Here is a 230,686-nt window from a genome sequence, read left to right as displayed (position 1 = left end):
ACGGCGGGCAGCTTCTGGCCCCAGCCCAGTTCCGTCATCATCATGAACAGCGGTACGACGCCGAGTTGAGGCGGCACCATCATCGTGCCGATCACGAGCATCAGCAGGATGTTGCGGCCCTTGAAGCGGAGTTTGGCGAACGCGAAGCCGGCGAGGGTGGCGAACAGCACCGTGGACAGGGCGATCACGCCGGCCACGATCAGGCTGTTGAGCATGGCCTTGCCCAGCGCGGCGTCCTGCCAGGCCTTGCCGAGGTTCTCCAGGAGGTTGGGGCCTGGCAGGAACGGCGGAGGCGTCTGGGTGACGCGCGTGTTGTCGGTCGACGCCGCCACCATCGTCCAGTAGAGCGGGAACAGTGAGAACAGGGCCGCGATCCCCAGCAGGATGTAGGCGACGGGACCCGCGTGGTGCTGACGTCCGGCACCCGGGTGCCGGAACAGTTGGCGGCGCCGTCCGCCGGACGGGGTGTCCTTACGGGCCTTCTTCGCGACCCCGGGGCGCGCGTCCGCCGTCTGGACCGGGATGCTGTCTGTGGTCATGGAAACCTCCCGGTCAGGCCTTGCGCGCCATGACGCGCTTGACGACTTGCTGGACGACGAACACGACGATGAGCAGCAGGAACATCGCCCAGGCGACCGTGGCGGCCCGCCCCATCTGGTAGTTCTTCCAGCCCTCCTCGTACAGCAGCAGACCCAGCGTCTGGTACTGGTTGTCCGCTCCCCCGGTGATGCCGTTCGGACCCTGGCCGAAGATCAGGGGCTCACCGAAGAGCTGGGTGGCGCCGATCGTGGACAGGACGATGGTGAACACGATGGTGGAGCGGATGCCGGGGACGGTGACCTTCAGGAACTGCTGCCACCGCGAGGCACCGTCGATGGCGGCGGCTTCGTAGCGGTCGCGCGGGATCGCCTGCATCGCGGCGAGGTAGAGCAGGGCGTTGTAGCCGGTCCAGCGCCAGATGACGATCGAGGAAATGGCCGTCTGCGCGGCCCACTTGTTGTTCTCCCAGTCGATGTTGTCGACACCGACCAGGCTCAACATCCAGTTGATCATGCCGAAGTCGCGTTCGAAGAGCATCGTGAACACGAGGGCCGCGGCACCGACCGACGTGGCGTACGGCGTCAGGGCGGCCACGCGGAAGAACGTAGAGCCGCGCAGCCGGTAGTTGAGCAGGTGTGCAAGGCCGAGCGCCATCAGCAGCTGCGGCACGGTCGACAGGACGCCGATGGTGAAGGTGTTGAGCAGCGCGTTCCAGAATCGCTCGTCGTCCCACAGCGCCGTGTAGTTGTCGAAGCCGACCCACTCCATGAGGTTCAGGGTCGACAGTTCGACGCGGTGCAGGGAGATCCACGAGGTGTAGATGAGCGGGTAGAAGCTGAAGGCGGCGAAGACGACGAAGAACGGGGCGACGAAGGCGTACGGCGCGCCCCGGACGTCGAGACGGTGCAGCAGCGTACGGCGCCGCTGACGCTCGGCGCCGATGCCGGGCGCACCGTCTGGTGGAGTCGAGGTGGAGATGGCCACCGGAAGGCGTCCTTCCTGGAGGGTGAGGGAGGCGGGCAGGGGGCGGGCGAAGTCCCCTGCGGGTCGGCAGCGCCCCGCAGGGGCGCGGGGAACTGCGCGACCAGCCACGACGGCGCCGCAGACGATCAACGGCATATCGCGGCACTGCAAGCGGAGCTTCAGCCGGCGGCCTTCTCGATGCGCTCGTCCGTGGTCTTCCACGCCTCGTTCGGCCTCTTGTTCTGCGCCTCGATCAAGGTCAGCCCCTGCGAGAAGATGTCCTTGATGGTGCCGTCCTTGCGGCCGAGCACCTGCTCGTCGGGGATCTCCTGGGCCGCGGCGCCGAAGATCTTCCCGATGGGCGCGCCGCCGAAGTAGTCCGACTTGGCGTCGACCACTTCGGGCATCTTCAACGCGGTCTGCGACGAGGGGAAGTTACCGATCTCCTTGAAGAGGAAGGCCTGCTGCTCGGGGGCGGTGAGCCAGGCGACGAGCTCCTGCGCCTCCTTCTTGACGGGGCTCTTCTCCATCACGCCGAGGAACGATCCGCCCCAGTTGGCGCCCTTGGGCGCCTTCGCGACGTCCCACTTGCCCTTGTTCTTCGGGCCCGCCTTCTCGCTGATGTGCGCGAGCATCCAGGCCGGGCAGACGGTGCTGGCGAAGGTGCTGTTGGCCAGACCGGGGTCCCAACCGGGCTGGAACTGGCGGAGCTTGGCGGTCAGATCGGACGTGGCCGCCTCGGAGGCCAGCTTCCACGCGTCCTTCACGACAGGGTTGGTGGCGTAGACCAGCTCACCCTTCTTGTCGTAGAACTGCTGGGAGTCGCCGTAGATCATGGCGTTGAACAGCCCGCTGGAGCTGTCCATGAAGGCGACCTTGTCGTCCTTCGAGTTCTGCTTGAACCGCTTGCCCGCGTCGACGTACTTCGACCAGTCGCCCTCCCACAGCTTGGCGACCTCGTCGCGGTCGGTGGGCAGGCCGGACTGCTCGAAGAGGTCCTTGCGGTAGCAGACCGCCATCGGGCCGATGTCGGTGCCGAGGCCGATGACCTTCCTGTCCGAGGCGGTGACCTGGCTCTGCTTCCAAGGAAGGAAGTGGTCCGTCCCGGCCACGCCGGCCAGGTCGACGAACTTGTCCTTCTGGGTGTCGGACAGTTCCTTGGCCCGACCAATCTCTATGCCCTGGATGTCCTTCAGCCCGCTGCCGGCGGCCAAGTGGGTCTGCAGGGCGGTGTAGTAGGTCTGCTCGTCGCCCGCGACGTCCGCCTTGATGACGACGTTCGGGTGCTCCTTCATGTACTTGTCGAGCAGCCCGGTCTCTTTGAAGCCCATGACGCCGAACAGCCCCATGGTGATGGTGACCTTGTCGCCGTCCCTCCCCCCACCGGTCCCCCCATCGCTGCTGCCCCCGCAGCCCACGACCAGACCGAGAGCCGACGCGGCCGACACGGCGGCCACGACCCTCGTACGCAACTTCCTTCGGAACTTGTCCATTTCGTCCTCCATAGCGGCGGCGCTGACGCACCGGAGTTCGAGCCCCACGGACCGCTCCGTAGGCGCGATTTGTCCGGTGGGCACGTTCCCAACTGATGGTGGGAACGTGCCCACCTAGGAGCCCGCAGCCTCGCCGCCCCAGAAGGCGTCTGTCAAGAAGTTGAATCCACTTCGTTGCGGAAAGATGTCATGGCCCCGAGCCCCGGACCCTGCGGGCGCTCTCCTCGGGTCTGGCACAATGCGCAGGTGAAAGCCGTCCGGACCGCGCCGAGCGAGGGAGGCGTCATGGGGGACAGACAACTCCCGACCATCAAGACCGTGGCCGCGCGCGCCGGTGTCGGACGCACCACGGTTTCACGAGTCATCAACGGCTCCGAGCTCGTCAGTGAGAAGGCCAGGGCCGCCGTGCTCGCCGCCATCGCCGAGCTGAACTACGTCCCGAACTCGGTTGCCCGGGGACTGGTGACGAGCAGGACGAACTCCGTGGCCCTGGTGATCCCCGAGTCGGAGAGCAGACTGGGCGCGGAGCCCTACTTCTCGGCGGTCATCCGCGGGGTCAGCACCGCCCTCGCGGAGACCCGCACGCAGCTCCAACTGGTGCTCGTACGCGACCAGGCCGAGCGCGACCAGCTCACCCAGTCGGTTGCGGAGCGGCGTGTCGACGGGGTGCTCCTGGTCTCGGTGCACGAACACGACCCGCTGCCGGGGCTGTTGGAGGACATGGGACTGCCCACGGTGCTCGCCGGGCGCCGCTCCCCCGACGAGTCGCTCAGCCACGTGCACTCGGACAACACCGGCGGTGCCGCTGCGGCCGTCAACCACCTCCTGACGCGAGGGCGGCGGACCGTCGCCACCATCAGCGGACCGCTCGACATGGACGTGGCGCGCAGCAGGCTCCAGGGCTGGCGCGAGGCCCTCGAGAAGGCGGGCCACGAGGTCACCGACCGGCTCGTGGCCTCGGCCGACTTCACCGAGGAGGGCGGCGAGGCGGCGATGCGTTCACTCCTTGAACACGTCCCCGAGCTCGACGCCGTGTTCGTCGCCTCCGACGTCATGGCTGCGGGGGCACTGGCGGAGCTGCGCAGGCAAGGCAGGAGCGTCCCCGACGACGTGGCCGTGGTCGGATTCGACGACTCCATCATCGCCCGCCACACCAATCCGCCCCTCAGCACCGTGCGTCAGCCCGTCGAGGAGATCGGCAGCATGATCGCCCGGATCCTTCTGGAGGAGATCGGCGATCCCGACGAGCCGCGTCGGCGCGTCACGCTTCCCACTGAGCTCGTCGTACGCGAATCGTCATGAGCGCGGACGCCCCGGCCGCCACGCCACCGACATCAACGAGACGATGAAGCCGCGGCAGGACGTACGGCCGGTCTGATCAGGCGTCCGCCGTACGGCACTCCGGATGGCCCCAGCCCTGCGCGTTCTTGGCGATGGGCTCCCCGGCGGCGTACGAGCGGCCGCACACGCAGCGGCCCGCGAACTTCGCCTTGATCGTGCGGGAGGAGCTCCCGGCCTTGCGCGGCCGGGCCGCGGCGGCCGCCTTGCGGCGCGGGGCGCCGGAGGCCGGGGTGTCGGGTGAGGGCGGCGGTTCGGGTGAGCCGAGGTCGCTGCCCGCGGGTTCCTGGACGATCGCGGCCTGGCTGGCGGCCCGGTCGGCGAAGTCGTTGAGCGGGTCGCCGTCGACCTGGTGGGCGGGGACGTAACGGAAGTCGACCTTGCGGCCGTCGAGGAGTGCGTCGATGCGGACGACGAGGTCCTGGTTGGCGACGGGCTTGCCGCCCGAGGTCTTCCAGCCGTTGCGCTTCCAGCCGGGCAGCCAGGTGGTGACGGCCTTCATCGCGTACTGCGAGTCCATCCGGATCTCCAGCGGCACGTCCGGGTCCACAGCCGTCAACAGGCGTTCCAGCGCGGTGAGTTCGGCTACGTTGTTGGTCGCCTTGCCGAGCGGCCCCGCCTCCCAGCGGCTCGGGGTCTCGGCCCCGTCGGCGACCACCCAGGCCCAGCCCGCCGGTCCGGGGTTTCCCTTCGAAGCCCCGTCGCACGCGGCCACCAGTCGTTCACGCATGTGCCGATCATGCCATGGACAGGCTGGGCTCTGAATGTGGTGTGGGTCAGACGTCGGTGAGCCCCGGCATCTCACCCTGGATGGTCGTGGTGTCGATCACCGAGAAGTTCGCGCCCTGCGGATCGGTGAGCGCCGCGAACCGTCCGAAGGGGCTGTCCATCGGCCCGAACCGCAGGATCGCGCCGAGCTTGGTGGCCTTGGCGACGGCGTCGTCGCAGTCGGCGACAGCGAAGTAGACGTTGATGTACGGCGGCACCTCGGGCGGGAAGTCCTCGGTCATCTTCATCCGGCCCAGGGCGGGGTTGCCTGCGACGTTGTAGACCCGGAAGTCCATCTCGTCGTCGTCCATCTGCTGGGACGTGTACGGGAAGACGGCGGGGAAGAACGTGTCCGACTTCTCGGGTTCACGGGTGAAGATCTCCGCCCAGCAGAACGCGCCAGGCTGGTCCATCGGCGCCTCGAACCCCTCGTGGGTGCCCGCCTGCCACACGCCGAACACGACGCCGCCGGGGTCGCTCGCCAGGCACATGCTGCCGAAGTCGCCCACCGCCATCGGCTCCATCACCACCTGGCCGCCGTTGTCACGGATCTTGGCGGCGGTGGCGGCCACGTCCGGCGACGCGAAGTAGAGACACCACTGGGACTGGTCTTCCTGGCCGGGCATCGGCGGTACGACGGCGGCGACCGCCTTGCCGTCCACGTAGGCCTGGGTGTAGTTGCCCAACTCCGTCGCCTCTTCGCCGAACGTCCAGCCGAGGACGTCGCCGTAGAAGCTCTTCGCCCCCTCGACGTCGCTGAACATCGCATCGGCCCAACAGGGGGTTCCCTCAGGTTGTACCGCCATGACTGCGGCCCTCTCGGTGTGTTGGCTTGTCCGAATCGGGTGGGTTGGCTGTCCGGATTCTCACGCTATCCACCCGCCGGCCGAACCGCGCGCCGAATGCGTGACTCCGCTCCGGACTGGAGGGGGACGGGGTCGTGGAGCGACCAGCGCCCGTCGAGGAGGGGCCCCTCCGGTTCGTGCGGAGACCGGTGCCGGTGCCGGGGGCGCCGCGTTCAGGACCGTAGGGCCGATGAAGGAGAGGGGGAGCAGGTCGTCGACGTACGACGTGTCACTCTCGGGTCGGCGACGGAGTCCGGCCGGAAGCGTAGGCGATCGCCGTTGCGAGACGGCCGGCGTGCGGCTCCGCGACCGGCCGAAGACGACACGTAGCAGATCCGGCACGGGCGCGTGCGGCGACTTCGTCATCCCCGCACCGCACCGCCCGCGCCGGACCTCCCCCTGGGTGGCTCCCCCCTTGAACCCTGGGCGATTACTGTTCTACCTTCGCCACATGGTCGGGGCATCAACGCCCGCTCATCGGCGACACAACGCCACGAGCGGCGGATGGGCCGGTGATGTGGAATGCGTCCGCACCTCGCGCTGATCGAGGACGACCCCGACTTCGCACTGATGTGCCGTTCCTATCTCGAGCGTGAGGGCTTCACCGTCATCTGGGCGATGGACGCCCGCGCGGGCAAGACCGTGCTGTACGAGGCACGGGTCGACCTGGCCGTACTGGATCTGGGACTGCCGGACGGCAGCGGCCTCGAACTGCTGCGCGCGCTGCGCTCCACCAGCCGTCTTCCGGTGATCGTGGTGACGGGCCGTGGCGCGGAGGCCGACCGCGTGGCGGGGCTCGAGATCGGCGCCGACGACTACCTGGTCAAGCCGTTCTCGCAGCGGGAGCTGGTGGCCCGGATCCGGGCCGTGCTGCGCCGCTCGCAGCCTCCCGAGACTCCGGAAGTCCTCCAGGTCGGGTCGTTGCGCATCGACACGGGCGCCCGCCAGGCCTCCGCCGACGGCACGATGCTGACACTGCGCCCCAAGGAATACGCGCTGCTGGAGGTGTTGGCCGGCGCTCCCGGGCGGGTGTTCTCGGCGGAGCAGCTGCTCGAACAGGTCTGGGGTGCCGCCTGGCAGCAGTCCGCGACCGTGATCGAGCACGTGTACCGGCTGCGCGGCAAGCTCGCGTGCCTGCCCGCACCGGCGCCGCGGATCACCACCGTCCGCGGCTACGGCTACCGCCTCGACCCCTGAGAGCCGCCATGCCGCCGACCGGCCCGGACTTCCAGAGGCTCTTCGACGCCACGGTGTCGCCGCTGCTGGTCCTCAGCCCCGACTTCACGATCGTCGAGGTCAACCGCGCCTACCTGGCGGCCACCCGCACCGGGCGGGAGATCGTCGGGCGGCCGATCTTCGAGGTGTTCCCCGACAACCCGGACGACCCTTCGGCCGACGGCGTCGCCAATCTTCGCCGCTCGCTGGAGACGGTGGTGGCGACCGGCCGTACGGACGTCATGGCGTTGCAGCGGTACGACATCCCCACGGGCGACGAGGGAGCGTTCGCCGAGCGCTACTGGAGCCCGGTCAACACGCCGGTCATCGGTGCGGAGGGTCAGGTGACGCACATCATCCACCGGGTCGAGGACGTCACGGAGTTGGTGCGTCTGCGCCGGACACGGCCGGCGGCGGCCGAGGGCATGGAGATCGACCTGTTCGTGCGCGCCCAGGAGATCCGCGAGGCGAACGAGCAGCTCAGCCGGGCCAATTCCGAACTGGACGCGGTGGGGCGGCGGTTGCGGGAGGAGCAGCGGGCCAAGGACCGGTTCATCGCCACGCTCTCGCACGAGCTGCGCAACCCGCTGGCAGCCGCGACCGCGGCCACCGAGCTGCTGGCGCTGGACATGCCGGACGGGCATCCGGCGCTGTCGGTGCTGGAACGGCAGTTGGGCACGCTGGTGCGGATGAGCAACGACCTGCTGGACGGCACCCGGGCGGTGACCGGCCGGCTGGAGCTGGTGCGCGAGCGGACCGATCTGCGGTCCGTTGTCGACAGCGCGTGCGCCGACATCCGTGGCCTGTTCGGGCACGAGGACCGCACGCTGGAGGTCAGCCTGCCGCCGGGGCCGGTGCTGGTGGACGGGGACCGGCTGCGGCTGGCCCAGGTCCTGACGAACCTGCTGTCGAACGCCCTGAAGTACACCCCGCCGGGCGGCCACACCGAGGTGCGGCTCACGGTCGAGGAGGGCCAGGTCCGGCTGACCGTGCGGGACGACGGCATCGGCTTCGACCCCGGGCAGGCGGAGGACCTCTTCGGGGTGTTCATGCGGGCGGCCCCGGTCGGCCCCCGCAGCCCGGAGGGCCTCGGGCTGGGGCTCGCGGTCGCGCGGACGGTCATGGACCTGCACGGCGGCACCATCTCGGCACACAGCGACGGGCCCGGCAAGGGCGCGACGTTCACGGCGCTGATGCCGGTGGCGGACACCACGGCGCCGCAGCCACCGCGCCCGCTGTCCGCCGTCCGGCCGCCCCGGCGTCATCTCGCCGTCCTGATCGTGGAGGACAACACCGACCTGGCGGCGACCTATCGCACCCTGCTGGAACGACAGGGCCACCATGTCACCACCGTGCACACGGGCGCCGACGCGCTCACCGCCACACAGTCCGACCTGTTCGACGTCGTTCTGTGCGACCTGGGCCTGCCCGACATCGACGGCTACGCGGTCGCGCGGGGCGTGCGGGCCCGGCCACACGGCAAGCGGATCCGGCTGATCGCGGTGTCGGGCTTCGGCCAGGGCATCGATCGCGCGCTGTCCCGCGCCGCCGGTTTCGACACGCACTTGGCCAAGCCGCTGCCGCTCACCGATCTGCTGGAGCAACTCGCGCATCCATGACATGTGTCTTCCCCCTCGGGCCGGGCTGTGCTTGCCTGGGGAGCCGCTTTTCCGTGTCCGGGGCGGGAGTTGCTGTATGCGGAGACCGTGGATCGTGGGGGTGCTGCTGGCCGGGGTGCTGCTCGGCGCGTGCGGGGATCCGGCGTCCGAGCCGGAGAAGGCACCGCCCACCCCCTCCGCGCCGGGGGGCACGACACGACAGCAGGCGCCGGCCACACCGACGACGCCGGTGAAGGCTCCCACCGTGCTCTACCTCGGCGACTCCCTGGCGATGGAGAACCAGAAGGTGCTGGGGCAGGAGCTGCGCAAGGACCTGGACGCCGAGTACACCAGTGCCCCGTACTCGGGCACCACGCTCTGCGACTACCTGGAGGGCACCAACAAGCGCTCCCTCGTCCCGGACGCGCACAAGGCGGCCGCCCTGGTGCGTTCCCTGCGCCCGGACTACGTGGTGCTGCAGTTCTGGGGCAACGCCTGGGGCTACACCTGGTGCATGGACGGGATCACCCACGCGAAGGCTCCGAGCACGTACTTCGCGCGGTACACCGCTGACGCCGAACGCCTCACCGAACAGATCGCCGCGGCCGGAGGATCCGAGCGCCCGCGGATCGTCTGGGTGTTGCAGGGACCGGACCCGATCACCCCTGACCGGGTCCGGCGTGTGAACGGCATCTACGAAGAGCGGGCCGCCGCTTCGGGTGACGTCGTCGCCGACGCGGGCAGGACCGTCAGCCCGGCCGGCGCCCGCTACACCTGGACCAAGTACCTGCCCTGCACGCCGTACGAGCGCGAGCACCCCGACTACTGCACCCAGCCGGGCGGCGACCGGACCGAGCTGCATTTCGGCGACGACTATCTGCACTTCTGTCTGGCGCCCACGACCTCCACCCCGAAGCCGTGCCCGGTCCGCTCCCCCGGCATCCTGCGCATCGCCCGGGAGATCACTCGGGTGATCGGCGAACGAGCTCGGTCTCGATGAGCCGGTTGAGATGACGGCGGGCGTCCGCGGTGCTGAGCGGGGGTGCCTGGCGCAGCCGTTGCAGGGCGAGTCCGTCGGCGAGAGCGGCGAAGCGGGCGGTGAAGCCGTCGAGGTCGTCGCCGGTGAACTCGCCGTCGGCGACGCCCCGTTCGGCCAGGGCGCGGATCTGCCGGTGCCAGGCCTCGTACCGCTCGGCCTGCCCGCGGGCGAAGGCCTCGTCCGTCGGGCCCCCTTCAACCGAGGCGCCCGCGTTCCAGTACTGGAACCACATGCGCCAGTGCCGGTCGGTGTCCTCGGTGAACAGCGCGTCGACGAGCAGCCGCAGCGCCTCGGCCCCGCCGGCCGCCTGCTCGGCCGCTTCGCTCAGGTCGCTGTAGTAGCGCTCGATGTGCAGCACCATCGCCTCGGAAAGGATCTCCTGCACACTGCCGAAGTGGTACGTGACGGTGCCGACGGAGACTCCGGCCGCGGCGGCCACGTCCCGTACCCCGACGGAGGCGTAGCCGCGCTCGGCGATCAGTGGGACGGCGGCCTCGACGATGAGCCGGCGGCGCACCTCGGTGGGCTGACGGGTACGGTCGGCGGCGGCGACGGCACGGCGCGGGGACTTGGCGGCCTGCGTGGGCTTGGCGGGCGTCATCCGGAAGTCCTCGGGGTGGTGCGGTGCCATGCGCGCTCGGCCACTGTCTCTCCGTTCGCCCGGGTCTCGATGCGACTGTCCATGATGAAGTCCGCGGCCGTCGCACGCAGCTCCGTACGCGCCATGATCTCAGCGTCCCAGTCGTCCCCGCGCCGCAGCCGGATGTGCCACTCCGACACCGCCTGCGCGGACAGCGGATCGTCGCCGCGGATCCGGTACGTCTCCCGTGCGCTCTCCTCGTAGCGCAGCCCGTCCGGATACGTCCGCGAACCCCCGTAGTTGGGGTCGACCTCCAGCGTCCACTCCCCCTTCGCCACGTCATGCGTGACGAGCCGCTCGGGCGCGGGTGCGGCGGGCCGGTCGTAGGTGACGTCGAGCGGCGGGGCCTGCTCGGGCTCCTCGAAGAGGATCGGCGGCCCGGGGGCGTCCTCGCGTACGGGCAGCAGTACGGCGCTCTCGGCCGGTACGACGCGCAGTTCGCCGCGTTCCCCGTGCGGCCACACCCACGGCCAGTAGGCGTCGGAGACGGCGACGCGGATGCGGTGGCCGGGCGGGAAGGCGTAGCCGATGCCGGTGAGTTCGAACTCGACGTCCTCGTACGTCCCCGGCACCCACTCCACGGCCCGGTCACGGCCGTGCCTGCTGAGCAGGTTGAGCACGCCGCGGGTGACGAGCGTGGACGAGCCGTCGGGTGCTGTGTCACACAGACGGACGACGACATGCGCACGCGGCGTCGCGCTGTCCAGCCGGAGCCTGACCCTCGGCCGCCCGAGGATCTCCACCCGCTCGGCCAGCGGCTCCGAGTCGAAGCACACCGAACGGCCGTCCTCCGCACGCTGGTCCGGCGGCAGATCGCTCGCGTTGCCGAACGGGAAGAAGCGCCCGGCGTCGAGGCCGGTGTGGAGCGGAGACCGTACGACGACGGGCTCGGCGCCCGCACCCAGAACCCGCTCCTCGAACGTGACGTGCGGCGACGGCCAGTCGGTCTCGCCCACCCAGCGTCCCGGCATCACGTCGTACGAAGTGGCGGGCGGCACCGGGTCGTTGACCCAGGCGCGCAGCAGCGGCTCCCCCATGACGCCCGTGTCCGTGCCCTTGAGGTGCTGGTCCCACCAGCGCAGGGTCTCCTGGAGGAAGCCGATCGCCGGGCCGGGCGGGAGGCCGCGGTCGGGGTACTGGTGCGACCACGGGCCGATCAGCCCTCGTACCCGGTCGGCGGGCATGTGCTCCACGAGCCGCAGCACGGTGTCCCGATACGGGTCGTTCCAGCCGCCGACCGCGAGGACGGCTGCGTCGATGGCGCCGTAGTCCTCGCAGACGCTCCCGTGCCGCCAGTAGTCGTCGCGCCGCTGATGCTCCAACCAGGTGTGCAGGAAGGGTTCGAGGGCGTCCAGGCGCTCGCGCCACATCGGCAGCCAGCGGTCGGTGCCGACCTGCGCCGGGTCCGGCGGGCGGGAGGCGAAGGCGAGCATGGTGCCGGCCCAGGCGAGCATGTCGATGCCGAGGACCGCACCGCCGGTGTAGTGGACGTCGTTGTCGTAGCGGTCGTCGGTGGAACAGACGGTGACGATCGCCTTGAGCGGCTCCGGGGCGAGCGCGGCGATCTGGAGCGCGTTGAAACCGCCCCAGGAGATGCCGAACATGCCGACCTTGCCGGTGCACCAGGGCCGCTCGGCAAGCCAGTTGACGACATCGACGCCGTCGGCGAGTTCCTGCGCGTCGTACTCGTCGCCGGGGGTGCCCTCGCTGTCGCCGTGGCCACGGATGTCGACGCGGACGGAGGCGTAGCCGTGTCCGGCGTACCAGGGGTGGCGCTGGGCGTCTCGCGGGGCGGTCCAGTCGCTCTTGCGGTACGGGAGGTACTCGAGCAGCGCGGGCACCGGGTCGGACTCGGCATCCGCCGGGCGCCAGATCCGGGCGTGCAGCCGGGTCCTGCCGTCCCGGGTGGGGATCCAGACGTCCTCGCGGATCACCTGGCGGTCGAACTGCTCGCGGTACCTCACACAACTCCTTCCAGTGCGGTGGAGCGCCAGCGGCGGACCCGGTGGCCGTCTCCGAGGTCGGTCCAGACGTCGTCCGGTGCGGCGGCGTCCTCCCAGTCGGGGGCGTTCTCGACGAGGGGCTGCGCGTCGGGGTCCGGTTCGAGGGCCGCGGCCATCAGCCGGCGGGTGTACGGGTGCCCGGGGTCGGCGAACACGGCCTCCGTGGGGCCCTCCTCGACCACGACGCCGTTGCGCAGCACGACCACCCGGTCCGCGATGCCGCGTACGACGGCCAGGTCGTGGCTGATGAACAGACAGGCCAGATCGCGTTCCCGGCGCAGATCGTCGAGCAGCCGCAGGACGTCGGCCTGCACGGAGACGTCCAGCGCCGTGGTGATCTCGTCGGCGATCAGCACGTCCGGCTCGCCCGCGAGCGCCCGCGCGATACCGATGCGCTGCCGCTGGCCGCCGGAGAGCTGTGCGGGCAGCCGTTCGGCGAGGGCCGGGTCGAGACGCACGTCGGAGATGAGCTGCCGGGCGCGCTCGGCCGCCTCACCACGGCCGCCCGCCGTGCCGAAGTACCGCAGCGGCCGCCGGACCGCGTCCCCCACCGAACGCCGCGGGTTGAGCGAGGTGTCCGCGTTCTGGAAGACCAACTGCACACGGCGGCGCAGCGCGAGCGGCCGTTCGTGCGCGGGCCGGGCCAGGTCTCCCGCCTCGTGGGTCATCGTGCCGCCGGACGGTGTGCGCAGCCCGGCCAGCGTCCAGGCCAGGGTCGACTTGCCGCTGCCGGACTCGCCGACGAGGGCGAGGACTTCACCGCGCCGGACGTCGAACGAGACGCCGTCCACTGCGCGCGATGCGCCGTAGTCGATCGTGACGTCCTGCGCGCGGACGGCGACCGCGGCATCGACGGGCACCTCCGCCTTGGGCCTCAGGTCCCGCTCGCCCGCCTCCCCGACGACGGCGAGCCCGGCGTCGTCTAGACGCGGGACGCTCGCCAACAGGCGTCGGGTGTACGGGTCTTCGGGCGCCCGGAAGAGTTTCCGGGTCGGTGCCGCCTCCACGACCTGCCCCGACCGCAGCACGGTCACCTCGTCGGCCATGTGCGCGACCACGCCCAGGTCGTGGCTCACCAGCACGGCCGCCAGGCCGAGTTCGTCGCGCAGCGCGGCGATCAGGTCGAGGACACCGCGCTGGGTGACGACGTCGAGGCCGGTGGTCGGCTCGTCGAGGACCAGCACCCTCGGGCGGGCCGCGACGGCCATGGCGATGGCGACGCGCTGCTGCTGGCCGCCGGACAGCTCATGCGGGTAGCGGCGGGCCAGCTCGGCGGCGCGCGGCAGCCGGACCTGTTCGAGCAGGTCGACGACGGGGACGTCACCGCCGACCTCCTCGATCTGCTTCCCGACGCGCATCGAGGGGGTCAGCGCATGGCCCGCGTTCTGGGCGACCATGGCGACCGTCCCACCGCGCAGCCGCCGCAACTCCCGTGCGGGCAGGGCGAACACATCGGAGCCGTCCACCCGCACCGAGCCCCCGGTGATCCGGGACCCGTGCCGCAGATGCCCCAGCAGGGTCGCGGCGACGGTCGACTTGCCGCTGCCGGACTCCCCCACCAGCGCAAGGGTCCGTCCCTCGGCGACGTCGAAGGACACCTCGTGCACGACGGGCACGTCACGGCCGCCCGAACGGTACGCCACGGACAGGGAGTTCACGGAAACGATCGGGGGCGCATCGTTCGGGGTCGCAGGGTTCGGGGTCATCACAAGCCCTCCCTGATCCGGTCCACGCCCCACGCCTTGGACAGGCCGTCGGCCGCGAGGTTGAGCCCGACCACGAGCGTGGCCAGGGCGATGATCGGCGCAAGGCTCGCCATCGGGACGACGGTGATGGCGGTGCGGTTCTCGGCGACCATCAGCCCCCAGTCGGGGGTCGGCGGGTCGGCGCCGAAGCCGAGGAAGGACAGTGAGGAGATCAGCAGCACGACCCAGGACGCCCGCATCGCGAACTCCACGCACACCACGTCCGTGATGTTCGGCAGCACCTCCCGGCGCAGGATCGACCAGGTGCCCTCGCCGCGCGCCCGGGCCGCGGTCACATAGTCGGCGGGGACCACCGCGAGGGCGGCGCCGCGCACGACCCGGACGATCTGAGGGACGGACACGATGGCGATGGCCAGCACGATGACCACCGGGCCGGTGCCGAGGGCGGTCACGACGACGAGCAGCGCGAGGATCGACGGCACGGACAGCAGGGCGTCCAGGACCCGCCCCAGCACGTCGTCGAACCAGCCGCCGCGCAGCGCCGTCGCGCATCCGAGCACCGTGCCGAGGGCAACGGTCAGCACGGTGGCGGCGACGGACACCCCGAGCGCGTACCGGCCGCCGTACAGCACCCGCGTGAGGACGTCACGGCCGTATTGATCGGTGCCCGCCCAGTGCTCCCAGCTCGGGCCGAGCAGTGCCTCGGCAGGGGTGTTGGCGATGGGGTCGTAGGAGGTGAGAAGCGGGGCCAGCAGGGCGATCACCACGTGTACGGCGACGATCGACAGGCCGATGAGGGCGACGCGCGACGTGCGCAGGGTGCGCCAGGCGCGGGCGGCCACCGGGGCTGCCGGGGCGAGAGCGGTCATCGGGTCCTCCCGCGCGTGCGGAGCTTGGGGTTGAGGGCCATGGCGCCGAGGTCGGCGGCGAGGTTGCAGACGACGTAGACGACGGCGCTGATCAGGGCGATGGCCTGGATGACGGGCAGGTCCCGGTTCTGCACCGACGAGAGCATCAGCTTGCCGATGCCGGGGTAGTTGAAGACGTTCTCGACGACCGCGACTCCGCCCGCGAGCCAGGCGACGTTGAGGGCGATGACGTGCAGGGTGGGCAGGAGCGCGCTCGGCAGGGCGTGCCGGGTGACCACCCGCCAGGTCGACAGGCCTTTCAGACGGGCGGTCGTGACGTACTCGCTCGCCATCACGTCGATCACCGACGTGCGGGCCATGCGGATGATGTACGCGGCCAGGACGACCGCGAGTGCGAGAGCCGGGAGCCAGACCGCGGGCAGGAGTTGGCCGACGGTGGCGTCGGGGCCGTAGAGGACGACCGCCGGGAACCAGGGCAGCGCGATCGAGAAGCACAGCACCAGCACGGTCGCCACGACGAACTCGGGGACGCTCATGCCGACGAGGCTGACGGTGGAGATGACGTGGTCGGGCCAGCGGTCGCGGTACAGGCCCGCGAGGATGCCGAGGACGATCGATCCGGTGACCGCGAAGAGGACGGTCACCAGCGCTATCAGCGCCGAGTTGGCGAGATACGACGACACCTCGTCGCCCACGGACCCGCCGGCGACGAGGGACGTGCCGAAGTCACCGTGCACGGCGCCCGCGATCCAGTCCGCGTAGCGCTCCCAGGCGGGCTGGTCGAGCCCGAGTTGCTTGCGGAGGGCGGCGACCGCGTCCGGGGTGGCGTCCCTGCCGAGGACCTGGGTGGCGACGTCGCCGGGCAGAGCCTGGACGGCGAGGAAGACCAGCACGGACGAGAGGAAGAGTGTGCCGAGGGCGGCGGCGATGCGGCGGGCCAGGAAGGAGAGCATGCTCAGGCTCCCTTCAGACCGATGGCGAGATAGTCGAACTCGAAGCCGTACTCGGCGTATCCGCGCACCTTCCGCGAGATCCCGACGAGCCGGTCGGCGAACATCGGGGTCATCGCCCCGCCCTTCTCGATCACCATCGTCTGCGCCTGGCCGTACAGTTCACGGCGCCGAGCGTCGTCCGTCTCGGCGCGCGCCCGGTCGAGCAGGGCGTCGAAGTCCTTGTCGGACCAGGCGGTTTCGTTGTAGCTCGACCCGCTGCGGAAGATCTGCGTCAGCAGCTGGTCGACGGGGCGGCCGGTGTACCAGTAGGTGGCCATCAGCGGCTTCTTCATCCAGATCTGCGTGTAGTACGAGTCCGCCGAAGCCGTCTTGACGCGGACGCGGATGCCGGCGCGTCCGGCCGAGTCCTGGTAGGCGAGCGCCATCGGCGTGAACAGGGGGTCGTAGGACGAGGTGTAGAGGTCCACGGCAAGACCCTCCTGGCCCGCCTTCTTGAGCAGGTACTTCGCCTGTTCCGGATCGTGCTTCGGGTGCGCGGCGATGTGGGCCGGGTCGCTCGGCGGCACCGGGTTGTCCCAGCCCGCGGTGCCCGCGCCCTGAAGGGCGACCTTCACCACGTGCTCGGGGTCGTACGCGAGCTTCATCGCCTGCCGGACACGGACGTCGGTGAAGGGCTTCTCCGTGGTGAGCATCGGCAGGACGTACCACTGGGCGTTCTGCACGCGCGCGATGGTGGCCCGGTCGGAGGCGGCGACCACGCGGGCGGTCGCGAAGTCGAGGTTGGTCTGGGAGAGCAGGTCGACCTGGCCCGCGAGGAGGGCGTTGGAGCGGGCGGACATGTCGGCGACCGAGTAGAAGGCGATGGCGTCCAGGACCGGAGCGCCCGCCCAGTGGTCCGGGTACGCGGTGACGCGGCCGGGGCCCGCGGGGGCGAACGACTCCAGCTTGAAGGGGCCGGTGCCGATGCCGGTGCGGCCGATGGACTTCGCGCTGCCGTCGGGGACGACGTAGCAGTTGTAGTGCGTGAGGAGGCTCGGGAACTCGGCGTTCGGGGTCTTGAGCGGGACGACCAGGGTGTGGGGGTCGGGGGTGCGCAGCCGGTCCGGGTCGATGAGGGGCGCCAGTACCGCCGCCTGTGGGGACGCGGTCGCCTCGTCGAGGATGTGGCGGAGCGTGTAGGCCGCGTCGGCGGAGGTGAAGGCGCGGCCGTTGTGGAAGGTAACGCCCTTGCGGAGGCGGAAGGTCCAGGTGCGGGCCTTGCTGTCGGGCTCCCAGGACTGTGCGAGGTCGGGGGCGAGGTGGCCCTTGGCGTCCATGCGGACCAGCCGGTTGTAGAGGGCGCCCAGGTATTCGTACGCCGACAGGGCGCTCGCCGGGTCCAGCGTCTCGGCATCCGAGGCGGGCGGCCGGGCGATGCGCAGGGTGCCGCCGCGGTCCGGGGCGCCCTTCGCCGCGGCGGACGGCAGGACGGGGGCGGACGCGGCCCCCGTGCAGCCGGTCAGCAGCCAGGAGGCACCGAGCGACGCCGCCGAGGCCACGCCTGCGGCAAGCACCGAGCGCCGTCCCGGGTGGTGGATGTCGGACATGTACCGACCGTCCCTCTCGCTATGCGTTCAGCATTCGTTCAGCGGAACGATTGAGTGGAGTGCGTGAACGATAACGAGGGGTCGGTTTCCCGCCAACCCCTCGGGCGCGGAAATCAACCGGAATTAACCGGCGAAACGTGCTGGTTACGTGCGGGAGGAGGCGCCGCGGGGCGGCGAAATCGTTGGACAGCGGGGGCCGTTGACCAGTGGGATGGCGCCCATGTGTGCCCAGAAGATGCGTCCGGACGAAGTGGACATCGACGCCGCCCTGGTGAGCCGGCTGATCGCCCGGCAGTTCCCCGAGTGGGCGGGGCTGCCCGTGGCTCGGCTGGAGTCCTCCGGCACCGAGAACGCGATGTTCCGGCTCGGCGACGACCTGGTGGTACGGCTCCCCCGGCATCCCGGTGCCGTCGGCGACGTGGAGCACGAGCAGCGCTGGCTGCCCCGGCTGGCGCCGCTGCTGCCGACCCCGGTGCCCGAGCCGGTCGGGCGGGGTGTGGCGGGCGACGGGTTCCCATGGGTGTGGTCGGTGTTCCGGTGGCTGGACGGGCGTAATCCGGCCGTCGACGCGCTCGACGATCCCGAGGCGCTGGCCGGGGAGCTGGCGGCGTTCATCGGCGCCCTGCGCCGCGTGGACCCCACGGGCGCTCCGATCGGCTACCGGGGGATTCCGCTGGCGAACCGGGACGCGCCGACGCGTGAGGCGATCACCCAGCTGGCGGGCGCCGTCGACACGGACGCGGTGACGGCGCTGTGGGAAGCGGCCCTGCGGGTCCCCGCGCACGCCGGGCCGCCCGTCTGGGCGCACGGGGACCTGTCACCCGGAAACGTGCTGGTGGCCGACGGACGGCTGAGCGCGGTGATCGACTTCGGGACCCTGGGCGTCGGCGACCCGGCCGTGGATCTGATCGTGGCCTGGAATCTCCTGCCGGCGTCGGCCCGCCCCGTCCTCCGTCACGCTCTCGGTGTCGACGACGCCGAGTGGGCGCGGGGCCGGGGCTGGGCGCTGTCGGTCTCGCTGATCCAGCTGCCGTTCTACTGGGAGACGAATCCGCCGCTGGCGGCAAACTCACGGCATGTGATCAAGGAGATCCTGGCCGAGGCCGGGTAGCGGCGGACCGGCCGCCGGGTGCTCGGCGACCGGTCACCGCGCTGGGTGCCCTACTCCCCCGCCGCCGCCTTCTCCAGCGCGGCGATGTCGATCTTGCCCATCTTCATCATGGCGCCGATCGCGCGGGTGGCCTTCTCCACGTCCGGGTCGGTGGTCAGCTCGATGAGGCGGTCGGGGATGACCTGCCAGGACAGGCCGTACTTGTCCTTCAGCCAGCCGCAGGGGCCGGGCTCGCCACCGCCCTCGATGAACTTGTTCCAGTAGAAGTCGACCTCTTCCTGGTCCGCACAAGCGATCATGAAGGAGATCGCCTCGGTGAACTTGAACTGCGGGCCGCCGTTGAGGGCCACGAACCGCTGGCCGTTGGCCGTGAAATCGACGGTCATCACGGATCCGGCGGGCTGCATGGCGCCCTCGGTGTAGCGGGCCACCTTGCCGATGCTGGAGTTCTTGAAGATCGAGACGTAGTAGTGGGCGGCTTCCTCGGCCTGGTCCTCGAACCAGAGACACGTGGTGAATCCGTCGGTGGCCATGTGTACCTCCTGGGGCATGGAACGCGGTCACCTGTATCGACCGGTCCTGTCTCCAGAACTCATCGGTCGGGCGGCGGATTAATCCACGTGGCCGTTACACGGTCCCGGCATAGCATCGCGAGCATGACATCGACGCCCGCCGACGGCATCCGTCCCTTCCGTATCGACGTCCCGCAGAGCGACCTCGATGATCTCCACGACCGGCTCGACCGCACCCGCTGGCCGGACATGCTTCCGGGGGTGGGGTGGTCGTACGGCGTCCCGCGCGACTACCTCCAGGAGCTCGCCCGGTACTGGCGGCACGAGTACGACTGGCGTGCGGCCGAGGCTCAGCTCAACGAGTGGCCCCAGTTCACGACCACCGTCGACGGCGCGAAGGTGCACTTCGCGCATATCCGCTCTCCGGAACCGAACGCCACGCCCCTGATCATCACGCACGGCTGGCCGGGCTCGATCGTCGAATTCCTGGACGTCGTAGGGCCGTTGACGGATCCGGCCGCACACGGGGGCGATCCGGCCGACGCGTTCCATGTCGTCGTACCGAGCATTCCGGGGTTCGGGCTTTCGGGGCCCACTCCGGACACCGGCTGGGAGGCGGGGCGGGTCGCCGACGCGTGGGCCGAGGTGATGACGCGGCTCGGCTACGAGCGGTTCGGCGCGCAGGGCGGTGACTGGGGGTCGGCCATCTCCCGCGAACTGGGCCGCGCCTACCCGGACCGGTTGATCGGCGTGCACCTCAATCTGCTGCCGGGCGCGCAGGCGACCCATGAACCGACGGCCGAGGAGCTGGACGCGCTGAGCCCCGAGGAGCGGGAGCGCACGCTCGCCTCCTGGCGCGGCTGGAGCGCCTGGTCCCGCGAGGGCACGGGGTACGCCGTCCTGCAGTCCACCAAGCCGCAGACCGTGGCGTACGGGCTCACGGACTCCCCCGTCGGCCAACTCGCCTGGATCGTCGAGAAGTTCCAGGAGTGGACGGACTCGGCGGAGCTGCCCGAGGAGGCCGTCGACCGGGACCGGCTGCTGACCAACGTGATGCTGTACTGGCTGACCGGGACCGCCGGTTCGTCCGCCCGGATCTACTACGAGCGCGCGCACGCCCCGGCCGACCGGGCCGGAGCGCCCAGGCAGCCGTCGACCGCGCCGACCGCGCTCGCCCTCTTCCCCGCCGAACCGCAGATCGCGCTGCGGCACAAGGGGGACCGCACGGAGAACATCGTGCGGTGGACGGAGCTCGACCGCGGTGGGCACTTCGCCGCGATGGAGGAACCGGATCTGCTGGTCGAGGACGTGCGGGCGTTCTTCCGGCAACTGCGCGAGAAGGGTGACGGCTGACCGTAGGCGAGCAGGGCTCTGCCCACGGCGAATCTGCCACGGGCAGAGAAATCCCCGGTGAGGGGCGTTCCCGGCCGAGAGTGGAGAGCGCAGGCCACTGCGACTCGACCCATCGACGTCTACAACGCGACGTCGATGGGTCGACATCTCGACATCTCGACTAGGAGCGCGCCGATGTCTCCACTCACCGCCGGCCGGGGGCCGGACCTCATGCCACGGGCCGAGGAGGGCGACACCCCTCCAACCCGCCTCGACGACCACCTCGCCGCCCAACTGCTCGGCCAGCGCATCGTGTTGCTGGGCACCCAGGTCGACGAGGTCTCCGCCAACCGGATCTGCTCACAACTGCTGATCCTGTCCGCCGAGGACCCGCGCACGGACATCAGCCTGTACATCAACAGTCCGGGCGGCTCGGTCTACGCGGGCCTCGCCATCTACGACACGATGCGGCTGATCCCGAACGATGTCTCGACGCTGGCGATGGGTTTCGCGGCGAGCATGGGCCAGTTCCTGCTCTGCGGAGGCACGCCCGGCAAGCGGTACGCCCTGCCGAACGCGCGGATCATGATGCACCAGGGGTCGGCGGGCATCGGCGGCACCACCGCCGACATCGAGATCCAGGCGGAGAACCTGGACCACAGCAAGCGGACCATGGAGCGGCTTCTCGCCGAGAACACGGGCCAGACACCGGACACGATCGCCCGGGACGGCGACCGCGACCGCTGGTTCACGGCCGAGGAAGCGATGGAGTACGGCATGGTGGACCGGGTCCTGGAGTCGCTCGCCGACGCCCGCCCGGCCGCCTCGAAGCGACGGATGGGGCTGTGACATGGCGAACTACACGATTCCGTACGTCGTCGAGCGGACGGCGCACGGCGAGCGGTCCTCCGACGTCTTCAGCCGTCTGCTGTCGGAGCGGATCATCTTCCTCGGCACCGAGATCGACGACGGCGTGGCCAATGTCGTCATCGCGCAGCTGCTCCATCTGGAGTCGTCGGCGCCGGAGAACGAGATCGCGATCTACATCAACTCGCCCGGCGGCTCGTTCACTTCGCTGATGGCGATCTACGACACGATGACCTACGTGCAGGCGCCGGTCTCGACGTTCTGCGTGGGCCAGGCGGCCTCCACGGCGGCCGTACTGCTGGCCGGAGGGGATCCGGGTCGGCGGTTCGTGCTGGAGCACGCGCGCGTGCTGCTCGGTCAGCCGGCCAGCGGCGGCAGCCGGGGCGCGATCTCCGATCTCGCGCTCCAGGCCAAGGAGATGGTGCGGATCCGTTCCCAGGTGGAGGAGGTGCTGGCCCGGCACACGCACCACGACATCGCGACGCTGCGCGCGGACATGGACCGCGACAAGGTGTTCACGGCCGAGGAGGCGGTGGCGTACGGATTGGCCGACGAGGTGGTGAGCCGGCGCCTGGTGGGAGTCTGAGGCGCCGGTCCCGTCAGGCGGCCAGGCAGAGGCCGTTGTACGACGACATGCCCGTGGCCCGGCTCCGCGTGAGCTCACTCTGCGCCAGCGAGAGCAGATCGCCGAGGCCCAGGCCGAGGGCGTGGGCGGCGGCCGCGAGGACCTCCGAGGAGGCCTCCTTGCGGCCGCGCTCCACCTCCGACAGATACGGCATGGAGATACGGGCGGCGTCGGCCACGTCCTTGAGCGTCCGCTCCTGCGCGAGCCGCTCGCGCCGCAGCACGTCGCCGATCAGGTCGCGCCAGAGGGGTTCCTTGGGTTCCTTGGGGGTGGCGGGCGCGAGGGGACGAGCGCCGGTCTCCGGGCGCGTCACCGACGGGCGCTGGGACTGCGGACGCTCGGCTGACGAGTGCTCGGCCTGCGGGCGTCGGGCCAACGGGCGCTCGACCTGGGGGCGTTGGGCCGATGGGCGTTCGAGCTGGGGGCGTTGGGCCGATGGGCGCTGGGCCGGCGGGCGCAGAGGGATCACGCGGGCTTGGTTCGGCGCTTGGTTGCTCACCTTCCCAGATTAAATTCCCTCGACTCCAGGGGAAGGGATCAGCATTCCGCCCTGGGTGGAATCGCCGAGGCGGAGGGTGGACGGCCGCTGAACCCACCTGCCCCACACCACTCAATTTCCGCCGCCCGGCGGCCAGATGGGCATGCGGCGTGTGGACCGGGGTACCCGCTTATGAAGAACCGAGCCGGAGTCGCACATGACCCGCGTGGGGAGAGGACGACATGGACACCGCCGTGATGCGGTCGGAGGCAGAGGTCGAGCAGACCGCCGGGACCAGCACGGGGATCGGACCACTGCCGGACATCGAGAACCCGCGGACCGTGGCTCCGCGGGACGCGCGGGAATTGTCCCGCCAGTTCTTCCAGCGCCTGTCGGAACTCGACGAGGGCACACACGCCCACCAGTACGCGCGCAACACACTCATCGAGATGAACATGTCCCTCGTGCGGTTCGCGGCCGGCCGGTTCCGGGGCCGCGGGGACGACATGGAGGACATCGTCCAGACCGGGATGATCGGCCTCATCAAGGCCATCGACCGGTTCGAACTCAGCCGCGAGGTGGAGTTCACGTCGTTCGCGCTGCCGTACATCGTCGGTGAGATCAAGCGGTTCTTCCGGGACACCACCTGGGCCGTGCACGTACCGCGCAGGCTGCAAGAACTGCGCGTCGACCTGGCCAAGGCACGCGACGAACTCGCCGGCCGGCTCGACCGGGAGCCCACCGTCGCCGAACTCGCCACGCTCATGAACATCGACGAGGACCAGGTCATCGAGGCCCAGGTCGCCTCCAACGGCTACAACTCCGCGTCGCTGGACGCCGCGCTCACCGGCGACGGCCCGGAGGACGGGGAGGCGGTGCTCGCCGACTTCATCGGCGTCGAGGAGGACGGGCTGCGGCTCGTCGAGGACTGCCAGTCGCTCGCCCCGCTGATGGCCGAACTCAGCGAGCGGGACCGGCAGATCATTCATATGCGGTTCGTGGAGGAGGCCACGCAGGCGGAGATCGGCGCCCGGCTGGGCTGCTCCCAGATGCATGTGTCCCGGCTGATCAAGCGGATCATCACGCGGCTGCGGCACGGCATGCTGGGCGAGCTGGGCTGCGCCTGACCGCGTCGGGCCGTCAGTCGCAGCTCAGGCCCACCACGACGCGCACGCGCTTACCGACCGGCACGCGCTCGACGGCGACCTCCGTCGCGAGCGCGTGCACTATCTCCAGCCCGTGCCGGCCCACGCGCTCGGGATCCCGGGGGAAGCGCCGGGGCAGCGCGGCGCTGCTGTCGTAGACGCACACCGACACCGCGGTGTCCGTGCCCTCCAGCTCCAGGATGTACGGCCCGTCGCTGTGCCGGTCGGCGTTGGTGACCAGTTCGCTCACCACCAGGAGCAGGGCGCCCTCGGCCCGCTCGTCGATCTCGGCACACCACTCGGTTCTGAGCTGATCGAGGAAGAACGCGGCGAAAGACCGCGCCTCGGCGATACAACCCGGCTCGCCGGTGTAGTGCGCCGCCCGCCGAAGTGGTTCCACGGGCACGTCGAAACCAGTCGCTACCACTGCCCCGTCCAGGTTGTCGATCATGCGTTTCTCTCTCGGAAGCCGGGCTCGCCGGACGCTGCTGCATCAGTGCTCGTACCCCGAGTGGCGCGCGGCAGTCCCCGCAACCGCACAGCCGGTCAGCCGGCGGGCGCTTCCGGTGCGCTCGTGGGGCCCGAGACCGGCGGCGGCTGGGCCGGCGAGGTCTCGGGGGACGGCGGTTCGACGCTTGTCTCAGGCTCCGAGGTCGTCGGTTCGGAGGGCGGGGACTCGGGGCTGGGGGTCACCGAGGAGGGGGCGGTCGACGTCGGCGGGCACTCGGTCGCCCCGTCGGCGGCCTTCGAGTCGCAGGGCGACGGCGAGGTCGGCGTCGACACGCTCACCGAGGGTGAGGGCCGCGCCGGCGGGTCGGTCTTCCGGTCCTTCTCGCCGGTGTCCCCGCGGTGCCGGGCGAACCAGTCGCCGCGCTCGGGGTCGTACACGACGAAGATGTTGATGACCGTCGTCGCGGGCGTGACCACGACGACGTTCGAGGGCCGGTACGACGGCCAGGAGTCACCCGTCTGCCGCGGCATCGTCCGCAGGGCGACAGGTGGGGTGAGCGGGTTGCCGCAGGCGCAGCGCACGCGGGGCACCCCGCGGTCGTCGACGAGGACGGCGGTGCCGGACTGCAGGACGGCCTGGTAGCTGGTGGCGGCGCCGTCGCGGTAGCCATGGTTGGTGACGCGGGTGTCCATGCGCAGCTGTACGGGGGTGAGTGAGCGCAGGTAGGCGGGCACGCCGGACGAGTCGACGCCGGCGACGGAGGCGAATGCCCGGTTCTTGTCCGGGTCGGCCCCCAGCGCCTTGATCTGCTTCTCCACGTCACAGCTGGCGACGTCGCGCGTGCCGCCGTACAGGCCGGGCTCTCCGCCGTCGACGCCGCGCACCGCGTTCGAGGGCGCCGACTGGGAGGGCGACGGGGAGACCGGCGGGGCCGAGCTGTCGGTCGCCGTCGACTCCGTGAAGGGGTCGGGGCCCGTCTTGCCCGCGGCCTGGAGGAAGACCTCGCTGCCCTTGCCCGAGCCGCCGTCGGGGCGGCTGAGGACGACGGCCAGGACGACGGCAGCCACCACGACGGTGGCCAGCACCGCGATACGGGGCACCGACTTCCACCACGGCCGACCGGATTCGGGCGTCTCACCGCCACCGCCCGGCTGGGACGGCGGTCCCGGGGGCGGCGGCTGGGAGGGCCCCGACAGTGGACCGGAGGGTGGTCCTGTGGGGCGGTCCGAGGACGGCGGTTCGACGCTCACGAGCTCTTCTTCCTGACGTGAAATGTCAGTGTTGGCGGGCAATCATGCAATTTCTCCGCAACATCCTCATTGTGTGCCCCGGTGCGGTGGCCCCCGCAAGCCGACGCGGACGGACCTCCCGGCGGGCGAGCTCACCGGCTCCTGCTTAGCGTGGCAGCGTGAGCGCTCGTACCCCCTCCGGCCAGGCGGTCGCCCGTCACGGCTGGGTCCAGGCCGTCGCCGTCGTGCTGGCGGGGCTGATCGCGATGGGAGTGACCGCCGCTCTGGGACTCTGGGCGGCCGGCGCGGCCGATCTGCCGGACGGCGCGTTCCCCCGGGTGGTGGCGGCGACGGTCGTCACGGCCGTCGGCGGGACCATCGAGCTGTCGGGCGACGCGGGGGGCCTGGCCGACAGTTCGGCAGGGCTCACCGTGATCCCGCTGTCCGTCACGCTCGCCGGGGCCCTCGTCCTCGCCGCCGGTTTCCTACGGCCGCTGCGGCACCGGGCGGTGGCAGGCGCCCGGGAGCTGGCGGGCTGGGCGGGCCGGATCGCCGCGCTGTGGGTGCTGGGGCTGCTCGGCCTCGCCCTCGCCGCGCGTCAGACCTTCACGATCACCCTCGGGGACGACACGCTCGGGGAAATCGGCGACCTGTTCGGCATCACGCCGAAGGTCGGCTTCGAGACCGATGTTCCGCTGACGCTCGTGTTCGGCTTGCTGTGGCTGGCCGGTGTGCTGGTGCTGGCGCTGCTGGTCGCACACGGAGCACCACTGCCGCCCCGGCTGCTGCGCTTCCAGGAGTCGGTGCGCCCGGCCGCGTACGCCATGGTCGTCCTGCTCCTCTCCTACGTCGCTCTCGGCCTCGTCATCGCCCTCGTCACCGCCGCGACGCGCGGGCATGCCGCGGAGACCTTCGCGGTGATCCTTCTCGGTCTGCCGAACCTGGTCTGGCTCGCTTTCACCATCGGCCTCGGCGCTACCTGGCAGGGCCAGGTCGAGGGGCCGTTCGGGCTGCCGATGCCGCATGTCCTCGACGAGGTGCTGCGCGGTCCGGACGTCTCCACCCTCAACCTGAGCACGCTCGCCGAGCAGGACGGGCGGGTGTGGTGGCTCGTGGTCGTCGACGCGGTACTGCTGCTGGCCGTCGCGTTCCTGATGGCGGCCCGTTCACCGCGCCGGATGCGGGCGTGGCAGCACGCGGTGCATCTGGCGGTCGCGCTCGCCCTCACGGTTCTCATGGTCTGCCTCGTCGGCCGGATCTCCGCGCACTACGGGCTGTCCGTACTCGGCATCGGCGACCTGGGCGGCGATCTCGGCGGGGAGCTGCTTCTGCGGCCGGAGTTGTGGTCGGCGCTGGGCTTGGCGCTGCTGTGGGGGTTGGTGGCGGGTTTCCTCGGGGCGTTGCCGGCAGGGCGGGTGCGGAGGCGGGGGCAGGCCTGACGCTGTTCTTCGGCTGCTGCGCCGTTGTGGCTGGTCGCGCCCACGCGGCGGTAGCCGCAAGTCAATACAGCCCCGCGCCCCTTTGGGGCGCCTCAGTTCCGCGCTCCAAAGATCGGTGCCGTCCACCGCGGCGGCTGCTTCACCGCCCTCAGCTCTACCTCCGTCGCCGGGTGACCCGCCTCCACCTCACCTCGCGTAGCGACCCGGAGCGCAGTGACGAAGGCCAGGCACGTGTCGTACCGGTCGTCGGGGCTCTTGGCCAGCGCCTTGGCGAACACCGGGTCCACGAGAGGGGCGAGGTCCGGGCGGGAGTCGGTCAGTGGGGGCGGCTCGTCGTACTGGTGGGCCCACAGCAAGGCCATGTCGTCGTCGCGCCGGAAGGGCGGGCGGCCGGCCAGGCACTCGTAGACGACGCAGGCGAACCCGTACACGTCGCAGCGTCCGTCGACGGGTTTGCCGGAGATCTGTTCGGGGGCGACGTAGTCGAGGGTGCCGACGAACTGGCCGACGGTGGTGAAGCCGGTCAGGGACAGGGACTTCTTCGTCAGGCCGAAGTCGGTGAGGTAGACGTGCTCGGGGTGGTCGCTGTCGGTGCCGCGGGAGACCAGGATGTTGCCGGGTTTCACATCCCGGTGCACCAGGCCGTGCTCGTGGGCCGCGTCGAGCGCCGAGGCGATCTGGGCGGCGACGCGCAGGACGGTCGGGGGCGGCAACGGTCCCTGGCGGTCGAGGAGATGACGCAGATCGCTGCCGGCCACGTAGCGCATCGCGATGTACAGGACGCCGTCCGTCTCGCCCGCCTCGAAGACCGGGACGATGTGCGGGTGGTCGATCGCGGCGGCCGCCCGGGACTCGTGGGTGAAGCGGCGGCGGAACGTGTCGTTGCGGGCGAGTTCGGGGGCGAGGAGCTTGAGGGCGACGGTGCGGTCCAGGCGCAGGTCCCGGGCGCGGTAGACGACGGCCATGCCGCCGCGGCCGATCTCACGCTCGATGCGGTAGCCCGCGACCTGCCTGCCGATCAGTTCGGAGGGGCGGCCGGAGAAGAGGCTCGTGTCACGTGCCATCGGGTGTCACCACCTGCGTCGGGGCGTGGCCGGCGGCGCGGGGCGCGTCGTCCGTCGCGAGCGTGCTCGCCCGCACCCCGTCCGCGTAGACCCACCGCGCATTCTCGACGTCGTACAGCCACACGTGCTCCCCGTCGACGACGATCCCGACGCGCAGCCCCTGCGTACGGCTGCGGAAGGCCTCTCCGTCGAGGGTGCCGGCGGCGAGTTCCCCGACCGCGGCGCGGTAGTGCGCGAGGGTCTGTTCGGCGTGGGCGAGAAGGGGGCGTGGGTCGTCGCCGGGGGTGAGCGGTCCGCCGGGCAGGGGTGGATCCTGGGGTACGGCGACCAGGCAGCGGCCGTCGACCCAGGCCGACCAGCCGTTGGCGCACAGGACGTGGCCCCAGTCGCCGCGTCGCTCGACGAGTTGCACCGGGAGCAGTGGGTCGAGGGCCACGCTGGGCCGGGCGGGGTCGGGGGTCTCCCAGGCGGGCATGCCGTGCTGCGGGACGACGTGGGTGGGGCGGAAGCCGGTGGTCGCCGTCATGGCCGCCTACTTCCGCATCACGACGGGTTCGTGCCGACGCAGCAGCCGGGACACCGCGTAGCCGAAGACCGCCGACAGCACGACCAGCATGCCCACGTTGAGCAGCCACACGCCGGCCGAGTGCTTGAACAGCGGGTCGCCGGTGAGTTCGCCGGGCACGATCCGGGCGAGGCCCACGGTGCCGGCCATGGCGCCGAGCGCCCACCGGGAGGGCACGATCCAGGACAGCTGCTCCAGGCCGGGCACACCGTGGAGTTTCAGCAGGGCGCCGCAGAAGACGACTTGCACGATCGCGAGCAGCACCAGCAGCGGCATCGTCACCTCCTCCTTGCGCACCAGTGCCGACACGAGCAGGCCGAGCATCATGGCGGTGAAGGCGAGCAGGGCGACGGCCACCGTGATCTCGATGAGCGGCGGCATCAACACGCCTTTTCCGCCGGGCGCGTTGAGGTCGACGCCGAGCAGCGCGACGAGGGTGAGCACGATCGCCTGGAGGACGGTGATCGTGCCAAGCACGACGACCTTGGACATCAGGTACGCCGATCTGGACAGGCCCACGGCTCGCTCGCGCTGGTAGATGACGCGTTCCTTGACCAGTTCGCGTACCGCGTTGGCCGCGCCGGTGAGGACGCCGCCGACGCACAGGATCAGCAGGGCGTTCATCGCCGTCTCCTGCGTCAGCTTGCTGCCCGCCAGTGCGCGGGCCATGGCGCCCATCACGAACGGCAGCGCGATCATGATGGCGAGGAAGGTGCGGTCGGCGCCGAGTGCCGCGGAGTACCGGCGGATCAGGGTGCCCAGCTGGGCGCCGCGGCTGCGCGGCCGGGGCGGCGGGGCGACGGCGACCGGGGCGGAGCCGTCCAGCAGGGGCTGCGCGGTCGCGTCGGTGATGTACCGGCGGTGGAGGGGCGAGGCACGGAAGTCACCGGCCCAGTCCCGGTCGGTGTCTCGCTCGAACGCCTCGAAGGCCTCCGGCCACTGCTCGAAACCGAAGAAGGCGAGGGCCTCGTCGGGAGGTCCGTAGTACGCGATCCTGCCTCCGGGCGCGAGCACCAGGAGCCGGTCACAGACGTCGAGGCTCAGGACGCTGTGGGTGACCACGATGACGGTCCGGCCGTCGTCGGCGAGGCCGCGCAGCATGTGCATCACCGAGCGGTCCATGCCGGGGTCCAGACCCGAGGTCGGCTCGTCGAGGAAGAGCAGCGACGGCTTGGTCAGCAGTTCCATGGCCACGCTGACCCGCTTGCGCTGTCCGCCGGACAGACTGTGCACGGGTTGCCGGGCGCGCTGCTCCAGGCCCAGTTCACGGATCACCTCGTCGACCCGGTCCCGGCGCTCGGCCTTGGCGGTGTCCTGCGGGAAGCGCAGTTCGGCGGCGTAGGACAGGGCGCTGCGGACGGTCAGCTGGGCGTGCAGGATGTCGTCCTGCGGGACGAGGCCGATGCGCTGGCGCAGTTCGGCGTAGTCGCGGTAGAGGTCGCGGCCGTCGTAGAGGACGGTGCCGTGGTCGGCGGGGCGCTGGCCGGTCAGGGCGTTGAGCAGGGTGGATTTACCGGCGCCGCTCGGGCCGACGACCGCGAGCAGGCACTTCTCCCCCACCGGGAACGACACATGGTCGAGGAGTGTCTTGCGGCCGCGGTCGACGGCGACCGCGAGGTCCTGTACGTCGAGGGAGACCTCGCCGGTGTCGACGTACTCCTGCAACTGGTCGCCGACCAGGCAGAACGCCGAGTGGCCGATGCCGACGATGTCACCGGGGCCCATCGGCGCGCGGGTCACGGGCAGGCCGTTGAGGAAGGTGCCGTTGTGGCTGCCGAGGTCGGCGATCTCGTAGCTGCCGTCCGGGAGGGCACGCAGTTCGGCGTGCCGGCGGGAGACGACCAGGTCGTCGATGACCAGGTCGTTGTCGTCGGCGCGGCCGATGCGGACGGTGCGGCTGGGCAGCGGCCGTACGGTGGTGGGCCGGCGGAAGGTGCCGGTGCGGTTCGGCATGGAGACCGCGGAGGGGCGCTCCGGGGCCGGTGCGGCGGGCCCGACCAGGAGGGCACGGGGGCCGTCGGAGGCGTTGCCGAAGCGGATCTCGCAGCCGGGGCCGACGTCTCCTGCCTCGATACGGCGGCCGTCGGCGTAGGTGCCGTTGGTGCTGTGCTCGTCCTCGAGGGTCCAGTGGCCGTCCTCGGCCCGCAGCACCGCGTGGTGCCACGAGACCCGGGCATCGTCGATGACGATGTCGCTCAGTGGATCGCGCCCGACGTGGTACTCGCGGCCCGGACTCATCACCGTGGAGCCGGTGTCGGTCTCCAGGACGAGTTCGGGCGCCGTCGGCGCGACCGGCCGCTGCACCATGCCGGAATTCTATCGATCTGTTCAGATATGCGCGCGACGCGGAGGCTTCAGGCGACCGGCGCGAACAGGGCCGCGGCGGTCCGCTGCATACGCAGGGCGTCCACGGACTCCGCCAGCAGCTCGTACTCGGTGGTGTCATCGCTGACGGCCACCCTGATTAATCGCCCCTCGGCCAACGCCTCGGCGATCAGTTCCTGCTGGTCCACGTCACGGCACCAGCCGCGGAGCACGGCGGGCACGTCGGCCACCGTGTCGGCGACCGGGACGAGCGCGCCGGGCGGCAGATGCTCCGCCTCGGGCTGCGGATCCAGCCGGTCGGCGATCCACAAGGCACGGTCACGCAGCCACCACAGGGCGAGGGCGAGCGTGGGAGCCCGGTATGTCCCTAAGGGCACACCTATGCGCCGGCCGGCGCAGGTGCCGTACCCCGTGACATGGCACAGGAATTCGTCGTGCACGATCCACTCCCCGTTCGTTCCGCTCGCCGGCCGGCCGTTCCTCGCTTTCCTGCGGCTCTGGTGCTGTGCGTGGCTCGTGCGCGGTGCGTGACGGATGTTGCGCCGACTGTGAAGGCCCCTGGAGTCGAGTATGTTCACGACTGAATCACTGTCACCATGAATTTCCGGCCACTCTCCTGGCATATTCAGGGCGGCCGTTGGCCGAAAGGCGGCGGGCGCGGCCATTACCCGCGGGGTAATCGACGGTCTCCTCCGAGCCGGGCATGGTTGCGGTACCCGGTCACCGCGACCGTGATCCGGGCTCCGACCAGCACGTACGACCTCGATGGAGGCTGATTCCGCATGCCCGCGAACACCGACCGTTACGAGAGCGCCGTCGCCCGCTACTTCGAGGCCTGGAACGCCGTCGAGCCGGAGGAACTGGCCAAAGCGGTAGCCGCCGCCTGGACAACGGACGGCGGCTACACCGACCCGCTCGCCGACGTCAGCGGCCACGAGCAGATCGCGGCCGTGATCGCCGCGGCCCACGAGCAGTTCCCCGGTTTCGCCTTCCGACCGCTGGGCGCCGTCGACGGGCACCACGACACGGCGCGCTTCTCCTGGGAGCTGGTGAACGAGACCGACGGGGCGGCGCCCGTCGCCGGCTCCGATGTGATCACGCTGGCCGCGGACGGCCGCATCCGGTCCGTGCTGGGCTTTCTGGACCGGGTGCCCACCGGGGCGTGAGGCTCGCGGTGGTCCTGGTGAATGCGGCGGCGGTTCGGCAGCGCCCCGAAGGGGCGCGGGGCTGTATCGATGTGCGGCTCCGCCGCGTGGGCGCGACCAGCCACGACGGACCAGCAGACGACCGGCGACCTCAGTGCACGGCTCGCGGAGCGCTCAGCGCGTCGATCCGGGCCAGTTCATCCGCGTCGAAGTCGAGGTTGCGGATGGCGCCGACGCTGTCCTCGATCTGCTGCGGGCTGCTCGCGCCGACGAGTGCGGACGTCACCCGACCGCCGCGCAGGACCCAGGCCAGGGCCATCTGGGCCAGGGTCTGGCCGCGGGACTTGGCGATGTCGTCGAGGTCGCGCAGCCGGGCGACCAGATCCCCGGTCAGCGCCTCGGACTTCAGGAACGGACTGTCACCGGCGGCCCGAGAGTCCTCCGGGATTCCGTCGAGGTAGCGCGCGGTGAGCACGCCCTGGTCCAGCGGGGAGTAGGCGATGGAGCCGACCTGCAACTCGTCGAGGGCGTCCAGCAGACCCCCGTCCTCGGGGCGGCGGTCGGTCATCGAGTAGCGCGGCTGGTGGATCAGCAGTGGGGTGCCCAGCTCACCGAGGATGCGGGCGGCCTCACGGGTCTGCTCCGCCGAGTAGTTGGAGACGCCCACGTACAGCGCCTTGCCCTGCTGCACCGCCGAGTGCAGGGCGCCCATCGTCTCCTCCAGGGGAGTCTCCGGGTCGGGGCGGTGCGAGTAGAAGATGTCGACGTAGTCCAGGCCCATACGGGCGAGGGACTGGTCGAGCGAGGAGAGCAGGTACTTGCGGGAGCCCCACTCGCCGTACGGACCGGGCCACATCAGGTAGCCGGCCTTGGTCGAGATGACCAGCTCGTCGCGGTAGGCCGCGAAGTCCGCCTTCAGGGCCTCGCCGAAGGCGCTCTCGGCGGCGCCGGGCGGCGGGCCGTAGTTGTTCGCCAGGTCGAAGTGGGTGACGCCGAGGTCGAAGGCGCGGCGCAGGATCGCGCGCTGTGTCTCGACCGGGCGGTCCGGACCGAAGTTGTGCCACAGGCCGAGCGACAGGGCGGGCAGCCTCAGGCCGCTGCGTCCGGTGCGCCGGTAGGGCATGTCCGCGTAACGGTCGGTGTGTGCGGTGTACAACGCGACTCCAGAGGGGTTGGCGCGGGTTTCCTGACTACCTTTGTCCACTTCCACTCTTTCGCGACCTGGGGGCATTGGTCCAACAGAAGAATCCGATGGAATTCAGCGGATAGGCTTCTCAGTCATGGAACTGCGCCATCTTCAGCACTTTGTCGCGGTCGCCGAGGACCAGCACTTCACCCGTGCCGCCGAGCGGCTGCTGGTGTCCCAGTCCGGCCTGTCCGCCTCCATCCGGGCGCTGGAGCGGGAGTTGCAGACCCCGCTGTTCGTGCGGACGACGCGCCGGGTGACGCTCACCCCGGCCGGGCGGGCGCTGCTGGTCGAGGCGGAGCGGATCCTCGCCCAGGTGCGGGCGGCCCATGAGGCGGTGGCCGCGGTGCAGGGGGTGCTGCGCGGCATGCTGGCGCTCGGGTCGGAGCAGTGCATCGCGGGGGTGCATGTGGCCGGGCTGCTCGCCGCGTTCCGGGGCCGCCACCCGGACGTGGAGATCTGCCTGCGGCAGGCGGGCTCGGGCGCGCTGGCGGAGGAGGTCGCGGCCGGACGGCTCGATCTGGCGTTCACCGTCCGGACGGCGGGCGAGGACACCGATCAGCTGCGGGCCGTGCCCCTCACCAGCGAGCCGATGACGGTGCTGTGCCATCCCGGCCACCGGCTGGCGGCGACCGGTACGGCCGTGACCCTGGAGGAGCTGGGCGGCGAGGTCTTCGTCGACTTCCACCCGGACTGGGGGCCGCGCCGCACCACCGACGCCGCGTTCGCCGACGCGGGCGTACGGCGGACGGTCGCCCTGGAGGTGAACGACGTGCACAGCCTGCTGGACATGGTCGACGAGAACCTCGGCATCGCCGTCGTACCGCGGCATTTCCGGCACAAGCGCGAATCGCTGACGGCCCTGTCGGTGAAGGACACCGACGAGATCGTGTACGAGACGGTCGCCCTGCTGCCGCCCGCGCAGGCCACGAGCCCGGCGGCGCGGGCCCTGATGGCTCTGCTGGAAACAGAGGGCGCGTGACGGACGGCGATGCGCGATGGTGGAGCCATGCATGCCAAGGACATCCTCATCGACGCGTACGACCGCATCCAGGAAGAAGTCCACGCCGCCGTCGAGGGCCTCGGCCCCGACGACCTCAACGCCCGGCCGTCCACCGACGCCAACTCCATCACCTGGCTGGTCTGGCATCTCACCCGCGTCCAGGACGACCACATCGCCGACGCCTTCGCGCTCGACCAGGTGTGGCTCACCCGGGACTGGCACAAGACCTTCGGTCTCGACCTGCCGCGCCACGACACCGGGTACGGGCACTCGTCGGCCAAGGTCGCCAAGGTGCGGGTCGACTCCGGTGAGCTGCTGACCGGCTACTACGACGCCGTGCACGAGCAGACGCTCGGGGCCCTGCGTGGGCTGGCCGCCAAGGATCTGGAGCGCATCGTGGACGAGCGCTGGGATCCGCCGGTCAGTCTGGGCGTCCGGCTGGTCAGCGTCCTGTCCGACGATCTGGAGCACGTCGGACAGGCCGCCTACGTCCGGGGACTGCTTCAGAGCAGGTAGCCCGGCAGGACGACGTCCTCGATGAGGGCCTTGCGCTCGTCGAACGGGATGAACGCGCTCTTCACGGCGTTCACCGTGACCGTGCGCAGGTCCTCGACACCCCAGCCCGCCTCTTCGACCAGCAGGGACATCTCCCGGGTCATCGTCGTGCCGGAGACCAGACGGTTGTCGGTGTTGAGGGTGACCCGGAAGCCCAGATCCTTCAGGGCGGTGATCGGGTGGCCGGCGATCGAGGTGGCGGCGCCGGTCTGCAGGTTGGAGGTCGGGCACATCTCCAGCGCGATACGGCGGTCCCGTACCCAGCCCGCGAGACGGCCGAGCTTGCCGTCCACGATGTCCTCGGTGATCCGCACGCCGTGGCCGATGCGCTGGGCGCCGCACACCTGGAGGGCCTGGTGGATGCTGGGCAGCCCGTGCGCCTCGCCGGCGTGGATCGTGAACGGGACGCTCTCGCGACGCAGATGCTCGAAGGCGGCGAGGTGGTCGGCGGGCGGGAAGCCGTCCTCGGCGCCGGCGATGTCGAAGCCGACGACTCCGGCGTCCCGGAAGGCGACGGCCAGGTCGGCGGCCTCGCGGACGCGGTCGAACATCCGCATCCCGCACAGCAGCGTGCCCATCCGGACCGGCGTGCCCGCGGCCGCCGCCTTCGCCATGCCGGCCGCCAGCCCCTGCTGCACGGTCTCGACGACCTCCGGCAGGGTCAGCCCGCCCTTGAGCATCAGCTCGGGCGCGTACCGCGTCTCGGCGTAGACCACGCCGTCCTCGGCGAGGTCGAGGACGTACTCCTCGGCGGTGCGCAGCAGTCCCTCGCGGGTCTGCATCACGGCGAGGGTGTGCTCGAAGGTGGCGATGTAGCGGACCAGGTCGCCGGAGTTCGCGGCCTCGAAGTACCAGGCGGCGAGGGCGTCGGGGTCGGTGGTGGGCAGGGTGTGGCCGACCTCGTCCGCCAGCTCCACCAGTGTGGCGGGGCGCAGTCCGCCGTCGAGGTGGTCGTGCAGGACGGCCTTGGGGAGGCGGCGGAGAGCGGCGGCGTCTATGCGCGTAGATGACATGTGCGGTGGTTCCTCGACGTTCGGTTGAGCGGGGTCAGGCCGCGGGCTGGAGCAGGTCCCAGCGGTTGCCGTACAGGTCCTGGAAGACGGCGACCGAGCCGTACGGCTCATGCCGCGGCTCCTCCAGGAAGGTCACGCCCGCCGCGAGCATCCGGGCGTGGTCGCGGGCGAAGTCGTCGGTGTACAGGAAGAACCCGACGCGTCCACCGGTCTGGTCACCGACCCGCCCGCGCTGGGCGTCACCCTGGGCGCGCGCGAGCAGCAGCCCGGTCCCCTGCGTGCCGGCACCGGGTTCGACCACGACCCAGCGCGAGCCGTCGGGGCGCGGTGTGTCCTCGACGAGCCGGAATCCGAGGGCCTCGGTGTAGAAGCGGATCGCCTCGTCGTAGTCGTCGACGACGAGGGTGACCAGGGCGATGCGTCTCATCGGGGCCTTTCGGGGAGCGGGCCGGGGCGGGGTGCCGAGGGGTGGTTGACGCGAGAGGTTATACGTAAAACCCCTGGGGCGCCAGTCGGCGCGTACGGGCGTGCGGGCGGCCCGATCGGCAGGTGAGTCAGAGCGCGGCGCAGGCGTCTCCGATCGCCTGGTCCAGGATCGTCAGGCCGAGCGAGAGTTCCTCCTCGGTAGCGGTCAGCGGTGGCGCGATGCGGAAGACTCCGCCCATGCCGGGGAGCTGGACGATGTTCATGTGCAGGCCGAGTTCGAGGCAGCGCCGGGTGACCCGGGCGCCCAGTTCGTCCGAGCTCCGCTTCGACTCACGGTCCACGACGAGTTCGAGCCCGGCGAGCAGCCCCCGGCCGCGGATGTCGCCGACGACCGCGTGGCGCCCGGCGATGTCCTGAAGTCCCTGACGGAGGAACGCCCCGAGCGACCGGGCGCGCTCGTCGAGCTTGTCGCCGGTCAGCACGTCGAGGACGGTGTTGCCGACGGCGGCCACCAGCGGGTCGGACACATGCGTGGTGAAGAACAGGAACCCGCGGTCGTACGCCTCCTGCTCGATCTCGGCGCTGGTGACCACGGCCGCGAGCGGGAGTCCCGCGCCGAGCGTCTTGGACAGCGTGAGGATGTCGGGGACGACACCGTCGCGCTCGAAGGCGTACCAGGTCCCGGTGCGGCACAGTCCGGTCTGGGCCTCGTCGAGGATCAGCAGCATGCCGCGTTCCCGGCACTTCTGCTGGAGGGCCGCGAGATACCCCTCCGGCGGTTCGATGATGCCGCCCGAGCTGAGAATCGGTTCTACGAGGCACGCGGCCAGGCTGCCGGTCGACTGGGCGTCGATCAGGTCGAACGCGAAGTCCAGCTGGCGGCGCCAGTCCAGCGAGCCGTCGGCCGTGGTGAAGTCCGGCCGGTAGGCGTTCGGCACGGGAATGGCGAAGTTGCCGGGCGCGGGCGGGCCGTAGCCCTTGCGGCCGGTGCTGTAGGTGGCGGAGGCGGCGGCCTGCGTCATGCCGTGCCAGGACCGCGCGAAGGACACGATCTCGTGCTTGCCGGTGACGAGCTTGGCCATCCGGAGGGCGGCCTCGTTCGACTCGGCGCCGGTCGTCAGCAGCAGGACCTTCTCCAGCGGTGCGGGCAAGGTACCGGCCAGCCGCGCGGCGAGGTCGACGACGGGTCGGCTGAGCATGCCGCTGTAGAGGTGGTCGAGCGTCGCGATCTGCCGCTGGACGGTCGCGACGATCTGCGGGTGGGAGTGGCCGAGGATCGCGCTCATCTGGCCGGAGGTGAAGTCGAGGATCTTCCGGCCGTCCGCGGTGAACAGGAAGCTTCCGGCGGCGCGGACGATGATCTCGCGGGTGAACTCGCCGCCGTAGCGCATGAGATGCCGCTCGGCATCGGCCCAGAAGGCGTCGGTGGACGGGAGGTCGATGGACGGGACGGAGGTGGTCGAAGCAGCCATGCCTCCGACGCTAGGTCGCGGTCGAGCGACACGTCCATCTCACAATTCCGCCCTTCCTGTTCGGTGTTTCCGCACAGCGATCCGCATCACAATGGCGGCGTGATGAACCCTTGGAGGCTGCGACTGCTGACCCAGCTGGACGCGCTGGGCACCGTCCGGGCGGTCGCCCAGGCCGCCAACCTGAGCCCGTCGAGCGTGTCCCAGCAGCTCGCCGTGCTGGAGACCGAGACGCGAACCCAGCTCCTTGAACGGACGGGCCGGCGGGTGCGGCTGACCTCGGCCGGGCTGATCCTCGCGCGGCGGGCGCGGGTGATCCTCGACCACATGGACGGCGTCGAGGCGGAGTTGCGCGGTTTCGGCGAGGAACCGGCCGGGCTGGTGCGGCTGGGCGCGTTCCAGAGCGCGATCCACACCATGGCCGTACCGGCGGTGACCCGTCTGGCGCGCGAACATCCGCACCTCGACGTCGAGTTGCGCGAGTTGGAGCCGCACGCCAGCATGCCCGCACTGCGGGCGGGCGACGTGGACGTCATCATCACGACCACGGACGTCGACGAGTTGCCGTTGGGTCCGGACGTCGATCTTGTACCACTGGCCACCGACCGGATCCTGCTGGTCGTCCCGCCCGGGCATCACGCCGTCGGCCGTGGCGCGGTGGACCTCGCGGCCCTGTCGGACGAGCCGTGGGCGTTCGACATGCCGCAGTCGTACATGGCCAATCTCGCGCTGCGACTGTGCCGTCAGGCACGGTTCGAACCCCGGGTGGTCTGCCGGTTCAGCAACTACATGATGACGCTCCAGCACGTCGAGGCCGGGTTGTCGATCGCTCTGCTGCCCGGCCTGGCGGTCGACCACAGCCGCTATCGCGTCGCCACCCGCGAACTCGCGACGCCGGTGACACGGAACATCACGGCGGCGATCCGCCGCGGCGCACCGCCTCGTGCGGCGGTGCGCGTCGTGCTCGACGTACTGCGTGACCATACGGCTCCGGGAAGCGCCCAACTGCGCGGGCCACGCGATGTCCGGTAGTCGGTCGGGATCACGCCCGGCCCGCCCCGTGGCGGCGGAGCGGACCGGCCGGTGGTCAGCGGTTGGTGGGGACCGCCGCTACGGGGCGAGGGTCTCTCCGAAGCGGGCGTCGGGCGAGGGGGCGCTGAGTGTGGCGCCGTTGAAGGACCAGGATCCGGTCGCGGTGGGGCCGTTGGCCGTACCGGGGAAGACCCAGGCGGCGCCGTCGTTGGTGTCCTCGCGGGGCGCGGAGGCGAGCAGTTCGGCCTTGCCGTCCTTGTTGGCGTCGATGAGCCGCAGGGCGCCTCCGAACCAGTCGCCGTTCTCGTTGTCACCGGGCACGGACGGTGTGCTCTGGCTGAAGCTGGCCAAGCCTCTCGGCGTGAGCCCTCCAGCACTCCCCCGCATCACCCACACCGTGCCCGGGTCGGTGAGGGTGTTGATGTCGTTGGCGGGAGCGCCGAGCGCGGCGTCGGCATAGCCGTCGCCGTTGACGTCCGCCACGGTCACCGCACCGCCGAAGCGGTCGCCCTCCTTGTCGTCGCCGGAGGCGCCGATGGTCGTCTGGGTGAAGTGCTGGTCGGCCTCCGGTCCGCCCAGACCGTCGGGTCCGCCGAGGAAGACGTCGACGGTGCCGCCGTCGAGGAACATTTCGATCTGCTCGTGCCAGTCGGTGGGAGAACCCATCACGACGTCGGCGTAGCCGTCGCGGTTGATGTCACCGGTGGCGCCGACCGGGCCACCGCGCAGACCGCGACCGTACGTCAGCCCATCGGGGCCGCCCCGGAGGTAACTGGCCGCGCCGAACGTCTCGACGGGATTGACCGATTCGTAGGTGGTGAAGGTGCCGAGGAGGACCAGGTCGTCGTCGTTGCCGCTCTTGTCGTAGTCGCCGGGGGTGAGGCCGGTGGGGGTGAAGTCCTCATTCCACCTCCAGTTCACGGGAGTGGCCCGGACGGTGTGTCCGCCGTCGGCGCCGGCTTCGAAGACGTAGGTCTGCAGGGCCTTGCTGCTCAGGAGCGCGAGTTCGGTGCCGGAGCCGTGGAAGCGGCCGGCGGCCAGGCCCAGTCCGAAGCGTCCGCGGGTCGTCGGGGCACTGTCCTGCAGCGTGACCGCGCCGGTGGCCCGCAGCCCGCTCGCGGAGCCCCACAGCACGACCGCCGCCCCCGCGTCGACGGTGGTGCCGATGTCCTTGCCGGGCATGCCGACGACGAGGTCGGCGTAACCGTCGCCGTCCAGGTCCCCGGAGGCGGTGGTCCGTCCGAAGCCGTCGTCGGTCTGGGCGAGACCCGGTATGCCGGGGGTGCTCATGCTGAACGTCGCCCGGCGGGCGGAGGACAGGCCGTTCGCGGACCCGTACAGCACGGCGACATAGCCGGCCCCCTTCTGGGCGCTGACCGTGCCACCGGGGGCGGAGATCACGGCGTCGGGGTAGCCGTCGCCGTTGAAGTCGTCGTGGGCCGCCTGCGCGGCCGCGGGCGCGGCGGGCGCCGGAGCGGCCGTCGCGGTGATGGTGGCGCCGATCGTCAGTAATACGGTCGCGGCGGCCGGCCCGGACAGCAGGCCCCTTCGTATGACGGAGGTTCGGGTGGTGGAACGCGTACTGCGCACGTCGTGGCTCCTGGGATCTCGGCATGGCCGGTCGGGCGCGGAGTCGCGGGGGTGCGGCGGGGGCCCGTTCCCCGCTGCCGCGAGGTTGGACCGGAGACCGGGCCCAAGGGTTGTGCCCTATCGCACCCGAACGCCCGAATGCCGCTACGGTCACCGCACCGAGCCCAGTGGCATGACCCGGCGATACGCCTGCACCGCGATCACCGCGACCGCGAGGTGCATCACGAGCAGGGCCACCACACCGATCACCTCGCCCTCGTCGAACAGGAAGAAGTCCGGAACGAGCGATATGACGACGACCGAGGGGACGAGTCGGCGAAGCAGGCGTTCGGGATCCTGGGAAAGCCTGCGGACGATGCCCCATCCGACGGCTCCCGCCAGCACACTCAGCGCGGTCAGGAAGACATACGACGGGGGCTCCAGCGGGTTGAAGTCGTCGGGCGCGCTCATCGCGTGCGCCAGCACAGCGATCACCGCGTTCACCAAGGAAGTGAGCAGGAAGGCGAGGAAAACACCGCCCGCCACCACCATCGGGGCCCGCCGTGAAGGGAGCGTCTCGGAGACATCGGAGACAGGGGACATGGCAACTCCAGTTCGTGAAAGGGGAGATGGTCAGCTCCTGGGACTGCTGGTCGCGTCCAGGCCCGGCAGGAGACGGTCGGAGTCGACGTCGCCACGGCTGTCGGACGCATGCCGACTCGCGGCGATCAGGTAGGCGAGGGCTGCCACGAAGACCAGCAGTGCGGTCCAGTCGTTCAGGCGCAGGCCGAGGATGTGGTGGGCCTCGTCGACCCGCAGGTACTCGATCCAGAAGCGGCCGACGCAGTAGGCGGCGGCGTACAGCGCGAACGCGCGCCCCCGGTCGAGGCGGAAGCGGCGGTCCGCCCACACGACCAGGGCGGCCACACCGAGACACCACAGCGACTCGTACAAGAAGGCGGGGTGGTAGGTGGCCAGGTCGGCGGTGGCCTCGGGCCGGTGCGCGGGGTCGATCTCCAACGCCCAGGGGAGGGTGGTGGCCCGCCCGTAGAGCTCCTGGTTGAACCAGTTGCCCCAGCGGCCGACGGCCTGGCCCAGGGCAATGCCGGGGGCGACCGCGTCGGCGAACGCGAGCAGGGGAACACCGCCCCGGCGGCAGCCGATCCAGGCTCCGATGGCACCGCCCGCGATGGCGCCCCAGATGCCGATGCCCCCGTCCCAGACGAAGAGGGCCTTGAGCGGATCGCCGTCCTTGCCGAAGTACGGCTCGCTGGACGTGATCACGTGGTAGAGGCGGGCACCGACCACACCGAAGGGGACCGCCCACAGGGCCACATCCGTCACGACGGCTTTCTCTCCCCCGCGGGCGGCCCAGCGGCGGCCGCCCAGCCATACCGCCGCGGCGATTCCGAGGATCAGCATCAGTGAGTAGCCGCGCAGCGGGAGCGGACCCAGGTGGATCTCGCCGATGGAGGGGCTGGGAATGAAGGCCAGGGGCACTGGTGGTTCCTCACGGGGTGCGGTGGAGCTCGGGCGGCCGGGTGCGGGGCTGATCTTCGCCGTCCGCACGGCCTGGCACATCGACCGATCGACGCATCCTCCGCCCACCGATCGGTCGATGCGTTCGCACAGGACGACTGATCCCCCGGCTACTCGGCTGCCCGTACGCTGACGACCATGGCGCTGCAGCAGGCATGGGAGAGAGCACGGTGGAAGGCCGTGGGCCAGCACACCTTCTTCGCCGTCGTGCTCGCCCTGTCCGTGCTGGGTGCACTGGCCGGGACGGACCTGACGACCGGCACGGCACTGCTGCGGATCGGCCCGGCGGTGGGACTCGCCGCCTGGTACGCGTACTGGATCGCGCTGCGCGGCGGCGCCGGTCGCCCACCGCTGCCCTACCTCGTCGGGGCGTTGGCGGCGTGGATGGCCATGTCCGTGGTGGATCCCGCGCTGCTCCCGGTCGCCGTGGCCGTGCTGACGCCGTACTGGCTGCGACGGGCCTGGTGGTCGGCCGGCGGGGTGCTGGTGCTGGGCGGCGCCTGGTCGTGGCAGCGCTTCACCACGGACGGTTCCGCCGACGCGCGCATACTCACGGGCTGCGTGCTCGGTGCCGCGCTGGCGGTCACCATCGTCTGCTACGTCGCCGCCCTCGACCACGAGGGCCACAAGCGCCAGCGGCTCCTGGACGAGCTCACCGCCACACAGGCGGAACGAGCGGCAGCGGAACGCCAGGCGGGCACCCTGGCCGAACGTCAGCGCCTGGCCCGAGAGGTCCATGACACCCTGACCCAGGGCTTCGCGTCCATCGCCATGCTGCTGGACGCCGCCCGCGACGACCTGTCGGCCAACTCCCCCGCGGCCCGCCGCGTCGAGCAGGCCATGCGCACGGCCCGGGACAACCTGGCCGAGAGCCGCCGCCTCGTACAGGCCCTTCGCCCGGCGCCACTGGACCGTACGCACCTGGCGGACGCGGTCCGCGAACTCACCACCCGACTGACGGAGGAGACCGGCATCGAGGCCTACACGGTCGTGACCGGCCAACCGGTCGCCCTGACTGCCGGCAGCGAGGGCGAGTTGCTGCGGGTCGTGCAGGAGGCACTCACCAACGCCCGGCGGCACGCTCACGCGGTGAGCGTGTCGGTCACGCTGTCCTACCTCGGAGACACCCTGGCCGTCGACATCCAGGACGACGGCACCGGTTTCACGCCCGTAGCACGGCATGCCGGCATCGGGCTGATCACCATGCGCGAGCGCATCGCCGCCCTGGACGGCACGTTCGCGGTGGAAAGCGGCGTCGGCGAGGGTACGACCGTCGCTGTCACGGTGCCGCTCCCGGTCGCGCCTTCGGTGACCGTCCCGGCCGACCCTTCGGCCACCGAAGCCTCGCCTGTGGCCGGTACGGAGCGGATGGCCCCAACACCATGAGCACTTCGACCTCCCCTCCGATCCGCATCCTCCTCGCAGACGACCACCTCGTCGTCCGCGAGGGGCTGGCCGCCATCCTCGCCACCCAGCCCGACCTCACGGTCGTCGGCGAAGCAGCCAGCGGTACCGAGGCAGTGCACCAGACCACCTCACTCGCACCCGATGTCGTCCTGATGGACCTGCAGATGCCCGGCATGGACGGCACGGCCGCGACCGCCGCCATCCGTGCCACCCAGCCCGAGGTGCGGGTCCTCATCCTGACCACCTACGACACGGACGCCGACATCACCGCAGCCGTCGACGCCGGCGCGGTCGGCTACCTGCTCAAGGACACCGGACGACACGAACTGTGCGAGGCCGTGCGTACCGCGGCCCGGGGAGGTGCGGCACTGTCCCCCACTGTGGCCGCCAAAGTTCTCGCCCACATGCGCGGTGACCGGGCTGCCGGGCTGTCCGGCCGGGAACTCGAAGTTCTGTCGGCCGTGGCCCGCGGGCAGAGCAACAAGCAGATCGCCCGCGCCCTGCGCCTGTCCGAGGCCACGGTCAAGACCCATCTGCTGCACATCTACGCCAAGCTCGACGTCGCCGACCGCACCGCCGCCGTCACCGCCGCACTGGGCCGCGGAATCATCCGCATCGACTGAACACCGCAGGGCGTGGTTGCGGCCCCGGTGGTACCCGGGACGCTGCCGACGGGACGGAAATACGCGAGCCCTCAGCCGACGCGATGCACACTTCGGCTCGGCACGGGATATCTCCAGGAGACGCATCCCGACCGGCTGTTCGCGGAGTGCAGTCACTACTCGGAACTGATCTTACGACGAGCGGTCGGTGTCGCCGTCGGGGGTGGCGTGGGCCAGGCCCGTGCGGTAGGCGATGACGACGAGTTGGGCCCGGTCGCGGGCCTCGAGCTTCGTCATGGCGCGCTGCACGTGGGCGCGGACGGTGAAGGGGCTGAGGAACATCCGCTCGGCGATCTCCTGGTTGGACAGGCCGGTCGCGACCAAGGTCACCATCTCGCGCTCGCGCGGGGTGAGCACGGCGAGTTGTTCGGGGTCGTGCGGCGGGGCATGGTCCGGTGTGGCCAGGAAACGGGCGACCAAGGAGCGGGTCGCGGCGGGGGACAGAAGAGTGTCGCCGGCGGCGATCGTACGGACGGCATCCGCCAGGTCCTCGGCTCCGATGCCCTTGCCGATGAAACCGCCGGCCCCCGCGCGCAGCGCCTGAGCGACGTGCTCGTCGGTCTCGTACGTGGTCAGGATCAGGATGCGGCTGGCCCGCAGTTCCGGGTCCGCGCAGATCTCCGACGTGGCGGTGAGACCGTCCACTTCGGGCATACGGATGTCCATGACCACGACATCCGGGCGCAGTTCCCGGGTGAGCCGCACCGCCTCCCTGCCGTCGCCTGCCTCGCCGACGACGGTGATGTCGTCGGCGGTGTCGAGAAGCATCCGGAAAGCACCGCGCAGCAGGGCCTGATCGTCGGCGAGGAGCACGCGGATCGTCACGACGCATCCCCGGTCTCCGCGTCGCCCGTCCGTCCGTCGCCTGTCACTCCGTCGGTCATTCGTCCCTCGATGGTTGTCGCTCCGTCAGTCCTCCGCGTCGCGTCTTCGGCGGGCGGGAGGGGCAGTTGGGTGGAGACGAGGAAACCGCCCTCCGGGCGCCTGCCCGCGGAGAGTTGTCCGCCGACCGCGGTGGCACGTTCACGCATCCCGATCAGACCGTAGCCGGGCGGTCGGTCCGGCACCTTGGACACACTCGGTCCCGCGGACGCGGTCGACCCCGTGCGGGCACCGCTTCCGTCGTCGGCGACGGTGATGGTCACGCGATCTCGGTTCCAGGCGAGACGCACCCGGGCGCTACCGGTACCGGCGTGCTTGGTCACGTTGGTCAGGGCCTCCTGGACGATGCGGTAGGCGGTGAGGTCCACTCCCGGCGGCAGCGGTCTGGCCGTGCCCTCCTGGTGCACCGACACCTCAAGACCCGCGCGGCGGAAGGACTCGAGGAGCGTGGGAAGCCGGGAAAGCCCGGGCGCCGGTTCGGCGGGCGCGGTCGCGTCCCCGGACTGGCGCAGCAGACCGACCGTGGCCCGTAGGTCGTCGAGCGCGTCGCCGGTGGTCTTGACGAGTTCCTTCAGGCTCTTGCGGGTCTGCTCCGGGCGGGCGTCGAAGAGGTGGTCGGCGACCGTGGCCTGCGCGTTGGCCAGGGTGATCTGATGGGCCACGAGGTCGTGCAACTCCCGGGCGATGCGCAGCCGTTCCTCGGACACTCTCCGGCGCGCCTCGCTGTCCCGGCTCTCCTCGGCCCGCCGCGCCCGCTCCTCCACCGCGGCCAGGTAGGCCCGCCGGTTCTGCGCCGAGTTACCGAGTACGCCGGCCACCAGCGGGAACGCCGCCACCGCTCCCATCCTGCTCGCGTCCTTCCACGAGTTGGTCCCGAACGGGATGGTGGAGGCGACCAGCATCGCGGTGAAGATGAGCAACACCGCGCTCGCCGCGCGCCGTTCCATACGCACGGCGCATGCGTAGGCGGTGATCACGGCGGGGGCCACGATGAGCGGGCTCAGCAGGAGACCCGACGGCGCGGCCAGCATCCCGCTCACGGTGGTGACCGCCATGGCGGCAAGGGGTGTCCTGTGCCGCAGGGGCAGCACGGCACAGGACACCACGGCGATGAGGTAGGCGGCAGCGGGCGGCGGAGATATCGGCTTGTCGTCGACCTGCACCACGCCGCCGAGCAGGCAGAGCGCGAACGCCGTCGCCGTGATCGCCGCCTCCCGCCACCACGTGCCGCGTGGTCGCGGGCCACCGCCGCCCGTGTTCGTCATGGCCGGCTCAGCGCTGGTGCCGGCCGACGGCGAGCGGCGTCACCGCTGTGTCCGGCTCGGTCGCGGAGGCCGGGACATGCCTGCTCAGTTTCTCGCCCTCGATATCCACATTCGGCAGCACACGGTTCAGGATACGAGGCAGCCACCAGGCCCGGTGGCCGAGCAGCGCCAGGACCGCGGGCACGATCGCCATCCGGACCACGAAGGCGTCGAAGGCCACGGCGGCGGCCAGACCGACGCCCATCGTCTGGATGGTCGGGTTGCTCATCCCGATGAACCCGGCGAACACGCTGACCATGATGATCGCCGCCGCGGCCACCACACGTCCGCTGTGCCGGAACCCGTTGACGATCGCCTCGCCGGGCGACACGCCATGGACGTAGGCCTCCCGCATCCGCGTGAGGAGGAAGACCTCGTAGTCCATGGCGAGGCCGAACACGATGCCGATGATGAGAATCGGCATCAGCGACATGACCGGTCCGGTCTGCTCGATGCCGATCACGTCTGCCGCCCAGCCCCACTGGAAGACGGCGACGAGGACGCCGAAGGCGGCGCCCACCGACAGCAGGAAGCCGAGCGCGGCCTTGACCGGGACCAGGATCGAGCGGAAGACCACCATCAGCAGGAGCACCGCCAAGCCGATGACCACGGTCAGATACGGGATGAGGGCATCGGACATGGCTTCCGAAATGTCGATGTTCAGCGCGGTCTTGCCGGTCACGTGGACGCCGGCACCCGTGTCGGCCTCGACGCCGGAGACCGCGCCCCGGATCGCGTTCACCAGGTCCTTGGTCTCGCCGCTGTTCGGCGCGGTCTGCGGCACGGCGGTGAGGACGGCCGTGTCCTTGGTCTCGTTGAGAACCGGATCACCGACCGAAGCAACCCCCTCCACTCCCCGTAGGGTCTTCGCGACCTGGTCCGTGGTGGCCAGGGCGTCCGCGGAACCCGAGGATGAAGACGTGTCCACGACCACGGTCAACGGGCCGTTGAAGCCGGGGCCGAAGCCTTCCGACAGCAGGTCGTAGGCACGGCGCTGGGTGGTCTCCACCGACTTGGACTCGTCTCCGGGCAGCCCGAGTTCGAGGCTCAGCACCGGCAGGGCGACGGCGCCGAGACCGAGTCCGGCGATCATCAGCACGGGCACGGGCCGGCGCAGCACGAACCGCGCCCAGCGGGTCCCGAGCCCTGGCCGGCCGGCCGCGGTGGGCACCGGGTGCGGGCGACCGCTTCCCGGCCGGGTGGCCTTGCGGACGGCGCGGGACAGTATCCGCCGGCCGAAGAAGCCGAACAGCGCGGGGACCAGGGTCAGTGCGACGAGGACGGCAAGGGCCACGGCGCCCGCGCCGCCCAGGCCCATCTTGGTGAGTTCGGGGATTCCGACGACCCCCAGCCCGACCAGGGCGATGATGATGGTCGCGCCGGCGAAGACGACGGCGGATCCGGCCGTGCCCACCGCCCGGCCGGCGGCCTCCTCCGGCTCGCTGCCCTGGGCGAGTTCGTCGCGGAAGCGGGAGGTGATGAAGAGTGCGTAGTCGATGCCGACGGCAAGGCCCAGCATCAGCGCCAGGATGGCGACGGTGGACGTCAGGCCCAGCGGAACGGCCAGCGCGGAGACCAGGCCGAAGGCGATGGCCACGCCCACGAAGGCGGTCAGCAGCGACAGTCCGGCCGCGACCAGCGACCCGAGGGCGAGGATCAGCACCAGCGCCGCCACCGCCACACCGATGATCTCCGTCGTACCGCCCGGCGACTCCTCCGATTCCAGCGCCGAGCCGCCGATCTCCACGGTCAGCCCTGCGTCCCGGGCCTGGCTCGCGGCGTTCTCGAGGGCGCTCTTCGTCGGCTCGGTCAGGTCGACGGCGTCCGCGGTGTAGGTGATCGTGGAGTAGGCGATGGTGCCGTCCTTGCTGACAGCGCCGGTCTCAAAGGGGTCGGTGGCCGACGCGACCTGATCGCCCCCGTCCAGCGAGCCGAGCGTGTCCTCGACGGCCGCCTTGTGCTCCCTGGCCGTCACCCGCTGCCCGTCCGGGGCCCGGAACACCAAGCGGGCCTCGGCGCCCTGGGAGTTGCTCTCGGGGAAGCGCTCGTCCAGCAGGTCGAACGCCTTCTGCGACTCGGTGCCGGGCATGGAGAGGTCCTCTTCCTCCGCGGCCGGCGCCAGGGCGGCGGCGAGCCCGGCCAGCACCAGGACGCCCAGCCACAGACCCAGTACGCGCCGGCGCCGCCGGAAGGCCCACCGTCCGATCCGGTAAAGAAATGTCGCCACCTGTTGATCACTCCAGACACCGCTAGGCAAGGGGAATACGCGAGATTCACGCGCCACCCACACTTCCCTCCGGCGCCCCCGGCGGGCATCGTCCCCCGCCGCCGTCTTCCCCTGGTGCACCCGCACCAGCCCGCACGTGTCCTGGTGCCTATGCACCACAGGCCGACTTGGGCACGCCGCGCGAGGGAGACGCTGGCGGTGTCCGAAGCCGACGCGGCCGCCCCCGCGCTCGGCCGCACCGGCAAGGTCCACCTGCTGACACGACCACAGGCTCTTCGGCAAAGGCGTCGGCCGGGCTGCTCAGCGCACCGAAGCGACCGCCGGCTCCAATCTCCGTACGCGGAGCCGGTCGCGCCGTACCAAGGGCCGCTCGATGAGGACGTACGAGGCGAGGGCCGCCGCGATCGTCGCCGCGATGCCGGCGGGGAGCAGCCGGTCGCCGTCCACGCCGAGGTCGGAGAGCAGGCGGATGACGGGATAGTGCCAGAGGTACAGCCCGTAGCTGAGGTTGCGTCCGACCCATGCCAGGGCGGGCACCGACAGCAGACGGGAGGGCCACGTCTGCGGGCACAGGTCCAGCGTGGCCACGACGACGGCCGACAGAACGGCGGCGGCCAGCAGTCCGACCGTGTACCACACGGGGTTCCACCCGCTGGGTTCGGTGATCGGGATCTGCCAGGCGATCAGCCCCAGCACCGCGAGCGCGGGCCAGCACAGCCGTGCCGCCCATCGGCGCAGCAGCGCCAGCCGGGGGTCGTCGGCGCGCAGCCGGGCCAGGACCAGGGCAAGCAGCGCCCCGGCGAGGAGTTGGTCGGCGCGGGTGTCGGGGCCGTTGTAGATGCGGTGCGCCGCCGTCGGATCCCAGAGCGCCAGCCGCCAGAGCACCGGCAGGACGCACAGTCCCGCGACGCAGACCAGGGCCTTCCGCGCCGTCATGTGCCGTAGCAGCACCAGCAGCAGGAGCGGCCAGGCCAGATAGAACTGCTCCTCCACCCCCAGGGACCAGGTGTGGCTGAGTGGCGCGGTGAGGTCGGAGTACGGCCCGGCCTCCCCGGCCCGTACGAGATTGACCACCGAGACCGCGGCCAGCGCCGCCGCCATCCACGCCCCGTCGAACAGCGGCAGCGGGAGCGCCACGGACAGCAAGGCGGTGACCGCGCACATCGCCAGCACGGCCGGCCCCAGCCGCAGCCAACGCCGCCGGTAGAACGGCCCCAGGCCGATGCGACCGGTACGTGCGAACTCGGCGACCAGCAGCCGGGTGATGACGAAACCGCTGATCGTGAAGAAGACGTCCACCGCCACCGAGCCGCCGGGCACCCAGTCCGGCTCCACGTGATAGACGATCACCAACGCCACCGCGACCGTCCGCAATCCGTCCAGCCCCGCCACCCGCCCACCACGCAGCGCCGACGAAAAGCCCCGCCCACCGCCTCTTCGCCGTTCCGCCGACGACGCGACGAGCGGCGCCGCCGCCTGCTCGCCGGGGCTCTGCTTGGTGTCCTCGTCTGCCGTGCTCGGATGGGAAGTGCTCATGACGGCGGCGCCTGCCCAGTTGCTCCGAGCTCACACAAACTCTCAGGTTCCCCACAGGTTCAGGGCAGCTTTCCGGCCGCCGGAGCCGGCTGAGTGGGCCGTACTCATCAGGCGGACCCGAACTCCCGCTCGTGTGCGGAGCGGTCCGCGGTCCGCTCCGCGCGTCGGGAGCGGGTGAGCGCGCGTCGGCCGAGGGCCATGGCGATCAGTCCCAGTGGGATGGCCCCAACGGCTCCCACCATCCCGTTGCCGGTGCCGGGACCGCCGCTGGAGGTGGCCAGATGCAGCACCGCGAGGGCGGTGCCGACCAGCCCCACCGCCATGGCCGATACGGCGCCGGTGTGTGCGTTGCCGGTGCTGATACGGCCGGCGACCCGGGCCAGGGTCAGCCAGCCGAGGGCCACGCCGATCAGGCCCACCCCGAGGGCCAGGTTGGCCCCGGTCCGTCCGTCGCCGATGACTCCGCCCTCGGCGGCCACCATCAGGGCATCTGCTGTGCTCATGCCGCTCTCCTCCTTCTTACGCGCTTCTACTCGCGTGCTTCTTCTTACGTGGCGAATTGCGAGGTTCGCTGTTCCTTGAGCGTGCCTGCCGACCGCGCCCCGGTCGTCCGGCGGGCGCGGTCTCTTCGGACTGCCGCGGATGCGGCAGGCGGCGGGCAGATACCGCGATTGCGGTAGCCGACCGCTCGTCCGCCGGCGGGACTCGCCCGCGGCCGCGTCCGGCTAGGGTGCGCGCATGGACACACGGCGTTTTCGTGTCCCGGCCGGTGCCATGGACTGGGCGATCGCCGTCAGCGTGGCGGCACTGCTGCTGGGCACCGGGTTGGCCGGTCAGCACCCGACCGGGGAGCGCGAGCTGATCGGCTCCGTGCTGCTGGCGGCCGGTGGTCTGGCGCTGGTCGCGCGTCGCAGGGCTCCGATTGCCGTACTGGCGGTCACCGGCCTGTGCGCGGTGGGCTACGAGGCCGCCGGTTTCGACGTACTCGCCGTCTCCTACCTGGTCGCGGTGTACGGCGCCGTACGGGCCGGGCACCGGGCCCTGACGGTGGCGGCATCCGTGGCCCTGCTCGTCGTCCTCCCCCTCACGGCCCTCGCCTTCCGTGACGGGCCCGCGCGCGAGGCGTTCTCACAGGCCCGGAACGTACTCGAGATCGCCTGGCTGATCGCCGCCTTCGCCGCCGGTGAGGCGCTGCGGCAGGCCGAGCGGCGGGCGGACGAAGCCGAGCGCACCCGGGAGGAGACGGCGCGGCGCCGCGCCGACGAGGAGCGGCTGCACATCGCGCGGGAGCTGCATGATTCGCTCACCCACCAGATTTCGATCATCAAGGTGCAGTCCGAAGTCGCCGTCCACGTGGCCCGCAGGCGGGGCGAACAGGTGCCGGAGCCCCTGCTGGCGATCCAGGCGGCCGGCCGTGAGGCGACCCGGGAGCTGCGCGCGACCCTGGAGGCTCTGCGCGACGACGACACGACGCCGCCGCAGGGCCTCGACCATGTGCCGGAGCTCGTGGAGCGCGCCCGTTCGATGGGCCTGGACGCGACGCTGACGATCGAAGGGCAACGGCACGACGTGCCGGCCGCGGTGGGCCGTACCGCCTACCGCATCGTCCAGGAGGCGCTGACCAACACCGCCCGGCACGCCGGTGCGACGACCGCGGCGGTCCGGATCGACTACCGGCCCGGCACCCTTGCCGTCCAGGTGGACGACGACGGCAAGGCCACGCCCGATGACGCCCCGGCGCCCGGCCTCGGGCTGCTCGGCATGCGCGAACGCGTCACCGCCCTCGGGGGCCGGCTGCGCGCGCAGCCGCGTTCCGAGCACGGCTTCACCGTCCAGGCCGAACTCCCCGTGGAACGAGGATCATGATCCGTGTCCTGCTGGTCGACGACCAGCCGCTCATCCGCAGCGGTTTCCGCGCACTGCTCGACCTCGAGGACGACATCGAGGTGGTCGCCGAGGCCGCCGACGGCACGGAGGGCCTGGCACTCATCAAGGAGCAGTTGCCCGACGTCGCGCTCATCGACATCCAGATGCCGGTCATGGACGGCATCGAGGCGACCCGGCGCATCGCCGCGGACCCCGCCCTGGCCGGTGTGCACGTCGTCATGCTGACCAACTACGGCATGGACGAGTACGTCTTCGAAGCGCTGCGCGCCGGTGCCGCCGGGTTCCTGGTCAAGGACATCGTGCCGGAGGACTTTCTGCACGCCGTACGGGTCGCCGCCCGCGGCGACGCCCTGCTCGCCCCGTCCATCACCCGCAAGCTGATCCACCGGTACGTCACCCAGCCCCTCCCCACCGCCGGCGCCGCGCTCACGGAGCTGACCGGCCGGGAACGCGAGGCGGTCACCCTGGTCGCACAGGGCCTGTCCAACGACCAGATCGCCGACCGCATGGTGATCAGCCCGATGACCGCGAAGACCCACATCAACCGGGCGATGACGAAACTCCACACCCGCGACCGCGCCCAACTCGTCGTCCTCGCCTACGAGTCCGGCCTGGTCATCCCGCGCAACCACTGACCTCCGCGCATGTCCCGGCACTTGGACCCTCCCAAAGGAGGGTCCAGGTGTGGTGTCAGCAGTAGAGGTTGCCGCCGGGTGAGACGCCGAGGATCGAGGTGAAGCGGTTGTAGTTGTCGACGCGGCTCTGCACCTGGGCCGGGTTCTTGCCGTCGCACTCCAGGGAGCCGTTGATGGAGCGGATCGTCTGGCCGAAGCCGGCCTGGTTGACCATGGCGTTGTGCGGGGTCATGGTGCCGGGGCCGGACTGGGTGTTCCAGTACCACAGGCCGGTCTTCCAGGCCACAGCCGCGTCGTTCTGCACCAGCCAGGGGTTGCCCAGCAGATCCAGGCCGAGCGCGTCGCCCGCCGCCTTGTAGTTGAAGTTCCAGGACAGCTGGATCGGGCCGCGCCCGTAGTAGGCGGCCTGGCCCGCCGGGCAGCCGTAGGGCTGGCTCCAGTCGCAGTAGTGCGGGTAGTTGGCCTGGTTCTGCTCGACGATGTGGACCAGCCCGCCGGTCTCGTGGCTGACGTTGGCGAGGAAGGCGGCGGCCTCCTGCTTCTTCACCGTGTCGCTGCCGGTGTTGGCGAAGCCCGGGTAGGCGCTCAGCGCGGCGGTCAGGCCGCTGTACGTGTAGAACGAATTCCGGTTCGGGAACATCTGGTTGAACTGCGCCTCGCTCACCACGAAGGTGGCGGCTGGCGTGTCGGAGCCGTTGTCGCAGGCGTACGGCTCCCAGTACCAGGTGCTGATGATCGGGTCGTAGCCCGGGTTGGCGTGCTCGGCGATGTACGCCTTGCCGTCGGTGTAGCGGACGATGTCTCCGGCGTTGTACGACCGCCCGGCCACCCAGCTCGGGTAGCTGGAGCACGCGGCGGCAGACGCCTGGGCGGCGGGGAGGAGCACTGGCGCGCTCGCGGCTAAGGCGAGAACGGTCAGTGCGGCGGAGATAGGGCGCCTCGACACAGGATCAACTCCTTTGCGAAGCACGGCCGTCCCCGACAAGGCAGGGCGGTGCAGAGCCTTGAGCGCACGTGCCGGCGGGGCCGGCCACGGCGTGGGGGCGGCCGTGGTGGGGGGTGAGGAGGCACACTCAACCGCATTGGTCTGTACCAGTCAAGGGTGTAGACCAGTCAACTCCCCGAGCACTCCTCGCCACTCAGCCCCGCCCCCTGCTCGAAGGCCCCGTCAAACGTGAGCGGACGCGTCGAGCGTCGTGGCCAGTCGTTCCAGCAGCGCCCGCAGCAACTCGCCGTCCCCCTCGTCGAGGAGGGCCGGCCAGTCGGTGCGGACCGCCCGGTCGACGCGCCGCCAGTACTCCAGTCCGCGCGGGGTGAGGTGGGCGAGTATGCGCCGGCGGTCGAGCGGGTCGACGCGCCGGTGGACGAGGTTCTGGTCGACGAGCTGATCGACCAGCTTGGTCAGCGTCGGCGGCGGCAGGAACGCGGCCTCCGCGATCGCCGTCATGTGATGCCCCTGCCCGTCCGCGAGCAGCGCGAGCACCCGCCAGCCGTCCAGCGAGCAGCCCTCCTTCTCCAGAACGGCCTGCAGCCGCCGCGCGGCCAGCCGCTCGGCCCGCGTCAGCAGCTGCATCAGGTCATGAGGCTGACGTGCGGCAGAGGTAGGCATCGTGCTCCTAGGGCCTGTCTTTCGGATCATCCCGGGGCCGCGGGGTCTGGCACGCACATCTGCCGCGTTGTCGTCAGTCTCCCCCACTCTCGGCTTCGCTCGAGCGGGAGGGACCCCCACCGGCTCCGCCATGACTCCCTCCTCCGTCTTGCAGCTGCACGCCCCAGACCCCGCTCACCGGCGCTTGCCGGGCTCCGCCTCTCGAAGTCGGGCTGCTCCGAAAGACGGGCCCTGTCACGGGGTGCGTACATCGTATGAGACGGACTGGAGTTCGCCAGGGCGACCCGGAATCATGACGCCATGTTCCGGCACGATCTCCCCGCACCCGACTGGTTCACCGCCGACGACTCCACACTCGGCGTGGCCCTGGTCTTTCCGTTGCAGGGGCCGGCCGGGATGTTCGGGCCGACGTGCGAGCTGTGTGCGCGGCTGGCCGCGGAGGAGGTCAACCGGGCGGGCGGGGTGCTCGGCAGGGAGCTCAAGTTGCTGCCGGTCGACGGGGGCGCGGCGCCGCGCGAGATCGCCGACCACCTCGAGGCGCTGGTGGACCTGGGCGTCGTACAGGGCGTCACGGGCTGGCACATCTCCTCGGTGCGGCAAGCGCTGGCGCCGAGGATCGCCCACCGTGTGCCGTACGTCTACACCGCGCTCTACGAGGGCGGCGAGCACACCTCCGGTGTCTTCCTGACGAGTGAGACGCCGCGCGACCAACTGCGGCCCGCGATGAGCCTGTTGGCGCACGAGCGGCGGGTGCGGCGCTGGTTCGTGGTCGGCAACGACTATGTGTGGCCCAGGCGTACGGCACGGGCGGCCCGTGCGTACGCCCGGGACTGCGGCTCGAGCATCGGCGGTGAGGTCTATCTCCCGCTCGGCACCCACGACTTCGAGCCGGTACTGCGGCGGATCGAGCACGCGGACGCGGACGGCGTGCTGATGCTGCTGGTCGGCAGCGACGCGGTGCGCTTCAACCGGGCGTTCGCGGCCTACGGTCTCGACGCCCGCTGTCTGCGGCTGAGCACCCTGATGGACGAGAACATGCTGATGGCGAGCGGCCCTTCGGCCACCGCCGACCTCTACAGCACGGCCGGGTTCTTCGCCTCGCTGGCCAACCAGGACACGCTCGACTTCCACGGGCAGTACGCGGGCCGGTACGGCGTCGAGGCGCCCGCGCTCGGCAGTCTCGGCGAATCCTGTTACGAGGGCGTACTGTTGCTCGCCGCGCTGCTCAAGCAGGCCGGGACGCTGGACGTGTCCGCGATCGGCGCGGCCGCCGACACCGTGTCGTACGAGGGTCCGCGCGGGCTGCTGCATCTGCGCGGCAGCCATGTGCGGCAGCGGATCTACCTGGCGCGCGCGGACGGGCTCGACTTCGACGTGCTCACGGAACTCGATCTTCACGGTTCCCACCCTTGACATGCCCGCGCCCCCACCAAGATACTTCCCACAGAAACTAATTAGAATGCCTCGGGCGAATTGTGAATTCGGTTTCTCAATACCGGTCACGCTCCCTCGGGGCGTTTTTTGTTGCCTCGGGGAAAGTCCGGTGAAACATCTTGGAAACAGGGTGACTTGAGGCTGTGGACCGCTTCGGGAGGTCGCCTCCCGCCATCCCCGAGGGGGTTCTTTTGTCCACGGTTTCACTTGTTCTCCGACGTCGTCTCATCGCCGGCGGCGCCGCGCTCGCGGCGGTCGTGGCCCTTTCCGCGTGCGGTGCGAAGACCGACGCGGCCGGCTCCTCCGACGAGGCCGCGAAGGCCGACGTCAGCGGTGACACGGTCAAGGTCGGCCTGCTCAACTCGCTCTCCGGCACCATGGCGATCAGCGAGGTGACCGTACGCGACTCGCTCAAGCTGGCGATCGACGAGATCAACGCCTCCGGCGGTGTGCTCGGCAAGAAGGTCCAGCCGATCAGCGAGGACGGCGCCTCCGACTGGCCCACCTTCGCCGAGAAGGCGCAGAAGCTGATCAGGGAGGACCGGGTCGCGGCCACCTTCGGCTGCTGGACCTCCGCCAGCCGTAAGGCGGTCAAGCCGGTCTTCGAGAAGAACAAGTCGCTGCTGTTCTACCCGGTGCAGTACGAGGGCCTCGAGGAGTCCCCGTACATCTTCTACACGGGCGCGACGACCAATCAGCAGATCGTCCCGGCGCTCGACTACTTGAAGAGCAAGGGCCTGAAGAAGATCTACCTGGTCGGCAGCGACTATGTCTTCCCGCGCACCGCCAACAAGGAGATCAGCGCGTACGCGAAGGCCAACGGCATGACGATCCTCGGCGAGGACTACGCGCCGCTGGGCTCCACGGAGTTCAGCACGATCGCCAACAAGGTGAAGGCGTCGAAGGCGGACGCCGTCTTCAACACCCTCAACGGCGACTCGAACGTGGCCTTCTTCAAGGAGTACAAGTCGGCCGGTCTGACCGCGAAGTCCATGCCGGTCGTGTCGGTGTCGATCGCCGAGGAGGAGGTCAAGTCGATCGGCGCCCAGTACCTGGCGGGCCAGCTGACGGCGTGGAACTACTACCAGACCACCCCCGGCGCGGCGAACACCGAGTTCGTGAAGGCGTACAAGGCCAAGTACGGCCAGGACAAGCCGACCAGTGACCCGATGGAAGCCGCGTACACCTCGGTCTATCTGTGGAAGGCGATGGTCGAGAAGGCGAAGTCCTTCGACCCGGAGAAGGTGAAGGCGGCCTCCGACGGCATCACCTTCGACGCGCCCGAGGGCAAGGTCACCGTCGACGGCGCCAGCCAGCACATCTACAAGACCGCCCGCATCGGCGAGATCGGCACCGACGGACTGATCAAGGAGGTGTGGAACTCCGGCAAGCCCATCAAGCCGGACCCGTACCTCAAGGGCTACTCCTGGGCCTCCGGCCTGTCCTGACCGACCGTCACCGTCCGTGGGCCCTGCGGGGCCCACGGCCGCCGTCTCCCGGAGCCGCCGTATGACCGTGATCCTCGGTCAGACCTTCACCGGCATCAGCATCGGTGCCGTCCTGCTGCTCATCGCGCTCGGCCTGTCGCTCACCTTCGGCCAGATGAACGTCATCAACATGGCCCACGGCGAGTTCATCATGGCGGGCGCCTACACGACGTATGTCCTGCAGAAGTCCATTTCCGGTGCGGGAATTTCGCTGCTGGTCGCGCTTCCCGTCGCTTTTCTCGTCTCGGGAGCGCTCGGCGCTCTCCTGGAATGGCTGCTGATACGCCGCCTGTATCTGCGGCCACTCGACACACTTCTCGTCACCTGGGGTGTCTCGCTGATGCTTCAGCAGCTCGCCCGGGACATTTTCGGGGCGCCGAATGTGCAGACCCGTGCGCCGGACTGGCTGACCGGCAACATCACGGTCATCGGCGGCGACGATCCGCTCACCTTCGCCAACAGCCGCCTGTTCATTCTGGCGTTGGCGATCGCGGCGGTGGTCGCGCTGTCGCTGACGCTGCGGCTGACGCCGCTGGGCCGCCGGATCAGGGCCGTCGTGCAGAACCGGGACCTCGCGGAGGTGTCCGGCATCTCCACGTCCCGCGTCGACCGCACCGCCTTCTTCATCGGCTCCGGGCTCGCGGGTGTCGCCGGGGTCGCGCTGACGCTGGTCGGTCCGATCGGGCCGACGATGGGCACCAACATCATCATCGACGCCTTCCTGGTGATCGTGGTCGGCGGCATCGGACAGCTCAAGGGCAGCGTGATCGTCGCCTTCGTGCTGGGCGCGCTGCAGTCGGTGCTGGAGTACTCCACCACCGTGAGCGTCGCCAAGGTGCTGGTGCTCGTGGCCATCGTCGCCTTCCTCCAGTGGCGGCCCCAGGGGCTGTACACGCTGCGGACGAGGAGTCTCGTATGACCGTTCTGAACGGGCGCGCCCGCGCATGGGCCGGATTCGCCGGCGCGGCCCTGCTGCTCTTCGCCGTCGCCCCGCTCGCCCTCTCCGACTTCCGGCTCGACCTGCTCGCCAAGTACCTGTGCACGGCGATGGTCGCCGTCGGCATCTGCCTGGCATGGGGCCGCGGCGGCCTGCTCACGCTCGGCCAGGGTGTCTTCTTCGGACTCGGCGGCTACGCCATGGCGATGCATCTGAAGATCGCCGACGCGGGGCCGGGCAACCTGCCCGACTTCATGGCGCTGTACGGCACCGCGACCGAACTGCCCTGGTGGTGGCAGCCGTTCGCGAACCCCGTCTTCGCGCTCGCCGCGACCGTGCTGCTGCCGATGGCCGTCGCGGCGATCCTGGGCCTGTTCATCTTCCGGCGCCGGGTGAAGGGCGCCTACTTCGCGATCCTCAGCCAGGCCCTCACCGCCGCCTTCGCCATCTGGCTGATCGGCCAGCAGGCCACGACCGGCGGCACCAACGGACTCACCGACATCCAGGGCTTCTTCGGCTACGACCTCGACGACCCGCTCAACCAGCGGACCGTGTACTTCATCATCGCCGCCTGTCTGCTCGCCCTGATCGCGATCGCCCGCCAGCTGATCCACAGCCGGTACGGCGAACTCCTCGTCGCCGTACGGGACTCGGAGGAACGGGTGCGCTTCCTCGGGTACAACCCGGCGAACGTGAAGCTCGTCGCGTACGTCGTCGCGGCCGGCATGGCGGGCCTCGCGGGCGCCCTGTTCGTGCCGGCCGTCGGCATCATCTCGCCCGCGATGATCGGCATCGTGCCGTCCATCGAGTTCGTGATCGGCGCGGCGGTGGGCGGCCGGGCCAGTCTGGTCGGCGCCGTGCTCGGCGCGGTCGGCGTGGCCTGGGCCAAGACGGCACTGTCGGAGGAGTTCCCGGCGGGCTGGACCTACTTCCAGGGCCTGCTGTTCATCGTGGCGCTGGCGTTCCTGCCGGGCGGTCTCGCCTCGCTGGCGGGCATCGTGCGACGGCGCCGCAAGGCTGTTCAGCAGACACCCGCCCTTCCTGTGGGAGAAGCAGCATGAGCGAGCTGTCAGGACTCGAGATACGTCAACTGCGGGTGTCCTTCGATGGGTTCACCGCGGTGGACGGTGTGGACCTGGAGGTCCAGCCGGGTGATCTGCGGTTCCTCATCGGGCCGAACGGCGCGGGCAAGACGACCCTCGTGGACGCCGTCACCGGACTGGTGAAGGCGGAGGGCTCGGTGCTGTTCGGCGGCGCGGAACTGCTCGGGCGGAGCGTGCACAGGATCGCCCGGTCGGGGATCGGCCGTACCTTCCAGACGGCCACCGTCTTCGAGGAGTTGACGGTGCTGCAGAACCTGGACATCGCGGCGGGCGCGGGCCGGAGCGTGTGGACCATGCTGCGGCGCCGCAAGGACGTGCCGGAATCCGTCGCGCGGGCACTGGAGACGGTCGGGCTCTCCGACTGCGCGGACTCCCTTGCGGGGACGCTGGCCCACGGGCAGAAGCAGTGGCTGGAGATCGGCATGCTGCTCGTGCAGGACGTACGGCTGCTGCTGCTCGACGAGCCGGTCGCCGGGATGAGTCACGACGAACGGCAGGCCACCGGCGAGCTGTTGGAGCGGATCAGTGAGGAGCGGACCGTCGTCGTCATCGAGCACGACATGGACTTCATGCGGTCCTTCGCGCGCAGCGTGAGCGTGCTGCACGCCGGCAAGGTGCTCAGCGAGGGCACGGTGGCCGAAGTGCAGGCCGATCCCAAGGTGCAGGAGGTGTACCTCGGGCACAAGGCGACCGAGGACGCCGCCGCCGTCGTACAGGAGGCGTGATGCTCGAGATCGACGACGTCCGCGTCGGCTACCACCGCAGCACCGTTCTGCACGGCGTCTCCGTGGACGTACCGAAGGACGGTGTGGCCGCCGTGCTCGGGCACAACGGCGCGGGCAAGAGCACACTGCTGCGCGCGGCGGTCGGACTGCTGACCCCGGCCGGCGGCACGATCCGGCTCGACGGCGAGGACATCACGCGCCGCAAGCCGCACGAGCGGGTCGCGCGCGGGATGGCGTACGTCCCGCAGGGCCAGCAGGCGTTCCCGCAGCTGACGACCGCGGAGAACCTCCAGTTGGTCGCGGACGGCCGCAAGCGCGGGAAGGCGGCCGTCGCCGAGGCGCTGGACCTGTTCCCGGCACTGCGCACCCTGTCGAACCGTCGCGCGGGCCTGCTGTCGGGCGGCCAGCGGCAGCAACTGGCCATCGCCCGCGCCTTGGTGACGGAGCCTCGGATCCTGCTCCTGGACGAGCCGACCGAGGGCATCCAGCCGTCGGTGGTCGCCGAGATCGAGGAGACGATCCTGGCGCTGGCCGCCCGGGGCGGGCTGTCGGTGCTGCTGGTGGAGCAGCACGTCGGCTTCGCGATGCGGGCGGCGCAGCGCTACTACGTCCTGGAGGCAGGGCGTGTCACCTCGTCCGGCGAGGGCGGCCAGGACGCGGAGGCGTCGGTGCGGGAGGCGTTGAGCGTGTGATCACAGGGCTCGCCGGACGCGTTCGAGGTAGGCGCGTTCGGCCGGGTTCTCGCTGAGCGCGATCGCCGCATCGTACGCGGCGAGCGCTTCGGCTGTGCGATCCAGGCGGCGCAGCAGGTCGGCCCGTACGGCGTGGAAGACGCGGTAGCGCGCCAGGTCGAGGGCGTCGACGAGGGTGAGCGCCGCCGCGGGGCCGCTCACCTCGGCGACCGCGACGGCCCGGTTGAGGGCCACGACCGGGCTGGGGGCCAGCGCCATCAGCTGGTCGTAGAGCTGCAGGATCTGGCTCCAGTCGGTGGCGTCGGCGGTGGTCGCGTCGCTGTGCACGGCCTGGATCGCAGCCTGGATCTGATAGGGGCCCGGCTGGTTACGGCGCAGACAGCGGCGGACCAGTGCCTGTCCCTCCGTGATCAGGTCACGGTCCCAGCAGTCGCGGTCCTGCTCGGGCAGCGGCACCAGCGCACCGCCTTCATCCTGGCGGGCGGTCCGGCGCGACTCGATCAGCAGCATCAGGGCGAGCAGGCCGGTGACCTCGGGCTCGTCCGGCATCAGCTCGGCCAGCAGCCGGCCCAGGCGTACGGCTTCGGCGCACAGCTCCGGTGAACCCTCGTACCCCTCGTTGAAGATCAGGTAGGCGACGGCCAGAACGCCGTTCAGGCGGTCGGGAAGGTCGGCGTCGCGGGGCACGCGGTACGGGATCCGGGCGTCCCGGATCTTCGCCTTGGCCCGGACCAGGCGCTGGGCCATGGTCGGCTCGGGGACGAGGAAGGCGCGGGCGATCCGGTCGGTGCCGAGCCCGCCGAGCAGCCGGAGCGTGAGGGCGACCTGAGCCTGGAGCGCCAGCGCCGGGTGGCAGCAGGTGAAGATGAGGCGAAGCCGGTCGTCACGCACAGGTCCCTCCTCGGCCGGTGTATCGGCGGCGTGCAGCAGGGCGGCCTCGGCGTGGCGGGCTTCCCGGGAGGATTCGCGGCGCAGCCGGTCGATCGCCCGGTTGCGGGCGGTGGTGATGATCCACCCGGCGGGGCTGGGCGGGACGCCGGTTGCCGGCCAGCGCTGTACGGCCGTGGCGAACGCGTCCTGGACCGCTTCCTCGGCGAGGTCGATGTCGCCGAGGAAGCGGACGAGGACGGAGACCGCGCGGCCGTACTCCGCGCGGAAGACGGCCTCTACGTCAGGAGCCATCGGCCTCGGCTTCGTGCATGAAGGGGCGCACCTCGATCGGCAGCGTGGTCGCCAGCGCCGCCTTGCGCCCCCACTCCAGGGCCACGTCCAGGTCGGACGCCTTGATCAGGCAGATGCCGCCGAGCATCTCCTTGCCCTCGGCATACGGGCCGTCCGTGACCAGGACGTCTCCGTCGTGGGGCCGCAGCACGGTGGACGACTCCGGGCCGTGCAGTCCCCCGGCGAACACCCAGGCGCCCGCCTCACGCAGCTCCTGGTGGAAGACATCGAGCCTCTTGCCGATCTCGGCGAGGATCTCGGGGGCAGGTGGCTCCCCCACCGGCTGCATCACGCTGAGCAGGTAGTACTTCATGACGGCCTCCCAGGCATCGTCGCGTTCTCTCACCTCCTACACGAACGACGGGCCCCCGCATCGACACCCCGCGCCACGACACCGGAAGAATCTCGTCCATGACCACCACACCTCACCCGCTCGTCACCCGTGCCCGACAGCTCGCCGCCGAGGTCCTGGCGCCTGAGGCGGAGCGCGTCGACCGGGAAGGCATGCCGGTGAGCCATATCGAGGCGGTCAAGCGGTCCGGGCTGCTCGGGGTGAGCGCGCCCGAGCAGTACGGCGGCTCGGCCGCGCCCGCCGCGGTGGCCCGGGAGATCGCGGAGATCCTGGCCGGGGCGTGCTGCTCGACCTGGTTCGTGCAGACCCAGCACTACACGCCGGTGAAGCTCCTGGCCGACTCCCGACTGCCCGTCCGGGAGCGGCTGCTCAGCCCGCTGGCGACCGGTGAGCTGCTCGCCGGGATCGCCTATGCGCACGTCCGCGCCTTCCCGCGGATCCCGGTACGGGCGACCGCCGAGCACGGTGGCTGGCGCTTCGACGGCACCGTGCCCTGGTACACCGGCTGGGGTCTCAACGACGTGATGCTGCTCGCCGGTGTCACGGACACCGGCGAGGTGGTGTTCGCGTTCACCGAGGCACGCGAGCAGCCGGGGCTGTGCCCGTCGGACCCGATGCGGCTCGCGGCACTCACCGCCGCCCGTACGGTGTCGTTGCGGCTGACCGGGCTGTGGCTGCCCGACGAGGCGGTGGTGCTGCGCACGCCGCACGAGAAGTTCGCCCAGATCGACCTGCCCCGCGCCGCCAACACCAACCCGGCCGTCTTCGGGATCACGGACGCGGCACTCGCCCTGCTCGACGCGGATACGGAGGCGAAGGAGACGGCATCCGCTCTGCGCGCCCGCCTCGACGAGGTACGTGCTCAGGCGTACGCCCTCGCCGATCACCCCGTGCCCCACGAGCACATCGAGGAACGGCTGGCCCTCAAGACACGGGCGTACGACCTGATGCGCGCCGCGACGACCGCCGCGATCGTCGCCGGAGGCGGACGCGCCATGGACCTGCGCAGCCCGGCCCAACGGCTGGCGCGCGAGGGGATGTTCCTGCTGGTGCAGGGGCAGACGGCCGGGGTGCGCAGGGCGCACCTCGACCGGCTGTCCGGCTGAGGTTCAGCTCGCGAACGGGACCTGCGCCACCGGTGCGGCCTGGTCGTCGTACGGATGCCGCCACAGCCCCCGCCCGGCGAGCCGGGGCAGCACCCCCTCGCCGAACCAGTACGCCTCCTCCAGGTGCGGATAGCCCGAGAGGACGAACTCGTCGATACCGAGCGCGTGATACTCCTCGATGCGCGCCGCGACCTCGTCGTGGCTGCCGACGAGGGCGGTGCCCGCGCCGCCGCGCACGAGCCCGATACCGGCCCACAGGTTGGGGTGGATCTCCAGGCCGTCCCGGCCGCCGCCGTGCAGCGCGAGCATCCGCTGCTGCCCCTCGGACTCGCTGCGCCCCAGCCCGGCCTGGACGGCCCGTACGGTCTCCGCGTCGAAGCCCTCCAGGAGCCGGTTCGCCTCCGCCCAGGCCTGCGCGGAGGTGTCACGGGTGATGACGTGCAGCCGGATACCGAAGCGCAGTGTGCGGCCCTGCTCGGCGGCCAGTCCCCTGATCCAGGCGATCTTCTCGGCGACCTGGGCGGGCGGCTCGCCCCAGGTGAGGTACACGTCGGCGTGCCGGGCCGCGATGTCGCCGGCGATGGGCGAGGAGCCGCCGAAGTACACCTCGGGCACGGGGTCCGGCACGCGGGCCAGCTTGGCGTCCTCGACGTGAAGGAACTCGCCGTTCAGATCGACGGTCTTGCCGTCCCACAACTCCCGTACGATCTGCAGGAATTCACCGGTACGGCGATAGCGGGCGTCCTTGTCGAGGAAGTCGCCGTAGGCCCGCTGCTCCTGACTCTCGCCGCCGGTGACGACGTTGAGGAGCAGCCGTCCGCCGCTCTGCCGCTGGAAGGTGGACGCCATCTGCGCGGCGAGCGTGGGCGAGACGAAGCCGGGCCGGAAGGCGACCAGGAATTTCAGGCGCTCGGTGTTCTGGCTGACCATCGCGGTGGTCAGCCAGGCGTCCTCGCACCAGGCGCCGGTCGGCGTGAGCGCGCCGACGAAGCCCAGGTCCTCGGCGGCGCGGGCGATCTGGCTCAGATAGCCGACGGTCGGCGGCCGGTCCCGTCCGGATGCGGTGGCGGGAGAGCCGTGGCCGCCGCCGACGACATGGCGGCTGTCGCCGTTGGTGGGCAGGAACCAGTGGAAGGTGAGGGACACCGGGATCTCCGATCAGAGGTGCTGGCCCCGTTGCGGAATGCTTTCGGGCATGCCGAATTCAATGAGTGCACGGGCACGGGGAATTCAGGCGAGAAAAGAAAAAGGCGCGGCGGATCGCGGGGAGGTGATCAGGACGCGGCGCAACAGGAGGCGCTGGAGACACGCGCGAGGTCGACATGGCGTCGCCGCGTGAGGTCCAGTCGCATCGTCATGCTCACGATCGTGGCAGCCGCTCATCGACGCCGTCAAGGTAAACCCGAGCCGGTCCCGTATCGCGGACTGCCCGGACCACTACACATAAAGAAGAAATAAGCGCAGAATAGGTGTGCGCGGCGCTTACCGCACACCGCACCAGACGCGGTCAGGCCTGTGAAGTCAAAGGAGACGAGTCATGGCCAACGTCTCGCCCACCAGAGGTGACATAACCAGCCACCCTGATGCATCCGAAATGCGGGATCGCTACGCCCGTATGCTCGGCGGTCGCGATGTGGCGCTCGTGGACGGACCGGTGTTCCTGCTCGGTCTGTACTGCGCTGTATCCCCCTGGATAGTCCACTACACGACCAGCCAGCCCGATCTCGTGCCCCACAACCTCGTGATCGGCATCGCGATCGGCCTGCTGGCTCTCGGATTCACCCGCGCTCCGGAACGCATGTACGGCCTGAGCTGGGCCTTCTGCGCGCTCGGCGTGTGGATGATCGTCTCGCCGTGGATCGTTGGCAGCAGCCCCGATGCCGGTGTCGTGTGGAACAACATCATCATCGGCGCCCTGGCCGTGATCCTCGGGCTGACATGCGCCGGTACGGCGGCGAGGAGCGCCCCGAGGCCGTAGACACCGCAAGGAAGGAACGAGTACCGGGCCGGTCCGCGTCACGCGGACCGGCCTTCGCTGCCCTCTCAGTGGCCGGGCACCGACCAGGGCTCCTGCGGCAGCGGGCTGCCGGTCTCCAGGAGCGACTTGAGGTTGGACAGCACCGCCGGCCAGCCGGAGGAGACGTCGGCCAGCTCGCCCTCGTCGGCCAGGTCCTCGTGGGTGACGGTGAGCTTGACGATGTCGGCGTGCGGCTGGATGTCGAAGGTGACCCGGGAGTAGGTGTCCTCCTGCCCCTCCTTCTCGGGATCGCCCCAGCTGGTGATCAGGCGGTGCGGGCGGTCGCTCTCGACGACCTTGCCGACGACGTCGGCGATGCCCGAGCCATCGGTGCGGACATGGGCCCAGCGGGAGCCGGGGCGCCAGTCGGACTCGTTGCGGTGACCCCAGTAGGCGCCGGTCAGGTCGGCGTCGGTGAGGGCGTCCCAGACCTTCTCGGGCGTGCTTTGGATGTAGATGACATACACATAGCTCGGCTTGTCGGTCATGGCTTCCTCAGCTCGTCGCTTCAGGGCGCCGAGCGCACGAAGGCGCGGGCGCTCGAACTTGTCGATCCACCGCTCCTGGATCTCGTGGAGCGGGACCGGGTTGAGGTAGTGCAGCTTCTCCCGCCCCCGCCGCACCGTGCTGATCAGGTTCGCGGCCTCCAGGACGGCCAGATGCTGGGTCACCGACTGGCGCCTCATGTCGATGCGTTCGCACAGCTCGCCGAGTGTGAGCCCGTTGTCCTCGTGCAGCCGGTCCATCAGCCGCCTGCGCGTGTCGTCGGCCAGCGCCTTGAAGACCCGGTCCATCGCCGGGTCGCTCTCTGATCGCACACTCAAAGTTATGCAGGCAATTGCCTGCATGTCAACAGACGGGCGCGCCGCGTCACAGCTCCAGGCTTCGTGACGCCGACGCGACTGTCTCCGCCTTAAGCGGGAACTTGCTCAGCAACGGGGGTCTCGACAAAGAGGGGCGGAAATGGAGATCTCGGGCATCATCAGTGCCATTGTCATCGGCATCATCATCGGTGTCCTGGGGCGGCTCGTCGTCCCAGGTCGCCAGCGCATCGGAGTCCTGTGGACGATCCTCGTCGGCATCGTGGCCGCGCTGATCGGTTCCGCGCTCGCGAACGCGTTCGACGTGGGCGACACGGACGGCGTCGACTGGATCGAGTGGCTCATCCAGATCGGCCTGGCAGCGGTCGGCGTGGCCGCGCTGGACCGGACGAAGGTCCGCCGCTGAGGATCGGACCCGGGCAGGCAAAACAATGTCGGGACGCGGCTGCTTCCTGAGGCTGCCGCAGCCGCGTCCCGCGCAACGACGCGCCCTTGAACAGCCGCGCCGGAGGGCGAACACGGCCGCGGCCGACGCGCGCCTCACCGGCTCGCGAGCCACTCCCGGTACCAGGTCAGCGTGGCGTCCACCGTTTCCTCGAGCGGCGCCGGAGCCGCACCGAAGGCCTGCTCGAAGGCGGAGGAGTCCATGATCTGGGGCTCGGTGTGCTGGTAGAACATCTCCGCGTACTCAGCCATGAACACCTCGTCGAACGGGCCGAAGGGGCGGGGTTCGTCGATCGTCACGATGTTCAGCGGGCGGCCCACCCGCTGCTCGATCATGGTGAGGATCTCGCGGGTGCTGACCGCGGGCGCCGTGGGCAGATGCCAGACACGACCGTCGCCCTCGGGGTGCTCACCCAGGGTCGCGAGGCCCGCGGCGACGTCGGCGACGCTCGTGTAACTGTGCGGCAGGTCGATGTCCCCGAGCCCGGGAACCTCACCGCCGGTGAGCGCTGCGGGGAACACCGCTCCGCCGAGGCTGGAGTTGACCACACCGGGTCCGACGAAGTCGGCGGATCGCCCGAGGACCACCCTGGCCCGGCCCTCGCGGTGCGCGGCAAGGTACTTCTCGTCGAGTTCGGCACGCATCCGGCCCTTACGGCTCGTCGCCTTCCACGGGGTGTCCTCGGTGATCACCGCTCCCCCGGTCTCGCCGTACGGATACAGCGAGTCGAGTACGACCAGCCGCGCACCGGCGGCTTCCACGGCCCCGAGGACGGCGTCCTGGACGCGGGGCATCACCTCGACCTGGAGGTGATAGGCGACATTGACGCAGTGGTACGCGACGACGGCACCGGCTATGGCCTTGCGCGCACCCTCGGCCGTGCTGACGTCGGCGGCGTACCGCTCGACTCCCTCGATCGCGGGCCCCTCGCCCTTGCGGTCGACGAGACGCACGGAGTGGCCGCGGCGTGCCAGTTCGCGGGCGAGCGCGGTTCCGGCGGGGCCGGAGCCGAGGACGGCGTGCAGGGCGCGGGGCTTCTGAGTGCCAGACATGATTGACCTCTCTTCTTCGTGATTGACCATCACTTCTGTTAGAGACTGTAACTCTTTCGATTGACCATCACAAGAGTGGGATACTCGACCCTTCGTTAAGGTGTGTCGCGACGTCGAGAAGGGAGTCGGCCGTGGCCGGGAGCACACAGAGCCCGAGGGCGCGTTATCGCGAGCAGACGCGGGCTGAGATCAAGGAGATCGCGCTCCGGCAGCTGGCCGAGGGCGGTACGGGGGCCGTGGCGCTGACGCGGATCGCCAAGGAGGTGGGGCTGTCGGGGCCGGCCCTCTACCGCTACTTCGACAGCCGGGACGCGCTGCTCACCGACCTGATCCGGGACGCGTACGCCGATCTGGCCGCCGCCGTCACCGAGGCCGCGGAGGCACTGCCCGCGACCACCTCACCGCGGGCGCGGCTACGGGCCCTGGCGACCGCATGCCGGAACTGGGCGGTCGCGCAGCCGCACCGCTATCTGCTGATCCAGGGCACGCCCGTCCCCGGGTACAGCGCGCCCCCGGAGACGGTCGACAGCGCGCGGGCGGTGCTCGGACCGTTCCTGCCCGCCTTCGACGGGGCCGAGCCGTCGTCGGCCGTACGACCTGTGGTGACGCAGATGAAAGCCTGGGCCGACACGGACCCACCGGTATCGGAATGGGTACGCCTGAATGCGCCCGCCGTCGACCAGGGGACCGCGCTGGCCGGTGCCATGCTCGCCTGGTCGCACATGCACGGGGTGGTCGGCCTGGAGGTGTCCGGTCAGTTCGACGGCATGGGGCACGACGGGGGCACCCTGCTCACGGCCCAAATGGACTCGCTGGCGGACACGTTCGGCCTGGCCTGACCGCCCTGACCGCCGACGCGCGCTACGGCACGTACACGTACGGCGTCGTGGTGCTCAGCGGCTGGAAGCCCAGCCGTTCGAGGATCGGGCGGCTCTGGCTCATGGCGTCGACCTGGAGATACCGGTACCCACGGTCCACGGCGGCCCGCGCCCGGTGGGCGACCAGCGCACGGTAGATGCCACGGCCGCGCCACTCCTCGACGGTGCCGCCGCCCCACAGCCCGGCGAACCGGTTACCCGGCACCATCTCCATCCGGGCCGCGCTCACCGGTGTGTCTCCGGCGAGGGCGACGACGGCGACCACCGAGTCGGGGTCGTCCGTGAGCCGGGCGAGCAACTGGTCCCGCATCCGGGTGCCGTCCGTGCCGAAGGCCTTCTCATGCACGTCCGCCACGAGGTCGACGCCGGCCCGGTCGGTCACGGGAAGGATGCGGATGCCCTCGGGCGGCTCGGCGTCGAGGTTCAGATCGGCGACCTCGCCGATCATCAGCGTCTCCTCCGGCTGGGCCGTGAACCCGGCGTCTCTGAGCCGCTGCCCCAGGTCGACGGGCAGATCGTGGCCGTAGAGCTTCCACTCGAACTCGCGGCCGAGGCCGGAGAAGTACGCGATCTGCTCGGCGATCGCCGCGTCCGCGCTCGCCTCGTCGAGGTCGGACCACACGACGCCGTTCCAACCCCGCGGCGAGGACACCTGGCGCACCACGCGTCCGGCACGCTCGACCCGGGCGTCGGGAGTGTCCGGCTGGGCACCTTCACGCATGGCCCGGTCGAACAGGGCGAGCACACCGACATGATCCATGTGTTCACTCCAGCACCGGGATGCCCTGGTGGCAACCGCTTTAGCGTTCCGATACGGCGACATCCCGCTCACCGCGTCCAGATACGCGCTCAGCCGGTCTTGGGTGCGGGCCAGGCAGTCGATCCGGGTCTCGATGCGGTTTCGATGTGGCCGCGCGGCAACGCGGCGGCAGGATCGCGCGGATCCATGCCGGCCGCCCTCGCCACGGTGGCGCCCGGCCGACGGCACGCCTTCCCTGCCGCGCTCCGCCGACCCTAGGCTGCGGTGTGAAGATCACGTCGCGGGAGAGGTCGTACGCCATGGTCGTGAAGGACACCGAACTGCCGTATCTGCGTCGCTGTGTGGAGCTGGCGGCCGAGGCGCTGGGGGCGGGTGACGAGCCGTTCGGCTCGGTTCTGGTGGACGCGGGCGGTGCGGTGCTCGCCGAGGACCACAACCGGGTGGCCTCCGGCGACCGCACGCGGCACCCCGAGTTCGAGCTGGCGCGCTGGTCCGCGGCGCACATGACCCCTCAGGAGCGGGCCGCCGCCACCGTGTACACCTCCGGCGAGCACTGCCCGATGTGCGCGGCCGCGCACGCCTGGGTGGGCCTCGGCCGCATCGTGTACGTCGCCTCGTCCGAGCAACTCGCCTCATGGCTGGCCGAGTTGGACGTCCCCGCGCCTCCGGTGCGGACGCTGCCGGTCAACGAGGTGGCGCCCGGCGTGGCGGTGGCCGGCCCCGTGCCTGAACTGGCCGAGGAAGTACGGGAATTGCACCGGCGGTTCCACCGCGGGCGCGGCTGACACGCGGCCCCACCGATCACGGGTCCGGTGGGGCCGTCCGTCACCGGGACGTCCCGGTCAGTGAGCCGCCTTGCCGCGGAAACGCCGGTACAGGACCGCTCCGCCCAGCATCAGTGCGGCGCTGCCCGCGACCGCGGGGAGCATCCCGTCGGATCCCGTGTCGGCGAGGGCCGCCACGGGGGCCCGTGGAGCGGACGGGACCGCCTGGGGAGGAGTGTCCGGCACGGCCGGCTTGGGGGCCGGGCGCGTCGAGGGGCGGTCGGGCCTGCCGCCCGAGGTGTTCACGGACTCGTTGCCGGTGGCCGCGTTTCCGGCACCGACCACGTTCACGGTGTTGCCGCTGACGTTCACCGGGAGGTGGACCGGGAGCTGCACACCGTTGCCGGACAGCACACCCGGCGAATCCTTTCCGCGGCTCTCCGCGGCGGCTCCGCCGGGATTGCCGCCCCGCTTCTCGCCCCCGCTCTCGTTGGCGCACTCGTTGCCCGCGGCCGGATTGAGGAGCCCCACCACGTTCACGGTGTTCCCGCACACGTTCACCGGCACGTGCACCGGGAGCTGGATCGTGTTGCCGGAGATCAACCCGGGCGAGCCGGCCGCGGCACCCTCGGCCGCGGAGTCGGCGTACGCCGGCACTGCCACTGCCATCGCGCCGGACGCGGCGGCGACGGCGATCACACCGTTTCGGGTAACCCGTCTCATAGGTTCCCTGCCTTCCAGACATGGTCGCGAGCACTCGCCCGCACCGGATAAAACGCAGGTGAACCATCCGAGTTATGGCTTATCGGCCTTTCACCCCATCGAGCGTCACTCTTATCGAACTTGCGGCAAAGCCGCACGATGCGCCGAGGGGTGCACAGGCTAGGGCACTCCATGCGATCTGACTCGTCCGGAGGCGTCGGTTCCGGGGGCCGCCTATCGTGATCGGAGGCGCCAATACCGGTCCCCGGCGAGCGCTTCTGGAGGCATGCATGCTGGCCAAGCTGACGACGCGCCTCAGACTCCGGCGCTCCACGCTGACCGGCGCGGTCGGGCTGGCCGTGCTGGCGGCGGGGCTGCCGGCGGTGGCCGTACGCGACACCGAGTCCGACCTGACACGGTTCTACCGGCAGAAGGTCGTCTGGACGAAGTGCGAGAACAAGTCGATGCCGAAGGACCTCCAGTGCGGCAAGGTCACCGTCCCCCTCGACTATGCGAAGCCGAAGTCGGGCACGCTCGAGCTGGCTCTCGCCCGCTACCGGGCCACCGGCAAGTCGCGCGGCTCGGTGGTGTTGAACTTCGGCGGTCCCGGCGGCCCCGGGGTCCCCCAACTCGCCTTCGGCGGCGACGACTTCATGGAGCTCACCGACGGCTACGACGTGGTCTCCTTCGACCCGCGCGGCGTCGGCAGATCCTCCCCTGTCAGCTGCGGCGACGCCTCCGACGAGGCCTCGGAGGCGATGGACACGGACACGGATCTCACGGATGATCCGCGGGCGGTCCTCAAGCAGTTGAAGCAGGCGGCCACCCAGTGCGCGAAGCACTCCGGCCCCGTGCTCCCCCACATAGGAACCGTGAACGCCTCCCGCGACCTGGACGTCATACGCCAGGCCCTCGGCGACAAGAAGCTCAACTACCTCGGCTTCTCCTACGGCACCCGGCTCGGCGCCGTGTACGCGGCGCAGTTCCCGGACAAGGTCGGCCGGCTGGTGCTCGACGGCGTGGACACGCTCACGGAGCCGCTCACCGAGCAGGCGATCGTGGGCGCGGAGGGGCAGCAGACCGCGCTGGACGCCTTCGTCGCGTGGTGCGCCGAGGACGACGTCGCCTGTCCGCTCGGGACCGACTCCCGCACCGCCCGGGAACACGTCGTGTCCCTCGTCGAGTCGCTCGACGAGGATCCGGTGCCGACCGACTTCGGCGACTCCTTCACCGGGCAGGACCTCGTCGCCTCCCTCAGCCAGGCCCTCTACAGCAGGGACATGTGGCCCACGCTGGAACGTGCCATCGCCTCGCTCGTCGAGGACGGCGACGCCCGGGGCCTGCTCGCCCTCACCGGCGGCGGCATGGCCCGGAACGACGACGGCGGCCTCGCGGACGAGGAGGACGTCCCCTTCGACAACCTGCCGGCGGCGTTGATGGCGATCAACTGCGCCGACGACCCCGACCGCCCGACCGCCGACTGGATCACGAGGAACCTCGACCGGCTGCGCGCCGAGTACGAGGAGGCGTCCCCCGTCTTCGGCGAGTACCGCCTCACGGAGGTGCTCATGTGTTACGGCCGCCCCAAGGGCACCGACTACATCCGCAAGAAGGTGCGGGACGTCGACACCCCGAAGATGCTCCTCGTGGGCACCCGCGGCGACCCGGCGACGCCGTACCGCTGGACCACGGAGACGGCGAAGCGGCTGGGCTCCTCGGCCGTGGTGCTCGACAACAGGGGCGAGGGCCACACCGGGTACGCCTCCTCCAAGTGCGTGCACAAGAAGGTCGACAACTTCCTGCTCTACGGCTCGCTGCCCGCGGGCGGCAGCTCCTGCGGCTCGGATGACGACGACGACTGAAGTCCGGGTCAGAGCCTGACAGCGAATCACCCGTGATGTCCGGCCGAGTTACCCCAAGTGCCCGATCGGTGAATCGGGCCTATCGTGCTGATATGGAGCACGCACTCAGCCCCGCGACCCTCACCGAGCTGCGCCGTCCGCGCCCTTATCCGGCGGTGTCCGTGCTGACGCCGACGCACCGCCGTGAGCCGGAGAAGGCCCAGGACCCGGTACGGCTGCGCAATGTCGTGGCCGCGGCCAAGAAGCAGCTGGAGTCCGATCCCGCGGTCAGCCGGGACCGGCGTGCCGAGGTCGAACGACAGCTCGACCAGGCCCTCGCCGAGGTAGACCTCACGCATGCCGAGGACGGCCTGGTGATCTTCGCCGCGCCGGGTGAGCACCAGGTGTGGTCGCTCGCCCGTCCGGTGCCCGAGCGGGTGGTGCTGGCCGACACCTTCCTGACCCGCAACCTCGTCTCGGCGCAGGCGGCCGAGCGGCCGTTCTGGGTGCTGTCGGTCTCCGCCGACCGCGTCACGCTGTGGAGCGGCGGCACGGACCGCGTCACCGAGGTCCGCACCGGCGGTTTCCCGCTGACGCGGTCCTTCGACAACTTCGACGCCGAGCGGCAGGAGCGGATCGGCGATCTGCCGAGCACCTTCCGCGACGAGGGCACCCGCCACTTCCTGCGCGACGCCGACACCGCGGTGAGCGCGGTCCTCAAGGACGACGCACGCCCGCTCTACATCACCGGCGAGCAGGCGGCGCTGTCCGCGCTGGACGAGATCGGAACGGTCACCAAGGACGCGGTGCACATCCCGCACGGCGGCCTCGCGCACGGCACGCACGAAGCCGTCTGGCAGGCGGTCCGGCCGATCGTCGCCGCCCAGGACCGCAAGAGCACCGACGAGGTCGCGCGGGAACTCGAATCGGCGCGCGGGCGGCGGGCGTTCGCGGCCGGCCTCGACGAGGTCTGGCAGAACGCCCGCGAGGCACGGGTGCGGCTGCTCGCCGTCGAGGAGAACTACCGGGCGACGGTCCGCGACGACGGCGATCACCTGATCCCGGCCGAGAGCGGCGACCTCGACGCCCGCGAGGACATCGTGGACGAGATCGTCGAGCAGTGCCTGGAGACCGGCGCCGAGGTCCGCTTCGTACCGGACGGCACGCTGCGGGACGCCCAGGGGATCGCGGGCGTGCTGCGCTACTGACGCTCCGGCGCCTGTCGCGTCTACCCTTCGCCGGGGACAGTCGGCGACAAGGGAGTGCGCACGTGGGAGACCTGTTGGGCGTGGCGGTACTGGGTGCCGGGCACATGGGGGCCGACCACATACGTCGGCTTGAGTACGTGGTGAGCGGCGCGCGTGTCGCCGCCGTGGCCGACCCCGACACCGCGCGGGCCAAGGCGGCGGTCGCCGGAATCGACGGGATCGCGGTGCATGCCGAGACGGCGGCCGCGCTCGATGCGCCCGGCGTCGACGCCGTACTGATCGCCTCGCCCGGCCCGGCACACGAGGAGGCACTGCTCGCGGCGTTCGCGCGCGGCCTTCCGGTGCTGTGCGAGAAGCCCATGGTGCCGGACTCCACGGGCGCACTCCGCGTCGTGGAGGCGGAGGCGCGACTCGGGCGGCGGCTGGCACAGATCGGGTTCATGCGGCGGTACGACGCCGAGTACCGGCAGCTCAAGTCGCTGCTGGACGACGGGCGGTTGGGGCGTCCACTGATGCTGCACTGCATCCACCGCAATGTGTCCTCCCCGCCCGGCTTCACCTCCGCGATGCTGATCAACAGCTCGGTCTCGCACGAGATCGATGCCGCCCGCTGGCTTCTCGGCCAGGAGCTGACCGCGGTGACCGTGCCGCGTTCACGGTCCTCCGCCGACGCCCCCGAGGGGCTGCTGGACCCGCAGTTCGTGCTTTTCGAGACCGAGCACGGCGCTCTCGTCGACGTGGAGGTCTTCGTCAACTGCGGCTTCGGCTACCAGGTGCGCTGCGAGGCCGTCTGCGAACGGGGCAGCGCCCGGGTCGGCGAGGGGCACACCATGCTCGTCACCGCCGACGGCGGGGCGCGCGAAGAGGTCCCGCAGGACTACCTCGTACGGTTCGCCGACGCCTACGACCGCGAAGTGCAGGCCTGGGTCGACGCCACCCGGCAGGGCCGGGTCGCCGGTCCCGCCGCCTGGGACGGCTATGCGGCCTCGGTGGTCGCCGAGGCCGGGGTCCGGTCCCTGGAGACCGGCGACCGCACGACCGTGGACCTCGCCCCACGCCCGGACCTGTACGCCGGCCATTGAGGCTGTCAGACACTCCCGAACAGCGCGCTCAGCCCGCGGTCGACGGCCGCGCCGACGTCCTCCTGCCCCGACGCGACCACGGCGTACGTCCGCAGCAGGAAGCGACGCAGGGCGGGCGTGCGGAACTGGAGCAGCGCCAGCCCGTACGGCGAGTGGAACTCCAGGATCGTCCGGTCCCGGCCGCACGGCCAGATGTGCACGTCGCCACTGCCGGCCGGGCCGCGCAGACCGGCCTCCAGCAAGGCCCGCCCGAAGGTCCAGGTGACGCACTCACCGTCGAGTGCGGCCTCGGGCGGGAAGTCGATGTGCACGGCCAGCGGGTCCGCGACGGTATAACGAAGGGTGGCGGAGACAGGAAGTTCCTCCCCATCGGCGGTGATCAGGAGGGCGCGTGCGGGCTGCTCGAGGCTGATGTCCATCGTCGGTCTCCACTGCGGGTGAGAGGTCGGCCCGTTGTGCCGGTGTCTCTTACGACCCCGCAGACGCCGTTTGCATTACGGGAAACCCGAAATCAAGGGTGTGACCTGCATCACATCCGAACGGTCGACCCCACCCATAGAACAAACACGCGTCGAACACGTAGTTGAACGTCGACCCGAACCCGTCGACCATCAGTCAAGTCACGTATGCCGCCTACGGCGCACCCCCTCGGCGACGTACTCCATTCGCACCGCGCAAGCAGGCCATGAAGACTGTGGCATATGCCAGAAGCACCACCGGATCGTGTGTTGCCAAATCCCTTACAGCGCGTCGCGGGCTGTGCAACAGTCGTAGCGGTCCCTCCGTCCGCCTTGCTCGTACCGTCCCCCCTCGGAGTGCCTGATGCCGTCCCATCTCTCCGCGGACCGCCCAGCCGCCCAGCCGCCCGGACGCGGCTCGGTCGACGCGCTCATATCGCAGACGCGACGGCTCAAGGGCGACGTGGACGCCGTACGGCGGGACGCGCAGAGCGAAGGATCGGATCCGCAGGACCGGTGGCAGCGCGCCCTGTACGACCTGGCACTGCACCAACTCAACGACCTGGACGCCCACTTGGCGCAGTTGCGGGAAGGCCCGCCGCCCGTGCCGATGGCGTCGGAGCCGGTGTCCGCGGTCCGTGCCGTGCCGCCCGCTCCCCGGCGCGACTCGCTGCTCAGCCGGGTCGGCAGCGCCGAGTGGAACCTGCTGACGGACGAGGCCAGTTGGTCCGGTGAGCTCTTCCAGATCCTGGGCCGCGACCCCGCCGCTCCCCCGCTCACCCTCGACGAGCTCCCGTCCCTGGTGTTCGACGAGGACCGGCCGAAGCTGACGGCGATGGTCACCGACTGCCTCGTCGACGCGAAGCCGATCGACGGGGAGTTCCGCGTCGTACGCCCGGACGGCGACGTACGGACCGTGCACATGATGGGCGAGCCCGTGCTCGACGCCGACGGCAGCACCGCCTCGATGTGGGCCGTGCTGCGTGACGTCAGCGAACTGCGGCGCAGCCAGCGGGCGGTGAGCGAGACCCGTGACTCGCTGCAACGCCACCGGCAGCATGCGCAGTCCGAGCACCGGCTGGCGGTCGAGTTGCAGGAGGCCGTGCTGCCGCCGTGGCGCGGTTCCCTGCGACTCCCGCACCAGGGCGCCGAGAGCCTGGATCTCGCGGCGCACTACCTCCCCTCGTCGACGAGCGCGTTGATCGGCGGTGACTGGTACGACGCGATCCAACTGGCCGACGGCGACACACTGTTGAGCGTGGGCGACCTGACCGGACACGGCGTCGCCGTGACGTCCGGCATGGCGATGCTGCTCGGCGCGCTGCGCGGGATGGCGATGGCGGGCACCGAGCCCGGCCGGCTGATGTCCTTGCTCAATCAGTTGCTCGACGCCACCGTGCAGCCGGCCCTGGGCAGTGCCGTCTGCTGCCGCTACCGTCCCGCCACCCGCACGCTGTCCTGGGCGCAAGCAGGACACCCCGCCCCGCTGCTGTTCCGCAACGGGACGGGGCGCCCACTGGACGCGCCGGACGGCGTCCTGCTCGGTGCGACCTCGGGCGCCGCCTACGAGCAGGCCGAAGTGACGCTCGACGCGGGCGACCTGCTGATGCTGTACACCGACGGGCTGGTGCCCAGGCGCAGCCGGGATGAGGCCGTGCATCGGCTCCTCGACCTGGCCCCCCGCTTCCGCGAGGCGCGCACCGCACAGGACTGCGTACGGACGGTCGTGGAGGAACTGGGCGAGTTCGAGCGCGAGGACGACGCCTGCGTGCTCATCGCCCGGGTGGCCGACTGACACCTATGCCCGTGCGCTGTTGCCGCTCTTCGGCTTCGGCAGCGCGAGCTTGATCTCCTCTCGCAGTTCGCTGATCCTCGGATAGCTGGAGTACTCGGCGGTGAGCCGGTACATCTGGCGCAGCCGGTCCCAGGTGCGATGGGAGGAGTTGGAGCCCATCGACATCAGGGCCAACCGCGCGTACCTGTCGGCCTGTTCGGGGTCGTCGGAGATGAAGCAGGCGGAGGCCATGGACAGATAGTCGAAGATCTTCGACCGCTGCCGCCCGTCGACCCGCAGGGCCAGGGCCTTCTCCGCATAGTGCCGGGCGTGCACGGCCGCGCCCGGCTCGTGCTCGGCCAGCGTGCGGTAGGCCAGGGCCTGCATGCCGTACAGGTCCTCCTCCTTGAACATCTGCATCCAGCTCGGCGGCGGCACATCGCCCCGGTCGGAGACGAAGAGATCCTCCGCCTGTCCGAGGGTGCGGCGCATCGCCTGCCCCTTGCCCATCGACGCCTGTGCCCAGGCCTCGATGGTGTACAGCATCGCCCGGGTGCGCGGCAGCACCTCTTCGCCGGAGCCGGACTGGGCGAGCTTCATCAGGTCGAGTGCGTCGTCGGGCCGGCCCAGGTGCACCATCTGGCGAGCCGCTCGGGAGAGCGCCTCCCCGGCGCGGGGCCGGTCGCCGCCCTCACGGGCCGCATGGGCGGCGATGACGAAGTACTTCTGGGCCGTGGGCTCCAGGCCGACGTCGTGCGACATCCAGCCCGCGAGAACGGCGAGGTTGGCGGCGACGCCCCACAGGCGCCGCTGGAGGTGATCGGGGTGACGGTAGGCGAGCATGCCGCCCACCTCGTTGAGCTGACCCACGACGGCCTTGCGTTGCAGCCCGCCGCCGCGGGCCGCGTCCCAGGCTCGGAACACCTCGACCGAGCGCTCCAGTTCCTCGATCTCCTGCGACCCGATGGGGGCGGCCTCATAGCGGTCGAACCCAGCGGGGTCGGCGTGCAGGGGATGGTCGATGTCGGGAGCGTCGGACGAGAGGGTCGGATCGGTGTGCAGCCAGTCGTGCATGGCGCTGCTGAGTGCTGATCCCGCGGCGAGCGCGGCACCCGCGCCCACCAAGCCGCGTCGGTTGAGCATGAGGTCCATTCCCGTGAATTCGGTGAGGACCGCGGCAGTCCGTTCGGGCGCCCACGGCACACCGTCGGGATGTTCCACACTCCCGCCGCTCTGCCGTTTCCCCGTACGCCCGTGCCGGACCAGACCGAGGTCCTCGATGGTCACGACACGGCCGAGACGCTCTGTGAACAGGGCCGCCAGCACCCGCGGCACGGGATCGCGCGGGATCTCTCCCATGTCGATCCACCGCCGCACCCGGGAGGTGTCGGTCGACAGCTGGGGGTGGCCCATGGCCGCCGCCTGCCGGTTGACCAGCCTCGCGAGTTCACCTTTGGACCAGCCGGCCAGGCCGAACAGGTCCGACAGTCGGGTGTTGGGTTCTCCGCTCACGTCAAGCCCCCAGGTTCTCGGCTGAGTTGACAGTAGCCCGGTGAGACTTGCCGGGCGACTATTCGCCAGGGTTCGCCAGGGTGCGCCAGATGGTGTGCCACTGGGCGACGGGTGTCAGGTAGGAACGCGCCACCCCGACCCGGTTGCCGAGGGACATTCCCCAGGGTGCACCCGAGGGGCCGGGCCGGGTAGCGCATTGTCGTCGCAGGCACACGAAGGGATCTGTTTCGCCCATGTACGCAGCATCGTCCTCCGTGTCCGCCCCGCCCCGGTCGCTGCGCCCCCGCCCTGCGGGCAGCGGCCCCTACCTCGACCCCGCGCGTCCCGCGCCTCCCCGGCTCGGAGCGGGCCGGCCGCCGCGCGCCGCGGGGGTCGGCACCCAACCGCTCAGCGGGAGACTCGACTTGTCCGGCCCTCAGGGCACGCAGCTGCGCACGGCGGTCGCGTCGGTGCATCGCATCTGCCCGGAGTTCGCTCCGGTCCAGGTCCTGCGCCGCAGCGGACGATCCGTCCTCCTCGTGGGGACGACGGGGCGCAGCACGGCCGTCGCGAAGTGTTTACTGGACCACTCCCCAGCGTGGGCCGAGCGCATCCAGCACGAAATAGCCGCATACCGCTCGTTCGTCCGGCACCGCCCGCCCGTGCGGGTGCCCCGGCTGATCGCCGCGGACCCGGACAGCTGCACGCTCGTGATCGAGCGGATGCCGGGGCGGGTGGCGGCCCTCCAGCGGCACCCGGCCGAGGCCCCGCCGCGTGCGGACATCAGAGCGGCACTCGGCGCGATCTGCCGGCTGAACGCCTGGCGGCCACCGGCGGGCACCTTCGACGCGCCGCTGGACTACGCGGCACGCATCGCCCGGTACCACGAGCTGGGTCTGCTGACCGACCGGGACATGGGCGATCTGCAGAAGCTGGTGCACGGCATCGCGCACTCGGCGGGACGGCAGGGGATGGGCCAGTTCTGCCACGGCGACGCTCTGCTGTCGAACATCCTCCTGTCACCGGCCGGTCCAGTGCTGGTGGACTGGGAGCACGCGGGCTGGTATCTGCCCGGGTACGACCTGGCGACGCTGTGGTCGGTCCTCGGGGACGCACCGGTGGCCCGGCGGCAGATCAGCCAGATCGCGCAGTCGGCGGGACCGGCCTCGCGGGACGCCTTCCTGGTGAACCTGATGCTCGTCCTGACGCGTGAGATCCGTACCTATGAGACGGCCGTGCAGCGTTCGATGCACGACACGACCCCGGCGGCACCGGGAGTGGCCCACCCGGGTGCTGCGCCGTCCGGCGAGGAACAGCGGCTGCTGCTCAGGCGGCTGCACGACGACTGCCAACTGGCCCGACGGGCCGTGCGCGCGGCGGTCGGCACTCGCTGACGGGGACGGCGATCCGCGGTGCGCCCGGGACACCGGCGTACCGCGGATCTTCGTATGGGCCGCATTCCACCGCCGCGAAACTCCCTACACCCTACGATTACACGATAAAACGCCTCTCTCTGGGCATGATTGACGGATCGTCGGCAGGCCGGTAGCACAGACGTACGCCCGGCCCCCGCACGGCTCATCGCACTCGTCCGTCCCAGGAGGCTGTTTTGCGAGGATTCGCCACCGCTCCCGACCGAGGCCGTCGCAGAGCCGCCCAGGCCGTCGCCGCCGGGGCCCTCATCCTGCCGCTCCTCGGCGCGGCACCCTCCGAGACGTCGGCAGACGGGTTGCAGCAGGCGTTCGCCGCGGCTTCCGCCCAGTACCACGTGCCGCAGAGCGTGCTCCTCGGCGTCTCCTTTCTCCAGTCCCGCTGGGACGCGCACGGCGGGGCGCCGAGCGTGGCAGGCGGCTACGGCCCGATGCACCTCACCGACGCCCGCACCGCGCTGGCCGCCGAGGCCCCGCACCACAGCGAGGGCACCGAGGACGCCCGCGGCGACAGCGCCCGCGCTCCCCTGCTGCCCACGACCGAGGTGCCGGCAAGCACCGAACTCCCCGCCCGCCTCACGACGTTGACGAAGGCGGCCGAGCTGACCGGCCTGGCGGCCGAGAAGCTGCGCACGGACCCGGCGGCCAACGTGGCGGGCGGTGCGGCACTCCTGGCCGCCGCCCAGAAGGAGCTGGGCGAGCCGCTCAGCGACGATCCGGCGGACTGGTACGGGGCGGTGGCCCGTTTCCCGGCCGCCGACGACCGGGCGACGGCGGCGGCGTACGCGAACGACGTGTACGACGTGCTCCGCACCGGCGAACGGCGCACCACGGACACGGGGCAGCAGATCACCCTGGCCGCCCGGCCGGACCTGGCCCCCGAGACCGGGCAGCTGGACCGGGCGGGGCTGCGGGACGCCTCGGCCGCGGAGACCGAGTGCCCCACGACGGTGTCCTGCGAGTGGATCCCGGCGCCGTACGAGCAGTTCGGCGAGGGCGACTACGGCAACCACGACCTCGGCGACCGGCCCGCCTCCCAGAGCATCGACTACATCGTCATCCACGACACGGAGGGCGCGTGGGAGGGTGTGCTCAACCTGGTGCAGGACCCGACCTATGTGTCGTGGAACTACAGCCTGCGCTCCACCGACGGCCACATCGCCCAGCACCTCAAGGCCAAGGATGTCGGCTGGCATGCCGGGAACTGGTACATCAACTCCAAGTCGATCGGCCTGGAGCACGAGGGCTTCCTGGCGAACCCGGACGCCTGGTACACGGAGGCGATGTACCGGACGTCGGCCCGCCTGGTGAAGTACCTCGCCGCCAAGTACGGCATCCCGCTGGACCGGCAGCACATCCTCGGCCACGACACCGTGCCCGGCCCGACCACGTCGGCCATCCCCGGTATGCACACCGACCCCGGCCCCTACTGGGACTGGCAGCACTACTTCACCCTGCTCGGCCGCCCCTTCGGCACCACCGCGCGAGCCGGCGCGGGCCTGCTGACGATCCTGCCCGACTACACCGCCCACCGCCCCGCCTTCACGGGCTGCGCGGCGCAGGGCAAGCCCTGCCCGGCCCACGGCTCCAGCGCGGTACGGCTGCACTCCCAGCCCGACGAGAACTCCGCCCTGATCAAGGACATCGGTCTGCGTCCCTCCGGGGACGCCTCGACGATCGACGTCAACGACATCGGTTCGCGGGTCTCCACCGGCCAGCAGTACGCGGTCGCGGGCCGGCAGGGCGACTGGACGGCGATCTGGTACCTGGGCCAGAAGGCCTGGTTCAAGAACCCGAAGAAGCAGCCGACGGCGGTGAACGCCTCCGGTGCCGTCGTCACCCCCAACGCCGGGCTGGCGCAGATTCCCGTGTACGGACGCGCGTACCCGGAAGCGGGGGCGTATCCCGCGGATGTGCCCGCGCAGGCGGTGTCGCCGCTGCCGTACAAACTGCTCGCGGGGCAGAAGTACGTGGTGGGTGACAAGGTGCCGGGCGAGTACTACTACGCGGTCGGCTTCGCGACGGACTCGCACAAGGTGATCGTCGGGAAGGATCTCTACTACGAGATCCAGTTCGGCCACCGGGTGGCGTACGTGCGCGCCGCCGACGTGCGCGAAGAGCCGGCCCGGTAGGCCGTCAGCCCTGCTGGAACAGCTCCGCGGGCAGCGGTTTCAGCAGGGCGTACAGGTCGTCGGTGATGGGGCGGTCCCAGGCGGCGATGGTGACCAGGACCTTGTCGCTGCGGTCGAACTGCACGCAGGAGATCCGGCTCTCGGAGAGCTTGAGGCGGCGCACGATCAGCAGGTTGTCGCCCTGCATGACGGGCACGTCCTCGGCGCCGACGACGGTGACGTCCTCCTCGTTCTCCAGCGCGAGCAGCAGCTGGGCCACCTCGAAGGGGATCTCGTCCTCGGCGACCTCACGGGCCGGTGAGCCCTCCGGCAGATTGCCGATGATCATCGCCGGACCGCGGCCGCCGAACAGGTCGTAACGCAGGAAGACGCCCTGGCAGGTGCCGTCGGGAGCGGGCAGCAGGCCCGCGCCCAGGTTTCCGGGCCAGTCGCCCGGGTCCATGGCCAGTACGTCGAAGTCGGGCCCGGCGGGGGTGGCGCTGCGGCGGCGGAGGAACGACATGCGGTCAATGGTACGTGGCCGAGGGACCGCATATCGATACAGCCCCGCGGCCCTTACGTGGGTCGACGTTCACGCCGGGCCCCTCTGTCGGCAGTCCGTCGACAGCAGGCGCATCCGGCGGAGGCGAGCAGGCCGGTCGAGTGGTTCAGTGCCGTCCGCACGCAGACCGGTGGGTTCGGCCAACGCCTCGCCGACGGCGGCGAGTTCGCTGTCGCGTGCGAAGGGGACCTGCTGCCGCGTGAGCGGGCACGCACGCCTCGCGCAGACCACCGACCGACCCTGTCCGCGGCCTTCTTGTGCTCATTGGTCCCGACGGAGATTCACTCCTCGCCCGGCGTCGGTGGCACCACCGCGATCGGGCTGGTCGCGTGCAGCAGAACGGCCTGGGTGACGGAGCCCATCATGCGGGCGGGGGCGAGCAGACGGCGTCGGTGGCGGCCGACGACGACCAGCTCGGCGTCCTTGGACGCGGCGACGAGGTGGTCGGCCGCGTCGCCCGGCGCCACATACGGCTCGACGTGGACCTCCGGATGCCGTTTGCGGTGCGGGGCGAGAAAGCCCTCGGCGAGGACGCGGGTCTCGTTCTCGACGGCGTCCTGGTCGATCACGGGCGGGACGAGTTCGCCGAGGGTCGCCCAGGTCTGCAGGGGCCACGGATAGGCGGCGACCACCTGGAGGCGGGCGCCGCGCAGGGCGGCCTCGGTGAAGGCGAAGTCGAGTGTCGCCTCGTCGGGGCCGTCGACGTGCAGGCCGACGACGACCCGCGGGCCCGGTCCGGCCGGGGCGCCGTCATAGACTTCGCGCCCGGGCCGGGGCACCACGACGACCGGGCATTCGGCGTCGCGGGCGGCGGCCATGCCGTTGGAGCCGAGCAGCAGACTGGCGAAGCCACCGCGGCCCCGGGAGCCGAGCACCAACAGCTGGGCGGCGGCGCCCAGTTCGGGCAGCGCCGCACTCGGGGCGCCCTCCAGCGCCACGTACTCGGCAGTGGTCCGGTCGGCGACATACGCACGGACCTGGCCGAGCACGGGATCGACAGACGGATCCGGCGGCCCGGCCGCCAGGACCTCGGGCTGGGTCCACATGGCGTACTGCCGCACATGGACGACCCGCAGCGGTGCCTCGCGGCGCCGGGCGGCGTCCAGCGCCCAGTCCAGGGCGCGCAGACTGTCGTCCGAGCCGTCGACCGCGGCGATGACCGGCAGGGTGCTCATGGTTCCTCACCTCCGGAGTGCGACCTGCACCTCCTGGGACCAGCCTCGCTCAGGCATCGGCCCCGGAGGGTGCTCAGGGTCGCGTGTCCGGAAAAACGGGCGGGACACTCAAGGCCCGGTCCCGCCCGCCCCGGCTCAGGTGAGGTCGAATTCGCCCTCCCGCGCACCTGACACGAACGCGCCCCACTCCGCCGGCGTGAAGATCAAGGAGGGGCTCTCCGGGCGATCGCTGTTGCGCATGGCGATGAAACCCTCGACAAAGGCGATCTGTACGTCCCCCAGCCCGCGGCTGCTGGAGTGCCACTCGGCGTTGCTGAGGTCCAGCTCCGGCTTGTGCCAGCCCGTGAGCGGGTGGTCCTGGATGGTGCTCTCGGCCACGTCCGTGCTCCTCCCGATTCGTCGTCCGCGGGCCAGCCTAGCGATCGGTTCCGAGTGCCAACAGGCCACGTGAGCGGGACCTTTCAGGAGTCGGGCGGCAGCGACCCCACGAGCCACATGGAGAAGAACTGGGATCCGCCGCCGTAGGCATGCCCGAGCACCCTGCGAGCCCCCTCCACCTGGTGCTCACCGGCCAGTCCGCGCACCTGAAGGGCCGCCTCCGCGAAGCGGATCATGCCGGAGGCGCCGATGGGGTTGGTCGACAGGACTCCGCCCGACATATTGACCGGGAGATCCCCGTCCAGTTCGGTCACCCCGGACTCGGTGAGCTTCCAGCCCTCGCCCTCGGCGGCGAAGCCGAGGTTCTCCAGCCACATGGGCTCGTACCAGGAGAACGGCACGTAGATCTCGGCAGCGTCGATGTCCCGGCGCGGGTCGGCGATGCCGGCCTGGCGGTAGACATCGGCCGCGCAGTCCTTGCCGGCCTGCGGCGACACCGCGTCCTTGCCTGCGAACAGCGTCGGTTCGCTGCGCATGGCGCCGCCGTGCATCCAGGCGGGCGGCCGGGGCGCGCGGGCCGCGCCCGCTCGGTCGGTGAGGATCATGGCGCAGGCGCCGTCCGAGGACGGGCAGGTCTCCGAGTAGCGGATCGGGTCCCACAGCATGGGCGAGGCCTGGACCTTCTCCAGGGTGATGTCGTGCTCGTGCAGATGCGCGTACGGGTTCTTCAGCGCGTTGCGCCGGTCTTTGTACGCCACGAGCGAGCCGACGGTGTCGGGCGCGCCGCTGCGCCGCATGTACGCGCGCACGTGCGGCGCGAAGAAGCCGCCCGCGCCGGCCAGCAGCGGCTGCTGGAAGGGGATGGGCAGCGACAGGCCCCACATCGCGTTCGACTCGGACTGCTTCTCGAAGGCCAGGGTCAGCACGGTGCCGTGCACGCGCGCGGCGACGAGGTTGGCCGCGACCAGCGCAGTGGACCCGCCGACCGACCCCGCGGTGTGCACGCGCAGCATGGGCTTGCCGACGGCGCCGAGTGCGTCGGCGAGGTACAGCTCCGGCATCATGACGCCCTCGAAGAAGTCGGGCGCCTTGCCGATCACGACGGCGTCGACGTCGGCCCACCTCAGCTCCGCGTCGTCGAGCGCCCGCTGCGCTGCCTCCCGCACGAGGCCCGCGATCGACACGTCCCGGCGTGCCGCCACGTGCTTGGTCTGGCCGATGCCTACGACGGCCACGGGCTCCTTGCTCATCGGGGATCCCCTTCGAGTACGGCGACCAGGTTCTGTTGCAGACAGGGGCCGGACGTGGCGTGGGCGAGGGCCCGGTCGGACTCCCCGCGGTGGATGCGGGCCGCTGCCTCACCGATCCGGATCAACCCGGCGGCCATGATCGGGTTGGCGGCCAGGGCACCGCCGGACGGGTTCACGCGGACGCTGTCGTCGAGGCGGAGCGCCTTGCGCAGGACGACCTCCTGTGAGGTGAACGGCGCGTGCAGCTCGGCGGTGTCCACGGTGGGGGCACCTCCCATGCCCTTAAGGCCATGGGGGAGTTCGAAGGCGCCCGCCTTCTCGGCGGCCAGGCGGGTGGACGGGGAGTCGGTCAGGTCGCGGACGCCGAGTCCGTGGGCCTCGATGCGGTGGTCGATGCCGCGGATCCAGGCGGGCCTCTCGCACAGCTCGCGGGCCCGGTCTCCGGCCGCGAGGATCACGGCGGCGGCGCCGTCGCCGATGGGCGGGCAGTCGCCGGTGCGCAGGGGCCGTACGAGATAGTCCCCGTGCGGCACCGAACCCCTCAGCTGCGCATGGGAGTTGTCGGCAGCGTCCCTTCGGCTGCGGGCGGCGACCCCGGCCAGCGCGGGCTCGTCGGTGTGGCCCGCGTCGATGAGCGCCTGCGCCTGGAGCGCGGCCAGGGCGACGGAGTCGGGCCACAGGGGTGCGACGTAGTACGGGTCGAGTTGCCGGGTCAGGACGTCGCGGACGGAGCCGGGCGAGGACTTGCCGTACGCATAGACGAGCGCCGTGTCCGCGTCCCCGGCGAGGAGTTTCGTCCACGCCTCGTACAGCGCCCAGGCGCCGTCCATCTCGACATGCGACTCGGAGATCGGCGGCCAGGCGCCGACGCCGTCGAGGGCGAGGGTGAAGGAGAAGGCGCGGCCGGCGAGGTAGTCGCTGGATCCGGAGCAGGTGAAGCCGATGTCGGCGGTCTTCAGGCCCGTCCGGTCGAGCACCTGGTGCAGGACCGGCATGAGCATCTCCACCTCGGAGTGCTCGTCGCTGGTGCGCCGGTGGTCGGTCTGGGCGAAGGCGACCAGTGCTATGTCACGCATCACAGGAGCTCCCTGTAGGTGTCGTAGTCCGCGTCGGCTTCGCCGGTCGGCCGGTAGTGGTCAGGGAAGCGGGACCCTTCGGTCCACACCGGTTCCACCCGCAGGCCCATGCGCACCTGGTCGTAGGGGATGCCACCGATCCGGCCGTGCAGCGCGAGGTCGGCGCCGTCGAGGGCGATGTGGCCATAGACGTACGGCACTTCGATGTCGAGGTTCTTGGCCTTGATGTTGACGATGCAGAACGTGGTCACTGTGCCGTGCGGACCCACCTCGACCTGTTCCAATGTGGCCACACCACATGTGGGGCACGCACCCCTCGGCGGGACGTACACCTTGCGGCAGCTGGGGCAGCGCTCGCCGACGTTGCGGTGTTCGGACAGGGCCTTGATGTAGGCGGACTGGGCACGGCCGGGTGAGTAGGTGTAGTCGAGGCGGGCGGGGGCGACGATGCCGGTGACCATGTCCTCGAACTCACCACTACAGCCCGCCAGTTCGGCCGGGGCGTGGCCGTCGAACGGCTCGAAGCAGGCGATGTCCGTGATGGCGCCGGTACGTTCCTCGGCCCAGCGGACCCGGACGCGCATACCGGTGTGCACGGCGTCGGGGCCAGGGACGTCGAGGGCGTGCAGGAGGGCCGTGTCGGCACCGTCGAGGCGGACGAGGGCCCAGGCGAACGGCGTGCCGAGGGGCTGGCCGCGGCGGGGGGCGTGGTTCCAGGCCCAAGTGGTGACCGTGCCGGTGGGGGCGACCTCGACCAGGTCGCGGATCTCCTCCGCGGTGACGGGGTCGTACTCGACGGGCGGGACGAGGGTGCGGCCGTCGGTCGTCCGCACGCCGAGGACGACGCGTTCGCGCAGACCGGTGAGGAAGGCGCTCTGGACGGGGCCGAGGGAGCGGGTGAAGGGGAATTCAAGAGTGAGCGGGGCCTTGAGAACTTCGGGCATCGGGGGCTGCCTCCTTGGGAAGCCGACGTCTGTGAGGGCGCCCCGAAGGGGCGCGGGGCTGTGACATTTGCGGCTCCGCCGCGCGGGCGCGACCGGCCACAGCGAACCCGCAGCTGTGAACCGGCCTCCGGCGGGGTGTCTACGCCCGCCTGTAGACCGGCGGGCGTTTCTCCGCAAAAGCGCGGGCACCCTCCCTCGCATCGGCGGTGTCGAAGATCGGCCAGCCGCGCTTGAGTTCGGCGGCGAGCCCGTCGGCCTCGGTCATCTCGGCGGTCTCGTACACCGACGCCTTGACGGCCTCGACGGCCAGCGGGCCGCAGGCGTTGATCTGTTCGGCGATCTCCAGGGCCTTGGTGAGGGCCGTGCCGTCCGGTACGACGTGCCCGATCAGGCCGATACCGGCGGCCTCCGGGGCGCTGTAGGGCCGGCCGGTGAGCAGCATCTCCAGGGCGTGCGTGCGCGGGATCTGGCGTTGCAGCCGGACCGTCGACCCGCCGATCGGGAACAGCCCGCGTTTGACCTCGAAGAGCCCGAAGGTCGCCGACTCGCCCGCGACCCGGATGTCGGTGCCCTGAAGGATCTCGGTGCCGCCCGCGACGCAGTGGCCCTCCACGGCGGCGATCACCGGTTTGCGGGGGCGGTGATGCCGCAGCATCGCCTTCCAGTGCAGGTCGGGGTCGGCCTTCAGCCGGTCCCGGTACTGCTGCCCCTCCATGCCTTTCCCGGCCAGGGCCTTGAGATCCATGCCCGCGCAGAACGCGCCGCCCGCGCCGGTCAGCACGATCGAGCGGACCTCGTCGTCCTCGTCGGCCGCGATCCAGCCGTCGTACAGCCCGACGAGCATCGGCAGCGAGAGCGCGTTCTTGGCCTCGGGCCTGTTGAGCGTGAGCACCAGTGTGGCGCCTTCCCGCCGGATGGCGAGGTGTTCCGTCCCACCCATCGACCGTCTCCCCTCTCACAGAACGAGAACAGGTTGCAGGAGGCGGGGAAGCACTTCAAGAGTTTTCTGACAGTCAGTCAGATTTATTGTGCGCGGACCCTTCACAGTTGTGCCGCCCTTTGCTCTGATGACCGGCAGCCGGTGGAGGGCGAGGGCAGGAGGAGCGGTGGAGTACAACCTTGCGGACCTGTTCGAGTCGGTCGTCGACGTGGTGCCGGACCGTGAGGCGCTGGTGTACATCGACCAGCCCGGCACGGGGGCGGAGCGTCGGCTGACGTATGCGCAGTTGGACGCGGCCGCCAATCGCATCGGGCACCATCTGCTCGACAGCGGGATACGTCCCGGCGAGCACCTCGGGCTCCATCTCTACAACGGCGTCGAGTACCTGCAGACGCTACTCGGCTGCCTCAAGGCGCGGATCGTGCCGGTCAACGTCAACTACCGGTATGTGGAAGAGGAGTTGGTCTACCTCTACCGCGACGCCGATCTGGTGGCTCTCGTCTTCGACGCCGAGTTCGCCGACCGGGTGGCGGCTGCGCTGCCGCGGGCGGAGAAGGTGCGGCATCTGGTGCGGGTGGGTGCCGGGGGCACGCTGGGTGTGCCCTTCGGCGAGGTCGAGGCCGCCGGATCCGCGGAGCGCGGGTTCGCCAAGCGGTCGGGCGACGACCAGTTCATCATCTACACCGGCGGTACGACCGGGATGCCCAAAGGCGTGATGTGGCGCCAGGAGGACCTGTTCTTCTCCGGGCTCGGCGGCGGCGCCCCGACCGGTGAGCCGGTCAAGAAGCCGGAGGAGCTGGCCGAACGGGTCGCGGCGGGCGGCGACGGGATCACCTTCTTCCCCACTCCCCCGCTCATGCACGGCACGTCCACGCTGACGGCGTTCGTCGGCTTCCACTTCGGCCAACGAGTCGTACTGCACCGCAAGTTCGCACCCGAGGAGGTGCTGCGCACCATCGAGCGGGAGAAGGTCACCAGCGTGTCGCTGGTCGGCGACGCGATGCTGCGACCACTGATCGACGCCCTGAACGGCCCCATGAAGGGCACCGACTGCTCGTCGATGTTCAACGTGTCGTCGTCGGGAGCGATCATGTCGGACACGGTGCGGCGGCAGTTCCAGGCGCTCGTCCCGAATGTGATGCTGCTCAACAACTTCGGCTCCTCCGAATCCGGCTTCAACGGCACGGCGACGGAGGACTCCGGCCCCGAACGCGGCTTCCGCATCCGTGTCAACTCCCGTACGCAGGTGGTCGATCCGGCCACTCATGAGCCGGTCGCCGTCGGCGAGGTCGGCCGCGTCGCCCAGTGCGGGCACGTCCCGCTCGGCTACTACAACGACCCGGCGAAAACCGCCGAGACCTTCTTCGAGAAGGACGGCGAGCGATGGGTACTGCTCGGCGACATGGCCACCGTCGACCAGGAGGGCGTCGTCACGGTCCTCGGCCGCGGCTCGCAGTGCATCAACACCGGGGGCGAGAAGGTGTACCCGGAGGAGGTCGAGCAGGCGCTCAAGTCCCATCCGGATGTGTACGACGCACTGGTCGCCGGGGTGCCGGACGCGAAGTGGGGTCATCACGTCGCGGCGGTGGTGCAGTTGCGCGAGGGTGCGCGCGCGCCGTCCCTCGACGACATCCAGACGCACTGCCGTTCCCAGCTGGCCGGCTACAAGATCCCTCGCCAGCTGGTGCTCACGGATGCGATCCGGCGGTCGCCGAGCGGCAAGGCGGACTACCGGTGGGCGCGGGAGGTGGCGGTGGCGGTGGACCGGTGATCCGGTGGGCGCGGAATCTGTGATTCCGTGGATTGCTCGCTTGAACAGCAGGTGACGTGCGACCGTATTGATGGTGGCGGAACGGGTTTCGATCGGATCCGGTCCGCCGCACCATGTGGTTTCGCACGGAAGGACCTTTGTGTCTCAGCACGTCACTCGTTCTCGTCAGCTGCCGGACGCCGAAGACGGGACGGCTGAGACCGGGACGACAGACGCCCCCTCTGATACGACGGATACGACGGACGCCCCTGCTGAGGGGAAAGCCGGCTGGTTCGGCTGGCGCCGGAAGTACCCCCGTACGGCCCATGGCGTGACCGTGGGCACCACCGTTCTGGCCGGTGTCCTCGTCCTCTTCGCCCTCCTCATGCCCAACCGGATCGAACGCCTCAACCCCAGCGCGTTCCTGCGTATCCCCGCCGAGGGCGTCCTGCTCGCCGGACTGCTGCTGGCGCTGCCGCCCAGGCCCCGGCGGATCATGGCGGTGGTCTCCGGCGTGTTCCTGGGTCTGCTCACCATCCTGAAGTTCGTCGACATGGGCTTCTACCAGGTGCTGGCCCGCCCCTTCGACCTGGTTCTCGACTGGATCCTGCTCGACGACGCGACGGACTTCCTGCGCGAGTCGTTCGGCCGCACCGGCCAGGTGCTCGCCGTGGTCGCGGTGATCGTCCTGTTCGCCGCCGTGCTGGTGCTGACCACGCTCGCGACGGTGCGGCTGACGAACCTCATGGTCCGCCACCGTCCCACCGCCGCTCGTACGACCCTGGTCCTCGGCACCGCGTGGATCACCTGCGTCACCCTGAGCGTGCAGGTCGCCGGCACCGACCTCGCCACCAAGGGCAACGCCGAGTTCCTCGGCAACCGGGTGGAACAGGTGCGCGCCGGCCTGCGGGACGCCCGGGTCTTCCAGCAGCAGGCCGCCGTGGACGCGTTCGCGAAGACTCCGCCGGACCAGCTGCTCACCGGTCTGCGCGGCAAGGACGTCCTGTTCACGTTCATCGAGAGCTACGGCCGGGTCGCCATCGACGACCCGGCGATGGCACCGCAGATCGACGCGGTCCTCAAGGAAGGCACCCGCTCCCTCGACGCGGCCGGATTCGCGTCGCGCAGCGCCTGGCTCAAGTCACCCATCACCGGGGCCGGCAGCTGGCTGGCCCACTCGACCTTCCTGTCCGGCCTGTGGATCAAGAACCAGCAGCGCTACCGGAGCCTGACCACCAGCGACCGCATGACCCTCACCAACTACTTCGGCAAGACCGGCGCCTGGCGCACGGTCGGCGTCGTGCCCGGGGTGCGGCGGGCCTGGCCGGAGGGAAAGTTCTTCGGCCTCGACCACATCTACGACTCCGAGCACCTCGGCTACCACGGCCCCTACTTCAGCTGGACGCCCGTGCCGGACCAGTTCAGCATGGAGGCCTTCGAACGCCTGGAGCACGGCCGAAAGGACCGGCAGCCGATCATGGCGGAGATCATCCTGGCCTCCAGCCACAACCCCTGGGCCCCCGTCGCCCGCATGATCGACTGGGACGACCTCGGCGACGGCTCGGTCTTCCACGAGATCAAGAAGGACGGCAAGGACCCCAAGGAGGTCTGGAAGAACCCGGAGAGCGTTCGCACCGAGTACCGCCGCGCCATCGAGTACTCCCTGCGCAGCACGACCGAATGGGTCGAGCGCTACGGCGACGAGAACACGGTCCTCGTCTTCCTCGGCGACCACCAGCCCGTTCCGACGGTCACCGCGGGCGATCGGAGCAAGGACGTGCCGATCACCATCGTCGCCCGCGACAAGAAGGTGCTCGACAGGATCGAGGACTGGGGCTGGACGGACGGCCTGAAACCCGCCCCGGACGGGCCGCGCTGGGGGATGGACGCCTTCCGCGACCGCTTCATGACGGCGTACGGGCCGCGGAACTCCGGGTGAAGACGTCCTCGGCACCGAGGAACGCCTCCACCGCCGCGAGGAACTCCGCCGGCCGGGTCTCATGCACCAGATGCCCCGCGTCGATGGTCACGAGCCGGGCGTCGGGGATCAGTCCGGCGAGCGCGGCGATCTGCTCCTGCGGGATCAGGCTGGTGGGGCCACCCCCGATGAGCAGCGTGGGCATGGTGATCCGCCCCATGTGGTCCCACCACACTGGATCGGGCGCGTTGCGCTGTTCGTCGGTGGCCCGCACCATGGCCCAGTCGAACGGCAGCTCTCCATCGGGCCGTTCGGCGGGCGGCCGGGGCGGGTCGAGCGGGATCGGCGCGGGCACGTCCTCCAGGACGAGACGCCGTACGACGTCCGGTTCCGTCTGCGCCAGCAGGTAGGCGATGGCACCACCGAGCGAGTGGCCCACCACATCGACGCGGTCGATGCCGAGGGCGGCGAGGAAGGCGCGTATGTCGTCACGCATCGTCGCGTAGGCGTACACGTCCGTGCCCGCCCCCGGCTCCGTACCCGGCCAGTCGCTGCGCCCGTGCCCCCGCAGATCCGGGGCATAGACCCGGCGCGGACCGGCCGCGAGCCGTCCGGCGACCGACGCCCAGTCCGCCCCGTCGGCACCGCGGCAGTGCAGCAGCAGAACAGGAGGCGCCTGTTCCGGACCCCAGGCGCGGTAGGCGAGGGTGATGCCGTTGGCTTTGACGGTGCGCAGCTCGATGTCCATGCCGGGCACGCTAACCGGCGGAGCACCGCCCTCTCCCCCTGCTCTGCCCACAGCCGAGCCGCACCGGGCCACGCCTTCCAGGAGAAATCGGCGGCACAGCTCTTGCCTGAGGTCAGATGGCCTGGGTTACTGATCCGGAGCGGCTCGACCGAATGATCGGTCGCCCGGATTGACGCGGTTGTGTGAGGGAGTGCGCACATGGCGGATGCGGCGGAGAACCTGCTGGACTCGGGGGAACGGCTCGACGCGGAGGCGCTGCGGGCGCTGCAGCTGGAGAGACTGCAGGCCTCGCTGCGGCATGCCTACGCTCACGTGCCTTTCTACCGGGAGTCCTTCGACAAGGCGGGCGTCCATCCGGACGACTGCCGCTCCCTCGCCGACCTGGCGCACTTCCCCTTCACCACCAAGGCGGACCTACGGGAGAACTACCCGTACGGGATGTTCGCCGTGCCCCTGGACCATGTGCGCCGCATCCACGCCTCCAGCGGCACCACCGGACGCCCCACGGTGGTCGGCTACACGGACAACGACCTGTCCCTGTGGTCCGACATGGTGGCCCGGTCGATCCGGGCGGCGGGCGGGCGGCCCGGCGACATCGCACATGTGGCGTACGGCTATGGGCTGTTCACGGGTGGCCTCGGCGCCCACTACGGTGCCGAACGACTCGGCTGTACGGTCATCCCCGCGTCCGGCGGCATGACGGCCCGCCAGGTCCAGCTGATCCAGGATCTCAAGCCAGGGATCATCATGGTGACGCCGTCGTACATGCTCACGATCCTCGACGAGTTCGAGCGGCAGGGCGTGGATCCGCGCGGTACCTCGCTGCGCGTGGGCATCTTCGGTGCCGAGCCCTGGACCGAGCAGATGCGCCGGGAGATCGAGGAGCGGTTCGCGATCGACGCCGTCGACATATACGGGCTGTCCGAGGTGATCGGGCCGGGCGTGGCCCAGGAGTGCGTGGAGACGAAGGACGGGCTGCACATCTGGGAGGACCATTTCTTCCCCGAGGTCGTGGATCCGATCACCGGCGACGTGCTGCCGGAGGGCGCCGAAGGGGAAATGGTCTTCACCTCGCTCACCAAGGAGGCCATGCCCGTCGTCCGGTACCGGACCCGGGACCTGACCCGGTTGCTGCCGGGGACCGCCCGCGTGTTCCGGCGGATGGAGAAGATCACGGGCCGCAGTGACGACATGGTGATCCTGCGCGGCGTCAATCTCTTCCCGACGCAGATCGAGGAGATCGTGCTGCGCACGCCGGGTGTCGCACCCCATTTCCAGCTCCGTCTCACCCGCGAGGGCCGCCTCGACGCCCTCACGGTGCGCGCGGAGGCCCGCGCCGATGCCTCCCCCGAGACCCGGGAGGCCGCCGCGCAGGCCATCGCCGCGGCCGTCAAGGACGGCATCGGAGTCTCGGTCACCGTCGAGATCGTGGACCCGGAGTCGCTGGAGCGCTCCGTGGGCAAGATCCGGCGGATCGTGGACCTGCGCGCCAAGTAGGCGGCTCATCGGCGACGTGTGTACCTCGCGCCCTGTCTTCAACTCTCGTACGCACCAACACCGTTGACGCTCTGTCTGCCCGTCACTAGCTTCTGAGAGCGCTCTCACATCCACCACCGCTTCCTTGCAGGGAGACCCCATGACTCCCGTACGAAGACTCCGGACACCGAGACCCCGCACCCTCAGACGCCCGGCCGCCGCGCTCACCCTGACCCTGCTCGCGGCGCTCGCCCCGCAGTCGGCGTCCGCCGCCGAGCCCGCCGACCCCGCCGTCACCGCGACCATCTGCAACAAGTACTGCGACGCCCGCGACCCCGCCCTCTCCCCCGGCGACCGGACCCCGGTCACGGCGAGCATCCACGGGCGGTCGATCGCCCTCCACTTCGACGACGCCGACGCGATGGGCTGGGCGTCCATCGGCAACGGCAACCCGGGCGACGAGGTGTGGCTGGACCGCTCCTTCGACGGCGGGCGCACCTGGAGCTCCGGAAGCAGGCTCGGCAACACCGCCGTCCCCGCGGGACAGCGAGGCTGGCGCACGCTCATGTACAACGTGGACGACTGGAACAACCATGGCGTCGGCGCCCTGCGCGCCTGCGGCAAGGCCGGGGACCGCACCGAGATCGCCTGCACCCCATGGGCCCGCACCACATGGAACGCCGGCAACCGGCGCACCGCCGCGGCCACCGGCCTGATGACGTTCTACAACTACTCGACCGGCCTGTTCGACACCACCGGCTGGTGGAACTCGGCCAACGCGCTGAACGCCGTGATCGACAACATCCGTGTGTCGGGCATGAGCAGTTACTCGTACGCGATCTCCCGCACGTACGACCTCAACCTCAACGCCCAAGGCGGGCAGTTCCGCAACGAGTACATCGACGACACCGGCTGGTGGGGGCTCGCCTGGATCGCCGCGTACGACCTGACCGGCGACAGCCGCTACCTGAACACCGCCCGCGCGGACGCCGATCACATGGCGGCGTACTGGGACGGCACGTGCGGTGGCGGGGTGTGGTGGAGCACGGCGAGGACGTACAAGAACGCCATCGCCAACTCCCTCTACATCCAGCTCAGCGCCGCCCTGCACAACCGCATCCCGGGCGACACGACGTATCTCAACCGGGCCCGCGCCGGCTGGTCCTGGTTCCAGGGCACCGGCATGATCAACGCCTCGAACCTGGTGAACGACGGCATCGACCTGTCCACCTGCCGCAACAACGGCCAGCCGGTCTGGTCGTACAACCAGGGCGTCCTGCTCGGCGCCCTCACCGAGCTGCACCGGGCGACGGGCGACGGCGCGCTGCTGACCCGGGCACGGCAGATCGCCGACGCCGCGACCACGGCCTCCTCGCTCCACACCGCCGACGGAATCCTGCGCGACCCGTGTGAAGGCGGCGACTGCGGCGGCGACGGGCCGTCGTTCAAGGGCGCGCACGTGCGCGGTCTGGGCAAGCTCAACGCGGCGCTGCCGGACCGTCCCTACACGGCGTATCTGCAACGCCAGGCGGACCGCGCCTACGCGAGCGACCGCAACGCCCTCGACCAGTACGGGCTGCGCTGGTACGGGCCGGTCGACAAGCTGGACGCGGCTCGGCAGCAGAGCGCACTCGATCTGCTCAACGCGGCGCCGTGAGGCGGGCGTTCAGCTGATGCCCGACAACGTTGTCCGCGCAGGGTCCGGCCTCTGCGCGGGGGGCGTTCCTCCCCGCGTCACCAAGACCCTGGAGCGATCACCGTGCTCAGACTCATACCACCCTGGCGGCACATCACAACGGCCGCAGCGGTGCTGGCACTCGCCGTCACCAGCCTCTTCGCCTCCGGCGCGGCCCCCGCCGACGCCGCCACGAGAGCCTGGACCCCAAAGCCCGCACCTATGACGACGCCGTGGACCGACCAGGTCCCGGTCGACAACCCGCTGCCGGAGTATCCGCGCCCGCAGCTGACCCGGCCCGACTGGGCCAACCTCAACGGCATCTGGGACTTCGCCGTCACCTCCCGCGACGCCGGACAGCCCGCCACGTTCGGCGAGCAGATCCGGGTGCCGTTCGCGCCGGAATCCGCGCTCTCCGGCATCCAGCGGAAGATCACCCAGAACGACAAGCTCTGGTACAAGCGCACCTTCACCGTGCCCTCCGACTGGAGCAGCCGCCGCGTCCAGCTCAACTTCGGCGCCTCCGACTGGGAGACCACGGTCTGGGTCAACGGGCAGCAGGCGGGCGCCGTCCACCGGGGCGGCTATGACGCGTTCTCGTACGACATCACACCTCTGCTGAACGGCGGCACCAACACGATCGTCGTCTCCACGTACGACCCGACGGAGACCGGCGGCCAGGCCGTCGGCAAGCAGCGCATCCAGGACGTCACCCCGCACGCCGGGCGCAGCATCTTCTACACCGCCGCGTCCGGGATCTGGCAGACAGTGTGGCTGGAGCCCATGGCTGTCGCGCACATCACCCGGCTCGACATGGTCCCGAACCTACAGAACAGCACCCTGCGGGTGACGGTGCGCGCGGTCGGTGCGGACGGCGCGAGCGTCCGGGTCACGGTCGCGGGCGGCGGGAGTGCCGTGGGCACGGTCGGCACCGAGTTCTCCGTGCCGGTGCCGAACGCCCGCCTCTGGACTCCGGAGGACCCCTACCTGTACGACGTCACGGCCGAGCTCACGAGCAGCGCGGGCGCCGACAAGGTCGGCTCGTACGCGGGTATGCGGTCGATTTCGGTGCAGAACGTGAACGGTGTCCAACGACCGGTCCTGAACGGGCGGTTCGTGTTCCAGTCCGGCACCCTGGACCAGGGCTACTGGCCGGACGGCATCTACACCGCGCCCACCGACGCGGCCCTCAGATACGACCTGCAGAAGCACAAGGACATGGGCTTCAACATGGTGCGCAAGCACATCAAGGTGGAGCCGCAGCGGTGGTTCTACTGGGCGGACAGGCTTGGGTTGCTGGTGTGGCAGGACATGCCCTCCATGGACAACGGCAAGACCCCGTCCGCCCAGGCCCGTCCGCAGTGGGAGAGCGAGTTCCGCGCCATCGTCGACCAGCACCGCAGCTCCCCTTCGCTGATCATGTGGGTCGACCAGAACGAGGGCTGGGGCCAGTACGACCAGGCCCGCATCGCGGACATGGTCAAGGCGTACGACCCCTCGCGCCTGGTCAACAACATGAGCGGCGTGAACTGCTGCGGCGCCCAGGACGGCGGCAACGGCGACGTGATCGACAACCACAACTACGTCGGCCCCGGCAACACCCCGACGGAACCCGTGCGTGCCTCCGTGCTCGGCGAGTACGGCGGCCTCGGTTTCCGCGTGGCCAACCACGAGTGGTACCCGGGCGGCGGATTCTCCTACGAGGACCAGCCCAGCCTGTCGGCGCTCAACGACCGGTTCGTCGGACTGCTCGACGGCATCCGCGAGAACACCATGTCCGCGGGCGGCCTGTCGGCGGCCGTCTACACGCAGATCACGGACGTGGAGAACGAGGCCAATGGCCTCCTGACCTACGACCGTCAGGTGGTCAAGGTCGACGAGGCCCGCGTCCGCGCCGCCAACCAGGCGCTCATCGCGGCGTCCCGCACGGTTGGACCGACCGTGAAGCTGCCGCTGGAGCAGTCTGTGTCGCTCCGGGTCACCACGCCCGGCTACACCGACCGCTACATCCGCCACCAGGACGGGGTCGGCCTCACCGAGGTCGTGAACTCGGGCAGCACGGACCTGCTGAAGGCGGACGCCACCTGGAAGGTGAAGCCGGGGCTCGCCAACCGGCTCTGCTACTCCTTCGAGTCCCGCAACTACCCCGGCGAGTATCTGCGCCACCGCGAATACCGCGTCCGGCGCGACGCGAACGAGAACTCGACGCTGTACAAGGAGGACACGACCTGGTGCCCGGTGCAGGGCAGTGGCGGCATCCGGCTGTCGGCGGCCAACTTCCCGCACCAGTACCTGCGGCACATCAACGCCGAGCTGTGGCTGGCCCAACTGGGCGGCACCCACAGCTGGGACAACCCGGCGGCCTTCACCGAGGACACCACCTGGGCGATCGAAGCGCCCTGGGCTCCCTGACCGTTCGGAAAGGCGGGTACGTCATGTCAGCGCGCAGACATCGCCTGTGGACCGGCCTCCTGGCCCTGGCCCTAGCCGTGGCCGGCTTGGTCGCCCTGCCCACGCCCTCCCGCGCCGCGACGGCGGTCTGCGCGCTGGCGTGCGACACGCTGGACCCCACGCGGGCGCAGAAGGACACCTTCCCGGTCCCGGACCGGAACATCAACGGCCGGATCCTGCGGCTGCACGTCTCCGACCCCGACAACATGGCGTGGGCCAGCATCGACAATGGCGTGACCGGCGACTCGGTCTGGCTGGACCGGTCCTGGGACCGGGGCGCCACCTGGGAGCCCCTGCTCGGCAGGGCGAGCATCCCCGGCACCTGGACCGGCACCCGCACACTGATGTTCAACATCACCGACCCGGTGGGGCACCGGCGCGGCTGGATCCGCGCCTGCGGCGACGCCGCCGCCGTCACCTGCACCGACTGGGTCTACCCAACAGTGTGCGACGGTACGTCCTGCGACGGGGCCGACCCCGCCACGGCGTCCGGTGACGACACCCCCGTACCGTCGACGACTCTCTTCGGCCGCACCATCAGCCTGCACCTCGACCAGCAGAACGGCATGGCCTGGGGCGTCATCGAAAACGGCGCCGCGGGCGACGAGGTCTGGCTCGACCGCTCGTGGGACGAGGGCGCCAGCCACCCCGAGGGCTCGTCCCTCGGCCGTACGAGTGTGCCGTCCGGGTCCGCTTCGACCTGGACCGTCATGTTCGCCACCCGGGACCCGCGCGGCCTGCTGTACGGCGGTGCGGTCCGTGCCTGCGGACGGGAGGCCTCCCACCAGGAGGGTGGTTGCACGGCCTGGGTGAGGCCCGCGCCGACCCGGGTACGTGCGGCGGCCGACGCGCTCATGGCGTCGTACCACACCAACGAGGGCTGGTGGCACAGGAGTTGGTGGAACTCGGCTGTCGCGCTCACCTCGTTGATCAATGTCGCCGAGCGCACCGGGCGGCACGACTACGACTGGGTGATCGCCCGCACCTTCGAGCAGAACCGTGGCGCCTTCCCGGCGGGCGCGCGCAGCTCGGACGCGATCGAGGGCCACTTCATCAGCCGCGCCGTCGATGACGCGGCCTGGTGGGCGGCGGCCTGGATCACGGCATACGACTACACGGGCGATCGACGCTATCTGGAGGAGGCGGTCACGATCACCGACTACGTCCACCAGTTCTGGGATCCGAGCACCTGTGGTGGCGGCGTGTGGTGGGACCGTGAGCGGACGTACAAGAACGCCGTGACCAACGGGCTGTACCTGTGGCTGACCACGTCGCTGCACCAGCGGATCGGCGGTGACACGGTGTGGGGCAGCCGTACGGCCACGGCAGCGGACTGGTACCTCGCCAGCGGGATGATCAACTCCTCGGGCCTGGTCAACGACGGGCTGACCGCGGGCTGCGGCAACAACGGCCAGACGGTGTGGAGTTACAACCAGGGTCTGGCCATCGGCGCCTTCACTCAGCTGTGGCGGTCCACCGGGGAAAGGCGATACCTGAACACGGCCAGGCGCCTGGCCGACGCCGCGATCTCCTCGCCGGCGCTGACTCGCGGCGGGGTGCTGACCGAGTCCTGCGACATCGGTTCGAACTCCTGCGACGACAACCAGAAGCAGTTCAAGGGCATCTTCATGCGGCACTTCGCCGACCTGGCGGATGCCACCGGGTCCGCCGCCTACCGTGTGTACGCCCAGAGACAGGCCGATGCGATCTGGGCCAACGACCGGGACTCCCTCAACCGCCTCGGTCAGCGCTGGTCCGGCGCCGGCCCCAACCGGTCGGACTGGCGCACACAGGCGAGCGCGCTGGAAGCCTTGGCCGCCGCGGCGCGACTCCAGAGTCAGAGTGAGGTTCCGCCGAACCGGTCCCTCAGCTCCCGTTTCAGGATCTTCCCGCTCGCGTTGCGCGGCAGCTCGTCCACGAACAGGACCCGCTTCGGGGCCTTGAAGTGGGGGAGCTTGTCGCGGGCGTGCGCGATCAGGTCCTCCTGCGTGGTCTCACCGCGGCGGACGACGACGGCGGTGACGGCCTCGATCCAGCGCTCGTCGAGCAGGCCGATCACCGCGACCTCGGCGACCGCCTCGTGGGTGTAGAGCGCGTCCTCGACCTGCCGTGAAGCGACCAGCACGCCGCCGGAGTTGATGACGTCCTTCACCCGGTCGACGATGGTGAAGTAGCCGTGGGCGTCCCGCACGGCGAGGTCGCCGGAGTGGAACCAGCCGTCGCGGAAGGCGTCGGCGGTCTCCTCGGGCTTGTCCCAGTAGCCCTCGCACAACTGCGGGGAGCGATAGACGATTTCGCCGGGCGTTCCGTCGGGGACGTCCTTGCCGTCCTCGTCGACCACGCGGGCGTCCACGAACAGCACGGGACGGCCGCAGGAGTCCATCCGGCCCTTGTGCTCGTGGGGTCCGAGGACGGTGGCCAGGGGGCCGATCTCGCTCTGTCCGAAGCAGTTGTAGAACGCCAGCTTCGGCAGCCGCTCCCGCAGCCGTTCCAGTACGGGCACCGGCATGATCGACGCCCCGTAGTACGCCTTCCGCAGCCCGCCGAGGTCACGTCGGTCGAAGTCCGGGCGGTTGGCGAGGCCGATCCACACGGTGGGCGGCGCGAACAGGCTGTCTACGCGGCCCGCTTCGATCAGGTCGAACAGCCGGTCGCCGTCGGGCGCGTCGAGGATGATGTTCGTCGCCCCTGCCGCGAGGTACGGCAGCAGGAACACATGCATCTGCGCCGAGTGGTACAGCGGCAGCGAGTGCACGGGACGGTCGCCGGCGCTGAGGTCGAGGGCGGTGATCGCGCTGAGGTACTCGTGCACCAGCGCCCGGTGCGTCATCATCGCGCCCTTGGGCAGGGCCGTGGTGCCGGAGGTGTAGAGCAACTGCACCAGGTCCTCGGAGCGCGGCTCCGGGCCGTCATACTCGGGGGCCTGTGCCAGCCGCGCGAGCAGTGAGTCGCCGGCGTCTCGCAGGGGCACCGTACGGACGCCGTCGGGGAGCCGGTCCGACAGGCCGGGGTCGGCGAGCACCAGCGCGCTGCCGGACTGGCCGACGATGTACGCGAGGTCGTCGCCGGTCAGGTTCTGGTTGACTGGTACGTGCACCAGGCCCGCCCGGGCGCAGGCCAGGAAGCCGATGAGGTAGGCGTCGGAGTTGTGGCCGTAGGAGCCGACCCGGTCGCCGGGGGCGAGGCCCTGGTCGCGCAGGACGCTCGCGGCCCGTGAGACGGCCTCGTCGAGTTCCTCGTACGTCCAGGCGCGGTCGCCGTACTCGACCGCGACGCGCGCCGGGGTGCGCCGGGCGCTGCGCCGCAGGATCCCGTCAACCGTACTGCCGTGTCCAGACGTCATGACACGTGATCCTGGTTGTGCCGCTGCCGGAGGTCAAGGCACATGCCCGTCGGTACGCTCAACCGCTCCTTCCCTCAATGACGTTGGGAGGCACGATGCGCACCCGCTTCAGACGGCTCCTCGTCGCGGCCGTCGCTCTGCTCACCGCGACCGCCGCCCTGCCGGCAGCCTCGGCAGAACGGCAGAGTCCGCAGTAGCATCCCTCGCACGGCGGTCTGTCCGCCGTGATCCGCTACACCGAGTACGGCATTCCGCACATCGTCGCGAAGGACTGCACGAACCTCGGCTTCGGTACCGGCTGGGCGCAGGCCGCCGACCAGGTGTGCGTGCTCGCCGACGGGTTCGTCACGCTGCGCGGCGACCGCTCGCGCTTCTCCGGGCCCGACGCGGCCACCGACTTCTCGCTCTCCGACGCCTCCGACAACCGCGGCAAGGAAGGTGCCCGAGCTCATCGCGGTGAGAGCAATGAGGACGCCCTGCTGCCACCGGTGCTTGGTGAAGCAGATGTCCGCCTGCTTCTCATGGGTCTTGTGGCTGTAGACCACGCGCCCGAAAGCCTCTCGCGTCTACGCCAGAAGGTACGGGTCGCGGTCAGGCACCGCATCGCTCTCGCGTGTCAATTCGTTCCTACTCGGTCGAGGACTCCTGGACATGCGCCTGAAAGTCAGTTGCACATCTTCTGAGTATGGCGGCGACACTGACACTCCGACCGACTAGAGCTACCTCCCGTTCAGGCCGCGCTCGATCCGGCCTGCCCTGCGGCCATCTCCTGCTTCGCGCAGGTAGCGGAGAGCGGTGGACACGATGCCGCAAGGCCGCTCGCGCTCCTTCTCCGCGGCGGCCCCGCGAAGCTCCTGGCTCCAGGCCCGGGCGAGAGCGAGGCTCAGAGCAACTGGTACTGACCGGGCGGACCGGGGGCGGACCTGGCAGCTCGCCGACGCCTGTGCCGCGTGCGCGGTGGTGATTCCGTAGGCGGCGACCATCCCGGAGCCCCCCTGTGTCGTGCGACGGTACGGCCCGCGAGTCGCCGGCGGCCGGCCGTTGCTCTCGATCACGCGGGGACCGCTCGCCGTCAGCCGCAGCTCGACCTGAAGCACCCCCAACTCAGGCCCAGAGCCGGACCTCGGCGGCCACGACCCCTTCAACAGGCCGCTCGACCTACGCGGCATCGCCTAATGGGAGCTGTTGGGTCGTAGAGACTCGATGCCGTAGCCGCCAGTAGGTGAGCACTTTCGTCGCCGGAAGCATTCGACTTCTGAGGTCAGACCGTGCCCCTGCTGGTCGGCCGGGAGGCCAGACCGTTGATGGGGTGGCGTGCCCGCCGGGCAGTGGGGCGTGAGCACTGGATCCATTAGGCCACGTGCCGTGCCTTCCGCAGGCTGCAAGGAGCGAAGCACCTGACCAGGAGGACGAGTTGCTGCTGATCGGCGACGACTGGGCCGAAGACCACCATGACGTCGAGGTCCAGGACGAGGCAGGCCACAAACTCGCCGCGGCGAGACTGCCCGAAGGTGTGGAGGGGATCGGGAAGCTGCACGAGCTCCTCGCGAAGCACGGTGGCGGGGACCTGGATGCCGCCGAAGTGGTGGTCGGGATCGAGACCGACCGCGGCTCCTGGGTACAGGCCCTGATCGCCTCCGGCTACCAGGTCTATGCCATCAACCCGCGGCAGGTCGCCCGGTTCAAGGAACGCTATGCCTCCTCCGGCGCCAAGAGCGACAGGGGAGACGCGCACGCGCTGGCCGACATGGTCCGCATCGACCGGGCCCAGTTGCGGCCGGTGGCCGGGGACAGCGAGCAGGCGCAGGCCGTCAAGGTTGTCGCCCGCGCCCACCAGACCTTGATCTGGGAACGCACCCGCACCTTCCAGCGGCTGCGCAGCACGCTGCGCGAGTACTTCCCCGCCGCCCTGGCTGCCTACGCGGACCTCACGTTGAACAGCACGGACGCCTTGGAACTGTTGATCAAGGCGCCCACCCCGCAGACCGGGGCGAAGCTGACCCGCACGCAGATCCATGCCGTCCTGGCCCGTGCCCGCCGGCACAACCGGGACGCGAAAGCGGCCACGATCCAGGCCGCGCTGCGCGAACGCCAGCTGGGCCTGCCCGAGCCGGTCACGGCCGCCTACGCGGCCACCGTCATCGCTCACGCCCGGCTGCTGATCGCCCTGAACGAGCAGATAGCCGACCTGGAAGGGCAGGTGAAGGCCCATTTTCTGAAGCACCCGGACGCTGAGATCTACCTCTCGATGCCCGGCATCGCGCACGTCACCGGCGCCCGGGTGCTCGCCGAGTTCGGAGACGACTCCACCCGATACGCATCCGCGAAGGCGCGCAAGAACTACGCCGGCACCAGCCCTATCACCCGGGCCTCCGGCAAGAGCCACACCGTCCAGGCCCGCTACGTCCGCAACAACCGGCTCGCCGATGCGCTGCAGACCCAGGCGTTCTCCGCCCTGCGGGCCTCGCCCGGTGCCCGCCGCTACTACGACAAGCAACGAGCCCGCGAGGCCGGCTACAACCCGGCCCTGCGGCAGCTCGACAACCGTCTCGTCGGCATCCTCCACGGATGCCTCAAGACCCGAACCCTCTACGACGAAGCGACCGCCTGGTCGCACCACGCCTACACCCCTGCCGCTTGACATCAAACGACATGGGGTGCCTGACCTGCACGATCACCCGCAAACAGGACTTTGAAACGACCCTGCCTCATGCCTCCCCCGTCAGGCACGAGAAGACACCGCGGGAGAAGCAGTACCTGCATGTACTTCACCGCATGACCCTATTGAGCCCGGGAGGGCCGATGCTCAGCACTCCGAACGCGGACAAGGCCTGGAAAGCCATGACGAGGTCATTCCCGACCCCAGAGGCGCCAGACCAGTATGCCGCCCCCAGCAAGGCAGAGAGGACGGCTTACGCCGTGCTGCTGCATGGACCGGCTGCACACTCAGGCGGCACCGACGCGAGTCAGTGGCTGCTGCTGCGCGACAACACAGCGAAGCGCCCGTAACCGACGCACCAGCAGCAGCCACACTTCAAGAACGCATCAGTCGCCCGAGACGCCGTCGAGGCAGTCCCGCACCGGCCCGTACAGGCCGCGCGGAACCAACCTGCGGACAATCTCCAGGACCGTTACGGCCTGATCGGTAGCCGTGCTCAGCAAGACACGGGTCTCCCAGGCACACGCCTGTTGGCCTCCTGCTGCTCGGTGATTCGACACCAACGAGCTGTTCAGGAGGCCCTGTCCGTATGCGCCTGGTGAGCACCGCTCCACCTTCGCGGGCGGATTCACTTCCTCGGCTGCGCGGGGTCGTCGAACCGCCATCCCCGGTGGGCGCACCTGACTTGGTGGCCACGGCAAGAACGGTGCCTGGAGGTGGGCCTGGGAGGCGGCCGCCGACTGCCTTCGCTGGGGCGAGTTGGCGTCTGTCTGGTGCATCCCGTTTCGTGAAGATTTCGCTATCGCATGGATCCGGCCAAAATTTTTGAGCGTCCGTCGCCGTCCCCGTGATCGTGAACGGCCTTGAAGGGCCGTCGGACACCGCATCTGGGACCTTGAGGTCAAGACTCGGTGGTGTCCACGATGAAGCGGCGACTGAGACTGATCTCGTTCCAGAGCAGGCCCAGGTCGGTGGTCACCGTCACTTCGTACTCCCCGTCCCGCAACGCCCCCAAATCGATAACCCGGTGGTTTCCGACCCACAGGGTGGGAACGATCTCGCCGTTCAGCCTGGCCTCGACGTTGCGCAGCGCCTCGCTGTGCAGCTCCTGGTCGACGCTGCTACCGACCGTTTCTACGGTGTCCACCGTGAGCGTGGCTTCGGAGAGCGCGGCGGCGTTCAGCACGCCGTTGCTGGGGATGCCGCGTATCCGGAGCTCCGGCTGGTTCACCGCGTTGGACACTGCAATGCCGCCGATCGTCAGGGCGGTGGCGACAGTGGCAACCAGGAGTGCGATGAGCATCCTGCGCAGGGACCGGGCTCGCACAGGGTCCGATGTCTTCAGGGCCAGTCGCATCGACACGTCCTTTTGGAGTTGCTGCTGTGGGTCGTCGGTTCCGCCTCTTCGTCCCGCCGTGGCCTTTGCTTCGGCCTCCTGCACCGGCTTGAGGACGGACGGGCCCGAGGACACGGACTCGCGGCTGTCCGGCGACGCTGATAGTGCCACCTCAATCGTCACGGAATCCAGTTCGCCCTCGCACGCGTCACGGTCTCGTAAGCGAATTCGGCAGGCCGAGGGCCTGGGCGTCGGAGGTAGGTGGGACGGCGTAGCCGAGGCAGCCGCAGTACTCATCACAGCGGGAGTCTTCGGGCGCCGCGGGCGGCACGCTTTGGTGGACGCCGCGCGCATGGCCGCAGCCCGTGCGGGCGCAGGGTGGGTAGTGCTGGTTGTCGTGGCGGTAGGCGGAGAGGCCGACCTGGTGGATCGTCTTGCCGGTGCCGAGGGTGGGTTCGGTGTCGGCGTAGCAGCCGCCCCAGCCGCGGTCGTGGGTGAAGGCAGAGGTGCCGGCGAAGTCGAGGGCGCCGCAGCGTCCGCAGCGGTACTGAGGGCAGCCGTGCTCGTCGGACGGGATGGGTTCGCCGGTGCAGCAGTCGATCTTTAGGGATTCACGGTAGGCGGCGTCGCGGGTGGCTCAGGCGGTGCGTTCTGCTTCGCGGGCGGAGTTGCGGTTGAAGTTTCCCCAAGGCCGGGTAGTTGGCGTATTTCCGCTGTCCAGCACATACAGGGAGTCACGCGGCGTGCCGGCCACGACCTTCCCGCCGCGCCCGGCGGCCTGGTCATTGATCATGTTTAGCCAGGTCGCGCCGCCCCGGCGGCCAAAGCACTTCAGGTTCGGCCGCGCGTACACGCTGGGGACGGGCACGACGAACCGCATCCCGTCCACCGAGGCGACCAGATCCCCGCCCCGCACCTGGACGAGGCCGATGGACGCCTGGTGCCCGATGAGGGCGGCGTTCGCGGCCCGGTACGTTGGCCAGCCGCAGATACGTCTGGTCGAGGGATAGACGCCCATACTTCAGCGCGTCCACGCCGCCCATCACCGGCGTGTAGCTGACGTTGCAGCCGTGGGCGACCAGCAGCGCGGCGATCGTGACGTGCAGGTCTTTGAGGCGGGCCTCGCCGCCGGTCACCGAGGTGAACGCCTGGTCGGCGCCGGTCCAGGAGAACACCTCCAGCAGCACCTCCGGCAGGTCCACACGCGGCAGCATCGCGTTGACCGCCGCCCGCAACTCCAGCAGGGAGGCCGGTTCCGGCTCCGGCTCCAGGGCGGCGAAGTGCAGGCGGCCGTCGTCGTCGAAGACGATCTGTGCGTTGTCGGGGACACGGCCGGCGACCTCCCGGTACGTGCCGTCCAGCAGCACGGCCCGCGCCGCCAGATGCTTCCCCGCTTCCCCGGGCAGGTTCAGCGAGGCCAGCACGGTCAGCCGCGCCTGCTGCCACGCCTCGCCGGCCAGCAGCTTCGCCCGCGGGTCACCCCACTTTGACGAGTTACGGGCGAAGACCTGCTTGCTGCGCAGCATCCGGTGCAGGTGCTCAAGCACTCAGAACGTGTGCGCCTTCCAGTCCACCGTGCCCGGCTCCAGATGCGGCGCCGATAGCACGAGACGCCGCCCCGACCCGCTGAGCAGGCCGGTGTCGATCTCGGCCGGGCCGACCTTCTTGCGGCCCATCAGCTCCGGCAGCGACAACAGCGCGCTCAGCACGGCCTCGCCCTCCGGGGTGGCGGCGAAGTCCACCACGGTGACCAGCAGCTTCAAGAACGGGCGGACCGTGCCGAACCGGTTGACCAGCATGGCCCGCCATGCCTCGTCGGCGTCGGAGTCCAGTGGCGGCGTCAGCTCGAACAGCGCAGCGATCGCCGCGACCAGCTCGTGCCGGGGCACCACCTGCTCGATCGCCGCCCACATCCCTTCCAAGCTCTCCACCTTCGGCGGGGCGATATCCCCGGTGTCGGTGTCGACCTGCTCGCTCGTGGTGTCGAACACGACCTGGAAAGCGGTCGCCAGCTTCGCCGACGCCCGCTCCACCCGCGGCAGGGTCTTCAGCTTCTCGCGCTCTCGCGCTCCGCAATCGCCAGCAGCTTCGTCGCGATCAATACCCCCAGCAGGTCCAGCGCGTCGTCCACCGCCCGCGAGGTCAGGTAGACCGTGGTGGCCAGCAGCGTCGCCAACCGGCGGGCGTCGGAGTGCCGGCGCAGCAACGACGCCTTCCCGTCCACCCCGTACCTGGACAGCTCCGCCAGCCGCCGCGGCGGTATCCGCGACACATCCACGGCGCCCATCCCGAACGCGGCGATCTCCTCCGCCCGCTCCAGCGCCCGCTTCATCTGCGGCCCCGAGACTCGCACCGGCCCCCGGCGCAGCCGGTCCAGCTCCGAGACCCGCTCACCGGGCGGCACCGTCAGCAACGAGTCCAGCACGGCCCGCTGCCCGGTGTTCAGCATCCCGTAGAGGGTGTCCCACAGCCGCTGGTTCGCGTCTCCCGCATCGAGGCCACCAGCCTCGTCAGCGTCGTCACCCCCGGCAGCAGTACCCACCGCTGACGCAACCAGCCGACCGCCGCGTCGAACAACGCCTTCGGCCCCTCGCCCGTCGTCCAGGCCCGCGCGTCCACCCACTCCCGCAGCTCGCCCTCCGCCTCGGCGAACTCCCGGTACTCCAGAACTCGCCGCAGCTCGCGCACGTGCTCCAGCCGGGTGTTCTCCCGCTCGCCGTACTCCTTGAGCACCGACGGATCTCCGATGACGAGCTGCTCGGCGAGGTAGTCCACGACCTCCGGCGGCACGTCCGCCGGATCGTCCAAGAACACGCCGAGTAGCGCGCGGTCGTGAGCTGGGCCGCGAACCCCAGGCGATCGTGGGCCCGCCTCTTGGGCTCGATCAGCTCCCTCTCTGCGTCGTCCAGGAAGAAGAACCGCTCCAACTCCGTAGGGGACGGCGCCCCACGATACGCCGCGTACGCGGCAGCCTGCTCATCCGTCAAAAACTCGACCGGCACCCCGGACCTCCAAACAGTCGATCAACACGACTGCCGAAGATTCATCCCTCATAGAAGCCCAGGTCAAAGCCCTCATTGAGGCCGGACAGGCTTACCGCCGGCTTTCGTTCCGATGTTCCTCAACCCCCGTCTTGCCGGTGGGCCGCTCAACCGCGGTCCCCCAGGCGAGCAGAGCGAAGCCCAGGGCGAAGCCGAGCATCGTCCATACGCCGCGTGGCCAGAAGATGTGGCTGTCGACGAAGGACCAGCCCGCCGCGAAGAGCACCACCGTGCCGGGAAGTACTCGGACGCCGTGCTTCGGGAACAGCGCGACCGCGGTGGCCGCGATGGCGCCGATGAGGGCGTAGGCGCCGGCCTGCCCCAGCGCCTCACCCGTGTCGTAGAGCGGGCGCTTGACGGGTCCGAGGCTCGCTGTCTCGCCGACGTGCTCGACGGCGGTTCCGGCCGCGATGCCGGCGACCGCATCGAGGCCTGTGTAGAAGGCCGCGTAGACGAAGGCACCAGCCCAGGCCACCACGGTGGCGAAGCCCGCGAGGCCGAGTCGGGGCCGATGCCACAAAGGAACCAGGAGACCAACGGCGAGCAGGGGAAAAACCGGCAACAGTGCGATGTGCAGCTGTGTCCAGTCCGCGGCTGTCGATCTGGACAGCCCGTGCGGATGCGCGATGCCCGCCGCAGCCAGCACGAGTGGGGCGGCGGTGACGAGGGCCATGCGTCGGATGGTCGACATGCCTGGGAGCGTAGGTGCGTGAGGTCACCCGATACGGCCGCGTAAGAGTTCCGTAAGACGCTTGCCGTCCTCAGACCGAGTGACTCGGTGATTCGAGAACAAAGGGCTTTCTGGGCACGAGGACCCGCGCCCGGCGAGGAGGTTTCGTCGCCTGCCCGCCGCCAGGAAGCCCTATCGTCCTGCCACCAGGACCGTCTTACGAGAGTCTGACACGGCCATCGTTCCGTATCGGCGCACCGCTCCCACAGCTCACTCTGGTGCCGTCCGCAGTCGTGGACCGCATCACGCCGACACAGAGGAACGAGACACGAACATGCACAACAACCGCAAAACCCACCGTCGCACGAGCCGGTCCGCCGACATACAGGGCGGTCACCGGGTGAAGTCCAGGACACGGCGCATCGTGATCGGCGGCGGGGCCCTGGCCATCGCCGGGGCCGCCACGGTGGCCGTGTCCCTGGCCTCGGCGAGCCAGTACTCCGGGAGCGCTGCCGGGGCCGACCACGCGGTCTTCGTCCAGGGCAACGAGCTGGACGGCAACACCATCCATGTGTTCGCGCGGGACGACGACGGCAAACTGAGTCCCTCGGGGACCTTCGCGACCGGTGGCCAGGGCGGTGACCAGGTCGAAGCGCCCACCGACTCGCTCGCCTCCCAGGGCTCACTCGTCTACGACGATGCTTCAGGCATGCTGCTGGCCGTCAATGCAGGCAGCGGCACGGTGACCTCTTTCCGCGTCGAAGGGCAACAGCTCAAGGACCGGCGGGTCGTGGACTCCGGCGGCGAGTTCCCGGCCAGTGTCGCGGTGCACGGCAGGGTCGCGTACGTCATGAATGCGGGTGGCGAGGGCAGCGTCCAGGGCTTCAGGATCACCAGCAAGGGGCTCAAGCCCCTGAAGGGGTCCCACCGTTCCCTGGGCCTGAACAACGAGGACATCCCCCGGTTCGACACCTCGCCGGGCGAGGTCGAGTTCGCCCCGGACGGTCGCACTCTGATCGTCACCACCAAGGGCAACAACACCGTCGAAGTCTTCCCGATGAAGCGCAACGGCCTGCCGGCCGTCGCCAAACCGGTCGTCAACAAGTCGGCCGGCGGCGTGCCGTTCGCGATCAGCTTCGACAGGACCGGGAAACGGATGCTGGTCGCCGAGGCCGAGAAGTCCACCGTCACCACGTACAAGGTGAAGCACGACGGCAAGCTGAAGGTTCTTCAACAGCCCCTGGCCAGCGGCCAGGAGGTCCTGTGCTGGCTGGAGCGCGCGGGCAACTACTTCTACGGCGGCAACACCGGCAACTCCACCGTCACTGGATACCGCATGGACAAACAAGGCAAGCTGGCCCTGACCAACGACGTGGGCATCGCCACCCCGCCATCCGCCAACTCGCAGGGCGTCATCGACCTCGCCGTGTCGGAGGACGAGAAGTTCGTGTACGTCCAGAACGCCGTCTCCGGCACCGTCGACGGCTTCCGCGTCGAGGCCAACGGTGCCCTCACCAAAGTCACGACGGCCGAGGGCCTGCCCGCCTTCGACGAGTCCGGCATGGAGGGCATCGCCGCCGTCTGACACACGGGCTCAGAACGCACCAAGGTGACACGACGTCAGCCCGACCGCCACGCACACAGGGTGTCACCGTCAGGCGACCGGACTACTGACGCGGACACAACCGTCACGGGGAGTCTGTCGAGGCCCGGAGGCTTCCGCGGTGGTCCGAAGGAATCCTCCAAATCGGAGAGTCACCTTCCACAACGGCAGCCCCGGGCCCTGAACTGGGGCTTCTCATGGAGTGGGTGGCGTTGAACGAGCTTGCGCTCTCGCATACGCGGCACAGCGGCCAGGTGCTCACGCCCAGCGGTGCTGAGCGACGCGGCGCCGGTTGCAGCCCCGGTCAGGGGCCGCCGACGAGGCGAGGCACGGCAGACGATCCAAGTCGTGCGCGGCCCTCAAGTGGGACCCGAGTCCCTGGAACCAGCCACCCCACCATCTCGACATCATCGCCGCGACCTACTCGGCGGACGCCCCGTACGGGAGACCGGTGTACAACGTCCACTTCGACAGCCGCTCACTGGGCGGATTCAACTGGTCGTCGCAACACCTCCATGGTGAAGGAGCGTGTTGTGGCGCAAGGAAGAGCGCGCGCGGCCATTCAGGCCGGTCGTCCGCCGCTGCGGTCGCCGGGACGTCCCCCGGTCAACTGGCGTGCGGAGAAGCAGCAGTTCTGGCGGAAGATCGCTGAGGGGCTGTCCAGTGAGGACGCGGCGGTCGCGTGTGGCGTGTCGCAGCCGTTGGGGCCGCGGTGGTTTCGTGAGGGTGGCGGCATGCCGCCGATCAGCCTCGCTCCACCGTCGGGACGTTACCTGTCGTTCGCCGAGCGTGAGGAGATCGCACTGCTGCGGGCGAAGAAATGTGGGGTCAGGGAGATCGCTCGCCTGATGGGCCGTTCACCGTCGACGATCTCGCGGGAGCTGCGGCGCAATGCGGCAACGCGCGGCGGTCGCCTTGACTACCGGGCCTCGGTCGCGCAGTGGCATGCCGACCGGCAGGCCCGCCGGCCCAAGACGTCCCGGCTCGCCAGCAATGAGCGGCTCCAGCAGTACGTACAGGACCGCCTTGCCGGCGCGATCAGCGCGGCGGACGGCAGCGAGATCCTGGGTCCGCAGACGCGCTGGATCGGGCGACGGCACGGCCGTCGACAGGACCGGCGCTGGGCGACCTCCTGGAGCCCAGAGCAGATCGCCCGCAGGCTACCGGTCGACTTCCCTCATGATGAGTCGATGCGCATCTCACACGAGGCGATCTACCAGGCCCTCTACATCCAGGGCCGCGGTGGTCTGCGCCGCGAGTTGGTGGCCTGTCTGCGCACCGGGCGGGCCCTGCGCGTTCCCCGGGCCCGCACTCGCGGTCGTGGCAAGAAGTTCGTCACGGACAAGGTCAAGATCAGTCAGCGGCCTGCTGAGGCTGAGGACCGGGCGGTCCCCGGACACTGGGAAGGCGATTTGATCATCGGGACGGGTCGCTCCGCGATCGGCACGCTCGTGGAGCGCAGCAGCCGCTCCACGCTCCTGGTGCACCTGCCCCGGCTCGAGGGCTGGGGTGAGAATCCGCCCGTGAAGAACGGCCCCTCGCTCGGGGGCTATGGCGCGATCGCGATGAACACAGCGCTCACCGTCTCGATGACCCAGCTGCCCCGAGCAGCTACGCAAAACCCTCACCTGGGACCGCGGGAAGGAACTCTCCGGCCATGCCCAGTTCGCCCTCGATACCGGGACGAAGGTGTTCTTCGCCGATCCCCACTCGCCCTGGCAACGACCGACCAACGAGAACACGAACGGGCTGCTGCGTCAGTACTTCCCGAAGGGCACCGATCTCTCCCGGTGGTCGTCCGCAGACCTCGGAGCCGTCGCTATGGCGATCAACAACCGGCCCCGCAAGACCCTCGGTTGGCGGACGCCAGCCGAGGTCTTCGAAGAGCAGCTACGCTCGCTGCAACAGCCCGGTGTTGCAACGACCAATTGAACTCGCCCAGTACACGTCTTTCGCGTTCACCGCGCACCTCGTCGATGTCGGCATCGACGCCTCGATCGGCACCGTCGGCGACGCCCTGGACAACGCGCTCATGGAGTCCCAGATCGGCCTCTACAAGACGGAGTTGATCAAGCCCCGCAAGCCCTGGCACGGCCTCTCCGACGTCGAACTCGCCACCGCGGAATGGGCCGACTGGTTCAACAACCAGCGTCTCCACACCGCGATCGGAGACATCCCGCCTCACGAGCACGAAACCAACTACTACGCTCAACACCAGCCCCAACCGGCGGCTGGAGCCAACGTATAGAGCCTCCACCGATCCCGGAGCGCTTCAGACGGAGACCGGCGGCCCTGTCATGGAAGATCCCGGGCAGATCGATTCGTCTGCGCAGGAGGAGTGATCTTCTCGGCTAGGGGAAAAAGCCGTAAAGGTGCGAAGTGGTCGTTTGCGGTGCCTACGTGCATCCCGGTTCGTTCGGCAGGGTTTTCTTGTCTCAGGGGTACCGCGACTGTCGCCTATCGGGGTGCAATGTTGGGATTCAGGCCTTTCGCGCCCGCATCGGTCAGAAGAGGCACGCAATGGATCCATGGCTGATCTGGTTGATCACCGCAGCTGTGCTGGCTGGGGCGGAGATCTTCACCCTGACCGCTGCGCTCGGAATGCTGAGTGCGGCCGCGTTGGTGACGGCGGGGTCTGCCGCGGTCGGGCTGCCGTTGCCGTTCCAGTTCCTGGTGTTCACCATCGTCGCCACGGTCACCGTGGTGTTCGTGCGCCCCATTGCGGTGCGCCATGTGCTCCAGCCCCAAGTGGCGCGATTCGGTGTGGACGCACTGGTCGGCAAGCCTGCCCAGGTCGTTGCGGAGGTGACGGGCCTGGGCGGCAGGGTCCGCATCGACGGTGAGGAGTGGACGGCCCGCGCCTACGACGAGACGCTGGTGATTCCTGCCGGCAAGACCGTCGACGTCATGGAGATAAGCGGCGCCACCGCGATCGTCTACCCACGGGATTGAAACCATGGACGCGTTCTTGATTGCCGGCCTGATCGTCGCGCTGATCGCGGTGTTCACCGTGGTGCGGGCGGTCCGTATCGTGCCCCAGGCGCGCGCTCGTAATGTCGAGCGGCTCGGCCGCTACCATCGGACCCTGAATCCCGGCCTCAGTCTCGTGATCCCCTATATCGACCGCGTTCATCCGGTGATCGATCTGCGGGAGCAGGTTGTCTCCTTCAAGCCGCAGCCGGTGATCACCGAGGACAATCTGGTCGTCGAGATCGATACCGTCCTGTATTTCCAGGTCACCGACCCGCGAGCGGCTTTTTATGAGATCGCGAATTTCCTTCAGGCGGTGGAGCAGCTCACCGTTACCACCTTGCGCAACGTCGTGGGATCCATGGACCTGGAGAAGACGCTCACCTCGCGGGACACCATCAACAGTCAGCTTCGCGGGGTGCTGGACGAGGCCACCGGAAAGTGGGGACTGAGGGTCAACCGGGTGGAGATCAAGGCCATCGACCCTCCGCAGTCCATCAAGGACGCGATGCAGAAGCAGATGCGGGCCGAGCGGGACAAGCGGGCCGCGATTCTGGGGGCCGAGGGGCAGCGCCAGTCGCAGATCCTCACCGCCGAAGGCGACAAGCAGGCCGCGGTCCTGCGCGCGGAGGGCAACCGTACCGCTGCGATCCTCCAGGCCGAGGGCCGGTCCCGGGCCATCGACGAGGTGTTCCAGGCCGTGCATCGCAACGATCCCGACCCCAAGCTGCTCGCCTACGAGTACCTCCAGATGCTGCCCCAGCTCGCGCAGGGCTCGGGCAGCACCTTCTGGATGATCCCCAGCGAGGTCACCGCCGCGCTCCAGGGCGTGTCCCGTGCCTTCAGCGAGGTGCTCCCGCAGTCGCCGGCCACCCGCGAGAAGCCCTCGGACGACATGGTGGCCCAGGCCGCCAACGACAAGGCTCAGGCCGAGGAAGCCGCTGCCGCGGCCCTCGCCGACGCTGCCAAGGCCGAGGGCGTCGCCCCCGACGCCCTCCCGTCCAACCCCGATGGCCGTGGGTGACGATTACCGGGCAGCCATGACGTTCATGGGCCGACGTGGGGCGTGATCGCCTGAAAGTCGAGGGTGTCGGGCCGCTCACCGTCGAGCCGTGTTCGCTGACGCTCCAGCGGCGTGGCGACTCCAAACAACGGTGGCGGCGGTGGATCCGGCGACCTGCGCGACACCGTCCTTCGGCAGGATGTGCGTGGGGAACGAGCGCGTGAATCCAGGGCTGGTCGTTCCTTGGCCGTCGACACAGCGGTGGTGCGCCCTCCGGTGAGGTGTAGATACATCCGCGAGCGGCCGAGGTCTGCCCCGACGCAACCGCCGCGGGCTTGGATGCGCTTGTGAGGGGCTCCGACGACAGGGCGCCCTCCCCCACCGACCGACCCGGGAAAATTCAGGATCCCTCGGGCCAGCCGAGCAGCTGTGCGCCGAGGACAGCGACTTGCAGTGTGAAGCTCTGCTGCGGGTCGTGGACCGAGTATCCGGTCAGTTCTTCGACCCGGTCGAGGCGGTAGGTGACGGTCCGCACTCCGACGTGCAGTTCGCGTGCCGCTGCGGTCGCCACTCTGTCCGCCGCGTAGTACGCCGCCAGGGTGCGCAGTAGCGTGCCGGGGCCGGTGCGTGCCTTCCGTATCGGCTCCAGGACGACGTCGACGAGGTCGGCGAGCGCGCTCCTGTCCCGGATCAGCACCTGGTAGACGAGAAGGTCGGACGCCCGGTGCACTCGACCGGGAAGTTGCAGGCGTTGGCCGATCTGCAGTGCCTGCCGGGCCTGCTCGAAGGAGCGGACGGCGCCGCCGGGCCCACGTTGCGGGCGTCCGATGCCTACCCGCCAGGCGCCGTCGGGCCTCAGGCTCTCCATGACGCGCGTGACGAACTCCTCAACGGTGCCGCGCACGTCGGGCACGATGCACACCAGCAGACCGTCTCTGGTCGTCACGAGCATGTCCCTGCTCGCGGGGTCAAGGCCGACGATGGACTCCACCTGGCGGGTCATCGGGCCGCCGTCGACGAACGGCTGCGGGCCCGCCGCCACGATCACCACATAGCTGCCGGCGAGTCGCAGGCCGTACCGTTCGGCGCGCCCCACCAGCGTCTCCACGTTGCGCCCGTCGAGCAGGTCGTCGACGAACTCGCGCCGGAACGACTCTTCCTGGCGCAGCGACCAGCGCTGGGCCCCTTCGTACCCTTCCGCCACCGCCGTGATCGCCGCGTCGGCGGCGCGGAAGACGGCCTCGCCGATCCGGCGCAGCGCGTCCGCGTCCGCGGCCTCCCGCACACCGGGCAACGTGGGCCAGGCGAGCCACGTCGCACTCAGGTAGAGATCGACGACACCACGCATGGGCACGTTCTGCTCGGCCGCGCGGGCGCCGATGGAGCGTCGGCGGCGGAGCTCGTCCGGGCAGAGCCGTCCGCCCGTGCTGATCTCCGCGAGCACGGGCAGGTATTCCTCCAGGAGATCCGCCGGTACGCCGCGCGCCTCTTCGCTCGCCCGTCCGACGAGGTCTGCCACGCCGGGCGGCTCCGCGCCGGCGGAGGCCGGCGGTGTTCCCCCTGTCGTGGCGGGCTCGATCCTCTTCTCATGCGGTGGCACACCAGACAGCTTGCTCTGTCGCGCGCCGAACCACTACCGGCTGTCCGGCGGGAGATCGGTGCTTGCGGCGTGGCGAAGCGCTTCTTGCCGGTCGTCGGCAAAGAATGTGGGCCACTGATTGACCACGTCGGACGTTGGCCATGTCCACGAAGTACCAGATAATCGTGGTAATCGAGTTGCCCGTACCGATGTTTCGATGACGGGAGACACTCATGCATGCCGCCGATGTCATCGAGACGTTGCCGACCGCGCTCCCGGACGACGACATCCTTTCCGCCGTACAGATGGTCTCCCGACACGGTCTGCCCGGCCTCGTCGTCGCCGACGAACGGGGGGAACTGATCGGCTGTATGTCGTCGGTCGACCTGCTTCGGGCGGCGCTTCCCCACTATTTCCTGGACGATCCGGGCCTCACCCGCGTCATCGACGAGGGGCATGCCGACCGGATAGCAGCGGCGATGGTCGGCACCCGCGTCCGTGACGTCCTCACCTGGGGTCCGCCGCGGATACCGAGGGTCGGGCCGCGGGCGACGGCGGTGGAGATCGCCGAGTTGATGGTGCGGCGGCAGTGTCCGTTCGCCCTGGTCGAGCGGGAAGGGGGCGGGATCCTCGGGATCGTCACCGCCAACCGTCTGCTCGGGCTGCTCGCCGCCGCGGCCGAGGGCGCGCCCTGATGAGCAGAGATGTGCACCTCGAATGGTCGCCGTCGCGGGAGCCCGCCGACGGCCTTCTCGGCCGGTGCACACAGGCGGTTCTCGATCTCCCGCCCCCTGCGGGGTACGCCCTGCCGCCCGTCGGCGCCCGGCACGTGAAGGCAGGGTCCACCCAGCAGATCACCGTCCTCGGCACCCGGCCGACCGGTCGGCTCGAGTGCGAGGGAGCCGTGTGAGCCTGCTCGACCGCGACTCCACCAGCGCCGCGAGCGCGCAGCAGCACCCCCGGCGCAACAGCACCATGCGTTTCCTTCGAACCGCCCCGTTTCCCGTCGTGTTCTGGCTACTGCTCTCCGGACACTACGAGCCGCTGCTGCTGGCGCTCGGTGCGCTCTCGGTACTGGTGGTCTGCTGGCTGACTCGGCGGGCCCGTCTCGACCACCAGAGCGTGACGGTCGCCTTCGCCCTGCGCCTGCCGCGGTACTTCCTGTGGCTGAGCGGGAGAGTGCTCGTCTCGACGTACGCGGTGGCGCTGAAGGTGTGGTCGCCGCGGCCGGACCTGAGTCCCGTGGTGGAGTCGACCCCGGCATCGCAGCTCCCGGAACTGTCGCAGGTGGTCTACGCGAACTCGATCACGCTGACCCCGGGCACACTGTCGCTGGACGTCGAGGCGGACAGCATCGAGGTGCACAGCCTGGAACGGGCCGGCGTCGACGAGCTCCGCGAGGGCCTCATGCTGAAGCGGGTGCGGCAGACGGAGGCGCGACGATGATCTTCGCCGTCATGGCGGCGCTGCTGGTCACCATGGTGCTCACGCTGCTGCGCACGTTCCTGGGCCCCGGCCTGTACAACCGCATCCTCGCGATCAACACGTTCGGCACCAAGACCGTGCTGTTCGTCGCGGTGGCCGGCTTCCTCTTCGGCCGTCCCGAATTTCTCGACATCGGGATCCTCTACGCGCTGGTCAACTTCGTCGCCACTGTCGCGGTGCTCCGTCTGACCCACTACCAGGAACTCGTGAGCGACACGGAGGGGGGTGAAGGAAGGTGAGCGTCCTCGAAGTACTGAGCGGCGTGCTGCTGGTCGCCGGTGCCCTGGCCGTGCTCACCGGCGGGGTGGGCATGTTGCGCTTCCCGGACTTCTACACCCGCATCCACGCCGCCGGCATCACCGACTCCGCCGGAGCCGGGCTGATCCTGCTGGGGCTGCTGCTGCGGGTGGACGCCTGGGACACCGCGGTCCGCCTGCTGATCATCCTGCTGTTCCTGGCGCTGACCAGTCCGACCGCGACGCACATCCTGGCGCACGCCGCACGACGGGACGGCGTGCCGATGTGGCGGGAAGGTGACCCGCGCCGGTGAGCACGACCTTCACCCTGATCAACGTATCGCTGCTCGCCATCCTCACGGCGACCGCGGTGACCATCACGCGGCTGCGTGCGCTCTACGAGGCCACGATGCTGGCGGCGTTGTTCAGCCTGGTCACCGCCTGCCTCTTCGTCCTCCTCGACGCCGTGGACGTTGCGTTCACCGAGGCCGCGGTCGGCGTCGGCATCAGCACGGTGCTGCTCCTCGGCGTGCTCGCGCTGACCCGCTCCTGGGAGTCCGTCACCCCCCGTCGGCGGCGCCTGCCCGGCGCGATCGCCGTGCTGCTGGTCGGCGGCACGCTCGGCTACGCCAGCCTCGACCTGCCCGAGTTCGGCAGCGCCGACAGTCCTGTGCAGCGCCACCCGGTCACGGAGGTGTATCTCCACCAGTCGCAGGAGGACATCGGCATCCCCAACACGGTCACCTCGGTGCTGGCCAGTTACCGAGGGCTCGACACCCTGGGCGAGCTGGTCGTCGTCTTCACCGCTGGACTGGCCGTACTGTCGCTGCTCGGCCCGCTGGCACGCCCGGAGCAGACCCGGCCGACCGCGGACTTCCATCTCGCCGACTACCGCGTCATCCGGGTCGTCAGCGGCGCCCTCATGCCGTTCATCCTGCTGTTCGCGCTCTACGTGCTCTTCCACGGCGACTACGGCCCCGGCGGCGGCTTCCAGGCCGGCGTGATCTTCGCATCCGGCTTCGTGCTCTACGGCCTGGTGTTCGGCCTGGACCGGGCGCAGCGCGTGGTGCCGCGCGCCGCGCTGTGGTTCCTGGTCTCGCTCGGCCTGGTGCTCTACGTCGGGCTCGGCATCACCACCATGCTGCTCGGCGGCTCGTTCCTGGACTACGACGTCCTCGCGAGGCACCCCGAGACCGGGCAGCATCTCGGGATCCAGGTCGTCGAGACGGCCATCGGCATCACCGTCGCGTCGGTCATGACGACGATCTTCTTCGGCTTCGCGGGCCGGGGGGTGGTGTCGCGGTGATCGCGTCCCACTACGTCTACTGGACGTTCTTCGCCCTGATGCTGATCGGGCTTTACGTCGTCATCAGCCACGGCAACCTGCTGAAGAAACTGATTGGCCTCAGCCTCTTCCAGGTCGGGGTCTTCCTCTTCTACATCGGCCTCGGCAAGCGGGACGGCGGCAGCGCGCCGATCATCTCGGACGACGTCGAGACCTACTCCCACCCCCTGCCGCAGGTGCTGATCCTCACCGCCATCGTGGTCGGCGTCGCCACCCTCGCCGTGGGACTGGCCCTGGCCGTGCGCATCTTCGAGGCGTACGGCACCGTCGAGGAGGACGAGGTACTCGAACGCGACAGCGCCGACCGCGTCGCCGAGCACGACCGTGAGCGCGCCGCCGAGCACGACGGCGGCGGAACATGACGGGTCAGCTGCCGGTGCTTCAGGTGGCGGCCCCCCTGCTCTGCGCGCCGCTGTGTGTGCTGTTGCGGTCCCGGCTCGTGGCGTGGCTGCTGTTCCTCGCTGCTGCCTTGTCCTCGCTGGCCTGTGCCGTCTGGCTGGCCGAGCGCGTGGACCGGAGCGGGGCGCTTCGATATGCGATGGGCGACTGGCAGGCGCCGTACGGCATCGAGTTCGTGGTCAACGGCTTCAACACCCCCGTGCTGCTGCTGGTGTCGCTGAGTGCCGTGGTCGTCGCTGTCTACAGCCGTCGCAGTGTCGAGGCCGAGCTCGATTCCCGGCGTGCCCCGCTGCTCTACGCATGCCTGTGTCTCGCCCTGGCCGGGCTGCTGGGCCTGGCGATCACCGGGGACGTGTTCAACGCCTTCGTGTTCCTGGAGATCAGCTCCCTGTCGACGTACACGATGATCGCCATGGGGCGTCGCCGACAGGCGCTGCTGGCCGGCTTCCGTTACCTGGTGATCGGCACCATCGGGGCGACGTTCCTGCTGATCGGCATCGGCCTGGCCTACGCGGTCACCGGCACCCTGAATATGGCCGACCTGGCCGGGCGGCTGACCGGCGGTCACGACAACCGTGCGCTGCAGGCCGCCGTGGTCTTCGTCTTCGTCGGCCTCGCGGTCAAGATGGCCGTCTTTCCGCTGCACGCCTGGCTGCCCGCGGCCTACGGGGAGGCGCCGTCCGCGGTGAGCACGTTCGTCGCCGCTACGGGAACCAAGGTCGCGATCTACGTGTTCTGCCGGTTCGCGTTCACCGTCTTCGGCGCGTCGCTGGTGTTCGGGTCGATGCCCGTCGACCGTATCGCCCTGCTCCTGGCCTGTCTGGGGATCCTGGCGGGCTCCGCCGCCGCGTGCTTCCAGGACGACCTCCGGTATGTGCTGGCCTGGTCCAGCGTCGCGCAGGTCGGCTACATCGTGGCCGGAGTCGGACTGGCGACCACGGCCGGTGTGTCCGCCGCGTATCTGCACATGATCATGCATGCGGTGACCAAGGCCGCGCTGTTCGCGATCGCCGGGCTGCTGTTGCTGCGGCTCGGCTCGGTGCGGCTTTCGGCGTTGGCCGGGATCGGGCGCCGGATGCCCTGGACGTTCGCCGCTTTCGTGGTGGCCGGTCTCGGCCTGGTCGGGGTGCCGCCGACTGCGGGCTTCGTCAGCAAGTGGGCGCTGGTGACGGCGCTGATTGAGCGGGACCAGTGGCCCGTGCTCGTGGCCATGCTGGCCGGCTCGCTGCTCGCCCTGGTCTATATCGGTCGCGTCGTCGAGGTCGCCTGGTTCCGCGAACCGCCCGACGGGGCAGAAGCGCGTCGCTCACCGGCGTCGATGGTCGCGGCCATCTGGTTCCTAGTCCTGCTGTCGCTCTACTTCGGGATCGACGCCTCTCTGCCGGCCCACCTCGCCGACGCCGCGGCCGAGGCGCTGCTCGGCAAGGGGGGTGGCTGAGCTGACCGCCGCCTGGACCTCCCCCGACCGGGCCGCCGCCCTCCCGGCCGCGGTGGCCATTCCTCTGCTGACCTGCGGTGCCGTGCTGCTCCTGCGGCACCGCCCCCTTGCACGGGAAGCCACTTCGGTGGCCCTCGGCCTTGCACTGGCGGGCGTGGTGCTCGCCCTGTGGCCCGTGGCCGACGACGGGTTGCGCTTCGAGCTGTGGACGTGGCTGCCCGGCCTGTCCCTGGAGTTCGCGCTCGAACCGCTGGGCCTGCTGTTCGCCTCGGTCGCCGCCGTGCTCTGGCCGGTCACCACCGTCTACGCCGCCGGTTACCTGCGCGCCGCGCGGGAATCCGCCCTGGACAGGTTCTTCGCCTTCTTCGCGCTGACCATCGCCTCCGCGATGTGGATCGCGCTGTCGGCCAATCTGGTCACATTGCTCATCGGCTACGAGCTGATGACCCTGGCGACCTGGCCCCTGGTGGCGCACCACGGCGACAAAGAGGCCCGGCGCGGGGCACGCACCTATGTGGTGGTCCTGCTGGTCACCTCCGTCGGACTGCTGTTGCCCGCGATCGTCTGGACGTGGGTCCTGGCCGGCACCACCGACTTCCGGCCCGGCGGCATCCTGGTCGGCCAGGCCGGATCCGGGGTGCTCACCCTGCTCTTCACGCTCTACCTGTTCGGCATCGGCAAGGCGGCACTGATGCCGGTGCACCGCTGGCTGCCCGCGGCCATGGTGGCCCCCGCCCCGGTGTCGGCGCTGCTGCACGCGGTGGCCGTGGTCAAAGCCGGGGTCTTCACGGTCCTCAAGGTCACCGTGTACGTGTTCGGCCTGGACACCCTGCGCGAAAACGGCGCCGCGGAGCCGATGAAGTGGGTGGCCTCGTTCACGCTGATCGCCGCCGCAATCGTGGCGATACGGTCCGACAACCTAAAGCGCCGGCTGGCCTACTCGACGGTCAGCCAGCTCGCCTACATCGTGCTGGCCGCGACACTGGCCCACGAGGTCGCCGCCGCGGGAGGCGCCCTGCACATGGTCACCCACGCGGTCGGCAAGATCACCCTGTTCCTGTGCGCGGGCGCGATCGCCGTCACGGCGGGGAAGACCCGCGTCAGCGAGCTCGACGGGCTCGGCCGCACCATGCCGTGGACGTTCGCGGCGTTCCTGACAGCCTCGGTCTCGATCATCGGCCTGCCTCCGACAGGCGGCACCTGGAGCAAGTGGCTGATGCTCCTCGGCACGGCCGAGGCGGACCAGGTCGTACCGCTCGTGGTGCTGCTCGTCGGCTCGCTGCTCGCCGTGGCCTATCTGATGCCGATCGCGGTGCGCGCGTTCCTGCGGCCGCCGCCCGACCTGCCGACGCACGGTGAGGCACTGCTCGTGATGACCGGGCCGCTGACCCTGACCGCGTTCGGCTGCGTCGCGCTGTTCTTCGGCGCGGACGCCGTGCTCGACCCCCTGGCCAGGACCCTGGAGCTACCGTGAGCGACGACCGCCGCCGGGCCGATGACGACCGCGAGCCCGACGACCGCCGCTGGCTGGACGAGCCGCGCAACGTGACCCGCATCGTGTACGCCCTGGCCCTGCTGTGCGTGCTGGCACTGCTGGCCGACCTCTTCTACACCAAGCACCCCCACTTCTCCGTCGAACGATGGTCCGCGTTCTACGCCGTTTACGGCTTCGTGGGCAGTGTCACCCTGGTCCTCACAGCCAAGGCGCTGCGGCGGCTGCTGCGGCGCGACGAGGACTACTACGAGCCGCCGGAACGGGACCGGTACGAGTCGGCTGAACGGGACCGCGACGATGACTAGCCCCGCTCTGCTGCTGATGCTCGGCGCGGCCGGTGTGCCGTTGCTGCGCGGCCTGCCGCGTCGCGTCCTGATGCTGCTGCTGCCGGTGGCGGGCCTGGTCATGCTGTGGCTGCTGCCCGAGGGCCCCGGCGCCACCTTCGCGCTCTTCGGCCTGGAGCTGATCCCGGTACGGATCGACGCCCTGTCCCGCCTGTTCGCCACCGGTTTCCTGGTCGCCGCCCTGTTGACCTCGATCTACGCCCTGCATCTGACGGACCCCCTGCAGCAGGCGGTCATCCCGCTCTACGCCGGCACCGCGATCGGCGGCGCGCTCGCCGGTGACCTGGTGACCCTGTTCGTGTTCTGGGAGCTCGCCGGCCTGTCGTCGGCCTTCCTGATCTGGGCGGGCCGAACTGAGCGCAGTTACCGCGCGGGGATGCGCTACCTGGTCGCGCAACTGCTCTCCGGGCTGCTGATGCTGGCCGGAATCGCGCTGCGGGTCCAGGCCGGCGAGGGCATCGAGTTCGGCTACCTCGGGCTGAACGGCCCCTCAGACACCCTGATCCTCCTCGCGGTGGGCATCAAGTGCGCCTTCCCGCTGCTGCACGCCTGGCTGACCGACACCTACCCCGAGGCGACGGTCGTCGGCGCGGTGGCCCTGTCGCCGTTCACCACCAAGCTCGCAATCTACGTACTGGCCCGCGGCTTCCCTGGCACCGACCTGCTGATCTGGGTCGGCGCCGCCATGACGGTCTTCCCGATCTTCTACGCCGTGATCGAGAACGACCTGCGCCGGGTCCTCGCCTACAGCATGATCAACCAGCTCGGGTTCATGGTCGCGGGCGTCGGCGTCGGCGGCGCCCTCGGGATCAACGGCGCGAGCGCGCACGCCGTGGCGGACATGGTGTTCAAGAGCCTGCTCTTCATGGCCATGGGCGCGGTGCTGCTCCGTACGGGCACCACCAAGGGGTCTGAACTCGGCGGCCTCTACAAGTCCATGCCCCAGACGGCGGTCCTGTGCATGGTCGGCGCGGCCTCCATCTCCGCCTTCCCGCTCTTCTCCGCTTTCGCCACCAAATCGATGATCATGGAGGCGGTCGGACAGGAACACCTGACCGTGGTCTGGCTACTGCTCCTCTTCGCCTCGGCCGGCGTCTTCCACCACGCCGGCATCAAGATCCCCTACTTCGCCTTCTTCGGCCACGACCGGGGCCACCGAGTGGCTGAGGCCCCGCTCAACATGCGCGTGGCCATGACGCTGGCCGCGCTGACCTGTGTAGGCATCGGGGTGGCGCCGAACCTGCTGTACGAGCTGCTCCCACACCCAGTGGACTACCTGCCCTACACGACCGCACACGTGGTCAACCAGCTGCAACTGCTCCTGCTCGCCTCGATGGCCTTCACGCTGCTGGTCCGCACCGGCCTCTACCCACCGGAACTCCGCTCGGTCAACATCGACGCCGACGTTCTCTACCGCCGGGTGCTGCCGCACACCTGGCACGCGCTGTCCCGCGCCGTCCCCCAGCTGCGCCGCACCCTCGGCCCGCCTCTACGCCACCGTGGCGGGAAACTGTGGAGCGCGACCACCCGCCCATTGCGTCCGGAGGCAAAGCTCGCGACGCCGTGGCCGACCCACCTAATGGTCTGGTGGGCCGTCTTCCTGCTGGGAACCGTGCTCTTGCTGACGCTGCTGTAACGTGCCTGGCCGCTTACAGAAACGCGTCCACAAGAGGCCGAGCAGAGTGCTACGCGGCGACCGGCGAGACCGCGGAAACGCCCGCGGCCAAGAAGCTGTTTCAGATCCGGCGATCTGTGACGTTCTGTACGGGATAGGCCGGTCGGTGGAGCTGGTCCGGGTAGGTGTGAGCCGCGTGGACGTCTCCACGGCCAGCACGGCCCGCATCGTGTACGAGGGCGATCCGCAGGGGTGTGGCAGCAGGGGAGAATGAGGTCATGCCAATGTGCAAGAAGTGTGGTGCGCGAAAGCGCCGTTGGCCCCGTTCCTGCTCTGAGTGCGGTTCGGGGTCGGGCCGGGCGACCGCGGCCGAAGGCGCCGCCGACGTGGCCGTGCCAGCAGGACTGTTCGAGTGGGTCTGGCGGGGAGTGACGACAGTTGTCCGGCTAGTGCTGCGTCTGTTCAACTGATTCGTTCCTGCCAGGACGAATACCACGGGCAAGCCAGTGAGCGCGGCGATCGTCCCGGCGCCCCAGCCCGGGTGGCGGGTCCAGAACCACTCGGCCGGGAGCATCACGACCGGGGCGGTGACCGGCAGTTGCCGCTCTCCAAGCAGGACCAGAACGGCACAGGCCAGAACGCACACAATCGAGCACGCCACCATCATCCAGGCGGCCTCGCCCCACGTCACCGAGCGTGTCTCGTGCACCACGTCTCCCTCCCCTCTGGCTACTCTCCCCTCCCTGCACCACCGCCATGGAGCCACAGTCGGCCATCCTGCGGTCATGCCGGTCCCCCGCATGATCGGCGCGTGCCGGGCTGTGATCGCCGCGCCAGCCCCTCCGTCGGCAAGAAGCGGCGTGCTGTCGGCAATGCTCCGTATCGCAAGCCGTTCATCCCGTCGGCGGTCGGCCGCCCCCCTCCAGCAGGTGCCGTACGTACTCGCGCAGGAGCCCGCCGGTGTCGGTGTCGTCATCGACCTGCATGCCACGGCCTCGGCATGCTCTCTTCAGGTGTTCCCTGAGCCATGCGTCGGCAGGAAGGTCCCAGCACTCCTGGTCAATACGCTCGGCGGAAAGACCCCACTCGATGATGCGCTGTTCCCACTGCCGCAGATCACCCGCGACCTGCTCGGCCACCGTGCAGTGCGGCGAGCGAGACCGCAGCCGCGCGGGAAACGGCTGCGTCAGCAGCGCATCCACGGCGTAAGCGAGCGGGATGACGCCCCGCTCCACCGCGCGACCATAGACGGCCAACTCCTCCATATATGCGGCCAGTTCGGCACGCGAGGGAGATTCCGCCACAGCCCCGCCCCTCCTGCGCCAAGGACCCACCGGATCCACAGCATTCATCCTTCGGAACCATGTTTCGCAGCAGTGAGTGTGGAATGCTCCCATCCCCCGCACCGGACCACAACGTCCCGGTCCGCCCGCGAGGAGCGTCGGACGGGCACGGCACGGCGTCACGGACCCACCCTGTGGCGCACGTCACGTAAAGGATTTGTGAGGTTTCGGACAACCCTTTGTGTTCGCTGCCGGTCATGTCTGCGCACACATCGGTCACTCCTGCCTCTGAGGTTCGCATGAGGCTTCGCCGTTCCCTGGCCCTCGCCGCCGCGACGGCCGCCATAGCCCCGGCTGTCCTTCTTGCGGCACCGGTCGCCTATGCCACGGACGACAGCCCGTCGCCGACGGTCAGTGAGACGGCCCCGACCGAGGAGGAGTCCACGCCCGCGGAGGACGACACGACGCCGACCACCGACGAGACGACACCGCCCGAGGACGAGACCACCCCGGCCGAGAACGAGACCAGCCCGGCCGCTTCAGACTCCGCGTCGCCCAGCGCCTCGGCCACCGTGTCGGCCTCCCCCTCCGCCTCCGCGACGACGGCGCCCGCACCGGGCCCCGTGGAGTGCGAGGACGGCGAGGACGTGAAGTTCGACGACGACCTGCACACCGGCCTCTCCGGCCTGCCCTCGAAGATCGTCGCGGGCAGCGGCTTCCACGGCTTCAAGCTCGACGTCAACAACACCGGCACCCACAGCTACCAGCGCGTAGATCTCGGAGTCTTCGCCGCCCAGGTCGACGAGGACGACTTCTTCATCGACACCAGCTACCTCACCCTGCAGTTCAAGGACCCGGCCACAGAGAAGTGGGCCGACATCTCCCTGGACGGGAACGACGAGGGCGCCGGCTACCTCGGCTACACCGACGTCAAGGCCAAGGAGTCCTTCTCCATCGACCTGCGCCTGGCCGTGGACAAGAAGGCCCCGGCCGGCCTCGGCTTCGCCATCAGCATCGGCATGTACGCCGACGACGAGGGCAACTGCGTCTTCTCCGGCGACGACAGCTTCTACGAGTTCGACATCCTCGCTGCCGGCTCCGCCCCCGGCGACGTCGACGACTCCAAGCCCCAGGGCGGCAGCAAGCCCCTGCCGACCAAGCCCGTCGGCGACACCCAGATCGACCCGCAGGGCAACCTCGCCAACACCGGCGCCGGCTCCATGCTCCCGACCATCGCCCTCGCGGGCGGCGCTGCCGTCGCTGTCGGCACCGGCGCAGTCTTCCTGGTTCGCCGCCGCAAGACCGGCAGCACCGGCATGGCTGCCTGACCGTCGCCTCAGCCCGAAGGGGCCGCGCCCGCCATCCGCGGGTGCGGCCCCTTCGCCGTGCTACTCCGACGGACAGCTAACTGCCCGAGCACACTGCATCCTCGCAGCACGTCCGCCGGTCGCGGCAAGGTCGGCCGTACGACCCTTGCCGCCCAAGCGAGCGAAGCGCTCGACGCCCTCTCCGACGCGATCGCGCCAACCGCCTACAGGCTCCCCTCACTCAGACAGGCCGCCGATCACCCGGTCAGCGCGGCTCCGGCGATGGGTGCGATGGCGCTGACGATGGTCACGGTGCCCCAGCGGTCGGGGACGGGAGTGGCCTGGTGGCGAAGCAGAGATTGCCACCCCTCCTCACGCTCTTCTGACGGCCCTGATCGTGTCCGCGGCCAGCGCGCGGATCGTGGGCAGTTGGGCGTACAGCTGGTCACCGGGGCATTGGGTGTTGTAGCCGTCACGGTGGCCGTGGATGGTCGGGAAGCTCAACTGGGCGCCCTTGGACCAAGTCTTGCCGAAGTAGTTGCGGCCTGCGTCGCCCGCGGTGAGGGTGGTGATGCCGTTCGGTTTCACGCCGTGCAGGCTGAGTTTCCACCCCGCGAGCTCAGACACCGCTACCAGGGCTGCCTGGCTCGGCACGACGCTCGTGTAGTTGCCCAGGACCGCGATGCCGGTGGTCTCCGTGTTGAAACCGTAGGCGTGGGCGCCCATGACCGGCTGGTCGACGCCGCCCTTGCGGCCCTCGTAAGCCGTGCCGCACTTGTCGACGAGGAAGTTGTAGCCGATGTCCTTCCAGCCCAACTGACTGACGTGGTACGTGTAGATCCCCCGTACGACGGCCGGGGCGTCGGCGCAGGTGTAGTCGTTGCTCCCGGCGGTGTGGTGAACCACTGCCGCCTTGACCTTCTTACCCGGCAGGTAGCCGGGTGACCCCGGACTGATCGATTCATCCGCACCCCACCCGGCACGCGAGGTGATGAGCGGGCGTGCTGCGGTCCCGCCGGCCGGTACTCCATGGGCGGCGGCGGGCGGAAGCCACGCGGACGCTGGGGTGTCGGGTTCGCCCGGACCGGGATCGATCAGGTCCAGTCTCAGCCCCTCGGGCAGGGCGGAGACTGCGGCGGGGTCCGCGACGATGCGTACTTCGCCGCTGTTGGACGGTCCCACCCAGACCGGGTCCGTGCCGCCCCGCCGGGCTGTTTCCTCTCCCCGACTGCCGTCTCCGTCCAACCTCAGCCAGCCGGACCACTGCCCCGTCGCGACGGCCTTGGTTCGGATCTCCACAGTGGCGGCGAGTCGAGCGGAGGGATCGTCCCAGGTGACCCCCAGCATGCTGAAAGGGCTGGTGCCGATTGTCCCTGGCGAGACGACACCGTACCGATCGGGCATGATCTGCACCGTATGGACCGCACTCGGCGTCCCGGTGGGACCTGGATCTGCTGACTTGGCGTGGCCATAGGCGGTCGGCACGAGTAATCCCTGGGCGGCCAGTGTCCCCGACAGGGCTGTGGCAACGATGTGCACTCGGCTCCCCACCAGCTGTTCCCCTTGTCCGGCCGCTTCTTAGAGTTCGGGCAGCGAGTGTGGCAGCCATCCGGCGATCATCAGTTAATCGACACGGATGCGCCGTCGACGATCACGGTCCATCTCCCCGGGAGAGTGAGGACCGTTGGGTCGGATGGTGTATCAGTCCTGGCCGACCCTGCCGCGTCGTCGCCACCTCTGGCGTTCGGACATTTGTCACATGTGCACCACTGGCAGGTGATGGGTGGGTCAAGGCCGGGCTGCCATGATGCTGCCATGCAGCCGTGCAGGAGAGCAGCGCGTACTGGCCGAGGCTCGGCCACGGCGGATGAGGGCGGGCCGCGATGACGTGGTCGTGGGGCGGGGGCCCACGGGGTTTCTGGGCATTGCGGTTGAGACGCGACCGTCCGCAGGAGCGGAACCAGCCGATGGAGATCGTGCTGCACGACGGCCGGGAGCATATGGTCGGGCGGCTGCGTTTCCGCGTGTGCCCCGCATGCCGTACAGGGCGGATCCACGACGTCTGGATCGATGAAGATCGGCAGCGGCAGGGACTGGGCCGGGAGGCCCTGCACTCGCTGCTCGACCTACACCCCGGCCACGGGTGGAGCACCACACTGCAGTCCCGACAGGGCCGGGCCTTCTTCACGGCGATGACTCGGGAGACGTCCACGGACTTCCCCGCCGGTGGCGCGTTGTGCTGCCATCTCAGAGGGCGGTTCGGGCAGTTGGTGCACCGCTTGACCGGTTGACGTTCGGTGCCGCAAGCCGTGCATTCACTACCCGGTGACGCGTCAGTTGCAACGTAACCGGGTGCATGCTCCTGGCCGTCTGCGACGATGGATCTTGCCCTGCGGGAGCGCGAGATGAGGACGACCTGTCCTACCCCTCAGTTGCGGGGAGCAACCGCCCGGTGCTGGAGGGGACGTGAAAGAAGAGAACGGTCGGCTCGCCGTACTGTCCGGCCTGCCGTTCGTCATGATGGCTACGGTGGCCGTGGTCGACGTCGCCATCGGGCCGACGGTGGGACTGCTGCCGCTCGTGTCGTTGGGACCGGCCTTTGCTCCGCTCGTCGGTGGCTGGCGGCGCACCGCGTGCATCGGTGTGATCGCGCTGGTGCTCACCGCCGGACTGGGCTTGTACGACGATCTGTTCGACCGCGTGCGCGGCTATGTGAGCATCGCCTCGGTCTTCGGCGTCACTGCGGCGGGACTCGTGGCCGTGTCCATGCGTGAGCGCCGGGAGGCGGAACTGGCCAACGTGCGATCGATCGCCGAGGCGGCGCAGCTGGTGCTGCTCAAGCCGGTGCCGCGCCTGGCGGGGCACCTGCGGGCAGCGGTGTCGTACATGTCCGCTGTGGCTGAGGCGCGCATCGGCGGAGATCTGTACGAGGTGGTCGCCTCGCCCCACGGCGTGCGGGTGATCGTGGGCGACGTGCAGGGCAAGGGACTGGAGGCGGTGGAGACTGCGGCCGTGATCCTGGGGGCCTTCCGGGAAGCCGCCCCGGACGAGGCAGACCTGTCCGAGGTGGGACGCAGGCTGGAGCGGGCCGTCAACCGGCAACTGGAGGACGAGAAGTTCGTGACCGCAATCCTCGCCGAGGTGAGGGGCAACGAGGTCACCTTCCTCAACTTCGGCCATCCCCCACCCCTGCTCGTCCGCACCGCTGGTGCCGTGCTGCTTCCCGAGCCGCCCGCGTACGCGCTGCCGCTCGGCCCACGGCGTGACCGAACCGGAGCCGTTCCGCACCGCCTTCGTTCCGGGCGACCAACTGCTGCTCTACACCGACGGGATCACCGAGGCACGGGATGCCGAAGGCCGTTTCTACCCTCTCGCTGAACGCGCCCACTTGCTCAAGGAAAGCGATCCGGAAGCCGCCCTGGAAACCCTGCGGCAGGATCTTCTCCAGCATGTCAACGGCCCCTTGCAGGACGACGCTGCCATGCTCTTGCTTCGCTACCGGTGACGAGTCACCTCACCGAGGCACACACCGGCTCCCCGGCAGACGCCCACCGCTCCCGCGCTGATCACCGACTTCGCCACGCCGCTGACCAGGGTCGGCATGTACGCCCTGCTGCGTGCCTGGACGCTGCTCTTCGCCCGCACCGGCATGTGGACCCAGTCGGCGTGCGTGGCGATCACCGCCGTGCCGAATCGTCCAGGGAGTCACTCCCTCAGCCTGGTGCTTCTCTCGGCCTTCTCGTCGTGCACGGACTTCGGGCAGTCCGGGTTGTGGCAAGGGCCGGGCTTCCACAGCGGGACGAAGATTCCCATCGTCTTGTGACGTGTGATCTCCGCGGTCACGGGGCTATTGCACACGGGGCAGACATGTCCGGTCCGCTGTGCCGTTGCGCGCTCGTCGCTACCCATACCTCAAGAATAGGCTCCTTTTGCAAGAAATTGGAGATTTCTTTACGAAAGGAGTTCGGGGAAGTCGCGGAGCGAACCTGACTGATTCACCGCGGAACACGCAGGTCAGCTCTCTGGCGGTGGGTCGCTTGCGTCCGGCGTCTCCTGCACAGGGGGCTGTTCGCCGGCCGAGCCCGAGGCATCGCCGTTCTCGTCCCGGTGAGCGGAGGAAGTCCCTTCCTGGATGGTGGGGCGGGGATGCCGAATGCTCAGTGCGACGGATACAGCCAGGACTACGACGATGACCGCCAGGCTGACCGGTGACGGGATCTCGGGGATGCTGTTGCTGAACAGCTTGTGGGAAGCCTGGAGGATCAGCTTCACGCCGATAAAGGACAGGATCAGCGCGAGGCCCGCGCTGAGGTAGTGGAACCGGTCCAGCAGCCCGGCGAGCAGGAAGTACAGGGCGCGCAGGCCCAGGATGGCGAACGCGTTGCTGGTGTAGACGATGAAGGCGTCGTCGCTGACCGCGAGGACGGCGGGCACACTGTCCACGGCGAAAACGAGGTCGGCCGCCTCGATCGCGGCAACAACCGCGAGCAGCGGTGTGGCGACCCGCTTACCGGCTTCTCTGACGAAGAACTTCATCCCGGCGTACTCGTCCCGAACGGGCATGACCTTGCGCAGCAGCCGCACGGCGACGCTCTTGCCCGGGTCGAAACTGCCCTCTTCCTCCTTGAAGATCTTGTAGGTGCTGTAGAAGAGGACCGCTGCGAAGGCGAACAACACCGCGGTGAACCGGCTGACCACGGCCACCCCAGCGGCCAGGAAGACGCCTCGGAACACCAGCGCGCCCATGACGCCGAAGAACAGCACACGGTGCTGGTAGGCGCGCGGCACCTTGAAGTAGGCGAAGATCAGCGCGAAGACGAACAGGTTGTCGACCGACAGGCTCTTCTCCAGCAGCCACGCGGTGGTGTACTCCACCCCCGGTGTGACGCCCAGCACCAGGAAGACGACTGCGCCGAAGACGAGGGCAAGACCGACCCACACCCCGCTCCAGGCGACAGCTTCCTTGAACCCGATGACATGCGCCTCCCGGTGCGCCAGCAGGTCCACGGCCAGCGACACGATCACGGTGACGGCGAATGCCGCCCAGAGCCACAACGGCACATCGAGCACGAAAGCCCCCTCAGCGAGCGGGGGTGCAAGACTTCCTCTGCGAAGAGTGTGACGCACCGGTTCAGGCTTGTCGCCCACACCCGCGCGACCGACACCAGGGCTGGGCCGTCCGCCCATAGGTGTCGGTGTTCGAGCACCTGTGTCGGGCAGCGCCGACTGGTTACCGGTGAAGGAGACCGGCGTAGCTGTCACGTGCCGTCCGCAGCGTCTCGATCTCGACGCGGCTCGATTCCCGCACCATGCTCGCAGCCCGGTTTCGAGCATGTCCACGCAGTCCGTAGCCGACTGCTGAAGGTCCACCGGGGGCAGTCCCGGTCGCGCGACTCGCTGTCGTCACCCCCCGAACGTGGCGACCGCGTCGACGCCGGCGTGGTGCAGAACGCTCTACACCGCGCGCCGGGCTCCGCGGATATGGAACACGGCGGGTTCCGGCAGTGTAGTGATCGGCCATCAGGCCCGTAATCCGTCGGTCGCCGGTGATCACTGCACGAGTTGCGGTACCCGTCACACGTCATGATCAACGATCAAGAACTCGACGCCTTACCGCCGCCCATGTACGAGCTCATCAGGCGGAACGGGTGCGTGATTCGGCACGGCCGGCGTCGACCTCGGTCAGTGAACCGTTGCACACGTCGTAGACGAACCCGCGGACTTGGTCGGTGTGCAGTATGAATGGGGTGTGCCGCACCCTGGCCACCGAGGTTCGCACGCTGGCCTCGACGTCCCGGAAGGTCTCGAGCGACCAGGTTGGCCGGAGGCCGGTGTCGTTCTCCAGTTCGTCCTTGAACTCGTCTTCGGTGAAGGTCGCGAGGCCGCACTGGGTGTGCTGCATGACGATGACCTCGCGGGTGCGCAGCTTGCGTTGGCTGATGGAGAGCGAGCGGATGATGTCGTCAGTCACGACTCCGCCGGCATTGCGCAGGATGTGAGCTTCGCCGTGCTTCAGCCCGAAGACATCGAACACCTTGATGCGGGCGTCCATGCAGGTGACGATCGTCAGGTGCAGGCTCGGCACCGGAGTGATGATGGTCGGCGTACCCGGCCGTGGCGAGTCGACGTTACGCCGCAGCAGTTCGTCTATGGCGGTCATGGCCATCTTCTGGTGGTAGATGGTCACGGCCGCTTCCTCGCGGCACTTCATATCCCCATGCTTGCGTTCCTGCCCTTGATGAAAACCCGCTGAAGGTCCCCTCGGCAAGGGTGTAGGTGGTCATCACGGCGTTCAGCCAGCTGCCCGGCGCCGGGAACACGGCCCTCTGCTCGCGGCGTCCTCTCAGGTCACGGTGGTGCCGGAGAGGGTCGTGACGCGGCCTTCCCCTGGAATCGACGTTCACGCGACAGCCTCGAAGCACATGAGCCTGCCCGCGCCCCATCGACTCATGGCGCGCGCTCGACCGCGGCGCAGCCGGGGCCCGCCGCATGCCCTCAGTGGCTGCTGATCGCGCAACGAAGTTCCTCAGAGGGCGTCGACGCCGCTTGTCGGTGGCGCGTTAACCGGTCCCAGATGGCGATCTTTGGTCTTGTATTGACTCGATCTATACGGCATCTTTACTCGCGGAGTGCCGGGAAGCCTGGTCGGCAGCTCGGTCCGCCATGGGCCGAGGTTTCCGCATGCTGTCGACCTAAGAGTGGGGCCGATGTTCCAGCGCGTCGCCAAAGAGATCCTTTCCGGCCTGACTGTGGCGATAGTGGCGCTACCGCTGGCAATCGCCTTCGGCATCACGGCGACCGGCACCTCCGAGGGCGCCCTGGTCGGACTGTACGGCGCGATCTTCGCCGGATTCTTCGCGGCAGTGTTCGGTGGCACTCCCGGGCAGGTGACCGGCCCGACCGGTCCCATCACTGTCGTCGCCACCGGAGTGATCGCCGAGCACGGTCTGGAGGGCGCGTTCCTCGCGTTCATCATGGCCGGCGCGTTCCAGATCCTGTTCGGCCTGTGCAGGCTCGGGTCGCTGATCCGCTTCATACCCCACCCTGTGGTGTCGGGTTTCATGGGCGGGATCGCGCTGATCATCATCCTGGGCGAACTGGACCAGGTGCAGAGCAGTTTCCTGGTGGTGGCGGGCACGATCGTGCTCATGCTCGTTTCCGCACGAGTGATCAAGTCGATTCCGGCGAGCCTGATCGCGCTCGTGATCACGACTCTGGCCCTGCGGCTGGCGGACTCGTGGCTGCAGGACGTGCGCGTCGGGCCGGTTCCGCTCAACACGGCGATCGACTACATAGGCCAGATCCCGGAGTCGATACCCTCGATCACTGTCCCCGACTTCAGCGGGTCGCTGCTCCTCACCCTCGTCCTGCCCGCGCTCAGCATCGCCGTGCTGGGCTCCATCGACTCGCTGCTGACGTCGGTCGTCATGGACAACATCACCGGTAACCGGCATCGCAGCAACAAGGAACTCATCGGCCAAGGCCTCGGCAACGCCGCCAGCGGGCTGTTCGGCGGCCTGGCCAGCGCCGGCGCGACCGTCCGGTCCGTCGTCAACGTCAGGAGCGGCGGCCGCACCGCGCTGTCGGCGGCCACGCACAGCGTCATCCTCCTCGCGCTCGTGGTCGGCCTCGGCGCCGTCGTCCAGTACATTCCGCTCGCGGTGCTGTCAGGGATCCTGATCGTGACCGCGGTCGGCATGTTCGACTGGGAGAGCCTGCGCAAGGCGCATGTCTCTCCGCGGGGTGACGTCGCCGTGATGTTCGCGACGATGGTCATCACTGTCGTCGTCGACCTGACCGTGGCGGTCGCCGTCGGCGTCGCCCTGGCACTCGCCGTCCACGTTGTGAAGTCGCGCCGCCACAAGGCGTCAGTCGTGCACGACGGCTTCGACACTTACCGCATCGAGGGGCCGCTGTCGTTCCTGTCCGTCGACCATGTCTTCTCCACCCTGCGCGACGACCGGTCGAACGTATCGCTGAGCCTGAAGGACGTGGAGTACATGGACATGTCCGGGGCGAAGGCGCTGCTGACCTTCATCGATCACTCGCACAGGTCCGGCGTCGAACTCGGCATCAAGGACCTGCCCCCGCATGTCGAAGAAAGACTGATCGCACTCGCGGACGAGGAGCAGCGTCACAAGCTGAGGGCCGTTGTCGAAGACCGCCTGGCCACAGAAACCACCTAGGGTCCGTCTTCAAAACAGATCTTGCCCAGCGCAAGAGCGCGGAAAGCGTGACCGCTGCTTCGTAGAAGGTGGCCGTCTTCTCGCATCTCAGGGCGATGCCGCGGAAGCCGTTCAGCCGGTTGAAGCAGCGTTCGATGGTGTTGCGTCGGCGTTAGGTCTCCCGGTCGACTGGCGGCCGTCCGCTGCGGCTGCCGCGGTTGTGACGGTGCCTTTGCTGGTCGGTCTTCTCAGGCATGGTGTGTGCTATGCCGCGCCTGCGCAGATAAGCGCGAAGGCCGCGGGAGCTGTAGGCCCTGTCCGCGACGACCTGGTCGGGACGACCTGGTCGGGACGACAGCGTGACCGGCCAAGGCCGATGCGAGGGACACGGATCCGCTCCAACAGGGTGCGCGCGCAGATGCTGTCGTGACGTTGGCCCGGCGTCACGAGGATCGCCAGGGGGCGCCCGCGGCCTTCGCAGTCGAGGTGGATCTTGGACGTCAGGCCGCCTAGGGATCGGCCGAGGGCGTGATCGTCCGGTTCGTCCCGCCGGTGCCGCCCCCCTTGTTTTCGGCCGGTAGCGGAGGCGCGTTGGCGAGCGCGGACGATGGAGGAGTCGATCTGGACTAGCCAGTCGGTGTCTCCCGCGGCATCGGCCTGGGCTTGGATCTGCTGCAGAGCGCGGGTGAACGCACCGTCGAGCGCGTAGCGGCGGAACCGCGTGAAGACCGTCTTCCACGGACATTAGCGTTCCGGCAGGTCTCGCCACGAGATCCCAGTACGGATCTCGTGGACCATCCCGTTGATGACCTGCCGGTCATCAACGCGCGGCCAACCCATGGCGGCCCGTAGTACCAACGGAGCGAGTAACTCCCATTCACGATCGCTGAGTTCATGGCGACGCAGTTGTCGCATCACCCGAGTACATCCAGTACGCGGGCAATGCTTCGCCTTCTGAGTCGGCACCCGGAGCCGGGGGGTGTCAGAGCTCGCGGCCGGCGGTGTGTGCGGGGTTGTACGCGAGTTCCAGCTCGCGCAGCATTCGGGTCAGGTCGGCCGGAGCCGCTGCCAGGCGGACCGGGGTGCCCGCGTCGTCGAGTTCGGCGACGTGCCAGCTTCTGCTGATCGCCTCCTCATCGCCCTGAGCCCGCCGCACGTTCACGACGGTGAGCCGCTCCACCGGGATTGGCCTCTCCGCGAACCGGCCGGGGCCGCCGTGGGGCACCACCGCGGGCGGGCCGTCGCCGAGGACGATGTGGGTGCCGAAGCCGTGCGGGTTGTAGTCGGTGTGGTCCAGGTAGCGGGCAGCCAGGAAAACCTCTCCCCGCACGGAGGGTGTCCGGACCGCTCCCGTCTCCCCTGGTGTACGGATGCGTGTGGCGCGCCACACCCAGGCGAACAGGCCCAGACTCACCAGCGAGCCTGTTGCCCACCACATGATCGGCGTGCGCGATGAGAACAGGGTGGTGGGGTGGAGGTAGCACAGCGGCAGCAGCCACACGGCGGTAACGACCAGCGCGCCCGCGAACGGCAGTGCCGACGGGAGCACCTCGTCCTCGGCCAGCCGGCGCCCGCGCCGGCGCATCAGCAGCAGGGCTCCCGGGTACGCCGCCCCCAGGCTCAGCCCGGCCGCGATGACGGCCACGTCACCGGCGGGCGTCATGTGCTCGCGCCAGACGTGCCGCTCGCCGGCGACCACCCTGATCCCACCACGCCAGAAGGTCACCTCGGCCCGGTCACCGGCCGCGAACCCCTGGGCGCCTTCGTACGAGACCCTGACTCGCCCCGCCGGCGCGCCGTCAGCGAAGTACAGCCAACTGGGCTTCTTGCCCCCCTGGGGCTCGGCCCGCGCGATCACGGCCGGCACGGTGGTCAGGCACTCGCCGCGCACCGCTGCGGGCGTCTCGGCGGCACACGGCACGGCCGCCTCCCACTCCCGCTTCTGCGCATTGGCGCTCGGCACTGACCACGCGGCCAGACTCGCACCCGCGAGCAGCAGCACGCACAAGGCCATCAGCCACCGCCTGCCACGCCCGGCGGTGCGGTACGACACGACGGGGAGATGCATCGACTCCGGCGCGCCGTAGCAGCGGTGCAGTGCTCGGAGCGCCTCCACCTCCGAGTCGAACGCCGGGTCGTCGTATTTCGCGGTCTGTGGCAGGGGCAGGCGCAACTTGCGTCCGCCGCGCAGCACCAGGTCGACGCGACGCACATCGCCGTTGCGCACACGCTGCAGTCGTATGTGCAGGTCCGCGACCTGGCTCCACGGCACGCTGCGGCGGCGCAGCATCATCCGGGAGTGCACGCCGTACGCGTCGGCGCGCACCTGAGCTGTGGCCCAGAGGAGCAGCACAACGGCCATCAGCACCACCGTCAGGCCGACAGTCATCCACAGGACGAACCACTTGCCCCAGCGTTCCGTGGGCAGCAGCACCGTCAGGAACGCCCAGATCCCCATCACGGCGCCGAATCCGGCGAAGACCCGGCCGGGGCGGCTGATGAGGGGACGGCAGGTCATGTCGGGCGCTTCGGGCATGCGGATGATCCTGCCATCCTCGGAATCGCATAAGCATGTGCGGTGAGCGGCAACGCCCTGGTCACGGACATTGCCGGGCTGCGGCAGGCGCTTCCTGCTCGGCAGGCCGGCAATAGCCCGGGATACGACGTCATCCGGCATCCGAGCGTTCCCGGCACATCCAGCTGCGGGTTGTCCAGGATCGGCAGGACCGAGCTGGGCCATCCGGCAGTCAGCCCCTGCCCGACGTGCCGCTTCCAGCGGTGGTCAGGCGCTCCGCGCTGGCCGGCTGGGCGGGATACGACCAAGCCAGCTCCGTCCGGGCGATCACGGGAGGGTCTGGCCTTCGAGGGCCCAGCGGATGACCGTTTCACCGTTTCCGCGATGGAAGGACTGCTGTCCTGGCGTGCTGGTGTGCCACGATGGCCGCCAGGAGGCGTGATGCAGTATGTGGGGCTGGGGGCGCTCATCGCGTTTGCTCTGGCTGTAGCGACAAGTGGTGTGGTCGAGCTTCTCACCGGGTGGATCCATCCATGGGAACGCGCCCGGGTCCTGCGTCCCGTGCCGCATGGAATCGGTCAGGTGCCGACGGGAAGCGCCCTCTGCTGTTTCTTCAGTGTGATGGCCTTCGCCCCATCAGGGAACACGCTTCTTTCGCTTCTGGCAGCGAGTGCTGGGCTCTTCGTCGCTGGAACCGTTCTGGTCAGCGTGTCCCGATTTCCGTGACCGCTAACGCCGCTCATGACCGGAGCCAGATGACGATGGCTGCGGCAGTGACTGTGCCGAGAAAGACGTAGCCGACCCTTGTCGTAGCAAGTGGCCACGGCCGCGGCTGTTTCAGCTGATTGATGGCCCGCTCGGACGTGTGCAACTGATGATCAACGATTACGCCTGGGTCGTGGTCTTCTGCTTGAGGCGTTCGTAGGAGGTCTGGCCGCCGAGGCCGCCGTGCGGGCGATGGTAGTTGTAGTACTCCTCCCACTCGCGCAGCTTGTCGTTGAAGACCTCGGCGTCGTCGATGATGACGCCGTCGAGCAGCCGGTAGAACTCCTCGGCGTCGATGCGGTGGGAGCGTTCAACCTTCCCGTTCAGCCGGGGTGTTCGCGGCTTGATGTAGGTGTGCGCGATGCCCTTGTCGAGCACGTGCCAGTGGAAGGCGGACTGGAACTCGGCGCCGTTGTCGGTCTGGATGACCTCGACCTGGAACGGCAGGCGCTGGATGACGTAGTCGAGGAACTGGATCGCGGTGGCCTGGTTCAGCGTTGGATAAATCCGCAGGACGCGCAGGCGGGTGCAGTCGTCGATCGCGGTGAACTGGAAGTACCTGTTGCGTCCGCCGCGGCGCCCCGGGGGCATCGAGGCGAGGGGTTCGATGAATTTCACGTCGATCTGGACGCGGTGGCCGGGCAGTTGCTTCTCGTACCGCTTCCATCTGCGGTCGTGGCGCTTGTAGCGCTGGGAGGCCGGCAGGCGGCCCATGTCCAGGCGGTTGAGGATGCGCCAGACGCCGGACTTGCTGATGGTGACGTCGTGGTACCGCTTGAGGTACATGGCGATCTTCTCCGGGCCGAAGTGGTAGTTCTGCCGCAGATAGATGATCTTCCCGACCACCTCGACGTGCGTCGCGTTGGGGCTGTGCTTGGGGGCCTTGGAGCGTGTGCGCAGGCCCTCGACGCCCTCAGCCTGGTAGCGGCGGTACCAGCTGTGGTACGCCTGCCGGCTGATCCCGAAATACCGGCAGGACATCGCGACGTTCCCGCTTACCTCTTCGACATGGCGTATGACCGCCAGACGCCGCTTGGCCTCACGGTCGAGCGGTGGGGTGGTGGGGGTGGACTTCGACATGTGGATCTCCGTAGTGATAGGAGACCCAGGTGTCAACGATGATCGTCAGTTTTAGACCGACATACCGCGGCCGTGAACTCGCCGTCCCCCACCGGTAGCCGTGAACGCACGGGTGCCGCCGGGCACCGCGGTCCTGCTACCCCTCTCTTCTCGCATCGGCCCTCCGCAGCGTCTATTCAGCGCCGTTCACCGGTTCGAGCCTGGCCACTTCAAATTCCACCCGGACCTCGTCGGCCAGCCGCAACGCACCCAGGAAGGCGGTGTAGGGCTTGATTCCCCCAGTCGATTGCGTGACAGTCGCCCAGCCGCGCAACAGACCGTCGCCGTTCCCCTTCCCGTGCACCGCCACCGGGTGGCTCCGGCCCTTGATGGTGAGTTCCCCGGTGATCTCAAAGGACTGCGGCGTTCCCGTGATGCGGGTGGAATGGAAGATGATCGTGGGGTGCTCGGCGGTGTGCAGCAGGGCCTTGTCCCACAGCGTCCGTTTGATCTCAGTCCGGTCGTTGTCGGTGAGCGCCTTCTGTCCGCCCGTTCCCTCCCGGACCTCCAACGAGCCCGTCTCGACCGTCACCCTCACCGACGACCTGTCCGGGTCAGCCACAACCACCACCGCCTCCCCGGACCATCGGGGGGCCTCAATAGTGAGGTCGTGTCCCGCCCTGCGGCCCAGACCGGCGCGGCCGGTCCTGATCAGGAGGCGGGCGGTCGACGGGCCGAGCCGGTACGTACCGTCTGTCAGCGTCACAGCGCCGAGGGTATGGGGCGGATGCTGGCCGAGTCGTCGAGGCAGCCCGATCGGCGTGTCCCCTGTCCACCCGCCGAGTTGGTGGCCGTGCGGACGGCTCAGGTCACGATCATCACGTCCCTGCGAGGGGCACGACGACGGCGCCCTCTGCCCATGGAGAGGAGTCCGATTACAGGTCTTGGCCAGGGGGCACCAGGCCGCCGTGCACCGCTGTTAGGTCTTGAGCATGGCTCCGGCACGCGCCAGGGCACGGCCCTGGCCGAGCGGGGAGCCTCAGCAGATTGCCGGTTCGCCCCAGCTCGGCCGGGTGATGACGGGTCCAGAAGAGCGAAGTCGTCCTCGCGTACCAGATCGAAGCGGAGGGTGAGCGACACCAGTGACTCGCGCTTCCGGCTGGCCGGGGGCGGTGGCGGTGGCGGTGAAACAGCCTGCGGCCATACCGGCCGTCGGCACCTGCGGTACGTAGGCACCGTTCACCGTCAGCGACAGCTCGTAGGACACCGGCGTCCTCCCAGTGGACGACGAAGCCACCGTGGACGAGGCCGAGGTGCCGCAGCCGGTCAGCGCGGCGGCCCCGGTCAGGAGACCGACGGCGGCGACCGGGAAGCGGGGGCGCGGCGGATCACGCCGTCTCCTCCTCTCAACTCAGCCGCCCAAGAGAGTCTCGTTGTTTCCTGCCCTGCCGGACTCGAACGCCTCACCGCCAGGTCGAACGATTCGCGGTGCTCATCTCCCCCATTGCTGGGGACCACCCCTGAGATCTCCCGCCGCACCAGCGTTCCCTGGTCGGCCGGTGTACCCACACAGGCCCGCGCCATTATCCGGACGACTCTCGCCGAGCTGCCGGCCACCGTTCGCTGGCACGATCCGTCGGCGAAGTCGTCCTCAACTCCCCCTCAGGAAAGCCTCAGAACTCCACCAAGCGGGAGCGCGGTGGCAGGCCCGATGATCGAACGGTCGGGGTCCGCCTTGGCCCGGGAGTTGACGGCGGAACTCGTCGGCAAGAGGCACCGTCGGCTGATCGCTTAGTACTTCGGTGACCTGGAATCGGCCATCCCACACAGCTTCGTTCGTCCCGTGCCCCCGTGCGCAATCCAAGGGGACGGGGCACGGCAGTTCCTGCGAAGCGCCCTTTGCCCCGTCCGCACCGGGGAGCAGCCACCGAAACCCGCACGACCATGCCCGGAAGCCCCCTCGCCTACAAGGCCGGAGGTCGCCCAGCAGGGAACCACCGGCGGATCCGACCAACACAGCAGACGGAGAAACGGAATCTCGATGATCTACAACAGCAAGTACCCGGACGTCACAACCATCGATCGCCCTCTCCATGAATGGGTGCTCGGCGACGCCATGCGCCGTGGAACGCAACCGGCCATGGTGGACGTGTCCAGTGGACGGACCCTCACCTACGGCGAGTTGGCTGCGCTGGTCCGCAAGCTCGCGGCGGGCCTTTCCGCCGAGGGCATCGGCAAGGGCGACGTGGTCGCGCTGCACTCGCCGAACACGGTTCTGTTCCCCGTGGTCCTGTACGCCACCACCACCGTGGGCGGGACAGTGACCACGCTGTCGCCCCTGGCCCTCCCGGCGGAGATCGCCAAACAGCTGGTCGACGCAGAGGCGCGCCTGATGGTGAGCGTGTCGGCGCTGATCGAGACCGCGCGAGCCGCGGTCGAGTTGGTCCGGCGACAGACCGGCCGGGACATAGAGATCCTGGTCTGCGACACGGCCGACGGCCACCGCCCGGTGCTGGGGCTGCTCAGCGACGGCGACGTGCCGGCGTTCGAGCTCGATCCGGCCGTGGACGTCGCGGTGCTGCCCTATTCGAGCGGCACGACGGGCGTGCCCAAGGGCGTGATGCTGACCCACCGCAACCTGTGCACCAATCTTGAACAAATGAACGGTCTGCATCGGATCGACGAGAACGACCGCGTCATCGCGATCCTGCCCTTCTTCCACATCTTCGGGCTGACCGCGTTGATCAACAACGCGTTGCACCGTGGCGCGACCGTGTATGTGCACTCGCGGTTCGACCTCGACGCGTTCCTGACCAGCCTGGAGCGCGACCGCATCACCCACGCCTACGTCGCCCCACCGGTGATGCTCGCGCTGGCCAAGCACCCCGCGGTCGGGAACCTGGACCTGTCGCACCTGCGGCGCATCATCTGCGCGGCGGCGCCGCTGGACGCGGGGGTACAGGCGGCTGTGGCCGACCGGTTGGGCGTGGAGGTCGGGCAGGCGTACGGCATGACCGAACTGTCCCCCGCCTCGCACATCCACGCCGACAGCAACCGGGACGAGCCCGTCGCGTGCGTCGGGCACCTGCTCCCGTCGACGCAGGCACGCCTGGTCGATCCGTTCACCGAGCTGGACGTGGCGGCGGGCGAGCCGGGCGAAATGTGGATCCGGGGCCCGCAGGTGATGAAGGGCTACTTCGGCCGCCCGGAGGACACCGACGCGACCGTCGACGCCGAAGGCTGGCTGCACACCGGGGACATCGGCCGGGTCGACGAGGACGGGAACTGGTTCATCGTCGACCGGGTCAAGGAGCTCATCAAGTACAAGGGCTACCAGGTGGCGCCGGCCGAGCTCGAAGCCATCCTCGTGCAGCATCCCGGCATCGCCGACGCCGCCGTGATCGGCGTCAACGACGAGGAGGGCAACGAGACACCCAAGGCGTTCGTGGTGCCCATGACGGGAGTGCCGATATCCGCCGCCGCGGTGATGGCCCACGTCGAGGGCCAGGTCGCGCCGTACAAGCGGATCCGCCGGGTCGAGTTCATCGAGACGGTACCGAAGGCGGCCTCCGGCAAAATCCTCCGACGGCAGCTGCGGGAACGGGAGCCGGCGCGTCCCTGAACGGTAGGCCGTGCTCGCGGGGCCCTGCGCCTGGGACGATACGGACGCACTCAACTCCTGCAGATTGAAGGGATGTTGTAAAGTTTTCGTGTGGGCGATGCGGTTTACAGGTTCGGGCAGTATGCGTTGGATGCGGACCGCCGTCGGCTCAGCCATGACGGGCAGCGGGTCGACGTCGAGCCCCAGGTCATAGAGCTCCTGTGCCACCTGGTCGAGCACCGCGGCCGTGTCGTGCCCGAGGAGGAGCTGCGCGACTGGTTGGGGCACGGGCACGCGGTCAGCGAGGCCGCACTCGCCACCGGGCTGCGCACGGCCCGTCGCGCGATCGGTGACAGTGACGCACGGCAGCAGATGATTCGCGCCGTGCGCCCGCACGGCTATCGGTTTGTCGCCCGTGTGACGATGGCTTCCACCGCTTCGACCGCCACGCCCACGGCCCCCGGGGTCCCGGCAGGGGCGGAGGCAGACCACGAGGTCATCCGGTTCTGCCGGTCCGCCGACGGCACCCGTATCGCCTACGCGCTCACCGGCGAGGGCCCGCCCCTGGTGAAGACCGCCAACTGGCTGACCCACCTCGACCTCGACCGGACCAACCCGATGTGGGCGCACTGGTTCGACGGTCTCACCCGCGGCCGGCAGCTCATCCGCTACGACGAGCGGGGCTGCGGCCTCTCCTCATGGGACATGGGCAGCTTCACCCTCGACAACCTGGTCGCCGACCTCGATGTCGTGGCCGATGCCGCCGGCCTCGACCGCTTCCCCCTGCTCGGCGTGTCACAGGGCAGCGCGGTGGCGGTCGCCTACGCCGCGCTGCGCCCCGAGCGGGTCAGCCATCTGATCCTCACCTCGGCCTATGCCCGGGGGCAGCAGATCCGTGCGGGCAGCGACGCCGAGCGCGATGCCGCCGAGGTCGACCTGAACATCGCCCGCGCCGGATGGCGTTCGCAGGACAGCAGCTTCCTGCGCTACTTCGCCTCCCAGTTCCTTGCCGACGCCACTCCCGCGGAGTGGGACGCGTTCGCCGCCTACCAGCGCCAGACGACCTCGCCCGCCAACGGCCTGCGCTTCCTGGAGGAGTTCACCCGTATCGACGTCTCGGGCATCGCTCACGACGTCACCTGCCCCACGCTGATCATCCACTCCCGCGACGACGCTCGCGTTCCCGTCGCACAGGCCCTGGAACTGGCCACGCTCATCCCCGACAGCCGGCTGATCCTGCTCGAAAGCCGCAACCACCTGTTCACCGCGGACGACCCCGCATGGCCCACCTTCCTCACCCACCTGGACAACTTCCTCTCCGAGTAGCCCGGTAGACGAAACGCCTGCGCCGACGAGAGGGCCCCGCGCGGCGCGGTGCACGGCCGTATCGGCGACTGCGTGCGGATGCCGGTCCGCGCTCCGGTGGGTGTGGCGGTCGCACAGTCCGTGGCCATGCCGGGAAGAGATGAGCGACGGGCGAGGGCCCACCGGCACAGCGTCGGCCGGTGGGCCCCTGTTGCCCGCCAGGTGACGGTTACTGCTGGATCTCGGTGACGTCGGATTCGGTCAGGATCTTGGGGTCGATCCCCATGTCCTGGGCGGCCTTGATCTCCTCGTCCGAGAACTTGCGGGCGACGACGATCTTGGTGGCGTCGAGGTGCGGGAAGGTGCGGCCCACGTAGCTGCCGGAGTTCAGCTTCAGGTTGGCGCTGGTGACCAGGGTGCCGTCGCCCCGGATCGGGACCAGCAGATGAGTGTCGGTCCACAGTGCGCCGGCATGGTCGGCGGGCACGTCGTACGACACGCTCACCGCCTTGTTCTCGAAGGTGGACACGCTGTAGCGCGAGGCGTACCCGAGTTCGAGGGACGCGCTCACCGTGGCTTCCGCGTAGGAGCTGGCCCCCATGCCGAAGGGCTTGGCCGACGCCTCCACGCCCGCGGTGACGCTGACGGAGATCCCGACGTTCTGCGAGAACTCCTGCCCCCTCTCCTCCGAGACGCCTTGCTGGATCTCCTCGAGGATCGTCCCGCTACCCGAGCCCCGGTAGTCCACGTGGCGGACGAGATCGTACTGACGCTTGCGCAGGATCTTGTAGAAGGGTGAGTTGGCCACCTTCCACGCCTCGGTGCGCCCATCGTCCTTGACCATGTGGTACGGCACGGTCACGGTCCGGTCGGTGACGATCGACTGGGCCGGGGGCGGGTTGTAGGACGTCAGGGTCATCTCCGGGGCGTAGCCGGTCTTGTCGACGGCGGCCGGCAGGTCCAGCACCCAGGTCACGGCCGTCGGCGCGTGCGGCGTGTCGGGTCCGCAGCTGAAGGTGGCGGCCGGCAGGAGCAGATGCTCCTCGGTGTCGTCCGCCGGGAACAGCGGGGTCGTGACGGCCCAGAGGGCCTCCCCCGATCCATTTACCCGAAGCGGGAGCCGGCCGAGTTCGCCGCGGCGTACATAGGCGCGTCCTTCGTGCACCTGCTTGACGCACACGAGGCCCAACTCAGAGACGCGGGGCTTGACAGCCCCCGCGCTCGTGTGCATGGTCACCACGTCTCCCAGGGCGACGTAGCCGGCGGGCGGGACGGGCCGCCAGATGTCGGCGTCGCGGGACGTCCAGGGGTCAAAACGGCCCACCTTCTGGAAGTCCACGGGCGGCCGAAGCAGGTCCTGGCCGGAGGAGAGGTCCTTGACCAGGAGCCCTCCGAACTTGCCCGGCCACGTCGTCGAAAATGCATTGTTCGCGAAGACGGCGCCCAGGGCGCGCCATTGCCCGTCCCCCGCGGGGACTCCAGCCTGGAAGAACGAGTTCGCGTGCCACTGCGTGGTGTAGGCGACCTCCAGGTCGCCGTAGCGCTGAGTGATCATGTGTCTGGGTTCCCCCTGTGGTGTTCCGAAATGACGTCCGTGAAGCCGTCGAACGGCTTCACGGACGCCCATGGTCTTGCCGGGCCGGCACCGCGCCGGCCTGTGCGAACGGTGTGCGACTAGCCGATGACGATGTCGCAGTCGGCCCTGCCCCGGGCGGCGATGTCGGCGAAGTCCGCCTGAACGGCGGGGTCGTACGCCGCCGAGCTGATGCTGCGGGTCTTCTTGCCGGGCACGGCCTTCTTCCCGGTCGAGTGCGAGACCTCCGCCGCGTCCCACGTCAGGTCGCAGGTCCAGTGGAACGTGCGGACGAGCAGGTGCGAGTTGTGCCCGCTGCCCGCGATCGACCAGTTGCCGTCCGCCTTCACCACGAAGCTGACACTGCCGTTGACGCCCCGGCTGCTGTCGCTCGCGGCGAACGTGATCGACTGGCCGTCCGCCGCCACCGTCTTGGTGGTGTCGTTGGCCTGCGCCGGAAGCGTTCCCAGCAGCAGGGAGCCCAGCCCGGCCCCCGTCGCGATCAGCAGCGCCAGCCCCCGGCGAGTCCGGGCCTGGCCGGACGTCCTGGTGTTGTCGAGTCGCATCTTCTGTCCTTCTCTCTCGCGTGTGTCCCGTGTCTGAGGTGAGTACCGGGCCGAGGTAGCTGCCTCCACGGCTGCTCCTCGCCCCGGCACCGCTCAAGCATCGGGTCCGTCGGCGGGCCAAGGCTTGGTGGAGGTCTGAGGCATATCTGAGGGCGGGCTGAGGACGGGCTGAGGGCGCTTCCCTCAGTGGGCGAGCCGGGTTGATGGGGCGCGCGTGAGCACCACGTCCGGCGAGCCGGACGCAAACGGGGTGTGTGAGGCTGCCGGGATATTCCTTCTGCGCACTGCAAGCCGCGACGCCGAACACCGGCAACAGCAGACAACCCGAGATCACAACACGGGCCTACGGGGTGGGCTGATCACTCATCCCCACCATCAGCCCGCACCGGCGACACGGGGTGATCGGCACATGGTGCCGCAGCCCGCCCGTAGGCCGGCGCCGGGAGATTCGGACGTCGCCGTCACGGGGGAAGATCGCGGCCGCCAGCTTCGCCGCCCCGCGTGCCAGGCCGCCAGGCCAGACTTCGTCGGCCCGAGTCGCTGATGACGCGGTCACGGCCGTCCGGGGCCTGACGGCCGCCCGGCGACTCCTCGGCTGCCGGATACCGAGGCCCACGCGGCTCACGCGGTCAGGAAGGCGTCGATGTGCGACAGGAACTCGTCCCAGGCCGGTTCGAACGCGGTGAGCAGGTGGCTGCGGCTCTTGAGCAGGACCAGCCGGCTGTCGGGAATGAGAGCGGCCAGCTCATTGGCCTGCGAGACCGGCACCCGCTCGTCGTCGCGGGAGTGGAGGATCAGCGTCGGACAGGCCACCCTGTGGGCAATTTCGGACACGTCGATCCGGGCGAACTCCTCAAGGAAACGGACCCCGTTGGACGGCGAGGTCGTCTGCCGCTGGAAGGCGGTGAACTCGTCCCAGTCCTCCGGTGTGCCATCGGGCAGGAACTGGGAGGCGAAGACCCGCAGGAATCTGGGGTCCTGGTGGATCCATCCCACCCGGGCCACATCCAGGTCGAGGGCCGCCTCGGCGCTCTCGGTCTCGGTTCGGGCCCGGACCTGCCGTCCTCGGGCGTAGGCCCCGGCGAGGATCAGCCGGCTGACCCGCTCCGGATGGCGTACGGCATAGGCCACCGCCACCGCACCGCCCTGCGACACCCCAAGCAGAGGGAATCTGTCGAGCCCCACGGCATCGACCACGGTCTCCAGGTCGTCGACCCAGCCCTCGAACGTGAAGCCGGGCACCACCCAGTCGGAGAGGCCGCACCCGCGCTCGTCGTAGCGGATCAGGCGGCGGTTGCGGGCGAGCCCGCGCAGCCAGTGCGACCACACGGGGGTCGTCCACTCCAGGTCGAGGTGGGTCATCCAGTTGGCCGCTTTGAGCAGGGGCGGGCCCGAGCCGACGGACGCGTAGGCGATACGGGTGCCGTCGCCGGCCCGGCAGAACCGGATGGCCTGACGGTCGGCGCCGAGCGGTTCGCCGACCGCTGTCGACTTCACAACATCCCCTTGGCCGGGGCCGGCGGACGCCTCCGCCCCGAGGACCGCAGCCGCAGCCGCAGCCACGAACTGGTAACCCCGCCGGTGCACTGTGCGGATCACCTGCTGCCGGCTACCGGTGTCCCCCACGGCCAGGCGTACGGTCCGAAGCGCCGTGGTGAGCGCGGCCTCGCTGACGAAACGATCCCCCCACACCTCGTCGAGCAGCTCGTTCTTCGGGACCACCCGGTCCCGGTGCTCGACCAGGTGACACAGCAGGTCCAAGGCCCGGGGCTCGACATGGACCGGCTCGCCGGCCCGGCGGAGTTGGTGACGAGCTCTGTCCAGCTCATACTCCCCGAAGCGATATGTGTCCCCCACCATTTTTGCAGCGTACAACCCTCATCAAACAACGTACACACGAACGATTCACATGCACGCCGACGGCTTCGGTATCGGCTTGGGTTGCACGAGTCGCGCGGCCAGGTCGACACCCACCCGCCACCTCGCGTCAGCGCCCGGCACGTTCGAGGCTACGCGGGCAGCTCACGCACCTGGTTGTCGTCCGTCACCTCGTACACATCGATCCTCAGCAGTCGTCGCACGTGCGCCGGGACACGCTCGGCTGCCCTGACCGACGACGAGGGGACGACCAGCGCATACCGGGTGTCCGGTGAGCCGCTGGTCATACGGCGCAGGAGCTGTCCGTAGGCGATGTCGGCGTCGATGCCCTTCTCGCTGGTTCGCCCTTTGGCCTCACAGACCAAGCGCTCCTTCCCGCGTACCGCTTCGAGGTCGGTCCAGCGGTCCGTCGGGTTCACCGGTGTCCAGCCCTGGGCCAGGAGCCAGGTGCGGAAGGCGTCCGTGACCCGGTCCTCGTCACTGTCGCGCGCCAGGATCCTATTGAGTGCCGCGAGGTCCGACTCCGGGTTGCGGCACAGGCGGCCGCAGCTGTCCGCGTCCAGGTCGGCAGGACGGACGACGACAAGTCGCAGGCCGTGGGCAGGAATTTCGGTGTCGCGTCGGCCGTCGTACAGGGCCCGCTGCTCGCCTCGGTGGACGCCGCTGACGGTCAGCCGGTCTGGCTTGTCGAAGTGCGGCATGGGCTGGTCGTGCTGCAACTCGCGGTACTCAACGACGAGTTGGTGTCCCGGCCAGTAGGCATCGACGGGAAGTCCGGCACGCCTGCCACCGGCCCCCGGATCGCCCAGCAGCCAGTCGAACTTGTGCTGCGTCAAGGCTGTCTCGCCCAGTACCTGGTTGCACAGGTCGACGACGTAGGCCTCGTCGCTCTCGTCTCTGGTTCCCATGGCCGGGCATGATGCCACCCGCTGCCGGCACACTGCGCGACACGTGTTGCTTGTGATGCTTTGCCTTCCATGGCACTGCGGGCGCCGTGTGGGCGTTCAATGGCGGTCGTCACCATTCCGGGGACGTGCGGACCGTGGGGCGTCGGGGCTCACCCGCGACGGCGGACGTGCGGGCCCGGTCTGGCTGTTCGCCGGGCCGGGCCCGCGTGCAGCGCCACTTCCTGTCGGATCGTTTCAGGTGGATTGTGTTTGTTCACGCCGCGCTCGGGTCGTGTCCGGTGAGTGCGGCTGAGGTTGCTCCGGTGTCAGACGGTAGCCTTCCTCCTTCCTGTCGTCCGCGCCCCGCGGAGCATGCGAACGCCGAGGATGACCGCGCCGACGATCACGAGGGCTGCCCCGGCCAGGACGGCCAGCGCTGCGGTGCGGCTAAGCCCCAGGATCGTGCCGCTCTTGGCCGAGGCCGCGCCCACGTACGGTGCCGGCAGGCTGAGCCCCCGGCAGGCGGACGGGACCGCGACGGCTTCTGCGCCGTCGGCGACCTCGAACTGGAAGGCGTTGCTCTGTGTGTCGCCGTCGGCGGACGTGACGGTGTAGGTGAGGGTGTTGACGCCCGCGCGGAGCGGGGTGACCGCGGCGCAGGTTACGGAGTCGTCGGCCACGACGGGCTGCCCGACGGGCACAGCGGTGCCGTCGGGGCCGGTCAGGTTGATTTTTGGTGTGGTGCCGGACTTCAGTCGGCCGAAGGTCAGCGAGACGACATCGGCACCAGGGGCGACCTTGGCGCCTGGTCCCGGTGTCGCGTTCTGCAGCGCGGTGTGGGCGTACGCGGGTGTGCCGCCGAGGAACAGCAACACGCACAGGCATCCCAACAGGCCGGCCGGCGCCCTCAGAAGTCGAAGTCCGCGCATGCTATCCGGTTGTCCATCGCGTCACGGGGGTGGACGACAAGGGCGACCGCTTCCTCGCCGGTCTTGCGGGTGTTGTTCACCGTCGTCATGCCCATACCGGACTTGTCGGCGGTGAACATCAGATGCACCTCGTTCGGTGGGGTGGTCGCACCGCCCTTCTCGAACTGGAAGTGCTCGCCGCCGTTCTCGGCGGAGCACTGCTGGGCGTGCAGGTGCGCCATGTAGGCGTCACCGGGCTTCAGACCGGTCAGGGAGACCGTCACCGTGGTGCCCTTCGGGCTCTGTGCCAGCCAGACCGTGCCCTTGACGTCGTCCAGGCCCGGCGGTCGGGTGTCGAGCAGCTGGAAGGTGCCTTTGACCACGTCTGCGTCGCGGATCTTGTCGGCGGGGGTGGCCGAAGGATCGCCCATCGCCATGTCGGCCATGTCACCCATGCTCTTAGAGGGCGAAGCGGACGCTGCCGCGGCGTCGGCGGACGTGTCCGACGTGTTCTCGGCGGAGTCGCCGCTGCAGCCGGACAGCAGGGCGGCCGTCGCCGTCACGGTGACACAGGCGACGGCGAGACGGGCGCGAGGTCGGCTCGGCACGGCCGTGGACGTCAGTGCTCCCACCGCTGACACGGTGTCAGGCAGGGGAGGGCGGCCGGAGGTGTGTTGATACATAGGGAAACTCCCGATCGTTTGCGGGAGGCCGGGCCCGAACGGCGACGCGATGCGCACAGCAGGCACCGCATCGCAGGCGGCGGGCACAGCCCGGAGGAGAGACAACAGGCCGACGCGCATACGGGCACGCCGACCGTCCGCCTGTCCCCCCGGCCACGGCCACCACCGGGAACGGACCGAATTCAGGGCCGTGTGGCGAGCAGCGGATCGGGAGACGGGCGCGTGACTACGGACCAGGCCGATGGCGGTCCTCTGCGTACGAGGGCGTGCCTCAGCAGGACGGCTATCGGCTGCGGTCGTTCCCTGCCTACGGCGACGGCCCGGCACGACGGAGCCTCGATCTCGCAGGCGGTGCGGAAGAGCACGCCACAGACCCGGCGCAGCGGTGCGAACAGGGCGGCTGCCAGGGCCCGACCGATCCGGTGGACCGCCGTCTCACCCCGCCACAGCCACAGCCCGCACACCACGGCGGCCAGCAGATGTGCCAGCGCCATCCCGACTGAACTCCCGTGCGTCACAGGGGACATGAGGGAGGAGCCGGAGCTCTCCCCCATCACCGCGGAATGCGCCCCGTGATCTTGCGCGGCCAACCCGGAGTGGGAGACCCCCGCCCCGTGATGCATACCGGACATGCCCTCCGCCCCCGGCACGCCGGTCGAAGCAGCCGACGGACGGACCAGCCGGTGGGCGAGGCTGAACAGCACGTGCAGCAGCCCCTGCGCGACGACCGTGGCCCCGACGACCGTCACGGCACCACGTTCCCGGCCGGTCAGCCACCAGGCGCCCGACGCAGTGCCGGCGAACGCGACGCCCACTGCCCACCAGGGCAGGACGTCGCCCGACATCAGGGCGTGGCCCAGTGCCGTCGTCACCACGCACACGGCCGCGAAGACCCCCGCCCGCGCGAGGCGCAGGGCATGGGTGTCGTCCTCAGTCGCGCCTGCCACGCGGCACCCCCGATTCGCTCCACCGCGACTGCGGTGCATCCGGGGCATCGGGCAACTCCTCAGGTCCGTCGGGCTTCCCGTTCCTTACGGCTGGCCGGCCGAGAGCGTTCAGGCACGTGCGGACCGGCGGTCCTGCGCCCGTCACGGCGGGGACGCCGGCTGGTCCGGCACAGCCACCTCGCCCGACGACTTCGCCTGCCCGGCCCTCATGGGGTGATCTTCACGGTCTTCGACACGGTGACCTGGTCGACGTCGGAGATACGGACGGTGGCCCGCATCGTCCAGGTCCCGGCGAGCGGGAGATTCAGCGAGTCGCTGCCCCAGTAGCCGCTCTGATCGACTAGTTCGGCGTCCAACGGGCCGACGCGCTGCGCGGACTGGGTGAAGGTCAGGCGCAGTTCGGGGATGGCGATGACGCTTCCGTCCGCGCCGAAGACCACTGCCTCCACTACGTTCCGGCCGACCCGGCCCGGTTCCAGGGTGATCTGCACCTTGCCGCTCCCGGAGGGGGCGCCCGTGTCGAACGGGACCACCGCCAGGGTCACGTTGGGCCGCCCGACCGTCGTGGAGACCGCCGCGGACTCGGTGGCGGCCCGCCCCGGCTGGCTGCCCGTCAGCACGGTCGTGACCGCGAGCACCACGACGCCGATCACAACCTCAGCCAGCACCGACCTGCGCAGGCCCCGCCGCTGCGCCTCAAGGTCGGGATCGGCCGTGTCGGGCCCCGTCGCTCCCTCGGGGGGAGGGCGGTGCTCGCCGCCACCCACGGCGACCAGCACCGGTGCCTCCTGGGGCACGCGCAGCAGCCGCTCGGTCCAGTTCCGGGAGTAGGACGCCGCCAGCAGCATCAGCGCCACGGCTCCGATCTTCAGGGCGAGCGTCCTGCCGTAGGGAGTGGTGAACGCCTCCCAGGAACCGAGCCCTCGCCAGGACTGGTATACGCCGGTGGCCGCCAGAACGGCCACCGCGCCGAGGGCGAGCCGGGAAAAGCGCGCTACCGCGGCCGACGCTAGCGGGTCGTCGGTCGGCGCCCGGAACAGCACGACCAGCAACACCGCCAGACCGCCGAGCCACACCGCCATGGCGAGCAGATGCAGCACGGGAGAGACGATCGCCACGGGCACCTGGATCCCGGCGGAGGCGTGCTCGGCCGCCGCCCACGTCCCGGCAAGGCCGAGAGCGAGGGCGAGGGCGCCTCCTGCTGCGGCCGTGCCCCGGTCTGCGTGCCACTCGGACCGGCCGCGCCTCAGGAGCAGGGCCACCAGCAGGAGCAGGCCCAGGCGGACCAGCAGCGCGATGCCCGGTCGGCTGTCGACTGTGCTCAGCAGCAGCTTCGGGGCGAACACCCCGGCCAGCCCGTCCCCGCTCGCGTACGGCCCGCGCACCACCAGCAGCGCGACCGTCGACAGCACCAGCGCCCACCACCCGGCCAGAAGGGGCCTGCGCACCATACGTAGGGCCAGGGTGCCCGGCCGACAGACAAGGACGAACACGACGACGCCGATGAGCAACGCCAGGCCGGCGTAAGCGACGTAGCGGCCAAGACCGTAGAGCACGTCGACGGTCGGGTCCACGGCCGGCTCGGCAACGGCATCGGCCCGGGTCTGCGAAGGCTCACCGATAGAGAAGGTGAACGCGCCGGAAACAGCGTGGCTGTCCGCCGACAGAACCCGCCAGGAGACGGTGTACGTGCCCTCCTACAGGCCGCCGGACGGACGTGCTATCGGCGGGCCGGGCGTCGGCCGCGGCCCCGGTTCGGCTGCTCTGTGCGGATGCGGCGCCGCTCGCGCCGCTCGCGGCGGTGGTGGACGGGCCGGGGCGGGCCGCGTTCGATGCCGCGGCCTTCAACTTCAGGACGGGGGCGGGCTGTTCGGGCTCCTCCCCACTTGTGGGCAGCTCGATCCAGCGGAAGATCTCGCCGTCGCCGTAAGTCTCGACGGTCTTGAACACCAGTTGCTCGGCATCGGGCAGCTGCCGCACCCTGATCTTGTATGTGGCGTCGACTCCGGTCTTGAGGGCCGGTCCTACGACGGTGTAGCCGTCGCCGGCGGTCTTCAGCTTCCAGCCCTCGGGCGCGTCGGTGAGCGAGACGTCACCGGGTGCGATGCCGTCGGGCAGGACGACGCGTAGCCGGGTGAAGCCCGCACCTTTGGACTCGGCCTCGGAGACGAAGGTGAGGGTGACGTTCTCGGCGAGGGCTCGCGGGGTGTCGGCCTCGACCTCCGCGTGGGCGGAGGCGGGACCGGCCAGAGTCAGGACGACCGTCAGCGCGGCGGCGCTGGCAGCGGCGACACGGCCTGCCGTGCGGGCAGCGTGGTGTACGGACACAGAGATGCTCCTAGCGGGGAAAGCCGGGCAGCCCGATGGGGCGGCCCAGGTGAGGGACGGCTCAGGACGTGGGTGTGTCCTGGCGGTCCCCTGCGCACCATCGCGTGCCCCAGGAGATGTGTCTGTGTCCGTGCGGGAGGCAGCGAGCATCCTGTGACCGGAACGGCGGGCAACGGGCGGACCTGAACTCCGCCCCGCAGCGTGCGGACCCAGGCGCATACCGCAGCCACAATGCCCCGCAGCGCACGGGCGATGCCCAGCGCGGCCGCCACGTCGGCATCGGCCCGGTGCAACAGCCAGGCCACCGCCAGTGCGGCGAGAACGTGGACGGCGGTCAGCGCGGCAGAGGCGTGATGCCAGGCGTACCCATCCACCCCGGCTACGGCCACATGACCGGGCATGCCGTGAGCGGCGTGGCCGGCGTGGACAGTCCCGGCCGGGTCATGCTCACCCGCGATCTCCAGCGCCAGATGCAGCGAGCTCTGCATTGCCAGGGCGCATCCGAGGGCCGCGGGGAGTGAGAAGCGCCGACGAACGACGGGCCACACCACGACGAACTGCGCCCCCGCCAACAACATCACGAACCGCCACGGCGCCGCCCCCCTCGGCGACCGCCTGATGCCCCAGGGCGGCGAGCACACCGCCGGCCAGCGCGAAAATCCCGGCCCTGACACAGGCCGTGGCGCGACTCGCCTCGGGCCGACCGGGGCGGTCGTCGAAGGACGTCGCGTTCTCGCCCTGGATGATCGCCTCTCTCAGCTGCGGCAGTCACGAAGCCGTACCGCCACGCCTCACGGGGGATACGGAAGCGCCCTCGGCCGCGTTCAGCTCCAGAACCATGACGCAGTTCCGAATCCTGCCGCGGACACTCCAGAAAACGGCTATGACCAGCAGGAATGCCCGCCCCGATGCCGGCAGACGAGGCGCCTGCAACGTAAGACCCCTGCCCGCTCTGCGATGTGCTCCCGATGCGACAACGGCTTGGCGCAACCGCACGATGAAGGCCCAGACGCGACGCCACGCACGAGAACCGACCGAACCGATCACTATCGAGGAGATGACATGGCGGACGAAATCCCTCCCCTCGTGAAGCCCTCCCGTTTCAGACGACGAGAGGGCTTGTGGGGTGAATGCCTGGCCGAGTTCCTGGGGACGTTCGTCCTCATCGCGTTCGGCTGTGGTGTGGTGGCCATGACGGTGGCAGCGCTGCCGGGCTCCGGCCGCACGTCGGGGCCGACGACGTTCTTTCTCGGTGTCGGGGACTGGCTGCTGATCACCTGGGGCTGGGCCATGGCCGTGGTCTTCGGCGTGTATGTGGCAGGCGGTGTCAGCGGCGCGCACATCAACCCGGCCGTGACCCTGGCGTTCGCGGTGCGGCGCAGGTTCGCCTGGGTCAAGGTCGTGCCCTACATGGTGTCGCAGGTGGCCGGGGCGTTCGCGGGTGCGGCTCTGGTGTACGGGGTCTATCACGACGCGATCAGCACATTCGACCACGCCATGACGGGCCCGAAGACCAACGGGCACACACTCGCGTCCTTCTCGATCTTCGGCACCTTCCCCGCGCCGTACTTCCACGGCGGCATCTGGGGACCGCTGGTCGACCAGATCGTCGGCACCGCCTTCCTCGTCATGCTGGTCGTGGCGATCATCGACCTGCGCAACACCGGGGTGAAGGCGAACCTGGGTCCGCTGCTCGTCGGGTTCGCCGTCGCGGCCATCGGCATGTCCTTCGGAGCTAACGCGGGATACGCCATCAACCCTGCCCGCGACCTCGGGCCGCGCCTGTTCACCTGGGCGGCCGGCTGGCAGGAACTGGCGATGCCGGGCACCCTGGCAGGCTCTTTCAGCGGCTACTTCTGGATCCCCATCGTCGGACCACTTCTCGGCGGGGTGATCGGGGTGCTGGTGTACGACCTGTTCATCGGCGACGTCCTGCACCTCCGCGCCCAACGGGACGCAACACCCGAAATCGGCCGGACACGTCCCGTGACGGCTGCGGACGACGAGTGACCGCCCCCGGCCGCCGGGGTTCGGTCCCGGCGTACACGCCATGCCCTGCTGTCAGGGCGCTTCGGGACGCACCGGCTGGTTCTCGCCGTGCCCGGTGTTCCACGCGACGAACCTATTGACGCAAGAACGCGACACACAGCGGGCTCTCCCCGAAGAGGCCGGACAGATCGGCCTCGCCCCTGCTCGACACGGGAACCCCTGCCGGCGCCACCAGCGCGGCGCGGCGTGGCCACATGGCCGTTATCGCCGTGGCCTCGTCACGGCGACTCCTCCGCCGCTCGGCACACCGGGCAGGTCAGCTGTCGGGCGGGCCAGTCGTGGATCACCTTGCCCGGACTGGCGGGCCCGCGAAGCAACTTGCTCTCCGCACGGACGTGGTCGACGCAGACGGCCGCACCGCACACGTAACAGACGGCAACGGCGACCTCACTACGGCCCTGCTGGACGCATTCATAGCAGTTCATGGACGGACCTTTCGCCCAAGGACGCTGCCGATGAGAGGCTGGGGCGCCGGTATTGGTCATCCTCCGTCGCCAACCTCTTCGCTGTCGCGGCAGACGTCGTCCGGTGCCGCGCGGAGTTCCCCCGAAGATGCCTCCCAAACGCGGTCAGATCATCGATCACCTCGCCCCGTGCGGCGAGCGGGATCACCGCTCGCCAGTGCCGAGCTCCCCAACCAGGTCCGACTCGCGAAGCCGCACATGCGTGCCAAGACGAACTGCACGCCGGACAGCCCGAGGGCCTCACACCATCCCACTGTGGACGGGAACAAGGGCCTTGCTCTGCCAGCGCCGGGGCGTCCCCGCCATGTGACCGACAGGGTCAGGCCAGACCGTTCGACGAGTCACACCGAGGGAGTGCGGAGGGGCAGCTGACTGGGAGCGCGCCCTGTACGCAGTCGACGCAGGCGGAGAATCCGAGGCTCAGCCGACGCCGCCGTGCACGGGAAGGGGATGCCTCACCACGGGGCGGTGGACAGGGCAGGGCGCCGATCCAGCGGGCGTCGCCGCGCCATGTGTACAGCGCAAGCGCCGAGGCACGGCTACGGCCAGGCGTCCGCCCCTCCACTCCGCCATTCGATCAATGGTGTAGTCCCGGCCTCCTCCTGCTCCAAAGCGATGCCGAGCTGACGCACCACCGCCAGAACGTCCACCACGCTACGTGCCATGCCCACCAGCTCACCCCTGACCGACACTTGGCGACCGCCACTACCGAAGGGGCTGTGCACCACCACGGGAGCCGCCCGTCCCCGCTCGCCTCCCGGCGGCCGCGGGCAATCCCAGGGACCCAGCCCCGGCCCTGCGGATCGTGTACGCCTCGTCATGGACGCATCCGTCATGTGCCGATGCTCTCCCCGCGTGTTCATCCCACCCACGACCGCTTCCAACAAGTTTTGCACAATGCAAAAGAGGTGTTGACCGACACGCACGTGAGGACGCCGACGGGCGCCCAGGGGTCGACCTCCACGGAGAGCACACGCAGGCACCCCTGACATGTTTTGCATAATGCAAACGTGAGGAAGGGGAAGCAATGAGTGCAATCCGCACGGCCGACGACGAGAAGCCCAGTACCGTAACCGCAAGCCGCTTTTCGCCCGCGAGAACGTACGAGGGTTGGCGCACCTCGTCGTGGGCGCTGATGCTCCTCGCGGTGGCCATCGGCGCCGGCGCCGGCGTGGGCTCGGTGGTCTTCCGCTGGTGCATCCAGACCTTCACTCGCCTCTTCTCCGGCCATGCGGACTACGCGGCATTCCCCGGCTCGCACAATCCGCACGTGCCGTGGCTGGGCCCGTACTTCGTGCTGCTCGCCCCCGTGCTGGGCGGCCTGCTGTACGGGCCGCTGGTCAACCGGTTCGCGAAGGAGGCGCGCGGGCACGGGGTGCCCGAGGTGATGCTGGCGGTCGCGCAGCGCGGCGGCAGGATCAGCCCGAAGGTCGCCGTGGTCAAGACGCTGGCCTCCGCCCTGACCATCGGCTCCGGCGGCTCGGTCGGCCGCGAAGGGCCGATCGTACAGATCGGCTCCGCGCTCGGCTCCACCCTGGGGCGGGTGACCAGGGTGACCGAGGGGCGGATGAAGCTGCTGGTCGCGTGCGGCGCGGCGGGCGGTATCGCCGCCACCTTCAACGCACCGCTGGCCGGGGTGTTCTTCGCCATGGAGTTGATCCTGGGCACCTTCTCCGCGGAGGCGTTCGGCGCCACAGTCCTGGCCAGCGTCACCGCCAGCGTGATCGGCCGCGCCGCCTTCGGCGACGTGGCGTTCCTGAACCTGCCCGCCTTCCACGTCGACCATCTCGCCCAGTACGCACTGTTCGCGGTCCTGGGCGTCATCGCCGCCGTAGTCGGAGTCGGCTTCTCGCGGTTCCTGTACCTGGTCGAGGACGCCTGCGACTGGGCCTGGCGCGGACCGGAGTGGCTGCGCCCGGCAGTCGGCGGACTGGCACTCGGCCTGGTGCTCCTGGCTCTGCCGCAGATGTACGGCGTCGGTTATCCGGTGCTGGAGAAGGCCACCGGGGGCGGCTACGCGATCAGCTTCCTGCTCCTGCTGCTGGCAGGAAAGATGCTGGCGACCAGCCTGACCATCGGCATCGGCGGCTCGGGCGGAGTGTTCGCGCCCAGCCTGTTCATCGGGGCGATGCTCGGAGCGGCGTACGGCATCGGCGCACACAACCTGCTGCCCGGCACGGCCGGAGCCGTGGGCGCCTACGCGCTGGCCGGCATGGGTGCCGTCTTCGCCGGCGCGTCCCGCGCGCCGATCACCGCCGTGGTGATCCTCTTCGAGCTGACCGGCCAGTACTCGATCATCCTTCCCCTGATGCTGGCGATCGTGCTCGCCACAGCCGTGAGCCGCCTGCTCTCGCGCGACACCATCTACACGCTCAAGCTGCGCCGACGCGGCGTCGACCTCGACGGCCCCGCCCACGGTGCCCTGATCGGCGCCCAGCACGTCGGCGCCGTCATGGATCCCCTACCCACGCCCCTGCCGTCGTCCACCGCTCTGTCCGACGCCGCCGACCTGCTGAGCCTGTCCGGCCATGGCGCGCTCCCGGTGGTCGACGACACTGGGGGCTACATCGGTGTCGTCACTGCCCAGGCAGTCGCCGAGGCACTCGCAGAACAAGCCGACACCGCGCCCGCCCGGGCCGGGCAGCTCACCGAGCCACCCGCGCCCGTGACCGTGGACCAGCCCCTGGCACAGGCTCTCCACGTCCTGCTCTCGGCGGCGGGCACCGGGGTGCCGGTCCTCGACACCGCGCACGGCAGGCCGGTCGGCTGGCTGAGTCACCAGAGCGCTCTGCGCGCAGTCCACACGGCGGCCGCGTAGTCACGTACCAGACGAAGTTCACCCGACCCGGACGCCTCTTTTGCACTGTGCAAACTTGGGTAGGGGTGACCGCCCTCGCCCGCTCCTCCGCCTCCGAACTGCCCGCACGCTGACGCGCTTCAGCCGCGTCGGGGCTCGGTGTCGGGGTCCGGCCAGGCGGTGTCGTCCTCCATCAGGTCCAAGTCCGGCGGCACGAGCGTCGTCGACTCCACCAGCCCTCTGAGCAGGTTGTGCAGCAGGGCGTTGTTGGAGGGGCGGCCGTGCGATGTGCCGGGCATCAGCGGGTACTGGAAATCGGCGTGGTGCAGGCGGCGGCATACGGCCTCGATCCGGTGCTCGATCCGGTGCTCGGTCCAGTTGCCGTCCGGGCGGAGGTAGGCGAGTTGCCTGGCGGCCATGGCGTACGTCAAGGGCCGCGGGTCCTCCTCGTACAGCAAGTAACGCTGGCCGAGGACGACCAGCAGCAGGCGTTCGTCGTCGTCGAGCGGCCAGGTCACCGGCCGTACGTCTCCGCCGTGGCGGTGCGAAACCGGCCACGGGCCATCGTGGCCCGTCACGTATAGCTCGACCAGGTGCTCGCGGTAGCCGGAGCCCGTCACGAACAGCGGGGTGTAGCCGGTGGCGAGCGGGATCGGCTCGGAGCTGAGGTGCATCATCCGACCGCGGGGCAGCCGCACGAGCTGCTGCCCGGTGTTGCGCAGCCACCACGAACCCTGACGGTAGGTCAGCTCACCGTGGCGTCGGCTCACCCGCAGGTCGTCCACACCGACGCCCAGGTCCACGTCCGGCTTCTCGCCCCGCCCGAAGCGGACCGTCAGGCCCTGCCTGGGTGGTGCGCTGAGGTCGCAGTCGACGGTGCGCGCGTGCAGGGTGCCGGGCGGGGAGGGCGCGACTCCGCGCGCGAGGCTGGCGGAGGGGGGCATCGGTGGTTTCCTCGGTCCGTCGGTTTTCTCGGCACACGCACGTGCGTGCTCACCAGGGTCCGCATCGGCTCCGGGACCCCTCCCCACAGCAACCTCATATAACAGACATGCCCACGGCCGGGGCTCAACGGCGTCGGCAGGAGTATGAGTTGAGAATCAACCCGGTCACCGACGCCGAACTGGCCGAGGCATACCGGGCCAACGCCCTGTTCGACGCGCACCGCGACGACCCTGAGTTCGGCCATCGCCTCCTTGCCGACGAGGTCCGCGCCGCGGGCGAGGCGATGGCGGAGCGCACCGCCTGGCGGATCTGCCGGGACAACCGCTGGTGGAGCACCTTCGGCAAGCGGACAGGCCGCGGCAAGAACGCCAAGGCCGGGCCGCCGGTCCACGACGACAAGGTGCGGCGGGACTTCACTGCCACGGCGCCGAACCGGCTGTGGCTGACCGACATCACCGAGCACTCCACCGGCGAGGGGAAGCTCTACCTGTGTGCGGTCAAGGACGTGTTCTCGGGCCGGATCGTGGGCTACTCCATCGACTCGCGAATGAAGTCCCGCCTCGCGGTGATGGCCCTTCAGTCCGCGGTCGCCCGCCGAGGTCTTCGAAGAGCAGCTACGCTCGCTGCAACAGACCGGTGTTGCAACGACCAATTGAACTCGCCCAATTCCGGTCCCGAAAGTTCGTGTCCACTCTCGCCCGGCACGGCCTGGTCGGCTCGATGGGCCGGGTCGGCGCGGCCGGCGACAACGCGGCCATGGAGAGCTTCTTCGCGCTGCTGCAGAAGAACGTCCTGGATCGCCAAGTCTGGAGCACCCGACAGGAGTTGCGGATCGCGATCGTGACCTGGATCGAACGCACCTACCACCGTCGGCGGCGGCAGAGACGTCTGGCCAGATTGACCCCTGTCGAGTACGAGACCATCATGACCCCACCCGCAGCCCTGGCTGCATAAACCCCGCTGTCACCTGATCACGCAGCAGTCCCGAGTGCGGGTAGGGGATGAGCCGGAGCGGTCGCCGGCCTCGCCACCGCGGCCTGAGCACAGCGCGCAACCGGGCTCCACCACACCACGACACACCATCCCGGCATCGGCCCTGGAGCAACCACATCACCGCCGCCCTCGACCGGCTCAACCAACTCCCGGACCCAGGCTGACCAATGGACGCCCCGCCCCTTCGACAGCACCTCAACACCCAGAGCAGTGGAATCCGGCGCCATCCCGAAGCGACACTCGGGTCTTCAGCCTGCACAACCACAGACCACGGCACGAAAACGGTCCACCGACTCCGTCGGCGGACCGTCACGAAATTTCGAGGCGAACGGAGTCCTATCCTTGCGGGTCAACGGCACCTTTCTGCTATCGGGGTGTCAGATCACCCAATGCGCTGAATATCCAGGGTTAGCAGCCAGGTTGACCAGCGTCTTTCTCCACGCCCCCTACCTTGGCCAACTCCAATGACAGCGCCTGGCTGACCAACCTCGACCAGCAGATCACCGGCTATGAGCGGGCCTTCGGCCCGGTCCGTACGGTCGCTTCCGTGCGGACCCGTGGCGCCGTCGCCGATGTCGCGGACCTGGCGGCGAAGGGCGGGCTCACCGTCCGGGATCTCCAGCGGCAGCAGTTCGCGAACCGCTCGACCGCCGGTGAGCTGGCCGCGGCCGACGCGGCACGGGCGTGCGCGGCGCTTCCCGGCCGACTCGCAACGAGCAGCAGGGGTACAGCAGTTGACGTGAGCCGGGCCTGCGGTGTGCTGAAGTCCTGGGACCGCACGATGAACAGCGACAGCCGGGGTGCGCTGCTCTTCGACCGGTTCTGGCGCAAGCTGCGCGCCGCCGTGCCGTCCGCGCAGCTCTGGAAGGTCCCGTTCTCACAGGCCGACCCGGTCGGCACCCCCCCACACGCTCAACACCGACGCACCGGGCTTCACCACCGCCCTCGCCGACGCGGTGGCGGAGCTGCGCGCGGCGGGCATCCCGCTGGACGCGCGGCTCGGGGACCACCAGTACGTCGTACGGAAGGGGCAGCGCCTGCCCGTGGGCGGTGGCACCGAGTTCCTGGGGGTGTGGAACAAGATCGAGGCCGTCTGGGACACGGCGAAGGGCGGCTACCGGGACGTGTCGTTCGGCGCCAGCCACATCCAGGCCGTGGGCTGGGACGGCAGCCGCTGTCCGGTGGCCCGCACGCTCCTGACGTACTCCCAGTCCTCGAACCCGAACTCGCCCCACTTCAGCGACCAGACCCGGTTGTTCTCGGGTGAGAAGTGGGTGACCGCGCGGTTCTGCGAGAAGGACATCGCCTCCTCGCCCGCCCTGGGGGTGGTGCGGGTGACCGAACACCGGTGACGGCGATGTGGGTCCGTCCCACATGGGGCGGACCCACACCTCCCACCCGTATGGAGTGGCCGCTCACACCGGACGCGTCCGCCCCTCCCAGTACGGATCCCGCAACCGCCGCTTGTACAGCTTCCCGTTGGGATCCCGCGGCATCTCCGCGATGAAGTCGACGCTCTTGGGCCGCTTGTAGCCCGCGAGGTGCTCGGCGCAGTGGTCGAGGATCGCGGCGGCGAGGTCGGGGCCGGGTTCATGGCCGGGGGCCGGTTCGACGACGGCCTTGACCTCCTCGCCCCAGTCGTCGTGCGGGATGCCGAAGGCGGCGGCGTCGGCGACGGCGGGGTGGGCGAGCAGGGCGGACTCGATCTCGGCGGGGTAGATGTTGACCCCGCCCGAGATGATCATGTCGATCTTGCGGTCGCGGAGGAAGAGATAGCCGTCCTCGTCGAGGAAGCCGAGGTCGCCGACGGTGAAGAAGTCGCCGATACGGTTCCTGCGGGTCTTGCTCTCGTCCTTGTGGTAGGCGAAGCCGCCCGTGGTCATCTTCATGTAGACGGTGCCGAGTTCGCCGGGCGGCAGCCTGGTGCCGTCGTCGTCGAAGATCGCGAGTTCGCTGATGGGCCAGGCCTTGCCGACCGTGCCGGGCTTCTTGAGCCAGTCCTCGGCGGTCGCGAAGGCACCGCCCCCCTCGCTGGCGGCGTAGTACTCCTCGACACAGTCGCCCCACCAGTCGATCATGGCCCGCTTCACGTGGTCGGGGCAGGGCGCGGCGCCATGGATGGCGTGCCGCATGGACGACACGTCGTACGACCGCTTTGTGTGGTCCGGCAATGCGAGCAGCCGGTGGAACTGTGTCGGGACCATATGGGTGTGCGTGCACCGGTGGGTGTCGATCAGGCGGAGCATCTCCTCGGGCGTCCACTTGTCCATCAGGACGAGACGGTGGCCGATGTGCAGGGACGCGCCCGCGAATTGAAGGACGGCGGTGTGGTAGAGCGGCGAGCAGACGAGGTGCACGTTGTCGTCGAACGGCTGGATGCCGAAGATGCCGAGGAAGCCGCCGAGATAGGACTCTTCCGGGAGCTTGCCGGGCAGGGGGCGGCGGATGCCGCGGGGGCGGCCGGTGGTGCCCGAGGTGTAGTTCATGACCCAGCCGAGCGTGCGGTCGGCGGGCGCCGACTCCGGTTGCCCGTTGAGGAGTTCGGCATACGGCCGGAAGCTCTCGACCGTGCCGACGGCGTACCGGTGGGAGGGCGCAAGGCCCGCCTCGTCGGCGGCCTGACGCGCGGGTCCTGCGAACCGTTCGTGGGCGAGGAGCACCTTGGCGCCGGAGTCGGCGACGATCCAGGCGATCTCGGGGCCGACGAAGTGGTGGTTGATGGGGACGAGGTAGAACCCGGCCTGGGTGGCGGCCAGATACGCGGTGAAGAACTCGGGACCGTTGGGCAGGACGACCGCGAAGGCGTCGCCGCGTTCGAGTCCGGCGGCGCGCAGGCCGTGCACGAGTTGGTTGGCCGCGGTGTGGAGGCGGCCCGCGGTCCAGGGCTCGCCGTCCGGCGCGATGAGCACCGTACGGCTGGGGTCTTCGGCGGCCTGGGCCCAGAATCCGGTGGTCACGACTGTCCGCTCCTTCCGGCGATGCGGTTGATGCGGTCGACGGCCTGCTCGAAGCCTCGGGTGAGGTCGTCGAAGACGGCCTGGACGCTGCGTTCGCTGGTCATCCGGCCGACGATCTGCCCGACGGGCGTGCCCAGCAGCGGTTCGACCTCGTGCTTCTGGATGCGTGAGACGGCGTCCGCGACGAGCAGCCCCTGCAACGGCATGGGCAGGGTGCCGGGCCCGTCCGGGTCGTCCCAGGCGTCGGTCCAGTCGGTGCGCAACTGGCGCGCGGGTTTCCCGGTCAGGGCGCGGGAGCGGACGGTGTCGCCGGAACCGGCGGCGAGCAGTTTGCGGGTGAGGGCTGCCGAGTGCATGTCGGCCTCTGTGGTGGTCAGCCATATGGAGCCCAGCCACACACCCTGCGCGCCGAGCGCCAGAGCGGCCGCCACCTGCTGTCCGCTGCCGATGCCGCCCGCGGCCAGCACCGGCAGCGGGTCGACGGCCTCGACGACCTCGGGGGTGAGGACCATGGAGGCGATCTCGCCGGTGTGGCCGCCCGCCTCGTAGCCCTGTGCCACGACGATGTCGATGCCCCCCTCCTGGTGTTTTCTGGCGTGGCGAGCACTGCCGGCGAGCGCGGCGACGAGGACGTCCTGGTCGTGGGCGCGGGCCACCACGTCGGCGGGCGGGGAACCGAGGGCGTTGGCGAGCAGCTTGATCGGATAGTCGAAGGCGACATCGAGCTGGGTGCGGGCGACCTGTTCCATCCATCCGGTGATGCGCCAGCCGGACGCCTCGCCCTCGGCCAGCTCCGGCACCCCGTACTTGGCGAGGGTGTCCCGCACGAACTGCCGGTGCGTGTCCGGGATCATCGCCTCCACGTCGGCCTCGGTGACGCCTTCGACCTTCTTGGCGGGCATGACGACGTCGAGGCCGTACGGCATGCCCTCGACGTGTGCCTCGATCCAGTCGAGGTCGCGTTTGAGGTCGTCGGGGGCCGTATAGCGGACCGCGCCGAGCACCCCGAAGCCGCCGGCCCGGCTGATGGCCGCGGCGACGGCGGGGAACGGCGTGAAGCCGAAAATGGCGTGCTCGACTCCCAGTTTCTTGCTCAGCTCCGTCTGCATGGGCGCAGGATGCCGCAGTCCTCCGGACGACGGAAGGCCTTTTCTGACGTTCCGTCAGATCTTTTCTCACCTACGTCCCGTTGACACCCGACACGCCTGACATAAAAGTTTCACTGCGCAAGGGCAATCCGGAAAGATACTTTCAGGTGGCTCAGCGGGAGGTTGGTCGATGACCGAAGAGGCAGTGCCGGGCAGACAAGGCGGACTGACCCGCCGTCAACTGGCCCGACGGACACTCGCCGTGGGCGGGGCGCTGGCCATCGCCCCGTTTCCCGCCGGCCCCGCCGAAGCCGCCGTACCGCATGGCCGCCACCCCACTCTGCGGCACGGCTCCCCCGAACGTGCCGGTCTGCTCCCCGCCCACCTGCGTCAACTCGTCACCGACGCGGAGGCCTTCCTCGGCCCGTCCCCCAAGTACCCGTGGTACGCGGGCGCCGTGCTGCTCGCCGGGCGTGGCGGCACGGTGGCGCTGCACGAGCCGATCGGCATGGCGGTGCGCTACTCGGCGTACGACGAGAAGACGGACACCGGCGTCGAGTTCCCGGCCGGGCAGCAGCTCGCCATGGCCGAGGACACCGTCTTCGACCTGGCCTCCGTCTCCAAGCTGTTCACCTCGATCCTCGCCGTGCAGCAGATCGAACGGGGCGCCCTGGAGCTGGAGGCGAAGGTCGCCTCATATCTCCCGGAGTTCGGCGCCGCGGGCAAGCAGGACATCACCATCCGCCAACTCCTCACCCACACCTCGGGGTTCCGCCCCTGGATCCCGCTCTACAGCGCACCGACGTACGAGGAGAAGCTCCACCTCATCTGGAACGAGGCGCCCCTCAACCCGCCGGGCAGCACCTACCTCTACTCGGACCTCAACCTGATCTCGCTCCAGCTGGTCCTGGAGCACGTCACCGGCCGCACCCTGGACACCCTGCTCCGCGAGGAGATCACCGCCCCGCTCGGCATGCACCGCACCCGCTACAACCCGCCCGCCTCCTGGAAGCCGAAGATCGCGGCGACGGAGGACGCGCGCAAGCCGTGGTCGGGGCTGGAGCGAGGCCTGGTGTGGGGCGAGGTGCACGACGAGAACGCCTTCAGCCTCGGCGGAGTCGCCGGCCACGCCGGAGTGTTCTCGAATGCCTGGGATCTCGCGGTCCTCGGCCGGACGCTGCTCAACGGCGGCACCTACGGCCGGGCCCGCATCCTCGAACCCGAGTCGGTGGAGCTGATGTTCACCGACTTCAACACCGCCTTCCCGGGCGACGAGCACGGTCTCGGCTTCGAGCTCTACCAGCACTGGTACATGGGCGCGATGGCCACTCCACGCACCGCGGGCCACACCGGCTTCACCGGCACCTCGCTGGTCCTCGACCCGACGACCGACTCCTTCCTCGTCGTCCTCGGCAACTCCGTGCATCCCGTGCGCAGTTGGCGCTCCGGCTCCGCACCCAGGGTCGCCGCCGCGAACAACCTGGCACGCGCCGTGCCCGTCCGCCCGGTGCGCGGACGTACGGCCTGGTTCTCGGGCATGGCGATCAACACGGCCGCGACACTCGCGCTCCCCGCCCTCGACACCACGGCAGGCGCCGCACGGCTCGGCTGCGCCCTGTGGTGGGACACCGAACCCCGTGCGGACGTCCTCGTCCTGGAGGCCACGACCGACGGTGGAGCCACCTGGCAGCCCCTCCCCTTCACCACGACGCGCCACGCCGAGGAGCCGCAGGAGCATCCGGCCGGTTCCGTGACCGGCTGGTCGGGCCGTGTCTGGCACCGCCTCACCGCCGGCCTCCCGTCCGCGCGGCAGCTCTCGCTCCGCTGGCGCTACACCACCGACCGGCTGTACGTCGGCCGTGGGGCGTACGTCGACGGACTGTGCGTGCGGACAGCCCAGGACGTCCTCTTCGACGACGCCCGCCCGGCGGACGCGGCCCGCATCGAGGCGACGGGCTGGACCAGGTCCGCCGACTGACGCCGGCTCAGCCCGGCACGTCCAGGCGCTGCGTGCCCACGACCGACAGCAGCCGCAGCGCCTCCTCGGACCGCGAGCCGGGCGTGGCGGTGTAGATGACGACCCGCTGGTCCAGGTCGGTGATGTCCAGGACATCGCAGTTGACGGTGACGGGCCCGACCAACGGGTGGTCGAAGGTCTTGCGGAGCGTGGGCGGGGCGATCACGCAGTGCTCGGCCCACAGCCGGGCGAACTCCTCGCTTCCGGCGAGGAGTTCCTCGATCAGCCCGGTCACTTCGGGGTCGTCCGGGTAGCGGGCCGCGGCGGCACGCAGGTGGTTGGTCGCGGACGCGGCGAACTCGTCCGGGTCCGAGATGCCGTACAACGGCCGCCCGTCACGGTTCGGGGCGAGGAAGGCACGCCGGAGCAGATTCCGGTCGCGCCTCGGCAGCGCGGAGAAGTCCTCCATCAGTGCGGCGGCCAGGTCGTTCCAGGCGATGACCTCGTGCGTCGCCGAGATCACGAACGCCGCGGCCTGCGGCAGCCGGTGCAACAGGTCGACGATGCTCTGCCGCGCCTCCCGCGAAGGACCGGGCCGTGGCGCGGGCGGAGTTCCGGCGAGGTGGTGGAGGTGGTCGCGCTCGGGGTCCGACAGGCGCAGGGCGCGGGCGATCTGGGCCAGCACCTCGCGGGACGGGTGCGGGCCGCGTGCCTGCTCCAGCCGTGTGTAGTACTCGGTCGAGATGTACGCCAGCTGCGCCACCTCCTCGCGGCGCAGCCCCGGGGTCCTGCGGCGCGTCCCGGCGGGCAGGCCCACGTCGGCGGGGTTGATGCGCTCGCGCCGGCTGCGCAGGAAGTCGGCCAGTTGTCGTCGGTCCACGCTTCCAGTGTGCGGGGGAACCGGGAGCCGCAGCCAGGTACCAGCGGTGCCTGGATGGGCTCGGCAGCCGGGCGCAGGCTCGACACCATGGACAACACACAGACCAGCACCACCCTCACGACCTCGGGCCTGCTCACCGACAAGGTCGCCTTCGTCACCGGAGCGGGCCGCGGTATCGGCGCCGCGGCGGCCCGGCTGTTCGCCCGCGAGGGCGCCCGGGTCCTGCTCGCGGCCCGCACGGAGTCCCAGCTCAAGGCGGTCACGGAGGAGATCCGGGCGGCCGGCGGCACCGCGGACTACGTCCTGTGCGACCTCGCCGACGCGGCGAGTGTCCGGGCCGCCGTCGACCGGGCCGTGGAGTTGTACGGCCGTCTCGACGTGGCCTTCAACAACGGCGCGACGGCGCAGCAGCCCGGGCCGATGGACGAGCTGTCGGAGGACGACTTCGACCTGGTCAGCGCGGTCAACTTCAAGGGGCCGTGGCTGTCGATGACCGCCGAGATCGCCGCCATCCGCGCCACCGCCGGACGCGGGGCCATCGTCAACAACTCCAGTGTCGGCAGCCTCATGGGCAACCCCTGGCTGCCCATCTACGGCGCGGCCAAGCGGGCGGTGAACAGCCTCACCGCGTCGGCCGCCATGACGTACGGCCCGGAGGGCATCCGCGTCAACGCGATCGCGCCCGGCACCACGCTCACCGAGATGATCTACGAGTGGGACGAGCGTTCCCCGGGCATCCTCGACCAGCTCGTCGATGGCACCCCGCTGGGCCGTGCCGCCGACCCGGACGAGGTCGCCCAGGCCGCGGCCTGGCTGCTGAGCGACCGCGCCTCCTACGTCACCGGCACGGTCCTGCGCGTCGACGGCGGCAGCCGGTCCTGACCGGTCAGCCGACCGGGCTCTCCAGCACCGCCATCGCCGCGTTGTGCCCGGGCACCCCGCTCACCCCTCCCCCGCGCACCGCGCCCGCCCCGCACAGCAGCACATTGGCGTGCCCGGTCTCCACGCCCCAGCGGCCGGTGCCTTCCTGGGCGTACGGCCAGGCGAGGTCGCGGTGGAAGATGTTGCCGCCGGGCAGCCGCAGGTCCCGCTCCAGGTCGAGCGGGGTCTTCGCCTCGATGCAGGGCCGCCCTTCCTGGTCCGTCGCCAGACAGTCGGCGAGCGGTTCGGCCAGGTGGGCGTCCAGCTGAGCCAGGGTCGACTTCAGCAGTTCGTCGCGTACGGCGTCGTTGTCCCTCGCGAACAGCCGGGCCGGCGTGTGCAAGCCGAACAGGGTGAGCGTCTGGTAGCCGCGGTCGACGAGTTCCGGCCCGAGGATCGTCGGGTCGGTGAGCGAGTGGCAGTAGATCTCGGAGGGCGGGGCGGCGGGCAGCTCACCGGCGGCGGCCTGGTCGTGCGCGGCGGCCAGTTGCTCGTAGCCCTCGGCGACGTGGAAGGTGCCGGAGAACGCCTCGCGCGGGTCGACGGAGCTGTCGCGCAGCTTCGGCAGCCTCTTCAGCAGCATGTTCACCTTGAGCTGGGCGCCCTCGGCGGGGGCGGGCGGCTCGTCTCCCATGAGGGTGGCGAGCGCTTGCGGTGAGGCGTTCACCAGGACGTACCGGGCGGCGGCGACGCCTTCGCCGTCGGCCGTCCGGTAGGTGATCTCGGCGGTGCGACCGTCCGTGGCGATCCGTTCCACCTCGTGGCCGGTGGCGATGACGGCGCCCGCGTGCCGTGCCGTGGCGGCCAGGGCGTCGGTGAGGGCGCCCATGCCGCCGACGGGTACGTCCCAGGCGCCCGTGCCGCCGCCGATCACGTGGTAGAGGAAGCAGCGGTTCTGCCGCAGCGAGGGGTCGTGCGCGTCGGCGAAGGTCCCGATCAGGGCATCGGTGAGGACGACGCCCCGGACCAGGTCGTCGGTGAAGCGGTCCTCGATGGTGACGCCGAGGGGCTCCTCGAAGAGGGCGTGCCAGGCCTCCTCGTCGTCGACGCGGCGGCGCAGTTCGTCGCGGGTGGGCAGCGGTTCGACGAGCGTCGGGAAGACCCGCTCGGCGACGCGGCCGGTCAGGCCGTAGAACCGCTGCCAGGCCCGGTACTCGCTCTCGCCGCCGGTGAGCCGGGCGAAGGCCTCCCGGGTGCGCCGCTCGCCGCCGCCGACGAGGAGCCCCGTGGGCCGGCCGTCGCGCTCCACGGGTGTGTACGACGAGATGGTGCGCCCGCGTACCCGGAAGTCCAGCCCCAGATCCCGCACGATCTTCTTCGGCAACAGGCTGACCAGGTACGAATAGCGCGACAGCCGTGCGTCGACGCCCGCGAACGGGCGGGTGGACACGGCGGCGCCCCCGGTGTGGTCCAGCCGCTCCAGCACCAGCACGGAGCGTCCGGCGCGGGCCAGGTAGGCGGCGGCGACGAGGCCGTTGTGGCCACCGCCGACGATGACGGCGTCGTAGGTGCGTCCCTCGTGTGCAGGCATGGTTCTTCGTAACACGTGATGATCTACGTCGGCCAGAGGCGTGCCGCGCCGGGGTCAGGGTCCGCCGGACGCCCGCTGCTGCCGGAGCACCGCGACCCTGCGGTACAGCTCGACCGCCTCGGCGCCCCGGCCGAGCTGTTCCAGGCAGTGGGCCTCGTCGTTGCGGCTGGCGAGGGTGTCGGGGTGGTCGGCGCCGAGGACGCGCTCGCGGGCGGCGGCCACCCGCCGGTATTCGGTGAGGGCGTCGGCCCAGCGGCCCAGCCAGCCGAGGCCGACGGCGACCTCGCGGCGGCTGACGAGGGTGTCCGGGTGGTCGGGGCCCAGCACCCGCTCGCGGATCGCGCATACGTCGCGCGACTCGGCGAGAGCTTCCTCCCAGCGGCCGAGGCGGCCGAGGTTGACGCCGAGGCCGTGCCGGGCGCGCAGGGTCTCGGGGTGGGCGGGCCCCTGGACGCGGGCGCGGTCGTCGATCAGCTCCCGGTACAGCTTGAGGGCGTCGGCGCTGCGGCCGAGGCGGCCGAGGCTGATGCCGACCTCGTAGCGGGCGGCGAGGGTGTCGGCGTGGTCGGGGCCGAGGGCCTGGGCGCGGGCCTCGGCGACCTCGACGTAGGTCTGCAGGGCTTCCGGCCAGCGGCCCAACTGGCCGAGCGCATAGGCGACTTCGTAGCGCGTGACCAGGGTGTCGGGGTGGTTCGCGCCGAGTACCCGGGCGCGCGCGGCGGCCACGTCGCAGGCCATGCGGTACGAGTCCTCCAGGCGCCCGAGGCGGCTGAGGTTGAAGGCGAGGTTGTGGCGGCAGCGCAGGGTGTCGGGATGGTCGGCGCCCATGGTGCGCTCCCGGGCGGCGAGCACCGACGTGTAGACCTGGTGGGCGTCGAAGTGCCGCCCCAACTGCCCCAGGACGTACGCCATTTCCTGGCGCACGGCGAGCGAGTCGGGGTGGTCGGCGCCGAGCACCCGGGTGCGGGCCGCGGCGACGTGTTTGTACTCGCGCAGGGCGTCGGCGGCGCGGCCTGTGCGGCTGAGGGTGAAGGCGACCTCGTAGCGGCTGGCGAGGGTGTCGGGGTGGTCGGGGCCGAGGAGGTGTTCCCGCTCGGCGGCGACGGCGCGGTGCACCTCGCCCGCCTCGGCCCAGCGCCCCAGCCGCCCGAGGCTGAGGCCCGCGTTGTGCCGGCCGGCCAGCGCGAGGAGGGTCTGCGCGGAAGGGGCGGGCGGCTCGTCCGGCGCCGGCTCCTCGACCCGGCCGGTGACCGGGCGCGCGATCCACTCGCCGGTGAGGCCGGCTCCGGCGTCCGGGGGTGTGGTGACGATGCCCGCGCCGGTGGCCTTGTGGCCGGTGGTCATGCCGCGGGTCCAGGACGGCAGCCGGGTCTCGCGGGGCGCGGGCTCGGTCGGGCGGAGTTCCGGCTGCGGCGTCACGACGGTCGGCACATACGTCGGTGTGGTGCGGCCCGCGTCGATCCTGCGGACCAACTCGCGGGCGTCGTGCGGGCGTTGCTCGGGCCGTTTGGCCAGCAGGTCCAGGATGACCTTCTCGAAGTACTCGGGCAGCTCGGCGCGGTGACTGCGGGGCGGCTGCGGCGGGGTGTCCCGGTGGCCGATGAGGATCGCCCAGGCGTCGTCGAGGTCGAACGGCGGGGCCCCGGTGGCGATCTCGTACAGCACGCAGCCCAGCGAGTACAGGTCGCTGCGCCGGTCGACATCCGTTCCGCTGATCTGCTCCGGCGACATGTAGTGCGGGGTGCCCATGGCGATGCCGGTGCCGGTCAGCCGTGAGGTGAAGCCGATGTCGTGGCCCAGGCGCGCGATGCCGAAGTCGCAGATCTTCACCGTGCCGTCGGTGAGCCGCACGATGTTCGCGGGTTTCAGGTCCCGGTGCACGATGCCCTGTTGATGGGTGTAGGCGAGCGCCGCGGCGACCTGGTCGGCGATCTCGACGACGTCCGGGACGGGCAGCGGATGGTGCTTGTTGTCCTCCAGGAGCTGACTGAGGTTGCGGCCCTCCAGGAGTTCCATGACGAGGTAGAGGATGCCGTCGTGCTCGCCGAAGTCGTGGACGACGGTGACGCCGCGGTGCTGGAGCGCGGCGGCCACCCGGGCCTCGCGCCGGAACCGTTCGCGCAGGACGCGGGTGAAGGACTGGTCGTGGGAGTGGCCGAGAGGCTTGAGGCACTTCACGGCCACCAGCCGGCCGAGCGACTCGTCGCGCGCCCGCCACACCTCGCCCATGCCCCCGCGCCCGATCAGGTCGAGCAGCCGGTACCGGCCCTGGATCAGCCTGGTCTCCGCCATCTCGTGCCGTCGCCCCCGTCGATGGTCGCCCCGCCCTCTGTGTCACGGATCCCCGCCGACGATCGTCGGCCCCCTCCTCCGTGACACTCCCCTTGTCGCTCGTCCAGTATGGCGACCTATCGTCCGAGTTTGTACGGTGCCGGGCGCGAGCCGGGGCCGAGGCGGGCCATCGCACGGAGGATGTGTTTGGGCGGGAGCTGCCAGCGCACACGTGCGGGAACACAGCGCAACATGGTGCCCGTGGCACGCAACTGCCGGGTGACCACGGCGGGTTGCGGGGCCGGTCTGCCGTACAGCTCATGGGCGTACGGCGGCAGAGCGGCGTACGCCAGTTGTGCCACACGCCGCCACAGCAGTTCCCGCGCCGGTATGAGCAGGGGGTGCGCCGGCGGGCGGAGGAGGAAGTCGTCCACCTCGCGTGCTTCGGGTCCGGCGGCGAGTTCGGGGCGCACCTTCTCGAAGTAGGCGTCCATCTCCGCCCGGTTCGCGGGGACGGCGTCCGAGTCGAGGCCCACCAGGCGGGCGCTGACCCGTTGTTCGCTGATGTACCGGTCAGCCTGAGCATCGGTGAGGCGGAAGCCGGAGCGGCGCCCAACGTGCAGGTAGGAGTCTATTTCGGCGCAGTGCACCCACAGCAGCAGCTCGGGTTCGTCGACGCCGTACCGCTCGCCGGTGTCCGGGTCGGTCGCCCCGAGCATGCTGTGGATCTTCCGCACCCGGGCGCCCGCCCGCTCGGCCGCCTCGGTGGTGCCGTAGGAGATGGTGCCGACGAAGTTGGCGGTCCGCAGCAGCCGGCCCCACGCGTCGTTGCGGAAGTCGGAGTTCTGCATGACGCCGCGCACCGCGCGCGGATGCAGTGCCTGGAAGTAGAGCGCGCGGATTCCGGCGACCCACATCATCGGGTCGCCGTGCATCTGCCAGGTCACAGAACCTGGGCCGAACAGACCCGGATCACCCGTCATGCCCGCAGACTAACGCCGTACCCGCGGCATCCCCAGACCGATCCACGAGATGATCTCCCGCTGGATCTCGTTGTTGCCGCCGCCGAAGGTGAAGATCACGGCGGAGCGGTAGCCGCGTTCCAGCTCGCCGTGGAGGACAGCGCCCGCGGAACCCTCCTTCAGGGCGCCCGCGGCGGCCACGATCTCCATGAGCCAGGCGTAGGCGTCGCGGCGGGCCTCGGAGCCGTACACCTTGACCGCGGAGGCGTCCTGCGGGGTGAGGGTGCCTTCCTGGACTGCGCTCACCATCTGCCAGTTGAGGAGCTTCATCGCGTCGAGCCGGGTGTGGGTGCGGGCGAGGAGGCGGCGCACCCAGGGGAGGTCGACGACGCGGCGGCCGTCGGCGAGCTTGGTCTCCATCGCCCAGCGCTGGACGTCGTGCAGGGCGCGGATCGCCATCGTGCCGTGCGCGGCGAGGGTGACGCGCTCGTGGTTGAGCTGGTTGGTGATCAGCCGCCAGCCCTGGTTCTCCTCCCCCACGCGGCGCGAGAGGGGGACGCGGATGTTCTCGTAGTAGCTGGCCGTGGTGTCGTGCGAGGCGAGGGTGTTGATCAGGGTGCAGGAGTAGCCGGGATCGGAGGTCGGCACCAGCAGCATGGTGATGCCCCGGTGCGGTGGCGCGTCCGGGTCGGTGCGCACCGCGAGCCACACCCAGTCCGCGGTGTCGCCGTTGGTCGTCCAGATCTTCTGGCCGTTGACGACATACGCGTCGCCGTCCCGCACCGCGCGGGTCTTCAGCGCGGCGAGGTCGGTGCCCGCGTCGGGCTCGCTGTAGCCGATGGCGAAGTCGATCTCGCCGGAGAGGATCTTCGGCAGGAAGTACGCCTTCTGCTCGTCCGTGCCGTACTGCATGATCGTCGGGCCGACGGTGTTGAGCGCCATCAGCGGCAGCGGTACTCCGGCCTGGGCGGCCTCGTCGAAGAAGATGAACTGCTCCATCGCGCTCAGGCCGCGGCCGCCGTACTCCTTGGGCCAGCCGACGCCGAGCCAGCCGTCGGTGCCGAGGCGCCGGATCGTGTCACGGTAGAACCGTTTCTGTGCGGCCGGGTCGGCGAACCGGGCCTGGGCGTGCCGTGGCGCCAACTCCGCGAAGTAGGCGCGCAGTTCGGTGCGCAGCCGCTGCTGCTCGGGCGTGTAGTCGAGATGCACGGCGCCTCCAGGCTTCCCCAGGCCGGTCCTGACGGCGCACACCGTAGAACGTGTTCCAGAAATTGGGAATGCCGAATCGCGAATGCCTGGGCTGCCGGCAGGGCGTCAGCCGAGGCTGGCGAGGAAGTCCGTGCACGCCCGCGCGCAGTCCCGGCACGCCGTCGCGGCCGCCTCGGCGTCCGCCTGTTGGTCGTAGAGGTGCGCGCACTCCAGGCACACCGCCCGGCACCACTCCAGCTGCATGCGCACGCCCGCCTCGTCCTGGTCCTGCTGCTCGGACAGCACACGGCAGGTCGCGTCGCACACTTCCGCGCACATGATGCCCTTGCGTCGTACGAGTTCCTGGTTCTGTGTCCCGTCGGGGTCCAGGAGGCTGGCGCGCAGAGCACACGCGCGTGCGCACTCGGTGCACGCCTGCGCGCATGCGAAGCGGTCCTCCAGGAACCGGACGAGTTCCTGTTGGGATGTCGTCACACCAAGCGGGTAGCCGGAGCCGGACGCGCCAAACCCCGCATGTCCGGTTCACGGCAGGCACCCCGGGTACTCGCGCGCCATGAGCACCCCATGGACCGAGATCGCAGGGACGGACCTCGCCGTCAGCCGCGGCGGCGCCGGCGCCGGGCTGGTCCTGGCGGGCGTCGTGGTCGTGGCACTGCTGCTCGGCGCCGTCCGGCTGGGCGCCCGCGTACGTCAACGCGAGCCTGCCCCGCCGCGTCCCGAGGAGCAGCCGAGGCTGCCGGACGGGGGCCCGGTCCGTGAGGTCCTGGAGAACCGTGAGCCCAAGCGGGTGCCCCGGGGCCGGCACCGTCTGACGCCGCACCGGCTGGACGGCCACGGCACCGGGGCGACCCGGCCGGGCCTGCCGCACCGAGGGAAGTGAGAACCATGGCCGACTCCGGCCGCAGCACCCTCCCGCTGCCCGACTACGACCATCTGCCGATCGGCGGCCTGGAGAGCCGCGTGCGGTCACTGACCGCCGAGGAGGTCGAGACACTGCTGTCGTACGAGCGCGCGCACGGCGACCGCGCTCCGGTGACCGCCGTCCTGACGGCCCGACTGGAGCAGTTGCGCGCGGGCGCTGAGCCGACGTCCGGCGATCCGGGCGCCCTGCGCCCCGAGCAGCGGGCACGCCACACGGGCTCGCCGGTCTCGCCCGCCACCTCACCGGAGCCGTTCGGCCCGCCGCCGCATGGGACGCCGGACCAGCGGGGTAGGCCGAAGGCCGACCGCGGGTGAGCTCTTCGCTGGATGGGCGGTTCGTTGGCCGCGGGCCGGTGGGGGCTGGTCGCGCAGTTCCCCGCGCCCCTTTGGGGCGCGGTTGCGCACCCGTTAGCTGACGCGGTTCACGTTCTCCCGGTCCTCCGCGTCCTCGCTGGCCGTGCCGGCGAACCAGGCGTCGAGGATTTCCTTGAGGAGGGGTTCGGAGGTCAGGCGCAGGCTGAGGGCGAGTACGTTGGCGTCGTTCCAGCGGCGGGCGCCGTCCGCGGTGTAGGCGTCGGTGCACAGGGCCGCCCGTACCCCCGGCACCTTGTTCGCGGCGATCGACGCGCCGGTGCCGGTCCAGCAGCACACCACCGCCTGGTCCGCCGTCCCGGAGACGACGTCCCTGGCCGCCGCCTCCGAGCACACCGCCCACTTCGGGTCGTCGCCGGCCTGTAGCGCCCCGTGCGTCACCACCTCGTGGCCGCGCGTGCGCAGCTCCGCGACGAGGGCGCGGGCCACAGGTTCGTCCATGTCCGAGGAAACCGAGATCCGCATGATCCGGAGCCTACCGGCGGGCCGGTCCCTCAACGGCAGTCCATGAGGACGTCCGATTCCTGCCATCCGCTTCCCGAGGCGAGGGCGTCGAGGTGGGCCTGGATGTAGGGCTTGGCGACCGTGTCGAGTTCGCCGTCGACGAAGGCGGGCTGGACGTTGACCTCGAAGACGACACCGCCGTTCTCGACGGCCAGGTCGACGCCGGCGAAGGGCAGTCCGACCGACGCGGTGGCGGCTACGGCGAGGTCGGCGAGGCGGGTGGGGAGGTCGGGCGGGGCGATGGGGACGGGGGTGGCGCCCTGGCAGGTGTTGCAGGGGGTGTCGAGTTCGGGCTGTAGGTGCTCGCGGGCGTGGATGACCCGGCCGCCCAGGACGAAGACCCGGAACTGGTGACGCCGGCCGTCGGCGGTGATGTTCCCCGCGTCCCGGGACAGCAGCCAGGCGGTGCGGCGATCGGCGTAGAAGGCGGCGGCGCGCTCCAGCTGATCGCCGGTCGTGAGGTGGAAGACGTCGTTGCCGCCGGTCCCGACCACGGGCCTGGCCCAGACGTCCCGGCCGAGCCTGTCGAAGGCGGCGGCAGCCGCGTGCGGGTCCGGCGCGGACAGGACGACGGTCTCCATGTGGGCGATGCCGTCGCGCCGGAAGCGCTCCATGGTGAGGTCCTTCTCCGTCGCGGTCCGCCAGGCGGCCACACCGGCGCCCAGGGTCACCACGTCATGGCGGGCGAGGAGGCGCTGGAAGTCGGCGAGTGCGCGGCGGCGGTGCGGCGGGATCTCGTACAGGACGACGATGTCGGGCACCAAGTGCAGTTCCCGCTCCGGGACTTGGAGGCATAAGCGGTCTCCGCCGCGTACGCCGATGCCGGTACCGCCGGCGGCGAAGTGCCGGGCGTCGAGCCGGACCGGCGGGGCGCCGGTGAGCAGTTCCACAGCCCGGGCGAGTACGTCCCCGCATCCTTCGGGCGAGGTCGGGTCGGTGATCAGGGCGATGCACGGTCGGGACACAGCGGCCTCCAGCGGTACTCGACGCGCACGGGCGCCGCGCACCGGCGGTGATGCGGCCCGGACGCTGTCACGGGTGTCGTTTCGCGCGGGGCGGTCATCGGCACCCGTCGCTCTTCACGCCGTACCGGTCTGCGAGCTGCGCCGGAACCGGACGGTGGCCGGGCCTGGATAGCCGGTGACCACGAGGTGGGGCTCCGCCCTGCCGTGTCCGTGCCGCAGGGCTGTGGCGCCACACTGTAGGCGCGCGGCGGGAGCCCGTGCCAGGGCGCACGAGCAGCCGCCTCCTGCCCCTGCCTCTGCGCCGTCCGCCCCCTGCCGTGCGCCCTTCCGGCGACGGCGGTGGCGTCGCGTCCGTGTCAGCCGACGGGCACCGCGTGCTCGGGGCCGCCGAGCTTGGCCCGCTGGATCTGCTCGTAGACGTGTGCGCGCAGTTCGGCGAAGCGGGGGCTGGAGCGGGTGTGCAGTTGGTCGCGTTCGTCGGGGAGGTCGATGTGCAGGTCCTCCTGGATGACGGTCGGTGACTTGGACAGGATGATCGTGCGCTGGCCCAGGTAGACGGCCTCGTCGATGTCGTGGGTCACGAACAGGACGGTGACGCCGAGTTCGCGCCACAGCCGGCGGACCAGGTCCTCCAGGTCGGCGCGCGTCTGCGCGTCGACGGCGGCGAACGGCTCGTCCATCAGCAGTACTTGCGGCTCGTACGCGACGGCACGGGCGATGGCGACGCGCTGCTGCATGCCACCGGAGAGCTGCCAGGGGTAGGCGTGGTGGGCGTCGCCGAGGCCGACGACCTCCAGGGCGTGTCCGACCAGCTCCGCCAGGCGGGCCTTGCCGAGCTTCTTGCGGCGCAGGGGCAGGGCGACGTTGTCGAACACCGTCATCCAGGCGAAGAGCGAGCGGCCGTACTCCTGGAAGACGACGGCCATGCCGGGCGGCGGTCCGGTGATCGGCTTTCCCTGGAGGCGCACTTCGCCGCCGGTGGGGTCGAGCAGCCCGGACATGCACTTGAGGAGCGTGGTCTTGCCGCAGCCGGACGGGCCGACCAGGCAGACCAGTTCGCCCGCGTCGAGGGTGAAGGTGATGTCGCGCAGCGCCTCGACGGTGCGGTTGCGGCCGGAGTAGGTCTTGTTCAGGTGTTGTACGTCGAGCATGGACATGGACGCCTCCGTGGGGGCCTGTCGGTCAGGAGTCGCGCTGGGCACGGCGCAGACCGTGGTACCAGGCCAGGGCCCGGTTCTCCGCGAACCGGAAGAGCAGGGAGAGCAGGAAGCCGAGCAGGCCGAGCAGCAGCACGCCGCTCCACATCTCGGGGATGGCGAACGAGCGCTGGAACTGCACGATGGTGAAGCCCAGGCCGTTGCTGGAGGCGAACATCTCGCTGATGACCATCAGGATGATCCCGATCGACAGCGCCTGGCGCATACCGGTGAGGATCTGCGGGCTCGCCGAACGCAGCACCAGGTGCCACAGCCGGGTGGGGCCGGTGATGCCGTACGACCGGCATGTGTCGCCGAGGACCTCGTCGACGGCGCGGACGCCTTCGACGGTGTTGAGCAGGATCGGCCAGACGCAGCCGCTGGCCACGACGATGATCTTCATGGTGTCGCCGATGCCCGCGAACAGCATGATCACAGGGACCAGTACGGGTGGCGGGATGGCCCGGAACAGTTCCAGGACGGGTTCGAGTACGTCCCGCAGGACGCGGTGCGAGCCGACGGCCAGGCCGAGGGCGATCCCCACCGCCGCGGCGAGCAGATACCCCGCCGTGAGCCGGAGCAGGCTGGGCAGGACGTCCGACATGAGCCGGTCGGCGGTCCAGACCTCGGGGAACTTCTGCAGGATCGTGGAGAGCGGCGGCAGATAGAAGTCGGTGCTGCCGGCGCTGGTGAGCCACCACACGGCGAACAGCACGGCGGGCAGGGCCCCGGCGAACAGGGCGCGGCGGGCTGCGATTCGGACGGTCATCGGGACTGACTCTCTCCGCGCTGGGACTGGTGCCAGTGCAGGACGCGGTGCTCGACCGCCCGGGCGGCCAGGTTGACGGCGACGCCGATCAGGCCGGTCGTCAGGACGAGCGCGTACACCTCGGGCACGGCTCCGGAGGTCTGCGCGACGGCCAGCTGCTGGCCGAGGCCGGGTGCGCCGATGACGAGTTCGGCGGTGACCGCGAGCACGAGAGCCACGGTGGCGGCCAGGCGTACGCCGGTCATGACGTACGGCAGCGCGGTGGGCCACAGGACGTACCGGATCCGGCCCCAGGTGCCCAGCCGGTAGCTGCGGGCGGTGTCCTGGGCGACGGGGTCCGCGTCCTGGAGGCCGGCCAGCACCTGGACGAGCACCTGCCAGAACGACGCGTACACGACGAGGAGCAGTTTCGAGCGGAGGTCGGTCCCGTAGAGCAGCACCGCCACGGGGATCAGTGCCACGGAGGGGATCGGGCGCAGGAACTCGATGGTCGAGGCGGTCGCCGCGCGCAGCACCGGTACCGAGCCGATGACCACCCCCGCCGCGACTCCGGCCAGGACGGCGATGGCGAGGCCGATCCCCCAGCCGGTGAGGGTGTCGCCGAGCGCGCTCCAGAAGGTGCCCTCGCCGAGCAGGTTCCAGAAGGCGCGGCCGATGGTGGAGGCCGGGGGGAGGTAGTCGGCGGAGACGAGCGGAGTGCGCGGCAAGACCTCCAGGACGGCCACCAGTCCTGCCAGACCGGCAAGTCCCCGCAGCACCACGGGACTTGGGGCCGGGCCCCGCCGTGCGGCCGGCGCTGCCGGCCGCGAGGCGTACGTCGTGGTCATGAGAACAGCGCTCCGATGTCCGGCTTCTTGCCGCCGAAGATGCCGTCCTGCTCGCCGAGCCCGGCCAGCTTCTCCAGGGAGGCGGTGTCGACCTGGGCGGGCCAGTTGGGCAGCGTCAGCTTGGTGAGCACATCACCGCTGATCTTGGTGTAGGTGGTGAGGATCTGCCGTGCCTCGTCGGGGTGCTCGGAGGCGTACTTCAGCGACTCGGTCATCGCCTCGTTGAACTTCTTCACCAGGTCCGGGTTCTCCTGCGCGATCTTCGTCGAGGTGAAGTAGGTCGCGACGGTGAGCTTGGGGTGCGTCTCGGCGAACGGCGAGGCCACCGCCCGCGCGCCCTGGGCCTTGGCGATGGTCTGGGCGGGCTCGCCCATCCAGGCGGCGTCCACGCGTCCGCCGTCCAGAGCGGCCGGCATCTGGTCGAAGGGGATCTCGACGAACTTGACGTCCGCGGGGTCACCGCCGGCCTTGCGCACCGATTCGCGGACGGTCGTGTCGCCGATGTTCTGCAGGGTGTTCACGGCGACGGTGTGCCCGGCGAGGTCCTTGGCCGACTTGATCGAGCTGTCCTTCTTGACCATGACGGCGGTGACGTCGGCTCCCACCTTGCCGTTGGAGGCGGCGCCGTTGACCACGGACTTGACCGGAACGCCCTTGGTCTGCGCGAGCATCAGCGACGTCGTGTTGCTGAAGCCGAACTGGAACTGCCCGCTCACCACGCCGGGGATGATCGCGGCGCCGCCCTGGGCGGTCACCATCTTCAGTTCGATCCCCCGGCTGCTGAAGAAGCCCTGCTTCTGCCCGAGGTAGAGCGGCGCCACGTCGACGATCGGAATGACACCGACCGTGACCTGCGTGGTCTTGCCGTCACCCGCGGGCGAGGCAGCGGAACTTCCGGAGTCCGACGAGCCGCACCCGGCGACTGCGGCGACGGTCACTACGGCGAGTGCAAGCCCGAGTATGCGCCTTTGCATGGGCTCCTCCTTGAGGAGAACGAGATGAGTGCCGCGCGGGGGAAGTGGACGGGCGAGCCGGCGAATTCCGTGCGGCGAGAACGGTGAGGGCGACAAGCGCGAAAGCGACCGGCGCTTCTCTTTCAGCGGTGAGACCTGCGGGACCAGAGGGGCTTCGGCGAAACCCCGGAAGCTGATGTTGTGCACTTTCTTGACGCCCGCAATCTACACACCTACCTTCGCCGTGTCAGGCCCCCCGACCGAGGGAATTTGTCGATCTCCGTCCTCGCAGTACCCGCGTCCACGACAAGGAGTGCCGACCCGTGAACCACCGCTTCCGCACGCGTACGCTCGCGGCCCTCGCGGCACTGCTGCTCGCCGCCCCCTTCGCGCCGAACCCGGCGCGCAACGCCCCGGACGACGGGCCCCGCAGGTGACGCCGCACCGCCTGCTCGCCGCGTGGCCGGCGACCGTACCCTGGCTCGGATGAACGTGAACGCCGAGCCCCAAGGGGACCTCCAGGACCCGCCGGACTCGCCCGACTCCCCGGCCCGTGCGGGGAGTTCCACAGCGCGCCCGCAGTCGCTTCTGCTCGCCTTCTTCGGCAACCACGCCCTGGACGAGCACCCGCTCTGCGTCTACTCGGGCAGCATCATCGACGTCCTCGCGCGGGTCGGCGTGGGCGAACAGGCCGTCCGTTCCACGCTCACCCGCATGGTCAACCGCGGTCTGCTGGTGCGCCGGAGGCAGGGGCGCCGCATGTACTTCGGCCCGACCCCGCTCGCCACCCAGATCCTGCGGGACGGCGGCCGGCGGATCTGGGAGACCAGCGCCGTCAACGACGACTGGGACGGCACCTGGACCCTGATCGGCTTCTCCCTCCCCGAGTCCTGGCAGCGCCGGCGCCACGATCTCCGCTCGCGCCTCACCTGGGCCGGCTTCGGCCCCCTCTACAACGGTCTGTGGATCGCCCCCGGTCCCATGGACGTCTCCGAAGTGATCACCGAGCTCCAACTGTCCGCATACGTCAAGGTCTTCCGCGCCCGCGCCGACGAGGCGACGGACATCGGCCTCATGGTCCGCGACACGTGGGACCTGGACTCCCTCGCCGCCCGCTACACCGACTTCACCCGACGCTGGAGCGCCCTTCCGGAGCCGGGCACCGACGACGCCATCGCCACCCGGCTGCGACTGGTCAGCGAATGGCTCCGGATCATCCGCACCGATCCGCGGCTGCCGGGACGGCATCTTCCGCCCGACTGGCCGGCCCGGCGGGCCGAGGAGACCTTTCGCCGTGTCGCCGCCGCGACCGAGACACCGGCCCGCGTGATGGCCGGCGCCATCCTGGACACCATTCCACTGGGCACGTCCTGATTCGCGGTGCCTGCGGGCCCCTGCTCCGTCGCGCGTGACCTTCGCTGCCCCAAGGTCGATACTGCCGACAGCAGGGGCTGCGACCACTACGCCACGGATCACCGGCAGACAGCGCCGGAACCCGCTTCCGACGGACCCGGACCGTTAAGATCGAGAACCGACCTCGCCCACTCTGACCAGCAAAAACATTGGCCAGACGCACACTTGCCAGCCTCACCAGGAGGTTCTCATGAAGATGTTGATCAACGTCTCGTAATTTGGTGCGGCCGCAGGTCAGGACCATGCTGAGGGCTCGTTGGTCAGCAAACTCCCAGCATGAGTCAGGAGACGTGCACGTTGGCGACCCAGCTCATACGTGGGATGGGCAGCTGCTTCAAGCTCTGCGCCTGTTCCCGCCAGACCCGATGCCCCCACCCTTACGCCATTCGCTATCGCGATTCAACAGGCCGTCAACGCGAGGAGACGGGGTACTCGACGCAGCAATCTGCGATCGAGCGGCTCACAAGGTCTACAACGAGAAGATCAACACTCCGCGTCAGCAGGCGGACCTCAAACGCGAGATCGGAAAACAACGCTTCGGGACGTACGCCTCCACGTGGCTCACCCGACAGCGACACTACGCCCCCGGTAGTGTCCGCACGGTCAACCAGGTCCTCAACAACCACGTTCTTCCGGTTCTGGAATCCCGCCGGATGAACACCTTCACCTCGACCGTCGTCGAAGACTTCATCATGTCGATGGAGGAACGTTCCGTCGGCCTGGCCGCGCAGCAGAACTCCTTCGACACGCTCAAGAAGACCCTCCTCGACGCACGTCGCCGGGGAGGCATCACCGAGGACCCGTTCGACGGGGTCATACCGCCCGAGTACATCCCTCAGAAGATCACCATTCCGACGCTGGGCGAAATCCACGCTCTTAAGACGGTCGCCAGCGACGGCCTCGTCGTCGTCATCGACCTGATGTCGGGCTGCGGTCTCCGCAACGGAGAAGCCTACGCAGCCAACCTGGAGCGGATGGTCGCGGACGACGTCTACCGGATCACCGAGCAGATCGAGGGAAAGACGCGTGAGCGGTCACGCCTCAAGCACCGCAAGCCGGGAGAGTTCCGCGAAACTCCCATGCCCTGCACCGTTCGCGAGTCGCTCCTGCAGTACGAGAAGAACCACGGCGCGTCTACAGACGGGTACCTTCTCCGGACCCAGCGGTCCGCCTATTGGGCACACACCACGCTCGAATACCAGTGGAACATTGCGAAGAAGAGGGCCGGCATTACGAGGAGGCTGACGACCTACTCTTTGCGCCACTTCTTCGCGTCGAACTGCTTGTCCAGGGGAATACCCATCATGGACGTGGCGGAGTGGATGGGGCACAAGAACATCAACATGACCTTCAAGACCTACCGCCACCTCATGCCGGCGCCGATCGGCCGAGCCGCTCGAATTCTCAACGAAGGCCTCTGAACGTGAAAGGGCCGGGCTTTTGCTCGGCCCTTTCACGCAACCTTCTGCTGCTGTGCCCATCGGTCAAGATCCGCGATCTTGAAATTCAACTTACCGCCGAAGTAGTACCTGGGGATGCCATGCCGTTGGGACTCTTCGATACATCCAACGCTCGGTCATGTCGAGATAGGCGGCCGCATCAGCGACCCCCACGTACTGGCGATCCATCCATTCCTCCTCGTCACGCTCACGGGAGGTATACACAACGTTTCCGGCCGCACCCAACGAAAGGTCGTCACGTCATCCAAGCCCGGGCACCGCGTTGGTACCACGGAACCTGTTCCGGTGCTCACAGCCTGCGGCCGGACGTCGCACACGGATCTCCGCCAGCGATGTTCCGGGGCGGGTCGACGGCGCCCAGGTGCTCGGTTGCACAGCGGTAAGCTCAAGCGGCCTGCCAGTAGATGAAGCCGAGCGAGGTGAGTCCTTCGGACCGACAGAGGCGATCCGAAGGGCCACCGGCCTCCGTTTGGAGGAGCTGGTAAGCAGCCCCATTGACCTGGCCCCAGTGCATCGCCGCCCGCCACAGCAGACGCCCCAGTCCTGCGCCGCGGTGCTCTGGGAGGACACCGAAATACTGCGGCATCAGTTGTGGGGTACCGATCGCGTCGGGACGGATCTCCATCGGGCCGATAGCGCCAGCCACACTGCCGTCCACGACGGCGGTCAGGACTGGGCCGACCGTTCCGGCCTGCATCTGTTCATAGAGAAAGACGAAGCCGTCGGATGCCATCTGCTCGGCGAAGTCGGCGAAGGTACCTCGTACGCCCGCCGGCCATTCGTCGATGGAACGAACTGGGCCATCCGGAGGCAGGCAGAGGGCCGTCCTGAAGTCCTTGAGCTGGATGCGCGTACCGCGGCCGCCCGTAGACTCGGGGCCGAGGAACTGTACGACGCGTGACTTGCTGGCACCGTGTTCGGCGGACAGCTTCTGGGCGAGCTCGGTGGCGGCGAGGACGCTGCTTGGCTCGATGCCGTAGAGGTGGACCTTGATCATGCCGACACCGCGCCGGGACAGCGTGGGGATCAACGTCTCACTGGACAGATGCACGATGCTCTCGACGAGGACGGTTTCGTCCTTGCTGTCGGACCAGCGGATGTCCTTGTCGTACCGCAGGAACCACCGATCGGTGGAGGCCGCGGTCAGGGTGTCCGTGAACAGATCCTCGGTCAGTACGGACGGGTGGACCGGCCCGATCGTCGGCACGTAGGGCGCCGGCACCACTGGACGGAGCCAGTCCCAGCGGAATCGCATTGCTTCAGGGTACTCATCTCGTGCTCAGGTCTCAGGCCCCGACGCGGATGCGCCAGGGCCTGAGGGCAGGTGACCGAAGAGGGTCAGTTCGGGTTGTCGTCGCCGGCGGCGCAGGAGCAGGCGCTGCCCTCCATAAGGGCGTCGGCGTCGACCTCGATGACGACCGCCGTGGTCGCAACGAGCGTAGTGGGCAGGGCCGGGCGGATGGCCGGCGGACGGCGGGTCTGGATCTCGACGGGAACAGGACTCATTAGTGCACCATCTCCTTGGTGTCTCCGTGCTGGCAGTAGGTGTTCAGCGGTGCCTTCGCCTCCTGGTAGACCTTGGCGAGCGGTCGGCACACCCGGCAGGTACCGGAGAGCGAACAGCCCGAGCAGCCACCGGTGCGAAGCATGAGCCGATCGGAGATCGCTCCGAGTCGGTGAAGGCCGTCGATGCCCTCGGTCATGAGGTCGATCTGGTCATCGCGTCCGATCTTGCAGATGGAGACCTTGGCGTGCGGGTCGGCATGGAAGAAGGTCACGCCCGCGTTGCAGCCCTGGAAGACCGGTCGCCTGCGCAGGTGCTCGGTGGACTGAACGAGCAGCGGCTCACCCTTGCCGGAAAAGGTCGGCTGCATGTTGGTGTAGACGTGGTGGTCGAGGCCCCAGCTTTGAACCAGGGCCACCATGGCGTCGACCTCGTGGGCGTTGTCCTCCGTCACTACGACGGACACTCGCAGGGGCAGGCCGGCATTGCGGGCCGCGGCCATGCCCCTCTGGAAGTTCTTCCACGCGCCTTTGCGCTGGGTGAGCTCGTCGAAGGACTCCTCCGTCGCGCCGTACATGCTGACGACGACGCGGTATGGCGGGCAGTCCCGGAACAGCCGCAGCAGCGCAGGTTTCCACAGGCGCGAGGCGTTGGTCGAGACCGTGAGCATCATGCCCTGGCGGTACGCGTACCGGTAGGCGCCCTCGAAGTCGGGATCGACTGTCGGCTCCCCGCCCGTGATCTGGAGCCAGAGCACCCCGGAGTCACGGACGATGTCGATCAGCTTGACCTTGTCGTCCCAGCCCAGGCCGGCGAGGGGGCGCTCGCCGAGGTAGCAGTGCTTGCAGCCGAAGTTGCAGTAGAGATTGATCTCCCAACTCGCCCGGGCGAAGGCGAGTTCGGTCGGTTCACGCACCAGGAGTGCCTCCTGGGATGCCTGGCCGTCCAGGTCGAGGTCCCATGCTTCGGCCGCGGTGGCCACCAGCCAATCGGGCACGCGGTCGTCGGCCCGGGCATATTGCCGTAGGTCCTCGTAATGCTCGGCCGGCAGGCGCACGCACGCGGTACTCCCAGGCCGGACGGCCAGGTAGCCGTCCAGGAACGGGCTGACGATCAGCCGGTGCATCCTGTACCTCTTCTCTTGAGACTGATCCCGCCCCTGCTGCGACCTGTCCTTCTGAGGTGGGGAAACCTCCAGTTCGAGCAGCAGGGGCGGGGGTATGGGGCCGGTCCAGGGCGTAGCTGTCCGCTACGCCCTGGACCGGCAGTCCTGGGAGCGGCGTTGTAGCCGGCCACTGATCAGGAGGACGGAACTCATCCGCGGATGTGGCTCCTCCGCGGCGACGGACGGCTCGTTCGCTCATCGTCCAGTGGAGCTGTTCGAGCCGGAACACACACCGTTGGCAGGCGAACAGCGGGAAGACCACGTCGGCCACCGCAATGTCCCCGACTTCTGCTACCGGAACACCGGTCTGCTCGCACTTGAAGCAGCTACCCACCTGCCAATCGAAGCGCCCCCACAGTTCCTCCGGTCTCAGCCCCATGGCATGCCTCCGGACGGCCGGTGTGGCAGTGGCTTACCGCCGGCGACAGTCACGAACAGCACCGGGCGGGCGTGCCACACAAAGGAGAACGGCTCCGCCACCAGGGGCAGCGTGAAGTCCGCGCCCTTTTCAAGGGCCGACACGGCGCCTTCCCACCACGGGTCGCTTCGGTCGACGAGACGGTCAACGAGGTACGGCCCGACGACCGAGGCGATAATGCGGATGTTGAGGCGGGCCCACCGCACGGCCGACTCAGGAGTGCGCTGCGAGGCAGACCGGATCCGCTCTCCATCGGCGTGACGCCACTCGCACCAGAAGCCCGGCTGGGGCTTACCGACGGTGCTCATGAACGCGGACGAGCGGTGAAGCAGCATGGGATGATCAGGTCGCATAGTGGCTCGGCTCCGTGTAGATCCACAACAGACGCCGGGCCACGTTGGCCACGTCGCGCATATAGACGAAAGCGTTGAAGGCCGCGGTCTCCTTCGTGGGGCGGCTCGTTAGGTCCAGTAGCCGGTAGGCCTGTCTGAACAGGTCTCTGACATCGGAATCTTCGTCGGCACCGAGCTCCTGGGCGAGGAGTTGGTTCAGGTGCTTGATGACGAGCGTCGTTCTGGTATCGATGTCCTCGCGGGTCGAGGTCCCGAGCTGCATCCGGAGGGCGGCGTCGGTGCAGTGCGCCATCAACTCTGCATCGACCGTTGGAGCCTCGGGTTCGTTGGTCACGGTGGCCACCACACATCTCCCCTCGGTGCCGCACTGCGCGGCTTCCTTGCTTGCTCGGGTTCGAGAACGACCGTAGGACTGCCGTCTTCCAACTCCCAAGAAGATTGCGCGAGTTTGCGGAAAGTCGATTGACGGCCTCGAACATGCCCTCGACCATCGAGGCGTCGCGCAAATCAGCGCAAGGCAGCAGACAGGAGAGCGCCATGCAGCTACGGTTCCTTGGTAAGAACTCCACCGTGGGCGACTGCCCGACCCTGTACGCCACGGACCGGGACACGTACCTCGTCCAGGGCTGGAAAATCTTCGCGAACGACCTGCTGATGCAACTCGACATTCCCGAGGGGCAGACGGCGGTAGAAGTACCGACGGAGCTGTTCGAGTTCCTGAAGGAGGACGGACTGGTAGCCGGCGAGTTCAGGCAGATCGAGGATCCGATCATGGTCCTCACGCCCGGTGGCACGTACGTCGTCCAAGGCCTGGAGGTCACCGACCCCGAGGCGCTGTCCCAGATGGAGATTCCGGACTACGAGACCGTGGTCGAGGTCCCCAAGGCCGCGATCACCGCCCTACTGGAGGAACCGCGTGGAGTTGATCTCCAGCGCCAAGCGCAACCGGCTCTTTGAGACCTTCACGAAGGACGCCTTCCATCTGGAGCTGAGGGACGACTACTCCGTCCCGGACGAGGACGGGCCGTTCGAGTGCTGGCTTCGGGGAGATCCGGTCGACTACTCGTACATGGAGCCGTGGGCGCAGCTCATCAAGCGCGCCTCCCAAGAGGCCAAGACCGTCCGTCGCGTGCGCGTTGTCACCGAGCCCCACTCGCCCTACATCCAGTGGGAGTACGCCGCCACTCCGCACAACGAGCAGGCTGGCGAGGAGATCCGTTGGCTGCCGCGTCACTTGCTTCCCGACGAGCTGGCCTTCCCCGTCGACGGCAACGACTGGTGGCTGTTCGACGGTCGCCTCCTGGCCGTGGGGCACTTCGACAGCGACGGCCGCGTGCTCGGCTCGGAGCTGGTCGAGGCTCCCGAGGCCGTTGCTGAGTGCGTCCGAGTCCGCGATCTGCTCTGGGAACTGGCCATCCCGCACCGCGAGTACAAGCCCTGAACCATCCGTGAGCAACCAAGCACAAGAAACGCGCGAGGCACTGGGTGCCCGGTTGCGCGGCTTCCGGAAGGATGCCGGATTCACCAGCGGCCGGGCCCTCGCACGTGCCCTCAACTGGCAAGAGTCCAAGGTCTCTCGCCTTGAGCACGGCAAGCAGAACGCCAGCGAGCAAGACATCAGGGCCTGGTGCACGGCGACCCGGCAAGAGCAACACATCGAGGACCTGATCGCCACGGTTCGCCACATTGATGAGCTGTGGCTTGAGTGGCGCCGGCAGGTCCAGACGGGCGCCGAGACCAGACAGAAGAAGTCCCTACCGGTCTATGCCAAGACCAAGGTCTTCCGGATCTGGCACCCCAACATGATCTGGGGGACCTTCCAGACAGCGGACTACGCCGCCGAGATCTTCCAACAGGCCGTCAGTTTCCTGGAGTTCCCCAACGACACAGAGGCCGCCGTCGGCAAGCGACTCGAACGGCAGCGGTACCTCTACGAGGGCAACCGGATCTACAACGTGCTCCTCGGCGAACAGGCCTTGTACTCCAACGTAGGCGGGCCAGAGGTCATGAAGTCTCAACTCGACCGCCTCCTGGCCCTGATGGGACTGCCCCGCGTGAGCCTCGGCATCGTCCCCCGTGCCGCAGCCACCGAGATCTGGCTCGGTCACGGCTTCTCCATGTTCGACGACAAGCTCGTTCTGGTGGAGACCTACTCGGCAGAGTTCTCAGTAACCCAGCCACGAGAGATCGACCTGTATGCCAAGGCCTTCGCCCTGTTGAAGCAGTCCGCGGTCTACGGCACGGCCGTCCGTGACCTCATCCTCACCGCCACCCGACATTTTGATCAGATGCCGAACGACTAGGAGAGCACCATGCCCCCTGTGACCCCAAAGTGGCGTACCAGCTCCTACACGGGCACAGAGAACTGCGTTGAAGTGGCCGACAGTGAACCGGGATTGGTGATGGTGCGGGACACCAAGGCCCGCAGTCACGGACTCCTGGCCATCCAGCCCGCAGCTTGGGCGGTTTTCGTCGAGTTCGCCAAGAACGGATAGCAAAGACGGCCGCACCTGGACGTTCACGTCGTGTCGGCAAAGGAAGTAGTCGGCCCGGCTGATGCCACGCGATCCCACGGCATCGAAGGTCCAACCGTGACCGGCTCAGCCCGTACGGCTGGAGCGGGATCTGGGGAATAGGCCTCTCTTCACCGCGATTGTCCATACGCAGTGATCAAGGTGGAGTCGGGGAGGGGCATGAGCAACCTGAAGGTCTTCAGGCTGCGAGGTGGGCGAGCTACCGAGATATCTGGGGCGTCCGTGGGGGTGGAACGCGAGCTGCAGACGCTGATCGAGGCCAACATGGAGGCCATGCTCGGTATCCGCTTCCTGGTGACCGAGTACCGCACCGGACGTCACCGCGGCCGGATCGACTCCCTCGGCTTGGACGAGAGCGGGACACCAGTCATCGTGGAGTACAAGCGCTCCCGCGACCAGAACGTCATCAACCAGGGGCTCTCCTACCTGTCATGGCTCCACGACCACCACCATGAGTTCGAGAGTCTGGTCAAGAACAAGTTCGGCGCTGAGGCCGCTGCCGAGATCGACTGGAGCAATCCCCGGATCGTCTGCGTCGCTGGGGCTTTCACACGCCACGACACCGTGGCGATCGAGATGATCGGCCGCAGGATCGACCTGGTGATGTATCGGATCTTCGACGACGTGCTCACGCTGCAGCTCGTTGCCACGATTGCCGGTGTCGCTTCTCCGTCAGGACGGACGATCCTCGACGCCCCCCGATCCTCGAGTTCACCCGCTCCCAAGTCGGTGCAGCAGTACCTCGACGAGGCGCCTCAGGACCTCAAGGACCTCTACTGGGATCTGGACGAAGTGCTCCTGTCACACGGTGACATGCAGAAGGAGACCCAGCAGCACTACATCGCGTACCGACGGATCAAGTACGTCGCCACCGTGCGCATCCAGCCGCGCCGCGCCTGATCTACCGCATTCACCTCGACCGCGGCCCCGCCAAGGGGCGGCGCAAGGGCTTCACCGAGACCGACTACGCCCGCCTGCTCGACGCCGCACACCAGCAACTCGGCGGTCCCGTCGTCTTGGTCTGGGACAATTTGAACACGCACGTCAGCCGCACCATGCGACGGCTGATCGCCGCGCGATTATGGCTGACCGTCTACCAGATGCCGCCGTACGCTCCCGAGCTCAACCCGGTCGAGGGCGTGTCGTCGCACCTGAAGAGATCCCTGGCCAACCTCACCAAACACAGCCTCGACCAGCTCGCCGTGCTGGTGAAGACGCGGCTGAAACGGATGCAGTACCGCCCGCACCTCGTCGAGGGGCTCATCGCCAAGACCGGACTCGACCTCCAACCGCCGTAGCCCCAGCCATTAAAGATCTCTAGCGGACGTGTCCTGACACCGCTCGCTTCCCAGCCCTGCTCCGTTGACCGACAACCTCGGTCACCAACGGGCACGAGCAAGGACCTTGCGGCTCGGCGTCGATCACCGCCGCGCGCCGTCGGGCGGAAGGCTCTCGCACCGTTCCCACTCGTTTCCCATCTCGACGGGTGTAGCGGGCTACACCTCCGGTTCGGGAGGGTGCTCCCTCGTGGCGACACGCTGCCGACGGAATCGTGGAGGGCGACGGAAGGGCCCCCTCCCAGCTCCCCTATGAACAAACAGGGCGCACCCCCACAGAGGCGGTTCTTCGACTTCTCGCCGTTCCTGAACCGCTGATGTGGAGGCGTATTCCGCCATGGCAACTGTCCTTTATCGCCTGGGCCGTGTGGCTTTCCGGTGGCGCTGGTTCGTCACCTTGTTGTGGGTGGCGGTGCTGGGCGCCGCCGGTTTCGCCGCCTCCAAGGCGCCTGCCGCCGCGGACGAAGGCTTCACCATGCCCGGCATCGAGTCGCAGAAGGCGTTCGACCTGTTGGAGCAGCGTTTCCCCGGCTCGGCGGCCGACGCGGCGAGCGCCCGGATCGTGTTCGTGGCACCGAGCGGTGAGAAGGTCACCGCCACCGAGAACAGAAGGGCCATCGAGCACCTCGTCGACGAGGCCGCCGACGGCACCCAGGTCGCCAGTGCCGTCGACCCCTTCCAGGCGAAGGCGGTGAGTCGGGACGGTACGACGGCGTACGCGACCGTCAGCTTCAAGACCGGCGCCGCCGACCTGACCGATGCGAGCAAGGACCACCTGGAGCGCGCCATCGACGGGGCCCGGGACGCGGGCCTGACCGTCGAGGTCGGCGGCGACGCGCTGGCCACCCAGCCCTCGGCGGGCGGCGCCGCCGAGGTGGTCGGCATCGCGGTGGCCGCTCTCGTCCTGCTGATCACCTTCGGGTCGATGGCCGCCGCCGGGCTGCCACTGCTGACCGCGATCCTCGGTGTCGGCCTCAGCATGGCCGGGATCATGGCCGTGTCGGAGGCGCTCGGCCTGTCCGAGAGCACCGGCACGCTGGCCACCATGCTCGGTCTGGCCTGCGGCATCGACTACGCCCTGTTCGTCGTCTCCCGGTACCGGGAAGAGCGTGCCAAGGGGCACCCGCCGCGGGAAGCGGCGGGTCTCGCCGCCGGTACGGCCGGTTCGGCGGTCGTCTTCGCCGGCCTCACGGTCGTCATCGCGCTGGCCGGGCTGTCCGTGGTCGGCATTCCGCTGCTCACCAAGATGGGGCTCGCCGCCGCTGCCGCGGTCCTGGTCGCGGTGCTGGTGTGCCTGACGCTGGTCCCGGCCGTCCTCGGCTTCTGGCCGAACGCCGTTCTCTCGCGCGGCGCCCGCCGCAACTCCCCGCGCTACCGCAGGAAGCAGCGCAAGGAGGACAACGGCGGATCTCGCTGGGCGCGCATCGTCGTACGCCACCCGCTGCCCGTCCTGCTGCTCGGCGTCGTGGGCCTGGGTGCCGTCGCCACGCCCGTCCTGGACCTCCAGCTCGGCATGCCCGGCGACGAGGCCAAGCCCACCTCCACCACCGAGCGCCGGGCGTACGACGCCCTGGCCGAGGGCTTCGGTCCCGGCTTCAACGGACCCTTGACCATCGTCGTGGACGCCCAGGGCTCCGCGGATGCGAAGGCGGCTGTGGCAGCGATCGCGCAGGACGTCCGGACCACGGAGGGGGTCGTGTCCGTCTCACCGGCCCGCTTCAACTCCGCCGGTGACACCGCCGTGTTCTCCGCCGTCCCGTCCACCGCACCCACGGACGAGAAGACCAAGGATCTCGTCACCACCATCCGAGACGAACGCCCCGGCATCGAGTCCAAGGCCGGCGCCTCCTTCGAGGTCACCGGCAAGACCGCGCTGGACATCGACGTCGCCGAGAAGGTGCAGGCCTCGCTGATGCCGTATGTGGCGGTCGTGGTGGGACTCGCCATCGTCCTGCTGCTGGTCGTGTTCCGGTCTCTGCTGGTGCCGGTGAAGGCCGCGTTCGGGTTTCTGCTGTCCGTGCTGGCGGCGCTGGGTTCGGTGGTGCTGGTCTTCCAGCAGGGGCACGGCGCCGACCTGCTGGGCGTGGAGTCCACCGGGCCGATCATGAGCATGATGCCGATCTTCCTGGTGGGCATCGTCTTCGGTCTCGCCATGGACTACGAGGTGTTCCTTGTCTCGCGGGTGCGCGAGTCCTACGTCCACGGGGACGCGGCCAAGACGGCGATCGTCTCCGGGTTCAAGCACAGTGCCCGGGTGGTCGTGGCCGCCGCACTGATCATGATGGCCGTCTTCTCCGGCTTCATCGGGGCCGGCGAGTCGATGATCAAGATGATCGGGTTCGGGCTGGCCATCGCGGTCCTGTTCGACGCCTTCGTCGTCCGCATGGCGATCGTCCCCGCCGTCCTGTCCCTCCTCGGTGACAAGGCCTGGTACCTGCCCCGCTGGCTGGACCGGCTGCTGCCCGACATCGACGTCGAGGGCGAGAAGCTCAGCCGCAAGGTCCCGGCACTGACGGCTCCCGCCGCCGACCCGGACGACCGGCCGCTCGCCGAGCCCGTCCCCATCGGCTAGCGGCGACCGCGCGGCCCCCTCTTGGGGCGGCCGCCTCCCGACCGGGGCCGCCGAAGCGGCGGCGGCCCCCGCGCCGCCCCCGTGGGGACAGGGGCAGCGCGATCCCGGGCCCGGTAGCCGGAGCTTCCCCCAGCTCCGGCCGCCGGGCTCGTGGACTTGGCCGGAGGCGCGGGGTGCAGCGCGCTACACCCCCGCCTCGGGAGAGCGCTCCCTCGTCCCGGCCGCCGGCCCAGGGAATCGTGGACGACACAGCAGGACGCCCCGCAAGCCCCGCTGCGCAGGCCGGACTTCACCAGCCGCAACACCCCCTCGACTGGAGCCCCGCGATGAACATCACGGTCGCCGTGGTACTGGCGCTCGCCTCCATCGCCGCCTACGCCGCCGCGGCCACGACGCAGCACCGTGTCGCCTCCGCCGACGGGCATGAGCTGCGGCACATGTTGACCAGTCCTGCCTGGTGGGCGTCGAACGCCGCCCATGCCACGGGCGCGGCGCTGCACGTCACTGCCCTCAAGTACCGTCCGCTCACCTCGGTCCAGTGCCTCGGCGCGCTGACCGTCACAGCCGCCGTCCCGCTCGCCGCCCGCGGTGCCGGACGCCGCGTCAGCCGTGGCGAACGGCACGGCATGGCGCTCGCCCTCGCCGGGTTCGCCGCCCCGCTCCCGCTCACCGCGACCGGCGGGGACTCCACGGGCGTCCTCACCACCCCGTCCGCCGTGGCCGTCGCGGTCACCGCCTCCCTCGTCGTCCTGCTCGCCCTGGCCCTGGCGGCGGCCTCCGGGATCGCCTCCGGCACCGGCTCCGCGCTCACCCGGACGGTCCTGCGCACCGACCGTCTGCCGACCTGGCAGACCGCACCGGTGGCTGTCCCGGCCGTCGCCCTGGCCGTGGCGGTCCGCTGCTGTCCCAGACCGCCTACACCGGCGGGCTCGGCGCTCCCCTCGCCACCCTCACCCTGGCCAACCCTCTGGCCGCATCGGCCATCGGCCTCACCCTCCTCGGCGAGCACATCCACGGCGGCCTCCCCGGCATCGCCCCGGCCCTCACCGGCGCAGCACTCGCCGCCCGCGGAATCCTCCACCTCGCCCGCCCCACCACCGCCCTCCCCGCAGCGGACGACGCCCGGGCCCCCGCGGCACATGGCCCCGCCCGCACTGCTCCGGCCCCGCGCCCCCCGGCGGTCGGCCGCCCTACGTACCCGCGCCTCGCGGGAGTGACCGAACTTGAAGGCAGGACCCTTTGATGGCACCTCACATCCGGACCGTACTGGTCGGCGCCCTCGTCACCTGCGGCACGCTGGCCACCGTGGTCGGCGTCGCCCGGAACGAGCACGACCAGGCCCAAGCCGCCCCCGCTGCGAAAGGCCCGTACGTCGCCCTCGGCGACTCCTACACCGCCGGCCCGAAGATCCCCGGCCAGACAGGCACCCCGGCCGGCTGCGACCGCTCCGACCACAACTACCCGGCACTGGTCGCCTCACATCTTGGCGTGGAGGACACCGACTTCCGCGATGTCAGCTGCAGCGGCGCCACCATCACCGCCCTGACCAGACCTCAGCTCACGGACCACGGCACCAACCCGCCCCAGCTCGCAGCGCTTTCGCCGAAGACCCGCCTGGTCACCCTCGGCATCGGCGGCAACGACATCGGCTTCGGCTCGATGATCAAGCGGTGCGTCACGATGGGGGTGGCGTACCAGGCCCTCGGCAGCGGCAAGTACATCCCCGAGGACACCCCTTGCAAACGGCACTACGTCGACCGCGGCACCGACGAGGTGGAGCGGAAGATCGAGACCGCGGGCGAACGGCTGGCCGGCGCGCTGACGAAGATCAACCGCCGCGCGCCCCAGGCCCGGGTCTACGTCGTCGGCTATCCGGCGATCCTGCCCGCCGACGGCACCGGCTGCGGCGGCGACCTGCCCCTCGCGCCTGGCGACATGAGCTACCTGAGGGAGAAGGAGCAGCAGCTCAACAGCGAGCTGCGGGAGCGGGCTCAGGCGTCCGGAGCAGTGTACGTCGACACGTACGGTCCGTCCGAGGGCCGCGATGCCTGCTCGGACGCGGCCACCCGCTGGATCGAACCCCTTGTCCCCAGCAGCCCGGCCGCAGCCGTCCACCCCAACGCGCGCGGCGAACGCGGGATGGCGGACGCCGTGCTGGATGTCCTCCGGTGAGCGCTCAAGACTCCTTCTGCTGATGGTCGTTGAGGTAGGCCAGCACAGCGAGCACCCGGCGGTGCCCGCTGTCGCTGGGCGGAAGGTGCAGCTTCAGGAAGACGTTGCCGATGTGCTTGCTGACCGACCGCTCGGTGATGACCAGCGTCTTGGCGATGGTGGCGTTGTCGTGCCCCTCCGCCATCAGCTTCAGCACCTCGCGCTCGCGCGGGGTGAGGGAGTCAAGGGGTGAGTCCCGGCGGCGCGTCAGCAGTTCGGTCACCACCTCCGGGTCCAGTGCCGTACCGCCGGAGGCGACCCGCTCCAGGGCGTCCAGGAACTCGTCGACCCGGCCCACCCGGTCCTTGAGCAGATAGCCGACCCCGCTCGCCCCGCCGCCGAGCAGCTCGGCGGCGTACGACTCCTCGACGTACTGGGACAGGACCAGCACCGGCAGCCCGGGGATCTTCTCCCGTGCCTCCAGGGCGGCCCGCAGGCCCTCATCGCGGAAGCCTGGCGGCATCCGTACGTCCAGCACGGCCACGTCCGGGCGGTGCTGCAGCAGCGCGGGCATGATCTCCGGCCCGCTGCCGGCCACGGCCACGACCTCGTGCCCGGACGAGGTCAGCAGCAGCACGAGCCCTTCCCTGAGCAGAGCGTTGTCCTCGGCGATCACCACGCGCACGGCAGGTCCGTCCTTGTCCACATCGGTCTTGTCCTCGTCCCCGCCGGCTCGGTCACCACACGCACGGCAGCTCCACGGCAATCGTCGTCGGTCCCCCCGCGGGGCTGGTCACGGTCACCTCACCGTCCATAGCTGCGACGCGCCGTCGGATGCCGAGCAGTCCGGTGCCGCCCTTGTCGTCGGCTCCGCCCATCCCCTCGTCCTGGACGACGGCCCGCAAACCCCTGGGGACGCGCTCCAGTTGAACGGTCGCGCGCCGTGAACCGCTGTGCTTGGCGGCGTTGGTGAGCGCTTCGGCGACGGCGAAGTAGGCCGCCGCCTCCACCGCCGCCGGAGCCCGCGGCCCCTCCTCAAGTCCGCCGTCCACCCGCATGGTCACCTCGAGCCCGCTGCTGGCCGCCAGCGCCCGTACGGCGCCGACGAGACCGCGGTCGGTGAGGATCGGCGGGTGGATGCCGCGTACCACCTGCCTCAGCTCGGTCAGCGCCTCCTCGGCCTGGTCCTGAGCGTCGGCCAGCAGCTTGCGCGCGGCTTCGGGATCACGGTCGTACGCCCGTTGCGCGAGCCCGATCCGCATGGACAGCGCAACCAGGCGGGCCTGTGCCCCGTCGTGCAGGTCCCGCTCGATACGGCGCAGCTCGGCGCCGTGCGCGGCGATCGCGTCCGCCCGGGTGGCGGCCAGTTCCTCGACCCGCGCGGCCAGCAGCGCCTGGGGCGAGGGTTTGAGCAGGGCCTGGGACCAGCGGGCCTCCAGGTCGGCGAGGCGGGTGACCAACGGCAGGACGACCGCCTCGCGGCGCAGCAGCCCGCACCACACCCCGTCGACGACCAGGCCCAGCGGCCACAGCGGCAGCGCCGCGAACAGCAGGGCTCCATAGACGTAGGAGGCGGCCATCCAGCGTAGGTCGGTGAGGGTGCCCGGGTCACGGACGGCGGTACGCAGACGCTCGCGCAGGGGGCCGGTGATCGGCTGGTACGCCTCGGGGATCCGCCGACCCGTCCAGCCGCCCGTCAGAGCGCGTTTGGCTCCGGCGATCCGGCGGATCAGCAGCACCGTCTCGGGCAACATCCACGCCCCGACCACCGCGACCGTGCCGATGGCCGTGATCAGCAACACGGTGATGAACAGGTACAGGCCGAAGGCCAGCGCTGCGGCCACGAGCAGATGGAGCGTGGCCCGCGCTGCCTGCCGGATCGTTCTGCCCATGGCGGCAAGGCTACGGCCTGGGCGAACGGACGTGATCGTTCGGGGGCGCGCGGGCCGCTGACGTCCTGGGTTCATGGCGCCGTGTACTCCTTCGCCGAGGGCTCTTCGAGGGGGAGCAAGCGCAACGGCAGTTCCGCGACGACCTCGAATCCGCACCGTGGCCGATGGCCCGCGCGCAGACGGCCTCCGGCCGCGTGGGCGCGCTCGCGCATGCCGATGGGCCCGTAGCCGCCGTGAGGGAAGGCCGGGTCGGTCGACGCCGTGCTCCCGCTGTTGGTGATGGTGATGGTCAGCAGGTCGTCGGCGTAAGTGAGCTGTACCTCGGCCGTGCCAGTGGGGGCGTGCTTGGTGACGTTGGTGAGTGCCTCCTGCACGATGCGGTACGCCGTGAGGTCCGTCCGGGCGGGAAGAGGCCGTGGTTCTCCCTCGGAGGTGAGGGTGACGGTGAGCCCGGCGTGCCGGAACGAAGCGGCCAGGTCGGGGAGTTGGGCGAGACCGACAGTGGGGGGCGAGGGCTCGTCCGGGTCGTTCGCGTGGCGCAGCAGGCCGATGGTCGCCTTGTGCTCGCGCACGGCCGACGCGGTGGTGCCGGTGAGCTCTGCGGCGATCTTCTTCGCCTCCTCGGGGCGGGAGGCCAGAGCGCGGACTACGGCACCAGCCTGCATGTTGGCCAGGCCGAGGTGATGGGCGACGACGTCGTGCAGGTCGCGGGCGATGCGCAGGCGCTCCTCGGTGACACGGTGCCGTGGTTCCTGCTCCCGGGTGCGTTCCGCGTGCTCGGCGCGGGCCCGGACGGCCTCCAGATGCGCCGTGCGCAGCCGACTGGCGGTGCCGAGGGAGGTGGGCAGCAGCAGCCAGGCGGCCGGGCCGATCAGTTTGAGGATCAGTGGTTCGTCGGCGGGGCCGGCAATCAGCGCCGTGGGCAGGAGCACCGCTATACCGGTGAAGGTGAAGGAGTTGGCCGTCTTGCGGTCGGAGCGCACGGCCAGCGAGTGGAGCGCGGCCATGAGCGGTCCCAGCAGCATGACGGTGAGAACGTAACCGACAGCGGCCATCACGGTGGCGCAGGCGATGGTCACCGCTACCGTGATGCGGGGCCGCGTACGGCGCCACAGCAGCGCGATGCAGGAAATGCCGGCCAGGAGCGCCCCGGGCCACCACGGAACCTCCAGAGCCTGGCCCGGCAGCGTGATCACGCTGCCGGGGAAGTAACAGGCGAAGGCCGCGGTGGCGACGGCCGTGTCGGCGGTGCGGGGGTGACCGCAGAACCGCCGCAGCATGCTGCTGATCATCGGTGGGAGTCCTGTGCGAGGGGAAGCGGACACTTCGGTACGGGGCTGGGAGGGGCGGCGACGGATGCGCTTGATGACGTGATGGGTGCGAGGGAGCACGCACTCGTCCCGTCCGCCGGACCCCGCTCATGCGCTCGTGCCCTGTCGTAAGAAGCCACCGCCCGGGGCGTCCAGGCCGGGTGCGCCGCCGTGTGGGAATTCGGCCGGGATGCGTTACGACGTGCAGACATTCTTCAGCGCGTCGGCCGCGGCATCGATCCGGCTGGCGTCCGGGGCGGTGTCACCGTCGAGGACGGCCTTGTTGTAGTTGGCGATCGCGTCCTTGAGGTCGTCAATCGCCTTGCCGACCTTGTCGTCGGCCGTCCCGCCGTCGACCTTGTCGAGGTTGTTCTCGATGTTTTCGATGGACTCCTCGGTCCGCTCGGGATCCTTCGCCGCGTCCAGGCCGGCCTCATGGATCGCCCGGAGGCTGTCGGCGATCGTCCCGGCGTTCCGGAGGCAGCCCAGCGAGTTGTCTGCTTTCGAGCCGTCCGCGTCATCGCATCCAGTGGCCATTCCTGTGGTGAGGATGACAGCGGCTACGGCGGTGGCAACGGAGGCAGTACGACGACGGGGTCGGCTGTCAGCGGTCATGGAGAGGTCCTGCCTTTCAGTTGCCGGGCTCTCTACTCGGGCCCGGTCTGACGGGAGAGTCCATAGCGATCAGGAGGGGGTGGTACGCACGGGCACGTACGGGTCATGAGCGCGGCGTCTCCGGGCTCGTGTGGATGCCCCACCAAACCCTGCTCGGCGGGTCACATCCTGTGCCGGACACGGGACCCGGCGAGGCCACCCACGAGGAACGACCAGAGCGACAGGTCGGCGACGGACGATCGCACGGTGGCAAGCGGCGACTTCATGAAAGTGTCCTTCGTGGGAAGGGGAGACGGCGGGGTGCACAGGTGCGGATCTGTTGTGATCTCTGGGGACCACGATCCCGCCGGCCGCTTGCCGACACGAGGGACCAGCCTCCCGAATCGATGGTGTAGTCCGCTACACCTTGGGGCCGGACGCGCCTGAGGGCCACGGGTGCTCTGTCAACGACGTTCGACGTCGATCTCAGGGATCGCTCCAAGGACACCGTCATCGGCATGTGGCCGGCACCGCTCACGCCGACGCCCTGATCCCGAACCCGAACCCTCGCGGGAATTAGTTGAGTTAGGCAAGCGGAGCGGTAGGGTGGAGCGCATGGACGGCAGTGGCGCCCGAGCGAAACCGGCACTCGCCCGGGGAGCCGGTCAGCACCTCCTACTCGTCGTCCATGAGCCGGGCGTCGCCGAACTCCTCTCCACCACCCTGGAGTTGGCGGGATACCGCACCGCCCTGGCCGGGACCGGGGGCGAGGCTCTGGAGCGGCTCGAGGAGCAGCGGTTCGACCTGATGGTCGTCGACTCGGCGCTGCCGGACATGGTGAGCCTGGCCCAGGAACGGCCCGTCGTGGCCCACCGCCCCCCGGTGCTCGTCCTGACGGAGTACGACTCGCTGGGCGACCTCGTGCCCGAACTGGGCCCGGGAGAACGGGACTACGTCACCAAGCCCTTCCGGGTGGCCGAGGTGCTGGCCCGGGTGCAGGTCCTGCTGCGGGATGCGCGCCCCGGGCATCCGCGGGACGGCACGCTCAGCTACCGCGACCTGGTCCTGGACGACACCCTGTGCGAGGCGCGCCGCGGCACCCGCACCCTGGACCTGACGCCGGCCGAGTACCGGCTGCTGCACCATCTGCTCGCCAACGCCCACAGGGTGCTCTCCAAGGAGCAGATCGCACAGTACGTCTGGGGCGACCACCGCGGCGACAACTCCATCGAGCAACTCGTCTCCCGGCTGCGGCGCAAGGTCGACCGTGAAACGCCCGGCCTGATTCACACACGCCGAGGGTTCGGTTACTGGCTCGGGCACGCCGAAGCCGAGCACTGACCTGCCGCACCAAGCAGCGCCTGTGCTTGCAACTCCTTTACACAGCAAGGCATTTGGCCACCCCGACGCGCCTGTGATCTGCGTCACGTCAGCTCTCTGTCAGGGAACTGATCGGAAGCCGTCAGCCCGCTCTGTTTGCATGTGCTCATCGAGGCCTCGACTACTTCACCCCGGCGCTCCCACTCTCGAGCGGAGCCCCCACCACCGAGGAGAACCATGGCCGACACCCTGGCAGGACCCGTTCCCGAGGCACCGGACTCGCCCCCCGAGTTCCCGATGGCCCGGGAGGCCCGCTGCCCCTTCGACCCGCCGCCCGCCCTGAAGGACCTCCAGGCGAAGACGCCGCTGGCGAAGGTGCGGCTGTGGGACGGCAGTGAACCGTGGCTCGTGACCCGGTACGCCGACCAGCGCGCCATCCTCGGCGACCCCCGAGTCAGCGCCGACACCGACAGCCCCGGCTACCCGACCAAGGCCAGTCCCGAGGGCGGCGAGGGCAAGCTCAGCTTCATCATGATGGACGACCCCGAACACGCCCGGCTGCGCCGGATGGTGACGGCCCCGTTCGCCGTGAAGAAAGTAGAGGCCCTGCGGCCCGCCGTGCAGAGGATCGTCGACGACCTGATCGACGGGATGCTGAGCCGGCCGGGCCCGGTGGACCTCGTGGAGGAGTTCGCCCTGCCGATCCCCTCCCTGGTGATCTGCGAACTGCTCGGCGTGCCCTACGACGACCACGCGCTGTTCCAGGAGAACACCAAGACGATGGTCCGCACGACCGCGACCCCCGAGCAGCGCGGTGTGGCGACCCGGGAGATGGCCGGATACCTGGCCGGTCAGATCGCCAAGCGGCTCGCCGAGCCGAAGGACGACCTGCTCTCCAGCATCGCGGGTCGGGTCACGGCCGGGGAGATCGACCACCAACAGGCCACGGAGATGGCCCTGCTCCTGCTGATCGCCGGCCACGAGACCACCGCGAACATGATCGCCCTCGGCACCCTCGCCCTCCTCCAGAACCCCGACCAGCTCGCCCTGCTGCGCGACAGCGACGACCCGAAGTTCGTCGCGGGCGCGGTCGAGGAACTGCTGCGCTACCTGCACATCACCCACCTGGGACGGCGTCGCGCGGTGACCGAGGACGTTGAGATCGCCGGCCAGGTCGTCAGGGCCGGCGAGGGCGTCATCATGGCCAACGAGATCGCCAACCGCGACCCCGCGGTGTTCCCCGACCCCGACCGGCTCGACCTCACCCGCGACGCCCGCCGCCACGTCGCCTTCGGCTTCGGCGTCCACCAGTGCCTGGGCCAGCCGCTGGCCCGGATGGAACTCCAAGTCGTGTACGGCACCCTCTACAAGCGCATTCCCACGCTGACGCTGGCCTGCGCGCTGGAGGACGTCCGGTTCAAGAACGACGCGTTCATCTACGGCGTGCACGAACTGCCCGTCTCCTGGTGACAGCTCCCCGTCCCGCGAACGAACCAAGAACCACGAGCGAAGCAAGTAAGGGGAATCCCATGAAGGTGGAGCTGGAAGCCGACAAGTGCGTCGCCTCCGGGCAGTGCGTGCTCGCCGCGATGGACGTCTTCGACCAGGACGACGACGGCATCGCGATCCTCCTGGAGGAGCAGGTCGGCGACGACCGGCTCGACGACGTCAAGGAGGCCATCGCGGTCTGCCCGGCCGCCGCCATCCGGCTGGTCGAGCAGTGAGAAGGATCGTCGTCGTCGGCGCCTCGGCCGCCGGACTCGCGGCGGCCGAGACCCTCCGCCGGGAGGGCTACGACGGCACTCTCACCCTGGTCGGCGACGAACCGCTGGCACTCTACGACCGCCCGCCCCTGTCCAAGCAGATCCTGGCCGCGGAGTGGGAGCCCGAGCGGCTGGCGCTGCGCACCCCCGACGCGCTGGCCGCGCTCAACCTCGACCTGCGGCTCGGCGTGGCGGCCACCGGCCTCGAACCGGCCGACCGAACCGTCGAGTTGGCCCACGGATCCGCCCTCCCCTACGACGGGCTGGTCATCGCCACCGGGGTCCGGCCGCGTCGGCTGCCCGGCGAGGGCGCTCACATCCTGCGCACCCTCGACGACGCGCTGACGCTGCGGAAGCGGCTCACCCCGGGCCGACGGCTGGTCGTGGTGGGCGCCGGCTTCCTCGGCGCGGAGGCCGCCGCCGTCGCTTGGCGACTCGGCTGCGAGGTCACCCTCCTCGAACCCGCCCCGGTGCCACTGGCCCACGCCGTCGGCATGGAGGTCGGCAAGGTGCTGACGAACGCCCATCTGGAGCGGGGCGTGAAACTGCGCTGCGGGGTCACCGTCACCGAGGTGACCGAGGACGGGGTGCGGCTCGCGGACGGCGAGGTGATCGAGGCCGACGAGGTGCTGGTCGCCGTCGGCTCCCTGCCCAACACCGAGTGGCTCGCGGGCAGCGGCCTGACCGTCGGGGACGGCGTGGTGTGCGACGAGTACTGCGCGGCCGCCCCGAACGTGTACGCGGCCGGTGACGTCGCCCGCTGGTACAACCCGCTGTTCGGCACCTCGATGCGCATCGAGCACCGCACCACCGCCGCCGAACAGGGCATGGCCGCCGCCCGGAACCTGCTGCGCCCCGAGGCGGGCAAACCCTTCGCGCCGGTGCCGTACTTCTGGTCCGACCAGTACGACATGAAGATCCAGGCCTACGGCTATCTCCGCGGCCACGACGAAGTCGCCCTCGTCGAGGGCGACCTGGCCGAGCGGAAGTTCGTCGCCGCGTACCGTACCGGCGACCGCGTCACCGGCGCCCTCGCCGTCGGCATGCCGCCCAAGGCCATCCGCCAGTGGCGGCAGGCGATCGCGACCGGCGCGGCGTGGCACGACAGCGTGCGCACCACCGTCACCGCAGTGGAGTCCTGACCTCCGACCCATGCGAACGCGGCGGCCGGGGCTTCGTGCCTGATCAGAGCAGAAACGCCGGGCTCGACGCCGATCCCTCGCGCAGGCACCGCCCAACGCCGTCCCATTCTCGGCTTCCCAAGCCGCCCCTCCACAACTTCACCCCCATGAGGAGAGACAATGTCCCCTACTCCATCAGGTCCGCCGTCGACAGCGTCTCCACACGAGGAGCGCCTGCTCATCGACGGAGAGCTCCGTAGCGCCGCGGGCAGCGGCACGTTCGAGGTGCTCAACCCGGCGGACGGCACCGTTCTGGGCAAGGTCGCCGACGCCGGCCGGGAGGACATGCTCGACGCGATCGCCGCGGCCCGGCGCGCGTTCGAAGAGACGGACTGGGCCGTCGACCGGCAGTTCCGCAAGCGCGCCCTGACCCAGCTCCTCGACGCGCTGGTCGAGGAAAAGGACGAGCTGCGCGAGGAACTCATCGCGGAGGTCGGAGCTCCGCGCATGCTCACCCACGGTGCTCAGCTGGAGGAACCTCTGCAGAAGTTCCGATGGCACATCGACCACATCGACCGGTTCGAGTGGGTGCGCCGACTCGACGACGCCGTCAACCGGTTCACCAACGAGCCCAGTGAGCGGTGGGTGGTCAAGGAGCCCGTCGGCGTCGTCGCCGCCATCACGCCTTGGAACTTCCCCTTCGGGTTGCTGCTCGGCAAGCTCGCCGGCGCTCTCGCCACCGGCAACACGGTCGTCGCGAAGCCCGCCCCCGAGACACCGTGGAACGCCACTCGCATCGGCCGGCTCATCGCCGAGCGCACCGACATCCCGGCCGGCGTGGTCAACGTGGTGCCGACCAGCAACCTTGACGCGGCCGAACTCCTCCTGACCGACCCGCGCGTCGACATGGTGTCGTTCACCGGCTCCACGGCCACGGGGCAGCGCGTACTCGAACTCACCGCGCCGACCTTCAAGCGCACGATGCTGGAGCTCGGCGGCAAGAGCGCGTCGATCATCCTCGACGACGCGGACCTCACGCAGGCCATCCCGCAGGCGCTCGGCGCGCTCGCCCACTCGGGCCAGGGTTGCGCACTACCGACCCGGCTGCTCGTGCACCGCAAGGTGTACGACCAGGTCGTCGCCGGCCTTGCACAGGCGTTCCAGCAGGTGTCCTGGGGTGACCCTCAGGACCAGGGCACGCTGGCCGGTCCGATCATCTCGGCCCGCCAGCGCGACCGCGTCGCCGACTACATCCGCATCGGCAAGGAAGAGGGCGCGAGGCTCGCGGTCGGCGGCGGTGTCCCCGACCGCGCGGGCTTCTGGGTGGAGCCGACACTCTTCGTCGACGTCGACAACGACTCCACCATCGCACAGGAGGAGATCTTCGGACCGGTGCTCACCGTGACCCCGTTCGACACCGACGAAGAGGCGATCCGGCTGGCCAACGCGAGCCGGTACGGCCTCGCCGGATACGTCGCCTCGGCCTCGACGGAGCGCGCCCTGCGCATCGCACGCGCCATCCGAACCGGCAGTTTCATGATCAACGGTGGCTCGTTCTCCGGCGGGGACGCCCCCTTCGGCGGTTACAAGGCCAGCGGCATCGGCCGCGAGGGCGGCCGCGAGGGCTTCGAGGCCTACACCGAGACCAAGACCATCGGGTCCGCGCTCGCGCTCCCGCTTTCCTGACGCACCACTCCCACCGACACGGCAGGCCCGCGCCCGCCACCGGGCGCGGGCGCGGGCGAGAGGAATCAGACACATGAACGACTACCTTCAGTACACCGGCAAGACAGCAGTCGTGACCGGCACCGCCTCCGGGATCGGCAGGGCGACGGCGAAGCGCCTCGTCGAACTGGGCGCGGAGGTCCACGCCATCGACCACGCGCCGACCGAACTGCCGGGGCTCGCCTCCGCGATCCAGGCGGACCTGGCGCTGCGCGACGACATCGACCGTGCATTCGCGAAGCTCCCCGAGCACATCGACGCGTTCTTCGGCGTGGCCGGAGTCTCAGGTCTCCATCATGACTACAACACCACACTGCTGATCAACTTCGGTGCCTACAAGTACATCTCGGACACGCACCTGGAGGCGCGGATGGGCGACGGCGGCGCCATCGTCTATGTGACCTCCATGGGCGGTATCAACTGGGAGCGCTACCAGGAGGAACTCGAAGGGCTGATCCATGTCGCCGGGTGGGATGCCACCGTCGACGCGATCCAAGCACTCGGTCTCAACGACCAGCCCGGGGCGGCCGCTTACCCCCTCTCGAAGCGGCTGCTGAACCTGTTCATGGCGCACAGCGCCACCGCGCTCGGAAGCCGCGGAATCCGGGTGAACGCCGTGCTCCCGACGAGCACCGAGACCGGTCTGACGTCGGACTTCGCCGTGATGGCCGGCGGGCGCGCGTCGCTTGAGTCGCGGGCCGGCCTGAACCAACGTCTGGCCACGCCGGAGGAGATGGCGGACCCCGTCGTGTTCCTCAACTCCCATGCGGCGCGGTACATCTCCGGGCACCCACTCACGGTCGACTTCGGCGCCCGCAACCTGCAACTCCTCGGCCGCACTGCCGACGCGCTGGACCGCCCGCTCATCGGGAACGCGCAGGCCACACGCTCCTAACCTCCCGTACGCCTGCCTGCCGCGGGGGTGCGCGAAGGCCGACGCCCGTCCTGGTCCGCGCGCACCCCTCTCCCCTCACGTCAGGTGAGCGTCCTGCCGTTCCAGCGCCGGCGACCGCGATGTCCGGCCTGCGCCCGTCGAGCGTGATGCACAGCAACCCGGTGACCTGAAACCCGTCGAGGAGCACAGTGAACGAGTCGACTCTCACGGAGGCGTCCCCAACGTCCCAACGGCAGGTACTGAAGGCGCTCAGCGGCCTGCTCCTCGCACTCTTCGTCTCGACCCTCAGCAGTACGGTGGTCTCCAGCGCGCTACCGAAGATCATCGAAGACGTGCACGGGACACAGACCCAGTACACGTGGGTCGTCACCGCGACCCTCCTCACCACGACGGCGACGACCCCGATCTGGGGCAAGCTCGCCGACCTCTTCAGCAAGAAGACCCTTCTCCAAGTCGCCATCGTCATCTTCGTGCTCGGCACCGTGGCGTCCGGGATCAGCCAGACGGGCGGCCAACTGATCGCCGCGCGGGCCCTCCAGGGCGTCGGCGTGGGAGGCGCGCAGGCGCTCGTCCAAATCGCCATCGCCGCCATCATCCCGCCTCGTGAGCGCGGCCGTTACAGCGCTTACCTCAGCGGCACCACCTCGACATCGACCATCGGTGGGCCGCTCCTCGGCGGTGTCATCGTCGACACCTCGTGGCTGGGCTGGCGGTGGAGCTTCTTCATCGCCATTCCGCTCGCCGTCGTCGCGTCCTTCCTCCTCCACCGGACGCTGAACCTTCCTCTCCTGCGCCGCGAGAACGTGCAGATCGACTACCTGGGGGCGACCCTGATCGCCTCCGGGGTCAGTGTCCTGCTCATCTGGGTGTCCTTCGTCGACAGCTCCTTCGCCTGGGCCTCGTGGCAGACCGCCGCCATGCTGTCCGGCGGGCTGGCCCTACTCGCCGCCGCCCTGTGGGTGGAGAAGCACGCCACCGAACCGATCGTCCCCCTCGCCATCGTGCGGCAGCGCACCACCGCCCTGGCCATCCTCGGCAGCCTGGCCGTCGGTACGGCCATGTTCGGCGCCTCGGTCTTCCTGATCCAGTACTTCCAGCTCAGCCGCGGCCACACCCCCACCGAAGCCGGCCTGCTGACCATTCCGATGATGGCCGGCATCCTGATCGCCTCCATCGTCGCCGGCCGGATGATCAGCCGCAGCGGGAAGATCAAGCCGTTCCTCATCACCGGCGCCGCACTGCTCACCGCCGGCTGCACGGGCCTCGGCGTCATCGACGACAAGACCCCCATGGTCTTCCTGGCCGTGTCGATGCTGTGTGTCGGGATGGGCGTCGGCATGACACTGCAGAACTTCGTACTCGCCGTGCAGAACACCGTGCCGCTGAAGGACATCGGGGCAGCGAGCTCCACGGTGACGTTCTTCCGGTCCCTCGGCGGCACGATCGGCGTCGCCGTCCTCGGCGCCGTCCTGGCCCGCCAGGTCGAGGACGGGACCGCAAACGGTCTCGCCTCCGCCGGGCTGTCCGGCACGGACTCGGACTCGCCGGCACTGCGGGAGATCATCCGCGTCGCGTACGGTGACGCGACGGCACACGTCTTCCTCCTCGCGGCCGCCGCTGCCCTTCTCGCCGTCATCGCCGCCGTCCTCCTCAAACCGGTCGATCTGCGCAGCAGCCTCGACCTGCCTGAGCAGACCGATGAAGCAGTGGCCGCGGCGCCCGATCCCGACCAGGGCAGCCGTTCGAGCGCGTGATGCCGAATTGCCCCGCCGCTGCCGTACCGGGAGGATCACGGAAGGCCACAGGCCGGTCGGCGTCCGGGTACCGGCCCTCGCCGACCAGCACCAGACCACCTCCGGCAGCTACCGCCTTCTGCAGACGCGGACGACCTTGCGGGTGGCGGGCGTTGACCTTCTCCATCGTTCGTGCCGCATATGACCTTGCGTATCTCGACGTCGAAGAGAGCTGCCATGGGTCATGGGCTCGTCCAGGGCCTGTGGTCACCCTGGCATGACTGTTGATCACTACCCGCCACCCTCGCCGGGCAGTCGCAGCTCCAGCCTCTCCACCGCCCGGCCCGAACCAGGAAGGCCCCCCACATGACCGCGATCACCCCCTTCCGCATCGACATCCCCCAGTCCCAGTTGGACGATCTGTACGACCGTCTCGACCGCACCCGCTGGCCCGACGAACTCCCCGGCGTCGGCTGGGAGTACGGCATCCCCCTCGACTACGTCAAAGAGCTGGCGCACTACTGGCGGCACTCCTACGACTGGCGCGTCCACGAGACACGCCTGAACTCCTTCCCGCAGTTCACCACCGAGATCGACGGCCAGAACGTGCACTTCCTGCACGTCCGTTCGGCGAACCCCGACGCCCTGCCGCTGATCGCCACCCACGGCTGGCCCGGCTCCCTCGTCGAACTCCTCGACATCATCGCGCCGTTGAGCGAGGCCTTCCACGTCGTCGTCCCCTCCATCCCCGGCTACGGCTTCTCGGGCCCCACCCGCGAGACGGGCTGGAACGTCGAACGCGTCGCCCGCTCCTGGGCGCAGCTGATGTGCCGACTCGGCTACCCCCGCTACGGCGCCCAGGGCAGCGACTGGGGATCGTCCATCACCCGCGAACTGGGCCGCATCGACGCCGAACACGTCGTCGGCGTCCACGTCACCATGATCGGCGCCCCGCCTCCCCCGGACGCCGCGCCCTTCACCGACGAGGAGCAGGCACGTCTGAAGCACGGAGAGCGCTACCAGCGGGAGCTGTTCGGCTACGCGGCCGTCCAGTCCACCCGGCCACAGACGCTCGCCTTCGCCCTGCACGACTCCCCGGTCGGCCAACTCGCCTGGATCGTGGAGAAGTTCAAGGACTGGACCGACTCCGTCGACGCGCCCGAGGACGCGGTGGAGCGCGACCAGATGCTGACCGACGTCATGGTGTACTGGCTCACCGGCACGGCGGCCTCCTCGGCTCGCCTGTACCGCGAGTCCGCCGCCTCCTGGGGCCGGCAGCCGGAACCCTCCACCACTCCGACCGGTGTCGCGATCTTCCCCAAGGACCTCAGCCTCACCATCCGCCGCTTCGCCGAAGCCACCAACACCATCACGCACTGGTCCGAGTTCGACCGCGGCGGCCACTTCCCCGCCATGGAGCAGCCCGATCTGCTGGTCGCCGACATCCGAGGGTTCTTCCAGAGTCTTCCGGGGACATCACGGTCGTCTTCGCAGGCACCTCCGGCCACAGCCTGATCACTTTCTACGCCGATACAGGGACACGACGACCCGTCGGTGACTCTCCCCCGACCTGACCGCCCTCCTGGCAGGCGTCGCCTACATCCCTGCACCGTAGCTGCGGCCGATTCGACCAGCTGGCATCCATGACTGTATTCAACGCTAGCCCTCGATAGCGAACTCATCACTCAAACTTGCGACTGAGTCTCATCTTTGCTAGCGTGTAGCACGAATGGCGGAGTGAACCCAAGGGAAGCCGCATCGACGGGCATGCCTCATCCGAGTCGTGCCGCCGAGCGCGGCCAGCGGGGAGTGCCAAATACGAGAGATCAGCACGTATGTCGACATCGACGCGAGCCCCGGGCTGGTGTGGGAGGTCCGAGATTCGGGTCGGGGCCACGTTGGCACTGCGGACGCAGCCCGCGAAGGGCCGCCCGGTCAATTACAAGGCACGGGTAGCAGCCGTGACGGAGGGCATCGAACTCCGCTGGGCCGGCGGGCTACCCATTCCGGGCCTCTTCGGCGGCGATCACGGCTTTGCCCTCAACCCGCACGACGGCGGGACGTGGGTGATCCAGCCCCTCAAGGAATGGGCGGAAGCCAAGGCCTCGGCCGGGGCAGGGCGGTGACGGTAACGCCCACGAGCGGGAGCTCATCCCGGTACCGGACACGCGCCACAGTGCCGGTGTGCTCAAAGACCACCCTACCCGCGCCAGTTGCGCCTGCCCGGCGCGGCGAACACGAGATTCGTACACGAGAGCCGTCGAGGCTCCTGAAGGGGCTACTGCAATGAGATTTCTCCTCCTGGGCGCCACCGGCGCGACCGGCGGCCTCTTCACGGACGCGGCCAGCGCCGCCGGACACGAGGTGGTCGCCTTCGTACGCGACCCGGCCAAGCTCGCCCGGCGCGAGGGAGTGACCGCGGTCGCCGGTGACGTCCGAGACGCCGATGCGCTGACCGAGGCCATACGCGGCGTGGACGCCGTGGTCAGCACCCTCGGGATCGGCAAGGCCAAGGACCCGGCGAACCTGATCACCGACACCACACGCGCGCTCGTCCAAGCCGCCGAGGCCAGCGGCACCAAGCGAGTGGTGATCATGTCGGCGTTCGGCGTCGGCGAGTCCCTGGCAAAGGGCTCCGGGATCCTCCGGTTCCTCTACAAGGGTGGCAAGGCGAACTTCGCCGACAAGGCCGCGGGCGAGCGCATCCTCACCGCCTCCGCCCTGGACTGGACGCTCGTCTACCCGGTGCTGCTGACCAACAAGCCGGCCACGACCGTCCAGGCCATCGACCTGAAGCAGCTCGACCGCCTGCCCGGCGTGCCCAGGATCTCCCGGGCCGACGTCGCCGCGTTCCTGCTCAGCGCCGCCGCCGAGGGCTCCTGGTCCCGGCGCACCGCAGTGCTCACCAAGTAGGCCCGTCCTTCCATGGCCGTCGCCGGGAGGGCTTGCGGCGATCACTCCTGCCGCGCACCGTAATGGCCAGGCCTACCGATCACGACGGTCATCGCCCCCATGCAACGAGCCAGTTGAGGCAGCGATGCACACCACCCCCCGCCGGATCACCACCCCCATCACGCCGATCTCCTGCGCGGCGCCCTAGAGTTGGAGCGCACCGAGCACGGCGTGCTGCCGCACCGACTGTCCGCCCGGGCCCGCGCCCAGGGCGCCGACCCGCAACTGGACATGGTCGAGTCCCAGCCCTCCGGCGTACGGCTGGTCTTCCGCAGCCGCGCCACCACCGTCGAGCTCGACGCCCTGCGCACCAAGCGGACCCTTGTGGGCGCCCCGGCCCGCCCGGACGGTCTGTACGAACTCCTCGTCGACGGCCGCCTGACGGGCCGGCGAGCGTGCCGGAGGGCAACACCATCACCATCGACATGACCACCAGAACGGCGGAGCACCGCCCAGGCCCGCCCGGCACCGTGACCTTCACGGACCTCCCCGACGCTCCCAAGACGATCGAGATCTGGCTTCCGCACAACGAGACCACCGAACTCCTCGCCCTGCGTACCGACGCCCCCTCGAGCCCGCCCCCGACCCGGGCCGCAGGGTGTGGCTGCACCACGGCAGCTCGATGAGCCACGGCTCCGACGACGTCGGCCCGACGACCCCCACCTCCACTACCTCGACGGCCTCGCCCTCTCCGAGCCGACGGCCCCTTCGCCCCGATCACCCCCCCCCACAACCCTCACCCACCCACGAACCCCGCCCCTTCCTATGGCATGTGTCGTGGCCGCAAGCAGTCAGCCAGGGAGCGATCCGAAGATGGCGTCGACCTCATGCTGGAAGGCGGCCGCGCCCGGTGAGAACTCCTGCGGTGCTAGAGCGCGAGCGAGATCCGTCGCGGGCGCGTCGAGGTGCGCGGCGAGCCGACGGGCCGCCTCCGCCTCGCCGCCGGGGGCCACACCGGTCCGGACAGCCGCAGCGACTACCGCGGCCCAGGTCACGGATTCGTCGAGCACATCGCGGACGGTGCCCGGCGTACGCGGTTCGGGTGAGGGCAGGAACAGGTCGGGCACCTCCCAGCGATGGTCGCCGTGTGCGACGGTCTCGGGGGCGTCTGTGCCGGGCAGCCACACGTAAGCGGTAGTCCCGACGGGAACCTGCGCCTCTAGGTGGAAACGGCCATCGGCGCGTGTCCACTCCACGCAGGCTTCGCCGTACGGAGTGAGATGGCGGGCCGAGGCGGAGGTCAGCGCGGCGGACGGCACGGGGTGGATGGTGATCACGCGGTAGCCGGGCGCGGCGGGGGCGAGACCGGCTACCCGCCGGTGCAGCCAGTCCGCGACTGCGCCGAGCGCGTAGTGATTGAAGGAGGTCATCTCGCCGGGGTTGATGCTGCCGTCGGGCAGCATGCTGTCCCAGCGCTCCCAGATCGTGGTCGCGCCCATGGTCACCGGATAGAGCCACGAGGGGCAGCCCGTCTGCAGCAGCAGGCGGTAGGCGACATCGGCATGTCCGGTCGAGGTCAGTGCGTCGGTCACCAGCGGGGTGCCCACGAACCCGGTGCCGATACGGAAACCGCCGGTGCGTACGAGGTCCGCCAGCCGTCGGCCAGCCTCCTTGCGCTGTTCCTCGCCGGGCAGCAGTGCCCACTCGATGGCCAGGGCGTAGACGGTCTGCGCGTCGGACAGGACACGGCCTGCGGGCGTGACGAAGGCACGGGCGAACGCCTCGCGGACCTCGGCCGCCAGGGCTGCGTAGTCGTCCGCCACCTCGCTCCGGCCCAGCACGCGGGCTGCCTCGGCCACGATCTCGGCCGAACGGGCCAGGTGTGCGGTGGCGACCACGTCGGGGTCGGCCTTGGCTCGGTAGGGGTCCTCGGGCGGTGCGGTCGGGTCCAGCCAGTCACCGAACTGGAAGCCGCCCGTCCACAGCCGGTCGGGGCCGGCGAGTTCGGTCATCCGGTTCACCCAGGCGCACATGCTCGGTAGCTGCCGTTCCAATACGCCGCGGTCCCCGGTGCGTTGGTAGAGCACCCACGGCACCACCGTCGCGGCGTCGCCCCAGGCCGCCGCGCTTGGGGACGGGGTGCGCAGCACGTCCGGCACCACGAACGGGACGGATCCGTCCGGCTGTTGTTCGGCCGCCAGGTCGGCGAGCCACGAGTCGAGGAAGCCCACGGTGTCGAAGAGGAAGGCCGCCGTCGGCGCGAACACCTGGATGTCGCCGGTCCAGCCGAGCCGTTCGTCGCGCTGAGGGCAGTCGGTGGGTACGTCGACGAAGTTGCCGCGCATGCTGCGGACCACGTTCTCGTGGAACTTGTTGAGCAGCTCGTGCGAGGAGCTGAACCAGCCTGTGCGCCGCAGGTCCGACCCGATCACCACCGCCTCGATGTCCTCACCGCGCAGGCCCGGCACGCCGGACACCTCCGCGTACCGGAAGCCGTGGAACGTCAGGGACGGTTCGAGGATTTCCCCGTCGGTGCCCGTGACGAGGTAACTGTCGGTTGCCTTGGCCGTGCGCAGGGGCCGGGTGCCGAGTTCGCCTTCCTCCAGGACCTCCGCGTGCCGTACGACGACCTCGCTGCCCGGCGCGAGACCGCGGACGCGCAACCGCACCCAACCCACGGCGATCTGGCCGAAGTCGACCAGCGTCCGGCCCGACGGTGAGGTCCATACCCGCTCGGGCGAGAGCAGAGAGCTGACCCGCACGCCGGGCCCGTCCGACGCCACGAGGGGGGTGGAATCGCCCTCGATCACTTCGACTCCGCCGGTGGCCGGGCGCCGGCCTGCGCCCCGCCGCCGTAGGTCAGTGCGCTGGCCGTCGTAGAGATCGTCGGCGAGTACCTCGCTCTCGCACGCTGTCCACGTGCCATCGGTGGCGAGGACGTGCACGCGGCCGTCAGCAGTCGTGACCTCCAACTGCGCCAGCAGCGCGAGTCGGTCACCGTAGAGTGCTCGCTCGCCGTTGAAGCCGAGCCGGCCCCGGTACCAGCCGTTGCCCAGCAGGAAGTCCAGCTCGTTGCGCCCGCTGCGGACCAGGTCCGTGACGTCGTACGTCTGGTAGCGCAGCCGGTGCTGATAGGCGGTCCAGCCCGGCGTCAGGACGAGGTCGCCGACGCGGCGGCCGTTGAGTGTGGCGACGTACACACCATGAGCCGTGGCGTACAGCCGGGCCTTGACCACCTCGCCCGGCACGTGGAGTAAGCCGCTCAGTACCGGCGCGGGTGCGTGCAGATCACCGACGCCGGTCGGGCTCACGAAGGCAGCGGACCAGTCGGAGACGTCGAGGAGACCGGCCTCCATGACGGCCGGCGCTCCCCACTCGCTCCACTCCTCCTTGTGCGCGACGCGGATCCACACTCGGGCAGACTCGCGGGACCCTAGCGGCTCGGCCGGCCAGGGCACCAACACCTGCTCGCCACTGTCCACCCGGTACCTCTCACGGCTGCCGTCTCGACTGATCTCGACCTCGTACGCCGTCTGCTCGTAGCCCTCGTCGGCCTGCGGAACCGTCCACGACAAGCGGGGGGTACCAGTCCCCACGCCGAGCACGGGAGAACCGTCCGTGTGGTGCTCGAATCGAGGTGCGCGGGGAGCGGCAGCCACAACCATGCGGGTCTCCAGACTTCTCGGCAGACGGATGGGATCCGGGACGGGGGTGTACGCGTTGCCCGGTGGAAACACCCTTGCGAGCTCTCGGAATGAGCGGTGCCGAAGGGAGTCCGATCATTTGTATCGTTCCATAAGTGCCTCGACTTAGGAAGGCATCGGTGGCCGAGTCCACCGTTCTGGCGGAGCCACCGCAGGCTCCTTCTCTCAACAAACGCCGAAGGACAGCTGACTTGACCTGTCCATTCGACGCCCACGACTCTTGTCCTCGACGAAACGCCGCCTCGCGACACCAGCGCATCTTATTGACCACTCTCGGCTCCACTGCCTAGCCTCGGGATGGAACGTTACAGAGACCTGGTGTGCCCGAGAACGTTGTCCGAGCAACGGAGGCCTTCATGACTGAGCAGACAACGACCGACGCACCACACCGGCTGCGCTTCGAGCACCTTGATGACGCCGTCCTGGGCACGGATGTCGCCCGCCCACGTCTGTCGTGGCAGTTGCCCGTCGGTGCCACGCGTCAGACGGCGTACGAGATAGCGGCGGGCGAGTGGTCGACCGGCGTCGTGCGATCCGCCGAGCGCGTTCTGGTCCCGTACACGGGCCCTGAGCCGTCCGCCCGTGAACGCGTCGAATGGCGGGTGCGTGTGTGGACCGACCTCGGGGAGAGCGGCTGGTCGGCGCCGGCGTTCTGGGAGATGGGGCTGCTACGGCGGAGCGACTGGTCGGCTTCCTGGATCCGGCCCCATGAGCAGAACGTGCCCGAGCCCGGTCATCGGCCCCTCTACGCCCTGCACTCGCATGTGGAACTGCCCGGGCCGATCGTCTCGGCCCGGGCCTACGTCACGGCCCACGGCATCTACGAGCTGGTGGTCAACGGTCAGCGGATCGGCGACCAGGAGCTCACCCCGGGCTTCACCGCCTACCGGTCGAACCTTCAGGTGCAGACCTACGACCTGACCACCGTGCTGCACGAAGGCGCGAACGACCTGGGCGCATTCCTTTCCGACGGGTGGTACCGCGGCCTGTTCGGCTACGGCCGTACCTACGACAACTTCGGTGACCGCACGGCGTTCCTCGCTCAGTTCGAAGTCATCCACACCGATGGTTCCACGACCGTCGTCGGTACCGGCCTCGGCTGGGGCTCCACCATCTCCGACTCGACGGAGGCCGACCTGCTCGACGGACAGCGCGTGGTGCAGCGGCCGGGCGGTTTCCGCTGGGATCGCCGCGACTGGCAGCCGGTGCTCGAGCCGACGGATCCGCTGTGCGCCGACTGGAGCCGCCTGTGCGCGACCCCGGCACCTCCGGTTCGCCGCGTCCGGTCGATCACGCCTGCGTCGGTGACGACACTGGAGGGCGGGCGGCACATCGTCGACCTCGGGGAGAACACCAACGGCTGGATCCACCTCGACGAGGCAGGTCCCGGGTCGGAGATCGTGCTGACCCATGGCGAGGCCCTCGACGCCGACGGTGATGTCACGACCGACCATCTGCGTCCTGATATGGGCTCTGGTGTTCTGCTTCCGTTCCACCAGATCGACTCGGTGGTCTCCGTCGGCGACGGCCAGGCGTTCGAGCCGCGCCACACGACCCACGGGTTCCAGTACGTGGCCGTCGACGGACTGCCGGGACCTCTTGGCACGGCCGACCTCCACGGCGTCGAAGTCCGCACGGATCTGCGCCCCACCGGCATCTTCCATTGCAGTGACCGCCGCATCGAACTGCTGCACGAGGCTGCGGTGCGCAGCTGGCGGACCAATGCGTGCGACGTGCCGACCGACTGCCCCCAGCGTGAGCGAGCGGGGTGGACCGGCGACTATCAGGTCTTCGTGTCGACGGCGGCCTTCCTCGACGACATCGCCGGGTTCACCGACAAGTGGCTGAAGGATCTGGCCTCCGACCAGGTGTCGAACGGCATGGTCAGGAACTACGTCCCGTCTCCGGAGGCGGCTGTCGGGGGGGTCGAGGGTTCGTCGGGGTGGGGCGACGCGGCGGTTTCCGTACCGTGGCAGATGTGGCAGTCGTATCGGGATCGCGAGGTGTTGGCGCGTCAGTACCCGTCGGCCGTCGCGTGGTTGGAGTTCGTCGAGACGACCGCGCGTACGGCGCGAGCGCCGGAGCGGATCGAGGCGAATCCCGAGGCACCCGAACACGAGCGGTTCCTCTGGGACACCGGGTTCCATTGGGGGGAATGGCTGGAGCCCGGAGTCGAGATCGCCCTCTTCGAGGGCGAGCATTCGATCGTCGCCACCGCCTACTTCGCCCACTCCGCCCGTCTGCTAGCCAAGACCGCGGAGGTACTGGGCAAGACGGAAGACGCGGCACGCTGGACCGAGCTCGCGGCGAACGTCGAGCACGCCTGGGCCACCGAATTCATCGGCGCCGACGGCCGACTGGCGCGGGACAGCCAGGCAACCTACGTCAGAGCGCTGCGGTTCGGCCTGATCCCCGAGCACCTCGTGCCGTCAGCGGTGGAGCACTTCGTCGAACTGATCCGGGCCGATGGCACACACCTGTCGACGGGCTTCCTGTCCACCGGGATGCTGCTGCCGGTACTGGCGGACAACGGCCGTGCCGATGTCGCGTTCGACCTGCTCTTCCAGGACACCTCGCCCTCATGGCTGACGATGATCGACCGCGGCGCCACCACCATCTGGGAGCACTGGGACGGCATCGACGCCAAGGGCACACCGAGCGGCTCCCTCAACCACTACAGCAAGGGAGCGGTCATCGGGTTCCTGCACCAGTACCTGGCCGGCCTGCGTCCGCTCGAATCGCACCCCGGCTACGAGCGCTTCGCCGTGGAACCGGTGATCGACGACCGGCTGGACTGGGCACGAGCCACGCTCGAGACTCCCTTCGGCCTCGCGTCGTCGTCGTGGCGACGCGAGGACGGCGCCGTTCGCTTTGAGGTCGTCGTGCCGGCGGACACCGAATGCGAGTTCCGCGTGGGCGAGCCCGTCGTCCTGGGGCCGGGAACCCATGTCATCACGTTCTAAGTGCGCTGTCCTGGGGCGTGGGTAACAGGCGACATGCTTGAGCGGCGTTGAAAGAGCCGAGGGCCCCTGGGTTCGGTGTGGATGACGACATCTACAACCGGCACCCAGGAGGCCCTCGTTGTCACACCGTCATGCCCTGCTGACACCGACCTGCGGGCTGTGTCTGGCCCGGTGTGTCGTCGATGACGGCCGGCCCCCGCGGCGGGCTGCGGATCGCTTCCATGTCAGCCACAGCACCGCAGCCGGTGGGCCGGCAGCTACCGTCGGCACGGCGCCGAGGGCATGCGCGACCGCTCCAGCCGCCCCCGGCGCTCACCTCCGCGACCCCAGCCGGCCGCGTCACCAACCTCTCCGGTCAGCACACCTGGCTAGAGGCCGATGACCGGGGCGGGCCGCTCGCAGGTGCTGGTCACCGGGAGAGCGCGGCCGTGTTCGGCGGCGTCCATGAGGGTGAGCATGACGTCCAGGACGTGCGCGGCGAGTTCGGCCGAGGCGCGGTGCGGGCGCCCGGCGTCCAGGGCCTCGGCGAGGTCGGCAAGCCCCGCGCCACGGCCGGTGTCCGCGTGACCGGCGGACACCGGCAGGACGTCCCAGCCGTCGCCGCGGTGGATCTCGACGGGCCCGTCGAAGGTGTTCGGGTCGGGTACGGAGAGCGAGGCCTCGGAGCCGTGCACCTCGATGCGCGGCAGGCGCGCGGCCTTGATGTCGAAGCTCATCACCAGCGTCGACAGGGCGCCGTCCGCGTGCTCCAGGACACCCGTGATGTGGGTGTCGATCTCGACCGGGAAGGACTGCCCGGCCCTCGGACCACTGCCGATGAACCGCTCGGCACGCGGCCGCGAGGAGGCTCCCGTCACCTTCACCACCGGGCCCAGAAGGTGCACCAGGGCGGAGAGGTAGTAGGGGCCCATGTCGAGCAGCGGGCCTCCTCCGGGCTGGTAGTAGAACTCCGGGTCCGGGTGCCACGTCTCGGGTCCCGCGTACGTCATGAAGGCCGTCGCCGCCACCGGACGACCGATCAGTCCGTCATCGACCGCCTTGCGCGCGGTCTGGGTGCCGGTGCCCAGCACGGTGTCGGGGGCACAGCCCACCCGAAGTCCCGCATCACGGGCGGCGGTCAGGACGGCATCGGCCTCCTTGCGGTTCGCCGCGAGAGGCTTCTCGCCGTAAACGTGCTTACCGGCGGCGAGTACAGCCAGGGCGACCTCGGCGTGCGCGGCCGGGATGGTCAGGTTCAGAACCGCGTCCACCTCGTCACGGGTGACGAGGTCCGTGACCGAGTCCGCCACCGAGACCTGGGATCCGACCTGGTCGGCGACGGCCTGCGCACGGGCCCGGTCGAGGTCGGTGACCGCGGTCAGCCGCACCGACGTCAGCTTCTCCAGGGTCGACAGATAGGCGCCACTGATCTTGCCCGCGCCCACCATCCCGATGTTCAAAGGCTTCACCGGCTCGCCCACAGCAGTCCCCTCTCGGTCAGCGTCCGCACCTGCGGCACGTCGAAGTCGTCCGGCTTGTGCCCGATGGTCGAGACGAAGACGCGTCCCGCGCCATGGGTCCGGGTCCACACCGCGGGCATGACGGCGGGCCGGTCGTGCAGGTCGTCGGCGGGGAACGTGGTCGTGGCCAGGACGTCGATGCGCGCATCGGTCAGGACCCAGTACTGCTCGCTGTGGATCGCGAAGTCGTCCAGGCCCGCGATGATCGGGTGGTCCGCGTGCTCGGGCGACAGCTGGTAGGTGTGGTCGAGGTAGCCGGGCGGGTGCGTCACGAACTTGCCGCCGGTCAGCAGGTGATAGCCGTGGTCATGGAAGCTGTCCACGATGCCGCCGTGCCAGCCGGCGAGTCCGGTGCCGCCGCGGACGGCGGCGGCCAGGTTGTCGCGCTGCTGCGGGGTGATCGTCCCCATCGTCCAGCACTGCACGACCAGATCGGTGGCAGCGAGCCGCTCCGCGTCGTCGTACACCGCGAGGTCTTCGGAGGTCTCGACGGTGAAGCCCTGCTCCTTGAGGAACGGGACGAAACTGTCGCTGATCGTCACGGGCTGATGCCCGTCCCAACCACCACGGACGACAAGGGCCCGCCGGATTTCGCTGGTCAAGGTATTGCACACTCCCATCGGCGCCGTGCGCACAGGCTCGGCGATCGGAGGTTGGGGGAAGAGAGCCCCACAGGTGTTTTCCCCAGTGGGTGTTGCCGCTGCTCAGGAGGTCGGTGAGGCGAGTGACGTACTGCCATCCGAATGTATGGAGACCGGCGCTTCTTTTGTCAGGTGGTGCCGCCCGCCCGTGCTGTCGCTCGGGCCACCACAGCGAAAGGCGTGCGGCCCCGACGGGAAGCGCTCGGTCAGGCGGTCAGGCATTGGCCGCGATCAACCGCTGGTACCAGCGGTAGCTGTCCTTGGGTGTGCGCCGCAGGGTGTCGTAGTCGACGTGGACGATCCCGAAACGCCTGTCGTAGCCGAAGGCCCACTCGTAGTTGTCGAGCAGCGACCAGACGTAGTAGCCGCGTACGTCCACTCCTTCGGCGACGGCCCTTGCGACGGCGGCCATGTGGTCGCGGAGGTACTCGATCCGGTCGGGATCGTGTATCTGGCCGTCGGCGGACAGCACGTCGTCCTCCGCCGATCCGTTTTCGGTGATGTAGATGGGCGAAAGGGCGTCCGCGTACTCGTGACGCAGTGAGACGAGCAGCTCGCGCAGACTGTCGGGAACCACCGCCCAGCCCATCGCGGTGCGCCGAACCTCCGGGATGTCGACCGTCTCGATGCGGCAGTCCGTCGCGGTGCGCAGGGCCGGGTCGGGGCGGCGATGGGGTGCGTCACGGACCACGGTGGGGGTGTAGTAGTTGATCCCGAGGAAGTCCATCGGCGCGGAGATCAGCTCCAGGTCGCCCTCTTGTCGGAAGGTCTGCCGGGTGATCAGCTCACCCCACGTCTCCTCTTCGGCGGCTGGATAGCGCCCGCGCAACAGCGGCTCGGTCCACATCAGCTTCTGCATGGTCTCAGCACGGACAAGGGCCGCGAGATCCGCGGCGGAGTCGGAGGCCGCGGTCACGTGGCTGAGGTTGAGCGTGATGCCCGCCTCCCGGACGCCGGCGGTACGCAGCGCCCGCATCGCCAGACCGTGACCGATCAGCAAATGATGAGCGGCGGCCAGCGCTGGGGTGCCTTCGGCCGCACCGGGGGCGTGATGGGCGTCGGCATACCCCAGAAAGGCGCTGCACCCGGGCTCGTTGAGGGTGATCCAGCGGGGGATCCGGTCGGCCAGGGCGTCGGCGACCAAGGCCGCGTACTCGCCGAACCGTTCCGCGGTGTCGCGTACCCGCCAGCCGCCACGGTCTTCCAGGGTCTGCGGCAGGTCCCAGTGGTAGAGAGTCGCGGCCGGTTCGACGCCGGCGGCCAGCAGTTCGTCCACCAGCCGGGAGTAGAAGTCCAGGCCCTTGTGGTTCACCGGGCCCGAGCCGGTCGGCTGGATGCGCGGCCAGGCGATGGAGAACCGGTATGAGCCGACGCCCAACTCGCGTAGCAGCGCAACGTCTTCGGGGTATCGGTGGTAGTGGTCGCAGGCCACGTCCCCGGTGGCGCCGTGCAGTACCCGGCCCGGCTCGCGGGAGAAGGTGTCCCAGATGGAGGGCCCGCGGCCGTCCTCGTGGACCGCGCCCTCGATCTGGTACGAGGCGGTGGCGGCACCGAACACGAAGTCGGGCGGAAGGGAGGGTAATTCACTCATGCTGTCCTTACCTCTTGTTACTGCTGGAGTCGCCGGTGAGGACGGTCCGAGGCAGGTGTGTGCGTTGTCGTGGGGACGCGCTGCTGGACCGAGTCGCTTCGATGACCATAAGTCTTTGCATCGTTCCATAGAGAGTTCGGCTTAGGAAGGCGCCGGTGCCCCGCTCGATCGCGACCTGCGCAGTTTGGTCTGTCACTGCGGCTGTAGCATGGCGCCCGTGGAAGCTGACGCTGCTGAACCTGGTGCGCAGGACGACCTGCGTGATTCCAGTGGTGGCCGGGCGAGGCCGGTGCGTGCCGATGGCACCATCGGGTCCCGGCCTTCCAGGGTTCGCCGTGCAACGATTCAGGACGTGGCGCGGGAGGCGCGGGTCTCGGTTTCGACCGTCTCCAATGTGATCCGCGATGCCCCCGGTGTCCGCCCCCAGATGAAGGCCAAGGTCGTTGCGGCGATCGAGAAACTGGGTTACCGGCCCCAGGCCGGCGCCCGTGCGATGCGAGGACGCTCCTACACCATCGGCGTCATGCTCACCGAGTTCTCGGCCCCCTTCCAGACAGAGATCGCGGAAGGGATCGCAGACGAGCTGGAGCCGAGTCCGTACCAGGAGATCTTCGTCGCCGGAGGCCTCTCCCCCGAGCGCCAGCAAAGAAGCATCGAAGCCCTCGCCGACAGGCAGGTGGACGGGCTCATCGTCATCGCGCCGGCGATGGCCACCTCGTGGCTGGAGAAACTGGGATCGGGACTGCCCACCCTGGTGATCGCACGGCACGGCGGCTCCGCCCAGTACGACACCGTCGTGGACGACGACCAGGGCGGCGCGCGTCTCATGGTCGATCACCTCGTGGCCCTGGGCCACAAGCGCATCCTGCACACCAGTCATCCGGCGGGACGCCTCAAGAGGCCCTTCGTCCTGGCCCACACCGCGCGATGTGACGGCTATGTCAACGCCATGAAGCGACACGGCCTCGAGCCCGACGTCATCGAGACCACCTACTCGGAAGCAGGCGGGTACCAGGCCGCCCTGGAAGCCCTGGCCAGGCCGACGCCACCGACTGCCGTCTTCGCCGGCGCGGACATCGCCGCACTCGGCGCGCTGCGGGCAGCGGAAGAGCGTGGCCTGAGGGTGCCTCAGGACATCACCGTCGCCGGGTACGACAACATCTATGCCTCGACCATCGGCCGGGTCTCTCTCACGACGGTCGACCAGTCGGGCCACCTCACGGGCCAGATGAGCGCGCGACTCCTGCTGGAGCGGCTGAACGGCCGGACCCAGCCCGTGCACTACGTCGTGTCCCCTCGGCTGATGCCGCGTGGCACGAGCGCGGCCCCGGTACGAAAGTCCGCCCGACGGCTGCCCTGACAGGGAGAGCGAGCCGGTCGGTTCGCATCTCCACACGCCCCCACTGCCATTAGAACGGTCCACGACCTGCGCGTGACGGGAGGGGGCATACCGTTTCGCGCGGCTCGGCGTCCACCAGTGCGCCGACATGAGAGGCCCACTGTTGACCAAACCAAGCCATAGATGCTTTGACCTGCCGTTTTGACCCCCACAGCATGAGCGCGTTACAGAACCGTTACCGCGCAATCACGACGCACTCTCTTGACCGGCCTCCGCCTGCTACCTAGCCTCCACTTGAAACGTTCCATAGAGCATTTTCAGCCGGTACGCCCCTTTGACGTACACCCGGGCGTAGACGTTTCCGCCAGTACTCGCGGCCATATCCGGCCGAACTTTCCCGTGTCCGAAGGAGCCGATCATGCGGCGCACCAAAAGACTTGCTCGCGTATTACTGACCATGACGACGGCCCTGACCTCGCTGGCTGCGCTGAGCGCTTGCACCGACGCGAACACCGCGTCTACGCCCGGGGGTAAGAAGGACACGCTTGTTCTCGGTTCGACCGCGGACATCCAGGGCTGGGACCCGGCGAACCAGCCCTCCTTCCAGGGCTGGCCGGCCGATGCCGTGTACCAGACCCTGACCCGGTTCGACGCTCTGGGCAAGCCCCAGCCGGACGCCGCCACGAAGTGGGAGGTGAACTCCGACAACACCGCCGTGACCTTCCACCTGCGCGAGGGCATGAAGTTCTCCGACGGCGAACCGGTCGATGCGGAGGCCATCAAGGTCGGCTTCGATTACCAGGCATCGCACGGCGGTCAGGCCGCCCGCCTCAGCGATTACAAGGCCACCACCCCGGACTCCATGACCGTGAAGCTCACCTCGTCGAAGCCGGATCCGGGCATCGTGGGCATGGGCGGCATCAAGGTGGCGAGTCCCAAGTACCTGAAGGCCGGCAATCTGAACAAGGCGCCCGTCGGCTCCGGTCCCTACACGCTCGACGCGGCGAAGACGACCAGGGGATCGACGTACACCTTCGTCAAGAACGAGGACTTCTGGGACGCCAAGACCTTCCCGTACAAGAAGCTCGTGGTCAAGGTGCTCAAGAACCAGACCGCCGCGCTCAACGCCCTCAAGACGGGACAGATCGACGGCACCTTGATCCAGCAGTCGATGTACAAGGAGGCCATCGCCTCCGACCTCAGGGTCCTGGGGATGCGCGGTAACACCACACGGCTGCTGCTCATGGACCACAAGGGCGAAAAGATCCCGGCCCTGGGGGAACTGAAGGTCCGCCGCGCGCTGAACATGCTCTTCGACAAGAAGTCCCTGGCGAAGGACTTCTACCAGGGACGGGCCGTTCCGGCGAACCAGATCTTCCGCCCGGGATCGGACGCCTACATCGACGATCTGAAGGATCCATACCCCTACGACCCGGCCGAGGCCAAGAGGCTGATGAAGGAGGCGGGGTACGAGAAGGGGTTCACCGTGACGTTCCCCCTGTTCGGGGGCCTCGGGATGGAGGAGCTCATTCCCGTGGTGGCGCAGGAGTTGAGCCAGCTCAACATCAAGGTGAAGCAGAAGACCCTGTCCGGGCCGACCGCCGTCGAGGAGCTGCTCAGCGGTAAGTACCCGATGATCCTCTGGCCACTGGGCAACTACGGCGACTCGAAGCAGGACATCAAGGACTACGTGCTGGACGACGGCATCTGGAACGTGATGCACCAGCCCGACCCGACGGTGACCAAGCTCTGGGACAGGTTCCTCACCAGTACCGGCCAGGAGGCCAAGGAGATCCAGCAGGAACTCAACCGCTACACCATCGAGCAGGCGTGGAACGTTCCGCTGGCGTACCCGGAGGGCTTCTACGCCTACAGCCCGAAGATCCGGATCCCAGAGATGACCGACTCCAACGCCCTCAACCCCCGGCTGTGGGACTACAAGTAGGCGGGCCGGCACGAGAGATCGGATCCACAGGTGTACCGAGTTCTTCTCAGAAAGTTCCTCCGGGCCGTGACGATTCTCCTCGTCGTCAGCTTCACCACGTACCTCCTCATGTACGGCAAAGGGCCCGGGATCGTACGCGCCGTCCTGGGGCGGGAGGCCCAGGAGGCGGACATCCGGCGGGAAGTGGCCCGGCTCGGCCTCGACCGGCCGCTGCTCGTGCAGTACGGCGACTGGCTCCAGGGGCTACTCACGGGCGACCTGGGCGAATCGCTGTTCACGGGACAGTCCGTGACCTCGCTGCTTGCGACGCGGGTGCCGGTGACGCTCGCCCTGGTCTTCCTGACCTTGGTGATGATGGCCGTCCTCAGCGTCCTGCTCGGCGTCACCGCCGCCGTGCGCGGGGGCTGGATCGACCGGGTGGTCCAGTTCCTGTCGGTCCTGGGGGCGGCCGTCCCGCCGTTCGTGATCGCGATCGGGCTCGTCTTCACCTTCGCCATCGCGGTCCGAGTCTTTCCCGCGACCGGATATGTCTCCCCGGACCAGAGCTTCGGCGGGTGGATCGCCTCTGTCACGCTCCCGACGCTCGCGTTGCTGATCGGGGCGGTCGCCGGAGCAGCCGCGCAGTTCCGGGGAGCGGTCATCGACACCCTCTCCCAGGACTTCGTCCGCACGCTGCGGGCCCGAGGGATCAGTGAGCGCGAGGTCGTCTTCCGCCACGTCCTGCGCAACGCCGGCGGACCCGGGCTCATGACCCTCAACCTGGGCGTCATGACCCTCCTGGGCGGGGCGGTGTTCATCGAGCAGATCTTCGCGCTCCCCGGTCTGGGCTCGGCGGGGCTCGAGGCCTCGCTCCAGGGCGATGTGCCCGTGGTCATGGGCATCCTCGTCGTGGCCATCGCCATCGTCCTAGTCGTCAACCTGTTCGCCGACCTCGCGAACGCGGCGCTCACCCCGAAGGCGAGGACACGATGAGTGTGCCCGAGCATCTCCAGGCCTCCGGGCCGGCTCAAGAGCCGGTGTCGGCGGGAAAGGGCCGGTCCGTCCTGCGGCGGCTCATCGCCGACCCGATGGCGGCCGGCTGCCTGGCCTTCGTCACCGTCGTGGCCGTCCTGGGCCTGAGCAGTCCGTGGCTGGCCCCATACGGCCCCAACTTCACGGAACTCAGCGCCGTGAACGCCCCGCCCTTCTCCCCCGGTCACTTCCTGGGCGCGGACGCGTCGGGCCGGGACATCCTCTCCCGCCTCATGTGGGGAACCCGCCAGACCCTGCTGGCCTGTCTGCTGCTCCTGGCCGTCTCGTCCGTGCTCGGTGTCGTCGGCGGCCTCGTCGCCGGCTTCTACCGGGGCAGGGTCGAAGCCGCCGCGGACTGGGTCTCCGATGTCATCATGACGATGCCCGCGGTCCTGCTGCTCTTCGCGCTGTACGCACGGACCGGCCCCAATATCGCGGTCGCGATGATCGTGTACGGCCTGCTCGTGGCACCGTCGTACTTCCGCCTGGTCAGGTCCGTCGTGGTCGGCGTACGCAACGAGCTGTACATTGACGCCGCGACCGTGGTCGGCCTGTCCGACCTGCGCATCGTGGGCCGGCACGTGCTGTGGGCGGTGCGTGCCCCGGTGGTGATCCACAGCTCGTTCGTGCTCGCCGGGGGCATCGGCGTCGAGGCCGGGGTGAGCTTCCTCGGCCTCGGTGATCCCGCGACGCCGTCCTGGGGATCCGTGCTCCAGACCTCCTTCTCGAGCATCTACACCAGCAAGGCCGCCGTCGCCTGGCCCGCCCTCCTGATCAGCCTGTCGATCCTGGCGCTCGTCCTGCTCGGCAACGCCCTGCGCGACGTCCTCCAGACCTCGGCGCACCGCACGGCGCCCTCGCCGCGCCGGCTGAGGGAGATGATTCGCGAGGCTCGGGAGGGGGTGGAGCCGTCTGCCTCTGCAGTCCCGGCCCCGGACACCGTGCTCTCGATCCAGGGGCTACGCATCGGGTATCCAGACGGCGACAGGGAGATCCGGGAGGTCGTCCACGGCATCGACCTGGAGGTGCGGCGCGGCGAGATCCACGGACTGGTGGGCGAGTCCGGGTCGGGCAAATCCCAGATCGCGTTCGCGACGCTGGGCATCCTTCCCGGTGAGGCCATCGTGCTCGGCGGACGGGTCCTGCTCGACGGCGAGGACCTGCTGGCGAGCGACGATCGCATGCGCCGGGCGCGCGGCCGGCGCATCGCGTACATCCCGCAGGAGCCAATGTCGAACCTGGACCCCTGCTTCACCATCGGCGCGCAGCTCATCCACGGCCTGCGCGCGGTCAAGGAGATCTCGAAGGAGGGCGCCCGGCGCGAACTCCTCGCCCTGCTCGCCCGGGTCGGCATCAAGGATCCGGAACGCGTCCTCCGGCAGTACCCGCACGAGATCTCGGGCGGGATGGCCCAACGCGTCCTGATCTGCGGCGCGGTCGCCTCGGACCCCGACGTGATCGTTGCGGACGAGCCGACGACCGCCCTGGACGTGACGGTGCAGGCCGAGGTCCTCGAACTGCTGCGGGAGCTGCGGGATGAGCGCGGCTTGGCGATGATCCTGGTGACCCACAACCTGGGCGTCGTCGCGGATCTCTGCGACACGGTCAGCGTGATGCGGGACGGGCACATCGTGGAGCGCAGCGACGTGGACTCGCTGTTCGAGGATCCCGCTGTGGACTACACCATGGAACTGCTCACTTCGGCACGCCGTGTCGAGATCGCGGAGGTGTGACCGTGCCGGAGGCCGTACCGAAAGCGCAGACCGTACGGGAATCGGAGCCCGCAGGGGAGTCGGAGCCCGTACTGAAGGTCGAAGACCTCGTCGTACGTTTCGGAGGACGCCGGGCCACCGGCGCCACCGTGATCAACGGTGTCTCCTTCGACCTGCGGGCCGGGGAGACGCTGAGTCTGGTGGGCGAGTCCGGGTCGGGGAAGACCACGATCGGGCGCGCGATCCTCGGGCTCGCCCCGGTGACGGCGGGCACCGTCACGTTCCGCGGGAAGACCGTCAGCAACATCTCACGGGCCCGTCGGCGCGTCCTCGCACGGGACATCCAGGTCGTGTTCCAGGACCCGTACTCCTCGCTGAACCCGTCCATGGTGATCGAGGACATCCTGGCCGAACCGCTCCTCGCCGGCGAGGGCGGCGACGGGCGCACCGCAACAGGACAACGGGCCCGTGTACGTGAACTCCTAGACGCCGTCGGTCTGCCCGCCGACTGCGGACGGCGCACACCACGGGAGTTCTCCGGAGGGCAGCGGCAGCGGATCGCCATCGCCCGCGCGCTCGCTCTGGACCCCGCGGTCATCATCTGCGACGAACCCACCAGCGCGCTGGACGTGACCACCCAGGCCAAGGTGCTCACGCTGCTGAAGGACATCCAGCGCGAGACGGGTGTGGCGTACCTGTTCATCAGCCACGACCTCGGCGTCGTCAACGAGGTGAGCGACCGGATCGCCGTCCTCCATCAGGGGCACATTGTCGAGATCGGCAAGGCGACCGATGTCGCGACGGCTCCCGAGCACCCCTACACACGCAAGCTGCAGATGGCGGCTCCCGTCGCGGATCCGAAGAAGCAGCGACTGCGGCGGGCCAAGCGCCTGGAAACGATGGCGGCGGAGCTTCCGGCTCCCAAGGTCGGGTCGTGAGCGGCGGCGATGCGCGGGTGATTGGCGACTGCGTCTCGAGGGCGTAGTCGCGGTCTGCCGACGGTCCGCGCACGGCCCTGGGCGCGCGGGCCGTCTGAGTACACGCACCACCCACTCCCCTATACGCACCACCCTCCCCTGGACGCATTCCCCCCACCAGTACCCCCGAAAGGACTGCCATGGAGCCGCAGGACAGGTCCGAACCGAACACGACACGCGAGGGCGGAGGCTTCCCACGCAGGGCTTTCCTGCGCGGGAGCGCGGGCGCGCTCTCCGTGGCCGGGCTCGTCGCCGCAGGCGAGTTCGGTGGATTCCCGCCCCTTCCCTCGACCCCGACCGCCCACGCGTCACCGCTCAACGCGGCGAGGGGGCCGGAGGCGGCGTACATCCGCACCTGGGGCCTCGCACCGGACGGCCCCTGCGAGGCGGGGGCCGACCCGGAGTGCCGCACCGGCGAGCCCTCGGGCCTGCGCGGATCCGCAGGCGGCATGAGCGTGCCCGGTCTGGGCATCCCGCTCGGCGGCGTCGGCGCCGGCTCGTTCCACTACAACCTGTTCGGAACCTTCGGGCCGTGGAGCATGGGCGGTTCACAGGCCTCGGACTGGTGGGACATGCGCACGCTGCCCCAGGCGGCCTTCCACGTCCGTGAGCAGGTCCCGGGTGCCTCGGGCGGCCCGACCGTCAAGACGCTCGCCACGCGGCACGACCACATCGCTCCGCAGCGGGATTTCGCCGGGGTTCTTCCGCAGTGGAACCAGCTGAACCCCGGCGACGGCACCTATGCCGCGCTGTACCCGTTCGGCTGGACCTCTTACAACGTGTTCCGGTCACAGGTGTCCATGCGGTTCTGGTCGCCGATCGTGGCCGAAGAGGACGAACGCACCTCCATGCCGGTGGCCTTCTTCGACGTGGAACTGGCCAACCCCACGACGAAGGCCGTCGACCTCTCGGTGATGTTCACCTTCCCGAACGCCACTCCGCATCCGTCGGGCACGACGCGCACCGGGCTCTACAGCCGCTTCGACACCGACGCCCGGTCGGGTGTCGCCGGCGTGACGCTGGGCTCGGACCACCGGACGAACACGCCCGACTCCTACAAGTCGGAGTGGACCATCGCCGCCCTGCCGGCCACCGGCCAGAAACTGACGTACGTCACCTCCTGGAACGGGCCGGGCGACGGGAGCGACATCTACGAGCCGTTCTCCTCCACGGGCAGGCTGCCGAACAGTGCCCTGGACGACTCGGACTCGGCGGGCGCCGTCGCCGTGACCGTGCGGCTGCGGCCGGGCCAGAAGACCACCGTCCGGTAC

The 230,686-nt window shown here is 69.7% G+C and carries 197 protein-coding genes and 12 pseudogenes (2 of these 209 running past the window's edge); 104 read left to right on the top strand and 105 right to left on the bottom strand.

Features of this window, described 5'->3' with window-relative positions; genetic code table 11:
• From OG828_RS45435 to OG828_RS45425, 3 genes are all read right to left on the bottom strand, one after another.
• Window positions 1-539: the 5' portion of a carbohydrate ABC transporter permease gene (locus OG828_RS45435; RefSeq protein ID WP_328504453.1), read on the bottom strand. Its footprint begins 403 nt before the window's first position; 539 of the gene's 942 nt are visible here — the first part of the coding sequence; it begins with the start codon at window positions 537-539; its stop codon lies beyond the left edge, outside the window.
• Between the two features lie 13 nt (window positions 540-552).
• Complete coding sequence (locus OG828_RS45430) at window positions 553-1,524, bottom strand: carbohydrate ABC transporter permease (RefSeq protein WP_443060247.1); 972 nt, start codon at window positions 1,522-1,524, stop codon at window positions 553-555.
• A 158-nt stretch (window positions 1,525-1,682) separates the two neighbouring features.
• Window positions 1,683-2,996 (bottom strand): extracellular solute-binding protein, encoded by a 1,314-nt coding sequence (locus OG828_RS45425; protein ID WP_328504452.1) that lies wholly within the window; start codon window positions 2,994-2,996, stop codon window positions 1,683-1,685.
• Between the two features lie 285 nt (window positions 2,997-3,281).
• Here OG828_RS45425 and OG828_RS45420 point away from each other — a divergent pair, with 285 nt between their 5' ends.
• Window positions 3,282-4,298, top strand: coding sequence for a LacI family DNA-binding transcriptional regulator (locus tag OG828_RS45420; RefSeq protein WP_328370611.1), 1,017 nt, complete (start codon window positions 3,282-3,284; stop codon window positions 4,296-4,298).
• Between the two features lie 76 nt (window positions 4,299-4,374).
• On the opposite strand, the gene OG828_RS45415 is transcribed toward OG828_RS45420, so the two are convergent.
• Together OG828_RS45415 and OG828_RS45410 are read right to left on the bottom strand one after the other, a co-directional pair.
• Entirely contained in the window at window positions 4,375-5,064 is a 690-nt protein-coding gene (locus OG828_RS45415) for a ribonuclease H family protein (RefSeq protein WP_328504451.1), read from the bottom strand.
• A 46-nt stretch (window positions 5,065-5,110) separates the two neighbouring features.
• Complete coding sequence (locus tag OG828_RS45410; RefSeq protein WP_328504450.1) at window positions 5,111-5,908, bottom strand: VOC family protein; 798 nt, start codon at window positions 5,906-5,908, stop codon at window positions 5,111-5,113.
• 561 nt (window positions 5,909-6,469) lie between these two features.
• On the opposite strand from OG828_RS45410, the gene OG828_RS45405 reads away from it, so the two are divergent.
• The 3 genes from OG828_RS45405 (at window position 6,470) to OG828_RS45395 (ending at window position 9,760) form a co-directional block, all read left to right on the top strand.
• Window positions 6,470-7,144, top strand: a complete 675-nt coding sequence (locus OG828_RS45405) for a response regulator transcription factor (protein WP_328370603.1) — start codon at window positions 6,470-6,472, stop codon at window positions 7,142-7,144.
• A gap of 8 nt (window positions 7,145-7,152) precedes the next feature.
• Entirely contained in the window at window positions 7,153-8,781 is a 1,629-nt protein-coding gene (locus OG828_RS45400; protein ID WP_328504449.1) for a hybrid sensor histidine kinase/response regulator, read from the top strand.
• Between the two features lie 76 nt (window positions 8,782-8,857).
• Window positions 8,858-9,760, top strand: coding sequence for an SGNH/GDSL hydrolase family protein (locus OG828_RS45395; RefSeq protein WP_328504448.1), 903 nt, complete (start codon window positions 8,858-8,860; stop codon window positions 9,758-9,760).
• Here the strand turns inward: OG828_RS45395 and OG828_RS45390 are convergent.
• Genes OG828_RS45390 through OG828_RS45365 form a run of 6 tightly spaced genes read right to left on the bottom strand, consistent with a single transcriptional unit; the run spans window position 9,723 to window position 17,556 of the window.
• Window positions 9,723-10,430 carry a TetR/AcrR family transcriptional regulator gene (locus OG828_RS45390; protein ID WP_328504447.1) on the bottom strand — a complete coding sequence of 236 codons (708 nt, stop codon included), beginning with the start codon at window positions 10,428-10,430 and terminating at the stop codon, window positions 9,723-9,725. The genes OG828_RS45395 and OG828_RS45390 overlap by 38 nt on opposite strands.
• Window positions 10,397-12,403 (bottom strand): CocE/NonD family hydrolase, encoded by a 2,007-nt coding sequence (locus OG828_RS45385; RefSeq protein WP_328504446.1) that lies wholly within the window; start codon window positions 12,401-12,403, stop codon window positions 10,397-10,399. The genes OG828_RS45390 and OG828_RS45385 overlap by 34 nt, the downstream gene beginning before the upstream one ends.
• Window positions 12,400-14,148 carry an ABC transporter ATP-binding protein gene (locus OG828_RS45380; protein ID WP_328504445.1) on the bottom strand — a complete coding sequence of 583 codons (1,749 nt, stop codon included), beginning with the start codon at window positions 14,146-14,148 and terminating at the stop codon, window positions 12,400-12,402. The genes OG828_RS45385 and OG828_RS45380 overlap by 4 nt, the downstream gene beginning before the upstream one ends.
• Window positions 14,148-15,017, bottom strand: a complete 870-nt coding sequence (locus OG828_RS45375) for an ABC transporter permease (protein ID WP_328504444.1) — start codon at window positions 15,015-15,017, stop codon at window positions 14,148-14,150. The genes OG828_RS45380 and OG828_RS45375 overlap by 1 nt, the downstream gene beginning before the upstream one ends.
• Window positions 15,014-15,970, bottom strand: a complete 957-nt coding sequence (locus OG828_RS45370) for an ABC transporter permease (RefSeq protein ID WP_328504443.1) — start codon at window positions 15,968-15,970, stop codon at window positions 15,014-15,016. The genes OG828_RS45375 and OG828_RS45370 overlap by 4 nt, the downstream gene beginning before the upstream one ends.
• Window positions 15,971-15,972: 2 nt before the next feature.
• Window positions 15,973-17,556, bottom strand: coding sequence for an ABC transporter substrate-binding protein (locus tag OG828_RS45365; protein WP_328504442.1), 1,584 nt, complete (start codon window positions 17,554-17,556; stop codon window positions 15,973-15,975).
• Window positions 17,557-17,776: 220 nt separating this feature from the next.
• Here OG828_RS45365 and OG828_RS45360 point away from each other — a divergent pair, with 220 nt between their 5' ends.
• A complete protein-coding gene (locus OG828_RS45360) occupies window positions 17,777-18,667 on the top strand; it encodes an aminoglycoside phosphotransferase family protein (protein WP_328370580.1) in 891 nt (296 codons plus the stop codon).
• A 50-nt stretch (window positions 18,668-18,717) separates the two neighbouring features.
• On the opposite strand, the gene OG828_RS45355 is transcribed toward OG828_RS45360, so the two are convergent.
• Window positions 18,718-19,200 carry a VOC family protein gene (locus tag OG828_RS45355; protein ID WP_328370577.1) on the bottom strand — a complete coding sequence of 161 codons (483 nt, stop codon included), beginning with the start codon at window positions 19,198-19,200 and terminating at the stop codon, window positions 18,718-18,720.
• A 123-nt stretch (window positions 19,201-19,323) separates the two neighbouring features.
• On the opposite strand from OG828_RS45355, the gene OG828_RS45350 reads away from it, so the two are divergent.
• The 3 genes from OG828_RS45350 (at window position 19,324) to OG828_RS45340 (ending at window position 21,964) form a co-directional block, all read left to right on the top strand.
• Window positions 19,324-20,532 (top strand): epoxide hydrolase family protein, encoded by a 1,209-nt coding sequence (locus OG828_RS45350; protein ID WP_328504441.1) that lies wholly within the window; start codon window positions 19,324-19,326, stop codon window positions 20,530-20,532.
• Between the two features lie 174 nt (window positions 20,533-20,706).
• Entirely contained in the window at window positions 20,707-21,360 is a 654-nt protein-coding gene (locus OG828_RS45345; protein ID WP_328504440.1) for a ClpP family protease, read from the top strand.
• Window position 21,361: 1 nt separating this feature from the next.
• Window positions 21,362-21,964 (top strand): ClpP family protease, encoded by a 603-nt coding sequence (locus OG828_RS45340; RefSeq protein WP_328504439.1) that lies wholly within the window; start codon window positions 21,362-21,364, stop codon window positions 21,962-21,964.
• Window positions 21,965-21,977: 13 nt separating this feature from the next.
• Here OG828_RS45340 and OG828_RS49735 read toward each other — a convergent pair whose 3' ends face one another.
• Window positions 21,978-22,316, bottom strand: a complete 339-nt coding sequence (locus tag OG828_RS49735; RefSeq protein WP_443062535.1) for a helix-turn-helix domain-containing protein — start codon at window positions 22,314-22,316, stop codon at window positions 21,978-21,980.
• Window positions 22,317-22,723: 407 nt separating this feature from the next.
• On the opposite strand from OG828_RS49735, the gene OG828_RS45330 reads away from it, so the two are divergent.
• Window positions 22,724-23,608, top strand: coding sequence for an RNA polymerase sigma factor SigF (locus tag OG828_RS45330; RefSeq protein WP_328504437.1), 885 nt, complete (start codon window positions 22,724-22,726; stop codon window positions 23,606-23,608).
• 13 nt (window positions 23,609-23,621) lie between these two features.
• On the opposite strand, the gene OG828_RS45325 is transcribed toward OG828_RS45330, so the two are convergent.
• Together OG828_RS45325 and OG828_RS45320 are read right to left on the bottom strand one after the other, a co-directional pair.
• On the bottom strand, window positions 23,622-24,077 hold the full coding sequence (locus tag OG828_RS45325; protein WP_328370560.1) for an ATP-binding protein: 456 nt from the start codon (window positions 24,075-24,077) through the stop codon (window positions 23,622-23,624).
• A gap of 95 nt (window positions 24,078-24,172) precedes the next feature.
• Window positions 24,173-25,327 (bottom strand): DUF6777 domain-containing protein, encoded by a 1,155-nt coding sequence (locus tag OG828_RS45320; protein WP_328504436.1) that lies wholly within the window; start codon window positions 25,325-25,327, stop codon window positions 24,173-24,175.
• A gap of 158 nt (window positions 25,328-25,485) precedes the next feature.
• On the opposite strand from OG828_RS45320, the gene OG828_RS45315 reads away from it, so the two are divergent.
• The gene (locus OG828_RS45315) at window positions 25,486-26,745 is read left to right on the top strand and encodes a streptophobe family protein (RefSeq protein ID WP_328504435.1); all 1,260 of its coding nucleotides are present in this window, start codon (window positions 25,486-25,488) and stop codon (window positions 26,743-26,745) included.
• 92 nt (window positions 26,746-26,837) lie between these two features.
• Here OG828_RS45315 and OG828_RS45310 read toward each other — a convergent pair whose 3' ends face one another.
• Genes OG828_RS45310 through OG828_RS45295 form a run of 4 tightly spaced genes read right to left on the bottom strand, consistent with a single transcriptional unit; the run spans window position 26,838 to window position 31,139 of the window.
• Complete coding sequence (locus OG828_RS45310) at window positions 26,838-27,809, bottom strand: serine/threonine-protein kinase (protein ID WP_328504434.1); 972 nt, start codon at window positions 27,807-27,809, stop codon at window positions 26,838-26,840.
• Entirely contained in the window at window positions 27,799-28,335 is a 537-nt protein-coding gene (locus tag OG828_RS45305; RefSeq protein ID WP_328504433.1) for a hypothetical protein, read from the bottom strand. Before OG828_RS45305 ends, OG828_RS45310 begins: the two co-directional genes overlap by 11 nt.
• 6 nt (window positions 28,336-28,341) lie before the next feature.
• Window positions 28,342-30,681: an FHA domain-containing protein gene (locus OG828_RS45300; RefSeq protein WP_328504432.1), complete on the bottom strand. Its 2,340-nt coding sequence runs from the start codon at window positions 30,679-30,681 to the stop codon at window positions 28,342-28,344.
• A 47-nt stretch (window positions 30,682-30,728) separates the two neighbouring features.
• Complete coding sequence (locus OG828_RS45295; protein WP_328370544.1) at window positions 30,729-31,139, bottom strand: hypothetical protein; 411 nt, start codon at window positions 31,137-31,139, stop codon at window positions 30,729-30,731.
• A 342-nt stretch (window positions 31,140-31,481) separates the two neighbouring features.
• Here OG828_RS45295 and OG828_RS45290 point away from each other — a divergent pair, with 342 nt between their 5' ends.
• Complete coding sequence (locus OG828_RS45290; protein ID WP_328504431.1) at window positions 31,482-31,865, top strand: nuclear transport factor 2 family protein; 384 nt, start codon at window positions 31,482-31,484, stop codon at window positions 31,863-31,865.
• A 130-nt stretch (window positions 31,866-31,995) separates the two neighbouring features.
• Here the strand turns inward: OG828_RS45290 and mgrA are convergent, their stop codons facing one another.
• Window positions 31,996-33,000 carry an L-glyceraldehyde 3-phosphate reductase gene (mgrA, locus tag OG828_RS45285; protein ID WP_328504430.1) on the bottom strand — a complete coding sequence of 335 codons (1,005 nt, stop codon included), beginning with the start codon at window positions 32,998-33,000 and terminating at the stop codon, window positions 31,996-31,998.
• A 124-nt stretch (window positions 33,001-33,124) separates the two neighbouring features.
• Here mgrA and OG828_RS45280 point away from each other — a divergent pair, with 124 nt between their 5' ends.
• Both OG828_RS45280 and OG828_RS45275 read left to right on the top strand, forming a co-directional pair.
• Window positions 33,125-34,012 carry a LysR substrate-binding domain-containing protein gene (locus tag OG828_RS45280; protein WP_328370536.1) on the top strand — a complete coding sequence of 296 codons (888 nt, stop codon included), beginning with the start codon at window positions 33,125-33,127 and terminating at the stop codon, window positions 34,010-34,012.
• Between the two features lie 27 nt (window positions 34,013-34,039).
• Complete coding sequence (locus OG828_RS45275; RefSeq protein ID WP_328504429.1) at window positions 34,040-34,549, top strand: mycothiol transferase; 510 nt, start codon at window positions 34,040-34,042, stop codon at window positions 34,547-34,549.
• On the opposite strand, the gene OG828_RS45270 is transcribed toward OG828_RS45275, so the two are convergent.
• The 3 genes from OG828_RS45270 to OG828_RS45260 all read right to left on the bottom strand — a co-directional run bounded on the left by OG828_RS45270 (window position 34,537) and on the right by OG828_RS45260 (window position 37,499).
• The gene (locus tag OG828_RS45270) at window positions 34,537-35,601 is read right to left on the bottom strand and encodes an adenosine deaminase (RefSeq protein ID WP_328504428.1); all 1,065 of its coding nucleotides are present in this window, start codon (window positions 35,599-35,601) and stop codon (window positions 34,537-34,539) included. The genes OG828_RS45275 and OG828_RS45270 overlap by 13 nt on opposite strands.
• Before the next feature lie 34 nt (window positions 35,602-35,635).
• The gene (locus OG828_RS45265) at window positions 35,636-36,028 is read right to left on the bottom strand and encodes a VOC family protein (protein ID WP_328504427.1); all 393 of its coding nucleotides are present in this window, start codon (window positions 36,026-36,028) and stop codon (window positions 35,636-35,638) included.
• 127 nt (window positions 36,029-36,155) lie between these two features.
• Window positions 36,156-37,499, bottom strand: a complete 1,344-nt coding sequence (locus OG828_RS45260) for an aspartate aminotransferase family protein (RefSeq protein WP_328504426.1) — start codon at window positions 37,497-37,499, stop codon at window positions 36,156-36,158.
• A gap of 102 nt (window positions 37,500-37,601) precedes the next feature.
• Between OG828_RS45260 and OG828_RS45255 the strand changes: the two genes are divergently transcribed.
• Window positions 37,602-38,528: a LysR substrate-binding domain-containing protein gene (locus tag OG828_RS45255; RefSeq protein ID WP_443062534.1), complete on the top strand. Its 927-nt coding sequence runs from the start codon at window positions 37,602-37,604 to the stop codon at window positions 38,526-38,528.
• A 78-nt stretch (window positions 38,529-38,606) separates the two neighbouring features.
• Here OG828_RS45255 and OG828_RS45250 read toward each other — a convergent pair whose 3' ends face one another.
• From OG828_RS45250 to lgt, 3 genes are all read right to left on the bottom strand, one after another.
• On the bottom strand, window positions 38,607-40,118 hold the full coding sequence (locus tag OG828_RS45250) for an FG-GAP and VCBS repeat-containing protein (protein WP_328504424.1): 1,512 nt from the start codon (window positions 40,116-40,118) through the stop codon (window positions 38,607-38,609).
• 150 nt (window positions 40,119-40,268) lie between these two features.
• Complete coding sequence (locus tag OG828_RS45245; RefSeq protein WP_328504423.1) at window positions 40,269-40,700, bottom strand: DUF6069 family protein; 432 nt, start codon at window positions 40,698-40,700, stop codon at window positions 40,269-40,271.
• 30 nt (window positions 40,701-40,730) lie between these two features.
• Entirely contained in the window at window positions 40,731-41,597 is an 867-nt protein-coding gene (gene lgt / locus OG828_RS45240; protein WP_328504422.1) for a prolipoprotein diacylglyceryl transferase, read from the bottom strand.
• A 177-nt stretch (window positions 41,598-41,774) separates the two neighbouring features.
• On the opposite strand from lgt, the gene OG828_RS45235 reads away from it, so the two are divergent.
• Both OG828_RS45235 and OG828_RS45230 read left to right on the top strand, forming a co-directional pair.
• Entirely contained in the window at window positions 41,775-43,022 is a 1,248-nt protein-coding gene (locus tag OG828_RS45235; protein ID WP_328504421.1) for a sensor histidine kinase, read from the top strand.
• The gene (locus tag OG828_RS45230) at window positions 43,019-43,666 is read left to right on the top strand and encodes a response regulator transcription factor (protein ID WP_328504420.1); all 648 of its coding nucleotides are present in this window, start codon (window positions 43,019-43,021) and stop codon (window positions 43,664-43,666) included. Before OG828_RS45235 ends, OG828_RS45230 begins: the two co-directional genes overlap by 4 nt.
• 171 nt (window positions 43,667-43,837) lie before the next feature.
• Here the strand turns inward: OG828_RS45230 and OG828_RS45225 are convergent, their stop codons facing one another.
• The 5 genes from OG828_RS45225 to OG828_RS45205 all read right to left on the bottom strand — a co-directional run bounded on the left by OG828_RS45225 (window position 43,838) and on the right by OG828_RS45205 (window position 50,157).
• Entirely contained in the window at window positions 43,838-44,530 is a 693-nt protein-coding gene (locus tag OG828_RS45225) for a response regulator transcription factor (protein WP_328504419.1), read from the bottom strand.
• Entirely contained in the window at window positions 44,527-45,852 is a 1,326-nt protein-coding gene (locus OG828_RS45220; protein ID WP_328441974.1) for a sensor histidine kinase, read from the bottom strand. Before OG828_RS45220 ends, OG828_RS45225 begins: the two co-directional genes overlap by 4 nt.
• A 7-nt stretch (window positions 45,853-45,859) precedes the next feature.
• Window positions 45,860-48,118: an MMPL family transporter gene (locus tag OG828_RS45215; protein WP_328504418.1), complete on the bottom strand. Its 2,259-nt coding sequence runs from the start codon at window positions 48,116-48,118 to the stop codon at window positions 45,860-45,862.
• Window positions 48,119-48,418: 300 nt separating this feature from the next.
• Window positions 48,419-49,654 (bottom strand): acyltransferase family protein, encoded by a 1,236-nt coding sequence (locus OG828_RS45210; RefSeq protein WP_328504417.1) that lies wholly within the window; start codon window positions 49,652-49,654, stop codon window positions 48,419-48,421.
• A 107-nt stretch (window positions 49,655-49,761) separates the two neighbouring features.
• Window positions 49,762-50,157, bottom strand: coding sequence for a DUF6223 family protein (locus OG828_RS45205; protein WP_328504416.1), 396 nt, complete (start codon window positions 50,155-50,157; stop codon window positions 49,762-49,764).
• 235 nt (window positions 50,158-50,392) lie between these two features.
• Between OG828_RS45205 and OG828_RS45200 the strand changes: the two genes are divergently transcribed.
• Together OG828_RS45200 and OG828_RS45195 are read left to right on the top strand one after the other, a co-directional pair.
• On the top strand, window positions 50,393-51,520 hold the full coding sequence (locus tag OG828_RS45200; RefSeq protein ID WP_328504415.1) for a sensor histidine kinase: 1,128 nt from the start codon (window positions 50,393-50,395) through the stop codon (window positions 51,518-51,520).
• Complete coding sequence (locus OG828_RS45195) at window positions 51,517-52,176, top strand: response regulator transcription factor (RefSeq protein ID WP_328504414.1); 660 nt, start codon at window positions 51,517-51,519, stop codon at window positions 52,174-52,176. The genes OG828_RS45200 and OG828_RS45195 overlap by 4 nt, the downstream gene beginning before the upstream one ends.
• 55 nt (window positions 52,177-52,231) lie before the next feature.
• Here the strand turns inward: OG828_RS45195 and OG828_RS45190 are convergent, their stop codons facing one another.
• Entirely contained in the window at window positions 52,232-53,122 is an 891-nt protein-coding gene (locus OG828_RS45190) for a glycoside hydrolase family 19 protein (RefSeq protein ID WP_328504413.1), read from the bottom strand.
• Between the two features lie 222 nt (window positions 53,123-53,344).
• Window positions 53,345-53,785 (bottom strand): MarR family winged helix-turn-helix transcriptional regulator, encoded by a 441-nt coding sequence (locus tag OG828_RS45185; RefSeq protein WP_328504412.1) that lies wholly within the window; start codon window positions 53,783-53,785, stop codon window positions 53,345-53,347.
• Window positions 53,786-54,085: 300 nt separating this feature from the next.
• Here OG828_RS45185 and OG828_RS45180 point away from each other — a divergent pair, with 300 nt between their 5' ends.
• From OG828_RS45180 to urtE, 6 genes are all read left to right on the top strand, one after another.
• Window positions 54,086-55,198: a substrate-binding domain-containing protein gene (locus tag OG828_RS45180; RefSeq protein WP_328504411.1), complete on the top strand. Its 1,113-nt coding sequence runs from the start codon at window positions 54,086-54,088 to the stop codon at window positions 55,196-55,198.
• 212 nt (window positions 55,199-55,410) lie between these two features.
• Window positions 55,411-56,667 (top strand): urea ABC transporter substrate-binding protein, encoded by a 1,257-nt coding sequence (gene urtA, locus OG828_RS45175; protein WP_328370496.1) that lies wholly within the window; start codon window positions 55,411-55,413, stop codon window positions 56,665-56,667.
• A gap of 61 nt (window positions 56,668-56,728) precedes the next feature.
• The gene (gene urtB / locus OG828_RS45170) at window positions 56,729-57,625 is read left to right on the top strand and encodes an urea ABC transporter permease subunit UrtB (RefSeq protein ID WP_328370494.1); all 897 of its coding nucleotides are present in this window, start codon (window positions 56,729-56,731) and stop codon (window positions 57,623-57,625) included.
• A complete protein-coding gene (gene urtC / locus OG828_RS45165) occupies window positions 57,622-58,704 on the top strand; it encodes an urea ABC transporter permease subunit UrtC (RefSeq protein ID WP_328504410.1) in 1,083 nt (360 codons plus the stop codon). Before urtB ends, urtC begins: the two co-directional genes overlap by 4 nt.
• On the top strand, window positions 58,701-59,471 hold the full coding sequence (urtD, locus tag OG828_RS45160) for an urea ABC transporter ATP-binding protein UrtD (protein WP_328504409.1): 771 nt from the start codon (window positions 58,701-58,703) through the stop codon (window positions 59,469-59,471). Before urtC ends, urtD begins: the two co-directional genes overlap by 4 nt.
• Complete coding sequence (urtE, locus tag OG828_RS45155; RefSeq protein ID WP_328370486.1) at window positions 59,471-60,163, top strand: urea ABC transporter ATP-binding subunit UrtE; 693 nt, start codon at window positions 59,471-59,473, stop codon at window positions 60,161-60,163. Before urtD ends, urtE begins: the two co-directional genes overlap by 1 nt.
• Here urtE and OG828_RS45150 read toward each other — a convergent pair whose 3' ends face one another.
• Both OG828_RS45150 and OG828_RS45145 read right to left on the bottom strand, forming a co-directional pair.
• Window positions 60,164-61,345 (bottom strand): RNA polymerase sigma factor, encoded by a 1,182-nt coding sequence (locus OG828_RS45150; RefSeq protein WP_328504408.1) that lies wholly within the window; start codon window positions 61,343-61,345, stop codon window positions 60,164-60,166. It lies immediately after the preceding gene.
• Window positions 61,335-61,697 (bottom strand): YciI family protein, encoded by a 363-nt coding sequence (locus OG828_RS45145; RefSeq protein WP_328504407.1) that lies wholly within the window; start codon window positions 61,695-61,697, stop codon window positions 61,335-61,337. The genes OG828_RS45150 and OG828_RS45145 overlap by 11 nt, the downstream gene beginning before the upstream one ends.
• A 98-nt stretch (window positions 61,698-61,795) precedes the next feature.
• Here OG828_RS45145 and OG828_RS45140 point away from each other — a divergent pair, with 98 nt between their 5' ends.
• A complete protein-coding gene (locus OG828_RS45140; RefSeq protein WP_328504406.1) occupies window positions 61,796-62,842 on the top strand; it encodes an acyl-CoA dehydrogenase family protein in 1,047 nt (348 codons plus the stop codon).
• 3 nt (window positions 62,843-62,845) lie between these two features.
• Here the strand turns inward: OG828_RS45140 and OG828_RS45135 are convergent, their stop codons facing one another.
• Window positions 62,846-63,988: an LLM class flavin-dependent oxidoreductase gene (locus OG828_RS45135; protein ID WP_328504405.1), complete on the bottom strand. Its 1,143-nt coding sequence runs from the start codon at window positions 63,986-63,988 to the stop codon at window positions 62,846-62,848.
• A gap of 128 nt (window positions 63,989-64,116) precedes the next feature.
• A complete protein-coding gene (locus OG828_RS49730; RefSeq protein ID WP_443060313.1) occupies window positions 64,117-64,194 on the bottom strand; it encodes a putative leader peptide in 78 nt (25 codons plus the stop codon).
• Between the two features lie 185 nt (window positions 64,195-64,379).
• Here OG828_RS49730 and OG828_RS45130 point away from each other — a divergent pair, with 185 nt between their 5' ends.
• Window positions 64,380-64,820: an SPW repeat protein gene (locus OG828_RS45130; protein ID WP_328370474.1), complete on the top strand. Its 441-nt coding sequence runs from the start codon at window positions 64,380-64,382 to the stop codon at window positions 64,818-64,820.
• Window positions 64,821-64,885: 65 nt separating this feature from the next.
• Here the strand turns inward: OG828_RS45130 and OG828_RS45125 are convergent, their stop codons facing one another.
• Window positions 64,886-65,653: an ArsR/SmtB family transcription factor gene (locus OG828_RS45125; protein WP_328372705.1), complete on the bottom strand. Its 768-nt coding sequence runs from the start codon at window positions 65,651-65,653 to the stop codon at window positions 64,886-64,888.
• A 169-nt stretch (window positions 65,654-65,822) separates the two neighbouring features.
• On the opposite strand from OG828_RS45125, the gene OG828_RS45120 reads away from it, so the two are divergent.
• Complete coding sequence (locus OG828_RS45120; RefSeq protein WP_328370472.1) at window positions 65,823-66,086, top strand: GlsB/YeaQ/YmgE family stress response membrane protein; 264 nt, start codon at window positions 65,823-65,825, stop codon at window positions 66,084-66,086.
• 134 nt (window positions 66,087-66,220) lie between these two features.
• On the opposite strand, the gene OG828_RS45115 is transcribed toward OG828_RS45120, so the two are convergent.
• Window positions 66,221-67,177: an NAD-dependent epimerase/dehydratase family protein gene (locus tag OG828_RS45115; RefSeq protein WP_328504404.1), complete on the bottom strand. Its 957-nt coding sequence runs from the start codon at window positions 67,175-67,177 to the stop codon at window positions 66,221-66,223.
• A 131-nt stretch (window positions 67,178-67,308) separates the two neighbouring features.
• Between OG828_RS45115 and OG828_RS45110 the strand changes: the two genes are divergently transcribed.
• Window positions 67,309-68,016 carry a TetR/AcrR family transcriptional regulator gene (locus OG828_RS45110; protein WP_328504403.1) on the top strand — a complete coding sequence of 236 codons (708 nt, stop codon included), beginning with the start codon at window positions 67,309-67,311 and terminating at the stop codon, window positions 68,014-68,016.
• 22 nt (window positions 68,017-68,038) lie between these two features.
• Here the strand turns inward: OG828_RS45110 and OG828_RS45105 are convergent, their stop codons facing one another.
• A complete protein-coding gene (locus OG828_RS45105) occupies window positions 68,039-68,815 on the bottom strand; it encodes a GNAT family N-acetyltransferase (protein ID WP_328372702.1) in 777 nt (258 codons plus the stop codon).
• A gap of 299 nt (window positions 68,816-69,114) precedes the next feature.
• On the opposite strand from OG828_RS45105, the gene OG828_RS45100 reads away from it, so the two are divergent.
• Window positions 69,115-69,600, top strand: coding sequence for a nucleoside deaminase (locus OG828_RS45100; protein ID WP_328372699.1), 486 nt, complete (start codon window positions 69,115-69,117; stop codon window positions 69,598-69,600).
• A gap of 57 nt (window positions 69,601-69,657) precedes the next feature.
• Here the strand turns inward: OG828_RS45100 and OG828_RS45095 are convergent, their stop codons facing one another.
• A complete protein-coding gene (locus OG828_RS45095; protein WP_328504402.1) occupies window positions 69,658-70,302 on the bottom strand; it encodes a chaplin in 645 nt (214 codons plus the stop codon).
• A 269-nt stretch (window positions 70,303-70,571) separates the two neighbouring features.
• Between OG828_RS45095 and OG828_RS45090 the strand changes: the two genes are divergently transcribed.
• From OG828_RS45090 to OG828_RS45080, 3 genes are all read left to right on the top strand, one after another.
• Window positions 70,572-72,143 carry an alpha/beta hydrolase gene (locus OG828_RS45090; RefSeq protein WP_328504401.1) on the top strand — a complete coding sequence of 524 codons (1,572 nt, stop codon included), beginning with the start codon at window positions 70,572-70,574 and terminating at the stop codon, window positions 72,141-72,143.
• A gap of 92 nt (window positions 72,144-72,235) precedes the next feature.
• Window positions 72,236-73,330 carry a baeRF3 domain-containing protein gene (locus OG828_RS45085; protein ID WP_328441973.1) on the top strand — a complete coding sequence of 365 codons (1,095 nt, stop codon included), beginning with the start codon at window positions 72,236-72,238 and terminating at the stop codon, window positions 73,328-73,330.
• Between the two features lie 62 nt (window positions 73,331-73,392).
• Window positions 73,393-74,412: a Gfo/Idh/MocA family protein gene (locus OG828_RS45080; RefSeq protein ID WP_328504400.1), complete on the top strand. Its 1,020-nt coding sequence runs from the start codon at window positions 73,393-73,395 to the stop codon at window positions 74,410-74,412.
• A 5-nt stretch (window positions 74,413-74,417) separates the two neighbouring features.
• Here OG828_RS45080 and OG828_RS45075 read toward each other — a convergent pair whose 3' ends face one another.
• Entirely contained in the window at window positions 74,418-74,831 is a 414-nt protein-coding gene (locus tag OG828_RS45075) for an SsgA family sporulation/cell division regulator (protein WP_328504399.1), read from the bottom strand.
• A 403-nt stretch (window positions 74,832-75,234) separates the two neighbouring features.
• Between OG828_RS45075 and OG828_RS45070 the strand changes: the two genes are divergently transcribed.
• Window positions 75,235-76,665: a PP2C family protein-serine/threonine phosphatase gene (locus OG828_RS45070; protein ID WP_328504398.1), complete on the top strand. Its 1,431-nt coding sequence runs from the start codon at window positions 75,235-75,237 to the stop codon at window positions 76,663-76,665.
• A gap of 3 nt (window positions 76,666-76,668) precedes the next feature.
• Here the strand turns inward: OG828_RS45070 and OG828_RS45065 are convergent, their stop codons facing one another.
• Window positions 76,669-78,156 (bottom strand): DNA-binding protein NsdB, encoded by a 1,488-nt coding sequence (locus OG828_RS45065; RefSeq protein ID WP_328370448.1) that lies wholly within the window; start codon window positions 78,154-78,156, stop codon window positions 76,669-76,671.
• A 233-nt stretch (window positions 78,157-78,389) separates the two neighbouring features.
• Between OG828_RS45065 and OG828_RS45060 the strand changes: the two genes are divergently transcribed.
• Both OG828_RS45060 and OG828_RS45055 read left to right on the top strand, forming a co-directional pair.
• Complete coding sequence (locus tag OG828_RS45060) at window positions 78,390-79,529, top strand: aminoglycoside phosphotransferase family protein (protein WP_328370445.1); 1,140 nt, start codon at window positions 78,390-78,392, stop codon at window positions 79,527-79,529.
• Between the two features lie 215 nt (window positions 79,530-79,744).
• On the top strand, window positions 79,745-81,697 hold the full coding sequence (locus tag OG828_RS45055; RefSeq protein ID WP_328504397.1) for an N-acetylmuramoyl-L-alanine amidase: 1,953 nt from the start codon (window positions 79,745-79,747) through the stop codon (window positions 81,695-81,697).
• Window positions 81,698-81,701: 4 nt separating this feature from the next.
• Here the strand turns inward: OG828_RS45055 and OG828_RS45050 are convergent, their stop codons facing one another.
• The 7 genes from OG828_RS45050 to OG828_RS45020 all read right to left on the bottom strand — a co-directional run bounded on the left by OG828_RS45050 (window position 81,702) and on the right by OG828_RS45020 (window position 88,001).
• On the bottom strand, window positions 81,702-82,199 hold the full coding sequence (locus OG828_RS45050; RefSeq protein ID WP_301977501.1) for a hypothetical protein: 498 nt from the start codon (window positions 82,197-82,199) through the stop codon (window positions 81,702-81,704).
• 320 nt (window positions 82,200-82,519) lie between these two features.
• Entirely contained in the window at window positions 82,520-83,413 is an 894-nt protein-coding gene (locus tag OG828_RS45045) for a universal stress protein (RefSeq protein ID WP_328504396.1), read from the bottom strand.
• A gap of 135 nt (window positions 83,414-83,548) precedes the next feature.
• Window positions 83,549-83,791, bottom strand: a complete 243-nt coding sequence (locus OG828_RS45040; protein ID WP_328370433.1) for a DUF397 domain-containing protein — start codon at window positions 83,789-83,791, stop codon at window positions 83,549-83,551.
• An 83-nt stretch (window positions 83,792-83,874) separates the two neighbouring features.
• Entirely contained in the window at window positions 83,875-85,041 is a 1,167-nt protein-coding gene (locus OG828_RS45035) for a thiolase domain-containing protein (RefSeq protein ID WP_328370430.1), read from the bottom strand.
• Window positions 85,038-86,117, bottom strand: a complete 1,080-nt coding sequence (locus tag OG828_RS45030) for a thiolase domain-containing protein (RefSeq protein WP_328441967.1) — start codon at window positions 86,115-86,117, stop codon at window positions 85,038-85,040. Before OG828_RS45030 ends, OG828_RS45035 begins: the two co-directional genes overlap by 4 nt.
• The gene (locus OG828_RS45025) at window positions 86,117-87,061 is read right to left on the bottom strand and encodes a Zn-ribbon domain-containing OB-fold protein (protein WP_328504395.1); all 945 of its coding nucleotides are present in this window, start codon (window positions 87,059-87,061) and stop codon (window positions 86,117-86,119) included. The genes OG828_RS45030 and OG828_RS45025 overlap by 1 nt, the downstream gene beginning before the upstream one ends.
• 139 nt (window positions 87,062-87,200) lie before the next feature.
• Window positions 87,201-88,001, bottom strand: a complete 801-nt coding sequence (locus tag OG828_RS45020) for a crotonase/enoyl-CoA hydratase family protein (RefSeq protein WP_328370420.1) — start codon at window positions 87,999-88,001, stop codon at window positions 87,201-87,203.
• A 166-nt stretch (window positions 88,002-88,167) separates the two neighbouring features.
• Between OG828_RS45020 and OG828_RS45015 the strand changes: the two genes are divergently transcribed.
• Window positions 88,168-89,772, top strand: coding sequence for an acyl-CoA synthetase (locus OG828_RS45015; RefSeq protein ID WP_328504394.1), 1,605 nt, complete (start codon window positions 88,168-88,170; stop codon window positions 89,770-89,772).
• A 169-nt stretch (window positions 89,773-89,941) separates the two neighbouring features.
• The gene (locus OG828_RS45010; protein WP_328505048.1) at window positions 89,942-91,690 is read left to right on the top strand and encodes a sulfatase; all 1,749 of its coding nucleotides are present in this window, start codon (window positions 89,942-89,944) and stop codon (window positions 91,688-91,690) included.
• Here the strand turns inward: OG828_RS45010 and OG828_RS45005 are convergent.
• Complete coding sequence (locus OG828_RS45005) at window positions 91,656-92,417, bottom strand: alpha/beta fold hydrolase (protein WP_328504393.1); 762 nt, start codon at window positions 92,415-92,417, stop codon at window positions 91,656-91,658. The genes OG828_RS45010 and OG828_RS45005 overlap by 35 nt on opposite strands.
• Before the next feature lie 198 nt (window positions 92,418-92,615).
• Between OG828_RS45005 and paaK the strand changes: the two genes are divergently transcribed.
• The 4 genes and pseudogenes from paaK to OG828_RS44985 all read left to right on the top strand — a co-directional run.
• Window positions 92,616-93,914 (top strand): phenylacetate--CoA ligase PaaK, encoded by a 1,299-nt coding sequence (gene paaK, locus OG828_RS45000; RefSeq protein ID WP_328504392.1) that lies wholly within the window; start codon window positions 92,616-92,618, stop codon window positions 93,912-93,914.
• Between the two features lie 139 nt (window positions 93,915-94,053).
• Window positions 94,054-95,550, top strand: a complete 1,497-nt coding sequence (locus OG828_RS44995) for a glycoside hydrolase family 76 protein (RefSeq protein WP_328504391.1) — start codon at window positions 94,054-94,056, stop codon at window positions 95,548-95,550.
• A gap of 150 nt (window positions 95,551-95,700) precedes the next feature.
• Window positions 95,701-97,980, top strand: coding sequence for an AbfB domain-containing protein (locus OG828_RS44990; RefSeq protein ID WP_443062533.1), 2,280 nt, complete (start codon window positions 95,701-95,703; stop codon window positions 97,978-97,980).
• A 23-nt stretch (window positions 97,981-98,003) separates the two neighbouring features.
• A pseudogene (locus tag OG828_RS44985) lies at window positions 98,004-99,842 on the top strand (glycoside hydrolase family 76 protein); the annotation flags it as partial.
• Window positions 99,843-99,856: 14 nt separating this feature from the next.
• Here the strand turns inward: OG828_RS44985 and OG828_RS44980 are convergent.
• Window positions 99,857-101,362 carry an acyl-CoA synthetase gene (locus OG828_RS44980; protein WP_328504390.1) on the bottom strand — a complete coding sequence of 502 codons (1,506 nt, stop codon included), beginning with the start codon at window positions 101,360-101,362 and terminating at the stop codon, window positions 99,857-99,859.
• 95 nt (window positions 101,363-101,457) lie between these two features.
• On the opposite strand from OG828_RS44980, the pseudogene OG828_RS44975 reads away from it, so the two are divergent.
• A pseudogene (locus OG828_RS44975) lies at window positions 101,458-101,787 on the top strand (penicillin acylase family protein); the annotation flags it as partial.
• Window positions 101,788-101,838: 51 nt separating this feature from the next.
• Here OG828_RS44975 and OG828_RS49725 read toward each other — a convergent pair.
• Window positions 101,839-101,907: pseudogene (locus tag OG828_RS49725) on the bottom strand (SLATT domain-containing protein); the annotation flags it as partial.
• 869 nt (window positions 101,908-102,776) lie between these two features.
• On the opposite strand from OG828_RS49725, the gene OG828_RS44970 reads away from it, so the two are divergent.
• A complete protein-coding gene (locus OG828_RS44970; RefSeq protein WP_328504389.1) occupies window positions 102,777-104,003 on the top strand; it encodes an IS110 family transposase in 1,227 nt (408 codons plus the stop codon).
• Between the two features lie 919 nt (window positions 104,004-104,922).
• Here OG828_RS44970 and OG828_RS44965 read toward each other — a convergent pair.
• From OG828_RS44965 to OG828_RS44935, 3 genes and pseudogenes are all read right to left on the bottom strand, one after another.
• The gene (locus tag OG828_RS44965; RefSeq protein ID WP_328504388.1) at window positions 104,923-105,540 is read right to left on the bottom strand and encodes a hypothetical protein; all 618 of its coding nucleotides are present in this window, start codon (window positions 105,538-105,540) and stop codon (window positions 104,923-104,925) included.
• A 532-nt stretch (window positions 105,541-106,072) separates the two neighbouring features.
• Window positions 106,073-108,359, bottom strand: a pseudogene (locus OG828_RS49720) (Tn3 family transposase); the annotation flags it as partial.
• A 91-nt stretch (window positions 108,360-108,450) separates the two neighbouring features.
• Window positions 108,451-109,089, bottom strand: a complete 639-nt coding sequence (locus OG828_RS44935) for a hypothetical protein (protein ID WP_328504384.1) — start codon at window positions 109,087-109,089, stop codon at window positions 108,451-108,453.
• 313 nt (window positions 109,090-109,402) lie between these two features.
• On the opposite strand from OG828_RS44935, the gene OG828_RS44930 reads away from it, so the two are divergent.
• The 6 genes and pseudogenes from OG828_RS44930 (at window position 109,403) to OG828_RS44905 (ending at window position 114,665) form a co-directional block, all read left to right on the top strand.
• A complete protein-coding gene (locus OG828_RS44930; protein WP_328504383.1) occupies window positions 109,403-110,653 on the top strand; it encodes a lactonase family protein in 1,251 nt (416 codons plus the stop codon).
• A gap of 310 nt (window positions 110,654-110,963) precedes the next feature.
• Window positions 110,964-111,182 (top strand): annotated as a pseudogene (locus OG828_RS49715) (hypothetical protein); the annotation flags it as partial.
• 4 nt (window positions 111,183-111,186) lie between these two features.
• A pseudogene (locus OG828_RS44920) lies at window positions 111,187-112,603 on the top strand (IS30 family transposase).
• Window positions 112,587-112,919 (top strand): integrase core domain-containing protein, encoded by a 333-nt coding sequence (locus tag OG828_RS44915; protein WP_443062477.1) that lies wholly within the window; start codon window positions 112,587-112,589, stop codon window positions 112,917-112,919. The pseudogene OG828_RS44920 and the gene OG828_RS44915 overlap by 17 nt, the downstream one beginning before the upstream one ends.
• Window positions 112,920-113,191: 272 nt before the next feature.
• Window positions 113,192-113,623, top strand: coding sequence for an NfeD family protein (locus OG828_RS44910; protein ID WP_328436825.1), 432 nt, complete (start codon window positions 113,192-113,194; stop codon window positions 113,621-113,623).
• A 4-nt stretch (window positions 113,624-113,627) separates the two neighbouring features.
• Window positions 113,628-114,665, top strand: coding sequence for an SPFH domain-containing protein (locus OG828_RS44905; RefSeq protein ID WP_328504382.1), 1,038 nt, complete (start codon window positions 113,628-113,630; stop codon window positions 114,663-114,665).
• A 379-nt stretch (window positions 114,666-115,044) separates the two neighbouring features.
• Here the strand turns inward: OG828_RS44905 and OG828_RS44900 are convergent, their stop codons facing one another.
• Window positions 115,045-116,163 carry a PucR family transcriptional regulator gene (locus OG828_RS44900; RefSeq protein WP_328504381.1) on the bottom strand — a complete coding sequence of 373 codons (1,119 nt, stop codon included), beginning with the start codon at window positions 116,161-116,163 and terminating at the stop codon, window positions 115,045-115,047.
• Between the two features lie 293 nt (window positions 116,164-116,456).
• Here OG828_RS44900 and OG828_RS44895 point away from each other — a divergent pair, with 293 nt between their 5' ends.
• The 11 genes from OG828_RS44895 to OG828_RS44845 are packed head-to-tail and all read left to right on the top strand — an operon-like array spanning window position 116,457 to window position 124,601.
• A complete protein-coding gene (locus tag OG828_RS44895; protein ID WP_328504380.1) occupies window positions 116,457-116,918 on the top strand; it encodes a CBS domain-containing protein in 462 nt (153 codons plus the stop codon).
• Entirely contained in the window at window positions 116,918-117,133 is a 216-nt protein-coding gene (locus OG828_RS44890; RefSeq protein WP_328504379.1) for a hypothetical protein, read from the top strand. The genes OG828_RS44895 and OG828_RS44890 overlap by 1 nt, the downstream gene beginning before the upstream one ends.
• Entirely contained in the window at window positions 117,130-117,669 is a 540-nt protein-coding gene (locus OG828_RS44885) for a Na+/H+ antiporter subunit E (protein WP_328504378.1), read from the top strand. Before OG828_RS44890 ends, OG828_RS44885 begins: the two co-directional genes overlap by 4 nt.
• The gene (locus OG828_RS44880; protein WP_328504377.1) at window positions 117,666-117,947 is read left to right on the top strand and encodes a monovalent cation/H+ antiporter complex subunit F; all 282 of its coding nucleotides are present in this window, start codon (window positions 117,666-117,668) and stop codon (window positions 117,945-117,947) included. The genes OG828_RS44885 and OG828_RS44880 overlap by 4 nt, the downstream gene beginning before the upstream one ends.
• Window positions 117,944-118,258 carry a monovalent cation/H(+) antiporter subunit G gene (mnhG, locus tag OG828_RS44875; RefSeq protein WP_328504376.1) on the top strand — a complete coding sequence of 105 codons (315 nt, stop codon included), beginning with the start codon at window positions 117,944-117,946 and terminating at the stop codon, window positions 118,256-118,258. The genes OG828_RS44880 and mnhG overlap by 4 nt, the downstream gene beginning before the upstream one ends.
• Window positions 118,255-119,250: a DUF4040 domain-containing protein gene (locus OG828_RS44870; protein ID WP_328504375.1), complete on the top strand. Its 996-nt coding sequence runs from the start codon at window positions 118,255-118,257 to the stop codon at window positions 119,248-119,250. The genes mnhG and OG828_RS44870 overlap by 4 nt, the downstream gene beginning before the upstream one ends.
• Window positions 119,247-119,651, top strand: a complete 405-nt coding sequence (locus tag OG828_RS44865; protein WP_328504374.1) for a cation:proton antiporter subunit C — start codon at window positions 119,247-119,249, stop codon at window positions 119,649-119,651. Before OG828_RS44870 ends, OG828_RS44865 begins: the two co-directional genes overlap by 4 nt.
• Window positions 119,648-121,126: a monovalent cation/H+ antiporter subunit D family protein gene (locus tag OG828_RS44860; protein WP_328504373.1), complete on the top strand. Its 1,479-nt coding sequence runs from the start codon at window positions 119,648-119,650 to the stop codon at window positions 121,124-121,126. The genes OG828_RS44865 and OG828_RS44860 overlap by 4 nt, the downstream gene beginning before the upstream one ends.
• Window positions 121,119-122,600, top strand: coding sequence for a proton-conducting transporter transmembrane domain-containing protein (locus OG828_RS44855; protein ID WP_328504372.1), 1,482 nt, complete (start codon window positions 121,119-121,121; stop codon window positions 122,598-122,600). The genes OG828_RS44860 and OG828_RS44855 overlap by 8 nt, the downstream gene beginning before the upstream one ends.
• Complete coding sequence (locus OG828_RS44850) at window positions 122,597-122,926, top strand: hypothetical protein (RefSeq protein WP_328504371.1); 330 nt, start codon at window positions 122,597-122,599, stop codon at window positions 122,924-122,926. Before OG828_RS44855 ends, OG828_RS44850 begins: the two co-directional genes overlap by 4 nt.
• The gene (locus OG828_RS44845) at window positions 122,919-124,601 is read left to right on the top strand and encodes a Na(+)/H(+) antiporter subunit D (RefSeq protein ID WP_328504370.1); all 1,683 of its coding nucleotides are present in this window, start codon (window positions 122,919-122,921) and stop codon (window positions 124,599-124,601) included. Before OG828_RS44850 ends, OG828_RS44845 begins: the two co-directional genes overlap by 8 nt.
• Window positions 124,602-125,473: 872 nt before the next feature.
• Here OG828_RS44845 and OG828_RS44840 read toward each other — a convergent pair.
• Window positions 125,474-125,884: a hypothetical protein gene (locus OG828_RS44840; protein ID WP_328504369.1), complete on the bottom strand. Its 411-nt coding sequence runs from the start codon at window positions 125,882-125,884 to the stop codon at window positions 125,474-125,476.
• A 278-nt stretch (window positions 125,885-126,162) separates the two neighbouring features.
• Here OG828_RS44840 and OG828_RS44835 point away from each other — a divergent pair, with 278 nt between their 5' ends.
• Window positions 126,163-127,191 (top strand): LPXTG cell wall anchor domain-containing protein, encoded by a 1,029-nt coding sequence (locus OG828_RS44835; protein WP_328504368.1) that lies wholly within the window; start codon window positions 126,163-126,165, stop codon window positions 127,189-127,191.
• Between the two features lie 351 nt (window positions 127,192-127,542).
• Here the strand turns inward: OG828_RS44835 and OG828_RS44830 are convergent, their stop codons facing one another.
• The gene (locus OG828_RS44830) at window positions 127,543-128,574 is read right to left on the bottom strand and encodes a peptidoglycan recognition protein family protein (protein ID WP_328504367.1); all 1,032 of its coding nucleotides are present in this window, start codon (window positions 128,572-128,574) and stop codon (window positions 127,543-127,545) included.
• Between the two features lie 479 nt (window positions 128,575-129,053).
• On the opposite strand from OG828_RS44830, the gene OG828_RS49710 reads away from it, so the two are divergent.
• Window positions 129,054-129,461 carry a GNAT family N-acetyltransferase gene (locus OG828_RS49710; protein ID WP_443062476.1) on the top strand — a complete coding sequence of 136 codons (408 nt, stop codon included), beginning with the start codon at window positions 129,054-129,056 and terminating at the stop codon, window positions 129,459-129,461.
• A 226-nt stretch (window positions 129,462-129,687) separates the two neighbouring features.
• Window positions 129,688-130,675 (top strand): annotated as a pseudogene (locus OG828_RS44825) (PP2C family protein-serine/threonine phosphatase).
• Here the strand turns inward: OG828_RS44825 and OG828_RS44820 are convergent.
• The 4 genes from OG828_RS44820 to OG828_RS44805 form a co-directional block, all read right to left on the bottom strand.
• Window positions 130,666-130,851, bottom strand: a complete 186-nt coding sequence (locus tag OG828_RS44820) for a hypothetical protein (RefSeq protein ID WP_328504366.1) — start codon at window positions 130,849-130,851, stop codon at window positions 130,666-130,668. The pseudogene OG828_RS44825 and the gene OG828_RS44820 overlap by 10 nt on opposite strands.
• Before the next feature lie 24 nt (window positions 130,852-130,875).
• Complete coding sequence (locus OG828_RS44815; RefSeq protein WP_328504365.1) at window positions 130,876-131,013, bottom strand: hypothetical protein; 138 nt, start codon at window positions 131,011-131,013, stop codon at window positions 130,876-130,878.
• A 171-nt stretch (window positions 131,014-131,184) separates the two neighbouring features.
• Window positions 131,185-132,240 (bottom strand): TerC family protein, encoded by a 1,056-nt coding sequence (locus OG828_RS44810; protein WP_328504364.1) that lies wholly within the window; start codon window positions 132,238-132,240, stop codon window positions 131,185-131,187.
• Between the two features lie 565 nt (window positions 132,241-132,805).
• On the bottom strand, window positions 132,806-133,330 hold the full coding sequence (locus OG828_RS44805) for a beta-class carbonic anhydrase (RefSeq protein ID WP_443062532.1): 525 nt from the start codon (window positions 133,328-133,330) through the stop codon (window positions 132,806-132,808).
• Window positions 133,331-133,877: 547 nt separating this feature from the next.
• Here OG828_RS44805 and OG828_RS44800 point away from each other — a divergent pair.
• Complete coding sequence (locus OG828_RS44800) at window positions 133,878-135,356, top strand: SulP family inorganic anion transporter (RefSeq protein ID WP_328504362.1); 1,479 nt, start codon at window positions 133,878-133,880, stop codon at window positions 135,354-135,356.
• A 19-nt stretch (window positions 135,357-135,375) separates the two neighbouring features.
• On the opposite strand, the pseudogene OG828_RS44795 reads toward OG828_RS44800, so the two are convergent.
• From OG828_RS44795 to OG828_RS44780, 4 genes and pseudogenes are all read right to left on the bottom strand, one after another.
• Window positions 135,376-136,250: pseudogene (locus tag OG828_RS44795) on the bottom strand (IS5 family transposase); the annotation flags it as partial.
• A 67-nt stretch (window positions 136,251-136,317) separates the two neighbouring features.
• On the bottom strand, window positions 136,318-137,871 hold the full coding sequence (locus OG828_RS44790) for a PH domain-containing protein (RefSeq protein ID WP_328504361.1): 1,554 nt from the start codon (window positions 137,869-137,871) through the stop codon (window positions 136,318-136,320).
• A gap of 864 nt (window positions 137,872-138,735) precedes the next feature.
• Complete coding sequence (locus OG828_RS44785; protein ID WP_328504360.1) at window positions 138,736-139,695, bottom strand: IS481 family transposase; 960 nt, start codon at window positions 139,693-139,695, stop codon at window positions 138,736-138,738.
• A gap of 172 nt (window positions 139,696-139,867) precedes the next feature.
• A complete protein-coding gene (locus tag OG828_RS44780; protein WP_328504359.1) occupies window positions 139,868-140,440 on the bottom strand; it encodes a YceI family protein in 573 nt (190 codons plus the stop codon).
• Between the two features lie 1,275 nt (window positions 140,441-141,715).
• On the opposite strand from OG828_RS44780, the gene OG828_RS44775 reads away from it, so the two are divergent.
• Both OG828_RS44775 and OG828_RS44770 read left to right on the top strand, forming a co-directional pair.
• Window positions 141,716-143,296 (top strand): AMP-binding protein, encoded by a 1,581-nt coding sequence (locus OG828_RS44775; RefSeq protein WP_328504358.1) that lies wholly within the window; start codon window positions 141,716-141,718, stop codon window positions 143,294-143,296.
• 90 nt (window positions 143,297-143,386) lie between these two features.
• Entirely contained in the window at window positions 143,387-144,601 is a 1,215-nt protein-coding gene (locus OG828_RS44770) for an alpha/beta fold hydrolase (RefSeq protein ID WP_328504357.1), read from the top strand.
• Between the two features lie 208 nt (window positions 144,602-144,809).
• Here OG828_RS44770 and OG828_RS44765 read toward each other — a convergent pair whose 3' ends face one another.
• From OG828_RS44765 to OG828_RS44725, 9 genes are all read right to left on the bottom strand, one after another.
• A complete protein-coding gene (locus OG828_RS44765; protein ID WP_328504356.1) occupies window positions 144,810-146,135 on the bottom strand; it encodes a Vps62-related protein in 1,326 nt (441 codons plus the stop codon).
• A gap of 119 nt (window positions 146,136-146,254) precedes the next feature.
• Window positions 146,255-146,719 carry a hypothetical protein gene (locus tag OG828_RS44760; protein ID WP_328504355.1) on the bottom strand — a complete coding sequence of 155 codons (465 nt, stop codon included), beginning with the start codon at window positions 146,717-146,719 and terminating at the stop codon, window positions 146,255-146,257.
• Between the two features lie 621 nt (window positions 146,720-147,340).
• Window positions 147,341-148,579, bottom strand: a complete 1,239-nt coding sequence (locus OG828_RS44755; RefSeq protein WP_328504354.1) for an alpha/beta fold hydrolase — start codon at window positions 148,577-148,579, stop codon at window positions 147,341-147,343.
• A gap of 149 nt (window positions 148,580-148,728) precedes the next feature.
• On the bottom strand, window positions 148,729-149,505 hold the full coding sequence (locus OG828_RS44750) for a hypothetical protein (protein WP_328504353.1): 777 nt from the start codon (window positions 149,503-149,505) through the stop codon (window positions 148,729-148,731).
• A gap of 305 nt (window positions 149,506-149,810) precedes the next feature.
• Entirely contained in the window at window positions 149,811-150,359 is a 549-nt protein-coding gene (locus OG828_RS44745) for a copper resistance CopC family protein (RefSeq protein WP_328504352.1), read from the bottom strand.
• Window positions 150,360-150,391: 32 nt separating this feature from the next.
• Window positions 150,392-151,024: a superoxide dismutase family protein gene (locus OG828_RS44740; RefSeq protein ID WP_328504351.1), complete on the bottom strand. Its 633-nt coding sequence runs from the start codon at window positions 151,022-151,024 to the stop codon at window positions 150,392-150,394.
• A 233-nt stretch (window positions 151,025-151,257) separates the two neighbouring features.
• Window positions 151,258-152,022, bottom strand: a complete 765-nt coding sequence (locus OG828_RS44735) for a hypothetical protein (protein ID WP_328504350.1) — start codon at window positions 152,020-152,022, stop codon at window positions 151,258-151,260.
• A 206-nt stretch (window positions 152,023-152,228) separates the two neighbouring features.
• The gene (locus tag OG828_RS44730; RefSeq protein ID WP_328505046.1) at window positions 152,229-153,689 is read right to left on the bottom strand and encodes a copper resistance D family protein; all 1,461 of its coding nucleotides are present in this window, start codon (window positions 153,687-153,689) and stop codon (window positions 152,229-152,231) included.
• Window positions 153,637-154,350 carry a DUF1775 domain-containing protein gene (locus OG828_RS44725; RefSeq protein WP_328504349.1) on the bottom strand — a complete coding sequence of 238 codons (714 nt, stop codon included), beginning with the start codon at window positions 154,348-154,350 and terminating at the stop codon, window positions 153,637-153,639. Before OG828_RS44725 ends, OG828_RS44730 begins: the two co-directional genes overlap by 53 nt.
• 353 nt (window positions 154,351-154,703) lie before the next feature.
• Here OG828_RS44725 and OG828_RS44720 point away from each other — a divergent pair, with 353 nt between their 5' ends.
• Together OG828_RS44720 and OG828_RS44715 are read left to right on the top strand one after the other, a co-directional pair.
• Window positions 154,704-154,871, top strand: a complete 168-nt coding sequence (locus OG828_RS44720) for a hypothetical protein (RefSeq protein ID WP_328504348.1) — start codon at window positions 154,704-154,706, stop codon at window positions 154,869-154,871.
• A 541-nt stretch (window positions 154,872-155,412) separates the two neighbouring features.
• Window positions 155,413-156,360 (top strand): MIP/aquaporin family protein, encoded by a 948-nt coding sequence (locus OG828_RS44715; protein WP_328504347.1) that lies wholly within the window; start codon window positions 155,413-155,415, stop codon window positions 156,358-156,360.
• A gap of 257 nt (window positions 156,361-156,617) precedes the next feature.
• Here the strand turns inward: OG828_RS44715 and OG828_RS44710 are convergent, their stop codons facing one another.
• On the bottom strand, window positions 156,618-156,824 hold the full coding sequence (locus OG828_RS44710) for a DUF2180 family protein (protein ID WP_328504346.1): 207 nt from the start codon (window positions 156,822-156,824) through the stop codon (window positions 156,618-156,620).
• 1,174 nt (window positions 156,825-157,998) lie between these two features.
• On the opposite strand from OG828_RS44710, the gene OG828_RS44705 reads away from it, so the two are divergent.
• Window positions 157,999-159,681 carry a chloride channel protein gene (locus OG828_RS44705; protein WP_328505045.1) on the top strand — a complete coding sequence of 561 codons (1,683 nt, stop codon included), beginning with the start codon at window positions 157,999-158,001 and terminating at the stop codon, window positions 159,679-159,681.
• 119 nt (window positions 159,682-159,800) lie between these two features.
• On the opposite strand, the gene OG828_RS44700 is transcribed toward OG828_RS44705, so the two are convergent.
• Entirely contained in the window at window positions 159,801-160,604 is an 804-nt protein-coding gene (locus tag OG828_RS44700; protein ID WP_328504345.1) for an FHA domain-containing protein, read from the bottom strand.
• 143 nt (window positions 160,605-160,747) lie between these two features.
• On the opposite strand from OG828_RS44700, the pseudogene OG828_RS44695 reads away from it, so the two are divergent.
• Both OG828_RS44695 and OG828_RS44690 read left to right on the top strand, forming a co-directional pair.
• Window positions 160,748-161,559 (top strand): annotated as a pseudogene (locus OG828_RS44695) (IS3 family transposase); the annotation flags it as partial.
• A 484-nt stretch (window positions 161,560-162,043) separates the two neighbouring features.
• Window positions 162,044-162,950: pseudogene (locus OG828_RS44690) on the top strand (penicillin acylase family protein); the annotation flags it as partial.
• 63 nt (window positions 162,951-163,013) lie between these two features.
• On the opposite strand, the gene OG828_RS44685 reads toward OG828_RS44690, so the two are convergent.
• Together OG828_RS44685 and OG828_RS44680 are read right to left on the bottom strand one after the other, a co-directional pair.
• On the bottom strand, window positions 163,014-164,555 hold the full coding sequence (locus OG828_RS44685; RefSeq protein WP_328504344.1) for an acyl-CoA synthetase: 1,542 nt from the start codon (window positions 164,553-164,555) through the stop codon (window positions 163,014-163,016).
• On the bottom strand, window positions 164,552-165,664 hold the full coding sequence (locus OG828_RS44680) for an NAD(P)H-dependent flavin oxidoreductase (protein WP_328370376.1): 1,113 nt from the start codon (window positions 165,662-165,664) through the stop codon (window positions 164,552-164,554). The genes OG828_RS44685 and OG828_RS44680 overlap by 4 nt, the downstream gene beginning before the upstream one ends.
• A 169-nt stretch (window positions 165,665-165,833) precedes the next feature.
• Here OG828_RS44680 and OG828_RS44675 point away from each other — a divergent pair, with 169 nt between their 5' ends.
• Complete coding sequence (locus OG828_RS44675; RefSeq protein WP_328504343.1) at window positions 165,834-167,621, top strand: serine hydrolase; 1,788 nt, start codon at window positions 165,834-165,836, stop codon at window positions 167,619-167,621.
• Window positions 167,622-167,628: 7 nt separating this feature from the next.
• On the opposite strand, the gene OG828_RS44670 is transcribed toward OG828_RS44675, so the two are convergent.
• Window positions 167,629-168,480 (bottom strand): helix-turn-helix transcriptional regulator, encoded by an 852-nt coding sequence (locus tag OG828_RS44670; protein ID WP_328370372.1) that lies wholly within the window; start codon window positions 168,478-168,480, stop codon window positions 167,629-167,631.
• 87 nt (window positions 168,481-168,567) lie between these two features.
• Here OG828_RS44670 and OG828_RS44665 point away from each other — a divergent pair, with 87 nt between their 5' ends.
• Window positions 168,568-169,362 (top strand): SDR family NAD(P)-dependent oxidoreductase, encoded by a 795-nt coding sequence (locus OG828_RS44665; RefSeq protein ID WP_328370370.1) that lies wholly within the window; start codon window positions 168,568-168,570, stop codon window positions 169,360-169,362.
• Between the two features lie 4 nt (window positions 169,363-169,366).
• Here the strand turns inward: OG828_RS44665 and OG828_RS44660 are convergent, their stop codons facing one another.
• The 5 genes from OG828_RS44660 to OG828_RS44640 all read right to left on the bottom strand — a co-directional run bounded on the left by OG828_RS44660 (window position 169,367) and on the right by OG828_RS44640 (window position 175,848).
• On the bottom strand, window positions 169,367-170,932 hold the full coding sequence (locus tag OG828_RS44660) for a phytoene desaturase family protein (RefSeq protein ID WP_328504342.1): 1,566 nt from the start codon (window positions 170,930-170,932) through the stop codon (window positions 169,367-169,369).
• Window positions 170,933-170,986: 54 nt separating this feature from the next.
• A complete protein-coding gene (locus OG828_RS44655) occupies window positions 170,987-173,224 on the bottom strand; it encodes a serine/threonine-protein kinase (RefSeq protein WP_328504341.1) in 2,238 nt (745 codons plus the stop codon).
• A gap of 116 nt (window positions 173,225-173,340) precedes the next feature.
• Window positions 173,341-174,186 carry an oxygenase MpaB family protein gene (locus OG828_RS44650; protein WP_328504340.1) on the bottom strand — a complete coding sequence of 282 codons (846 nt, stop codon included), beginning with the start codon at window positions 174,184-174,186 and terminating at the stop codon, window positions 173,341-173,343.
• A gap of 9 nt (window positions 174,187-174,195) precedes the next feature.
• Window positions 174,196-175,374 carry an acyl-CoA dehydrogenase family protein gene (locus OG828_RS44645; protein WP_328504339.1) on the bottom strand — a complete coding sequence of 393 codons (1,179 nt, stop codon included), beginning with the start codon at window positions 175,372-175,374 and terminating at the stop codon, window positions 174,196-174,198.
• Between the two features lie 105 nt (window positions 175,375-175,479).
• Window positions 175,480-175,848, bottom strand: coding sequence for a ferredoxin (locus OG828_RS44640; protein WP_328370359.1), 369 nt, complete (start codon window positions 175,846-175,848; stop codon window positions 175,480-175,482).
• 79 nt (window positions 175,849-175,927) lie between these two features.
• On the opposite strand from OG828_RS44640, the gene OG828_RS44635 reads away from it, so the two are divergent.
• Window positions 175,928-176,254, top strand: coding sequence for a DUF6479 family protein (locus OG828_RS44635; RefSeq protein WP_328370358.1), 327 nt, complete (start codon window positions 175,928-175,930; stop codon window positions 176,252-176,254).
• A 5-nt stretch (window positions 176,255-176,259) separates the two neighbouring features.
• Window positions 176,260-176,610, top strand: coding sequence for a hypothetical protein (locus tag OG828_RS44630; RefSeq protein WP_328370356.1), 351 nt, complete (start codon window positions 176,260-176,262; stop codon window positions 176,608-176,610).
• Between the two features lie 93 nt (window positions 176,611-176,703).
• On the opposite strand, the gene OG828_RS44625 is transcribed toward OG828_RS44630, so the two are convergent.
• From OG828_RS44625 to OG828_RS44600, 6 genes are all read right to left on the bottom strand, one after another.
• On the bottom strand, window positions 176,704-177,132 hold the full coding sequence (locus OG828_RS44625; protein WP_328370353.1) for an RpiB/LacA/LacB family sugar-phosphate isomerase: 429 nt from the start codon (window positions 177,130-177,132) through the stop codon (window positions 176,704-176,706).
• A gap of 29 nt (window positions 177,133-177,161) precedes the next feature.
• Window positions 177,162-178,136, bottom strand: a complete 975-nt coding sequence (locus OG828_RS44620) for an ATP-grasp domain-containing protein (protein WP_328370351.1) — start codon at window positions 178,134-178,136, stop codon at window positions 177,162-177,164.
• A gap of 356 nt (window positions 178,137-178,492) precedes the next feature.
• Window positions 178,493-179,287 (bottom strand): ABC transporter ATP-binding protein, encoded by a 795-nt coding sequence (locus OG828_RS44615; protein WP_328372687.1) that lies wholly within the window; start codon window positions 179,285-179,287, stop codon window positions 178,493-178,495.
• 31 nt (window positions 179,288-179,318) lie between these two features.
• The gene (locus OG828_RS44610) at window positions 179,319-180,101 is read right to left on the bottom strand and encodes an ABC transporter permease (protein WP_328370349.1); all 783 of its coding nucleotides are present in this window, start codon (window positions 180,099-180,101) and stop codon (window positions 179,319-179,321) included.
• Complete coding sequence (locus OG828_RS44605) at window positions 180,098-180,928, bottom strand: ABC transporter permease (RefSeq protein WP_328370346.1); 831 nt, start codon at window positions 180,926-180,928, stop codon at window positions 180,098-180,100. The genes OG828_RS44610 and OG828_RS44605 overlap by 4 nt, the downstream gene beginning before the upstream one ends.
• Entirely contained in the window at window positions 180,925-181,902 is a 978-nt protein-coding gene (locus tag OG828_RS44600) for an ABC transporter substrate-binding protein (RefSeq protein ID WP_328370344.1), read from the bottom strand. The genes OG828_RS44605 and OG828_RS44600 overlap by 4 nt, the downstream gene beginning before the upstream one ends.
• Before the next feature lie 465 nt (window positions 181,903-182,367).
• On the opposite strand from OG828_RS44600, the gene OG828_RS44595 reads away from it, so the two are divergent.
• Window positions 182,368-183,255 (top strand): PaaX family transcriptional regulator, encoded by an 888-nt coding sequence (locus OG828_RS44595; RefSeq protein ID WP_328370341.1) that lies wholly within the window; start codon window positions 182,368-182,370, stop codon window positions 183,253-183,255.
• Between the two features lie 692 nt (window positions 183,256-183,947).
• Window positions 183,948-184,715: a tyrosine-type recombinase/integrase gene (locus tag OG828_RS44585; RefSeq protein ID WP_328372684.1), complete on the top strand. Its 768-nt coding sequence runs from the start codon at window positions 183,948-183,950 to the stop codon at window positions 184,713-184,715.
• 424 nt (window positions 184,716-185,139) lie between these two features.
• Here the strand turns inward: OG828_RS44585 and OG828_RS44580 are convergent, their stop codons facing one another.
• The 5 genes from OG828_RS44580 to OG828_RS44560 all read right to left on the bottom strand — a co-directional run bounded on the left by OG828_RS44580 (window position 185,140) and on the right by OG828_RS44560 (window position 188,537).
• A complete protein-coding gene (locus OG828_RS44580; RefSeq protein ID WP_328370338.1) occupies window positions 185,140-186,009 on the bottom strand; it encodes a GNAT family N-acetyltransferase in 870 nt (289 codons plus the stop codon).
• Between the two features lie 83 nt (window positions 186,010-186,092).
• Window positions 186,093-186,260 (bottom strand): hypothetical protein, encoded by a 168-nt coding sequence (locus OG828_RS44575; RefSeq protein WP_328370336.1) that lies wholly within the window; start codon window positions 186,258-186,260, stop codon window positions 186,093-186,095.
• On the bottom strand, window positions 186,260-187,384 hold the full coding sequence (locus OG828_RS44570) for a radical SAM protein (RefSeq protein WP_328370333.1): 1,125 nt from the start codon (window positions 187,382-187,384) through the stop codon (window positions 186,260-186,262). Before OG828_RS44570 ends, OG828_RS44575 begins: the two co-directional genes overlap by 1 nt.
• A gap of 408 nt (window positions 187,385-187,792) precedes the next feature.
• Entirely contained in the window at window positions 187,793-188,176 is a 384-nt protein-coding gene (locus OG828_RS44565) for a hypothetical protein (RefSeq protein WP_328370331.1), read from the bottom strand.
• Window positions 188,177-188,183: 7 nt separating this feature from the next.
• A complete protein-coding gene (locus OG828_RS44560; RefSeq protein ID WP_328370329.1) occupies window positions 188,184-188,537 on the bottom strand; it encodes a hypothetical protein in 354 nt (117 codons plus the stop codon).
• A gap of 194 nt (window positions 188,538-188,731) precedes the next feature.
• On the opposite strand from OG828_RS44560, the gene OG828_RS44555 reads away from it, so the two are divergent.
• The 9 genes and pseudogenes from OG828_RS44555 (at window position 188,732) to OG828_RS44515 (ending at window position 196,809) form a co-directional block, all read left to right on the top strand.
• The gene (locus tag OG828_RS44555; protein ID WP_328370327.1) at window positions 188,732-189,151 is read left to right on the top strand and encodes a hypothetical protein; all 420 of its coding nucleotides are present in this window, start codon (window positions 188,732-188,734) and stop codon (window positions 189,149-189,151) included.
• On the top strand, window positions 189,111-189,635 hold the full coding sequence (locus OG828_RS44550; RefSeq protein ID WP_328370325.1) for a DUF6879 family protein: 525 nt from the start codon (window positions 189,111-189,113) through the stop codon (window positions 189,633-189,635). Before OG828_RS44555 ends, OG828_RS44550 begins: the two co-directional genes overlap by 41 nt.
• A 7-nt stretch (window positions 189,636-189,642) precedes the next feature.
• Window positions 189,643-190,497, top strand: a complete 855-nt coding sequence (locus OG828_RS44545) for a helix-turn-helix domain-containing protein (protein ID WP_328370323.1) — start codon at window positions 189,643-189,645, stop codon at window positions 190,495-190,497.
• A 9-nt stretch (window positions 190,498-190,506) separates the two neighbouring features.
• A complete protein-coding gene (locus OG828_RS44540) occupies window positions 190,507-190,689 on the top strand; it encodes a DUF397 domain-containing protein (RefSeq protein ID WP_328370320.1) in 183 nt (60 codons plus the stop codon).
• Window positions 190,690-190,887: 198 nt separating this feature from the next.
• Complete coding sequence (locus OG828_RS44535; protein ID WP_328370319.1) at window positions 190,888-191,628, top strand: transporter; 741 nt, start codon at window positions 190,888-190,890, stop codon at window positions 191,626-191,628.
• A pseudogene (locus OG828_RS44530) lies at window positions 191,619-192,026 on the top strand (transposase); the annotation flags it as partial. The gene OG828_RS44535 and the pseudogene OG828_RS44530, both read left to right, overlap by 10 nt.
• 376 nt (window positions 192,027-192,402) lie before the next feature.
• Entirely contained in the window at window positions 192,403-194,637 is a 2,235-nt protein-coding gene (locus tag OG828_RS44525) for an MMPL family transporter (protein ID WP_328370318.1), read from the top strand.
• Window positions 194,638-194,963: 326 nt separating this feature from the next.
• Window positions 194,964-195,854 carry a hypothetical protein gene (locus OG828_RS44520; protein WP_328370317.1) on the top strand — a complete coding sequence of 297 codons (891 nt, stop codon included), beginning with the start codon at window positions 194,964-194,966 and terminating at the stop codon, window positions 195,852-195,854.
• 25 nt (window positions 195,855-195,879) lie between these two features.
• On the top strand, window positions 195,880-196,809 hold the full coding sequence (locus OG828_RS44515) for an SGNH/GDSL hydrolase family protein (RefSeq protein ID WP_328370314.1): 930 nt from the start codon (window positions 195,880-195,882) through the stop codon (window positions 196,807-196,809).
• 4 nt (window positions 196,810-196,813) lie between these two features.
• Here the strand turns inward: OG828_RS44515 and OG828_RS44510 are convergent, their stop codons facing one another.
• The 4 genes from OG828_RS44510 to OG828_RS44495 all read right to left on the bottom strand — a co-directional run bounded on the left by OG828_RS44510 (window position 196,814) and on the right by OG828_RS44495 (window position 200,605).
• Complete coding sequence (locus OG828_RS44510; protein ID WP_328372680.1) at window positions 196,814-197,473, bottom strand: response regulator transcription factor; 660 nt, start codon at window positions 197,471-197,473, stop codon at window positions 196,814-196,816.
• A gap of 52 nt (window positions 197,474-197,525) precedes the next feature.
• On the bottom strand, window positions 197,526-198,680 hold the full coding sequence (locus OG828_RS44505) for a sensor histidine kinase (protein WP_328370312.1): 1,155 nt from the start codon (window positions 198,678-198,680) through the stop codon (window positions 197,526-197,528).
• Between the two features lie 71 nt (window positions 198,681-198,751).
• Complete coding sequence (locus tag OG828_RS44500) at window positions 198,752-199,972, bottom strand: sensor histidine kinase (protein ID WP_328370310.1); 1,221 nt, start codon at window positions 199,970-199,972, stop codon at window positions 198,752-198,754.
• A 213-nt stretch (window positions 199,973-200,185) separates the two neighbouring features.
• Window positions 200,186-200,605 (bottom strand): hypothetical protein, encoded by a 420-nt coding sequence (locus OG828_RS44495; RefSeq protein ID WP_328370306.1) that lies wholly within the window; start codon window positions 200,603-200,605, stop codon window positions 200,186-200,188.
• Between the two features lie 594 nt (window positions 200,606-201,199).
• Between OG828_RS44495 and OG828_RS44490 the strand changes: the two genes are divergently transcribed.
• The 11 genes and pseudogenes from OG828_RS44490 to OG828_RS44440 form a co-directional block, all read left to right on the top strand.
• A complete protein-coding gene (locus OG828_RS44490; RefSeq protein ID WP_328370303.1) occupies window positions 201,200-201,925 on the top strand; it encodes a response regulator transcription factor in 726 nt (241 codons plus the stop codon).
• Window positions 201,926-202,141: 216 nt separating this feature from the next.
• On the top strand, window positions 202,142-203,374 hold the full coding sequence (locus OG828_RS44485) for a cytochrome P450 (RefSeq protein WP_328370300.1): 1,233 nt from the start codon (window positions 202,142-202,144) through the stop codon (window positions 203,372-203,374).
• Window positions 203,375-203,433: 59 nt separating this feature from the next.
• The gene (locus tag OG828_RS44480) at window positions 203,434-203,628 is read left to right on the top strand and encodes a ferredoxin (protein ID WP_328370297.1); all 195 of its coding nucleotides are present in this window, start codon (window positions 203,434-203,436) and stop codon (window positions 203,626-203,628) included.
• Window positions 203,625-204,809, top strand: coding sequence for an NAD(P)/FAD-dependent oxidoreductase (locus OG828_RS44475; RefSeq protein ID WP_328370295.1), 1,185 nt, complete (start codon window positions 203,625-203,627; stop codon window positions 204,807-204,809). The genes OG828_RS44480 and OG828_RS44475 overlap by 4 nt, the downstream gene beginning before the upstream one ends.
• Window positions 204,810-204,968: 159 nt before the next feature.
• Window positions 204,969-206,474: an aldehyde dehydrogenase family protein gene (locus tag OG828_RS44470; protein ID WP_328370293.1), complete on the top strand. Its 1,506-nt coding sequence runs from the start codon at window positions 204,969-204,971 to the stop codon at window positions 206,472-206,474.
• 73 nt (window positions 206,475-206,547) lie between these two features.
• The gene (locus tag OG828_RS44465) at window positions 206,548-207,408 is read left to right on the top strand and encodes an SDR family oxidoreductase (protein WP_328370290.1); all 861 of its coding nucleotides are present in this window, start codon (window positions 206,548-206,550) and stop codon (window positions 207,406-207,408) included.
• Between the two features lie 188 nt (window positions 207,409-207,596).
• Complete coding sequence (locus OG828_RS44460) at window positions 207,597-209,162, top strand: MFS transporter (RefSeq protein WP_328370287.1); 1,566 nt, start codon at window positions 207,597-207,599, stop codon at window positions 209,160-209,162.
• 345 nt (window positions 209,163-209,507) lie between these two features.
• Window positions 209,508-210,656 carry an epoxide hydrolase family protein gene (locus OG828_RS44455; RefSeq protein ID WP_328370285.1) on the top strand — a complete coding sequence of 383 codons (1,149 nt, stop codon included), beginning with the start codon at window positions 209,508-209,510 and terminating at the stop codon, window positions 210,654-210,656.
• Window positions 210,657-211,039: 383 nt separating this feature from the next.
• Window positions 211,040-211,267, top strand: a complete 228-nt coding sequence (locus tag OG828_RS44450) for a hypothetical protein (RefSeq protein WP_328370282.1) — start codon at window positions 211,040-211,042, stop codon at window positions 211,265-211,267.
• 160 nt (window positions 211,268-211,427) lie between these two features.
• Entirely contained in the window at window positions 211,428-212,054 is a 627-nt protein-coding gene (locus OG828_RS44445; protein WP_328370279.1) for an NAD(P)-dependent oxidoreductase, read from the top strand.
• Between the two features lie 124 nt (window positions 212,055-212,178).
• Window positions 212,179-212,751: pseudogene (locus OG828_RS44440) on the top strand (lipase); the annotation flags it as partial.
• Between the two features lie 133 nt (window positions 212,752-212,884).
• On the opposite strand, the gene OG828_RS44435 reads toward OG828_RS44440, so the two are convergent.
• Window positions 212,885-215,698, bottom strand: coding sequence for a family 78 glycoside hydrolase catalytic domain (locus OG828_RS44435; protein ID WP_443060245.1), 2,814 nt, complete (start codon window positions 215,696-215,698; stop codon window positions 212,885-212,887).
• Window positions 215,699-216,093: 395 nt separating this feature from the next.
• Between OG828_RS44435 and OG828_RS44430 the strand changes: the two genes are divergently transcribed.
• A complete protein-coding gene (locus OG828_RS44430) occupies window positions 216,094-218,700 on the top strand; it encodes a family 78 glycoside hydrolase catalytic domain (protein ID WP_328370275.1) in 2,607 nt (868 codons plus the stop codon).
• 368 nt (window positions 218,701-219,068) lie between these two features.
• Here the strand turns inward: OG828_RS44430 and OG828_RS44420 are convergent, their stop codons facing one another.
• The 3 genes from OG828_RS44420 to OG828_RS44410 form a co-directional block, all read right to left on the bottom strand.
• The gene (locus OG828_RS44420) at window positions 219,069-220,160 is read right to left on the bottom strand and encodes a Gfo/Idh/MocA family protein (RefSeq protein ID WP_328370273.1); all 1,092 of its coding nucleotides are present in this window, start codon (window positions 220,158-220,160) and stop codon (window positions 219,069-219,071) included.
• Window positions 220,145-220,819 carry a ThuA domain-containing protein gene (locus OG828_RS44415; protein WP_328370270.1) on the bottom strand — a complete coding sequence of 225 codons (675 nt, stop codon included), beginning with the start codon at window positions 220,817-220,819 and terminating at the stop codon, window positions 220,145-220,147. The genes OG828_RS44420 and OG828_RS44415 overlap by 16 nt, the downstream gene beginning before the upstream one ends.
• Window positions 220,820-221,054: 235 nt before the next feature.
• Complete coding sequence (locus OG828_RS44410) at window positions 221,055-222,431, bottom strand: GH1 family beta-glucosidase (RefSeq protein WP_328370267.1); 1,377 nt, start codon at window positions 222,429-222,431, stop codon at window positions 221,055-221,057.
• 352 nt (window positions 222,432-222,783) lie between these two features.
• On the opposite strand from OG828_RS44410, the gene OG828_RS44405 reads away from it, so the two are divergent.
• From OG828_RS44405 to OG828_RS44380, 6 genes are all read left to right on the top strand, one after another.
• Complete coding sequence (locus OG828_RS44405) at window positions 222,784-223,791, top strand: LacI family DNA-binding transcriptional regulator (protein ID WP_311590572.1); 1,008 nt, start codon at window positions 222,784-222,786, stop codon at window positions 223,789-223,791.
• Window positions 223,792-224,188: 397 nt separating this feature from the next.
• Window positions 224,189-225,715 (top strand): ABC transporter substrate-binding protein, encoded by a 1,527-nt coding sequence (locus OG828_RS44400; protein ID WP_033531061.1) that lies wholly within the window; start codon window positions 224,189-224,191, stop codon window positions 225,713-225,715.
• 30 nt (window positions 225,716-225,745) lie between these two features.
• The gene (locus OG828_RS44395; RefSeq protein WP_328370262.1) at window positions 225,746-226,687 is read left to right on the top strand and encodes an ABC transporter permease; all 942 of its coding nucleotides are present in this window, start codon (window positions 225,746-225,748) and stop codon (window positions 226,685-226,687) included.
• Window positions 226,684-228,459 (top strand): dipeptide/oligopeptide/nickel ABC transporter permease/ATP-binding protein, encoded by a 1,776-nt coding sequence (locus OG828_RS44390; protein ID WP_328370260.1) that lies wholly within the window; start codon window positions 226,684-226,686, stop codon window positions 228,457-228,459. Before OG828_RS44395 ends, OG828_RS44390 begins: the two co-directional genes overlap by 4 nt.
• A gap of 2 nt (window positions 228,460-228,461) precedes the next feature.
• A complete protein-coding gene (locus OG828_RS44385) occupies window positions 228,462-229,376 on the top strand; it encodes an ABC transporter ATP-binding protein (protein WP_328370257.1) in 915 nt (304 codons plus the stop codon).
• Between the two features lie 179 nt (window positions 229,377-229,555).
• Window positions 229,556-230,686: the 5' portion of a GH116 family glycosyl-hydrolase gene (locus tag OG828_RS44380; protein ID WP_328370254.1), read on the top strand. The gene runs 1,692 nt beyond the window's last position; only the first 1,131 of its 2,823 coding nucleotides appear in the window; it begins with the start codon at window positions 229,556-229,558; its stop codon lies beyond the right edge, outside the window.

It is taken from the genome of Streptomyces sp. NBC_00457, assembly GCF_036014015.1.
Lineage (GTDB): Bacteria > Actinomycetota > Actinomycetes > Streptomycetales > Streptomycetaceae > Streptomyces.
This window is presented reverse-complemented; position numbering and strand designations above follow the sequence as displayed.

Coding starts and splice junctions, on each gene's coding strand:
- OG828_RS44540 (WP_328370320.1), top strand. CDS start 190,507: ATGCCCCCTGTGACCCCAAAGTGGCGTACCAGCTCCTACACGGGCACA.
- OG828_RS45235 (WP_328504421.1), top strand. CDS start 41,775: ATGGCGCTGCAGCAGGCATGGGAGAGAGCACGGTGGAAGGCCGTGGGC.
- OG828_RS44605 (WP_328370346.1), bottom strand. CDS start 180,928: ATGACCACGACGTACGCCTCGCGGCCGGCAGCGCCGGCCGCACGGCGG.
- OG828_RS44595 (WP_328370341.1), top strand. CDS start 182,368: ATGAACGTGAACGCCGAGCCCCAAGGGGACCTCCAGGACCCGCCGGAC.
- OG828_RS44980 (WP_328504390.1), bottom strand. CDS start 101,362: ATGACGTCTGGACACGGCAGTACGGTTGACGGGATCCTGCGGCGCAGC.
- OG828_RS44705 (WP_328505045.1), top strand. CDS start 157,999: ATGCTCCTCGCGGTGGCCATCGGCGCCGGCGCCGGCGTGGGCTCGGTG.
- OG828_RS45100 (WP_328372699.1), top strand. CDS start 69,115: ATGGTCGTGAAGGACACCGAACTGCCGTATCTGCGTCGCTGTGTGGAG.
- OG828_RS44700 (WP_328504345.1), bottom strand. CDS start 160,604: ATGCCCCCCTCCGCCAGCCTCGCGCGCGGAGTCGCGCCCTCCCCGCCC.
- OG828_RS45195 (WP_328504414.1), top strand. CDS start 51,517: ATGATCCGTGTCCTGCTGGTCGACGACCAGCCGCTCATCCGCAGCGGT.
- OG828_RS44585 (WP_328372684.1), top strand. CDS start 183,948: ATGAACACCTTCACCTCGACCGTCGTCGAAGACTTCATCATGTCGATG.
- OG828_RS45350 (WP_328504441.1), top strand. CDS start 19,324: ATGACATCGACGCCCGCCGACGGCATCCGTCCCTTCCGTATCGACGTC.
- OG828_RS49710 (WP_443062476.1), top strand. CDS start 129,054: ATGACGTGGTCGTGGGGCGGGGGCCCACGGGGTTTCTGGGCATTGCGG.
- OG828_RS44935 (WP_328504384.1), bottom strand. CDS start 109,089: ATGTCGACCATCCGACGCATGGCCCTCGTCACCGCCGCCCCACTCGTG.
- OG828_RS44830 (WP_328504367.1), bottom strand. CDS start 128,574: ATGCCCGATCGGTACGGTGTCGTCTCGCCAGGGACAATCGGCACCAGC.
- OG828_RS44445 (WP_328370279.1), top strand. CDS start 211,428: ATGAGATTTCTCCTCCTGGGCGCCACCGGCGCGACCGGCGGCCTCTTC.
- OG828_RS44880 (WP_328504377.1), top strand. CDS start 117,666: ATGATCTTCGCCGTCATGGCGGCGCTGCTGGTCACCATGGTGCTCACG.
- OG828_RS44765 (WP_328504356.1), bottom strand. CDS start 146,135: ATGATCACTCAGCGCTACGGCGACCTGGAGGTCGCCTACACCACGCAG.
- OG828_RS45205 (WP_328504416.1), bottom strand. CDS start 50,157: ATGAGCACAGCAGATGCCCTGATGGTGGCCGCCGAGGGCGGAGTCATC.
- OG828_RS45340 (WP_328504439.1), top strand. CDS start 21,362: ATGGCGAACTACACGATTCCGTACGTCGTCGAGCGGACGGCGCACGGC.
- OG828_RS45395 (WP_328504448.1), top strand. CDS start 8,858: ATGCGGAGACCGTGGATCGTGGGGGTGCTGCTGGCCGGGGTGCTGCTC.
- OG828_RS45290 (WP_328504431.1), top strand. CDS start 31,482: ATGCCCGCGAACACCGACCGTTACGAGAGCGCCGTCGCCCGCTACTTC.
- OG828_RS44680 (WP_328370376.1), bottom strand. CDS start 165,664: ATGCAGACGGAGCTGAGCAAGAAACTGGGAGTCGAGCACGCCATTTTC.
- OG828_RS45150 (WP_328504408.1), bottom strand. CDS start 61,345: ATGGCTCCTGACGTAGAGGCCGTCTTCCGCGCGGAGTACGGCCGCGCG.
- OG828_RS45255 (WP_443062534.1), top strand. CDS start 37,602: ATGAACCCTTGGAGGCTGCGACTGCTGACCCAGCTGGACGCGCTGGGC.
- OG828_RS44800 (WP_328504362.1), top strand. CDS start 133,878: ATGTTCCAGCGCGTCGCCAAAGAGATCCTTTCCGGCCTGACTGTGGCG.
- OG828_RS44630 (WP_328370356.1), top strand. CDS start 176,260: ATGGCCGACTCCGGCCGCAGCACCCTCCCGCTGCCCGACTACGACCAT.
- OG828_RS45030 (WP_328441967.1), bottom strand. CDS start 86,117: ATGCGTGACATAGCACTGGTCGCCTTCGCCCAGACCGACCACCGGCGC.
- OG828_RS44495 (WP_328370306.1), bottom strand. CDS start 200,605: ATGACCGCTGACAGCCGACCCCGTCGTCGTACTGCCTCCGTTGCCACC.
- OG828_RS45145 (WP_328504407.1), bottom strand. CDS start 61,697: ATGAAGTACTACCTGCTCAGCGTGATGCAGCCGGTGGGGGAGCCACCT.
- OG828_RS45360 (WP_328370580.1), top strand. CDS start 17,777: ATGTGTGCCCAGAAGATGCGTCCGGACGAAGTGGACATCGACGCCGCC.
- OG828_RS45280 (WP_328370536.1), top strand. CDS start 33,125: ATGGAACTGCGCCATCTTCAGCACTTTGTCGCGGTCGCCGAGGACCAG.
- OG828_RS45090 (WP_328504401.1), top strand. CDS start 70,572: ATGCTGGCCAAGCTGACGACGCGCCTCAGACTCCGGCGCTCCACGCTG.
- OG828_RS45400 (WP_328504449.1), top strand. CDS start 7,153: ATGCCGCCGACCGGCCCGGACTTCCAGAGGCTCTTCGACGCCACGGTG.
- OG828_RS45025 (WP_328504395.1), bottom strand. CDS start 87,061: ATGCCCGAAGTTCTCAAGGCCCCGCTCACTCTTGAATTCCCCTTCACC.
- OG828_RS44905 (WP_328504382.1), top strand. CDS start 113,628: ATGGACGCGTTCTTGATTGCCGGCCTGATCGTCGCGCTGATCGCGGTG.
- OG828_RS45115 (WP_328504404.1), bottom strand. CDS start 67,177: ATGTCTGGCACTCAGAAGCCCCGCGCCCTGCACGCCGTCCTCGGCTCC.
- OG828_RS44790 (WP_328504361.1), bottom strand. CDS start 137,871: ATGCCCGAAGCGCCCGACATGACCTGCCGTCCCCTCATCAGCCGCCCC.
- OG828_RS44575 (WP_328370336.1), bottom strand. CDS start 186,260: ATGAGTCCTGTTCCCGTCGAGATCCAGACCCGCCGTCCGCCGGCCATC.
- OG828_RS45355 (WP_328370577.1), bottom strand. CDS start 19,200: ATGGCCACCGACGGATTCACCACGTGTCTCTGGTTCGAGGACCAGGCC.
- OG828_RS45050 (WP_301977501.1), bottom strand. CDS start 82,199: ATGTCGTTCCTCCGCCGCCGCAGCGCCACCCCCGCCGGGCCCGACTTC.
- OG828_RS44600 (WP_328370344.1), bottom strand. CDS start 181,902: ATGCAAAGGCGCATACTCGGGCTTGCACTCGCCGTAGTGACCGTCGCC.
- OG828_RS45220 (WP_328441974.1), bottom strand. CDS start 45,852: ATGACGAACACGGGCGGCGGTGGCCCGCGACCACGCGGCACGTGGTGG.
- OG828_RS45005 (WP_328504393.1), bottom strand. CDS start 92,417: ATGGACATCGAGCTGCGCACCGTCAAAGCCAACGGCATCACCCTCGCC.
- OG828_RS45300 (WP_328504432.1), bottom strand. CDS start 30,681: ATGGTGCAGCGGCCGGTCGCGCCGACGGCGCCCGAACTCGTCCTGGAG.
- OG828_RS44480 (WP_328370297.1), top strand. CDS start 203,434: ATGAAGGTGGAGCTGGAAGCCGACAAGTGCGTCGCCTCCGGGCAGTGC.
- OG828_RS44755 (WP_328504354.1), bottom strand. CDS start 148,579: ATGGTGGGGGACACATATCGCTTCGGGGAGTATGAGCTGGACAGAGCT.
- OG828_RS44610 (WP_328370349.1), bottom strand. CDS start 180,101: ATGACCGTCCGAATCGCAGCCCGCCGCGCCCTGTTCGCCGGGGCCCTG.
- OG828_RS44570 (WP_328370333.1), bottom strand. CDS start 187,384: ATGCACCGGCTGATCGTCAGCCCGTTCCTGGACGGCTACCTGGCCGTC.
- OG828_RS45260 (WP_328504426.1), bottom strand. CDS start 37,499: ATGGCTGCTTCGACCACCTCCGTCCCGTCCATCGACCTCCCGTCCACC.
- OG828_RS44845 (WP_328504370.1), top strand. CDS start 122,919: ATGACTAGCCCCGCTCTGCTGCTGATGCTCGGCGCGGCCGGTGTGCCG.
- urtE (WP_328370486.1), top strand. CDS start 59,471: ATGCTCGAGATCGACGACGTCCGCGTCGGCTACCACCGCAGCACCGTT.
- OG828_RS45020 (WP_328370420.1), bottom strand. CDS start 88,001: ATGGGTGGGACGGAACACCTCGCCATCCGGCGGGAAGGCGCCACACTG.
- OG828_RS44655 (WP_328504341.1), bottom strand. CDS start 173,224: ATGGCGGAGACCAGGCTGATCCAGGGCCGGTACCGGCTGCTCGACCTG.
- OG828_RS45210 (WP_328504417.1), bottom strand. CDS start 49,654: ATGAGCACTTCCCATCCGAGCACGGCAGACGAGGACACCAAGCAGAGC.
- OG828_RS44835 (WP_328504368.1), top strand. CDS start 126,163: ATGAGGCTTCGCCGTTCCCTGGCCCTCGCCGCCGCGACGGCCGCCATA.
- OG828_RS44555 (WP_328370327.1), top strand. CDS start 188,732: ATGCAGCTACGGTTCCTTGGTAAGAACTCCACCGTGGGCGACTGCCCG.
- OG828_RS45185 (WP_328504412.1), bottom strand. CDS start 53,785: ATGCCTACCTCTGCCGCACGTCAGCCTCATGACCTGATGCAGCTGCTG.
- urtC (WP_328504410.1), top strand. CDS start 57,622: ATGACCGTTCTGAACGGGCGCGCCCGCGCATGGGCCGGATTCGCCGGC.
- OG828_RS45375 (WP_328504444.1), bottom strand. CDS start 15,017: ATGACCGCTCTCGCCCCGGCAGCCCCGGTGGCCGCCCGCGCCTGGCGC.
- OG828_RS45275 (WP_328504429.1), top strand. CDS start 34,040: ATGCATGCCAAGGACATCCTCATCGACGCGTACGACCGCATCCAGGAA.
- OG828_RS44565 (WP_328370331.1), bottom strand. CDS start 188,176: ATGCTGCTTCACCGCTCGTCCGCGTTCATGAGCACCGTCGGTAAGCCC.
- OG828_RS45305 (WP_328504433.1), bottom strand. CDS start 28,335: ATGACGGCGACCACCGGCTTCCGCCCCACCCACGTCGTCCCGCAGCAC.
- OG828_RS44430 (WP_328370275.1), top strand. CDS start 216,094: ATGACTGAGCAGACAACGACCGACGCACCACACCGGCTGCGCTTCGAG.
- OG828_RS44410 (WP_328370267.1), bottom strand. CDS start 222,431: ATGAGTGAATTACCCTCCCTTCCGCCCGACTTCGTGTTCGGTGCCGCC.
- OG828_RS44485 (WP_328370300.1), top strand. CDS start 202,142: ATGGCCGACACCCTGGCAGGACCCGTTCCCGAGGCACCGGACTCGCCC.
- OG828_RS44760 (WP_328504355.1), bottom strand. CDS start 146,719: ATGCGACTCGACAACACCAGGACGTCCGGCCAGGCCCGGACTCGCCGG.
- OG828_RS44580 (WP_328370338.1), bottom strand. CDS start 186,009: ATGCGATTCCGCTGGGACTGGCTCCGTCCAGTGGTGCCGGCGCCCTAC.
- OG828_RS44750 (WP_328504353.1), bottom strand. CDS start 149,505: ATGGGAACCAGAGACGAGAGCGACGAGGCCTACGTCGTCGACCTGTGC.
- OG828_RS45330 (WP_328504437.1), top strand. CDS start 22,724: ATGGACACCGCCGTGATGCGGTCGGAGGCAGAGGTCGAGCAGACCGCC.
- OG828_RS44910 (WP_328436825.1), top strand. CDS start 113,192: ATGGATCCATGGCTGATCTGGTTGATCACCGCAGCTGTGCTGGCTGGG.
- OG828_RS45045 (WP_328504396.1), bottom strand. CDS start 83,413: ATGAGCACCCTGCCGGTCATCGCCGCGGTCGACGGCTCGGACGACAGT.
- OG828_RS44500 (WP_328370310.1), bottom strand. CDS start 199,972: ATGATCAGCAGCATGCTGCGGCGGTTCTGCGGTCACCCCCGCACCGCC.
- OG828_RS45095 (WP_328504402.1), bottom strand. CDS start 70,302: ATGAGACGGGTTACCCGAAACGGTGTGATCGCCGTCGCCGCCGCGTCC.
- OG828_RS45230 (WP_328504420.1), top strand. CDS start 43,019: ATGAGCACTTCGACCTCCCCTCCGATCCGCATCCTCCTCGCAGACGAC.
- OG828_RS44785 (WP_328504360.1), bottom strand. CDS start 139,695: ATGTCGAAGTCCACCCCCACCACCCCACCGCTCGACCGTGAGGCCAAG.
- OG828_RS45085 (WP_328441973.1), top strand. CDS start 72,236: ATGGAGCACGCACTCAGCCCCGCGACCCTCACCGAGCTGCGCCGTCCG.
- OG828_RS49730 (WP_443060313.1), bottom strand. CDS start 64,194: ATGCGACTGGACCTCACGCGGCGACGCCATGTCGACCTCGCGCGTGTC.
- OG828_RS45075 (WP_328504399.1), bottom strand. CDS start 74,831: ATGGACATCAGCCTCGAGCAGCCCGCACGCGCCCTCCTGATCACCGCC.
- OG828_RS45310 (WP_328504434.1), bottom strand. CDS start 27,809: ATGGCACGTGACACGAGCCTCTTCTCCGGCCGCCCCTCCGAACTGATC.
- OG828_RS45420 (WP_328370611.1), top strand. CDS start 3,282: ATGGGGGACAGACAACTCCCGACCATCAAGACCGTGGCCGCGCGCGCC.
- urtD (WP_328504409.1), top strand. CDS start 58,701: ATGAGCGAGCTGTCAGGACTCGAGATACGTCAACTGCGGGTGTCCTTC.
- OG828_RS44615 (WP_328372687.1), bottom strand. CDS start 179,287: ATGCTCGACGTACAACACCTGAACAAGACCTACTCCGGCCGCAACCGC.
- OG828_RS45035 (WP_328370430.1), bottom strand. CDS start 85,041: ATGAGCAAGGAGCCCGTGGCCGTCGTAGGCATCGGCCAGACCAAGCAC.
- OG828_RS44890 (WP_328504379.1), top strand. CDS start 116,918: ATGAGCAGAGATGTGCACCTCGAATGGTCGCCGTCGCGGGAGCCCGCC.
- OG828_RS45370 (WP_328504443.1), bottom strand. CDS start 15,970: ATGCTCTCCTTCCTGGCCCGCCGCATCGCCGCCGCCCTCGGCACACTC.
- OG828_RS45405 (WP_328370603.1), top strand. CDS start 6,470: ATGCGTCCGCACCTCGCGCTGATCGAGGACGACCCCGACTTCGCACTG.
- OG828_RS45130 (WP_328370474.1), top strand. CDS start 64,380: ATGGCCAACGTCTCGCCCACCAGAGGTGACATAACCAGCCACCCTGAT.
- OG828_RS44505 (WP_328370312.1), bottom strand. CDS start 198,680: ATGGGCAGAACGATCCGGCAGGCAGCGCGGGCCACGCTCCATCTGCTC.
- paaK (WP_328504392.1), top strand. CDS start 92,616: ATGGCGGATGCGGCGGAGAACCTGCTGGACTCGGGGGAACGGCTCGAC.
- OG828_RS44625 (WP_328370353.1), bottom strand. CDS start 177,132: ATGCGGATCTCGGTTTCCTCGGACATGGACGAACCTGTGGCCCGCGCC.
- OG828_RS44860 (WP_328504373.1), top strand. CDS start 119,648: ATGACGGGTCAGCTGCCGGTGCTTCAGGTGGCGGCCCCCCTGCTCTGC.
- OG828_RS44470 (WP_328370293.1), top strand. CDS start 204,969: ATGTCCCCTACTCCATCAGGTCCGCCGTCGACAGCGTCTCCACACGAG.
- OG828_RS45265 (WP_328504427.1), bottom strand. CDS start 36,028: ATGAGACGCATCGCCCTGGTCACCCTCGTCGTCGACGACTACGACGAG.
- OG828_RS44775 (WP_328504358.1), top strand. CDS start 141,716: ATGATCTACAACAGCAAGTACCCGGACGTCACAACCATCGATCGCCCT.
- OG828_RS45415 (WP_328504451.1), bottom strand. CDS start 5,064: ATGCGTGAACGACTGGTGGCCGCGTGCGACGGGGCTTCGAAGGGAAAC.
- OG828_RS44715 (WP_328504347.1), top strand. CDS start 155,413: ATGGCGGACGAAATCCCTCCCCTCGTGAAGCCCTCCCGTTTCAGACGA.
- OG828_RS45200 (WP_328504415.1), top strand. CDS start 50,393: ATGGACACACGGCGTTTTCGTGTCCCGGCCGGTGCCATGGACTGGGCG.
- OG828_RS45180 (WP_328504411.1), top strand. CDS start 54,086: ATGTTCCGGCACGATCTCCCCGCACCCGACTGGTTCACCGCCGACGAC.
- OG828_RS44895 (WP_328504380.1), top strand. CDS start 116,457: ATGCATGCCGCCGATGTCATCGAGACGTTGCCGACCGCGCTCCCGGAC.
- OG828_RS44805 (WP_443062532.1), bottom strand. CDS start 133,330: ATGACCGCCATAGACGAACTGCTGCGGCGTAACGTCGACTCGCCACGG.
- OG828_RS45270 (WP_328504428.1), bottom strand. CDS start 35,601: ATGTCATCTACGCGCATAGACGCCGCCGCTCTCCGCCGCCTCCCCAAG.
- OG828_RS44535 (WP_328370319.1), top strand. CDS start 190,888: ATGAGCAACCTGAAGGTCTTCAGGCTGCGAGGTGGGCGAGCTACCGAG.
- OG828_RS44650 (WP_328504340.1), bottom strand. CDS start 174,186: ATGACGGGTGATCCGGGTCTGTTCGGCCCAGGTTCTGTGACCTGGCAG.
- OG828_RS44465 (WP_328370290.1), top strand. CDS start 206,548: ATGAACGACTACCTTCAGTACACCGGCAAGACAGCAGTCGTGACCGGC.
- OG828_RS45380 (WP_328504445.1), bottom strand. CDS start 14,148: ATGACCCCGAACCCTGCGACCCCGAACGATGCGCCCCCGATCGTTTCC.
- OG828_RS44390 (WP_328370260.1), top strand. CDS start 226,684: ATGAGTGTGCCCGAGCATCTCCAGGCCTCCGGGCCGGCTCAAGAGCCG.
- OG828_RS44665 (WP_328370370.1), top strand. CDS start 168,568: ATGGACAACACACAGACCAGCACCACCCTCACGACCTCGGGCCTGCTC.
- OG828_RS45245 (WP_328504423.1), bottom strand. CDS start 40,700: ATGTCCCCTGTCTCCGATGTCTCCGAGACGCTCCCTTCACGGCGGGCC.
- OG828_RS45390 (WP_328504447.1), bottom strand. CDS start 10,430: ATGGCACCGCACCACCCCGAGGACTTCCGGATGACGCCCGCCAAGCCC.
- OG828_RS44635 (WP_328370358.1), top strand. CDS start 175,928: ATGAGCACCCCATGGACCGAGATCGCAGGGACGGACCTCGCCGTCAGC.
- OG828_RS44520 (WP_328370317.1), top strand. CDS start 194,964: ATGAACATCACGGTCGCCGTGGTACTGGCGCTCGCCTCCATCGCCGCC.
- OG828_RS44490 (WP_328370303.1), top strand. CDS start 201,200: ATGGACGGCAGTGGCGCCCGAGCGAAACCGGCACTCGCCCGGGGAGCC.
- OG828_RS44660 (WP_328504342.1), bottom strand. CDS start 170,932: ATGCCTGCACACGAGGGACGCACCTACGACGCCGTCATCGTCGGCGGT.
- OG828_RS44415 (WP_328370270.1), bottom strand. CDS start 220,819: ATGGGAGTGTGCAATACCTTGACCAGCGAAATCCGGCGGGCCCTTGTC.
- OG828_RS45365 (WP_328504442.1), bottom strand. CDS start 17,556: ATGTCCGACATCCACCACCCGGGACGGCGCTCGGTGCTTGCCGCAGGC.
- OG828_RS44515 (WP_328370314.1), top strand. CDS start 195,880: ATGGCACCTCACATCCGGACCGTACTGGTCGGCGCCCTCGTCACCTGC.
- OG828_RS44435 (WP_443060245.1), bottom strand. CDS start 215,698: ATGGTTGTGGCTGCCGCTCCCCGCGCACCTCGATTCGAGCACCACACG.
- OG828_RS44675 (WP_328504343.1), top strand. CDS start 165,834: ATGACCGAAGAGGCAGTGCCGGGCAGACAAGGCGGACTGACCCGCCGT.
- OG828_RS44525 (WP_328370318.1), top strand. CDS start 192,403: ATGGCAACTGTCCTTTATCGCCTGGGCCGTGTGGCTTTCCGGTGGCGC.
- OG828_RS44400 (WP_033531061.1), top strand. CDS start 224,189: ATGCGGCGCACCAAAAGACTTGCTCGCGTATTACTGACCATGACGACG.
- OG828_RS45060 (WP_328370445.1), top strand. CDS start 78,390: ATGTACGCAGCATCGTCCTCCGTGTCCGCCCCGCCCCGGTCGCTGCGC.
- OG828_RS45345 (WP_328504440.1), top strand. CDS start 20,707: ATGTCTCCACTCACCGCCGGCCGGGGGCCGGACCTCATGCCACGGGCC.
- OG828_RS45125 (WP_328372705.1), bottom strand. CDS start 65,653: ATGGACCGGGTCTTCAAGGCGCTGGCCGACGACACGCGCAGGCGGCTG.
- OG828_RS45120 (WP_328370472.1), top strand. CDS start 65,823: ATGGAGATCTCGGGCATCATCAGTGCCATTGTCATCGGCATCATCATC.
- OG828_RS44455 (WP_328370285.1), top strand. CDS start 209,508: ATGACCGCGATCACCCCCTTCCGCATCGACATCCCCCAGTCCCAGTTG.
- OG828_RS44930 (WP_328504383.1), top strand. CDS start 109,403: ATGCACAACAACCGCAAAACCCACCGTCGCACGAGCCGGTCCGCCGAC.
- OG828_RS45425 (WP_328504452.1), bottom strand. CDS start 2,996: ATGGACAAGTTCCGAAGGAAGTTGCGTACGAGGGTCGTGGCCGCCGTG.
- OG828_RS44720 (WP_328504348.1), top strand. CDS start 154,704: ATGCCAGGCGTACCCATCCACCCCGGCTACGGCCACATGACCGGGCAT.
- OG828_RS45325 (WP_328370560.1), bottom strand. CDS start 24,077: ATGATCGACAACCTGGACGGGGCAGTGGTAGCGACTGGTTTCGACGTG.
- OG828_RS45410 (WP_328504450.1), bottom strand. CDS start 5,908: ATGGCGGTACAACCTGAGGGAACCCCCTGTTGGGCCGATGCGATGTTC.
- OG828_RS44710 (WP_328504346.1), bottom strand. CDS start 156,824: ATGAACTGCTATGAATGCGTCCAGCAGGGCCGTAGTGAGGTCGCCGTT.
- OG828_RS44995 (WP_328504391.1), top strand. CDS start 94,054: ATGACTCCCGTACGAAGACTCCGGACACCGAGACCCCGCACCCTCAGA.
- OG828_RS45140 (WP_328504406.1), top strand. CDS start 61,796: ATGACCACCACACCTCACCCGCTCGTCACCCGTGCCCGACAGCTCGCC.
- OG828_RS45070 (WP_328504398.1), top strand. CDS start 75,235: ATGCCGTCCCATCTCTCCGCGGACCGCCCAGCCGCCCAGCCGCCCGGA.
- OG828_RS45105 (WP_328372702.1), bottom strand. CDS start 68,815: ATGGATCATGTCGGTGTGCTCGCCCTGTTCGACCGGGCCATGCGTGAA.
- urtB (WP_328370494.1), top strand. CDS start 56,729: ATGACCGTGATCCTCGGTCAGACCTTCACCGGCATCAGCATCGGTGCC.